Source organism: Kitasatospora sp. NPDC092948 (assembly GCF_044754805.1).
Taxonomy (GTDB): domain Bacteria; phylum Actinomycetota; class Actinomycetes; order Streptomycetales; family Streptomycetaceae; genus Kitasatospora.
Window position 1 is genome coordinate 265,765 of record NZ_JBIVPU010000005.1, and the last position, 226,441, is coordinate 492,205.

General features: G+C 73.1%; 207 protein-coding genes, 2 pseudogenes, 2 CRISPR repeat arrays and 4 riboswitches (2 of these 215 running past the window's edge). Of the genes and pseudogenes, 100 read left to right on the forward strand and 109 right to left on the reverse strand.

Annotated elements, in window-relative coordinates:
• Positions 1-87 carry the 5' portion of a phosphatase PAP2 family protein gene (locus tag ACIQF6_RS18200; protein WP_400895983.1) on the reverse strand. It extends 918 nt beyond the left edge of the window, so only the first 87 of its 1,005 coding nucleotides appear in the window; the start codon lies at positions 85-87; the stop codon falls past the left edge of the window.
• 157 nt (positions 88-244) lie between these two features.
• Here ACIQF6_RS18200 and ACIQF6_RS18205 point away from each other — a divergent pair.
• Together ACIQF6_RS18205 and ACIQF6_RS18210 are read left to right on the forward strand one after the other, a co-directional pair.
• A pseudogene (locus ACIQF6_RS18205) lies at positions 245-892 on the forward strand (TetR/AcrR family transcriptional regulator); the annotation flags it as partial.
• Positions 893-1,077: 185 nt separating this feature from the next.
• On the forward strand, positions 1,078-1,842 hold the full coding sequence (locus tag ACIQF6_RS18210; protein ID WP_400895986.1) for a glucose 1-dehydrogenase: 765 nt from the start codon (positions 1,078-1,080) through the stop codon (positions 1,840-1,842).
• A gap of 72 nt (positions 1,843-1,914) precedes the next feature.
• Here the strand turns inward: ACIQF6_RS18210 and ACIQF6_RS18215 are convergent, their stop codons facing one another.
• The 3 genes from ACIQF6_RS18215 to ACIQF6_RS18225 form a co-directional block, all read right to left on the reverse strand.
• Positions 1,915-2,535, reverse strand: coding sequence for an MBL fold metallo-hydrolase (locus ACIQF6_RS18215; RefSeq protein ID WP_400895988.1), 621 nt, complete (start codon positions 2,533-2,535; stop codon positions 1,915-1,917).
• A 101-nt stretch (positions 2,536-2,636) separates the two neighbouring features.
• Positions 2,637-4,214 (reverse strand): AMP-binding protein, encoded by a 1,578-nt coding sequence (locus ACIQF6_RS18220; RefSeq protein ID WP_400895990.1) that lies wholly within the window; start codon positions 4,212-4,214, stop codon positions 2,637-2,639.
• A 99-nt stretch (positions 4,215-4,313) separates the two neighbouring features.
• On the reverse strand, positions 4,314-4,730 hold the full coding sequence (locus tag ACIQF6_RS18225; protein WP_400895992.1) for a heavy metal-responsive transcriptional regulator: 417 nt from the start codon (positions 4,728-4,730) through the stop codon (positions 4,314-4,316).
• An 82-nt stretch (positions 4,731-4,812) separates the two neighbouring features.
• Between ACIQF6_RS18225 and ACIQF6_RS18230 the strand changes: the two genes are divergently transcribed.
• The 7 genes from ACIQF6_RS18230 (at position 4,813) to ACIQF6_RS18260 (ending at position 11,552) form a co-directional block, all read left to right on the forward strand.
• Positions 4,813-5,307 carry a pentapeptide repeat-containing protein gene (locus tag ACIQF6_RS18230; protein WP_400895994.1) on the forward strand — a complete coding sequence of 165 codons (495 nt, stop codon included), beginning with the start codon at positions 4,813-4,815 and terminating at the stop codon, positions 5,305-5,307.
• Between the two features lie 103 nt (positions 5,308-5,410).
• Positions 5,411-5,617 carry a hypothetical protein gene (locus ACIQF6_RS18235; protein ID WP_400895996.1) on the forward strand — a complete coding sequence of 69 codons (207 nt, stop codon included), beginning with the start codon at positions 5,411-5,413 and terminating at the stop codon, positions 5,615-5,617.
• Positions 5,618-6,085: 468 nt separating this feature from the next.
• Positions 6,086-6,241, forward strand: a complete 156-nt coding sequence (locus tag ACIQF6_RS18240) for a hypothetical protein (protein WP_400895998.1) — start codon at positions 6,086-6,088, stop codon at positions 6,239-6,241.
• Between the two features lie 112 nt (positions 6,242-6,353).
• Positions 6,354-6,500: a hypothetical protein gene (locus ACIQF6_RS18245; protein ID WP_400896000.1), complete on the forward strand. Its 147-nt coding sequence runs from the start codon at positions 6,354-6,356 to the stop codon at positions 6,498-6,500.
• 92 nt (positions 6,501-6,592) lie between these two features.
• A complete protein-coding gene (locus tag ACIQF6_RS18250) occupies positions 6,593-9,079 on the forward strand; it encodes a DUF4135 domain-containing protein (RefSeq protein WP_400896002.1) in 2,487 nt (828 codons plus the stop codon).
• Positions 9,076-10,272 (forward strand): hypothetical protein, encoded by a 1,197-nt coding sequence (locus ACIQF6_RS18255; protein ID WP_400896004.1) that lies wholly within the window; start codon positions 9,076-9,078, stop codon positions 10,270-10,272. The genes ACIQF6_RS18250 and ACIQF6_RS18255 overlap by 4 nt, the downstream gene beginning before the upstream one ends.
• Positions 10,269-11,552 carry a JmjC domain-containing protein gene (locus ACIQF6_RS18260; protein WP_400896007.1) on the forward strand — a complete coding sequence of 428 codons (1,284 nt, stop codon included), beginning with the start codon at positions 10,269-10,271 and terminating at the stop codon, positions 11,550-11,552. Before ACIQF6_RS18255 ends, ACIQF6_RS18260 begins: the two co-directional genes overlap by 4 nt.
• 8 nt (positions 11,553-11,560) lie before the next feature.
• Here the strand turns inward: ACIQF6_RS18260 and ACIQF6_RS18265 are convergent, their stop codons facing one another.
• The 4 genes from ACIQF6_RS18265 to ACIQF6_RS18280 all read right to left on the reverse strand — a co-directional run bounded on the left by ACIQF6_RS18265 (position 11,561) and on the right by ACIQF6_RS18280 (position 15,528).
• Positions 11,561-12,376, reverse strand: a complete 816-nt coding sequence (locus ACIQF6_RS18265) for a hypothetical protein (protein WP_400896009.1) — start codon at positions 12,374-12,376, stop codon at positions 11,561-11,563.
• A gap of 212 nt (positions 12,377-12,588) precedes the next feature.
• Positions 12,589-13,518 (reverse strand): Gfo/Idh/MocA family protein, encoded by a 930-nt coding sequence (locus tag ACIQF6_RS18270; protein WP_400896011.1) that lies wholly within the window; start codon positions 13,516-13,518, stop codon positions 12,589-12,591.
• A 115-nt stretch (positions 13,519-13,633) separates the two neighbouring features.
• Positions 13,634-14,359, reverse strand: a complete 726-nt coding sequence (locus ACIQF6_RS18275) for a chitinase (protein ID WP_400896013.1) — start codon at positions 14,357-14,359, stop codon at positions 13,634-13,636.
• A gap of 188 nt (positions 14,360-14,547) precedes the next feature.
• Positions 14,548-15,528 (reverse strand): LuxR family transcriptional regulator, encoded by a 981-nt coding sequence (locus tag ACIQF6_RS18280; protein WP_400896015.1) that lies wholly within the window; start codon positions 15,526-15,528, stop codon positions 14,548-14,550.
• 466 nt (positions 15,529-15,994) lie between these two features.
• Here ACIQF6_RS18280 and ACIQF6_RS18285 point away from each other — a divergent pair, with 466 nt between their 5' ends.
• The 3 genes from ACIQF6_RS18285 (at position 15,995) to ACIQF6_RS18295 (ending at position 18,461) form a co-directional block, all read left to right on the forward strand.
• Entirely contained in the window at positions 15,995-16,225 is a 231-nt protein-coding gene (locus ACIQF6_RS18285; RefSeq protein ID WP_400896017.1) for a hypothetical protein, read from the forward strand.
• Positions 16,226-16,697: 472 nt separating this feature from the next.
• Positions 16,698-17,582: a peptidoglycan-binding protein gene (locus tag ACIQF6_RS18290; RefSeq protein WP_400896019.1), complete on the forward strand. Its 885-nt coding sequence runs from the start codon at positions 16,698-16,700 to the stop codon at positions 17,580-17,582.
• Between the two features lie 66 nt (positions 17,583-17,648).
• The gene (locus tag ACIQF6_RS18295) at positions 17,649-18,461 is read left to right on the forward strand and encodes a CHAP domain-containing protein (protein WP_400896021.1); all 813 of its coding nucleotides are present in this window, start codon (positions 17,649-17,651) and stop codon (positions 18,459-18,461) included.
• A gap of 135 nt (positions 18,462-18,596) precedes the next feature.
• Here the strand turns inward: ACIQF6_RS18295 and ACIQF6_RS18300 are convergent, their stop codons facing one another.
• The 3 genes from ACIQF6_RS18300 to tdh all read right to left on the reverse strand — a co-directional run bounded on the left by ACIQF6_RS18300 (position 18,597) and on the right by tdh (position 21,988).
• The gene (locus ACIQF6_RS18300) at positions 18,597-19,538 is read right to left on the reverse strand and encodes a LysR family transcriptional regulator (RefSeq protein ID WP_400896023.1); all 942 of its coding nucleotides are present in this window, start codon (positions 19,536-19,538) and stop codon (positions 18,597-18,599) included.
• 180 nt (positions 19,539-19,718) lie between these two features.
• Positions 19,719-20,909 carry a glycine C-acetyltransferase gene (locus ACIQF6_RS18305; protein WP_400896025.1) on the reverse strand — a complete coding sequence of 397 codons (1,191 nt, stop codon included), beginning with the start codon at positions 20,907-20,909 and terminating at the stop codon, positions 19,719-19,721.
• Positions 20,910-20,956: 47 nt separating this feature from the next.
• Entirely contained in the window at positions 20,957-21,988 is a 1,032-nt protein-coding gene (gene tdh, locus ACIQF6_RS18310) for an L-threonine 3-dehydrogenase (RefSeq protein WP_400896027.1), read from the reverse strand.
• A 363-nt stretch (positions 21,989-22,351) separates the two neighbouring features.
• Here tdh and ACIQF6_RS18315 point away from each other — a divergent pair, with 363 nt between their 5' ends.
• Complete coding sequence (locus ACIQF6_RS18315; RefSeq protein ID WP_400896029.1) at positions 22,352-24,031, forward strand: carbohydrate binding domain-containing protein; 1,680 nt, start codon at positions 22,352-22,354, stop codon at positions 24,029-24,031.
• A gap of 147 nt (positions 24,032-24,178) precedes the next feature.
• On the opposite strand, the gene ACIQF6_RS18320 is transcribed toward ACIQF6_RS18315, so the two are convergent.
• The 3 genes from ACIQF6_RS18320 to ACIQF6_RS18330 form a co-directional block, all read right to left on the reverse strand.
• On the reverse strand, positions 24,179-24,466 hold the full coding sequence (locus ACIQF6_RS18320; protein ID WP_400896031.1) for a hypothetical protein: 288 nt from the start codon (positions 24,464-24,466) through the stop codon (positions 24,179-24,181).
• Positions 24,467-24,598: 132 nt separating this feature from the next.
• Entirely contained in the window at positions 24,599-25,114 is a 516-nt protein-coding gene (locus tag ACIQF6_RS18325) for a GNAT family N-acetyltransferase (RefSeq protein ID WP_400896033.1), read from the reverse strand.
• 165 nt (positions 25,115-25,279) lie between these two features.
• Complete coding sequence (locus ACIQF6_RS18330; protein WP_400896035.1) at positions 25,280-26,491, reverse strand: FAD-dependent monooxygenase; 1,212 nt, start codon at positions 26,489-26,491, stop codon at positions 25,280-25,282.
• Between the two features lie 169 nt (positions 26,492-26,660).
• Between ACIQF6_RS18330 and ACIQF6_RS18335 the strand changes: the two genes are divergently transcribed.
• The gene (locus ACIQF6_RS18335; protein WP_400896037.1) at positions 26,661-27,620 is read left to right on the forward strand and encodes a GntR family transcriptional regulator; all 960 of its coding nucleotides are present in this window, start codon (positions 26,661-26,663) and stop codon (positions 27,618-27,620) included.
• On the opposite strand, the gene ACIQF6_RS18340 is transcribed toward ACIQF6_RS18335, so the two are convergent.
• On the reverse strand, positions 27,593-28,657 hold the full coding sequence (locus ACIQF6_RS18340) for an ATP-dependent DNA ligase (RefSeq protein WP_400896040.1): 1,065 nt from the start codon (positions 28,655-28,657) through the stop codon (positions 27,593-27,595). The genes ACIQF6_RS18335 and ACIQF6_RS18340 overlap by 28 nt on opposite strands.
• Positions 28,658-28,815: 158 nt before the next feature.
• Here ACIQF6_RS18340 and ligD point away from each other — a divergent pair, with 158 nt between their 5' ends.
• Positions 28,816-29,811, forward strand: coding sequence for a non-homologous end-joining DNA ligase (gene ligD, locus ACIQF6_RS18345; RefSeq protein WP_400896042.1), 996 nt, complete (start codon positions 28,816-28,818; stop codon positions 29,809-29,811).
• 105 nt (positions 29,812-29,916) lie between these two features.
• A complete protein-coding gene (locus tag ACIQF6_RS18350; RefSeq protein WP_400896044.1) occupies positions 29,917-30,684 on the forward strand; it encodes an alpha/beta fold hydrolase in 768 nt (255 codons plus the stop codon).
• A gap of 78 nt (positions 30,685-30,762) precedes the next feature.
• Here the strand turns inward: ACIQF6_RS18350 and ACIQF6_RS18355 are convergent, their stop codons facing one another.
• The gene (locus tag ACIQF6_RS18355; RefSeq protein WP_400896046.1) at positions 30,763-30,999 is read right to left on the reverse strand and encodes a chaplin; all 237 of its coding nucleotides are present in this window, start codon (positions 30,997-30,999) and stop codon (positions 30,763-30,765) included.
• Between the two features lie 264 nt (positions 31,000-31,263).
• On the opposite strand from ACIQF6_RS18355, the gene ACIQF6_RS18360 reads away from it, so the two are divergent.
• Positions 31,264-31,956 carry an alpha/beta fold hydrolase gene (locus ACIQF6_RS18360; RefSeq protein ID WP_400896048.1) on the forward strand — a complete coding sequence of 231 codons (693 nt, stop codon included), beginning with the start codon at positions 31,264-31,266 and terminating at the stop codon, positions 31,954-31,956.
• Between the two features lie 72 nt (positions 31,957-32,028).
• Here the strand turns inward: ACIQF6_RS18360 and ACIQF6_RS18365 are convergent, their stop codons facing one another.
• Genes ACIQF6_RS18365 through ACIQF6_RS18375 form a run of 3 tightly spaced genes read right to left on the reverse strand, consistent with a single transcriptional unit; the run spans position 32,029 to position 35,461 of the window.
• A complete protein-coding gene (locus tag ACIQF6_RS18365; protein ID WP_400896050.1) occupies positions 32,029-32,757 on the reverse strand; it encodes a succinate dehydrogenase/fumarate reductase iron-sulfur subunit in 729 nt (242 codons plus the stop codon).
• Positions 32,754-34,691, reverse strand: coding sequence for a fumarate reductase/succinate dehydrogenase flavoprotein subunit (locus tag ACIQF6_RS18370; RefSeq protein ID WP_400896407.1), 1,938 nt, complete (start codon positions 34,689-34,691; stop codon positions 32,754-32,756). Before ACIQF6_RS18370 ends, ACIQF6_RS18365 begins: the two co-directional genes overlap by 4 nt.
• 29 nt (positions 34,692-34,720) lie before the next feature.
• Positions 34,721-35,461, reverse strand: a complete 741-nt coding sequence (locus tag ACIQF6_RS18375; RefSeq protein WP_400896052.1) for a succinate dehydrogenase cytochrome b subunit — start codon at positions 35,459-35,461, stop codon at positions 34,721-34,723.
• A gap of 84 nt (positions 35,462-35,545) precedes the next feature.
• Here ACIQF6_RS18375 and ACIQF6_RS18380 point away from each other — a divergent pair, with 84 nt between their 5' ends.
• From ACIQF6_RS18380 to ACIQF6_RS18390, 3 genes are all read left to right on the forward strand, one after another.
• Positions 35,546-36,469 carry a LysR family transcriptional regulator gene (locus tag ACIQF6_RS18380; RefSeq protein ID WP_400896054.1) on the forward strand — a complete coding sequence of 308 codons (924 nt, stop codon included), beginning with the start codon at positions 35,546-35,548 and terminating at the stop codon, positions 36,467-36,469.
• Between the two features lie 460 nt (positions 36,470-36,929).
• A complete protein-coding gene (locus ACIQF6_RS18385) occupies positions 36,930-37,472 on the forward strand; it encodes an MOSC domain-containing protein (RefSeq protein ID WP_400896056.1) in 543 nt (180 codons plus the stop codon).
• A 676-nt stretch (positions 37,473-38,148) separates the two neighbouring features.
• Positions 38,149-40,317: a M4 family metallopeptidase gene (locus ACIQF6_RS18390; RefSeq protein ID WP_400896058.1), complete on the forward strand. Its 2,169-nt coding sequence runs from the start codon at positions 38,149-38,151 to the stop codon at positions 40,315-40,317.
• A gap of 40 nt (positions 40,318-40,357) precedes the next feature.
• Here ACIQF6_RS18390 and ACIQF6_RS18395 read toward each other — a convergent pair whose 3' ends face one another.
• Both ACIQF6_RS18395 and ACIQF6_RS18400 read right to left on the reverse strand, forming a co-directional pair.
• A complete protein-coding gene (locus ACIQF6_RS18395) occupies positions 40,358-41,029 on the reverse strand; it encodes an HD family hydrolase (protein WP_400896060.1) in 672 nt (223 codons plus the stop codon).
• A gap of 91 nt (positions 41,030-41,120) precedes the next feature.
• Positions 41,121-41,390 carry a hypothetical protein gene (locus tag ACIQF6_RS18400; RefSeq protein ID WP_400896062.1) on the reverse strand — a complete coding sequence of 90 codons (270 nt, stop codon included), beginning with the start codon at positions 41,388-41,390 and terminating at the stop codon, positions 41,121-41,123.
• A gap of 234 nt (positions 41,391-41,624) precedes the next feature.
• Between ACIQF6_RS18400 and ACIQF6_RS18405 the strand changes: the two genes are divergently transcribed.
• Both ACIQF6_RS18405 and ACIQF6_RS18410 read left to right on the forward strand, forming a co-directional pair.
• Positions 41,625-42,161 (forward strand): hypothetical protein, encoded by a 537-nt coding sequence (locus ACIQF6_RS18405; protein ID WP_400896064.1) that lies wholly within the window; start codon positions 41,625-41,627, stop codon positions 42,159-42,161.
• 201 nt (positions 42,162-42,362) lie between these two features.
• Entirely contained in the window at positions 42,363-43,967 is a 1,605-nt protein-coding gene (locus ACIQF6_RS18410) for a right-handed parallel beta-helix repeat-containing protein (RefSeq protein WP_400896066.1), read from the forward strand.
• Between the two features lie 173 nt (positions 43,968-44,140).
• On the opposite strand, the gene ACIQF6_RS18415 is transcribed toward ACIQF6_RS18410, so the two are convergent.
• Both ACIQF6_RS18415 and ACIQF6_RS18420 read right to left on the reverse strand, forming a co-directional pair.
• On the reverse strand, positions 44,141-46,906 hold the full coding sequence (locus tag ACIQF6_RS18415; protein WP_400896068.1) for an AAA family ATPase: 2,766 nt from the start codon (positions 46,904-46,906) through the stop codon (positions 44,141-44,143).
• A 112-nt stretch (positions 46,907-47,018) separates the two neighbouring features.
• A complete protein-coding gene (locus tag ACIQF6_RS18420; protein ID WP_400896070.1) occupies positions 47,019-49,172 on the reverse strand; it encodes a M4 family metallopeptidase in 2,154 nt (717 codons plus the stop codon).
• A gap of 720 nt (positions 49,173-49,892) precedes the next feature.
• Here ACIQF6_RS18420 and ACIQF6_RS18425 point away from each other — a divergent pair.
• Positions 49,893-50,789 (forward strand): chitosanase, encoded by an 897-nt coding sequence (locus tag ACIQF6_RS18425; RefSeq protein ID WP_400896072.1) that lies wholly within the window; start codon positions 49,893-49,895, stop codon positions 50,787-50,789.
• 34 nt (positions 50,790-50,823) lie between these two features.
• Here the strand turns inward: ACIQF6_RS18425 and ACIQF6_RS18430 are convergent, their stop codons facing one another.
• Positions 50,824-53,178, reverse strand: a complete 2,355-nt coding sequence (locus tag ACIQF6_RS18430) for a glycoside hydrolase family 9 protein (RefSeq protein ID WP_400896074.1) — start codon at positions 53,176-53,178, stop codon at positions 50,824-50,826.
• 122 nt (positions 53,179-53,300) lie between these two features.
• Positions 53,301-54,068: a GntR family transcriptional regulator gene (locus ACIQF6_RS18435; RefSeq protein ID WP_400896076.1), complete on the reverse strand. Its 768-nt coding sequence runs from the start codon at positions 54,066-54,068 to the stop codon at positions 53,301-53,303.
• 183 nt (positions 54,069-54,251) lie between these two features.
• Here ACIQF6_RS18435 and ACIQF6_RS18440 point away from each other — a divergent pair, with 183 nt between their 5' ends.
• Complete coding sequence (locus ACIQF6_RS18440; protein WP_400896078.1) at positions 54,252-55,814, forward strand: alkaline phosphatase family protein; 1,563 nt, start codon at positions 54,252-54,254, stop codon at positions 55,812-55,814.
• A gap of 31 nt (positions 55,815-55,845) precedes the next feature.
• On the opposite strand, the gene ACIQF6_RS18445 is transcribed toward ACIQF6_RS18440, so the two are convergent.
• The 5 genes from ACIQF6_RS18445 to ACIQF6_RS18465 form a co-directional block, all read right to left on the reverse strand.
• Positions 55,846-57,021 carry an 8-amino-7-oxononanoate synthase gene (locus tag ACIQF6_RS18445; RefSeq protein ID WP_400896080.1) on the reverse strand — a complete coding sequence of 392 codons (1,176 nt, stop codon included), beginning with the start codon at positions 57,019-57,021 and terminating at the stop codon, positions 55,846-55,848.
• Positions 57,022-57,115: 94 nt separating this feature from the next.
• A complete protein-coding gene (gene infA / locus ACIQF6_RS18450) occupies positions 57,116-57,340 on the reverse strand; it encodes a translation initiation factor IF-1 (protein ID WP_400896082.1) in 225 nt (74 codons plus the stop codon).
• A gap of 70 nt (positions 57,341-57,410) precedes the next feature.
• On the reverse strand, positions 57,411-58,184 hold the full coding sequence (locus tag ACIQF6_RS18455) for a GNAT family N-acetyltransferase (protein ID WP_400896084.1): 774 nt from the start codon (positions 58,182-58,184) through the stop codon (positions 57,411-57,413).
• Positions 58,185-58,365: 181 nt separating this feature from the next.
• The gene (locus ACIQF6_RS18460) at positions 58,366-58,719 is read right to left on the reverse strand and encodes a hypothetical protein (RefSeq protein WP_400896086.1); all 354 of its coding nucleotides are present in this window, start codon (positions 58,717-58,719) and stop codon (positions 58,366-58,368) included.
• Positions 58,661-59,083, reverse strand: coding sequence for a PadR family transcriptional regulator (locus ACIQF6_RS18465; protein WP_400896088.1), 423 nt, complete (start codon positions 59,081-59,083; stop codon positions 58,661-58,663). The genes ACIQF6_RS18460 and ACIQF6_RS18465 overlap by 59 nt, the downstream gene beginning before the upstream one ends.
• Before the next feature lie 217 nt (positions 59,084-59,300).
• Between ACIQF6_RS18465 and ACIQF6_RS18470 the strand changes: the two genes are divergently transcribed.
• Positions 59,301-61,091 (forward strand): hypothetical protein, encoded by a 1,791-nt coding sequence (locus tag ACIQF6_RS18470; protein WP_400896090.1) that lies wholly within the window; start codon positions 59,301-59,303, stop codon positions 61,089-61,091.
• Between the two features lie 164 nt (positions 61,092-61,255).
• On the opposite strand, the gene ACIQF6_RS18475 is transcribed toward ACIQF6_RS18470, so the two are convergent.
• From ACIQF6_RS18475 to ACIQF6_RS18505, 7 genes are all read right to left on the reverse strand, one after another.
• Positions 61,256-61,687, reverse strand: coding sequence for a nitroreductase/quinone reductase family protein (locus ACIQF6_RS18475; RefSeq protein WP_400896092.1), 432 nt, complete (start codon positions 61,685-61,687; stop codon positions 61,256-61,258).
• A 115-nt stretch (positions 61,688-61,802) separates the two neighbouring features.
• The gene (locus ACIQF6_RS18480) at positions 61,803-62,282 is read right to left on the reverse strand and encodes a macro domain-containing protein (RefSeq protein ID WP_400896094.1); all 480 of its coding nucleotides are present in this window, start codon (positions 62,280-62,282) and stop codon (positions 61,803-61,805) included.
• Between the two features lie 125 nt (positions 62,283-62,407).
• Complete coding sequence (locus ACIQF6_RS18485) at positions 62,408-63,880, reverse strand: multicopper oxidase family protein (protein ID WP_400896096.1); 1,473 nt, start codon at positions 63,878-63,880, stop codon at positions 62,408-62,410.
• Positions 63,877-64,878, reverse strand: coding sequence for a TIGR03842 family LLM class F420-dependent oxidoreductase (locus ACIQF6_RS18490; RefSeq protein ID WP_400896098.1), 1,002 nt, complete (start codon positions 64,876-64,878; stop codon positions 63,877-63,879). The genes ACIQF6_RS18485 and ACIQF6_RS18490 overlap by 4 nt, the downstream gene beginning before the upstream one ends.
• Before the next feature lie 18 nt (positions 64,879-64,896).
• Complete coding sequence (hydA, locus tag ACIQF6_RS18495; RefSeq protein ID WP_400896100.1) at positions 64,897-66,285, reverse strand: dihydropyrimidinase; 1,389 nt, start codon at positions 66,283-66,285, stop codon at positions 64,897-64,899.
• Positions 66,286-66,290: 5 nt separating this feature from the next.
• Complete coding sequence (locus tag ACIQF6_RS18500; RefSeq protein ID WP_400896102.1) at positions 66,291-67,133, reverse strand: nitrilase-related carbon-nitrogen hydrolase; 843 nt, start codon at positions 67,131-67,133, stop codon at positions 66,291-66,293.
• A gap of 173 nt (positions 67,134-67,306) precedes the next feature.
• A complete protein-coding gene (locus tag ACIQF6_RS18505; RefSeq protein WP_400896104.1) occupies positions 67,307-67,759 on the reverse strand; it encodes a hypothetical protein in 453 nt (150 codons plus the stop codon).
• 117 nt (positions 67,760-67,876) lie between these two features.
• On the opposite strand from ACIQF6_RS18505, the gene ACIQF6_RS18510 reads away from it, so the two are divergent.
• On the forward strand, positions 67,877-68,467 hold the full coding sequence (locus ACIQF6_RS18510; RefSeq protein ID WP_400896106.1) for a TetR/AcrR family transcriptional regulator: 591 nt from the start codon (positions 67,877-67,879) through the stop codon (positions 68,465-68,467).
• Positions 68,464-68,829, forward strand: coding sequence for a VOC family protein (locus ACIQF6_RS18515; protein WP_400896108.1), 366 nt, complete (start codon positions 68,464-68,466; stop codon positions 68,827-68,829). Before ACIQF6_RS18510 ends, ACIQF6_RS18515 begins: the two co-directional genes overlap by 4 nt.
• A gap of 7 nt (positions 68,830-68,836) precedes the next feature.
• Here the strand turns inward: ACIQF6_RS18515 and ACIQF6_RS18520 are convergent, their stop codons facing one another.
• A complete protein-coding gene (locus ACIQF6_RS18520; RefSeq protein ID WP_400896110.1) occupies positions 68,837-69,742 on the reverse strand; it encodes a serine hydrolase in 906 nt (301 codons plus the stop codon).
• A 187-nt stretch (positions 69,743-69,929) separates the two neighbouring features.
• Here ACIQF6_RS18520 and ACIQF6_RS18525 point away from each other — a divergent pair, with 187 nt between their 5' ends.
• Entirely contained in the window at positions 69,930-70,364 is a 435-nt protein-coding gene (locus tag ACIQF6_RS18525; RefSeq protein WP_400896112.1) for an ester cyclase, read from the forward strand.
• Positions 70,365-70,552: 188 nt separating this feature from the next.
• On the opposite strand, the gene ACIQF6_RS18530 is transcribed toward ACIQF6_RS18525, so the two are convergent.
• Both ACIQF6_RS18530 and ACIQF6_RS18535 read right to left on the reverse strand, forming a co-directional pair.
• Positions 70,553-71,164, reverse strand: coding sequence for a TetR/AcrR family transcriptional regulator (locus tag ACIQF6_RS18530; protein WP_400896114.1), 612 nt, complete (start codon positions 71,162-71,164; stop codon positions 70,553-70,555).
• Positions 71,165-71,265: 101 nt separating this feature from the next.
• Positions 71,266-71,961: a hypothetical protein gene (locus ACIQF6_RS18535; protein WP_400896409.1), complete on the reverse strand. Its 696-nt coding sequence runs from the start codon at positions 71,959-71,961 to the stop codon at positions 71,266-71,268.
• Positions 71,962-72,478: 517 nt separating this feature from the next.
• Here ACIQF6_RS18535 and ACIQF6_RS18540 point away from each other — a divergent pair.
• The gene (locus ACIQF6_RS18540) at positions 72,479-73,909 is read left to right on the forward strand and encodes a DUF2252 domain-containing protein (RefSeq protein WP_400896116.1); all 1,431 of its coding nucleotides are present in this window, start codon (positions 72,479-72,481) and stop codon (positions 73,907-73,909) included.
• Between the two features lie 16 nt (positions 73,910-73,925).
• On the opposite strand, the gene ACIQF6_RS18545 is transcribed toward ACIQF6_RS18540, so the two are convergent.
• On the reverse strand, positions 73,926-74,462 hold the full coding sequence (locus ACIQF6_RS18545; RefSeq protein WP_400896118.1) for a hypothetical protein: 537 nt from the start codon (positions 74,460-74,462) through the stop codon (positions 73,926-73,928).
• A 236-nt stretch (positions 74,463-74,698) separates the two neighbouring features.
• Here ACIQF6_RS18545 and ACIQF6_RS18550 point away from each other — a divergent pair, with 236 nt between their 5' ends.
• From ACIQF6_RS18550 to ACIQF6_RS18560, 3 genes are all read left to right on the forward strand, one after another.
• Positions 74,699-75,013, forward strand: a complete 315-nt coding sequence (locus ACIQF6_RS18550) for a DUF6221 family protein (protein WP_400896120.1) — start codon at positions 74,699-74,701, stop codon at positions 75,011-75,013.
• Positions 75,014-75,243: 230 nt separating this feature from the next.
• Complete coding sequence (locus tag ACIQF6_RS18555; protein WP_400896122.1) at positions 75,244-76,194, forward strand: beta-ketoacyl-ACP synthase III; 951 nt, start codon at positions 75,244-75,246, stop codon at positions 76,192-76,194.
• 98 nt (positions 76,195-76,292) lie between these two features.
• A complete protein-coding gene (locus ACIQF6_RS18560; protein WP_400896411.1) occupies positions 76,293-78,785 on the forward strand; it encodes a DEAD/DEAH box helicase in 2,493 nt (830 codons plus the stop codon).
• Between the two features lie 48 nt (positions 78,786-78,833).
• Here ACIQF6_RS18560 and ACIQF6_RS18565 read toward each other — a convergent pair whose 3' ends face one another.
• The 6 genes from ACIQF6_RS18565 to ACIQF6_RS18590 all read right to left on the reverse strand — a co-directional run bounded on the left by ACIQF6_RS18565 (position 78,834) and on the right by ACIQF6_RS18590 (position 83,361).
• Positions 78,834-79,568, reverse strand: coding sequence for a DUF981 family protein (locus tag ACIQF6_RS18565; protein WP_400896124.1), 735 nt, complete (start codon positions 79,566-79,568; stop codon positions 78,834-78,836).
• A gap of 236 nt (positions 79,569-79,804) precedes the next feature.
• Entirely contained in the window at positions 79,805-80,152 is a 348-nt protein-coding gene (locus ACIQF6_RS18570) for a CU044_2847 family protein (RefSeq protein ID WP_400896126.1), read from the reverse strand.
• 89 nt (positions 80,153-80,241) lie between these two features.
• Positions 80,242-80,787 (reverse strand): chloramphenicol phosphotransferase CPT, encoded by a 546-nt coding sequence (gene cpt / locus ACIQF6_RS18575; RefSeq protein WP_400896128.1) that lies wholly within the window; start codon positions 80,785-80,787, stop codon positions 80,242-80,244.
• A gap of 22 nt (positions 80,788-80,809) precedes the next feature.
• Complete coding sequence (locus ACIQF6_RS18580) at positions 80,810-81,682, reverse strand: MBL fold metallo-hydrolase (RefSeq protein ID WP_400896130.1); 873 nt, start codon at positions 81,680-81,682, stop codon at positions 80,810-80,812.
• 179 nt (positions 81,683-81,861) lie between these two features.
• A complete protein-coding gene (locus ACIQF6_RS18585) occupies positions 81,862-82,620 on the reverse strand; it encodes a maleylpyruvate isomerase family mycothiol-dependent enzyme (RefSeq protein ID WP_400896132.1) in 759 nt (252 codons plus the stop codon).
• Between the two features lie 57 nt (positions 82,621-82,677).
• Entirely contained in the window at positions 82,678-83,361 is a 684-nt protein-coding gene (locus tag ACIQF6_RS18590) for a TetR-like C-terminal domain-containing protein (RefSeq protein ID WP_400896134.1), read from the reverse strand.
• 145 nt (positions 83,362-83,506) lie between these two features.
• Here ACIQF6_RS18590 and ACIQF6_RS18595 point away from each other — a divergent pair, with 145 nt between their 5' ends.
• The 5 genes from ACIQF6_RS18595 to ACIQF6_RS18615 all read left to right on the forward strand — a co-directional run bounded on the left by ACIQF6_RS18595 (position 83,507) and on the right by ACIQF6_RS18615 (position 87,357).
• Complete coding sequence (locus ACIQF6_RS18595) at positions 83,507-84,517, forward strand: zinc-binding dehydrogenase (protein ID WP_400896136.1); 1,011 nt, start codon at positions 83,507-83,509, stop codon at positions 84,515-84,517.
• Positions 84,518-84,648: 131 nt separating this feature from the next.
• Positions 84,649-85,098 carry a carboxymuconolactone decarboxylase family protein gene (locus ACIQF6_RS18600; protein ID WP_400896139.1) on the forward strand — a complete coding sequence of 150 codons (450 nt, stop codon included), beginning with the start codon at positions 84,649-84,651 and terminating at the stop codon, positions 85,096-85,098.
• A gap of 163 nt (positions 85,099-85,261) precedes the next feature.
• Positions 85,262-85,555 (forward strand): hypothetical protein, encoded by a 294-nt coding sequence (locus tag ACIQF6_RS18605; RefSeq protein ID WP_400896141.1) that lies wholly within the window; start codon positions 85,262-85,264, stop codon positions 85,553-85,555.
• 71 nt (positions 85,556-85,626) lie between these two features.
• Positions 85,627-86,535: an aminoglycoside phosphotransferase family protein gene (locus ACIQF6_RS18610; RefSeq protein WP_400896143.1), complete on the forward strand. Its 909-nt coding sequence runs from the start codon at positions 85,627-85,629 to the stop codon at positions 86,533-86,535.
• 66 nt (positions 86,536-86,601) lie between these two features.
• A complete protein-coding gene (locus tag ACIQF6_RS18615; protein WP_400896145.1) occupies positions 86,602-87,357 on the forward strand; it encodes a maleylpyruvate isomerase family mycothiol-dependent enzyme in 756 nt (251 codons plus the stop codon).
• Positions 87,358-87,413: 56 nt separating this feature from the next.
• Here ACIQF6_RS18615 and ACIQF6_RS18620 read toward each other — a convergent pair whose 3' ends face one another.
• Positions 87,414-87,959 carry a hypothetical protein gene (locus tag ACIQF6_RS18620; protein ID WP_400896147.1) on the reverse strand — a complete coding sequence of 182 codons (546 nt, stop codon included), beginning with the start codon at positions 87,957-87,959 and terminating at the stop codon, positions 87,414-87,416.
• 127 nt (positions 87,960-88,086) lie between these two features.
• On the opposite strand from ACIQF6_RS18620, the gene ACIQF6_RS18625 reads away from it, so the two are divergent.
• Positions 88,087-88,470, forward strand: coding sequence for a VOC family protein (locus tag ACIQF6_RS18625; protein ID WP_400896149.1), 384 nt, complete (start codon positions 88,087-88,089; stop codon positions 88,468-88,470).
• Between the two features lie 110 nt (positions 88,471-88,580).
• Here the strand turns inward: ACIQF6_RS18625 and ACIQF6_RS18630 are convergent, their stop codons facing one another.
• Complete coding sequence (locus ACIQF6_RS18630; RefSeq protein WP_400896151.1) at positions 88,581-89,489, reverse strand: acyl-CoA thioester hydrolase/BAAT C-terminal domain-containing protein; 909 nt, start codon at positions 89,487-89,489, stop codon at positions 88,581-88,583.
• Positions 89,490-89,652: 163 nt separating this feature from the next.
• Here ACIQF6_RS18630 and ACIQF6_RS18635 point away from each other — a divergent pair, with 163 nt between their 5' ends.
• From ACIQF6_RS18635 to ACIQF6_RS18645, 3 genes are all read left to right on the forward strand, one after another.
• Complete coding sequence (locus tag ACIQF6_RS18635; protein ID WP_400896153.1) at positions 89,653-92,013, forward strand: penicillin acylase family protein; 2,361 nt, start codon at positions 89,653-89,655, stop codon at positions 92,011-92,013.
• 509 nt (positions 92,014-92,522) lie between these two features.
• On the forward strand, positions 92,523-93,011 hold the full coding sequence (locus ACIQF6_RS18640; RefSeq protein ID WP_400896155.1) for an RrF2 family transcriptional regulator: 489 nt from the start codon (positions 92,523-92,525) through the stop codon (positions 93,009-93,011).
• 129 nt (positions 93,012-93,140) lie between these two features.
• Positions 93,141-94,358 (forward strand): MFS transporter, encoded by a 1,218-nt coding sequence (locus tag ACIQF6_RS18645; RefSeq protein WP_400896157.1) that lies wholly within the window; start codon positions 93,141-93,143, stop codon positions 94,356-94,358.
• A 24-nt stretch (positions 94,359-94,382) separates the two neighbouring features.
• Here ACIQF6_RS18645 and ACIQF6_RS18650 read toward each other — a convergent pair whose 3' ends face one another.
• The 4 genes from ACIQF6_RS18650 to ACIQF6_RS18665 all read right to left on the reverse strand — a co-directional run bounded on the left by ACIQF6_RS18650 (position 94,383) and on the right by ACIQF6_RS18665 (position 96,221).
• Positions 94,383-95,120, reverse strand: coding sequence for a hypothetical protein (locus tag ACIQF6_RS18650; RefSeq protein WP_400896159.1), 738 nt, complete (start codon positions 95,118-95,120; stop codon positions 94,383-94,385).
• 156 nt (positions 95,121-95,276) lie between these two features.
• A complete protein-coding gene (locus ACIQF6_RS18655) occupies positions 95,277-95,621 on the reverse strand; it encodes a hypothetical protein (RefSeq protein ID WP_400896161.1) in 345 nt (114 codons plus the stop codon).
• Positions 95,622-95,706: 85 nt separating this feature from the next.
• Complete coding sequence (locus ACIQF6_RS18660) at positions 95,707-95,967, reverse strand: hypothetical protein (RefSeq protein WP_400896163.1); 261 nt, start codon at positions 95,965-95,967, stop codon at positions 95,707-95,709.
• A complete protein-coding gene (locus ACIQF6_RS18665) occupies positions 95,964-96,221 on the reverse strand; it encodes a hypothetical protein (protein ID WP_400896165.1) in 258 nt (85 codons plus the stop codon). Before ACIQF6_RS18665 ends, ACIQF6_RS18660 begins: the two co-directional genes overlap by 4 nt.
• A 218-nt stretch (positions 96,222-96,439) precedes the next feature.
• On the opposite strand from ACIQF6_RS18665, the gene ACIQF6_RS18670 reads away from it, so the two are divergent.
• The 4 genes from ACIQF6_RS18670 to bioD all read left to right on the forward strand — a co-directional run bounded on the left by ACIQF6_RS18670 (position 96,440) and on the right by bioD (position 101,006).
• The gene (locus ACIQF6_RS18670; RefSeq protein WP_400896167.1) at positions 96,440-97,282 is read left to right on the forward strand and encodes an SAM-dependent methyltransferase; all 843 of its coding nucleotides are present in this window, start codon (positions 96,440-96,442) and stop codon (positions 97,280-97,282) included.
• Positions 97,283-97,662: 380 nt separating this feature from the next.
• On the forward strand, positions 97,663-98,904 hold the full coding sequence (bioB, locus tag ACIQF6_RS18675) for a biotin synthase BioB (protein ID WP_400896170.1): 1,242 nt from the start codon (positions 97,663-97,665) through the stop codon (positions 98,902-98,904).
• Between the two features lie 59 nt (positions 98,905-98,963).
• Complete coding sequence (locus ACIQF6_RS18680; RefSeq protein WP_400896413.1) at positions 98,964-100,241, forward strand: adenosylmethionine--8-amino-7-oxononanoate transaminase; 1,278 nt, start codon at positions 98,964-98,966, stop codon at positions 100,239-100,241.
• 30 nt (positions 100,242-100,271) lie between these two features.
• Positions 100,272-101,006: a dethiobiotin synthase gene (gene bioD, locus ACIQF6_RS18685; protein WP_400896172.1), complete on the forward strand. Its 735-nt coding sequence runs from the start codon at positions 100,272-100,274 to the stop codon at positions 101,004-101,006.
• Positions 101,007-101,262: 256 nt separating this feature from the next.
• Here bioD and ACIQF6_RS18690 read toward each other — a convergent pair whose 3' ends face one another.
• Positions 101,263-101,871, reverse strand: coding sequence for a TetR/AcrR family transcriptional regulator (locus ACIQF6_RS18690; protein WP_400896174.1), 609 nt, complete (start codon positions 101,869-101,871; stop codon positions 101,263-101,265).
• Positions 101,872-101,966: 95 nt separating this feature from the next.
• Between ACIQF6_RS18690 and ACIQF6_RS18695 the strand changes: the two genes are divergently transcribed.
• Entirely contained in the window at positions 101,967-102,545 is a 579-nt protein-coding gene (locus ACIQF6_RS18695) for a dihydrofolate reductase family protein (protein ID WP_400896176.1), read from the forward strand.
• Between the two features lie 391 nt (positions 102,546-102,936).
• Here the strand turns inward: ACIQF6_RS18695 and ACIQF6_RS18700 are convergent, their stop codons facing one another.
• Positions 102,937-103,842: an aldo/keto reductase gene (locus ACIQF6_RS18700; protein ID WP_400896178.1), complete on the reverse strand. Its 906-nt coding sequence runs from the start codon at positions 103,840-103,842 to the stop codon at positions 102,937-102,939.
• Between the two features lie 119 nt (positions 103,843-103,961).
• Here ACIQF6_RS18700 and ACIQF6_RS18705 point away from each other — a divergent pair, with 119 nt between their 5' ends.
• Both ACIQF6_RS18705 and ACIQF6_RS18710 read left to right on the forward strand, forming a co-directional pair.
• A complete protein-coding gene (locus ACIQF6_RS18705; protein WP_400896180.1) occupies positions 103,962-104,882 on the forward strand; it encodes a LysR family transcriptional regulator in 921 nt (306 codons plus the stop codon).
• A gap of 85 nt (positions 104,883-104,967) precedes the next feature.
• Positions 104,968-105,168, forward strand: a complete 201-nt coding sequence (locus ACIQF6_RS18710; protein WP_400896182.1) for a hypothetical protein — start codon at positions 104,968-104,970, stop codon at positions 105,166-105,168.
• Between the two features lie 260 nt (positions 105,169-105,428).
• On the opposite strand, the gene ACIQF6_RS18715 is transcribed toward ACIQF6_RS18710, so the two are convergent.
• Complete coding sequence (locus ACIQF6_RS18715; RefSeq protein WP_400896185.1) at positions 105,429-105,851, reverse strand: GNAT family N-acetyltransferase; 423 nt, start codon at positions 105,849-105,851, stop codon at positions 105,429-105,431.
• A gap of 137 nt (positions 105,852-105,988) precedes the next feature.
• Here ACIQF6_RS18715 and ACIQF6_RS18720 point away from each other — a divergent pair, with 137 nt between their 5' ends.
• Positions 105,989-106,624 carry a carbohydrate binding domain-containing protein gene (locus ACIQF6_RS18720; RefSeq protein WP_400896187.1) on the forward strand — a complete coding sequence of 212 codons (636 nt, stop codon included), beginning with the start codon at positions 105,989-105,991 and terminating at the stop codon, positions 106,622-106,624.
• A 7-nt stretch (positions 106,625-106,631) separates the two neighbouring features.
• On the opposite strand, the gene ACIQF6_RS18725 is transcribed toward ACIQF6_RS18720, so the two are convergent.
• The gene (locus tag ACIQF6_RS18725) at positions 106,632-107,327 is read right to left on the reverse strand and encodes a class I SAM-dependent methyltransferase (protein ID WP_400896189.1); all 696 of its coding nucleotides are present in this window, start codon (positions 107,325-107,327) and stop codon (positions 106,632-106,634) included.
• A gap of 307 nt (positions 107,328-107,634) precedes the next feature.
• Here ACIQF6_RS18725 and ACIQF6_RS18730 point away from each other — a divergent pair, with 307 nt between their 5' ends.
• Positions 107,635-108,792: an ROK family protein gene (locus ACIQF6_RS18730; protein ID WP_400896191.1), complete on the forward strand. Its 1,158-nt coding sequence runs from the start codon at positions 107,635-107,637 to the stop codon at positions 108,790-108,792.
• 113 nt (positions 108,793-108,905) lie between these two features.
• On the opposite strand, the gene ACIQF6_RS18735 is transcribed toward ACIQF6_RS18730, so the two are convergent.
• Together ACIQF6_RS18735 and ACIQF6_RS18740 are read right to left on the reverse strand one after the other, a co-directional pair.
• Positions 108,906-109,571 (reverse strand): hypothetical protein, encoded by a 666-nt coding sequence (locus tag ACIQF6_RS18735; RefSeq protein ID WP_400896193.1) that lies wholly within the window; start codon positions 109,569-109,571, stop codon positions 108,906-108,908.
• A 115-nt stretch (positions 109,572-109,686) separates the two neighbouring features.
• Complete coding sequence (locus ACIQF6_RS18740) at positions 109,687-110,457, reverse strand: GntR family transcriptional regulator (RefSeq protein WP_400896195.1); 771 nt, start codon at positions 110,455-110,457, stop codon at positions 109,687-109,689.
• Between the two features lie 208 nt (positions 110,458-110,665).
• Here ACIQF6_RS18740 and ACIQF6_RS18745 point away from each other — a divergent pair, with 208 nt between their 5' ends.
• Both ACIQF6_RS18745 and ACIQF6_RS18750 read left to right on the forward strand, forming a co-directional pair.
• Positions 110,666-111,466, forward strand: coding sequence for an exodeoxyribonuclease III (locus tag ACIQF6_RS18745; protein WP_400896197.1), 801 nt, complete (start codon positions 110,666-110,668; stop codon positions 111,464-111,466).
• 104 nt (positions 111,467-111,570) lie between these two features.
• On the forward strand, positions 111,571-114,987 hold the full coding sequence (locus ACIQF6_RS18750) for a DUF4132 domain-containing protein (protein ID WP_400896199.1): 3,417 nt from the start codon (positions 111,571-111,573) through the stop codon (positions 114,985-114,987).
• Positions 114,988-115,338: 351 nt separating this feature from the next.
• Positions 115,339-115,672: direct repeats of the CRISPR family, unit length 29 nt; unit sequence GGGACCATCCCCGCGAGCGCGGGGCCGAG.
• Positions 115,673-115,690: 18 nt separating this feature from the next.
• On the opposite strand, the gene cas2e is transcribed toward ACIQF6_RS18750, so the two are convergent.
• The 8 genes from cas2e to cas3 all read right to left on the reverse strand — a co-directional run bounded on the left by cas2e (position 115,691) and on the right by cas3 (position 125,235).
• Positions 115,691-115,969, reverse strand: coding sequence for a type I-E CRISPR-associated endoribonuclease Cas2e (gene cas2e / locus ACIQF6_RS18755; protein WP_400896201.1), 279 nt, complete (start codon positions 115,967-115,969; stop codon positions 115,691-115,693).
• Positions 115,966-116,952: a type I-E CRISPR-associated endonuclease Cas1e gene (gene cas1e, locus ACIQF6_RS18760; RefSeq protein WP_400896203.1), complete on the reverse strand. Its 987-nt coding sequence runs from the start codon at positions 116,950-116,952 to the stop codon at positions 115,966-115,968. The genes cas2e and cas1e overlap by 4 nt, the downstream gene beginning before the upstream one ends.
• A 3-nt stretch (positions 116,953-116,955) precedes the next feature.
• Complete coding sequence (gene cas6e, locus ACIQF6_RS18765) at positions 116,956-117,714, reverse strand: type I-E CRISPR-associated protein Cas6/Cse3/CasE (RefSeq protein ID WP_400896205.1); 759 nt, start codon at positions 117,712-117,714, stop codon at positions 116,956-116,958.
• 4 nt (positions 117,715-117,718) lie between these two features.
• Complete coding sequence (cas5e, locus tag ACIQF6_RS18770) at positions 117,719-118,594, reverse strand: type I-E CRISPR-associated protein Cas5/CasD (RefSeq protein WP_400896207.1); 876 nt, start codon at positions 118,592-118,594, stop codon at positions 117,719-117,721.
• Positions 118,594-119,733: a type I-E CRISPR-associated protein Cas7/Cse4/CasC gene (gene cas7e / locus ACIQF6_RS18775; protein ID WP_400896210.1), complete on the reverse strand. Its 1,140-nt coding sequence runs from the start codon at positions 119,731-119,733 to the stop codon at positions 118,594-118,596. Before cas7e ends, cas5e begins: the two co-directional genes overlap by 1 nt.
• Positions 119,734-119,783: 50 nt before the next feature.
• On the reverse strand, positions 119,784-120,389 hold the full coding sequence (gene casB, locus ACIQF6_RS18780; RefSeq protein WP_400896212.1) for a type I-E CRISPR-associated protein Cse2/CasB: 606 nt from the start codon (positions 120,387-120,389) through the stop codon (positions 119,784-119,786).
• On the reverse strand, positions 120,379-122,094 hold the full coding sequence (gene casA / locus ACIQF6_RS18785; protein WP_400896214.1) for a type I-E CRISPR-associated protein Cse1/CasA: 1,716 nt from the start codon (positions 122,092-122,094) through the stop codon (positions 120,379-120,381). Before casA ends, casB begins: the two co-directional genes overlap by 11 nt.
• A 222-nt stretch (positions 122,095-122,316) precedes the next feature.
• Positions 122,317-125,235 (reverse strand): CRISPR-associated helicase Cas3', encoded by a 2,919-nt coding sequence (gene cas3 / locus ACIQF6_RS18790; protein WP_400896217.1) that lies wholly within the window; start codon positions 125,233-125,235, stop codon positions 122,317-122,319.
• Between the two features lie 157 nt (positions 125,236-125,392).
• Positions 125,393-125,909: a CRISPR direct-repeat array (repeat unit 28 nt; unit sequence GTCGTCCCCGCGCTCGCGGGGGTTGCTC).
• Positions 125,910-125,992: 83 nt separating this feature from the next.
• Here cas3 and ACIQF6_RS18795 point away from each other — a divergent pair.
• Positions 125,993-126,493, forward strand: a complete 501-nt coding sequence (locus ACIQF6_RS18795; protein ID WP_400896219.1) for a hypothetical protein — start codon at positions 125,993-125,995, stop codon at positions 126,491-126,493.
• 95 nt (positions 126,494-126,588) lie between these two features.
• Here the strand turns inward: ACIQF6_RS18795 and ACIQF6_RS18800 are convergent, their stop codons facing one another.
• Positions 126,589-127,599, reverse strand: coding sequence for a 2Fe-2S iron-sulfur cluster-binding protein (locus tag ACIQF6_RS18800; RefSeq protein WP_400896221.1), 1,011 nt, complete (start codon positions 127,597-127,599; stop codon positions 126,589-126,591).
• A complete protein-coding gene (gene hcp / locus ACIQF6_RS18805) occupies positions 127,596-129,269 on the reverse strand; it encodes a hydroxylamine reductase (protein WP_400896223.1) in 1,674 nt (557 codons plus the stop codon). Before hcp ends, ACIQF6_RS18800 begins: the two co-directional genes overlap by 4 nt.
• 400 nt (positions 129,270-129,669) lie before the next feature.
• Here hcp and ACIQF6_RS18810 point away from each other — a divergent pair, with 400 nt between their 5' ends.
• The 4 genes from ACIQF6_RS18810 to ACIQF6_RS18825 all read left to right on the forward strand — a co-directional run bounded on the left by ACIQF6_RS18810 (position 129,670) and on the right by ACIQF6_RS18825 (position 133,436).
• Positions 129,670-129,822: a hypothetical protein gene (locus ACIQF6_RS18810; RefSeq protein WP_400896225.1), complete on the forward strand. Its 153-nt coding sequence runs from the start codon at positions 129,670-129,672 to the stop codon at positions 129,820-129,822.
• A 253-nt stretch (positions 129,823-130,075) separates the two neighbouring features.
• The gene (locus ACIQF6_RS18815) at positions 130,076-131,296 is read left to right on the forward strand and encodes an LLM class flavin-dependent oxidoreductase (RefSeq protein WP_400896227.1); all 1,221 of its coding nucleotides are present in this window, start codon (positions 130,076-130,078) and stop codon (positions 131,294-131,296) included.
• A gap of 23 nt (positions 131,297-131,319) precedes the next feature.
• Positions 131,320-132,666 (forward strand): NtaA/DmoA family FMN-dependent monooxygenase, encoded by a 1,347-nt coding sequence (locus tag ACIQF6_RS18820; protein WP_400896229.1) that lies wholly within the window; start codon positions 131,320-131,322, stop codon positions 132,664-132,666.
• A gap of 161 nt (positions 132,667-132,827) precedes the next feature.
• Entirely contained in the window at positions 132,828-133,436 is a 609-nt protein-coding gene (locus ACIQF6_RS18825) for a DUF4232 domain-containing protein (RefSeq protein ID WP_400896231.1), read from the forward strand.
• Between the two features lie 125 nt (positions 133,437-133,561).
• Here the strand turns inward: ACIQF6_RS18825 and ACIQF6_RS18830 are convergent, their stop codons facing one another.
• Positions 133,562-134,719: an NlpC/P60 family protein gene (locus ACIQF6_RS18830; RefSeq protein ID WP_400896233.1), complete on the reverse strand. Its 1,158-nt coding sequence runs from the start codon at positions 134,717-134,719 to the stop codon at positions 133,562-133,564.
• Between the two features lie 311 nt (positions 134,720-135,030).
• Positions 135,031-135,243 carry a hypothetical protein gene (locus ACIQF6_RS18835; protein ID WP_400896236.1) on the reverse strand — a complete coding sequence of 71 codons (213 nt, stop codon included), beginning with the start codon at positions 135,241-135,243 and terminating at the stop codon, positions 135,031-135,033.
• A 176-nt stretch (positions 135,244-135,419) separates the two neighbouring features.
• Between ACIQF6_RS18835 and ACIQF6_RS18840 the strand changes: the two genes are divergently transcribed.
• Positions 135,420-136,595: an MFS transporter gene (locus ACIQF6_RS18840; RefSeq protein WP_400896238.1), complete on the forward strand. Its 1,176-nt coding sequence runs from the start codon at positions 135,420-135,422 to the stop codon at positions 136,593-136,595.
• 78 nt (positions 136,596-136,673) lie between these two features.
• Complete coding sequence (locus tag ACIQF6_RS18845) at positions 136,674-137,906, forward strand: alpha/beta hydrolase family protein (protein WP_400896240.1); 1,233 nt, start codon at positions 136,674-136,676, stop codon at positions 137,904-137,906.
• Positions 137,907-138,025: 119 nt separating this feature from the next.
• Here the strand turns inward: ACIQF6_RS18845 and ACIQF6_RS18850 are convergent, their stop codons facing one another.
• Together ACIQF6_RS18850 and ACIQF6_RS18855 are read right to left on the reverse strand one after the other, a co-directional pair.
• The gene (locus ACIQF6_RS18850) at positions 138,026-139,552 is read right to left on the reverse strand and encodes an FAD-binding oxidoreductase (RefSeq protein ID WP_400896241.1); all 1,527 of its coding nucleotides are present in this window, start codon (positions 139,550-139,552) and stop codon (positions 138,026-138,028) included.
• A gap of 114 nt (positions 139,553-139,666) precedes the next feature.
• Positions 139,667-140,065: a hypothetical protein gene (locus ACIQF6_RS18855; RefSeq protein ID WP_400896243.1), complete on the reverse strand. Its 399-nt coding sequence runs from the start codon at positions 140,063-140,065 to the stop codon at positions 139,667-139,669.
• Between the two features lie 257 nt (positions 140,066-140,322).
• Between ACIQF6_RS18855 and cobF the strand changes: the two genes are divergently transcribed.
• On the forward strand, positions 140,323-141,084 hold the full coding sequence (cobF, locus tag ACIQF6_RS18860) for a precorrin-6A synthase (deacetylating) (protein WP_400896245.1): 762 nt from the start codon (positions 140,323-140,325) through the stop codon (positions 141,082-141,084).
• 91 nt (positions 141,085-141,175) lie between these two features.
• Positions 141,176-141,396: riboswitch (cobalamin riboswitch) on the forward strand.
• 155 nt (positions 141,397-141,551) lie between these two features.
• A complete protein-coding gene (metE, locus tag ACIQF6_RS18865; protein WP_400896247.1) occupies positions 141,552-143,858 on the forward strand; it encodes a 5-methyltetrahydropteroyltriglutamate--homocysteine S-methyltransferase in 2,307 nt (768 codons plus the stop codon).
• 932 nt (positions 143,859-144,790) lie between these two features.
• On the opposite strand, the gene ACIQF6_RS18870 is transcribed toward metE, so the two are convergent.
• On the reverse strand, positions 144,791-145,972 hold the full coding sequence (locus ACIQF6_RS18870) for an MFS transporter (RefSeq protein WP_400896249.1): 1,182 nt from the start codon (positions 145,970-145,972) through the stop codon (positions 144,791-144,793).
• Between the two features lie 234 nt (positions 145,973-146,206).
• Here ACIQF6_RS18870 and ACIQF6_RS18875 point away from each other — a divergent pair, with 234 nt between their 5' ends.
• Positions 146,207-146,530, forward strand: a complete 324-nt coding sequence (locus tag ACIQF6_RS18875) for an ArsR/SmtB family transcription factor (RefSeq protein ID WP_400896251.1) — start codon at positions 146,207-146,209, stop codon at positions 146,528-146,530.
• 153 nt (positions 146,531-146,683) lie between these two features.
• Positions 146,684-147,175, forward strand: coding sequence for a DUF1877 family protein (locus ACIQF6_RS18880; RefSeq protein WP_400896253.1), 492 nt, complete (start codon positions 146,684-146,686; stop codon positions 147,173-147,175).
• Here the strand turns inward: ACIQF6_RS18880 and ACIQF6_RS18885 are convergent.
• The 4 genes from ACIQF6_RS18885 to ACIQF6_RS18900 form a co-directional block, all read right to left on the reverse strand.
• Complete coding sequence (locus ACIQF6_RS18885; RefSeq protein WP_400896255.1) at positions 147,162-147,782, reverse strand: hypothetical protein; 621 nt, start codon at positions 147,780-147,782, stop codon at positions 147,162-147,164. The two genes, ACIQF6_RS18880 and ACIQF6_RS18885, sit on opposite strands and share 14 nt — an antisense overlap.
• A gap of 320 nt (positions 147,783-148,102) precedes the next feature.
• A complete protein-coding gene (locus ACIQF6_RS18890; protein WP_400896257.1) occupies positions 148,103-148,741 on the reverse strand; it encodes a CAP family protein in 639 nt (212 codons plus the stop codon).
• A 455-nt stretch (positions 148,742-149,196) separates the two neighbouring features.
• On the reverse strand, positions 149,197-150,060 hold the full coding sequence (locus ACIQF6_RS18895; RefSeq protein ID WP_400896259.1) for an NAD(P)H-binding protein: 864 nt from the start codon (positions 150,058-150,060) through the stop codon (positions 149,197-149,199).
• A 115-nt stretch (positions 150,061-150,175) separates the two neighbouring features.
• Positions 150,176-150,553 carry a hypothetical protein gene (locus ACIQF6_RS18900; RefSeq protein WP_400896261.1) on the reverse strand — a complete coding sequence of 126 codons (378 nt, stop codon included), beginning with the start codon at positions 150,551-150,553 and terminating at the stop codon, positions 150,176-150,178.
• A 1,192-nt stretch (positions 150,554-151,745) separates the two neighbouring features.
• Between ACIQF6_RS18900 and ACIQF6_RS18905 the strand changes: the two genes are divergently transcribed.
• Complete coding sequence (locus ACIQF6_RS18905; protein ID WP_400896263.1) at positions 151,746-152,822, forward strand: hypothetical protein; 1,077 nt, start codon at positions 151,746-151,748, stop codon at positions 152,820-152,822.
• Between the two features lie 87 nt (positions 152,823-152,909).
• Here the strand turns inward: ACIQF6_RS18905 and ACIQF6_RS18910 are convergent, their stop codons facing one another.
• From ACIQF6_RS18910 to ACIQF6_RS18935, 6 genes are all read right to left on the reverse strand, one after another.
• Positions 152,910-153,311 carry a hypothetical protein gene (locus tag ACIQF6_RS18910; RefSeq protein WP_400896265.1) on the reverse strand — a complete coding sequence of 134 codons (402 nt, stop codon included), beginning with the start codon at positions 153,309-153,311 and terminating at the stop codon, positions 152,910-152,912.
• Positions 153,308-155,398, reverse strand: a complete 2,091-nt coding sequence (locus ACIQF6_RS18915) for a hypothetical protein (protein ID WP_400896267.1) — start codon at positions 155,396-155,398, stop codon at positions 153,308-153,310. The genes ACIQF6_RS18910 and ACIQF6_RS18915 overlap by 4 nt, the downstream gene beginning before the upstream one ends.
• A 134-nt stretch (positions 155,399-155,532) precedes the next feature.
• A complete protein-coding gene (locus tag ACIQF6_RS18920) occupies positions 155,533-156,897 on the reverse strand; it encodes a hypothetical protein (RefSeq protein WP_400896269.1) in 1,365 nt (454 codons plus the stop codon).
• 395 nt (positions 156,898-157,292) lie between these two features.
• The gene (locus tag ACIQF6_RS18925; RefSeq protein WP_400896271.1) at positions 157,293-158,837 is read right to left on the reverse strand and encodes an integrase; all 1,545 of its coding nucleotides are present in this window, start codon (positions 158,835-158,837) and stop codon (positions 157,293-157,295) included.
• Positions 158,776-159,318, reverse strand: coding sequence for a hypothetical protein (locus ACIQF6_RS18930; RefSeq protein ID WP_400896273.1), 543 nt, complete (start codon positions 159,316-159,318; stop codon positions 158,776-158,778). Before ACIQF6_RS18930 ends, ACIQF6_RS18925 begins: the two co-directional genes overlap by 62 nt.
• Complete coding sequence (locus ACIQF6_RS18935) at positions 159,291-159,500, reverse strand: helix-turn-helix transcriptional regulator (protein WP_400896275.1); 210 nt, start codon at positions 159,498-159,500, stop codon at positions 159,291-159,293. The genes ACIQF6_RS18930 and ACIQF6_RS18935 overlap by 28 nt, the downstream gene beginning before the upstream one ends.
• On the opposite strand from ACIQF6_RS18935, the gene ACIQF6_RS18940 reads away from it, so the two are divergent.
• From ACIQF6_RS18940 to ACIQF6_RS18955, 4 genes are all read left to right on the forward strand, one after another.
• Positions 159,480-160,268 (forward strand): Gfo/Idh/MocA family protein, encoded by a 789-nt coding sequence (locus tag ACIQF6_RS18940; RefSeq protein ID WP_400896277.1) that lies wholly within the window; start codon positions 159,480-159,482, stop codon positions 160,266-160,268. The genes ACIQF6_RS18935 and ACIQF6_RS18940 overlap by 21 nt on opposite strands.
• Positions 160,183-160,941, forward strand: a complete 759-nt coding sequence (locus ACIQF6_RS18945; protein ID WP_400896279.1) for a DegT/DnrJ/EryC1/StrS family aminotransferase — start codon at positions 160,183-160,185, stop codon at positions 160,939-160,941. Before ACIQF6_RS18940 ends, ACIQF6_RS18945 begins: the two co-directional genes overlap by 86 nt.
• Before the next feature lie 72 nt (positions 160,942-161,013).
• Positions 161,014-161,448 (forward strand): NUDIX hydrolase, encoded by a 435-nt coding sequence (locus ACIQF6_RS18950; protein ID WP_400896281.1) that lies wholly within the window; start codon positions 161,014-161,016, stop codon positions 161,446-161,448.
• A gap of 88 nt (positions 161,449-161,536) precedes the next feature.
• Positions 161,537-162,055, forward strand: a complete 519-nt coding sequence (locus ACIQF6_RS18955) for a hypothetical protein (RefSeq protein WP_400896283.1) — start codon at positions 161,537-161,539, stop codon at positions 162,053-162,055.
• Positions 162,056-162,114: 59 nt separating this feature from the next.
• On the opposite strand, the gene ACIQF6_RS18960 is transcribed toward ACIQF6_RS18955, so the two are convergent.
• Both ACIQF6_RS18960 and ACIQF6_RS18965 read right to left on the reverse strand, forming a co-directional pair.
• Entirely contained in the window at positions 162,115-162,858 is a 744-nt protein-coding gene (locus ACIQF6_RS18960) for a CbtA family protein (RefSeq protein WP_400896285.1), read from the reverse strand.
• Between the two features lie 27 nt (positions 162,859-162,885).
• The gene (locus ACIQF6_RS18965; RefSeq protein ID WP_400896287.1) at positions 162,886-163,098 is read right to left on the reverse strand and encodes a CbtB-domain containing protein; all 213 of its coding nucleotides are present in this window, start codon (positions 163,096-163,098) and stop codon (positions 162,886-162,888) included.
• Positions 163,099-163,365: 267 nt separating this feature from the next.
• Between ACIQF6_RS18965 and ACIQF6_RS18970 the strand changes: the two genes are divergently transcribed.
• Entirely contained in the window at positions 163,366-163,944 is a 579-nt protein-coding gene (locus ACIQF6_RS18970; RefSeq protein WP_400896289.1) for a histidine phosphatase family protein, read from the forward strand.
• A 113-nt stretch (positions 163,945-164,057) separates the two neighbouring features.
• Here the strand turns inward: ACIQF6_RS18970 and ACIQF6_RS18975 are convergent, their stop codons facing one another.
• Complete coding sequence (locus ACIQF6_RS18975; RefSeq protein WP_400896291.1) at positions 164,058-165,464, reverse strand: prenyltransferase/squalene oxidase repeat-containing protein; 1,407 nt, start codon at positions 165,462-165,464, stop codon at positions 164,058-164,060.
• Positions 165,465-165,581: 117 nt separating this feature from the next.
• Positions 165,582-165,685: riboswitch (cobalamin riboswitch) on the reverse strand.
• 178 nt (positions 165,686-165,863) lie between these two features.
• Positions 165,864-166,229, reverse strand: a complete 366-nt coding sequence (locus tag ACIQF6_RS18980) for a hypothetical protein (protein ID WP_400896293.1) — start codon at positions 166,227-166,229, stop codon at positions 165,864-165,866.
• 147 nt (positions 166,230-166,376) lie between these two features.
• Positions 166,377-166,525, forward strand: a riboswitch (cobalamin riboswitch).
• Positions 166,526-166,622: 97 nt separating this feature from the next.
• On the opposite strand from ACIQF6_RS18980, the gene ACIQF6_RS18985 reads away from it, so the two are divergent.
• The 13 genes from ACIQF6_RS18985 to ACIQF6_RS19045 all read left to right on the forward strand — a co-directional run bounded on the left by ACIQF6_RS18985 (position 166,623) and on the right by ACIQF6_RS19045 (position 182,011).
• Positions 166,623-169,448 carry a prenyltransferase/squalene oxidase repeat-containing protein gene (locus tag ACIQF6_RS18985; protein ID WP_400896295.1) on the forward strand — a complete coding sequence of 942 codons (2,826 nt, stop codon included), beginning with the start codon at positions 166,623-166,625 and terminating at the stop codon, positions 169,446-169,448.
• Positions 169,445-170,491 carry a hypothetical protein gene (locus ACIQF6_RS18990; protein WP_400896297.1) on the forward strand — a complete coding sequence of 349 codons (1,047 nt, stop codon included), beginning with the start codon at positions 169,445-169,447 and terminating at the stop codon, positions 170,489-170,491. Before ACIQF6_RS18985 ends, ACIQF6_RS18990 begins: the two co-directional genes overlap by 4 nt.
• Positions 170,488-171,672, forward strand: a complete 1,185-nt coding sequence (locus ACIQF6_RS18995) for a CbiQ family ECF transporter T component (protein WP_400896299.1) — start codon at positions 170,488-170,490, stop codon at positions 171,670-171,672. The genes ACIQF6_RS18990 and ACIQF6_RS18995 overlap by 4 nt, the downstream gene beginning before the upstream one ends.
• Entirely contained in the window at positions 171,669-173,300 is a 1,632-nt protein-coding gene (locus ACIQF6_RS19000) for an ABC transporter ATP-binding protein (protein ID WP_400896301.1), read from the forward strand. The genes ACIQF6_RS18995 and ACIQF6_RS19000 overlap by 4 nt, the downstream gene beginning before the upstream one ends.
• 133 nt (positions 173,301-173,433) lie before the next feature.
• The gene (locus ACIQF6_RS19005) at positions 173,434-173,586 is read left to right on the forward strand and encodes a hypothetical protein (RefSeq protein WP_400896303.1); all 153 of its coding nucleotides are present in this window, start codon (positions 173,434-173,436) and stop codon (positions 173,584-173,586) included.
• Entirely contained in the window at positions 173,583-173,753 is a 171-nt protein-coding gene (locus tag ACIQF6_RS19010; RefSeq protein ID WP_400896305.1) for a hypothetical protein, read from the forward strand. The genes ACIQF6_RS19005 and ACIQF6_RS19010 overlap by 4 nt, the downstream gene beginning before the upstream one ends.
• Positions 173,750-174,583, forward strand: a complete 834-nt coding sequence (locus ACIQF6_RS19015; protein ID WP_400896307.1) for an ECF transporter S component — start codon at positions 173,750-173,752, stop codon at positions 174,581-174,583. Before ACIQF6_RS19010 ends, ACIQF6_RS19015 begins: the two co-directional genes overlap by 4 nt.
• A gap of 60 nt (positions 174,584-174,643) precedes the next feature.
• A riboswitch (M-box (ykoK) riboswitch) is annotated at positions 174,644-174,823 on the forward strand.
• A 327-nt stretch (positions 174,824-175,150) separates the two neighbouring features.
• Positions 175,151-176,818: an NRAMP family divalent metal transporter gene (locus ACIQF6_RS19020; RefSeq protein WP_400896309.1), complete on the forward strand. Its 1,668-nt coding sequence runs from the start codon at positions 175,151-175,153 to the stop codon at positions 176,816-176,818.
• Positions 176,819-176,904: 86 nt separating this feature from the next.
• Positions 176,905-177,207: a hypothetical protein gene (locus ACIQF6_RS19025; protein ID WP_400896311.1), complete on the forward strand. Its 303-nt coding sequence runs from the start codon at positions 176,905-176,907 to the stop codon at positions 177,205-177,207.
• 33 nt (positions 177,208-177,240) lie between these two features.
• Positions 177,241-177,966, forward strand: coding sequence for an MgtC/SapB family protein (locus ACIQF6_RS19030; protein WP_400896313.1), 726 nt, complete (start codon positions 177,241-177,243; stop codon positions 177,964-177,966).
• Positions 177,967-178,071: 105 nt separating this feature from the next.
• Entirely contained in the window at positions 178,072-178,500 is a 429-nt protein-coding gene (locus tag ACIQF6_RS19035) for a hypothetical protein (protein WP_400896315.1), read from the forward strand.
• A gap of 425 nt (positions 178,501-178,925) precedes the next feature.
• On the forward strand, positions 178,926-180,587 hold the full coding sequence (locus ACIQF6_RS19040) for an ABC transporter permease (protein ID WP_400896415.1): 1,662 nt from the start codon (positions 178,926-178,928) through the stop codon (positions 180,585-180,587).
• A 32-nt stretch (positions 180,588-180,619) separates the two neighbouring features.
• On the forward strand, positions 180,620-182,011 hold the full coding sequence (locus tag ACIQF6_RS19045; protein ID WP_400896317.1) for a nitrate/sulfonate/bicarbonate ABC transporter ATP-binding protein: 1,392 nt from the start codon (positions 180,620-180,622) through the stop codon (positions 182,009-182,011).
• Positions 182,012-182,026: 15 nt separating this feature from the next.
• Here the strand turns inward: ACIQF6_RS19045 and ACIQF6_RS19050 are convergent, their stop codons facing one another.
• A complete protein-coding gene (locus tag ACIQF6_RS19050) occupies positions 182,027-182,434 on the reverse strand; it encodes an ArsR/SmtB family transcription factor (RefSeq protein ID WP_400896319.1) in 408 nt (135 codons plus the stop codon).
• A gap of 1,096 nt (positions 182,435-183,530) precedes the next feature.
• Here ACIQF6_RS19050 and ACIQF6_RS19055 point away from each other — a divergent pair.
• Positions 183,531-183,861 (forward strand): annotated as a pseudogene (locus ACIQF6_RS19055) (two-component system response regulator); the annotation flags it as partial.
• Between the two features lie 95 nt (positions 183,862-183,956).
• Here the strand turns inward: ACIQF6_RS19055 and ACIQF6_RS19060 are convergent.
• Entirely contained in the window at positions 183,957-185,327 is a 1,371-nt protein-coding gene (locus ACIQF6_RS19060) for a carotenoid oxygenase family protein (protein WP_400896320.1), read from the reverse strand.
• Positions 185,324-186,031, reverse strand: a complete 708-nt coding sequence (locus ACIQF6_RS19065; protein ID WP_400896417.1) for a TetR/AcrR family transcriptional regulator — start codon at positions 186,029-186,031, stop codon at positions 185,324-185,326. The genes ACIQF6_RS19060 and ACIQF6_RS19065 overlap by 4 nt, the downstream gene beginning before the upstream one ends.
• Positions 186,032-186,214: 183 nt before the next feature.
• Here ACIQF6_RS19065 and ACIQF6_RS19070 point away from each other — a divergent pair, with 183 nt between their 5' ends.
• Entirely contained in the window at positions 186,215-187,282 is a 1,068-nt protein-coding gene (locus ACIQF6_RS19070; RefSeq protein ID WP_400896321.1) for a hypothetical protein, read from the forward strand.
• A gap of 131 nt (positions 187,283-187,413) precedes the next feature.
• Here ACIQF6_RS19070 and ACIQF6_RS19075 read toward each other — a convergent pair whose 3' ends face one another.
• Positions 187,414-187,848 carry an SRPBCC family protein gene (locus tag ACIQF6_RS19075; RefSeq protein ID WP_400896323.1) on the reverse strand — a complete coding sequence of 145 codons (435 nt, stop codon included), beginning with the start codon at positions 187,846-187,848 and terminating at the stop codon, positions 187,414-187,416.
• A gap of 220 nt (positions 187,849-188,068) precedes the next feature.
• Here ACIQF6_RS19075 and ACIQF6_RS19080 point away from each other — a divergent pair, with 220 nt between their 5' ends.
• The 3 genes from ACIQF6_RS19080 (at position 188,069) to ACIQF6_RS19090 (ending at position 191,572) form a co-directional block, all read left to right on the forward strand.
• The gene (locus ACIQF6_RS19080) at positions 188,069-188,626 is read left to right on the forward strand and encodes a TetR/AcrR family transcriptional regulator (protein ID WP_400896325.1); all 558 of its coding nucleotides are present in this window, start codon (positions 188,069-188,071) and stop codon (positions 188,624-188,626) included.
• 36 nt (positions 188,627-188,662) lie between these two features.
• Positions 188,663-189,139 carry an SRPBCC family protein gene (locus ACIQF6_RS19085; protein WP_400896327.1) on the forward strand — a complete coding sequence of 159 codons (477 nt, stop codon included), beginning with the start codon at positions 188,663-188,665 and terminating at the stop codon, positions 189,137-189,139.
• A gap of 96 nt (positions 189,140-189,235) precedes the next feature.
• Complete coding sequence (locus ACIQF6_RS19090) at positions 189,236-191,572, forward strand: ATP-binding cassette domain-containing protein (RefSeq protein ID WP_400896419.1); 2,337 nt, start codon at positions 189,236-189,238, stop codon at positions 191,570-191,572.
• 236 nt (positions 191,573-191,808) lie between these two features.
• On the opposite strand, the gene ACIQF6_RS19095 is transcribed toward ACIQF6_RS19090, so the two are convergent.
• The 6 genes from ACIQF6_RS19095 to ACIQF6_RS19120 all read right to left on the reverse strand — a co-directional run bounded on the left by ACIQF6_RS19095 (position 191,809) and on the right by ACIQF6_RS19120 (position 202,235).
• Complete coding sequence (locus ACIQF6_RS19095; RefSeq protein WP_400896329.1) at positions 191,809-192,567, reverse strand: hypothetical protein; 759 nt, start codon at positions 192,565-192,567, stop codon at positions 191,809-191,811.
• 271 nt (positions 192,568-192,838) lie between these two features.
• On the reverse strand, positions 192,839-193,345 hold the full coding sequence (locus ACIQF6_RS19100) for a DUF2004 domain-containing protein (RefSeq protein ID WP_400896331.1): 507 nt from the start codon (positions 193,343-193,345) through the stop codon (positions 192,839-192,841).
• 286 nt (positions 193,346-193,631) lie between these two features.
• Complete coding sequence (locus tag ACIQF6_RS19105; RefSeq protein WP_400896333.1) at positions 193,632-197,648, reverse strand: Pls/PosA family non-ribosomal peptide synthetase; 4,017 nt, start codon at positions 197,646-197,648, stop codon at positions 193,632-193,634.
• A gap of 2,300 nt (positions 197,649-199,948) precedes the next feature.
• Positions 199,949-200,356: a DUF6193 family natural product biosynthesis protein gene (locus ACIQF6_RS19110; RefSeq protein WP_400896336.1), complete on the reverse strand. Its 408-nt coding sequence runs from the start codon at positions 200,354-200,356 to the stop codon at positions 199,949-199,951.
• A gap of 95 nt (positions 200,357-200,451) precedes the next feature.
• A complete protein-coding gene (locus tag ACIQF6_RS19115) occupies positions 200,452-201,000 on the reverse strand; it encodes a hypothetical protein (RefSeq protein ID WP_400896338.1) in 549 nt (182 codons plus the stop codon).
• A gap of 647 nt (positions 201,001-201,647) precedes the next feature.
• Positions 201,648-202,235, reverse strand: coding sequence for a TetR/AcrR family transcriptional regulator (locus ACIQF6_RS19120; RefSeq protein ID WP_400896340.1), 588 nt, complete (start codon positions 202,233-202,235; stop codon positions 201,648-201,650).
• Positions 202,236-202,369: 134 nt separating this feature from the next.
• Here ACIQF6_RS19120 and ACIQF6_RS19125 point away from each other — a divergent pair, with 134 nt between their 5' ends.
• Positions 202,370-203,089, forward strand: a complete 720-nt coding sequence (locus ACIQF6_RS19125; RefSeq protein WP_400896342.1) for a histone deacetylase — start codon at positions 202,370-202,372, stop codon at positions 203,087-203,089.
• A 195-nt stretch (positions 203,090-203,284) separates the two neighbouring features.
• Here the strand turns inward: ACIQF6_RS19125 and ACIQF6_RS19130 are convergent, their stop codons facing one another.
• A complete protein-coding gene (locus ACIQF6_RS19130; RefSeq protein WP_400896344.1) occupies positions 203,285-204,604 on the reverse strand; it encodes a UDP-glucose dehydrogenase family protein in 1,320 nt (439 codons plus the stop codon).
• A gap of 565 nt (positions 204,605-205,169) precedes the next feature.
• Between ACIQF6_RS19130 and ACIQF6_RS19135 the strand changes: the two genes are divergently transcribed.
• The 3 genes from ACIQF6_RS19135 (at position 205,170) to ACIQF6_RS19145 (ending at position 209,058) form a co-directional block, all read left to right on the forward strand.
• A complete protein-coding gene (locus tag ACIQF6_RS19135; RefSeq protein ID WP_400896346.1) occupies positions 205,170-206,561 on the forward strand; it encodes a sporulation protein in 1,392 nt (463 codons plus the stop codon).
• Positions 206,562-206,933: 372 nt separating this feature from the next.
• Complete coding sequence (locus tag ACIQF6_RS19140) at positions 206,934-208,157, forward strand: FAD-dependent monooxygenase (RefSeq protein ID WP_400896348.1); 1,224 nt, start codon at positions 206,934-206,936, stop codon at positions 208,155-208,157.
• Between the two features lie 160 nt (positions 208,158-208,317).
• Entirely contained in the window at positions 208,318-209,058 is a 741-nt protein-coding gene (locus ACIQF6_RS19145) for an SDR family NAD(P)-dependent oxidoreductase (RefSeq protein ID WP_400896350.1), read from the forward strand.
• A gap of 18 nt (positions 209,059-209,076) precedes the next feature.
• Here ACIQF6_RS19145 and ACIQF6_RS19150 read toward each other — a convergent pair whose 3' ends face one another.
• On the reverse strand, positions 209,077-210,015 hold the full coding sequence (locus tag ACIQF6_RS19150; RefSeq protein WP_400896352.1) for a carbohydrate kinase: 939 nt from the start codon (positions 210,013-210,015) through the stop codon (positions 209,077-209,079).
• Positions 210,016-210,300: 285 nt separating this feature from the next.
• Between ACIQF6_RS19150 and ACIQF6_RS19155 the strand changes: the two genes are divergently transcribed.
• Positions 210,301-212,199, forward strand: coding sequence for a cellulase family glycosylhydrolase (locus tag ACIQF6_RS19155; RefSeq protein ID WP_400896354.1), 1,899 nt, complete (start codon positions 210,301-210,303; stop codon positions 212,197-212,199).
• A gap of 86 nt (positions 212,200-212,285) precedes the next feature.
• On the opposite strand, the gene ACIQF6_RS19160 is transcribed toward ACIQF6_RS19155, so the two are convergent.
• The gene (locus ACIQF6_RS19160) at positions 212,286-213,200 is read right to left on the reverse strand and encodes an SAM-dependent methyltransferase (RefSeq protein WP_400896356.1); all 915 of its coding nucleotides are present in this window, start codon (positions 213,198-213,200) and stop codon (positions 212,286-212,288) included.
• A 54-nt stretch (positions 213,201-213,254) separates the two neighbouring features.
• On the opposite strand from ACIQF6_RS19160, the gene ACIQF6_RS19165 reads away from it, so the two are divergent.
• Both ACIQF6_RS19165 and ACIQF6_RS19170 read left to right on the forward strand, forming a co-directional pair.
• Positions 213,255-213,710 carry a MarR family winged helix-turn-helix transcriptional regulator gene (locus ACIQF6_RS19165; protein WP_400896358.1) on the forward strand — a complete coding sequence of 152 codons (456 nt, stop codon included), beginning with the start codon at positions 213,255-213,257 and terminating at the stop codon, positions 213,708-213,710.
• A 94-nt stretch (positions 213,711-213,804) separates the two neighbouring features.
• Positions 213,805-214,164, forward strand: coding sequence for a PRC-barrel domain-containing protein (locus ACIQF6_RS19170; protein ID WP_400896359.1), 360 nt, complete (start codon positions 213,805-213,807; stop codon positions 214,162-214,164).
• Between the two features lie 102 nt (positions 214,165-214,266).
• Here the strand turns inward: ACIQF6_RS19170 and ACIQF6_RS19175 are convergent, their stop codons facing one another.
• Positions 214,267-214,728 carry a hypothetical protein gene (locus ACIQF6_RS19175; RefSeq protein WP_400896361.1) on the reverse strand — a complete coding sequence of 154 codons (462 nt, stop codon included), beginning with the start codon at positions 214,726-214,728 and terminating at the stop codon, positions 214,267-214,269.
• Positions 214,729-214,867: 139 nt separating this feature from the next.
• Between ACIQF6_RS19175 and ACIQF6_RS19180 the strand changes: the two genes are divergently transcribed.
• The 3 genes from ACIQF6_RS19180 (at position 214,868) to ACIQF6_RS19190 (ending at position 216,991) form a co-directional block, all read left to right on the forward strand.
• A complete protein-coding gene (locus tag ACIQF6_RS19180) occupies positions 214,868-215,887 on the forward strand; it encodes an RNA polymerase sigma factor SigF (protein WP_400896363.1) in 1,020 nt (339 codons plus the stop codon).
• Between the two features lie 182 nt (positions 215,888-216,069).
• Positions 216,070-216,423 (forward strand): STAS domain-containing protein, encoded by a 354-nt coding sequence (locus ACIQF6_RS19185; RefSeq protein WP_400896365.1) that lies wholly within the window; start codon positions 216,070-216,072, stop codon positions 216,421-216,423.
• A gap of 100 nt (positions 216,424-216,523) precedes the next feature.
• A complete protein-coding gene (locus tag ACIQF6_RS19190; RefSeq protein ID WP_400896367.1) occupies positions 216,524-216,991 on the forward strand; it encodes an ATP-binding protein in 468 nt (155 codons plus the stop codon).
• Positions 216,992-217,417: 426 nt separating this feature from the next.
• Here the strand turns inward: ACIQF6_RS19190 and ACIQF6_RS19195 are convergent, their stop codons facing one another.
• From ACIQF6_RS19195 to ACIQF6_RS19205, 3 genes are all read right to left on the reverse strand, one after another.
• Complete coding sequence (locus ACIQF6_RS19195) at positions 217,418-217,711, reverse strand: WhiB family transcriptional regulator (RefSeq protein ID WP_400896369.1); 294 nt, start codon at positions 217,709-217,711, stop codon at positions 217,418-217,420.
• Between the two features lie 158 nt (positions 217,712-217,869).
• Entirely contained in the window at positions 217,870-218,052 is a 183-nt protein-coding gene (locus tag ACIQF6_RS19200; protein ID WP_400896371.1) for a hypothetical protein, read from the reverse strand.
• Between the two features lie 459 nt (positions 218,053-218,511).
• The gene (locus tag ACIQF6_RS19205) at positions 218,512-219,429 is read right to left on the reverse strand and encodes an oxygenase MpaB family protein (RefSeq protein WP_400896373.1); all 918 of its coding nucleotides are present in this window, start codon (positions 219,427-219,429) and stop codon (positions 218,512-218,514) included.
• A 165-nt stretch (positions 219,430-219,594) separates the two neighbouring features.
• On the opposite strand from ACIQF6_RS19205, the gene ACIQF6_RS19210 reads away from it, so the two are divergent.
• The 3 genes from ACIQF6_RS19210 to ACIQF6_RS19220 are packed head-to-tail and all read left to right on the forward strand — an operon-like array spanning position 219,595 to position 223,504.
• On the forward strand, positions 219,595-220,917 hold the full coding sequence (locus ACIQF6_RS19210) for a hypothetical protein (protein ID WP_400896375.1): 1,323 nt from the start codon (positions 219,595-219,597) through the stop codon (positions 220,915-220,917).
• A gap of 59 nt (positions 220,918-220,976) precedes the next feature.
• Complete coding sequence (locus ACIQF6_RS19215; RefSeq protein ID WP_400896377.1) at positions 220,977-222,194, forward strand: AAA family ATPase; 1,218 nt, start codon at positions 220,977-220,979, stop codon at positions 222,192-222,194.
• Positions 222,191-223,504, forward strand: coding sequence for a VWA-like domain-containing protein (locus ACIQF6_RS19220; RefSeq protein WP_400896379.1), 1,314 nt, complete (start codon positions 222,191-222,193; stop codon positions 223,502-223,504). Before ACIQF6_RS19215 ends, ACIQF6_RS19220 begins: the two co-directional genes overlap by 4 nt.
• Positions 223,505-223,611: 107 nt before the next feature.
• Here the strand turns inward: ACIQF6_RS19220 and ACIQF6_RS19225 are convergent, their stop codons facing one another.
• From ACIQF6_RS19225 to ACIQF6_RS19240, 4 genes are all read right to left on the reverse strand, one after another.
• A complete protein-coding gene (locus tag ACIQF6_RS19225; protein ID WP_400896381.1) occupies positions 223,612-224,481 on the reverse strand; it encodes a biotin-dependent carboxyltransferase family protein in 870 nt (289 codons plus the stop codon).
• A complete protein-coding gene (locus ACIQF6_RS19230; protein ID WP_400896383.1) occupies positions 224,478-225,125 on the reverse strand; it encodes an allophanate hydrolase subunit 1 in 648 nt (215 codons plus the stop codon). The genes ACIQF6_RS19225 and ACIQF6_RS19230 overlap by 4 nt, the downstream gene beginning before the upstream one ends.
• A 297-nt stretch (positions 225,126-225,422) precedes the next feature.
• The gene (locus ACIQF6_RS19235) at positions 225,423-226,037 is read right to left on the reverse strand and encodes a DUF6114 domain-containing protein (RefSeq protein ID WP_400896385.1); all 615 of its coding nucleotides are present in this window, start codon (positions 226,035-226,037) and stop codon (positions 225,423-225,425) included.
• A protein-coding gene (locus ACIQF6_RS19240; protein ID WP_400896387.1) for a DUF6230 family protein crosses the window boundary here: on the reverse strand, positions 226,027-226,441 show its 3' portion. The gene runs 215 nt beyond the window's last position; only the last 415 of its 630 coding nucleotides appear in the window; its start codon lies beyond the right edge, outside the window; it ends in the stop codon at positions 226,027-226,029. The genes ACIQF6_RS19235 and ACIQF6_RS19240 overlap by 11 nt, the downstream gene beginning before the upstream one ends.

Consider the following 226,441-nt stretch of genomic DNA (forward strand, 5'->3'; position numbering starts at 1 on the left):
CCAGGCGAGGTGCCTGGGGCGGAGCCGGGCCAGCAGTTGGACTGCCAACGAACGTGACCGGGCTGCCAGGTGGGACGAGTCGATCATGCGTCACGAAGCTAGCAAGAGCGTCTTTGAGAAACCTCGAGCCGCGCGCCCGGGCTCCCAGTGAATTCACAGACGGCACACGGACGGGGGACGGTGCCCACCGGCCCGACACTTTCAATGCTCGACATTAATAATGGCGAGTATTAACCTGTTGGGCATGGCAACCACATCGGACTCCGACGGCACCTCCGGCACCACCCGGGAGCGACTGATCCGCGCCGCCGAGCAGCAGTTCGCGGCGCAGGGCGTGCACGGCGCGCAGCTGCGCGAGGTGGTCCGGCAGGCCGGGCAGGCGAACCCGTCCGCCGTGCAGTACCACTTCGGCTCCCGCGAGGGCCTGCTGGACGCGGTGATGGCGGAGCGCCAGCGGCGCACCGAGCGGGCGCTCGCCGAGCGGCTGCCGGAGCCCGAGGGGCGGCCGCTGGCCGAGCTGCTCGGGGCGCTGATCGACGCCGAGTCCACCGAGCTGCGCACCGCGCGCGGCCGGGACTGCCTGCGGATCTCCACCCAGGTCAGCCACGACAGCGGCATCCGCGAGCGGCGGCCGCACCCCGGTCTCGCGGGCAGCCTGTACTGGCGGCTGATCAGCGAGCTGGAGGCCCCGCTGGTGGAGCTGCTGCCGGAGCCGGTGCGGCTGGAACGGATCGACCTGGTGCTCACCCTGATCGGTGCGGCACTGGCCGAGCGCGCCCGGCAGCTGGCCGGGGGCGAGCGCACCCTGACGGACGACGACGGCTACCTCGCCGATCTGGTCTCCGTCTGCCACGCCGTGCTGACGGCGCCTCCCGCCGGGGCAACCAAGCCGCCGGCCGGGCCGTCCACACCGCCGTCCACAGCGCCGGACGGGCCAACGGACGGGCCGACGGCACCGCCGGCCGGGCCGGCCACAACGTCGGACGGGGCGCGACCCGCCCCGGTCCGGCCGAACCACCCTGCACCGGGCGCGGGCGACCCGTCCGGTGCGCAGCAGAAGAACGCAAGGAGCAAGTCATGAGCGAGCTGTCCGGCAAGACCGTCATCGTCACCGGCGGGGCCCGCGGCCTGGGCGCCGAGACCGCGAAGCAGGCGGTCGAGGCCGGTGCGAACGTGCTGATCACCGACGTGCTGGACGCGGAGGGCGAGGCGACGGCCGCCGCGCTCGGCGAGCGGGCCCGCTACCGCCACCACGACGTCACCTCGGAGCAGGACTGGGCGGACGTCGTCGCCTTCGCGCAGGCGGAGTTCGGCGCGGTGCACGGGCTGGTGAACAACGCAGGCATCTCCACCGGCATTTTCCTCGCCGACGAGTCGGTGGAGCACTTCCGCAAGGTCCTGGACATCAACCTGACCGGCGTGTTCATCGGCATGAAGACCGTCATCCCGGCGCTGCGCGCGGCCGGCGGCGGCTCGGTGGTCAACATCTCCTCGGCGGCGGGCCTGATGGGCCTCGCGCTGACCGCCGGCTACGGCGCGTCCAAGTGGGGCGTCCGCGGCCTGACCAAGATCGGCGCGGTGGAGCTGGGCGTGGACCGGATCCGCGTCAACTCCGTGCACCCGGGCATGACCTACACCCCGATGACGGCGGCCGTCGGCATCGAACGCGGTGAGGGCAACTACCCCAACACCCCGATGGGCCGGGTCGGCGAGGCCCCCGAGATCGCCGCGGCCACGGTGTTCCTGCTGTCCGACGCGGCCTCCTACATCACCGGCGCCGAGCTCGCGGTGGACGGCGGCTGGACCACCGGCCCGACCGTCCGGTACGTGATGGGCCAGTGAGCCGCCGTCCCTGAATCCGCCACCGAGCTAACACCCCTGACATGGTGTCGAACACGGTGTCGGACGGCCGGATCAGTCGAGCGGGGCGGACTCCCCTTGCGCGAGACGCGTGTAGCGGGTGCCCGCCTCGCCGTCGAGCCAGCCGTCGAAGTTCGCCGTTCCGCGCTCGCTGTGGTACGCGTCGTGGATCGGGACGGTGCGCTCCGGGCGGACGGCGCGCACCAGTTCGAGCGCCCCGCGCATCGTCAGCCACGGGCCCGAGGAGGGCAGCAGCAGGGTGCGCACCGGCTCGTCCGGCTCGTGCAGGGAGTCGCCCGGGTGGTAGACGCCCTCGACCAGGTAGCCGAGGTTCGGGCAGTCCGGGTAGTTGTCGATCACCTGGGCGTGCCGTCCGCCGACGGCGCGCACCGCGAAGCCGCCCGCCTCGAACCGCTCCCCCACCGCCAACGGGCGTATGCCGTCGCCCAGTTCGGCGACGATGCCGTCCGGGGCGAACACCTCCAACGCCGGGTCGGCCTTCCGGGCCGCCGCCAGCAGCTCGTGGTCCACATGGTCGTGGTGCCCGTGGGTGATCAGCACCGCGCGGACTCCGGCGAACGCTTCCGGCTCCGTCCAGCACCCCGGGTCGATCAGCACGGACTTCTCGCCGTCCTCGATCCGGACGCACGCGTGGGCATACTTCGTCAGCAACATCGGGCCAACCTACCCTCGCCGCCCGGACGCCGCTTCCCCTTTTCTGCATGCCCCGTATGCCCCCTGACGCTCCGTCAGCATCAGGGGGCGTACGGCGGGTCTCAGCCCGTGGCGGCTTCGCGCAGGCGCTTCTTGTCCGGCTTGCCGACGGGCGTCAGCGGGATCTCGTCGAGCACGTGCAGCACCTCGGGGGCGTAGATCCGCCCCTTGCGCTCGATGACGAAGGCGCGGAGTTCGTTCAGCTTCGGCCGCCGGCCCGGGGCGGGGACCACGGCGACGTGGACGTGCTCGGTCTCCTGGTCGTCGCGGACGCCGAACACGGCGCAGCGGGCGACCGTCGGGTGGGTGAGCAGGAGGTCCTCCACCTCGGACGGGTAGACGTGCCCGCCGACCACGATGATCAGGTCCTTGACCCGGTCGGAGAGGTGGATGAAGCCGTCCTCGTCGAAGTAGCCGACGTCGCCGGTGTTCAGCCAGCCGTCCTGGAGCACGGCGGCGGTGAGGTCGGGGCGCTTCCAGTACCCGGCCATCAGGCTGTCGGAGTGCACGTGGATCTCGCCCTGCTCACCGGTCGGCAGTGCGGCGCCGTCGAGTCCGCGGATCTCCACCTGGACGCCCGGCAGGGGCCGGCCGACCGGCACCGGTTCGCCGTTGGCGACGCGGTCGTGGTCCGCGGGGCCGAGCACGGTGATCAGTTGGGCCTCCGACATTCCGTAGCCGGCGACCAGGACCGGCCCGAAGACCTTCAGCGCCTCGCGGATCCGGGTCGGCGAGGCGGCGCTGCCGCCGTAGATGATCTGCCGCAGGCTGGACAGGTCGGTGTGGCCGATCGCCGGGTGGTCGAGCAGGCGGTACAGCAGCGCCGGCAGCACCCAGAACTCGGTGATGCGTTCGCGTTCGACGGCCGCCAGGACCGCGCCGGGGTCGAAGGAGCGCAGCAGCACCACCGTGCCGCCGCGGAACAGCGTCACGTCGGCGAGCACCCCGGCCAGGTGGGCCAGCGGGGTGGCGACGAGCAGCCGGGGCGGGTCGTCGGCGGAGTCGGTGCCGATCGGGGCGTCGAAGACGGCGCGGTAGGGACCGTGCAGGGTGAGGATGCCCTTGGGGATGCCGGTGGTGCCGCCGGTGTGACGGATGCTCTGGTCGTCCTCCGGCCCGATCCGCACGTCCGGCGGCTCGGCGGGCCGGTGGGCGGCGGCGGCGATCACGTCCTCGCCGATGGCGCGTTCGCCGACCGGGCCGGGGCCCAGGGTGAGCACGGTGGGCACGTCGGTCAGCGGGATCAACTCGGGTGCGTCGGCGAACCGTTCGGCGTCGACCAGCAGCACGGAGGTGTCCACGCTGGCCGCGATCTCGGCCAGGGTCGGGGCGCTCATGCCGTCGTACAGGTTCACCACCCGGGCACCGGCCAGGCCCGCCGCGAACCGGGCGCTCAGCGCCTCGGGGGTGTTGCCGGTCAGCAGGGTGACGGTGCTGCCGAGGGTGACGCCCCGGGCGATCAGCTCGTGGGCGAGGCGGTAGGTGGCGGCGGCGAACGCGCCGGCGGTGATCTCCCTGCCGTCGGCGGCCACCAGGGCCCGGCGGTCGGGGTCGGCGGCGAGCGACTGGAGGACGGTCGCGGGACCGCTGACGAACTCCGCGTCAGGCGTGGCCACTTCTTCGTTGTGGTTGGCAACCATGGCCTCAGGCTAACCCCGGCACGCCGCCGTACCGGGCAGGTAGCTCCGCCAAATGGCGTGAACACTCCTCCGACGGCGCATTTCTGACGTCGTGTCAGGTCAGTTTTCGGACCCCGCCTCGGCGGGGCCGACGATGCTGCAGATGCCGTCCGGGGAGCAGGTGGCGGGGTCGGTGGCCCCGGCCCGCGCCGCGAGGCCGCGCAGCGCCTCCCGGGTGGCGGCGAGTTCGGCCATCCGCCGTTCGATGTCGGCGAGGTGCACGTGGACGAGGTCGCTGACGTGGCCGCACGGCGCGTGTCCGCCGTCGCGCAGGACGAGGACCGAACGGATCTCGGCGAGGGTCAGCCCGGCACGCTGCGCGTCGCGGACGAAGGCGAGCCTGCTCACGGCGCTGTCCGAATAGTCGCGGTAACCACCCGGGGTGCGCGGCGGCGCGGGCAGCAGGCCGCTGTCCTCGTAGAAGCGGAGGGTCTTGGCCGTCAGCCCGACCCGGGCAGCGAGCTCGCCGATGCGCATGCGTTCCAGGCTACCGCTTGACCTTCCAGCGGGATGGAAGGTTTAGCCTCGGAAGACGGCCCGAAGACTGGAGGAGCGGCACATGCGGATCATGGTCCTGACGGTGGCGGACTGCCCGAACGCGCGCCCGGCGCTGGAGCTGGTGACCACCGCGCTGGCCGCGCGGAGGGCCGAGATGGGCTTGGCCGAGATCCTGGCCGGGGTGGACCCGGCCGAGGCGAACCTGGCCGAGGCGAACCCGGCCGAGGCGAACCCGGCCGAGGCGAACCTCGTCGGGGTGGACCTGGCCGAGGTGGACCTGGCCGAGGTGGACCTGGTGGAGGTGGACCTGGTGGAGGTGGCCGACGAGGCCGAGGCCGCCCGGCTCGGCATGTACGGCTCGCCGACCGTCCTGATCGACGGTGTCGACCCGTTCGCCCCGCCCGGCGCGGAGCCGAGCCTCTCCTGCCGCCTCTACTGGCACCCCGACGGCACGATGTCCGGCCTCCCGGACGCCGACGCCCTCCGCCGGGCCCTCGCCGGGAAGGCCGCACCGGCGGCCCACGGCGGAACGACGGACTGCTGCCCGAACAACTGACGGGCACCCGCAGGGGCTGCGGAAGTCACACGCCCCGGGCACCATCGGCAGTCAGCCCCGCCCAGCCGGAGGGGGCGAGAGCGCCCGGCCCCAGCCACCCGCAGTGGCCAGGCCCGCAGGTGAGGACACGGCACAGCCGACGCGGGCCGAGGGCGGCCGCGAACAGCCCGGCGAGCCGGGCGGCGTCGCACAGATCCTTGACCCGGACCCGGCCCCGGCCGCCGGATTCCACGCGGGCGACAGTTCCCCACCCGCCGTCACCACCCCGCTGCCGTCACCCACACCGCGCACCGCCACCGTCACCGCATGACGCCCCCCCGTCACCGCCGCCCGCGCCACCACCGCCGCCCCGGCCGGCCCGCGCTGCCGTCACCCACACCGCGCACCGCCACCGTCACCGCATGACGCCCCCTCTCGCCACCGCCCCGCCGCCGTCACCTTCACCGCGCACCGCCACCCCTCGCCGCCCCGGCCGGCCCGCGCTGCCGTCACCCACACCGCGCACCGCGCACCGCCACCGCATGACGCCCCCTCTCGCCACCGCCCCGCCGCCGTAACCTTCACCACTCACCACCACCCCTCGCCGCCCGGGGCGGCGGTGGTGCTTCGGTCAATACTGTTACTGCACACGGAAGTTATGTTGACGAACAGGTAACACTGGGCAACACTACTGACGCGACCACGTCACTCCAGGCCGCAGCAGCGTCACCCAACCGCACGGCACCCGGTCACCGGATGGTGCGGTGGCCTGCCGTGCCCTCTTGTCAGGAGGACCGCCATGGCAGCTCCTACCCTGCACGCGCCGATGGGCGAAACTCTCGTCACCGACGAGGAGTTCGACCTCATGATCGGCGAACTGGAGCTGGACGCTCCGGAGAACGCGCCGAGCGCCTCGACCTGTGCCGTCCAGCACATGTACTGCGCTCTGCAGTAGGGCTCTTCCTCAGCACTCTCGCTCGAACAGCTCTCCCGAACAACGCTGCGGTGCCGCCGAGTCCGGCGGTGCCCGGCTCCTGCTGTGCCACTTCTACCGACAGGGGACACCGATGGAGACTTCGACCGTTCTGACCGCCCGCACCGCGGACGAGGAGTTCGACCTGGTGATCGGCGACCTGGAGCAGGGCCTCCCGGAGGCCGACGCCGCGCACTCGACGTCGACCTGCATCCGCATCTACTGCACCCCGTACCTCTAGGCATCGGGCGCAACGCGGAACCGCGACGCCGCGCAGCGCCGGCCCGACCGGCCGCGCGGCGTCGCGCATCGACCACCCGGACCAGGAGCCGAATGGAACTGCGCGACCACGGCGGCGCCACCCGCGCGCCCGAACTCCCCTCCGCAGCACGCCGGTTGCTGACGGCGCTGGCCGAGGGCAGGGCCGGCCGGGCGTTCCCGCCGGTGGCCGTCCCCGGCCCGGACGGAACCCTCGTCGTCGCACGCTCGCTGGGTGGCCCGTCCGACGCGCGGGCCCTGGCCCATGCGCTCGCCGACGCCCGCTTCGCACCGCTGCACGAGGTGCTGCGGCGGATCGGCGCCTGGTCCGCGCAGGCCGACGCCGACGAGCGGCTGATCGATCCTCGGCTCCTGCGGCCGGAGAACGCGGACCTGTTCGGGCCGCTGCTCACCGAGATCCTGGAGGCCTGCGTCGACGGACCGCCCGGACGCGCCGCCGCCTTCGCCGCCCAACGGGCCGGCCAGTGCCTGGAGTTCCTCGCCCTGTTCCTGGAGCGGCTGGCCCGCGACCGGCCCTCCGAACACCCCGTCACCGGCCTGTGGGCGAACGGCGAGGAGACTCACAACGGCGGCCAGCGGGTGCTGCGCGTCGAGTTCGCCGACGGCGCCCGGCTCGCCTACAAGCCGCGCCCGGCGACCGGCGAGATCCTCTTCCTGGCCACCGAGGACTCGGTGTTCGCCCTGCTCAACGCGCTGCCCCCGGCGTCCGGCCCGGTCCGGCTGCCGACGATGCGGACCTGGCCCGGCAGCGGCCCGGACGGGGCGTGCTACTCCTGGCAGGAGTGGATCGGACCGCCGGACGCGTGGGGTGTCCTGCGCGCCGGCGACGAACTCTCCCTGCGCGGCGCCGTCCTCGATCCGGCGGCCGCAGAACGGTACTGGCACCGCGTCGGATCGCTGGCCGCCGCCGCGTTCGCGTTCGGGATCACCGACCTGATCGGCGGCAACGTGCTGATCGGGCAGCGCCCCGAGGACGGCGAGCCGCTGCTGTTCCCGGTCGACCTGGAGGCCTGCTTCGGCGATCTCAAGCGGCTGTTCGAGACCGGGCTGCTGTTCGACCCCGCGGTCTCCGCGCACCACCACACCGGTCTGGAGAACGTCGCACGCTGGTGCGACCTGGACGGCCCCGCGACGTGCTGGCTCCCGCAGCCGGACGGCTCGCTGCGACTGGAACGGCGAACCGTGCCGGTGGCCCGGACCGAGACCCGCACGGTGGTCGGCGACACCGAGGGCCGCACCGGCTACGGCCCCCACCTGACGGCGATGCTGCGCGGCATGTTCGACGCCTGGACGCTGATGTGCCGAAACCGCGCCCGGATCGCCGAGTTCCTCGCGGAGCGGGCCGCCGACCACATGGTGCGGGTGATCGCCCGCCCGACGGCGGAGTACCCGAACGGCGGCGAAGTCCCGTTCACCGAAGGCGAGTCGGAGCAGCTCGCACGCGGCGACGTCCCCTACTTCTTCCGCACCGCCGACGGCGGCCCGCTGCTCGCGATGCGGATGCCGCCCGGCCGCGAGCTGCGCACACACCCGGCCGACGCCCCGACCTGGAACGAGCACCGCCCCTGGCCGCCGGTCGCCGCCGTCCGCGAGGGCGGAAAGCTCGACCTCGCCGGGCTCGGCATCGCCCTGCGCGACGCGATCGAGCACGTGTACGGCGACCTGGAGCCCCGGCCCGACGGCGCCCCGGAGCAGCACCGCCCCGACCCGGAACCCCGACCCGACGGCCAGTCAGGGCAGCAACGCAACCGCCAGGAGCCCCAGCTCGACGGCCAGTCAGGACAGCAACGCAACAGCCCGGAACCCCCGCCCGACGCCGAGTCGAAGCAGCGGCGCAGCGACCTGGACGACCCCGGGCGCGGCGTGCGGATCGGCCTGCGCGGCCCGCGCGAGGGCGAGGTGTCCTTCGACTGGCCGGCGGCGGCGCGCCGTATCACCTACCGGTGGGACGAGACGACGCTGCGGCTGAGCATCGACCCGTTGAACGGGACACCTCCTCGGACGGCCGACGAGATCCGCGAACGGCTGCTGCGCCTGGGCCGGATCGACGCCTCGCTGCGCGACCCCTGGGCCACCGGCGGCTTCACCGACACCGTGCTGGAGGCGAAGCTCGACCGGCTGACCGCCGCCGGGATCGCCTGGCTGCGCGGCGTGGTCGCCGAGCAGGGCTGGCCCGGCCGCACCCTGGTCGGCGACGAAGCCGCGATGGCGGCGAGCGCGCTGCTCCAGCACCACACTGGCGACCTCGCCTTCCCGCGCGAGTGCCTGGCCCTGATCGAGGCCGCGGCCGAGACCGGTGACATGTTCCCGCGCGACGCCGCCTACCTGACCGACTCGCTGCGGCGGGCCGAGGGCCGCCCGCAGCTGTACGGCACGAAGTTCGAACGGGCCGCGGGCGGCGACCTGCGGCCGTATCCGATCGAGGACGAGCAGCGGGTCGACGAGCGCCGCGCAGCGGTCGGCCTCGGTCCGCTCGCCGACTACGCGGCACTGCTGACGGAGAAGTACCCGGCGCCCGAGAACGAAGGGGTACAGGCGTGACCACCACCGACTGGACCGAACTCCTCGCCCGTGTCTGGGGCAAGGAGCCCGCCGTGCTCCCGGCCGTCGCCCCGGCGGACCCGGCGCACCTGCACCGGACGATCGTCGCCGCCTGCGAGCCCTTCCGCGCCGGAACGGTCTTCCAGACCCTGCCGCAGGTCCGCCTGCACACCCCGCTCGGCTGGCTCGGCGCACCGGGCCACCTGCTGCCCGACGCCGCCGACCCGAGCCCCGCCGCCTACCGGGCCCGGCTGCGCGGCGAGCCGCCCGGCAGCGGGCCGGACGCCGGGTTCCTGCTGAATGTCCGTCAACCCCTGCACACCGACTGGTCGTTGTGGTCGGCGGTCCGCGACGCCCTCGCCGAGCTGTGGCGCCAGGTCGGCCTGCCGTGCCTGCCGGTCGAGGCCGAGCTGACCGAGGGCGACGGCTTCACCCGCGCCCGGAACCTCGGCCTCCCCTCCGAGCATGCGGTGCTGGCCTGGGTGCTGGAGGGCGCCCTGGAGGCCGAACTGGCCGAGGCGGACGGCGAGTTCCGCGTCCTTCGGGCCACCGCCGGCGAACTGCTGTACCTGCCGGAGGGCTCCCGCTGGCGTGAGCACCACCTCGACGGCTGTCTGACGCTGCGGATCTCCGTGCCCCGCGCCCAGCGGCTGGCGACCGGAGCGGTCAAGGCGCTGCTGGCCGAGGCCGTCCGGGACCGCGCCGACTACGACGGCACGGTGCCCTGCCTGCCCCACCCGCCGCCCGCCGACGGGCCGCACGCCCCGGCCGAGCCGGTGATCGCCGCCGGCGAGGCGGTCCGCGCGGCGGCCGGCGGCGCGGAGCTGCCCACCGCGCTGCGCACCCGGTGGGCGGCCTGGTGGTCCTCTGCCGGGCTGGACCCGGCGCCCGGCCCCCGCGCCGACGTGCCCGTCACCCCCGGGCAGCGGCTGCGGGTGGTACGCGGGGTCGTCCGGCTGCCGGACGGGCCCGGCCGCTGGATCTGGGCCGTCAACGGGCACGCCTTCCCGATCGGCGGCGCCGCCGGCGAGCGGATCGCCCGACAGCTGTGGGCCGGCCGGGAGTTGACGGTCGGCGAGCTGTGCCGGGCGGTGGGCGCGGACGAGCACAACGGCACCGTGGCCGCGCTGGTGCGCAAGCTCCACCGGCTGCGGGCCATCGACCTGACCGACAGCGGGAGGACGGACGGATGACGACCGCACACGCGAGCGACCTGGCCATCGTCCGAGGCCCCCTCGACTGGGACGAGTTCACCGCGCAGTACTGGGACCGCCGCCCGGTGCTGATCAAGGCCGTCCGCCCGGCGCCCTTCGAGTCGCGCGAGGTCTTCGCCGCCACCGCGGCCGCCACCCGGCCGCCCGGCCCGCATCTGATGCCGCCGACCGCCCAGTTCGCCGTCGGACGCTTCCAGCAGTCCGAGCCCGCGGACTGGTTCCCGCGTGCCGGGGACGGCGCCTTCGACGGCTACCGGCGGCGGCTGGACGCCGAGTTGGCGGCGTTCTCGGCGGAGCGCCGGTACGCGCTGGTGGTGCACGCCTTCCACGCCTTCCACGCCGAGCAGTGGGAGCGCCAGCGGGCGTTCTTCGATCCGCTGTGGGAGCGCACCGGGCTGCCGGTGTCGGGGCCGATCACCACGCTCTTCCACGGCAACTACGAACACACCCCGGTCGGCGTCCACCGGGACCGCTTCGCCACCTTCCTGTTCGCCCTCGAAGGCCACAAGCGGATGCGGTTCTGGCGGGAGTGCCCGTGGACCGAGCCGGTGACCACCAAGCTGGACTACCAGGACCACCTGGCCGCCTCGTTCACCGCCGAACCCGAGCCCGGCGACCTGCTGTACTGGCCCGCGAGCTACTACCACGTCGGCGAGAGCGTGGACGGCAGGGCCGCGACCAGCGTCAACGTCGGCGTGCCGCGCGAGGCGCACCGTGCGGTCTACGACGTGGACGACCTGCTGCTGGGCCGCACGCCGGACGCCATGGTCGATCCGGACGCCGCGCTGGTGCGGCTGCCCACCGCCACCGCCCCGCTGTCGGTCCCCGAACCGCCGCCGGACGGCGCGCTGCCCGAGGCGCTGGAGCAGACCCTGCGGCTGCTCCAGGAGTACCGCGACCCCGCCCGGATGCGGGAGCGGGTCGCCGAGCTCTCGCTCCGCAACCTGAGCGCGTCCGGCCTGTGCCCCGTCCCGCCGCCCGGGGCGCCGCAGCCCCTGGAGGACGGCACGGCCGTCCGGGCCCGCGCCCGGGTGCTGTACCAGCCGGCCGACGGGACGCTGCTGGTCGCCGCCAACGGGCACCTGCTGCGCAGCCCGCTGACGCAGCATCAGGTGCGGCCGCTGCTGCGCCGACTCGCCGAACCGAAGCCGGTTCCGGTCGGCGACCTGCTGGCCGCCCTGCCGCCCGCCGCCCGGGCGGACGCCCGCCACCTGCTGGAGACGCTGGAGAGCTTCCGTGCCCTGACCCGCGACCGGTAGGGCGCCGGTCACCAGATGGTGATGTCGAGCCTGACCAGGCCGAGGTCGTACGGGATGTCGGCGATCCGGACGGCGATCACGGCGCCTTTGCTGCTGGTCAGGCAGAGGGTGGAGCCGACCCGGATGCCCTTGGCGTCGTTGGCGGGCCGTTCGGCCGCCGTCCAGTAGCGGAAGCTCTTGATGGTGCCGGCCCGGGCGGCCTCCCGGCAGCCGGCTTCGGTGAGGTCGGCGCCGGCGGGCAGCACCGCGGCGAGGTTGCCGAGGACGACCGTCGGGGCCGGATGGTCGTGGACGACCAGCTCGTAGGACTCCCGGTCGGCCTCGGACATCGCGTTCCAGTCGTCGTCGGTGACGAGCGTGGAGAGCGGTCTGTCGTTCGGCGCGTCCAGGTCGATCAGCTCGTAGCCGCTGCTGACCACGTCGAGCTGGAACGAGACGGTGCGCGGCCCCCCGGCGCTCGGGCTCGGCTCGGCGGACGGATCGGGAACGGGCGCGGGCGTTGGCGCCGGGGCGGGTTCCGGCGACGGCCGGGCCGGCGGCACGTGCGGGCCGGTGACGGCGCCGCTGGGCTTGACGCCGATCGGGAGCGCCGTGATGATCCCGGCCGCGTTCATCGCGAGGACCGCGATCGTGGCGACCGTCCCGACGATGGCGAGCGACAGCAGGATGGCGCGCCGGTCGGCCGGGGTGTCCGGGGCCTCCCAGGAGACGCCGTCGCGGCCGGCGTGGAACGTCATCCGCTCCGGCACGTGGCCCTCGTCGGGGTGCGGGCCGTCGGGCTGCTCCCCGTCGTGAGGCGGGTGCCCGGAGTCGGGTGCGGTCACGTGGCTCTCCTGCGGTCAGATCTCGTTCGCCACCGTACAGTTGCGCCGCGCGCCGCCGAGGTGGGCGATGACCGCCGTCAAGGCGCGTTCGCGGCTTCTCTGCTGGGCGCATGCCCCGTCGCGGCACCGGCGGAACTGATCCTTCCGGGGTGCGCACCGATCGGGTGAATCGCTCGTTCGAGCGACCCGTGCGACGAGTGGCTGACGAGTCGTCAGGCAGTGGCGGACTCGATCCGCTCCACGATCAGTTCGCAGAGCTCGTGGGTGCGCAGCGCGTCGCCGGCGTCCAGGGTCTTGCCGGCCCGCAGCGCGTCCAGGAAGTGCAGCACCACCTGCTCGATGCCGCGCTGGCGGGCGACCGGCACCCAGTCGCCGCGTCGGCGGACCGTCGGCTGGCCCTTGTGGTCGACGACCTCGGCCAGGTTGTGGACCTCACGCTTGGAGTCGGCGCCGGACACTTCGAGGATCTCCTCGGTGGAGCCGGACACCCGGTTCATCAGGCCGAGCGCGGTGAAGCCCTCGCCGGCCAGCGTGAGCACGACGTGCTCGACCAGCCCGTCCCGGGTGCGGGAGCGGACGTCCACGTGCTCGATCTCTCCGGGCGCCAGGAACCGCAGGGTGTCCACCACGTGGATGAAGTCGTCGTAGACCAGCGTGCGCGCGGCCTCCGGCAGCCCCTCGCGGTGCTTCTGCAGGACGATCAGGTCGCGCGGGCGTTCGGCGGCCAGCAGGTAGCCGGGCGCGTACCGCCGATTGAAGCCGACCATCAGCGAACGGCCGGTGCTGCGCGCCAGGTCGACCAGGCGGCGCGCGCCGTCGAGGTCGTAGGCGAGCGGCTTGTCCACGTACACGTCGACGCCCCGGCCGAGCAGCTTCTCGACGATCGGCACGTGCTGGTCGGTGGCGGCGTGCACGAACGCGGCCCGGATGCCGGAGTCGATCAGCTCGTCCAGGTCGGTGGTCCGGAACGGAATCCGGTAGGCGTCGCCGATCCGGTCCAGCTTGGCCCGGTCCCGGGTCATCAGCCGCAGGTCCAGGCCGGGTTGGGCGGCGAGAACCGGCAGGTACGCCTTCTGCGCGATGTCGCCGAGCCCGACGACGCCGATCGGAAGGACGGTGCGGTCGGTCTCGAAATCGCTCATCTGGGCACTCCTGCTGGGACGGTGACGGCACCGGCAGCATATGTCAGACCCGCGTTGAGCAGTCGAAACGGGGGGCGGCCGGGCCCGGCCGCGAACACCGGGCCCGGCCGGGCGGTCAGCAGGACAGGCTGCCGCCGCCGACGTCGGTGCCGAGCAGCGCGACGAACTGCTTGTAGAGGTTGATCCGGTCGTTGCGCTCGTCCGGATTCTTGCCGTTGCACTCCAGGTCTCCGTTGATGGACCGGATGGTCTCCCCGAAGCCCTTGTTGTTCACCATCGCGTCGTGCGGCGTCATGGTGCCCGCGCCCTTCTGGGTGTCCCAGAACCACAGCGCGGTCTTCCACGAGGTGGCCGGGTTCTTCTCCACCTGCCACGGGTCGTGCAGCAGGTCGATCCCGAGGGCGTCGCCGGCCGCCTTGTAGTTGAAGTTCCAGCTGATCTGGAGCGGCCCGCGCCCGTAGTAGGCGGACCTTCCCGCGGGACAGTCGTACGGCTGCGAATCGTCGCAGTAGTGCGAGTAGTTGGCGGTGTTCTGCTCGACCACGTACCGCAGCCCGCCGGTTTCGTGGCTGACATTCGCCAGGAACGCGGCCGCTTCCCGCTTGCGCACCGCGTCACTGCCGGTGGTGGCGAACCTGGGGTACGCGCCCAGCGCGTCCGTCAGGCCCTTGTACGTGTAGAACGAATTCCGGTTCGGGAACATCTTGTTGAACTGCGCCTCGCTGACCACGAAGGACGCGGCGGAGGCGTGGCCGGCCGGCAGCGCCAGGCCGAGGCCGCTCAGCACAGCGGTCGACGTCAGCACGGAGAGGGCGCGCGACAGGGCACGGGAGAGGGACATGGGCATCCTCCGACAGTCGGAACGGACGGGATGGAGAGATGCGATTCGCCGGCGAAGCGTCAATATCCATACTGTCGAACCGACTTGAAATCACCCAAGCCTCTCGCCCCGGCTTCACCCGATCGAGCGTCCACCTGTCGTCGCGCTGCCGACGTGCTGCCGGCGGGCTGCCGACGCGCGCACCGGTTTCAGGGACGCAGCCAGTCGTTCCGCGCGGCTCGGGCCCCCGCCTGGAAGCGGCTTTCGGCGCCCAGGCGGTTCATCAGCTCTTTCATCATCCGCCGCACGGTGCGCAGGGAAAGGCCCAGTTTCCGGCCGGCGGACTCGTCCGTGTGGCCGTGGCCCAGCAGGTGCAGCAGGGCGCGTTCGGATCCGGTCAGGTCCTGGTCGTCACGGGGCGCGGGTCGGCCGAAGTCGGCTCCGCTGCGCCACAGTTCGTCGAACAGGGCGCACAGCGGCTGGACCAGGGCCGCGCCGTGCAGTTCCAGGGCGCCGCGGCGGCGGCCGTCCGGGTCGCTCGGGACCAGGGCGATGCTGCGGTCGACGATCACCAGTCGGATCGGCAGGAGCGGCACGGTCCGTATCGAACCGCCCAGGTCGGCCAGCCACCGGGCGTGGCGCAGGGTGCCGGGGTCGTTGCGGAAGCTGTCCTGGAAGATGCTGCGGACGGCCACTCCGCGCTCCAGTGCCAGCTGGTCGGGGTGCGTGCCGGCGTGGAGGTGATCGGGGCGGACGGCTCCCCCGGGCATCAGGGACAGGCATTCCTCGCGCGCGGTGGCCGCGAGTTCTTCGAGGCGGTCGCGGACGGCGTCGAGGGAGTCCAGGCGCAGGACCATCTCGTCCTCGGGCCGCCGGTCGGTGTACTCGGCGGAGAAGGCCGCGATCGCGGTCCGGGCGCTCTCCAATTGCTGCTGACGGAAGAGCAGTTGGCTCTGGTTGCGGGCGAGCAGCCTGGTCAGGCCGACTTCCGGGCTGACGGCCCGCGGCGTACGGGAGTCGGCGGCGGGCCGAAGGAGCGTCAGTTCCAGCAGTTCGTCGAGCGCTTCGCGCACCTGGGCCTCCGTCAGGTGCAGGGCGGCGGCGATCCGTTCGACTCCGCCGTCCGGCTCGGCCAGCAGGGCCCGGTAGACGTTCTCCGTCCGTGCGTTCAGTCCGAGTGCCTGCAACACCGCGCCGCCCTCCCCAGGTCGATGATCATCATCGGCTCACGGCGGTCGGGGACGCAATGCTTTCGCGGACGAAATGATCTGGCACCTAGCTGCCGAGCGACTTCCTGCCACTTCCACGGTCGTGACATGACCCTGCCCGGACGGCAAGCTCTTCCTCATCGGCGCGGAAAGCAACCCAAAAATCCGGACGATTTCCGCGAACCACCCACAGGCGCAGCATGGTTGTGAAACAGGAGGGAACAGTCGTGGCCCACTCGATACGCGTCGTGTGCACCGGCCCGGTCCTCGCATTCTCCGCCGGCCCGGGCCCCGGCGCCGCGAGCGGGGCCGCCGCTGACCGCCCGGCCGTCCGGCCCGGCTTCACCGCCACGGGTTCCGACCGGGACGCCGTCCCTCCCGCACAACCGCGCAGAGTCCACCGGATCCCGTGCATCTGGTCGCGGTGACTCTCGCGTGTCCTGACCCGGTGCCGTCGCCGCTGATGGCCGGGGCGGTCACCGATCTGATCTGGGTCCACAGCCGGCGCGAGGACCGGGTGGAACACCTCCGCTCCCGCGTCGACCGCGACCTCTGCCACATCGCTGCCGCGATCGTCGCGGACACTCCGGATGCGGCGACTGCGAACCTCCGCCGCGTCTGCGAGCGCGCGCTGCGGCACGCCCCGGCCCTGCGCGGCTGGCGCCTCGTCCTCGCCTGAGGGCGCCGTGTGCCGGGCCCCGACGCTCCCGGCCGCACGAGTGCGGCGGGCGCTCCGGAAGACGAGTGCGCGGCCGCGCCGGGAGATCGAGAACCACCTGCCCGTCTCCGTCGGAACTCCCTGCTCCGGCGACGTCGCCGGGCCGACCGACGTCCGCCGCGGGCCGGGTGCCGGGTGCCGGGTGCCGGGACGGCTGTCGCCTGCTGTTCGGCGGACTCCGATCGGTGATGCCCGTCGAGAAGGACCGACTCCCGGGCCGTCACCGGAACTCCGGCCGGCCCGACCCTTCTCCGCAGCCCTTCTCCGCGGCGGCTTCGACAGCGGCGGCCGCACCGTCCGGCGGCGGCTCCGCCGAGCGCCGCCCCGGCCGGGGCCCTCCGCCCGAGCACCCACCCGCCCGCCCGCCCGCCCGGCACCGGAACGCCACCGGGACCGGGGCCGAACCCTCCACCACACCGGAAGGAACCACCGCATGGCATCCGCCCTCAAGACCCGCAACGCCCTGACCCGGCTGCTCACGGCCGCCGCCGTCCTGAGCGGCCTGGTCCTGAGCACCGCACAGGCCCAGGCGGCGACCCCGCCGCTCCCCGAGGCACCGGCGGCCACCGTCGCGCTGCCCGTGGTGGACATGGAAGCCACCGTCCTGGCCGCCCAGATCGACCCCCGACGGCCCGACAGCACCCTGACCCCCGGGGCCCACGACTCGGTCCTGGCGGTCGAGCAGGCCCTGCAGGCCCGCGGCCTCCTCGACGCCAAGTGGGTGGACGGCTACTTCGGCACCACCACCATCGCCGCTTATGCCGCCTACCAGCGCTCCCTCGGCTACAGCGGTCTGGACGCCAACGGCCTGCCCGGCTTCTCCTCCCTCACCGCGCTCGGGCAGGGCCGATACACCGTCACCCACCAGATCGGGCCCGGCGCGAAGCTCCAGCGCGACGGATACACCGTCAACACCCGTACCCAGGCCATGCTCACCGAGGCCGAGCGTCTCCTGGGCTTCCACCTCACCCTCGACCAGGGCTCCTACAACCCCGGCGGCGACCCCACCTCCGCCGGCACCCACGACGGCGGTGGCGTCGTGGACATCAACGTCGACGGCATGACCGCCGGCACCCGCACCTCCGTCGCCCTGGCCCTGCGCAAGGTCGGCTTCGCCGCCTGGGTCCGCAACCCCACCCAGGGCAACTGGCCCTGGCACATCCACGCCGCGGCGATCAACGACACCGACCTGGCCACCCAGGCCCAGAACCAGACCGGTGACTACTACCTCGGCCTCAACGGCCTGGCCAACCACGGCGCCGACGACGGCCCCCGCATCGCCATCCAGACCTGGGAGGAGTACCAGCGCACCCACTGACCGCGCGGTACCGCCCGAGCACGACCGAAGCACCCGTCGATGACACGCCACGAAACAGAAAGAGCCATGAAGAACATACGCACCACGCTCACCGTCGCCGGCACCGCACTGGCCATGGCCGTCCCCCTCGTCGCCGCCACCTCCGCCCCGGCCTTCGCCGCGGCCCGCGACGGGGTCTGCGACGCCGGAGAGTTCTGCTACTACTACAACAGCGACAACGCGGGCTCGGTCTCCGACTTCACCGGCTCTCTCAGCAACCTCGGGGACACCCAGCCGACCTGCTACGACTTCAAGGGCGCCGGCAACGGCCAGGGCATCTGCGTCAAGAACAACGCCGCCTCGGTGTGGAACCGCTCCGGGCAGACCGTGCGCGTCTACTTCAACAGCGGCTACGCCGGCGCCTACCAGGACTTCGCCCCCGGCGCCAAGGGCAACCTCAACGCCACTCTGAAGAACAACAACGCCTCGCACCAGTTCCTCGGCGGCAACCAGTCCCCCGTCGACGACTACGACCACAGCGGCCACGGCTTCTACCCCGACCAGTGCACCGCCTTCGCGGCCTTCCGGGTCGCCACCCGCCTCGGCGTCCCGAACTTCGGCAACTCCTACGGCGGCACCTTCTGGGGCAACGCCAACACCTGGGCCGACGCCGCCCGCCGCGCCGGCCTCACCGTCAACACCACCCCCACCGTCGGCGCCATCGCCGTCAACGACGTCCACGGGTCGTTCGGCCACGTCGCCTACGTCAACGCCGTCTACTCCGACGGCTCCTTCGACGTCGAGGAGTACAACTGGAACGTCAAGACCTCCTACGGCACCCGCAGCCACGTCCACGTCAGCAACGCGGACTCCGAATTCCAGTGGATGATCCACTTCTGAGCCACCACCGGCCGAACACCTGACCGCCCCACCGCCCCACCGCCCGGGCCCCGTCCCCCGAACCACGGGGGGTGGGGCCCGGCTTCTGTTGCTCCATCGCGGCGGGCCGTCCAGCGGTCTTTCGGTGACGGGGGGTCAGTGGGCGGGAGCCGGGTCCGGGGTGGGGCGGTCGAGGTGGGCGGCGGCGTTGGCGAGGGCGTGGAGGACGGGGCGGATCAGGGGGTGGGGTTCGGCGCCGGCCCGGGTTGCGGCGAAGACCTTGCGGGTGGCGAGGGCGCTGTCGACGGGGCGGACGGCGACCCGGGCGAGGTCGGTGCCGCGGAGGGCTGAGCGCGGGACGAGGGCGACGCCGGCGCCGGCGGAGGCGAGTGCGGTGACGGCGCTGAAGTCGTCGGAGGAGTGCACCAGGCGGGGCTGGAAGCCGGCGTTCTCGCAGGCCAGCAGGACGACGTCGTGGCAGGGGTTGCCGGGGTAGGGGCCGATCCACGGTTCGGCGGCGAGTTCGGCGACGGCGACGGGGCCGGTGCCGGCGGCCAGCGGGTGGTCGAGCGGGAGGACGGCGTCGAAGGGCTCGGCGTACAGCGGGAGCCGGGTGAGCCGCCGGTCGTCGGGGCGGGGCGCGCCGCGGTACTCGACGGCGACGGCGATGTCGGCGCGCCCGTCGAGCAGCATCGGCAGGCTGGCGTCGCCCTCGGCGTCGAGGGCTTTGACGCGCAGGCCGGGGTGGCTGTCGGCGAGTGCGGCGATCGCGGGGGCGAGGACCATGGCGATGCCGGTGGCGAACGCGGCGACGGTGACTTCGCCGGCGGCGCCGGAGCTGTAGGCGGCCAGGTCGGCCTCGGCGCGTTCCAGCTGGGCCAGGACGGCGTCGGCGTGGCCGAGCAGGATCTCGCCGGCGGCGGTGAGGCGGACGCCCCGGCCGTCGCGGACCAGCAGGCTGTGGCCGGTCTCCTGTTCGAGGGCGGCGAGCTGCTGGGAGACCGCGGAGGGGGTGAGGTAGAGCGCGGCCGCCGCGGCGGTCACGGTCCGGTGGTCGGCCACGGCCCGCAGGGTCCGCAGCCGTCGTGCGTCGATCACGGGTCAATTCTGCCAGCGCCGCGACACTGCTCCGTACGGGTGAGGCGGGCCCCGGAACGGGGGCGGCGCGGGGAGCCGGGGTACGGCTCCCCGCGCCTCGGCGGGCCGTCCGGGGGGACGGTGGACGGGCGGCCCGTCGGGGGACGGCGCGGTCGAGGGTGGCCCGCGCCTGGCTGGGTGCTACTCGCCGAGCGCGGCCCGGGCGTCGATGAACGCGGCGACGGCGCGCTCGACGTCCTCGGTGCTGTGCGCGGCGGACAGCTGGACCCGGATCCGGGCGGCGCCGTGCGGCACCACCGGGTAGGAGAAGCCGATCACGTAGACGCCGCGCTCCAGCAGCAGTTCGGCGAGGCGTCCGGCCTTGGCGGCGTCGCCGACCATGACCGGGGCGATCGGGTGCTCGCCGGGCAGGATCTCGAATCCGGCCTCGGTCATCTTGGTGCGGAACAGCGCGGTGTTGGCGGCCAGCTTGGCCCGCAGGTCGTCGCTGGTCTCCAGCAGGTCGAGCACGGTGAGCGATGCGGCGGCGATCACCGGGGCGAGCGAGTTGGAGAACAGGTACGGGCGGGAGCGCTGGCGCAGCAGGGCGACGATCTCGCGGCGGGCGGCGACGTAGCCGCCGGACGCGCCGCCGAGGGCCTTGCCGAGGGTGCCGGTGATGATGTCGACGCGGTCCATCACGCCGTGCAGTTCGGGGGTGCCGCGGCCGGTGGGGCCGACGAAGCCGACGGCGTGCGAGTCGTCGACCATGACCATGGCGTTGTACCGGTCGGCGAGGTCGCAGATCTCGGCGAGCGGGGCGATGTAGCCGTCCATGGAGAACACGCCGTCGGTGACGATGAGCCGGCGGCGGGCGTCCTGGGTGTCCTTGAGCTGCTGCTCCAGGTCGGCCAGGTCGCGGTTGGCGTAGCGGTGGCGGCGGGCCTTGGAGAGCCGGATGCCGTCGATGATGGAGGCGTGGTTGAGGGCGTCGGAGATGACCGCGTCGCGCTCGTCCAGCAGGGTCTCGAAGACGCCGCCGTTGGCGTCGAAGCAGGAGGAGTAGAGGATCGTGTCCTCCTGGCCGAGGAAGTGGGACAGGCGCTGTTCCAGTTCCTTGTGCACGTCCTGGGTGCCGCAGATGAAGCGGACCGAGGCCATGCCGTAGCCCCAGCGGTCCAGCGCCTCCTTGGCGGCGTCGACGACCTTGGGGTGGTCGGCCAGGCCCAGGTAGTTGTTGGCGCAGAAGTTGAGCACCTGGCCGCCGGTGCCGGAGGTGACGGTGATCTCGGCGGACTGCGGGCTGCCGATGACGCGTTCGGGCTTGAACAGGCCGGCTTCGCGGATCTCGGCGAGGGTGGCGGCGAGGTCGTCGCGGACGGTGTCGAACACGGGGGTGTCGCTCCTTACGAGGGGTCAGCGGGCTTGCCGAGAAGGGCTTACAGCGTGGTCCAGTCGAGGATGACCTTGCCGCAGTTGCCGCCGGCGGCCTCGTCGAAGGCCGCCTCGAATTCCTGGACGGGGTGCCGGCCGGTGATCACGGGGGTGAGGTCGAGTCCGCCTTCGAGCAGCACGGACATCGCGTACCAGGTCTCGAACATCTCGCGGCCGTAGATGCCCTTGATGGTGAGCATCGAGGTGACCACGGCGGACCAGTCGATCGGGAAGTCGTCGGCGGGCAGGCCGAGCATGGCGATCTTCCCGCCGTGCGTCATGTTGGCGATCATCGACTGCATGGCCTCGGGGCGGCCGGACATCTCCAGGCCGACGTCGAAGCCCTCGCGCAGGCCGAGCTGGTGCTGGCCGTCCTCGATGGTGTGCTGCGAGACGTCCAGGGCGAGCGTGACGCCGAGCTTGCGGGCCAGCTCCAGGCGGTACGGGGAGACGTCGGTGATCATCACGTTGCGGGCGCCGGCGTGCTTGGCGACGGCGGCGGCCATGATGCCGATCGGGCCGGCGCCGGTGACCAGGACGTCCTCGCCGACCATCGGGAAGGACAGCGCGGTGTGCACGGCGTTGCCGAACGGGTCGAAGATGGCGGCCACGTCGAGGTCGACGGGGACGCGGTGCACCCAGACGTTGGAGGCGGGCAGCGCGACGTACTCGGCGAACGCGCCGTCCCGGTTGACGCCCAGGCCGATGGTGTTGCGGCACAGGTGGCGGCGGCCGGCCAGGCAGTTGCGGCACTTGCCGCAGACCAGGTGGCCCTCGCCGCTGACCAGGTCGCCGACGGTGATGTCGGAGACGGCGGCGCCGATCCGGGCGACCTCGCCGACGAACTCGTGGCCGATGGTCATCGGGGTCTTGATGGTCTGCTGGGCCCAGCCGTCCCACTTGCGGATGTGCAGGTCGGTGCCGCAGATGCCGGTGCGCAGGACCTTGATCAGGACGTCGCTGGGGCCGATCTCCGGCTCGGGGACATCGGTCATCCACAGGCCGGGGGCGGCGTCCAGCTTGACGAGTGCCTTCACTGCGAGGGCTCCTGACGCGAAGTGCGGGTGGGCCTGCGGGGTCGGCAGGTCCGGGGGCGGCCCGGCGTGCGGCGGTGAACCGGCCGGGCAGGGTGAAATCTGCCTGGTCACGGTGGGTGCGGTCCATCGAGGAATTCTTAACGGGTGCCACAGCAGGGCTGAACGATCGTGCCCGAGCAGGGCGGCGGGCCGGTCGGCGGCATGGCCGGAAGGCACCCGGACGGAGCAGTGCAACGGGTCCTGACGGACGGTCGGCCCGCCGTCCGCTCCTTGACCTGGTCTTGACAGTCGGGATTGGTCCAGTCCATTTTGTTGTCCGCGCTCCCCGCACCTCCAACCCCCACCCCCCACTGGAGGTCCCCCATGCATGCCCTCAATCGCCGTGCCACGGCCGTCGGCGCAGCGGCGCTGCTGCTGGCGGGCGCCGCGGTCGCGTCCGTCCCGGGCTCCGCGAGTGCCGCGAACATCCTGACCAACCCCGGCTTCGAGTCCGGCCTGACCGGCTGGTCCTGCTCGGGCGGCACCGGCTCGGTGGTCTCCACCCCCGTGCACGGCGGCTCGAAGGCGCTGGCCGGCGCGGTCTCCGCGACGGACAACGCCAAGTGCGCGCAGACCGTCGCCGTGCAGCCCAACACCACGTACACGCTGTCGAGTTGGGTGCGCGGCAGCTACGTGTACCTGGGCGTGACGGGCGCCGGTTCGACCTGGACGCCCGCCGCGTCCGACTGGAAGCAGCTGTCGGTGACGTTCACCACCGGCGCCGCCCAGACCAGCGCCGAGGTGTACCTGAACGGCTGGTTCGGCCAGGGCACGTACTACGCGGACGACGTCAGCCTGGACGGCCCCGGCGGCGGCCCCGTCACCGACACCCAGCCGCCCACCGCCCCGACCAACCTGGTCGCCACGGCCACCACCGCCACCCAGGTCACGCTCTCCTGGGGCGCCTCCACCGACAACGTCGGCGTGACCGGCTACGACGTGTACCGGGGCGGCACCCTGGTGACCACCGTCACCGGCACCACCGCGACCGTCACCGGCCTCACCGCCTCCACCGCGTACACCTTCACCGTCAAGGCGCACGACGCCGCGGGCAACGTCTCCGCCGCGTCCAACTCCCTTGCGGTGACGACTCCTTCGTCCGGCGGCGGCACGCCGGGCGGCTTCAAGCAGGCCGCGCCGTACCTGTACAACGGGTGGGGGAACCCGCCGTCGCCGACCACGGTGATGAACGCCAGCGGGATCAAGTGGTTCACCCTGGCGTTCGTGCTGGCGCAGAACGGCTGCAACCCGACCTGGGACAGCCAGCGTCCGCTGCTCAACGGCGTCGACCAGCAGACCATCAACGCGGTGCGGGCGGCCGGCGGCGACGTGGTCCCGTCGTTCGGCGGTTGGTCGGGCAACAAGCTCGGCCCTGCCTGCGCCGACGCGACCGCGCTGGCCGGGGCGTACCAGAAGGTGATCGACGCCTACCAGTTGAAGGCGATCGACATCGACATCGAGAACACCGACGAGTTCGAGAACTACACCGTCCAGGACCGCATCCTGGGCGCGCTGAAGATCGTCAAGCAGAAGAACCCGGGCATCCGCACCATCGTCACCTTCGGCACCGCCACCAGCGGCCCGACCGCGGACGGCAACCGGCTGATCGAGCAGTCGAAGGCGCTCGGCGCGGACATCGACGTCTTCACCATCATGCCGTTCGACTTCGGCAACGCCTCCACCGACATGTACGCCGCCACCGTCAGCGCGGCGAACGGCCTGAAGAACAAGCTGAAGTCGGTGTACGGCTGGGACGACGCCACCGCCTACTCGCACCTGGGCATCTCCGGTATGAACGGTCTCAGCGACAACAAGGAGACCACCACCATCGCCAACTGGACGGCGATCCGGGACTGGGCCAACGCCAACCACATCGCCCGCCTGGCGTTCTGGTCCGTCAACCGCGACCGCGGCTGCGCGGGCGGCGGCCTCCAGGAGACCTGCTCCGGCATCGCCCAGAACGACTGGCAGTTCAGCACCATCACGGCCGGCTTCACCGGCTGACGGTCGCGGCCGACGTCACCGGCCGACGGTCACAGTCGACTTCACCGGCTGACGACCACGGCCGACGTCACCGGCCGACGCACCGCCGTGGGGCGGGCGGCCCCGGTCTCCCCCGCGAAGACCGGAGCCGCCCGTCCCGACGTTCCGTCAGTCCCGCACCACCCACCAACTGCTGTCCCCGGACACGTCCTCGCACGCGTAGCCGTGCTCCGGGTCCTGGTCGCCGTACCGCTCGGCGGCCTCCTGGCAGGCCCCCTCCTCCTGGAAGCCGTGGCCGCCCTCACCCCCGTCCCACAGGCACTGCCCGGCCTCGGCCTGCTCCACCGGCCCGGCCTTGCACTCCGCCGCGTGCGCGACGGTCGGCGCGGCCACCGTCCCGACCGGGCCGAACACCGCCATCGCCAGCACGCCCAGGACCAGGGTGATCCGTCTCATTATCGCCGCCTCTCAGAAGGGGGTAGTACTCCCCTATCGGCAGCCCCCTCTCCCGAGTCGACCCCTGCGCCCCTCAGCGCCCCTCGCCCGCCGCTCGCGCCCGGCAGGTGGTGCGCCCGGCACCCGTACGCGTCACCCCATGGCCAGCTGCCACTTGACCTCTCCGTCGTGCCACTCGCCGGTGGGAGCGAGTCCGGCGGCGCCGGCCACAGCGGCGGATGCCGCGTGGTCGGGGTGGATGTGGGCGATGACCGTGTGCACCGAGTGCTGCCGGAGCCAGGCGACGAGGCCGCGGGCCGCCTCGGTGGCGATGCCGCGGCCCTGCCAGGGTGTGCCCACCACCCAGGCGATCTCGGCGGCGGCTCCGTGGTCGTCCCGGGTGATCGTGGCTTGCACCGTGCCGGTCAGGCGGGCGGTGTCGTCGTGCCGGATCACCCAGTTGCACCAGGACTCGGCGGGATCGGGCGAGCCGGCCGCCCAGCGTTCGTAGCGGGCGCGCAGGGCCTGGACGCTGTCCGGGACACCGCCGGTGAAGGCGTGCAGGCCCGGGTCGGACAGCACGGCCGCCATCTCTTCCGCATGCTCGACCCGCAGGGGCAGCAGGGTCAGCCGCTCCGTGTGGACGGTCCCGGGCTCGAACACGGCCATGCTGCCTCCTCGTCGGAATGTTCGACGAGTATGCCGTGCGCGCGGCCCTGCGGTTGCCGCGGGTCGGGCGTCGGGCGGCGGCTGGGAGGCGGGCTTCGGGCATCGGGCCGCGGCTGGGAGGCGGGCTTCGGGCGTCAGGCCGGGCGGCGGGCCGGACCGCGGGTGTCAGGCCGCTCCGCGGGCAGCGGCGTAGTCCGGCAGTTCGACGTCGCCCGCCTTGGCGACCTGGGCCTCCATCAGGGTGCGCAGCGGTCGGCGGGTCATCCAGCGCATGGACGCGGCGCGCAGCGCGATCATCGTGCGGCCGTTGGGGGCGTAGCCCGCCATGCCGCCCGGGGGGAGGTCCTGGGCCTTGGCCGCGTAGGGCTTCATCCGGTCCTGGAAGCGGGCGAAGGCGGTGGTGAAGTCGCCTTGGGCGGTGGCGAGTTCACCGGCCAGTAGGTAGGCGCCGACCAGCGCGAGGCTGGTGCCGAGGCCGGTGAGGGGGGTGGGGCAGCAGGCGGCGTCGCCGATCAGGGCGATGCGGCCTCGGGTGTAGCGGTCGAGGCGGACCTGGCCGAGGTGTTCGAGGAAGAAGTCGTCGGCCTCGGCCATCGCGGTGAGCAGCCGGTCGACCTCCCAGCCGGCTCCGGCGAACCGGTCGGTGAGCAGGCGTTGCTGGGCGGCGCGGTCGTGGCGGTCGTAGCGGAGGGGGTCGGAGCGGAAGCTGAGTCCGGCCTTGACCTCGCCGGGCGCCCGGCCGGGGCGGGCCATCGCCACCCGGCCGCCGGGGGCGTTGTACATCAGGAACCAGTCGTCGAGTTCGAGGTCGAGGCGGGCGGTGAACCAGGCGGTGTAGCCGCCGATGGGGACGAAGTGCTCGCTCTCGGGGCCGAAGGCGAGGCGGCGGACGGTGGAGTGCAGGCCGTCCGCGCCGACCACCAGGTCGAAGCGGCGGGGCGGGGCGTTCTCGAAGACGACGTGCACGCCGTCGGCGTCCTGCCGGAGGGCGGTGATGGTGTCGTCGAAGAGGTATTCGACGTCGTCGGCGGTGGCCCGGTACAGCACCCCGGCGAGGTCGTCGCGGAGGATTTCGAGGTCGGAGACGATGCCTTCGCCGCCGAAGGCCTCGGTGGGCAGTCGGGCGATGCGCTTGCCGTTCCGGTCGATCAGGGCGAGGCCGCGCTGGTCGACGGCGATCTGCCGGGCCTGGTCGAGCAGGCCCATCCGGTCGATGACGGTGCGTCCGGCGCCGCGCAGGTCGACGGCCTGTCCGCCCGGCCGGGGCGCGGGGGCGCGCTCCACGACGACGGGACGGAAGCCGGCCTTGCGTAGCCAGTACGCCAGCGTGGGTCCGGCTATGCCGCCGCCGGAGACGAGGATGTCCGCGTTCTTCATGACACGGAACGTACGGCGTACGCACGACGCCAAGCAAGCAGATCTGCTGGGGATTTGAGATTGCTGCACTAGTGCACTAGTACGCCCCGGAGCAGCCGGAACCCTGGTACGGTGCCGAGGCGGGCAGCTGGCGCGGGCCGACTGGTGCACTAGTGCGGAGGTGGAGCGGGTGGACCGCTACGAAGAGATCGCGGACGAACTGCGGCAGCGCATCGAGCGCGGCGAGCTGCGGCCCGGCGACCGGGTGCCCTCCACCCGGGAGATCACCCGCCGATGGAACGTGGCGATGGCCACCGCCACCAAGGTGCTGGCGGAGCTGCGCGGCCAGGGCCTGGTCCGGGCGGTCCCCGGCGTCGGAACGGTGGTCGCCGAGGCCGCCGCACCCGCCAGGCCCCCGGCCCGGCCGGCCGCCGGCGAGCGGCAGATCCCTCACCGGTTCGCCGTGGAGGGCGGCCTGACGACGGATCGGATCCTCGCCGCAGCGGTGGCGATCGCCGACGCGGAGGGCCTGGAGGCGCTGTCGATGCGCCGGGTCGCGGCCGAGCTGGACGCCGCCACCATGTCGCTGTATCGGCACGTGCCGGACAAGGACGGCCTGCTGCACCTGATGATGGATCAGGTCTTCGCCGACGTCTCGTTCTCCGCCGCCGACACCGCCCTGCCCTGGCGGGCCCGGCTGGAACTGGCCGCCCACCTGCTCTGGGACCTGTTCCGGGCGCACCCCTGGCTGGCGTCCGCGCTGTCGGTGACCCGCCCCCAACCGCTCGCCAACGCGCTGCCGTTCGGCGAGTGGATGCTGTCCACCCTGGTCGCCGAGGGCCTGGACGTGGCCACGGTGTTCACCGCGTACCTGACGCTGTTCAACTACGTCCGCGGCACCGCGCTCAACCTGGAGATGGAGGCGGCGGCCGAGGCCGCCACCGGGCAGGACGCCGAGGCCTGGATGGACCAGCAGGAGCCGCAGTTCATGGCGCTGGTCACCGAACACCCCACCTTCCTCCGGCTCACCCGGGAGGGCTACGACTTCGACCTCGACCAGCTCTTCGAGTTCGGCCTGCACCGCCTGCTGGACGGCATCGCGATGCTGATCGGCCCGGCGGCTCAGCCCAGCAGTTCGGCCAGGTCGTAGGAGACCGGCTCCTCCAACTGCTCGTACGTGCAGCTCTCCGGCGTGCGGTCCGGCCGCCAGCGCTTGAACCGGGTGGTGTGCCGGAACCGGGTGCCCTCCATGTGGTCGTAGCCGACCTCGGCCACCAGCTCGGGGCGCAGCGGCACCCAGGACAGGTCCTTCTTGCCGGTCCAGCGGCTGACCGCGCCGGGCAGCCGGTCCTTGGCCTGGGCTTGTTCGTCCGCCCAGGCCGCCCACGGATGGCCCGTCAGGTCGTCGCCGTCGAGCCGCAATGGGGCGAGCGCCTCGACGAGTTCGCGGCGGGTCGCCATCGCGAAGGACGCGCTGACGCCGACGTGCTGGAGGCGGCCCTCGGGGTCGTACAGGCCGAGCAGCAGCGAGCCGACCACGGGGCCGCTCTTGTGTTCGCGGTAGCCGGCCACCACGCAGTCGGCGGTGCGGGCGTGCTTGACCTTGAACATGGTGCGCTCGCCGGGCCGGTAGGGGGCGTCGAGCGGTTTGGCGACCACGCCGTCCAGGCCGGCTCCCTCGAAGCGGGAGAACCAGGTGCGGGCGGTGTCGAGGTCGGTGGTGGCGGGGGCGAGGTGCACGGGCGGGGCGGCGTCCGCGAGCAACTGGGCGAGTTCGGCGCGGCGTTCGACCAGCGGGCGGGCGGTCAGGTCGTCGTCGTCCAGGGCGAGCAGGTCGAAGGCGACCAGCGAGGCCGGGGTGCGTTCGGCGAGGGTCCGGACCCGGGACGCGGCGGGGTGGATGCGTTCGAGCAGCTCCTCGAAGTGCAGCCGTCCGTCGTGCGCGACGACGATCTCGCCGTCCACCACGCACCGCTCGGGCAGCTGCGCGCGGACGGCCTCCACCACCTCGGGGAAGTACCTGGTCAGCGGCTTGCCGGTGCGTGAGCCGAGTTCGATCTCGTCGCCGTCGCGGAACACGATCGCCCGGAAGCCGTCCCACTTCGCCTCGTACTGCATGCCGGGCGGGATCGCGTCCACGGCCTTGGCGAGCATCGGCGAGACCGGCGGCATCACGGGTAGCTGCATGCCTCCGATGGTCGCTGGCCCCCGGCCCGACCCACGGCGTGTCGGGCCCGCCCGGCGTGTCGGGCCTGCCCGGGCACGTCGCCGACCTGGCACAACGCCACGCCCGGGGTGGACGCAAACGCGCGGCGGGCGGGCGGCCCGCGCCTAGCGTGGAGCGCATGCCTTCTGCTGTGGAACTGGAGGTCGGCGGCCGGACGGTGCGGCTGACCAACCCGGACAAGGTGTACTACCCGGAGCCCGGGTACACGAAGCGGGACGTCGCCGAGTACTACCTGGCCGTCGCCGCGGGGGCGTTGCGCGGTCTGCGCGACCGGCCGACCACGCTGCAGCGCTTCCCGGACGGCGTGGACGGCGAGTTCTTCTACCAGAAGCGCGCGCCGAAGGGCCTGCCGGAGTGGCTGCCGACCGCGCGGATCGCCTTCCCGTCCGGCCGCAGCGCGGACGAGATCTGCCCGACCGAGGAGGCCGCCGTGCTGTGGGCGGCGAACCTCGGCTGTCTGACCTTCCATCCGTGGCCGGTGCGCCGCGAGGACACCGAGCACCCCGACGAGCTGCGCATCGACCTCGACCCGCAGCCCGGCACCGACTTCACCGACGCGGTCCGCGCCGCGCTCCAACTGCGGCCGCTGCTGGAGGAGTTCGGCCTGACCGGCTGGCCGAAGACGTCCGGCGGCCGGGGCCTGCACGTGTACGTGCCGATCGAGCCGCGCTGGACGTTCACCGAGTGCCGGCACGCCGTCATCGCACTCGGCCGCGAACTGGAGCACCGCACCGGCGGCGAAGTCACCACCAAGTGGTGGAAGGAGGAGCGCGGCGAGCGGATCTTCGTCGACTACAACCAGATGGCCCGCGACCGCACCATCGCCTCCCCGTACTCGCTGCGCCCCCGCCCGCAGGCCACCGCCTCCGCGCCGCTGCGCTGGGACGAGGTCGAGCGGGTCTCCCCCGCCGACTTCACCCTGCGCACCCTGCCCGAGCGGTTCGCCGAACTCGGCGACGTGCACGCCGGGATGGACGATCGACGCCACTCCCTGGAGCAGGTGCTGGAGCTGTACGCGCACCAGGACGCGGGTGACCTGCCCTACCCGCCGGACCACCCGAAGATGCCGGGCGAGCCGCGCCGGGTGCAGCCCAGCCGGGCGAAGAAGGGCTGAGCCGACCGGCGGAGCCGAAATTCGATCGGCCGGACCGTCCGGACGCGCTAGCATCCCACCTCGTACAGACGTTCGAATGGGCGAGGCAGAGGGAGCTGAGGAACAGTGCGGACCGCGACGGTGACGCCCGAGGGCGATCGGATGCGCTGGGTGGAGTTCGAGGGAGCGGAGCCGGCCCGGGTCTACGTGCACGGGCTGGGGTCCAGCGCCCCGGCGTACTTCGCGGCCGCGGCCGTCCACCCGCTGCTGGCCGGACGCCGCTCGCTGCTGGTGGACCTGCTGGGCCACGGCCTCAGCGACCGGCCGACCGGCTTCGACTACAGCCTGGAGTCCCACGCCGACGCCCTGGCCGCCGCGCTGACGGCGGCAAGGGTGTCGGGGGCCGAGGTGATCGCGCACAGCATGGGCGGTTCGGTGGCGGTGGTCCTCGCCGACCGGCATCCGCACCTGGTGTCCCGGCTGGTGGTGGTCGACGCCAACCTCGATCCGACCCCGCCGCGCCCCGGGTGGCCCGGCAGCGTCGGCATCGCCGCGTACACCGAGGAGGAGTTCCTGGCCGGCGGCTGGGCCGAGTTCGCGGAGCTGGTGGGGCCGCACTGGTGGTCCACGATGCGGCTGACCGGCCGGGAGGCGCTGTACCGCAGCGCCGTCCACAGCGCGGGCAACACCTCGCCGACGGTGCGGGAGCGGCTCGGCACACTGTCCGTGCCCCGCACGTTCCTGTTCCCGGAGGCCGACGGCCCGCTGCCGGGCGCGGACGCCCTGACCGCCGCCGGGGTGTCCGTGGTGGCCGTCCCCGACTGCGCGCACAACATCATGCTCGACAACCCGGAGGGCTTCGCCCGGGCCGCCGCCGCGGCGCTCGCGGAGTAGCCCGGACGGTCGCGGCGCCGCCGCCCGGGCCGACCGCGCACCTGGCGGCGGGCCCGAACGGCGGCGCGTCCTGGCCGCCTACCGGTTGATGCAGGTGTTCCCGAACGCGGGGTTGGCGAGGCCGATGATGTCGATCGAGTTGCCGCAGACGTTGAGGTCGAGGTCGATGGGGACCTGGATCTGGTTGCCGGAGAGGACGCCCGGCGAGTTGGCGGCGACGCCTTCCGCGACGGCGTCGGCGGCGGCGGAGCCGGCGCCGACGAGCAGACAGGCCACGGCCAGACCGGAGGCGGCGAGGGACGTGCGAATACGCATGGAAAACTCCTGGAGTGATGATCGGACAATCTGACCCGATCTCACCTGCCGGAGCGGGCCGAACCTCCGCATTGAACGGTTCGTGGGCGTGTCCGCCGCCCCTGCTCCGAACGGGGCCCCGGCGGCCGAACCGGGCTCACCGCCGAACCGGGCACGACAGCCGAGCCGGGCTCACCGCCGAACGGTCGAGCCACGCCCGCGCCGACGCCAACCGGTCCGGCAGTCGGCGGAGTTGGCCGGATCCGCCGAGGGTAGCGTGACGGCATGACGGAGAACCTGCTGATCGACGCCGCCGGCATCCGACTGACCGGCCTGCTCGCCGGCCCCACGGACGGCCCCCCGCTGGTACTGCTGCACGGACTCGGCCTGGGGGCCGCCGACTTCGCCGACGTGCTGCCCCAACTGGCCGCCGACCGACGGGTGTTGGCACTCGACCTGCGCGGCCACGGCGGCAGCGGACGGTCGGACGCGTACACGCTGGAACTGCTGCGCGACGACGTGCTCGCCGCGCTGGACGCGCTCGGGCTGAAGCGGGTGGACCTGCTCGGCCACTCGATGGGTGGCGTCGTCGCCTATCTGCTGGCGGGCCGACACCCGGAGCGCGTACGGCGGTTGGTGCTGGAGGACGTGCCCGCCCCGCACCCGCGCGAGGAGGAGCCGGCGGTCCGACCGGACGGCCCGCTCGCCTTCGACTGGGAGTTGGTGGCGCCGCTGCGCCGCCAGCTGTACGGCCCGCCCGCCGAGTGGGCCGCCGCGCTGGCCGCCGTGACCGCCCCGACCCTGGTGATCGCGGGCGGCCCGACCAGCCACCTGCCGCAGGACCGGGTCGCCGAACTGGCCCGCACCGTCCCCGACGGCCGCCTGCACACCGTCCCGGTCGGCCACCTGGTGCACGAGGCGGCCCCGGCGGAGTTCACCCGCCTGGTGCTCGACTTCCTCTCCGAGCAGCCGAACTGACGGATCGTCAGAATGCCTGCCGGGCGCGGCCGGTGAGAGCGAAGCGGGGCTCACCGGTCCGGCCGGTCCCCGTCAGCTCCGCAGGAACTCCCGGTTGAGCCGGGCGATCCCGGTCAGCGGGATGCCCTTGGGGCAGGCGGTGGCGCACTCGCCGGTGTTGGTGCAGCCGCCGAAGCCCTCGGCGTCCATCGCGCCCACCAGGTTCCGCACCCGGGAGGCGCGTTCGGGCGCGCCCTGCGGGAGGACGTTGAGGTGGACGACCTTGGCGGCGGTGAACAGCATCGCCGAGCCGTTGGGGCAGGCGGCGACGCAGGCCCCGCAGCCGATGCACTCGGCGTGCTCGAAGGCGAGGTCGGCGGCCTCCTTGGGGACGGCGGTGGCGTGCGCCTCGGGGGCGGCGCCGGTGGGTGCGGTGATGTAGCCGCCGGAGCCGATGATCCGGTCGAGGGCGGAGCGGTCGACCACCAGGTCACGCACCACGGGGAAGGCGCCGGCCCGCCAGGGTTCGACGTCGATGGTGTCGCCGTCGTTGAAGTGCCGCATGTGCAGCTGGCAGGTGGTGGTCCGTTCGGGGCCGTGGGCCTGGCCGTTGATGACCATGCCGCAGGCGCCGCAGATGCCTTCGCGGCAGTCGTGGTCGAAGGCGACGGGTCGTTCGCCGCGCAGGATGAGTTCCTCGTTGAGGGTGTCCAGCATCTCGAGGAACGACATGTCCTCGCTGATGCCGGAGACCTGGTAGACCGTCATCTCGCCCGGGGTGTCCGGGCCCTGCTGGCGCCAGATGCGCAGGGTGAGGTTCACGCGTAGCTCCGCTGGGTGGGGTGGACGTGCTCGAAGACGAGCTCTTCCTTGTGCAGGACGGGTGCGTCGCCGGTGAACTCCCAGGCGGCGGCGTAGCTGAACTCCTCGTCCCGGCGGGCGGCTTCGCCGTCGGGGGTGGCGGACTCGGTGCGGAAGTGGCCGCCGCACGATTCGCTGCGGTGCAGCGCGTCCAGGCACATCAGTTCGGCGAGTTCGAAGTAGTCGACCAGCCGATTGGCCTTCTCCAGCGCCTGGTTGAGCTCGGCGCCGGTGCCGGGGACCTTGATCCGCCGCCAGAACTCCTCGCGCAGTTCCGGGATCCGGGCGAGCGCCCGCCGCAGGCCGGCCTCGTCGCGGGCCATTCCGCAGTTGTCCCAGAGCAGTTCGCCGAGTTCGCGGTGGAAGGAGTCGGGGGTGCGGTCGCCGTCCACCGAGAGGATCAGGTTGAGGCGGTCGGTCACCTCGGCCTCCACCTCGGCGAGTTGGGGGTGGTCGTCGGGCACGGGGGCCAGCGGGGTGCGGCCCAGGTAGTCGTTGAGGGTGGGCGGCAGCACGAAGTAGCCGTCGGCGAGGCCCTGCATCAGCGCGCTCGCGCCGAGCCGGTTGGCGCCGTGGTCGGAGAAGTTGGCCTCGCCGATCGCGAACAGGCCGGGGACGGTGGTCTGCAGGTCGTAGTCGACCCACAGCCCGCCCATCGTGTAGTGGATCGCCGGGTAGATCCGCATCGGCACGCGGTACGGGTCCTCGGCGGTGATCCGCTCGTACATCTCGAACAGGTTGCCGTACTTGGCCTCGACGGCGGCCCGGCCGAGCCTGGCGATGGCGTCGGCGAAGTCCAGGTACACGCCCTGCCCGCCGGGGCCGACGCCGCGGCCCTCGTCGCAGACCACCTTGGCGGCCCGGGAGGCGATGTCGCGGGGCACCAGGTTGCCGAACGCCGGGTAGATCCGCTCCAGGTAGTAGTCCCGCTCCTCCTCGGGGATCTGCGCGGGCGGGCGGGTGTCGCCCTTCGCCTTCGGCACCCAGATCCGGCCGTCGTTGCGCAGCGACTCGCTCATCAGGGTCAGCTTGGACTGGTGGTCGCCGGAGCGCGGGATGCAGGTCGGGTGGATCTGCGTGAAGCACGGGTTGGCGAAGTACGCGCCGCGCCGGTGCGCCCGCCAAATGGCCGTCGCGTTGGAGTTCTTGGCGTTCGTCGACAGGTAGAACACGTTCCCGTAGCCGCCGGTGGCGAGCACCACGGCGTCCGCCAGGTGGGTGCGGATCTCGCCGGTGACCAGGTCGCGGGCGACGATGCCGCGGGCCCGGCCGTCGATCACGACCAGGTCGAGCATCTCGGTGCGGGCGTGCAACTCGACGTTCCCGGCGGCGATCTGCCGGGACAGCGCCTGGTAGGCGCCGAGCAGCAGCTGCTGGCCGGTCTGGCCGCGGGCGTAGAAGGTGCGGGACACCTGGACGCCGCCGAACGAGCGGGTGTCCAGCAGGCCGCCGTACTCGCGGGCGAACGGCACGCCCTGCGCCACGCACTGGTCGATGATCTCCACCGAGACCTCCGCCAGGCGGTGCACGTTGGACTCGCGGGCGCGGAAGTCGCCGCCCTTGACGGTGTCGTAGAACAGCCGGCGGATCGAATCGCCGTCGTTGCGGTAGTTCTTCGCGGCGTTGATGCCGCCCTGGGCGGCGATCGAGTGAGCACGCCGCGGGGAGTCCTGGAAGCAGAACTGGACCACGTGGTAGCCCTGTTCGGCCAGGGTGGCGCCGGCCGCGCCGCCGGCCAGGCCGGTGCCGACCACGATCACGGTGTGCTTGCGGCGGTTGGCCGGGTTGACCAGCTTGGCCTCGAACCGCCGCTGGTCCCAGCGCTGTTCGATCGGCCCGGCCGGGGCCCGGGTGTCGGCGACCGGCGCGCCGACGGTGTAGTCGAGGTAGCTCATCGGGGCTTCTCCGGTGGGGAGTCGGCTGGTCATCGGACGAGTCCGGCCATGACGGACACGGGAACGGACAGGAAGCCGGCCGTCAGCAGCAGCGCCAGCGTGTTCGCGGCGAGCTTCAGCGCCCGGTCGCGGCGCGGATTGTTGACGCCGAGGGTCTGCGCGGCGCTCCAGAAGCCGTGCCGGACGTGCAGCCCGAGCGCCAGCATCGCCACGCAGTAGATCCCGCCGCCGTACCAGGTGGAGAACGAGGCCACGATGTTCTGGTACGGGTGCCCCTCCTCCGCGGCCGGGTTCACCGTCAACGTGGTCAGGTCGAGGATGTGCCAGACGATGAACAGGCCGAGGATCACCCCGCCCCAGCGCATCGTCCGGGTCGCGTACGTGCTCTGCCGGCGGCGGTGCGCGTACTGCTGCGGGCGGGCCTTCAGGTCGCGGCGGCTCAGCTGGTACGCGGCGACGCCGTGCGCGACCACGGCCGCCAGCAGGACGGGCCGGGCGATCCAGAGGAACCAGCCGTAGTGCAGCAGCGGCTGGCCGATGGTGCGCAGCCAGTGCGCGTAGCCGTTGATGTCGTCCGGGCCGAAGAACACCTTGAGGTTGCCGAGCATGTGGGCCACCAGGTAGGCGAGCATCACCAGCCCGCTGACGGCCATCACCGCCTTCTTCCCGACGGAGCTGCGCCACAGCGCCACCACCTTGGACGGCGGTCGACCGGCGGTGGGGGGCTCGGGAGACCGGTTCACCCGGTTTGTCCGGGTAGCAGAAGCCATGGGCATGACCGTAGGCCCGGCACGCAACAGCTGTCCAAGACATGAAAGCGCTGCCGACGATAGGAGATGCCTATGATGGCTGGTGTGCAGTTGCAGCAGCTCGCCTACTTCGTCGCGGTCGCCGACGCCCGGCACTTCACCCGGGCCGCCGAGCTGACGCATGTGTCGCAGCCGTCCCTCTCGCAACAAATCCGGTCGCTGGAACGGGACTTGGGCGCGGAGCTGTTCCACCGCTCGCGTTCCGGCACCTCACTGACCGACGCCGGGCAGGCCCTGCTGCCACTGGCCCGGCGCATCCTGGCCGACGCGGAGAGCGCCCGGCGGGCCGTCGCCGAGACGGTCCAGCTGCGCCGGGGCCGGGTCCGGTTCGGGGCGCCGCCGTCGCTCTGCGCCAGCCTGGTGCCCGAGGTGCTGCGCGCCTACCGGGCCCTGCATCCCGGCGTCGACCTGCGGCTGACCGAGGACGGCTCGCGCGACCTGGTCCGAGACCTGGAGGCCGGCGAGCTCGACCTCGCGCTGATCATCGCCGCGCCGTCCGCCGCGCCCGCCGGCCTGTCCGTCACACCGCTGCTGCACGAGGACCTGGTGCTGGTCTCCGCCGAGCCGCTCCCCCACCGCCGGGCCCGGATCACCGACCTGCGCGGCCAGGGCCTGGTGATGTTCCGGGAGGGCTACGACGTCCGCGAGACCACCCTCGCCGCCTGCCGCGCCGCCGGCTTCGACCCCTCCTACGCCGTCGAGGGCGGCGAGATGGACGCCGTCCTGGCCGCCGTCCGGGCCGGCCTCGGCCCCGCCGTCGTCCCCGGCATGGTCGCCGCCCGCTCCGGCCTGCACGCCGCGCCCTTCGCCCCACCCGGCCTGGGCCGCACCATCGCCCTCGCACACGGCCGCGACCTCCCCCTCACCCGCGCCGCCACCGCCTTCCGCGGCACCCTCCTCGCCTACCTCCTCGACGCCGACCGCACCGGCTCCCTCCCCCCGGGCACCCTCCTCCTCCCGCCGGACTGATCCCGCCCACCCTCCTCGGGGCGGCGGCTGCGCCCGGGGCGCTACCCGCACTCGCGCAGGCCGGAGGCCGGGTTGCTCGCCACGTTCAGGTCCACCGCCGCGACGTTGCCCTTGCAGTCCTGGCCCGGGAACTGCGTCCAGTACCAGATGTCCCCGCCGCCCGGCTGGGCCTTGCCGGGCCCCCAGCACAGGAACCGGACGGTCTCACCGGCGGCGAGCCTGCGGGCATGACCGCCGGGACGCCGTCGACACTGTCCGGACGACCGGGCACCACCGGGGCACCGGCTCGGGGCCCGTGTGTGAGCAGCCGATCCCCGGGCCACCCGTCGATCGGTCAAGACCGCTTGCCTGCACGCCACTTGTCGGGCCGGCCGATGAGGAGGCGGAGCAAGGATCAAGATCCACAGCCGGAGTACTAGGGTGGGTGCACGGAACATCGTGACGACGAGAGGTGGTCCGGATGTCCGGCACTGTCATGGCGGTCAGCAGCAACGGCGCGTACTCGTTCAGCAAGCCCAACCGGGACGCCATCCGGCTGTTGGAGGGTCTCGGCGTCGAGGGGGACGTGCACGCGGGTGTCACCGTCAAGCACCGCTCGCGGGTCGCGCAGGATCCGACCGTGCCGAACCTCCGTCAGGTGCACCTGATCCACGCCGAGTTGTTCGACCGGCTGGCCGAGGCCGGATTCGCCGTCGCTCCGGGCGAGTTGGGCGAGAACGTCACCACCTCCGGACTGGACCTGCTCGGCCTGCCGGTCGGCGCCCTGCTGCACCTCGGCGAGGAGGCGGTGGTGGAGGTCACCGGGCTGCGCAACCCGTGCGCGCAGATCGACAACTTCCGGCACGGGCTGCTCAAGCAGGTGGTGAAGCGGGACGAGAACGGCGCGATCGTCCGGCTGGCGGGCATCATGGGCGTCGTCCGCGCGGGCGGCGAGGTCCGGTCGGGAGACTCCATCACTGTCACGCTGCCGGACGGGCCGCACCGGCCGCTGGACCGGGTCTGACGGTCAGGATCGTCCCGGTCACATCAGCCGCCCGGTTGCCCCGGGGCGCGTTGCCGCCACTCGGTCGTGACGCCCGGATTCGGCTCCCCCGAGGGTCGACCGCGCCCCGCCGGAGGCCCGGAACCGGGTCTCCGCCTCGCGGTGGGCGAACATTTCCCCGAGGGTGACCGAACTCGGCGCATCACCGCGCTCGCGCCGCGCCTGCGCGAGGCCTTCGGCGAGCAATCCCGACTCGCCACGCCTCCCGGCCCTGCCCATTTCGCCCGCGAAATCCGCCCGCCCGGCGCGGCCCGCCCCGCCCGTTCCCCGCCCGCTCTCCCGAACGGGCCTCGCCTGCACCGGAATTCGGCCCGACCTCCCGACTCCCCCAGGTCCGGGCATTGCCGAGGCCAAGACTTCTTGCGGTCGGGCAAGCTTCCGGTATACGTTGGCGCATCGGACAACTTCCTTTTCCCGCCGCTTTACTGATGACTCGTCAAATAGGGTCACCCTCGGCCGGGTCCGCATTCTCCCTTGCCATTCCCCCGCCATTCCCTTGCCGTTCGACGCGGACATGTCGCAGGGGCTTGCGGCGGTTCTAGCGTCCTGCCGCCGAGCCGAATCCTGCCGCGACACCACACCCCTTCGGTGCCGCCGGCTGTCCCCCCGTCAACCCGGCTCGGTGGGAGGAAACGCGATGAACCGCAAGACCGCTCTGGCGGCAGCTGTTGCGGCGGCCCTCACCCTGGGCACCGCCGTGATGGCGAGTTCGCAGAACGTCGCACTGGCGAGCAGCACCAGGCAGGTCGGTGCCGGGTTCCAGGCGATGAGCACCACGGGCCGGCTGGCCGCGCTCGACCAGGCCGGCAAGGAGGCCGCGGCGACGGCCAAGGCGCTGGGCCTCGGCCCGGACGAACGCCTGCTCCCGAAGGACGTGCTGGTCGACAACGACGGTGCGCGGCACGTCCGTTACGACCGCACCTACCGCGGGCTGCCGGTGGTCGGCGGCGACCTCGTCGTGCACCGCGCGAAGAACGGAAAGATCACCTCCACCACCTGGGCCCACCAGGGCGCGATCAAGGTCGCCGGGGTGACGCCCGCGCTCTCCACGCAGGACGCGTCGAAGGCCGCCGAGCGCGGCGCCAAGCACGTCAAGCAGGCTCGCACCACCAACCTGGACACCAGCAACCTGGTGGTCTGGGCGGCCGGCAAGGTCCCGGTGCTGGCGTACCGCAGCACCGTCACCGGCGCGGGCGAGGCCGGCTCGCACTCCCAGGAAGCCGTCCTGCTCGACGCCAACACGGGTTCGGTGCTCGACAGTTACCAGCTCGAAGAGGGCATCTCCGGCAGCGGCGACGGCGTCAACGTCGGCCAGGTCACCCTGGAGACCAGCCAGGACGGCAGCGGCAACTACACGCTGACCGACGCGCTGCACGGCTCGACCATCGTCTACGACTCCAACAACAGCCCGCAGTCGAACCCGGCGCAGAACGCCCAGACCTTCAGCAACTCCACCGACAACTGGGGCGACGGCACCACCGCCAGCCGCGAGAGCGCCGCCGTGGACGCCTCGTTCGGCCTGGCGAAGACCTGGGACTTCTACAAGAACACCTTCAACCGCAGCGGCATCCGCAACGACGGCCGCGGCGCCCCGGCGTACGTGCACGTCGACAACCAGCTGCTGAACGCCTTCTACGACGACTCCTGCTTCTGCATGTCGTTCGGCGACGGCTCCTCGCAGAACAACAACACACCGCTGACCTCGCTCGACGTCTCGGGCCACGAGATGACGCACGGCGTCACCGCCGCCACCGCGAACCTCAACTACTCGGGCGAGTCCGGCGGCCTGAACGAGTCGACGTCCGACATCTTCGGCACCATGGTGGAGTTCTACGCCAACGACCCGGCCAACCCCGGGAACTACTACATCGGCGAGAAGCTCAACATGGGCAACGGCTACCTGCGCCGGATGGACGACCCGACGCTGGACGGCAGCTCGCTGGGCTGCTACAGCAGCAACGCGGGCTCGGTGGACGTGCACTACTCGTCCGGCATCGGCAACCACTTCTTCTACCTGACCTCCGAGGGCACCGGTGCCAAGACCATCGGCGGCCTCCCGCACAACGGCACCACGTGCAACGGCGACACCTTCAGCGGCATCGGCAAGGACAAGGCGGCGGCGATCTGGTACCGCGCCCTGACCACCTACATGACGTCCACCACCGACTACAACGCCGCCCGCACCGCGACCCTGCAGGCCGCCGCCGACCTGTACGGCGCCAACTCGCAGGAGCAGTACATCGTCTCCAAGGCGTGGGCCGCCGTCTCCCTCGGCACCGCCCTGCCCAACCCGGGCGGCGGCACCCCGACCCCCAGCTCGTCCCCGACCAGCTCACCCAGCAGCACGCCGACCGGCAATCCCGGCGGCGGCAACGCGCTGGTCAACGGCGGTTTCGAGCAGGGCGCGACCGGCTGGACGCAGAGCGCCAACGACATCACCAACTCCACCCAGCAGGCCCCGCACGGCGGCTCCTGGTACGCCTGGATGATGGGCTACGGGTACGCCGCGAGCGAGACCCTCGCCCAGAACAACATCGCCGTCCCGTCCAGCGGCAGCCCGAAGCTCACCTTCTGGCTGAAGGTCACCACCCAGGAGACCGGCACCACCCCGTACGACACCCTGAAGGTCAACGTCAACGGCACCACCCTGGCCACGTACTCCAACGCCAACGCCAGCGCCGGCTACGTCCAGAAGACCGTCGACCTCAGCGCCTACCGCGGCCAGACCGTCAACCTCCAGTTCGCCGGCCAGGAGGACGCCTCACTGCCGACCGTCTTCCTGCTCGACGACGTCAACGTCGGCTGACGTTCCGTCCCCGCCGCCCGGCCGTGAGAGTGCTCCGCTCTCACGGCCGGGCCGTGTCGTTGCCGCCGCCCGGGCGGGACCAGCCGCGCCGCTCACCCTCGTCGATCAGCTGCCGCCCGGCCTCCCAGAGCGCCGCCGACGCGTCGCCGATCACTGCCTTGCGGGCCCGGACGTCGTCCGCCGTCACCCCGGGCGTGCGCCAAGTCCCGCCGTGTGCCATCCAGTTGAGCAGCAGCGGCTGCAACCGGTCCATCGCCTTCGCGAACCGTGCCTCCGGAGTGCGACGCTCCTCGAACTCGTCCCACAGCTCCCGCATCCGCAGCGCCTGGTCCTGCGGCAGCAGTCCGAACAGCTCGTCCGCGGCCACCGACTCGCGCTCCGCCTGGTCGACGCCCGCCGCGGTGTCGTACAACGGCGTGTCCCCCGCGTAGATCTCCACCAGGTCGTGCAGCAGCACGAGTTGGACGGTGTGCCCGACCTCGATCGGCTCGTCGGCGTGCTCGGCGAGGACGGTGACCATCATCGCCAGGTGCCAGGAGTGCTCGGCGTCGTTCTCCCGTCGGTCGGCGGCCGCCAGGGGCGACTGCCGCAGGATCGTCTTGAGCCGGTCGATCTCGACCAGGAAGGTGAGTTGGGCGCGCAGGCGTTCGTCGATGCCGTCGGCGGGGAAGGGCGTGCGGTCCACCAGCAGGGGGCGGGGTTCGTCGCTCATGCGGCTCATCGTGCCACGGTCGCCACCGCCCGGACGGGCACACGGCGACGCCCGGCGGGTGGGGCTCCCGCCGGGCGCCGGGCTTGCAGGGTCAGCCGTTCTGCCAGGTGGCGCCGGCGCCGGTGAAGGAGCCGGAGACGCCGGTGTCGTCGGACCACACAAAGAAGTCGGCGTGCGAGACCCCGTCGGAGCTGACAGTGGAACTCGCGTCGCCGAGACCGGAGCCGTCCCCGTTCGCAACGAACTGGCCCTTGCCCCAGGACGCGTCCAGCCCCTCCTGAGCCGCGGCCAGCCCCGCGCAGCCGAGCACGAGGGGGGCGGCGAGGGCGCTGACGGCCAGGGCACGCTTGAGAGCACGCATGAAAGATCTCCTCCGAGTGGTTTCGCTTGGCGGCGGGGGCACGATGACGCTCCCGCCGATCATCAGACAGCCACGAAATATGACGGCCCGCAAAGCGGCCGTGCGGCCATCCGGTCCTGACGGATCGTCAGGATTCCCCGTGGCGACCGGGCGGGCGCGGGGCGAAGGTTCACTCCTGACGGGTCGCCCGGGCGGCCCCGAACCGTTGTCGGGGCCCGCTCCTACGATCACCGCATGTCTGATGCCTTCACAGTTCTGTGGACCCATGCCCGGTGCCGCGCGCTGCGCGAGGCGGGCTGCGTGGGCCGGCGGCCGCCCGTCGCCTTCGGCGGGGTCCACACGTCCCTGCCGGCCTGGTCGGGCGCCCGGGCCGGCGACGACGTGTACGCGCTGCACGTGAACCGGTGCGAGGTCTTCGTGGTGAGCCGGATGCGCGTGCTGGACCTGGAACGCGGCGACTGCTGCGGCACCGCCCCCGTGACCTGCCACGACCCGGCCCACCCCGGCCACGACGAGTGGTGGATGCTCGGCACCGACGGCTGCGGCGCAACGCCCATTCACGTGGACGCCACGCCCGTCACCTTCGACACGCCGATCCCGGGCAACCTCCTGGAACGGCTCACCTGGCGCAACCGCCGCAACCGGACCCGAGTCCTGAAGCACGTGGTGGACGGCCGCCTCGAACAGTCCATCAGCCTCCAGGGCTTCTACCGCCTGACCCCGGAGTCGGCCGACGAACTGGCGGACCTGGTCGACTCCGCCGCCGGCTGACGCCGACCGACGACGACCGACGACCGACGACCGACCATGTCTCTGCCGCGATCGTCCGTCCTGGCGGCGTCGTTGACCGACCGTCACCCGGCGTCGTCCCAGGTGGCGCGCCGCGCCGGGTCCCCACCCCCGATTGGTGCGGGCGCAGAGCATCACTATGCTCTGGGCACCATTCATCGGATCTTCACAAGGGGAGTCTCCATGGACCGACGCGGCCTGCTCAAGGCCACCGGCACCGCTCTCGGCGTGCTCGGCGGCGCCCAGTTGATCGGGGCTCAGTCCGCGCAGGCTGCGGCGGCCGGGCCGGTGGTGAGCGTGCGGGACTTCGGGGCGGTCGGCGACGGCAGTGCGGACGACACGTCGGCGTTCCAGCAGGCGTTCGCCGCGGGGGCGGGGGCGACGGTGCTGATTCCGCCGGGCGTGTACCTGCTGACGAAGGGGATGCTGCTGGCGGCGGGCACCACGGTGAGCGCGTACGGGGCGCGGATCGTCCGCAACTCGGCGGCGTGTTCGGCGCTGGTGCACAACGTCAACGGCAACATCCAGGTCCCGGGGTACTCCGGGCCGGGCGGGCTCACCGTGCTGGGCGGGACGTGGGACATGGCGGGGGCCGTGTACACCCGGCAGACCGACGCCATGGCCTTCGCGCACGCCCGGGACATCCTGGTTCGGGACTGCACGATCGTCAACGTGCCGTCGGCGCACGCGATCGAGCTGAACGCGGTGCGTGGTGTGCGGGTGGTCGACTGTGTCTTCGAGGGGCTGAACACGGCGATCGAGAAGGACAAGGAGGCGGTGCAGATCACCAGCGCGACCTCCGCGGCGAACCTGCCCGCGCCGCCGTACGACAACACGTCGTGCGCCGACGTCCTGATCTCCGGCTGCACGCTGCGGGCCACCGGGACGGCCGGCTACGACAACTTCGGCTCGCTGTGCGGCGATCACGGCGGCGCGGTGGGAGCCGTGCACAGCGGTGTCCGGGTGGTCGACAACCGGATCGAGGCGGCCACCGCGGAGGCCATCCGGGTCTCGGACTGGTCGCGGGCCGTCATCACGGGGAACGTCATCGAGTCGGCGCGCAACGCGGGCATCGACGTGCGGTCGAAGAGCCCGGGCAGCCCGAACGCGCTGGCGAGCATCCTGATCCAGGGCAACACCATCGACGGCGTCGGCAACGCCGACTGCCTGAGCGGCGGCATCACCGTCTCCGGAAAGGCGACGGGGCCGATCACCGGCCTGGTGGTCAGCGGCAACGTGGTGACGGGCACCCAGGGCGAGCACGGCGTCTACATCGGCTACGCGCCGCAGGCCGTGGTCAGCGGCAACTCGATACCGGGCACCCTGCGCAACGGCAAGGCCAGCAACTGCCAGGCGATCCAGCTGGACTACTCGCCGAACAGTGTCCTCACCAACAACGCGGCGTCCGGCATCGGCGGTGACGGTCTGTTCGTGAACTTCAGCGACGGCACCCTGGTGAGCGGCAACCGGGTGGCCGGGTGCGCAACGCACGGCCTGATGGCCAGCTCGAACGACCTGGTGGTCCGCAACAACCTGTTCTCCGGGCTGAACACCGACGGTGCGGCGGACAAGTACGGCATCCGGATCGGCAACAACGCCAAGAACGTGTCGATCCAGGGCAACCTGGTCCGGCGCAGCGGCGGGGCGGCCGACGCGTCGGCGGCCGTCGGCGTGATGGCGGGCAGTGGCGGTACCTGGATCACCGGCAACGATCTGCGCGGCTGGGGCACGGCGGCCGTCCTCGACCAGGGCTCGGGCACCGTCGCCGGCACCGGCAACCTGTCCTGACGGACCGTCCGGCCGCCTGTCCCCACGGACTGCCGGGCAACCTGTCCCCACGGACTGCCTGGCAACCCGTCCTGACGGACCGTCCGGCAGTCTGTCCCCACGGACTGCCTGATCGCCCGTCCTGACGGGTCGTCCGGTCGCCGGGAGCCGCGCGCGCCCGGTGGCCGGCCGCGTCAGTCCTGGTATCTCGCCAGTTCGGCCCGTCCGCGGACGCCGTACTGCCGGAACAGTCGGGTCAGGTTGGCCTCCACGGCCTTGACCGACAGGTGCAGCGTCGCCGCGATCTCCCGGTTCGTGGCGCCGCTGCGGATCAGCCCGAGGATCTGCTGCTGGGTCGGCGTCGGGTCGGCCTCCAGGGCGTCCAGCGAGGCGAGCGCGGTCTCGACGTGCCGCAGCCACGGCAGGCAGCCGGCGGCGGCGTAGCGGGTGTGGGCGTCCTGGAGGGCGGTGCGGGCGGCGGCGCGGCGGCGGGCGCGGCGTTCGAGGGTGCCGAGTGCGAGGTGGGCGCGGGCGAGTTCGAGCGGGTAGGGGTGGGCGGCGGGGAGCAGCGCGCGCAGCGTGTCGGCGGCGCCGCGGGGGTCGGTGAGCGCGGCGAGGTGGGCTTCGGCGCGGTGCAGGCCGAGCAGGACGACGTCGCGGCCGAGTCGGCCGGCGCGGTCGCGGGCGTCGGCGAGGGTGGCGGCGGCGTCGGCGGGGCGGCCGGAGAGGACGAGTGCCTCGGCCAGGTCGGCGTCCACCAGGAAGACGCTGGGGTCGTTGAACTGCATGCGGCGGAGCAGGAGTTGGCAGCGGGTGAGGTGGTGGACGGCCATCGGGAGGTGGCCGAGGAGGAGGGAGGCGCGGCCGCGCAGTCCGTGGGCGTAGGCGAGCCATTCGTGGTCGTGGTCGTCCTCCGCGGCGCGGATCGCGGAGTCGAGGAGTTGGGCGGCGCGGTCGGCGGTGCCGCCGTTGAGTTCGGCGGCGCCGCCGAGGACCCGGGCGGGGCCGGGGGTGGGTTCGATGCGTTCGCGCAGGTCGTGGGCGGCGCGGCCGGCGGCGTAGGCCTCGGTGCAGCGGCCGGCGCGTTCGAACACGGAGGCGGCGATGTAGAGGACGGTGGCGAGGTCCTCGGTGCGGCCGGCGGCTTCGGTCTCGGTGCGCAGGGTTTCGACCTCGGCGAGGGCGCGGGGGGTGTCGCCGCTGCGCAGGGCGGCGACGGCGAGGCCTTCGCGGCACAGCACGGCGGCGGCGGTGGGGGGCCGGCCGGCGGCGAGGCGGCAGCCGCGTTCGAGCAGGGCGAGGCCGTGGGCGGGGTCGGTGAGCAGGGTGATGGGGGCGCGCAGGGCGAGGAGTTCGACGAGCAGGTCGGGGTTGTCGGCGTGGTCGGCGTGCTTCTCGGCGGTTTCGAGTTCGACGAATCCTTCGGCCCGGTCGCCGCGGTGCAGGGCGCGCACGGCGCGTTCCTGGTGGACGGCGGCGATGAGGGCGGGGTGGCCGCCGGTGTCGTCGGCGGCGGCGTCGAGCAGGGGTTCGGCGTCGGGGTGGTCGGGGCCGAGCAGCCGGGCGAGCAGCAGGCGGGCGTGGACGCGCAGGTCGGCGGCGGGGGCGGCGAGCAGGGCTCCGGCGCAGGCGCGGGCGAGGTCGGGCAGGCCGGCGGCGGCGGCGTTGCGGGCGGCGGCGAGCAGGCGGCGTCCGGCGGTGTCGGGGTCGGGGGTGTGGTGGGCGGCGTGGCGGAGGAGTTCGGCGGCGGTGCCGGGGGCGCCGCGGGTGAGGGCGGTGTCGGCGGCGCGGGTGAGCCGGGAGGCGAGCTGCGGGTCGGGGTGTTCGGCGGCGAGGGCCTGGTGGCGGACCTGTTCGACCGGGTCGACGGCGAGTGCGGCGAGCAGCCGGTGGGCGTCGCGCAGGGCGTCGGGGGTGGCGTCGGCGAGGACCACTTCGGCGATCAGCGGGTGGCTGAACTGGGTTGTGCCGCTGGGGGTTTGACGGACGATGCCGTGGCGGCGGGCGGCGGCGAGGGGCTCGGTGACGCCGGCGGGCAGGCCGGTGCCGGGGCGGGCGGCGGCGAGCACGGTGAGGGCGGTGCGGGCGGAGTCGGGAAGTTCGGTGAGGCGGGCGGAGACCAGGGCGCGCAGCCGGTGCGGGACGTCGAGCGGGCGGGCGGGGTCGGTGGCGAGTGCGCTCTCGCTGCCGCCGGCGGCCAGGGAGCGGCCCAACTCCAGGGCGTAGTAGGGGTTTCCGCCGCTGACGGCGTGCACGCGGCTGAGTGTGAGGCCGCTGAGGCGCAGGCCGAGGCGTTCGCGCAGCAGGGCGCCGGTGCCGCGTTCGCCGAGCGGTCCGACGGGGAGGTCGCGGGCGGCGGGCGGGCAGAGCGCGGCCATGGTGGGGGCGGCGTCGGCGTGTTCGGTCCGTTCGGTGACGGCGAAGCGGACCCGGCGGTCGGTGAGGCGGCGGGCGGCGAACGCGATGACCTGGCGGCTGGCCGCGTCGAGCCACTGGGTGTCGTCGAGCAGGACGAGCACGGGGCCGCGCTGGGCGAGTCGGCGCAGGGTCTCCAGGACGGCGACCCGGACGGCCAACGGGTCGGTGGCGGCGCCGGGTTGGGGTGCGCGGTGGAGCAGGGCGCATTCGAGGGCCTGGCGCAGGTGGCTGGGGAGTTCCTCGGCGAGCGCGGGAAGGGTCTCGCCGAGGAGGTCGATCAGCGCGAGGTGCGGCAGGTCCGCCTCGGCCGCGGTGGGGCTGCTGCGCAGGACCGACTCCCCTGCCGCGTCGGCGTCCTGGGCGAGTGCGTCGAGCAGTGCGGTCTTGCCGATGCCGGCCGGGCCGTGGAGCAGGACGCCGCCGGCGGCGGCGAGGGTGGCACGGATGTCGGCGAGCAGGTGCGCACGGTCGACGAGTGCGGACTCGGCCGGACCTGCCGTGGTGCTGGCGGGTCCGGCCGGGCCGGGAAGAATGCCGGTCATGGCGGTCAGTGTGCCGCCTTCGACGGGCTTGCGCGAGGGTGTCACATGAACACGACACCCTCACGACTGTTCGTTAAGTCCCCTTTAAGCCTGGCTGATCGGGCGGTGCCGGTCAGCCGATGGAGACGTCGTCGAGCAGGAAGACGGTGGGGAGGTACGCGTCCTCCTGGCCGGCGAACTGGAGGTTGACGGTCTGGCCGCGGTAGGCGCTGAGGTCGACGGTCTTCTGGACGTAGCCGGCGCTGGCGTTGGCGTTGGAGTACGTGGCCAGGGTGGTGCCGTTGACGTTGACCTTCAGGGTGTCGTACGGGGTGGTGCCGGTCTCCTGGGTGGTGACCTTCAGCCAGAAGGTGAGCTTCGGGCTGCCCGTGGCGGGCACCGAGATGTTGTTCTGCGACAGCGTCTCGCTGGCGGTGGAGCCGTAGCCCATCATCCAGGCGTACCAGGAACCGCCGTGCGGGGTCTGCTGGTTGGAGTTGGTGATGTCGTTGGCGCTCTGCGTCCAGCCGGTCGCGCCCTGCTCGAAGTCGCCGTTGACGAGGGCGTTTCCGGGGTTGGGGTTGCCGGTGGGCGAGCCGGTCGGGGACGGGCTCGGGCTGGAGGTGCTGCCGCCCGGGTCCGGCAGGGCGGTGCCGAGCGAGACGGCGGCCCACGCCTTGGAGACGATGTACCGCTCCTGCGAGTTGGCGCCGTACAGGTCGGCGGCGGCCTGCAGGGTCGCGGTGCGCGCCGAGGAGTAGTTGGTGGTGGAGGTCATGTAGGTGGTCAGGGCGCGGTACCAGATCGCCGCGGCCTTGTCCTTGCCGATGCCGTTGAAGGTGTCGCCGTTGCAGGGCGTGCCGTTGTGCGGGAGGCCGCCGATGGTCTTGGCGCCGGTGCCTTCGGCGGTCAGGTAGAAGAAGTGGTTGGCGATGCCGGACGAGTAGTGCACGTCGACCTGGCCGGCCCGGCTGCTGTAGCAGCCCAGCGAGCTGCCGTCGGCGGCCGGGTTGTCCATCCGGCGCAGGTAGCCGTTGCCCATGTGGAGCTTCTCGCCGATGTAGTAGTCACCGGGGTCGGTGGAGTTGTTGGCGTAGAACTCGACCATGGTGCCGAAGATGTCCGAGGTGGCCTCGTTGAGGCCGCCGGACTCGCCGGAGTAGTTCAGGTTGGCGGTGGCGGCGGTGACGCCGTGGCTCATCTCGTGGCCGGAGACGTCGAGCGCGGTGAGCGGCGTGTTGCCGTTCTGCGAGGAGCCGTCGCCGAACGACATGCAGAAGCAGGAGTCGTCGTAGAAGGCGTTCAGCAGCTGGTTGTCGACGTGGACGTAGGCCGGGGCGCCGCGGCCGTCGTTGCGGATGCCGCTGCGGTTGAAGGTGTTCTTGTAGAAGTCCCAGGTCTTGGCGAGGCCGTAGGAGGCGTCCACGGCGGCGCTCTCGCGGCTCGAAGTGGAGCCGGTGCCCCAGGAGTTGGTGGACTTGCTGAAGGTCCGGGCGTTCTGCGCGGGGTTGGACTGCGGGCTGTTGTACGAGTCGTAGACGACCGTGGAGCCGTGCAGCGCGTCGGTCAGCGTGTAGCCGCTGCCGCCCTGGCTGGTCTCCAGGGTGACCTGGCCGACGTTGACGCCGTTGCCGGTGCCGGAGATCTCCGGGTTGACCTCGTAGGTGTCGAGGACGGCGCCGCTGGCCGCGTCGACCAGCACGGCCTCGCGGGTGTTGGCGCCGGCCTCGCCCGCGCCGGTGACGGTGCTGCGGTACGCCAGCACCGGGACCTTGCCGACCGCCCAGACCACCAGGTTGCTGGTGTCCAGGTTGGTGGTGCGGGCCTGCTTGACGTGCTTGGCGCCGCGCTCGGCGGCCTTCGACGCGTCCTGCGTGGAGAGCGCGGGCGTCACCCCGGCGACCTTCAGCGCACCGTCGTGCGCCCAGGTGGTGGAGGTGATCTTTCCGTTCTTCGCGCGGTGCACGACCAGGTCGCCGCCGACCACCGGCAGCCCGCGGTAGGTGCGGTCGTACCGCACGTGCCGTGCACCGTCGTTGTCGACCAGCACGTCCTTCGGGAGCAGGCGTTCGTCCGGGCCGAGGCCCAGCGCCTTGGCCGTCGCCGCGGCCTCCTTGCCGGCCTGGTCGAGCGCGGCCGTCCGGCCCGTGGTGCTCATCGCCTGGAACCCGGCGCCGGCCTGCGTGGTGGCGCTGGCCTGCGCGACGTTCTGCGAAGTGGCCATCGCGGCGGTGCCCAGGGTGAGGGCGGCCGCAACAGCTGCCGCCAAGGCGGTCTTGCGGTTCATCGGGTATTCCTCCCACCGAGCCGGGGTTGATGGGGGACGGCCGGTGACACCGATGGGGTGTGGTGTCCCGGCCGGTTTCGGCTCGGCGGCAGGACGCTAGATCCGCGGACGGCCCTTGCGACATGCCCTCGCCGATGCCACAAGGGCCGTGCAAGGGTGATCCTTGCCCATTCGCAGGGCAACCCCTGACGTTCCGATAGGGCCTCCTTTGCCGTGCCGGGTGGGCGACTTGCCCGTCTCTTCGACCGGCCCGGACCGTTCCGGGAACACCCCTTGACGCCACCGCCCGGCGCGGCGGCGGCCCGCGTCCCCACCGGTCGGGGCTCGCGGCGCGCCGGGCCCGGCGGTTCGGGCAGACACCGCATCGGGACTGAGGTAGCGTCAGGCCCCGGTGCGGACTCTGGCGCTCCGTTTCGGTGGGAGGAACCTCGGCCGCGCGGGGTCGCCGGTCCGGCCGACCGTCGCCCCGTTCCCCCGGGCGGGGCGGTAGCCGACAGGAAACGGAGCCGAAATTCCATGCCGAGCGGAGCAAGCAGAAGCGGTAGACGGCCGCGCCCGGTCCAGGTGGCGCTGGCGGTGGGGGTGGCCGCGGCAGTGACGACCGGCCTCACCGCCGCGAATCCCCAGGGCAACGCCGCCGCCCGGCGGCACGGGCCCCCGGCCCCGCCGTCCATATCCGCCGCTGCGTCCAACTCCCCCGCAGCAGTTGCTGGTTCACCGATGCAGGTCTCCCCCTCGCCGTCCGCTCCCGACACCGCCGCCACGCTCCCGGCCGACCCGGGCGGCGCGGACACCGGCGCCACCGTCGACAGCGGCGCCGCCGCCGGAACCTCTCGCGCCGCGGCCAAGTCCACGCCGACGCCGACCCCGAAGCCCAGTGCGAGCCCGGCCGCTCCCGCCGCGACGACCGCCCCGCGTCCCGACCTCACCGACCCGAAGTGGAAGGAGTACGCGCAGGAGCTGGTCTCCAGCGCCGAGAACTCCACCCTCGACTGGCGCTCCCAGTACCCGTACATCGAGGACATCGGCGACGGCAACGGGTACACCGCCGGCATCATCGGCTTCTGCTCCGGCACCGGCGACCTGGCGGACGTGATCACCCGTTACACCCAGCTGAAGCCGGCCAACGTCCTCGCCAAGTACCTGCCCGCGCTGGCCCGGCTCGACGGCAGCCCCTCGCACCAGGGCCTCGACCCGACCTTCGTCGGCGACTGGCGGCTCGCCGCGGCGGACCCGCTGCTCCAGCAGGCCCAGAACGAGGAGCGCGACCGGCAGTACTTCACCCCGGCGGTGACGCAGGCCAGGACGGACGGGCTGCACGCGCTCGGCCAGTTCGCCTACTACGACGCGCTGGTGGTGCACGGGCCGATCGGCCTGGCCACCATCCGCACCGCCGCCCTGGGCAAGGCCACCGCGCCGGCCAAGGGCGGTGACGAGACCGCCTACCTGAACGCCTTCCTGGACGCCCGCAAGGCCTACATGCTGGCCCGCAACCCGAACAGCAACACGTCCAGGATCGACACCGCGGAGCGGGTCTTCCTCCAGGCCGGCAACCTCGACCTGCAGCCCCCGCTGAACTGGAAGGTGTACGGGGACAGTTACACCATCCCGGCCTGACCTGCCGGCCGACCGGGACGGTCCTCGGACGGCGTCAGCCGGGGGTGCCGGGCACCACCAGCCGATCCAGGTCGGGCGCGGCCCCGGACGGGTTGGCGACGGTGAGGGTGTTGCGGCCGGCCGCCAGCGCGAGCGCCACCGTGACGGTGCCGGGCGTGGTGAAGGCCCCGGTCGGGGCGAAGGCCACGCTCTGCACCGGCCCGCCGTTGACGGACAGTTCGGCGCTCCGGGCCCCGGCCGAGCCGTTGGTGTAGGCGAGCTGCACCCGGTACGTCCCGGCGGTGGCGACGGTGACGCCGGTGAAGGTGAGCGTGCCCGTTCCGGCGGTGACGGCGCCGAGGTAGCCGACCCGGCTGCCGCCGGAACAGGCCGGGCAGGCGATGACGGCGGCCCGGCCGGTCAGCGTGTTGGCGGCGTCCTCGGCCTCGTAGCCGGTGTCACCGGCCGCGGCGGGCGCGTTGACGGCCTGCTGGAGGGCGGCGCCGATGACCGCCGAGCCGGTCATGTCGATCGCGGGCTCGGAGGTCTGCCAGGAGCGCACGTCGTCCACGTACCGGCTGCTGTGGCCGGTGAAGGCGTTGTACGGGTCGGCGCCGCCGGGCGGGCAGGCCTTCATGCCGCTCTGGTAGCTGCCGAGTCCGCCCTTGAAGATGCTGGAGGCGTTGGGCCCGTTGACCACCGCGCCGATCGGGACCGCGCCCGTCCCGTCGGTGGAGCCGTTGAGGTTGGCGACCTGGTGCTGGATGCAGTGCGGGTAGGTGGTGCCTTCGCCGACCATGAAGCTGGTGCCCCACGGGTTCGCGCCGAACAGCCAATTGCGCTGCTGGGTGGCGAAGTTGTCGAACGAGGTGTCGCCGCTGGCCTGCTTGTAGAGCGCCTCGGTGGCGAGCAGCCCGAAGCTGTGCGAGTCGACGTCGAAGTCGGTGTAGGTGCCGCCGGCGTGGAAGAGGTCCGCAGCCGCCCGGTCGGCGCCGGCCTTGGTCTGCCGCTTCAGGTCGGCGACCAGGTCTGCCGTGCCGACGGCCAGTCCGCCGGGGTTGCCGGCCGCGGCGATGGCCCGGATCAGGTCGGCGTGGGCGAGCGCGCTGGTGTCGTACAGGTTGAAGGTGTCGCCCTTGTCGTTCGCCAGGTAGCCCTTGGCCCAGGTGGCGGCGGCGGTCAGCCAGGGGGTGGCGTTCTGCCCCAACTGCTGCGCGGCGAGTGCGAGTTCCGCACCGCCGAACTCCATGTCGTCGCGCCAGGTGGACTCCGGGTAGTAGTCGTTCGGGGCGGCGGTGGTGAGCGGGTTCGACGGGGCCGAGGTGTTGGCCAGCGCGTACAGCGAGGTGGCGGCCTGGTAGTAGGCCTGCGCCTGGGCGGGGTTGGCGGCGGCGTTCACCTGCGCGGCGAGCGCGAACGCGGCGGAGACCCGCCCGGCCAGGTTGGGGCTGACCTGCCCGCCGGGGGTGTTGGCCCGGAACACCGGCCGGTGGGCGGCGGCGTAGCGGTCGGCGGTGCTGGTGTCGGCGTCGTCCTTCTCGGGCAGCCGCCACAGGTCGTGGTCGCCGACGAAACTGCCGCTCGCGTTGCCGGAACCGATGCCCACCTGGAGGTACAGCGTCCTGCTCGACTGGTCCCACATCCGGTTCAGCCACGCCGCGCCGAACTGCGCCTCCGCGCCGAGCGTGGCGGGTGCGGCGCTGCCGAGGGCGCGCTGGGCGGCGAGCAGCACGGCGTCGGCGTACGCGGCGGTGTGGGTGAACTTCAGGTAGTCGCCGGCGTCGAACCAGCCGCCGCCGACGTTGACCGGTCCGCCGATCTTCGACAGGTCGCCGTTGGTGATGACGTCGGAGCCGCCGCTCTGGAACGACGGGACGGCATAGATGTTGGCACTGGCGTCGTTCAGGTGGGCGGGCTTGCGGCCGAGCGGCCCGGCGACGGTGTCGCTGCCGTCGCGCTGGGTCTGGAAGAAGGTGACGCCGTCGGCGACGAACTTGCCGTACAGCGCGGCCGGGTCGGCGACCTTGAAGGTCGGCGAGGTGGCGCTGACGCCGCCGCCGACCACCAGGTGGTAGGTGCCGGGCACGGTCAGGCCGGTGAGGGCGATCGGGTAGACGGCCGGGTAGGCGGTGTTCCACGAACCGAGGCTGGTGGCGCCGACGGTGCCGGTCTTGACGGTGGCGCCGGCGGCGTCGACCACGCTCCAGTTCGCGGAGGAGACCGCGGCGCTGGTCATCAGGTACGCCTGCTTGGTCTCCCCGGGCAGGAACCCGGCCTGGTCGACCCGGATCAGCCCGGTGGTGGCGGCGTGCGCGGGGCCGGCCGCGAGCGTCAGCGGGGTGGCGGTGAGCGCGGCGGCGAGCAGGGCGCCGAGGGCGGTACGTCGGGCCGGTCTCGTGGGCATGGCCATCAGCAGCTCCCAACTGTTAGGAAGTCTTCCTTACCATCCCTGGAAGTTAGAGGGCCGTCCGGACACGGTCAATACACGCCACCGAATTGACGGTCCGTCGGATGTCCGGGAACGACGCCCCGTCAGTCCGAGGTCGGGGCCGCCAGGTCGAGCGTGAAGCTGAACCGGTCGCCGCGGTAGAGCGTGCGGACGACCTCCAGCGGCCGGCCGGCTCCGTCGTGGCTGTGGCGGTGCAGCAGCAGCATCGGGAGGGCGGGCGGGGCGCCGATCAGCAGGGCTTCGCGCGGGGTGGCGAGGACGGTCTCGATCCGCTCCTGTGCGCCGGCCAGTCGGATGCCGTGGGCGCGGAGGTGGGCGTAGAGCGAGCCGGTGGGGTCGAACTCCCGGTCCAGGGCGGGGACTCGGGCGACCGGGAGGTAGGTGGACTCCAGTCCGACGCGTTCCTCGTCGGCGTGCAGGACGCGCTCCAGGTGCCAGAGCGGCTCGCCGGGGGCGACGGCCAGGCGTTCGGCGAGTGCCGAGTCGGCGGGCTGGCGGTCGAGGGCGATCAGGGTGCGGCCGGGGCGCAGGCCCTGGCGGGTGACACCCTCGGTGTAGCTGGCCAGCGACAGCGGCTGTTCGATCTTGGCACCGGCCACCACGGTGCCCCGGCCCCGACGGCGCAGCCGCCCCTCCACCAGCAGGTCGCGCAGCGCCTGCCGGAGGGTGGCCCGGGCGACGCCGTACCGCTCGGCCAGCGCGGCCTCGGTGGGGAGCCGACCGCCGGGGCCCAGGGCGTCCAGCAGTTCTTCGAGTTGGGCCTTGACCAGGTAGTACTTCGGCACCCGGCCGTGCTCGGGGACGCCGGACCTGGCGGGGGCGAGGGGCGCATGGCGGGGGCCGTCGTTCACCCGGCCAAGCCTAGTCCCGCCCGGTCCGCCACCGGCGATAACGAACCGATAACCGGTCTGGACTGAATTTTGACACTTGTTCATACAATCGTGGACTCGGAAGGGGGTCGCGGCTCGCCCCGCCACCCCATCCTCGGTCTGCCGGTGCAACCGCACCCCACCGCTTCCCCGTTGGGAGAACCCGTGCGCAACTCCCGTACCACTCTCGCCCTTTCGATCGCCGTCGCGGCCGCGCTGCTGCCGATCGCCGGCTCCACCGCGTCGGCTGCCGACTCCTCCTACAACGGTCTGCCGAACGGCACCAAGCAGGCCAAGACGCTGGTGATCGGCATCGACGGCACCCGGTACGACAAGCTGCTGACCGCGGACGCGCCGAATCTGAAGGCGCTGATGGCCTCGGGCACCACCTCGACCTCCAACCTGTACGCGAACCCGCTGGCGCCGACCCTCTCCGGGCCGGGCTGGTCGACGATCGCCACCGGCGTCTGGCCGGACAAGCACCGGGTGCTGGACAACGCGTTCACCGGCTCCCGCTTCGACCTCTACCCGGACTTCGCGAGCCGGCTGGAGACCGCCGACCCGGGCAACTCCACGCTGGTGATCGGCTCCTGGAACCCCATCGCCGGGAACGTCTTCAACGGCAGGGCCGACCTGCGGATCCCGGAGAGCGAGAACGACCCGAAGACCGCCGCCGACGCCGCCGACTACCTCGCCCACGGCAACCCGGACGAGGTGTTCCTGCACTTCGACGAGGTCGACGAGGCCGGCCACAGCTACGGCGGCGCCAGCAGCCAGTACCTGGCGGCGATCCACTCCGTGGACGGCCTGGTCGGCCAGGTGATGACCGCGCTCAAGTCCCGCCCCACGTACGGCTCGGAGGACTGGCTGGTGGTCCTCACCACCGACCACGGCCACACCGACGCGGGCGGCCACGGCGGGAACTCCGCCAACGAGCGGCAGACCTGGATGGTCCTCAACGGCCAGGGCTTCCAGCCCGGTGCGCGCCGCTACGACGTCAAGCCGGTGGACATCGCCCCGACCGTGCTCAAGCACGAGGGCGTGGCGATCAACCCTGCCTGGGGCCTGGACGGCCTGCCGGCGGACGAGATCGTCCCGGACGCGTTCGACGCGCTGCGCCCGGTCCTGCAGACCCGGGTGGACGAGATCGTCCCGGACGCGTTCGACGCGCTGCGCCCGGTCCTGCAGACCCGGGTGGACGAGACCGGCATCGGCTCCACCGTCAAGGGCTTCACCCACACCCCGCCGGCCGGCTGGTCGATCGACAACTCCCGGATGCCGTCCGGCGGCGTCACGGAGTGGCGCGGCTGGACGTTCGCCACCGACGAGTTCTGGACGGCCGCCGAGCTGAACCAGAGCCGGGAGACCAACGTCCGGGCCCGCAACGTCTTCGCGGTCGCGGACTCCGACGAGTGGGACGACAAGGCGCATGGCGCCGGCCAGTTCGACTCGACGCTGATCTCCCCCGCCTACCCGGTGGCGGGCCTGAGCCGCGGCACGCTGTCGTTCGCCACCGACTACAAGATCGACGGCCCGCAGACCGGCGACCTGTACGTGGTGTTCGACAACGGCGCCCCGCAGCTGGTCAAGTCCTACCGGGCCGACCTGAACACCGTCGAGCACCTGTCCGTCACGGTGCCCGCGGGCGCGTCCACGGCGCGCTTCCAGTTCCGCTACACCGGCACCAACTCGGCGTTCTGGACGGTCGACCAGGTCGTCTTCGGCTGACCGGCGACCGGGTCTACCGGGTCTACCGGGTCTACCGGGTCTTGACCACCACGCCGACCGCGAAGGCGATCTGATCGTCGGTCAGGTCGGCGCGGGCGGTCAGCCGCAGCCGGGGCACGCCGTCGGGGACGGACGGGGGGCGGAAGCAGCCGACCGCGAGCCCCTCGTCCCGGCAGGCGGCGGCCCAGCGCACCGCGTGCTCCGGGTCGTCGGCCCGCACCGACACCACCGCGCCGTCCGGTGCGGTGGCGTCGAGGCCGAACTCGGCGAGGCGGGTGAAGAGTTCGCGGGCCACCCGGAGCGCGTCGGCGGCCCGGCCGGGCTCGGCGCGCAGCAGGCGCAGCGCGCCGAGCGCGGCGCCGGCGGCGGCCGGGTTGAGTCCGGTGTCGAAGATGAAGGTGCGGGCGGCGGAGACCAGGTGCCGGATCACCCGCTCGGGGCCGAGCACGACGCCGCCCTGTGCGCCGAGCGACTTGGAGAGCGTCGCGGTGGCGACCACGTCGGGCTGCCCCGCGATGCCTGCGGCGGCGCCGGCGCCGGCCCCGCCCGGGCCGAGCACGCCCAGGCCGTGCGCGTCGTCGAGGACCAGCGCGGCCCCGAACTCGCGGGCGGCGGCCAGGTGTTCGGCGAGGGGTGCGGCGTTGCCGTCGACCGAGAACACCGAATCGGTGATCACCAGGGCGCGCGGCCGGGTGCGCTCGGCGAGCGCCTCGCGGACGGACTGCGGGTCGCAGTGGGCGGCCCGCGCGACCTGGCCCTTGGCGAGGCGGCAGCCGTCGATCAGCGAGGCGTGGTTGTGGGCGTCGGAGACGATCAGGGTGTCCGGGCCGGCCAGCGCGGTGACCACGGCGAGGTTGGCGGTGTAGCCGGAGGAGAACACCAGGGCGGCCTGGTAGCCGCAGAACTCGGCGAGCTCCCGCTCCAGTCGGGCGTGCAGCTCGGTGTTGCCGGTGACCAGCCGGGACCCGGTGGAACCGCCGCCCCACCGCTGCGCGGCCTCGGCGGCGGCGCCGGTGACCGCCGGGTGGCGGTTCAGCCCCAGGTAGTCGTTGGACGCCAGGTCGAGCACGTCGTCGTCCGCGGCGCGGCTGCGCATCCGCCTGGTCAGCCCGGCGGCCTCCCGTTCGGCGGCCGCCGCGTCCACCCAGTCGAACACCGTCTCCGGGCGCGTAGCCCGCGCCCCCGCCCTGACCTGCGACTCTTCCATGCCCGGCACTCTGTCACCCCGCCGGGCACGGGGGCAACGGCCCCCGCCGCGATGTGCGTTGTCGCACATCGCGGCGGGCGGCCGCGCCGTCGGCTCAGTTCCGGTAGCGGTACATGATCCGACCCCGGGTCAGGTCGTACGGGCTGAGCTCGACCAGGACCCGGTCGAACGGGAGGATCTTGATGTAGTTCTTGCGGATCTTTCCGCTGATGTGGGCGAGCACCTGGTGGCCGTTCTGGAGTTCCACCTTGAAGGTGGCGTTGCGCAGGCACTCCAGTACGGTGCCCTCGATTTCCAGGCCTTTGGCGATACGCGGCAAGGTTTCTCGTTTCTCGATTCGGTGGAGCAGAGGATGACGGCGGGTGCCGTGGTCAGTACGGGTGCCGTGGTCAGTACGGGCGGCGCACCAGCTCGGCGAGGTCGCCCGTGCGCCGGGCGCCGAAGTCTTCGAACAGGGTGGTGGCGGCGGTGTGGGCCTGGTCGATCTCGGTCCACGCCGCGTCGATGCCGGCCGCGTGCAGCACGCCGAGCGCATGCCCGAGCAGGGCCCGCCCGGCACCGCGCCGCCGGTACTCGGCCCGCACGGCGAGCAGCCCGATCCGGGCCCGGCTGCCCCGCGCCACCACCCGGATCAGCCCCGCGTACTGCCCGTCCAGCACGGCGACGGCGTACAGCGCCGGGTCGATCAGGGTGTCCTCGGCGTCTCCGGCGGGGCGGGGCCGGAGCTCGGCGGGCATGGTGTGCCAGCCGACCTCGGCCTCGACCTGCGCCCGGATCTCGCGGTCGAGCACCCGCAGCAGCCGCTCGTCGGCCGTCCCGGCGGCCAGGACCGTCACGCCCTCGGCCGCCGCGCCGGATGCGCCGGATGCGCCGGTGGGCAGCAGGTACTCCCACTCCCGCCGCTCGACGGCGAACCCGGCCCGCTGCCAACGGGCCGCCAGCTCGGCGTCCTCGCCGCCGACCAGGGTGTGGAGCACGCTGCCCGGCAGCTCGCCGAGCATCGCGGCGGCCAGCGGGTCGAACGCCTCGTCCTGCCAGACGTCGATGCTGACGAAGAGTCGGCCGTCGGGCCGTCGGGAGACGTCGCCGTGGCCGACGATCCGCTCGTCCGCCACCGCCTGCCAACGGGCCTCGTCGACCCGGTCGATCATCACAGTGTTCATGGCTGTCGCCTTTCGAAAGTGCCTGCACAACAAGGCGCTCCCGACAGCGACTCGATCAGCCGCACACCGTGAGGGAAAGGGGGAGCACCCACCTTGGTCGAGCTCTCATGGGTGTTCACCTCCTCGCGTCCTGTCACGGTGATCCGAACGTTAGCAACCGCCCGCCGGCCCGCCAAGCGATTTAATTCCGGCGCGGCCCGGGCGAGTGGCGGCGGTCCGCGGAGCCGGCGCTCAGCACCCCGAGGCGCTGCCAGTCGGCCAGGCCTCTCAGCAGCAGCGCGAGTCCGCCGCCCACCGCTGCCGTCGCCGCGAACGGTGCGGCCGGCGCCGCCAACTGCGCGAGCACCCCGTCGGAGCTGAGCCCGAGCCGCAGCCGTACTCCGTGCCCGGCCAGGTCGACCGTCTCTCGCGCGGTGGTCCAGCGCCCCGCGCCGGCGGTGGAGTCCGTGAACACCGCCGCCAACTCCCCGCCCCGCTCACGCCGGTAGGCGGCCGGGTGGAGCAGCAGCGCCAGCTTCAGCCCGAGCCCGCTCATGAGGCGAACCCGGTGCAAGCTTCGGGGCGCGGGCGGCGGGGAGCCGGCGCTCGGCCCTGGTGGCGGCCGGGCGCAGCCGCCCGGTCCTGGTGGCGACCGTGCGCAGCCGCTCGGTCTCGGCGGCGAGCAGCTCGCGCCCGTGGTCGCTGAGCGCGTAGGTCCGGCGGGCCCGCCCGCCGACCACCTCCTCGCTCTCCACGCGGAGCAGTCCCTGCCGGAGCAGGCGGTTCAGCGCTCCGTAGAGCGTCCCGGTGCGCAGTTTCACCCGGCCGCCGGAGAGCGCGGCAACGTCCTGGAGCAGCGCGTACCCGTGCCGGGGTGCTTCGGCCGGCGCGGTGAGCGCGAGCAGCGTGGGCTCTTGCATCGAACGAACAGTCACAGGACTACATATACCGGTGACTTACATATGTCGTCCAAAGTTTCGCGCGAACCCGCAACGGACGACCGGACGAGGACGCCCGCACGAGGTCCCCGCCCCGTTGGCGTTCTGGGCGCCGGTCCGCTCCTGCCCGGGCTCTGGCGCTGTCGGCGGCGGGTGGGAGGCTTGACGGAACGGGGAACTGTCGGCCGGGAGGGGGTTGGTGAGGGTGCGTCGGATACGTCGGCGGGTGCTGGGACTGGCGGTGTGGTGGCTGTGGATGCCGCTGCTCGCCGGGCTGGTGCGGCTGGTCAAGCACGCGGTGTTCGGCGGGTTCGGTCAGCAGGACCAGAGCTACCGGCTGTGGCTGGAGCGGGAGTTCCTGCCGCACGGCGGGGTGCTGGACGCCGCGCCGCTGTTCTGGTTCTGGGTCGCGGTCGGGTTGTGCGGCACGGCCTGGGCGGTGGTGTGGGCCGTCGACGAGACGGGCGCGGGCTTCGGCGGGTGGCGGGCCCGGCTCACCGTCTCGGTGGCACTGCTCGCGCTGGTCGGCTCACTGGTGCGCGCCGGGACGGGCATGTGGGACGACGACAAGGACGCGGGCCGGTTCTACGCGGCGGCGACCGTCCTGGACGTCCCGGCGGACGGCGCGGCCACGCCTCGCTCCGTGCTGCCGGTGACGCAGCACAGCCGACCCGGCGACGGCGCCCGGTGCGACCTGGTCGGGACGTCGGACGTGTCGGCCTGCGTGAAGACGGCCTCCATGCCGGACTTCGACTTCGAGGCGCGCACCGCCTCGTACGCGGCGGCGACCAAGGCCCTCACCGACAGCGCCGGCCTCTCCTCGGGCGTCCACCTGATGAGCCACAGCCTGCACTACCTGCCGAGCGCCGGGAAGGACGGCGGCACCTGGACGGCGGTGCTGGACGGCTCCGACGAGCAGCCGATGGAGGGCGTCGCGGTCTGGGACGGCACCTCCAACTCGGTGGCCGCCTGCGCGTTCCGCGGCGACCACGCGTTCGACCGGGCGTTCGGCGGGACGGGAGCGGTCAGCCTGCGCAACCTGCTGGCCGAGCGCTTCCCCGAGCTGGTCTACAACGACCAGGACATCTGGGGCTACTGCGACGGCCCCGACCCGCGCACCGCACAGCCCGTGGTGGTGATCTCGGTGGCCCGGCAGACCGCCTGGAAGCAGCGCACCGTACTGGCCCCCGCCGGGGTCCTGGTGCTCCGCGGATCGCCGGACGGCCGCCCGAACCTCACCTACCGGGCCGAGGTCGCGCCGGGCGAGCTGCCGGGCGCGGTGTACCCGGCGTCGGTGGTGCGCTCGCAGATCCACGAGGTGCAGTGGCTGGGCGGTCGCGGCGCGAAGGACGACCAGGGCTTCGGCTTCGCGCACACCTCGGCGGGCACAAACGCCACCAACCCCGGCGAGTTCCTGCTCCGTTCGAAGGCCGACGGGCACCTGTACTACGTGACGCCGCTGGTTCCCCGCCGGAGCTCCTCCCAGCTGGTGGTGGCCTTCGCCGTGCTCCAGGCCGACCGGGCCGGCGGCGGCCTCAACGACCTGCACGTGTACGTCCGCAGCGACGACGCCCCTGGGGTCAACCTGGACGTGCTGGCCAGCCGGATGGTCTCCTACCTGGCCCAGAAGACCTCGATCACCATCAGCGCCGGCCAGGACGGCGCCCTCCAGGAGATCATTCCCTTCGGCCGCGACATGTGGCGCGGCTTCGTGGACTTCAACGGCCAGACCCAGGACTACATCGACCTCTCCGGCGACGCGACGGTCACCCCCAACCTGGTCTCCCTCACCGGCCCGATCACACCCCCGGGCAGCCAGCCCCAACCACAACCCCAACCGACCGGCCAACCCACCGGCCAACTCACCACCCAGCCGTCCGGCCCGCCCGCACCCGGCTGCGGCGGCGACCCGAACCAGCTGACGACCACGCAACTGGCGGCCTGCGTCGCCGAGTTGTCGAAGGCCTTGCAGGACCGGGTGCACGACTAGAACGTCGCCGATCCACGCCACGACCGGAAAGCCACCGCCCTCGGCGGGTGCGGTGGCGGTGGCGGTGGTCAAGGAGAGGGGCGTGCCGCGACAGTGCCCGGACGGCGTCCGCCGCGGTGAGGTCGCCGTCCGGCGCGTGCTCGGCCTCCGCGTGGGCCACTCGCTCAGCGAGGCCGGTGCGGGTCGAGCGGGTGCAGGGCGATGACCGGGATGGTGCGGTCGGTGCGCTCCGCGAAGTCCGCGAAGTCCGGTGCGCGGCGGGCCTGTTCGGCGTACTGGCGTTCGCGCTCGACGGGGTCGAGTTCGACGGGGCGGACCGACAGGGTGGTCACTCCGCCCTCGCCGTCGGAGAGTTCGACGGTGCCGACGCCGGCGGCAGTCAGGTTGCGGTACCACTGGGGGTGTTCGGTGGCGCCTCCGTTGGAGCCGAACACCAGGTAGCGCTCGCCGTCCCGATGGTAGACGAGCGGGGTGGTGCGCGGCTCTCCACTGCGCCGGCCAACGGCGGTGAGCAGCAGGACCGGGGAGATTCCCTCGACCTGTCCGCCGTGTGCCCGGAATTCCTCGATGACTCGCTGGTTGAACTCGTTGGCCATGGCTGCGTCTCTCCCCACGCCCGGATTTCCGGATTGTGCTTGCAAGCAAATTCAAACTAGGAAGACACCATACGCACGGTCAATATTCCCCAGGACCACGACACCTGACGAAACATCAGAAGTCGTAGACCGTCACCGGTATGCCCCGGGCGGTGAGCCGGGCGGTCACCAGCGGCTCGACCCGCTCCCACCGGCCGCCCGCCAGCCCGCAGCCGATCCGCGGCATGTGGACGGAGGCCCCGAGCCGGCGGGCGTGGCCGCCGAGCGTGCCGAGTGCGGTGTCGATGGCCTCGTAGCGCACCGGGACGCCGGTGGAGCGGCCGGTCCTGATGCCGCGTTGGCCGACCATGTTGGCCACCCACAGGTACGGCTCGACCTGCACCAACTGGACGGCGCCGAGCCCGAAGTCGTTGCCGGCCCGCTCCCGGTGCCAACGCCGGTACGCGGCCTCGGGCTCGGGCCAGCGGCGCGACAGCGCGAGCACGAAGCCCTTGCCCCAGCCGCCGAGGTCGTTGCAGACGTGCGCGACGATCCGCACACCCTTGCCCTGCGGCGCGGTGGCGTCCCCCCGCAGGTAGCTGATCGTCTGTTCCATCCGGGCATACTCGCACCCGCCACCGACACCCGGCACCCGGCACCCGGCACCCGGCACCCGGCACCCGAACCCGGCACCGCCACCGCCACCGCCACCGCCACCGCCACCGCCACCGCCACCGCCGGTCAGTGCGCATGCCCGACGCCCGCATAGCTGCGCGGCACGGTGTTCTCCGTCCCGGGCACGACGGTGACGAACTGGCCCATCATGCCGCCGTCCTCGTGGCGCAGCAGGTGGCAGTGGTACATGTACGGCTCGACGGGGTCGCTGAACGGGCCGAACTGGACGGCCAGGCGGACGGTGGTGTGGGCGGGGGTGAAGACGGTGTCCTTGTGGCCGCCGGTGGGGCGGTCGGCCGCGTCGAGGACCTGGAAGGCGACTTCGTGGATGTGGAAGTTGTGGGAGGTGCCGGTGCTGTTCTCGACCTCCCAGATCTCGACGGCGCTGACGGGGACGACCTCGTCGATCCGTTTCATGTCCATCGGCCGGCCGTTGATGCTGTCGCGTCCGCTGAGTGTGAAGTGCCGGACCCGCGCGCCGGCGGGTGGGACGATCGGGGGCGGCGCGGGGAGGGTGGCGGGCAGGGCGGGTGCGGGCGCGAGCTGGTCGCCGGCGACGAAGCGGATCAGGTCGAGGTCGCCCATGGCGATGTCGAGGCCGCGGTCGAGGCTGCGCAGTACGACGTTGTCGCCGGGGGTGAACCCGACCAGGATCTCGGCGCGTTCGCCGGGCGTGAGGTCGAGGGTGTCGGTCTCGACGGGCGCGGGCAGCAGTCCGCCGTCGGTGCCGACCAGATGGAATCGGCGGCGGTCGGTGAACGCCAGGTGGTACATGCGGGCGTTGGAGGCGTTGAGCAGCCGAAGTCGGACGCGGGCGGTGGTGACGGTGAAGCGCGGGTTGTAGGTGCCGTTGATCAGGATGCGGTCGCCGAGGATGCCGAACGGGCCTTTGAGCGGGTCGCCGTCGAGCCTCCCACGGTCGGTGAGTTTCTTGTCCTGAAGGATCAGCGGGATGTCGTCGGTGCCGTAGGCGGCGGGCAGTTCGGTGTCCAGGCCGTCGTCGACGATGAACAGGCCGGCCAGGCCGCGGTAGATGTGCTTGGCGGTGGCCCCGTGCGGGTGGGGGTGGTACCAGGTGGTGGCGGCGGGCTGGTCGACGGTCCAGCTGGGGGTCCATTGGCCGCCGGAGGCGATCAGTTGGTGCGGTCCGCCGTCCATCGCGGCCGGCAGCCGCATGCCGTGCCAGTGGACGGTGCTGGCCTCGGGGAGGGCGTTGCGGACGGTCATCGCCACCTGGTCCCCGCGGCTCGCCCGCAGTGTGGGGCCGAGGTAGGACCCGTTGAAGCCCCAGGTGGCGGTGGGTTTGCCGGGCAGCAGTTCGGACTGCCCGGCGAACATGATCAGTTCGTAGCGGCGGACGCCGTCGGGCTCCCGGGCAGGGTCCAGCAGCGGCGGGATCCGCAGCGGGTTGGACAGGTCGAGCGGCGGGGGCGGCTCGGGGTGGTGCTGCCGGGTGCCCGATCCGCAGCCGGCGGCCAGGCCGGCCGTCCCGGCGGTGCCGGACAGCGCGGCGAGGCTGAGGAAGGTCCGCCGGTTCACGCGGTCAGCGCCGGGACGATGTGCTCGCCGTAGGCGTCGATGACGGCTTCGCGGGCGTCGTGCATGGCGTAGATCGCGAACTGGTCGACGCCCAACTCCCGTAGTGTGTGCAGCTTTTCGAGGTGTGACTGGACGGGGCCGAGCAGGCAGAAGCGGTCCACGACGGCGTCGGGGACGAAGTCGGTGGAGGGGTTTCCGGCGCGGCCGTGGTGGCTGTAGTCGTAGCCGTGGCGGTCCTTGATGTAGGCGGTGAGTTCCGCGGGGACGGCGTCGGAGTGTTCGCCGTACCGGGCGACCAGGTCGGCGACGTGGTTGCCGACCATGCCGCCGAACCAGCGGCACTGGTCGCGGGCGTGGTCGAGGTCGTCGCCGACGTAGGCGGGCGCGGCGACGCAGACGGTGATCGCGGCGGGGTCGCGGCCGGCCTGTTCGGCGGCGCGGCGGACGGCCTTGACCATCCATTCGGTGAGGTAGGGGTCGGCGAGTTGGAGGATGAAGCCGTCGGCCTTCTGTCCGGCCAGGGCGAGCGCCTTGGGGCCGTAGGCGGCCATCCACACGGGCAGGCGGCCGTCCTTGATCCACGGGATGCGGATCGGGCTTCCGTCGACGACGGCTTCGCGGCCTTCGGCGAGGTCGCGGATGGCGTCGATGGCGGCGCCGAGCCGGGCCAGCGTGTTGGGCTTCCGGCCGGCCACCCGCATCGCGGAGTCGCCGCGGCCGATGCCGCAGACGGTGCGGTTGCCGTACATGTCGTTCAGGGTGGCGAAGGTGGAGGCGGTGACCTCCCAGCTGCGGGTGCCCGGGTTGGTGACCATCGGGCCGACGTGCAGCCGCTCGGTGTGTTCGAGGATCCGACTGTGGATCACGAACGGTTCCTGCCACAGGACGGCGGAGTCGAACGTCCAGCCGTAGCGGAAGCCGTTGCGTTCGGCGCGGCGCATCAGGTCGACGACCTTCGCGGCGGGCGGGTCGGTCTGCAGGACGAGTCCGAAGTCCACTGCGGAGATTCCCTACGCTCAGAGGTACTGGCAGGTGGAGCGGGGCAGGAACGCCCCGTGGCCGGGGCGGCCGAGGTAGTGCCCGCGGTCGAGGACGACCTCGCCGCGCGACAGCACGGTCTCCACCCGGCCGGTGACGGTGCGGCCCTCGTACGCCGAGTAGTCGACGTTCATGTGGTGGGTGGCGGCGGACAGGGTGTGGGTGGCGTGCGGGTCGTAGATCACCACGTCGGCGTCGGCGCCGGGGGCGATGGTGCCCTTGCGCGGGTACAGGCCGAACATCCGGGCGGGCGCGGCGCAGGCGATCTCGATCCAGCGACGGCGCGTCAGGTGCCCGTCCACCACGGCCTGGTGCAGCAGGTCCATCCGGTTCTCCACGCCGGGCAGGCCGTTGGGGATCTTCGAGAAGTCGCCGCGGCCGAGTTCCTTCTGCCCCTTGAAGCAGAACGGGCAGTGGTCGGTGGAGACCACCTGCAGGTCGTCGGTGCGCAGGCCGCGCCAGAGCGCCTCCTGGTGGTCCTTGGGGCGCAGCGGTGTCGAGCAGACGTACTTGGCGCCCTCGAAGTCCGGTTCGGCGAGGTTGTCGGTGGAGAGGAACAGGTACTGCGGGCAGGTCTCGCCGAACACCGGCAGGCCGAGGTCGCGGGCGGCGGCGAGTTCGGCGAGCGCCTCGCGGGCGGAGACGTGCACCACGTACAGCGGCGAGCCGGCGACCCGGGCGAGCTGGATCGCCCGGTGGGTGGCCTCGGCCTCCAGCAGGGCCTTTCGCACTTCGCCGTGGTAGCGGGGGTCCCGCTCGCCGCGGGCGAGGGCCTGTTCGACCAGCACGTCGATGGCGGGGCCGTTCTCGGCGTGCATCATGATCAGCGCGCCGGTGTCGGCGGCCTGCTGCATGGCGCGCAGGATCTGGCCGTCGTCGGAGTAGAAGACGCCCGGGTAGGCCATGAACAGCTTGAACGAGGTGACGCCCTCGCCGATCAGCCCGGGCATCTCGCGCAGGGTCGACTCGTTGACGTCCGACATGATCATGTGCAGGCCGTAGTCGATGGCGCAGCGCCCGTCGGCCTTGGCGTGCCAGGCGTCCAGGCCGGCCCGCAGCGAGGTGCCCTTGGGCTGGACGGCGAAGTCGACGATGGTGGTGGTGCCGCCCCAGGCGGCGGCCCGGGTGCCGGTCTCGAAGGTGTCGGAGGCGACGGTGGCGCCGAACGGCAGCTCCATGTGGGTGTGGGCGTCCACCCCGCCCGGGATCACGTACTTGCCGTCGGCGTCGAACACCCGTTCCGCCGACCACTGGTGACGGCCCGGCAGGGCGAGCGCGACGACGGTGCCGTTCTCGATCAGGACGTCGGCGAGCACTTCCTCGGCGGCGGTGACGACCAGTCCGCCGGTGATCAGGGTCCGGGTCATCGCGCTCACGCCCCGGTGAGCGGGCCGTAGGCGTCCGGCCGGCGGTCCCGGTAGAACGCCCACTGCTGCCGGACCTGCTCGATCCGGTCGAGGTCGAGGTCCCGGACGACGAGTTCCTCGTGCTTGTCGGAGGCGACCTCGCCGACGAACTGGCCGCGCGGGTCGACGAAGTAGCTGGTGCCGTAGAAGTCGTTGTCGCCGTACTCCTCGACGCCGACCCGGTTGATCGCCGCCACGAAGTACTCGTTCGCGACGGCCGCGGCGGGCTGCTCCAGCTGCCACAGGTACGCCGACAGGCCGCGGCTGGTCGCCGACGGGTTGTAGACGATCTCCGCGCCCGCGAGGCCGAGCGCCCGCCAGCCCTCCGGGAAGTGCCGGTCGTAGCAGATGTTCACGCCGACCTTTCCGACTGCGGTGTCGAACACCGGCCAGCCGAGATTTCCGGGCTTGAAGTAGTACTTTTCCCAGAATCCGTGCACCTGCGGGATGTGGTGCTTGCGGTACTTCCCGAGAAAGCTGCCGTCGGCGTCGATCACGGCGGCGGTGTTGTAGTAGACCCCGGCCTGCTCGATCTCGTAGACGGGCACCACCATCACCATCCCGAGCTCGCGCGCCAGCGCGCACATCCGCTGCACGGTCGGACCGTCCGGCACCGGCTCGGCCCACCCGTAGTGCTCGGGTTCCTGCACCTGGCAGAAGTACGGGGCGTTGAACACCTCCTGGAACCCGATGATCTTCGCTCCCTGCGCGGCGGCGTCCCGCGCGGCCTGCTCGTGCGCCGCGATCATCGATTCCTTGTCGCCCGTCCACGCGGTCTGGAACAGGGCAGCCCTGACGACACGACTCATGGTCGTACTCCTCGCTCGAAGGCCCGGCGGAAGAGGAACCGTAGATCGTCGAGACTAGGAGGTGCAGCCGAAATGCCGGTGTGCCACGCGGAAGACGAGAGAAAGTCAGCATAGGGACGATTTAGGGATCGTACGTTTTACGGTGCCGGAACCGTCCTGCCGTCCACTCCGCCTCACCCGCTCCGCCCGTCCTCCCCGAGCCGACGGTGCCACCACGGCCGGGTCGGGTCCGCGAACGCGTCCGGGAGCGTACGGCGGCGGTACTCGGCGTCCAACGGGCGCAGCAGCCCGGCCAGCGCGGCCCGGGAGCGGCCGGGCAGGAACCACAGCGCCTCGCCCAGCACGTCCCTCGCGTGCCGGACGTCGTCGATGGCACATCTCGGGGCCGGGCACATGGACTCCCGCGGATACAGCGGCCGCCCGCCGAACGGGTGCAGGAACGCCCGGTAGCGCCGCAGCGCGAGCGCGGTGGAACCGGGGTACAGGACGAAGCTCGGCGCTTCGCGCTCGATCCGGTACACGTCCAGGCATGCGGCGGCGGACAGCCCCCGGACCCGGGCCGGCGGCGACGCCGGAACGCAGGACGCAACAGTGGCGCGCAGGGCGCCCGGCCGATTACGCGGCATCGGCCTTTCGACAGCTGATCATGCCCGCACTCTGCCAGACCGAGTGCCGTGCTGTCACCGGGTTTTCCTCGGCAGCCGGATTGACCGGAGTGAGCGCTCACTCCGATACTGACGCCCATGACCGACACCCCCACCGAACCGCGGCGCCGGGCGCCGTCCATGGACGCCGAGCGGCGCCGCGAAATGATTGTCCGGGCCGCACTGCCGCTGGTCGTCGAGTACGGCGGCGCGGTGACCACCCGTCAGATCGCCCGGGCCGCCGGGATCGGCGAAGGGACGGTGTTCCGGGTCTTCGCCGACAAGGACGCCGTGCTGGACGCCTGCGTCGCCGAGGCGCTGCGCCCCGAGCCCGCGCTCGACGAACTCGCCGCGATCCCGCTGACGCTGCCGCTCCCCGACCGGCTGGTCGAGGCCGCCGCCGCGCTGCGCGCCCACCTGGACCGGCTGGGGGCGCTGCTCGGCGCGCTGTACGCCACCAACGGCCGGGCCCGCACCCGCACCGGCCCCGCGCCCGACCGGGCGGCCGGCACCCTGCCGGTCCGCCGGGCACTGGCCGAACTCGTCGAGCCGGAAAGGGAGTTGCTTCGCCTCTCCCCCGACCGCCTGGCCGCCCTCTTCCTCGGCCTGCTGTTCAGCGCCGACGCCCCGGACCCGGCCGAGCTGGTCGACGTCCTCCTGCACGGCGCGCTCACGGAGGGCCGCCCGTGACCATCGCCCTGAACCACACCGTCGTCCCGGCCGTCGACCACCAGGCCGCCGCGCGCTTCTTCGCCGCCGTGATGGGCCTCGAATACACCGGCCCCGACCGGCACTTCGCGCCCGTTCGGGTCAACTCCGGCCTCACCCTGGACTTCCTGACCGTCCCCGACCCGGCCGGCCACCACCTCGCGTTCGACGTCGACCCGGCCACCTTCGACGGCATCCTCGCCCGCCTGCGCGCCACCGGCACCCCGTACGGCAACGACCCGTCCACGCCCGACAACGGCCGGACCGACCACCCGCTGTGCGCCCGCGGCCTCTACTTCACCGACCCGACCGGAAACCTCTTCGAGGTGATGTCCCCGGCCTGATCCCAACTCAACTGCCGCCCTCCCCGAGGATGTTGACGGCCCGGGCGGTGGCAGCTCCGATGGCGCGGCTGATCGCGGCGTCGTCGGAGCCGAGCGGGGAGCGGGTGAAAACCGCGGCGGCGTACTGGCGGCCGTCTGGGAAGGACACCACGCCGATCTCGTTGCGGACCACGCCCAGCAGACTGCCACTCTTGGCCGCGACGCGCACCGGCGGCCGGAATCCGCTGCCGATCCGGTGCCGGGTCAGCTGGTTCGCCATCACGGCCCGCACCCGCGCGCACGCGGCGGCCGGCGCCGCCCGGTCGGTCCAGATCAGGCGCAGCAGCGCGGCCATGTCGCGCGGGGTGGTCCTGGTCGCCCGCGCCGGGTCCATGGCGCGGACGGTCGGCAACTGCCCGTCGGCCCGCGCGACTTCGTCCGCCGGAGCACCGGCCGCCCAGCTCTGCAGGTCCGCCCAGTCGGCGCGGCCCAGGTCCACGCCGATGGAGTCGAGCATGGCCCGCAGGTCGGACTCGACCGCGCTGCCGGACAGGCCGAGGCGCGCCGCGGTCGCGTTCACCGCGTCGACGCCGACCCGGCCGAGCAGCACGTCGGTCGCCGGGTTGTCGCTGATCGTCAGCATCAGCACGACCAGGTCCCGCAGCGAGAGCACCGCCTCGTCCTCGAACAGCGACAGCCCCACCGGCCCGACCGTCCGCTCGGCCGCCCCCAGCGTCACCCGCTCCCGCCCATCCAACCGGCCGTCCAGGAACGCGGTCTCCGCCTCCAGCGCGATCTGCACCTTGAACACCGACGCCGACACCATCGCCCGGTCCGCATCCACCGCGACCTCGCCGTCCCCGTCCACCTCCCGGACGCACAACGCGCCCTCGCAGCCCGCCTGTTCGAAGATCTCCCGGATTTCGCTCGTCATGCCGCCGATTCTGTCAGCCCCGCGGAACAGCCGTCCTCCCCACGACGGACGACCAGGGGTGGCTGCTTCCGGGTGAACGGCCGTGGCGTCCGTGCGCGCCGGAGGCGTGGCGGGGGGAGCCGGCGGGTGAGGATGCGGGCGTCGTCCGCCGCTCCGGCGGCGCGGTCGAACGTACAGAGAGGTGCCCATGTCCGTCGAGGAGAACAAGAGCCTGGTCCGCCGGTTCTACCGGGAGATCGATGCGGGCAACCTGGAGGCCATGGACGAGCTGGTCTCCCCGGACTACGTGGACCACTCACCACCGCCGTTCCCGGGGCTCGCGCCCGGCCGCGAGGGGCTGAAGCAGGCGTTCCGCCTGTTCTGGGAGGCCACCCCCGGCGTGCACGAGATCGAGGACCAGATCGCGGAGGGCGACAAGGTCGTGACCCGGCTGACCGGACGCGGAACGTGCGTGGGCGACCTGCCGGGCATCCCGGCGACGAACCGGCCCATCACCATGACGGCGACGGTGGTTCACCGCATCGAGAACGGGAAGCTCGCCGAGAAGTGGTCGGACAAGGACATCCTCGGCTTCCTCCAGCAACTCGACGTGATCCCGCCGCTCGGCGGGCCGGCCGAATAGGCTCCGCCGCGAACGGCGCGAACGGCGCGAACGGCGCGGACAGCGCGGACAGCGCGGACAGCGCGGACAGCGCGAACGATGCGAACGATGCGAACGGCGTGCACCGGGTCGATGGACTTCACCGGCTCCCTGGACGAGCAGGTGCCGCGCGTCACGGGTGCGCGCCGCCGGGGCGCACCGGCAGGCCGTCAGGCGAGCGGCGGGAGCAGGCGGTCGAGGGCGCGGCGGGTGCGGGTGGCGGCGAGGGGGTCGCGCAGGAGCTGGAGGGACTGGTTGAGGGCCAGGTAGATGCCCGTCAGCTCGTGGACGATCTGCTCGGGGTCGGTGTCGGCGGGCAGCTGGCCGGCCTCGGTCGCGAGACGGACCTCGCCGGCCAGACGGCGGCGCCAGACCAGGAGCAGGCGGGCCACGTTCTTGCGGACCGGCCCGTCGTGGGCGTCGAACTCGACGGCGGCGGTGGTGAACAGACAGCCGCCGGGGAACACCTCGCGGGCGTGCTCCAGGTACGCGATCCAGCTCTCGCAGACGGCGCGCAGCCGGGGCAGGCCGGGTTCGGCGTGCGCGGCCGGGTCCCAGACGAGGGTGGTGAAGAGCGCGGACGCCCGTTCCAGGGTGGCGAGTTGGAGGGCCTCCTTGGTACCGAAGTGGCCCAGCACGCCGGCCTTGGAGAGGCCGAGGTCGGTGGCCAGCCGCCCGATGGTGAGACCTTCCAGGCCGTCCACGGAAGCCAGCGCCACGCTCCGGTCGATGATCCGGGCCCGGGTGCGGCGGGCCTCGGCCACGGTACTGCGCGGGCTCATCGGTCCTCCTCCGCCACCCTGTCCGGTCGGGCCCGCCGGTCGACGGCCCTGGCCGCGAATCCTACGTGGTGACGGGCCCGACCTGCGGCGGGGACCTGGGCCTACCGTCCTGCGGCGAGCCCGGGCAGCGGCTGGACGGGCAGGTAGTCCTGGGTGTCGAAGTCGATGACGACCGGCTTCGGCTCGGAGGCCACCGCGGCCCGGACCCGGAACATGGTGCCGTCCGGGTCGATCCAGTAGCGCACCGTGTCCGAGGTGCCGGTCCTGCCCTGCGCGTCCGGTCCGGTCATGACGTCCGTCTCGTGGCCGCGCAGCTTCGCGTGCTCGATCCACCTGGCCCCGTTCTGCCCCAGCAGCATCGCGTTCTCCGGCCGGTCGCTGCCCAGGCCCAGCGCCATGGCCAGCGAGGTGTCCAGCGCACTGCCGGACGCCTGCAACGGACGGGCCGACCACCCGGACGCGGGCGGCGTCGCCGGGGCGGCCGCCGGGGCGTCGGACATCGGGCGGACGAGGACGGTGGCGGCCGTCCACTGGATCAGCCCGTCACTGGACGCGTCACGGCCGCTGCCGTGCACCACCCCGTAGCCGGTCTTCGTCCGGTAGTCGACGGAGCCGGTCACCACCAGCCCGCCGGCGGTACCGGGCACCGTGATCGTCACGGCCCGCCCGCCGGCGTCGTAGTTGCGGAACCGCGCGAGCGCCAGCCGACCCGCCTCGTCGGAGGTCAGCTCCCGCGGACCGGCCGGCCCGTCGCCGTTCCCGACCAGGACGAAGGCGGCGGCCGCGGCCGCCAGCACACCGAGCAGGGCGACTGCCGTCCAGCGCGCCCGCACCCGCGACTTCGACGCGCCGCCCCGGCCGGTCGGGCGGGCCGGACGTTCCCGCTCTGTTCTGATGCTCAGCACGCGGCGGGATGCTAACAGAACTCCCCTGCGGCCACCAGAATGTGACGTTCCGCTTACCTGAATTCACATCAACTTCCGTACCGTTGCGTGAGATTGTCGACCGGCCCGCAGGAAGGAACGCCGCCGCACCGGAGCATCACGCCGACGCCCCGCCCGACCCGGATCGAACTGCCGGACTGCGACCGCCCGACGCCGCGACCACCGGCACCACAACCCCGGGCGCGCACCCGCCGACCACCGGGCCGCCCGGCATCGGGTACCCGCACGTCGCCGCCCGCCGCCCCGCCGGGTGCCCCTCCCGGGCCCGACCCGCCACCGACGGGCCGGATGCATCCAGGGCCGAGATGATCGGACGTGGGTGCCCGCCGGGTGCCCGGAAGCGGATGCGGTGGCTGCGAGGAGGCCTCTGATGGCGCAGGTGTCGACCCCGGCGATCCGGGCCGTGCCGAACGCGACGCCCGAGGAGCGGGCGGCGCTCGGGCGGGAGGCCCGGCGGCGGGCGCCGCGGTCGAGCCATGCGGAGTTCCGGGCGGCGGAGAACCGGCCGGACCCGTTGGCGATCCTGGAGGCGCAGTCGGCGGACCGGGTGCCGGAGCTGGTGCCGATCCGGTACGGCCGGATGACGGAGTCGCCGTTCCGGTTCTACCGGGGCGCCGCCGCGATCATGGCGTCGGACCTGGCCGGCTCGCCCGACTCCGGCATCCGGGCGCAGCTGTGCGGCGACGCGCACATGCTGAACTTCCGGCTGTTGGCCTCGCCGGAGCGCAACCTGCTGTTCGACATCAACGACTTCGACGAGACGCTTCCCGGCCCCTGGGAGTGGGACGTCAAGCGGTTGGCGGCCAGCCTGGTGATCGCCGGGCGGGCCAACGACTTCGACGACCGGGTGCGGGCCCGCATCGTGCGGGCCACCGTCCGTTCCTACCGGGAGTCGATGACCCGCTTCGCCGGCCTGCACAACCTCGACGTCTGGTACACCAAGGTGGATGCCGACCGGCTGCGGGGCCTCGCCACCGGGCGGCTCCACAAGCACGGCCGGAAGGTGCTGGAGCGCGAGCTGACGACGGCCCGTACCCGCGACAACCTCCAGGTCTTCGGCAAGCTCACCCGGGTGGTCGACGGCGTGGCGCGGATCGCCCCCGATCCGCCGCTGCTGGTGCCCATCGGCGAACTGCTGCCGGACGTGCAGCGCACCGCGCTGGAGCGGGAGTTCACGGGCCTGGTCGAACGCTACGGCCGCACTCTGCCCTCCGACCGGCGCACTCTGCTGGCCGACTACCGGCTGGTGGACGTGGCCCGCAAGGTGGTCGGCGTCGGCAGTGTCGGCACCCGCTGCTGGATCTTCCTGCTGCTCGGCCGGGACGGCCGGGACCCGCTGTTCCTCCAGGCCAAGGAGGCCGGCCCGTCCGTCCTGGCCGCGCACCTCGGCGCCGGCGAGTACCGCAACCAGGGCGAGCGGGTGGTCTCCGGTCAACGGCTGATGCAGGCGGCCGGCGACATCTTCCTCGGCTGGGAGCGGGCGCTGGGCCTGGACGGCGAGCACCGCGACTTCTACGTCCGCCAACTGCGCGACTGGAAGGGCATCGTGGTCGCCGAGGACCTGCTGCCGTCCGGCATGGAGGCCTTCGGCGAGGTCTGCGGCTTCACCCTGGCCCGCGCGCACGCCCGCTCCGGCGACCGGATCGCCATCGCCGCCTACCTGGGCAAGGGCGACGTGTTCGACCGCGCCCTGGTGTCGTTCGCCGAGGCGTACGCCGACCGCAACGAGCGCGATCACCGCGCCCTGGTCGACGCCGTCCGCGCCGGCCGGCTGCCGGCCGGGGACCCGGCCGCGGGCTGACGCCGCTTCGCGGAGGTCACTCGTAGCTGCGGGCGGCGCCGAGCTGCCGGGCGACCGACGCCCAGGTCACCGGTTCGACGGGCGTGACGCCGGGAAGCGCCTGCGGCCACTCCCGGGAGGGCTCCAGCCAGGCCTCCCAGGCCTCCAGGAACTGAGCCGACGAGCCGCTCGCCCAGCCTTCGCCGTGCTCGGCCCACAGGCCGCGGGCCAGGCGGTCCGCCGTCCGGTCGCGGTCCCGGGCGAAGTCGGCGGCCAGCGCGCGCAGCAGCGCCCGCAGTTCGCCCGAGGTGGCCGCATCCGGCTCGTCGCCCAGCGGTGCGGGCTCGGCGCGCCCGGCCGGCGGCGCGGCGAGCGCGCCGAGCAGTTGGTCGGCCAGGCCGTGCCAGCCGGGCTCGGGGGCCCGGTCCGGGAGGGCGGCGGCCCAGCGGAGCAGTACGTCGTCCAGGTCGGGAGCGGCGGGCCCCAGCTCCGCGCAGTGCCGGGAGAGGCGGGCCAGCAGCGCGCCGAAGTCCGCGGCGGTCTCGACGGTGTTCGCGGGCAGCGGGTTGGTCACCGCGCGAGGCTAGGGCGCGGGAAGACGCGCCGTCGAGCCGTTTTTCCTCCGCGCTCGCCCCGTCCCGTCGAACGTCGACGGCGGCGTCCCGCCGAAGGTCGACCGGCCCGGTCGGCGCCCGGGCCCGGCGGGCAGGGTCGACGGGGTCGGTGGAAGCGGAAGGAGCGGGCGACGTGGGCGGCGCGGGCAGCGCGGGCAGCGCGGGCAGCGCGGGCAGCGTGGGAGATCATGCGCGGATGACCGCTGAACTGATCACCTGGCTGCACGAGCAGATCGACGCCGACGAGGCGGCAGCCGCCGCCCGTCCCGGGGCGTGGCTCCCCGAAGGGCTCACCCCCGACAACCCGCTCGCCGCGCTCTACTCGCCGGCCCGCACCACCGCCATGCGCCGCGACCTGCTCGCCGCCTGGCGCGACCCGGACCAGGCCGGCCCCGAGGACCGCGACAGCCACGGCGTCGACTGGTCGGTGCGGGTCCTCGCGGCGACCGTCTACTCCGATCGCCCGGGATACCGCGAGGAGTGGGCCCCTGCCGACGGCGGGCAGGCGTGACGCCGTCTCCGCCGCCGGGCGGACCGGGGGGACCGGGCGGACCGGGCGCCGACCGAGGCGGTCGGAGGTCGGCGAGACGCCGTCGGAGTCCGCCGGGACGGGTGGGCAGTTCCGTCCGACGGCGGGCGACGCCGACGGCGGACAGTGTTTAGCTTCCGACCGATCGGTTGCTATATTCCAGGCCGTTGCCCCGGCACGCCGCCGGTGGCCGTTGTCGGAAGGGAACTGCCATGCCCGGAGTCCGTATCGCCGGTCTCGGCCACCACCAGCCCAGCCGGGTGCTGACCAACGACGAGTTGGCGACCATGGTGGACACCAATGACGAGTGGATCCGGCGGCGGACGGGCATCGCCACCCGCCGGATCGCCGCGCCGGAGGAGTCGGTGGCGGACCTCGCCGCGGTGGCCGCCGCGAAGGCGCTGGCGGCGTCCGGGCTGGACCCGGCGGAGATCGGGCAGGTCACGGTGGCGACCTGTAGCGCGATGGACCGTTGCCCGTCGATCGCGGCGCAGGTCGCGGGCCGCCTCGGCATCCCGTCCGCCGTCGCGTTCGACGTGAACAACGGCTGCGCGGGCTTCTGCACCTCGCTCTCGCTGGCCGACCACTCGCTGCGCGCGGGCGCGGCCCGGCACGCGCTGGTGATCGGCGCGGAGAAGATGTCGGACGTCACCGACTGGACGGACCGCCGCAGCTGCATCCTGCTGGGCGACGGCGCGGGCGCGGCGGTGCTGTCGGCGACCGACGGCGAGGGCGCCGGCGTCGGCCCGGTGGTGTGGGGGTCGGACCCGTCGCGGGCGAGCGCGGTGCGGCTGCTGGGCGACTGGCACCCGCGGTTCGAGCAGGACGGGCAGGCGGTGTTCCGCTGGGCGACCACGGAGCTGCCGGCGCTGGCCGAGCAGGCGTGCCGGGCGGCGGGTCTGAGCCCGGCGGAACTGGACGGCGTGGTGACGCACCAGGCGAACCTGCGGATCATCGAGTCGCTGGTGCACAAGCTCGGCCTGTCCGAGGACGCGGTGATCGCCCGGGACGTGGTGGATTCCGGCAACACCTCGGCGGCGTCCGTCCCGATGGCGCTGGCGAAGCTCGTGGAACGCGGCGAACTGCGTTCCGGCGCCCGGGTGTTGCTGTTCGCGTTCGGCGGCGGCCTGTCCTGGGCCGGCCAGGTCGTCAGCTGTCCCTGAGGCCCCGTCGCGCCGCTGCCCGGCGGACCGTGCGGGCCCGAGCTTTGCCCATGGTCATGCCGGGCGGGCAAGATAGCGGGGTGACCCTCCTGGACCTGATGCCGAAACCCGCCACGCCCGACTCGCTGTTCGAGACCTTCGCCGAGTGGGCGTCGGAGCGCGGCATCACCCTCTACCCCGCGCAGGAGGAGGCGCTGATCGAGCTGGTCTCCGGGAACAACGTGATCCTGGCGACGCCGACCGGCTCCGGAAAGTCCCTGGTCGCGGCGGGTGCGCACTTCGCCGCGCTGGCCGAGGGCAAGCGGACGTTCTACACCGCGCCGATCAAGGCGCTGGTGTCGGAGAAGTTCTTCGACCTGTGCAAGATCTTCGGCACCGAGCAGGTCGGCATGATGACCGGCGACGCCTCGGTGAACCCGACCGCGCCGATCATCTGCTGCACCGCCGAGGTGCTGGCGCAGATCGCGCTGCACGACGGCCCGCGCGCCGACATCGGCCAGGTCGTGATGGACGAGTTCCACTTCTACGCGGAGCCGGACCGCGGCTGGGCCTGGCAGATCCCGCTGCTCGAACTCCCGCAGGCGCAGTTCCTGCTGATGTCGGCGACCCTCGGCGACGTCCGCCGCTTCGAGGAGGACCTGACCCGCCGCACCGGCCGCCCGACCACCGTGGTCCGTTCGGCGACCCGCCCGGTCCCGCTGTTCTACGAGTACCGGCGCACCAGCCTGCACGACACGCTGGAGGAGCTGCTGAACACCGGTCAGGCGCCGGTGTACGTCGTGCACTTCACGCAGAAGGAGGCGGTGGAGCGGGCGCAGTCGCTGATGAGCATCAACATGTGCTCGAAGCAGGAGAAGGACGCCATCGCCGCCCTGATCGGCAACTTCCGTTTCACCACCAAGTTCGGCCGCAACCTGTCCCGTTACGTGCGGCACGGCATCGGCGTGCACCACGCCGGCATGCTGCCGAAGTACCGCCGCCTGGTGGAGCGCCTGGCGCAGGCCGGCCTGCTGAAGGTGATCTGCGGCACCGACACGCTCGGCGTCGGCGTCAACGTGCCGATCCGCACGGTGCTGTTCACCGCGCTGTCCAAGTACGACGGCCAGCGGGTGCGGATCCTGCGGGCCCGCGAGTTCCACCAGATCGCCGGACGCGCGGGCCGCGCCGGGTTCGACACCGTCGGCCAGGTGGTGGCGCAGGCGCCGGAGCACGTGGTGGAGAACGACCGGGCGCTGGCGAAGGCCGGCGACGACCCGAAGAAGCGCAAGAAGGTCGTCCGCAAGAAGGCCCCCGACGGGTTCGTCTCGTGGACCGAGGAGACCTTCGAGCGGCTGATCGGGGCCGACCCGGAGCCGCTGGTGTCCCGCTTCAAGGTCAGCCACGCCATGCTGCTGTCCGTCATCGGCCGCCCGGGCAACGCGTTCGAGGCGATGCGCAAGCTGCTCACCGACAACCACGAGGACCGCCCGGCGCAGCGCCGCCACATCCGGACCGCGATCGCCATCTACCGCTCGCTGCTGGAGGGCGGCGTGGTGGAGCAGCTGGACGAGCCGGACTCCGAGGGCCGCACGGTGCGCCTGACCCTGGACCTCCAGGAGAACTTCGCGCTGAACCAGCCGCTGTCCACCTTCGCGCTGGCCGCGTTCGACCTGCTGGACCCGGAGTCGCCGTCGTACGCGATGGACGTGGTCTCGGTCGTCGAGGCGACCCTGGACGACCCGCGACAGATCCTCGCCTCGCAGGAGAACAAGGCGCGCGGCGAGGCCGTGGCGGAGATGAAGCGCGACGGCATCGAGTACGAGGAGCGGATGAACCGGCTCCAGGAGATCACGTACCCGAAGCCGCTGGAGGAGCAGCTCGGCCACGCCTACGACGTGTACCGCCGGGCGCACCCGTGGATCGGCGACCACCCGTTGCAGCCGAAGTCGGTGGTCCGCGACCTGTACGAGCGCGCCATGACGTTCACCGACTACGTGGGCTTCTACGAGCTGGCCCGCACCGAGGGCATCGTGCTGCGCTACCTGGCGGGCGCGTTCAAGGCGCTGGAGCAGACCGTCCCGGACGACATCAAGACCGACGACCTGAAGGACGTCATCGCCTGGCTGGGCGAGCTGGTCCGCCAGGTCGACTCCTCGCTGCTGGACGAGTGGGAGGCGCTGGCCAACCCGACCGAGCCGGAGGCGGGCGAGGTCCGCCTCGACGACAAGCCGGCCCCGGTCACCGCGAACTCCCGGGCGTTCCGGGTGCTGGTCCGCAACGAGCTGTTCCGCCGGGTCGAGCTGTGCGCCCTGGAGCACTACGACTCGCTCGCCGAACTCGACGGCGAGGACGGCTGGGACGCGGACCGCTGGGCGGACGCGATGGACGGCTACTGGGACGAGTACGACGACCTGTTCACCGGCCCGAACGCCCGCGGCCCGAAGATGCTGCTGATCGAGGAGGTCGAGGACGAGGGCCTGTGGCGGGTCCGGCAGATCTTCGACGACCCGAACGGCGACCACGACTGGGGCATCTCCGCCGAGGTCGACCTCTACGGCTCCGACGAGGAGGGCCGCGCGGTCGTCAAGATCACGTCGGTGGGCGCGCACTGACCCGGGGACGACCTCCGGTGGGCCGTGAAGAGATCCACGGCCCACGGCTCACATGGTGTTGACGACCAGCCCGATGTGGGTGAAGTAGTTCAGCCCGCCGAAGAGCAGGAAGGCGAGCCCGGCCAGTCCCCAGACGACCCCGATGGCCGGGCTCAGCCAGGTCCTGGGCCGGCGCAGGGCGAACGGGAACAGCAGCGCGCCGATCCCGACCAGGACGTACAGCGCCGACATGAAGCTCGCCTCCAGCCACGGGTAGTTCGCGAACTCCCCGGAGATCGGCTCCTCGGGCGGGGCGGCGAACAGCGTGTACTTCCAGCCGGCGGCGGCGATCCCGAAGCAGGCCAGGCCCATGCCGAACACGTACAGCGAGATCGGCAGCGCGACCCGGCCGGTCCGCTCGACGCCGTCCTCGCTCAGCAGGTCGTCGCCGCGCTTCCACAGGTAGAACGCGGCGGCGAGCAGGAACACGCCGAAGGCCAGCGCGGGTTCGCCGAAGATGATGTTGTCGAACGGGAAGCCCTGGCCGGCCAGCGGCCAGGTCAGCGTCATGTGCAGGCCGGTGAAGAGGAGGGTGAACCCGAGCGCCGCGAAGGCCAGTGCCCAGCCGTCCGGCGGGGTGCTGCGCGAACGGGTCAGCAGTTGGCGACCCAGGGCCACGACCAGCAGCAGGCCGGCGCCGGCGGCGACGGACATGATCGTGTTGTAGGTGGGCATCTTGGCCCAGTCGATCTTCAGGCCGGATGCCAGGCCGGATGCGGCGAGCGGCAGTGCGTACGGTGTCATGGATCAGGCGTGTACGGCCGCTGCCGCCGGGAAACCGTACGCCGCCCAGGTTCACCCGCCGTCGGGGTCCGCTCGCCCTACCGGCCGCACCCGCCCGGCGGAGCCCGCGGCGGTGCCGACGTTCGCTGCACAGCCGCGCCCGGCACGGCTCAGCTCGGCACGGCTCAGCACGGCTCGGCACGGCTCGGCACGGCTCGGCACGGCTCGGCTCGGCTCGGCTCGGCTCGGCGACCGGATCACGTGGGGCCGGTCGGCCGTTCCCAGGTCAGCCGGATCGTGAAGTTGCCCTCGGCGGCGGTCTTGGCGATCACCGCACCGGCCTCGGCGTTGATCTTGACGCCGAGTTCCACCTGAACGGTGCTCGGCGCGGTCGGCAGCGTGCTGAGCCGCTCCAGCAGCACGGCGGCGGCGCCCCGGACCTGGTCGAAGCTCTCGGCCAGGGTCCGTGTCGCGGTCGCGGCGATCTCGCCGGCCCGCCCCGAGCGACCGCCGGGCGCGGGCTCGTCCACCTCCATCACCACGCCCCCGGCGTCGCCGTGTGCCCCGCCCAGCGGCACTCGCATCAACTCTGTTCCGTCAGCCATCGCACTCCTCCGGTGGGTTGCCCACCGGCCACGGTAGGTCGGTGCGGCCGGGGAGAGCACGAGGCCGGCGTCCGCGTGCGGGTGATCCTTCACCCGCCGGGGCGGGCCAGCCGTTCGGCGATCGTCCGGGCGCACTCGGCGGGCGGGGTGCGGGTGGTGTCCACCTCGAGGTCGTAGTGGACGCCGCGGTGGACCCGGATGGCCTGGTCGGCGGCCATGCCCGGGGTGCGGTCGGGGCGGGCGCGTTCGCGGGCGGCTGCCGCGGCCGGGTCGCAGCGGACTCCGACCCAGAGCACGTCGAGCCCCAACAGGGCGTCCTGCCAGCGCTGTTGGGACCGGGGGCCGGAGAGGAACACGTCGTCGACGATGACCGGCGCGCCCGCCCGGGCGGTGGCGGCGACACCGGCCATCCAGGCGGTCTCCAGGCGGCGGAAGGTGTCGCCGACGGTGACGGCGCCGTTCCCGCCGAGGTCGATGCCGGTGTCCTGCGCCAGCAGCGCGGGTGGCATCGCCGCGATCAGACCGTCGATGGCGAAGATCAGCCAGGGCTCCGGCAGCCGGTCCTGGAGCGAGCGCGCCAGGCTGCTCTTCCCGCTGCTGGAACCGCCGTTGAGCACGATCACCCGAATGGTCACCGGGCCACTGTAGCCACCCCGTTCACCACTGGTGGGCGGCGAAGTCGACCGGCCTGGGAACCAGTCGGGCCGCCTGCTCGACCAGCGCGCTCAGCTGCTCGGCCATCTGCTCGGACGTCAGCCGCTTGCGTTCGCCGTGGCCGGGGAGCACCCACTCGAAGTGCAGCAGCGGCGCGACCCGGGCCAGCGAGGCGGCCTGCTGCTCGATGGAGTACCAGGTGACGTGTTCGGCCACGGCCAGCGCATCGGCGGTGCGCGACCAGTACATGCTGTCGCCGCTGAAGCAGTACCGGTCGTCGGCGAGGTAGAGCACGCTGCCCTCGGTGTGACCCGGCACCGGGAGCGCGACGACGCCGTCGCCGACCTCGGCGGGTTCGAGGCCGCGCAGCACCCGGTCGGCCTCCGGCGCGAACGCCAAGTCGCCTTCGTGGATCCACAGTCGGGCGTGCAGGCGGTCCGCCCAGCGGCGGCCGTGCGCGGCGTGGTCCCGGTGCGTCAGCAGGACGTCCGTCACCCGTCCGACCGCCTCGTAGCGGGTGGCCAGCGACTCCGCCCAGCGCGGCGTGTCGATCATCATCACGGTGCCGTCGGGCCGCCGCAGCAGGTAGGAGTTGGCGCCGGCGGTCCGCCCCGAATTGTGCCCGCAGAGCAGGACGTTCTCGTCGATCGCCAGCGGGAACGGGTCGGCCGCCACGTCCAGCGGGCCCGAGTGGCGGCGGATCGAGCGGGTGTGGCAGGCGAACGCGGCGGCGTTCACCTGCGCCAACTCGGCGGCGTCGCGCGGCTGGCGCACCATCTCCGAGCCCCGGCCCGCTTGCACGATCAGGTCGGGCGCGAGCTGTCGCGCCACGTCGCACCCGGTGCATCGGTCGTCCACATACCAGTCTTCGCCCATGACAGCTCTCCCCACTGTTCTGATGATTCGTCAACGAGCCAGAGCGGCCCGGCACTTCAAGAATCACCCGAATGGCGGGCAAAGTGGAAGGGCCTCCTGATCTTGCGGTTCCGCGGCGGAGGCTCTCTCGGCCCGGTTGCGCGGGATGCGGCGGGCCCGCGCCGGGGAGGCGGCGGGAGTCAGTAGAGGAAGGGCACCTCCGGCAGCGCCGCGGCGTCGCGCACCACCAGGTCGTCGCCCGCGGAGCGCCCCATCAGCCAGACCAGCAGCGCACTCTGCACCCCGTGGACGGCCGGCACCGGCCGCGCGCCGCCGCCCAGCCGGTACCTCGCGCCGCCGCCCAGCCGGTACCTCGCGCCGGTGTCGGTGGCGTACAGCGCCATCGCGGGCGTCTCCGCGCGTGCGCCGAGCGACGCCACCACCCGGCCGAGCATCGTGTCGACGAAGTCGGCCGGCAACCGGGCCGGCGTCCACCCCGCGTCCAGATCGACGTGGTGGAGCAGGACTTCGCACAGCCGGGCGTCCGCCGCGCGGGCGGCGGGGCGTTCCTGGCCGCGGGTCCAGCGGACGGTCCGGTGCCACGCCTCGGGCGGCATCCGCCGGTACTCGGCCTCGAACGCGGCGGCGCTGCCCCGCAGGTCGGCGAGCAGCTCCCCGGCGCTGCGGCCGGCACCCGCCTCGATCTGCGCGTCCCGGGCGGCCAGGCTCGGGTACTCGGGCGTCTCCACTCCGGTCCGGGCCCAGGTCAGCAGATGCCGCCCGCCGTCGGCGTTGCGGGCCAGGTGGGTCAGTACGTGCCCGCGCGACCAGCCCGGCAGCAACGACGGCGCCCGGACGTCGGCTTCGGTGAATCGGGCCGCCGTCCGCAGCAGGCTCGCGGTCGCGGCGACGAGCTGCTCCAGGGCCGCCGCGGGGTCGAAATCCGTGGAGTCGGTCATCCCTGCGGTATGCCCGCCGCCCGGCGCCCCGAAGCGATCGGCCGCCCGCGGCGGGCCTCACTGCGGGGCCAGGCCGCCCACCACCAGGTCGACCAGGGAGTCCACGAAGGCCGGGGTGACGGGCTCGCCGAGCAGCAGGTGCCGGGCGAACAGCGGGCTCATCAGCGCCTCGACGGCCGCCCGGGGGTCGGCGTCCGGCCGGGCCTCCCCGCGTTCGGCGGCCCGGCGCACCACGACCTCGGCGCGCTCCAGCCGCTCCGCCCAGTAGGCGTCGCGGCGGCTGCGGGTCTCGGCGGTGGCCGGGGCGATGCTCAGGTGCAGCAGCGCGGGGCCCTCCGGGGTGTCGAGGAACGCGCCCAGGGCAGTGAGGAGTTGACGCAGGTCCTCGCGCAGGCTGCCGGTGTCGGGCAGCGGCAGCGCGTGGTCGGTCCAGTCGGCGAGCGCCTCCCGGAGGAGTCGGTCCCTGGTCCCCCAGTTGCGGTACACGGACGTCTCGTGGACGCCGGCCGCCGCGGCGACGGCGGACACGCTGGCGGCCTCGAGCCCGCCGTCGGCGAGCAGCCGCACCGTCGCGTCGAGCACGGCCCGCCGCATGGCGGCTCCGCGCCGACGCAGCGGGGTGCCGGCCTTCCCGTCGGGCGACGGATCGTTGGCCTTCCCGTCGGGCGACGGGTCGCCGGAGGCCCGCTCCTCGGCATCGGCCGGCTTCTTCGCGGACCCGGTCCGCTTCTCCTTCGACACACCCGAAGCCTAACGCAAGCCTCCTTGCATTGCGCCGGGCCGCGTCGTAGCCTCAGCAATGCAAGTCGCCTTGCGATACCCCCTCGGCAAGGCGCTGCGGCAACGAGGCCGCCGACAGTTCGCCGTCGGCCGGAGAGGATCGACCATGGCCCGGATGCGTGCCGTCCGTCTGCACCTGCCCACCCGCAAGCTGAGCGTCGAGGAGGTGGAGCGCCCCGTCCCCGGCCCCGGCCAGGTGCTGATCAAGGTGGAGGCGGCAGGCGTCTGCCTGTCCGACGTCCACCTGATCGACGGATCGCTCACCCCGCTGTACCTCCCCGGCGAGAGCGTCACCCTCGGGCACGAAGTCGCCGGCACCGTCGCCGAGTTGGGCCCGGAGGCGGGCGCCTGGCAGGTTGGCGACCGGGTCGTCCTGCAGGCCGGCGAGAAGCGCGACGGCATCACCTGGACCCGCGGTGTGGACTACGACGGCGGCTGGGCCGAGTACGCGCTGGCCCGCAAGGACACCCTGATCCGGCTGCCCGAGTCGATCCCGTTCGAGCAGGGCTCGATCATTCCGGACGCGGTCTCCACCCCGTGGGGCGCCATCACCACCACCGGCCGGGTGCGGCCCGCCGAGCCGGTCGGCGTCTGGGGCGTGGGCGGTCTCGGCGCGCACGGCGTCCAGCTGCTGCGGGCGATCGGCGCGAACCCGGTCATCGCCGTCGACCCCTCGTCCGCCGCCCGCGAACGCGCCCTCGCCTTCGGCGCGGATCTGGTCCTGGACTCGGCCGACCCGGAGCTCGCCGCGAAGATCGGCGCCGCGACCGGCGGGGCCGGCCTGGCCGCCGCCTTCGACTTCGCCGGCGTCCCGGCCGTCCGCGAGCAGGCGCTGACCGTCCTCGGCGCGCACGGCCGACTGGTCCTCGTCGGCCTCACCGACCAGCCCCTGACGGTCACCGACAGCGTGCGCTTCTCCTACCTCCAGCAGCAGATCCTCGGCCACTACGGCTCGGAGGAGAACGCCGTCCCCCAGCTCATCGCCCTCGCCGCCGGCGGCCGGCTGGACTTCTCCCGCTCGGTCAGCGACGTCCTCCCGCTCGAACAGGCCGCCGACGCCGTCGAGCGTCTGCACACCAAGCAGGGCAACCCGATCCGTCTGATCCTCAAGCCCTGACCTCTCCCCCACTGCGTCCGGCCCGCCCCGTCTCCACCGGGGCGGGCCGGACCGCTTGCCTTCGAGCGCACTCCAACTCCTACGGTTTCCACCGTTCCCCGCACCGACGGACGACCGACGGAGACCCACCCATGACCACCACCGCCGCCACCGGCGCCACTGCCACCGCACAGCCCGAGGCCACCACCCGCGAGCAGCGCCTGGAGCACGGCCTCGACGTCCTGGGCCGGATCGACGGCGACGCCGGCGAGAACGTGCTCGCCGCCCTGTCCGACGTCTCGCCCGAACTCGCCCACCAGATCGCCGCCTGGGGTTTCGGCGAGATCTACTCCCGCCCCGGACTCGCCCCGCGCGACCGCCAGTTGGTCACCCTCGGCATGCTCACCGCACTCGGCGGCTGCGAGCCCCAGCTCCGGGTCCACCTCGGCGCCGCACTGAACGTCGGCCTGACGCCGCAGGAGATCGTCGAGGCCCTGCTGCACTCCGCCGTCTACTGCGGCTTCCCCCGCGCCCTCAACGCCACCCTCACCGCCAAGCAGGTCTTCGCCGAACGCGGCCTGCTCCCCGTCGCCACGGCCTGAGACCCCGCCGTCTCCCCGGGCCTGCCGACCGGCCTGCCGCGCTCCCGTCCGCACCTCGGCGCGTACGCCCGCTCGGCGCACGGGAATTGCGGCGGCTCCGACGGGCGGCGAGGTTGGGCCCGGGGCACCTCGGCCCCGCAGAGCCCACTCCCAAGGAGAATCCGTGCGACGCCTCGCAACCGTACTCGGCACCCTCGCCGCCGCAAGCACCATGGCCCTCGCCCTGCCCACCGCTGCCCTCGCGGCCAGCGGGACGCTCTACATCGCGCCCAACCAGGCCATCGACAATCCGAGCGGCTGCTACAACGGGCAGATCTTCCCGCTCGTCGTGCGCAACGAGACCAACGAGTACGCCCTCATCTACGACGGCCCGAACTGCACCGGCCAGGTGATCGCGGTCGTTCCTCCCGGCGGCAGCTCGACCCAGGAGTTCGGCGCCAGCGTGTACATCGCCTGAGAACCGGCGCTCCCCGCCCGGCGACGGAATCTCGTTCGCCTCCGGGCGGGTTCGCCATGGATGCTCATGGCATGACACTGCACGAGGACGAATTCCCGACCGACGAGTCCCTGGTCCGCCGCCTGCTCGCGGACCAGCGGCCGGAGTGGGCGCAGTTGCCGGTCCGGGCGGCCGGGTCCGGGACGGACAATCGGATGTTCCGGCTCGGTGACGGGCTGCTGGTGCGGCTGCCGCGGACGGCCGGGACGGCGGATGCGGTGCGCAAGGAGCAGACGTGGCTGCCGCGGCTCGCACCGGAGTTGGCGTGCGGGGTGCCGGAGCCGGTGCACGAGGGGGTGCCGGGGAGCGGGTTCCCGTTCGCATGGTCGGTGTACCGGTGGATCGACGGCGTCGAACCCGGCCCGGATTCGGTGGCCGACTGGGCCGCGTTCGGGACGGAGCTGGCGGCGGCGGTCCGCAGCCTGCACGCCGTCCCGTTGCCGCCCGAGGCCGAGCGAGAAAGTCTCCACTGGTACCGGGGCGGGGAGTTGGCCCCCTGCGACGAATGGGTGGCCGAGCGTTTCGCGCAGGCCCGCGCCCTCCCCGGCCTCGATCTGGACCTCGACCGCCTGCAGGCGATCTGGCACGCGGCGCTCGCCCTGCCCGCCCCCTCCGGGCCCCGGGTGTGGCTGCACGGAGACCTGAAACCGTCCAACCTGCTGGTCCACGACGGCCGGCTGCGCGCGGTGATCGACTTCGGCGGCCTGTCGATCGGCTTCCCGGACGCCGAACACGCCCCGCTGTGGGACTTCCCGCCGGCCGCCCGCCACGCCTTTCGCACCGCCCTGGACGTCAACGAGCTGTCCTGGCAACGGGCTTGCGGCTGGGCCGTGGCCGTGGCGATCAGCGGAGTGCCGTACTACTGGCAGAGCAACCCGGCCTTCGTCGACGAGTGCCTCGCCCGCCTGCGCGCCGTCCTCGACGACCCGGCCGGCCCCTGACCCGCCGGCCGGCCCCGCGGCAAATTTCCCGCGCGGTTCCTCGGGACCGCGTGATAGGCAGAGGAAATGGCTTTCACTCCCTCGTTTTCGACGTTGCTGGACCAGATCGAGGAGCACTCCGCGACGCTCCGCCGCACCGTCGCCACCGCGCCCGATCCGCTGGCCACCGTACCGAGCTGCCCCGACTGGCAACTACCGGACCTGCTCGCCCATCTGACGGTCGTTCACCGATTCTGGACGGCCGCCGTCACCGCCGGTGCGGGCTTTGTCCCGGCCGAGGTGAAGCCGGAGTCCGGCCTGTCGCCCGAGCAGGCGCTGGCCCGCTCCGAGGAGGCAACCGCCGCCATGCTCACGGCACTTCGCAAGGCCGGGCCGCAGCAGCCGTGCTGGACGTGGTGGCCGGGGACCGGCGCGCCGCAGGACGCCGGCGCGGCGGCCCGGCACCAGGTGCAGGAGGCCGCCGTGCACGCCTACGACGCCCAACTGGCCGTCGGCGCGCCGCTGCCCGTCGCCGAGCCGGTCGCGGTCGACGGCATCGACGAGTTCCTCACCCTCTCCTGGGGCACCGCCGGCCCCTGGCCGCATGCACCGGCCCGAGTCCGGCTCCGCACCGACGAGGGGCCGAGCTGGCTCGCCGAGCTCACCTCCGCCGGTGTGCGGCCGATCGCTTCGGACGACAACCCGGTCTCCCTCGAACTGGCCGCCCCGGCCAGTGAGTTGCTCCTCGCCCTGCACCGCCGCCGCCCACCCGCGGCAGTCCGCGCCGGTGGCGACAGCCCGGCACTGCTGGTCGACCTGCTCGCCTGGCCCCGCCTGGGCTGACGGCGCCCCGGTACGGGTCTGCCGCCGGCGTCGCGGCCGGCCCCTCCGGAACAGGTCTACCGCCGGCGCCGCGGCCGGCTCCCCCGGCGGGGGCCGCCCTCGGCGTCGGCTGCGCCGCTCGCCGCGGCGGCGGAGGCCAGGACCAGGAAGCTGCCGAGTACGGCGAACACGGCCGGAACGCCGGTGAAGATCCGCACCTCGGCGCCTCGGCGCCGGTCGTACTCGGCGCGGCTGATCTCGGTGCGCACCAACGTCCGCCCGTGCTCCCCCACTTCACGTTTCATCCAGGAGTAGCCGGAGTCGTCCTTGCGCACCTGGGCGGCATCGCCGCCGGTCGCCAGCCCGACCGCGATCAGGCAGGCCGCGACCGCGTAGCAGAGCCGCACGCTGCGCGGCAGCAGCCACAGGTACCGCAGCAGTTCGGGGCTCCGGCCCCGGCGGAGCAGCGGCACCGACCAGGAACGGGCCAGCGCCGCAATGAAGATCAGCAGGATCGCGCCCAGCGCCGGGGCCCACAGCCACACCGGGGCCGCCCAGCGTAACGGCGGCGCGGTGGCCGCCAGGCAGAGCAGTTCGACGCCGCACAGTATCCACGCGGCCACGAAGTGCGTCCGATGACTGCCTCGCAGAACCTCCATGCCTCACCCCGTTCGCCGTTCCCCCGAATGCCGCGCAGCCTATCCCCGGCGTGTCCCCGCCCGGCACCCTTGCGTGCCTTAACATCCCCATATGGCATGTCGTATAAGCGAGTTGATCCTGGACTGCGCCGACCCCGGGCTGCTCGCGGCGTTCTGGTGCGAGGTCCTCGGCTACGTCGAACTGGGCCGCGAGCCCGACGGCGGGATCGAGATCGGCCCGCCCGGCACCGGCTTCGGCGGCCCGCAGCCCACCTTGATCCTCAGCCCCACCACCGACCCCCGCCCGGCCCGGCTCCCGCTGCACCTCGACGTCAGCCCCACCGACCGCGACCAGGACGCCGAACTGGCCCGCCTGCTCGCCCTCGGCGCAGAGCCCGCCGATGTCGGCCAGACCGGCGAGGAGCCCTGGCACGTCCTGGCCGACCCCGAGGGCAACGTCTTCTGCCTGCTGCGCGCCCGCATCCCGGCCGTCTGACCGCGCCGCCCGGCAGCGCCGCCCGGCCGTGCGCGGCATCGGGCGGCGTCGAACGGCGTCGGGCGCTGCCGGGCGCGGGCTAGCAGGCGAACAGGCGAACAGGCGAACAGCTAGGACACGGCCGGGCGCCCCCGCAGGAGTTGCACGATGTGCGGCCACGCCTCGGCGCCGAGCCGCTCGTCCGCCTCCGGCGTCCCCCCGTAGTCGAAGACCGTGGACGCCGGGGCCGGGCCCTCGCCGGGGAAGCGGATGCGGTGGCCGGCGTCGGCGCGTTCCACCACCTGCACGTCGAGACCGGCCTCGCGGCGGCGTTCGGCGAGTCGCCGGGCGAACGGGACGGAGGGCCACATCGCGTCGTCGCCGCCGGCGACCAGCAGCAGGTCGGCCCGGGTGCGTTCGACCGGGACGGCCGCCGCCGGGACCAGGTCGGCGAAGGTCTTCTCGCTCTGCTCGTACCAGTCGCGGATGGCCACCGGCTCGCCCTCCGGCTCGGACTGCGTCCAGGTGTCGTCCATCCCCACGAACGGAAGCGGCTGTCCCCGCCAGGTCCAGCACGAGCGCTGCGGGCGATCGGCGCCGTCCAGGCCCGGGCCGACGTTGTTCCACACCAGGGAGGTCGGCGACAGGGCCACCACCGCGTCCACCCGGGGGTCGTGAACGGCCGTCAGCATCGCCGCTTCCGCCCCCTTCGAGGTGCCGAGCATCCCGATCCGCCGCACCCCGTTCTGCCGCAGCAGGTCGACCGCCGCCGTGAACGTCTCCAGCGGCACCTCGCAGACGCCGGGCGGCTGGCCGGGGCCGCCGAACCAGCGGATCGCCAACGCCGTCAGCCCGGCCTCGGCGAGCAGCCGCGCCCGTACCCGTTCCACCCGCCCGCTGGATCCGGACAGCACCAGCACCCCGGCGCCGCTCCCGGCCTCCGGCGTGCACAGCACGCCCTCCCAGGGTTCCGTCAACTCGCGCTCCATGCAGGCCTCCAGCCCGAACTTCGACTCCGAACGGTCTCCCTCAGTGTGCACCAGGGGTGCGCGCCCTCCTTCGGAGGTATCCGGGTCGGCCTGAAGGGCGAGGTCCGCCTCGTTCCGTGGGACGACGAACTACGGGCGCCGTGGCGGCAGCGTTGGGTCCATGACAGTGAAGAGGAAACTGACTGATCATCAATCACGAAGCCAAATAGGCCGGTTGGCGTCCGGCGCGGCCGCTCTCGGGCTCGCCGCAGGCCTGCTCGCCGGGCTGGTCCCCGCCTCCGCGCAGGCCGCCGACACCGACCTGACGGCCGGCCACGGCGGCGGCTGGACCGCCAAGATCCGCCGGACCGAGTTCGGCGTCCCGCACGTCGTCGCCCAGGACTTCGGCGGCCTCGGGTACGGCTACGGCTACGCGTTCGCGCAGGACAACCTCTGCGAACTCGCCGACCAGGTGGTCACCGTGCGCGGCGAGCGCTCGCGCTGGTACGGCCCGGACGGCCGGGCCGTGGGCGGTCTGAGCAACCTGGAGAGCGACACCTACCAGCAGGGCCTGCTGCGCTCCGGGACGGTGCAGCGGCTGCTGGCCGAGCCCGCGCCGCTCGGTCCGACCGGCGAGGCCCGGCAGTTGGTCGACGGGTACGTGGCGGGGTTCAACCGGTACCTGCACGACACCGGCGTCAACCGCCTCCCGGACCCGTCCTGCCGGGGGAAGGGCTGGGTCGGGCCGATCGCCGCCGACGACCTCTGGAACATCCTCTACGACGTCAACACCCTTGCGGGCACGGCGAAGCACCAGGCCGCCACCGCCGTCCCGGGGGCCGGGGCGCCCTTCCCCGCCGCGGCCGTCGCCGTCGATGCGCCGGCCCTGCTGCCCCGCGCGGCCGACCGTCCCGACACCGGCAGCAACGCGTGGGCGATCGGACGGGACGCCGACCGCGACGGCAACGGCCTGCTGCTGGCCAACCCGCACCTGCCGTGGGTCGGCTCGGAGCGGTTCTACCAGGCCCAGTTGACCATCCCGGGCGTCCTGGACGTCGCCGGCGCCGGCCTCTACGGCATCCCGTTCGTGCAGATCGGCCACACCGACGGCCTCGCCTGGAGCCACACCACCAGCTACGCCGACCATGCGAGCATCTACCGGCTCACCCTGGTGCCGGGCGACCCGACCGCGTACCTGGTGGACGGCAAGGTCGAGCGGATGACCGCGACCACCGTCCCGGTCACCGTCCGGGCCGCCGACGGCGCCCTCTCCACCGTCCAACGGACCCTGTACCGCTCCCGACAGGGCTACGTGCTGGCCGACGGCTGGACGGACGAGCAGGCGTACACCCTGCTGGACGCCAACGCCGACAATCTCCGCTCGCTCAACGAGTGGCTGGCGATCGGCCGTTCGCACAACCTCGACCAGTTGCGCCAGGCCCAGCGCACCTACCAGGGCGCGCCGTGGGTGTACACCACGGCCGTCGACTCCACCGGGGCCGTGTACTTCACCGACTCCTCCGCCGTCCCGCACCTGCCCGACGCCCAGCGGTCGCACTGTCTGGTGCCCAGCCCGCTGCCCGGCGTGCTGGACGGGTCGACCACCGCCTGCGACCCGGGCAGCGACCCGGACGCCCGGGTGCCCGGCGTGTTCGGCCCGGCCGCCCACCCGCAGCTGAACCGCACCGACTACGTGGCCAACTCCAACAACGGCCCCTACCTGACCAACGCGGACGCGCCGATCACCGGCCTGCCCGCCGTCTACAACGGCGACCCGGAGCTCGCCTCGCGGCCCCAGCTGGGCCTGCGGATGATCGCCGACCGCCGGGCCGGCTCCGACGGCCTCGGCGCACCCGGCTTCACCCTCGGCTCGCTCCAGGCGACCATGTTCGGCAACCGCGTGCAGAGCGCCGAACTGGACCGCGACGACGCCGTCGCGCTGTGCCGCGCCCACCCGGCGATCACGGCGTCCGACGGCGCCCGGGTCGACGTGCGCGCCGCGTGCGACGTGCTCGCGGCCTGGAACACCCGGGGCGACGCCGACAGCCGGGGCACCGTCCTGTGGCAGGCGTACCGCGACGCGCTGGCGGCCACCGGCAGCACCGCCTGGCAGACGACCCCGTACGACCCGGCCCAGCCGCTGACCACCCCGCGCGGCATCGCCGCCGACAACGCCGACGCGCAGCGCGCGCTCGCCGACGCCGTCCGCGGCCTGGCGGCCCGCGGGCTGCCGGTGAACGCCGCGATCGGTGACGTCCAGCGCTGGGCGGGCATCCCGCTGCACGGCTGCGACGGCCGGATCGGCTGCTTCAACGTGCTGACGGCCGGGCCGACTTCGGGCGCGGGCGGCGGCACCTACCCGGCGGCCGGCGCGGCCCTGCCGCACGGCTCCAGCTTCGTGATGGCCACCGAGCTGACCCGGCAGGGCCCGCGCACCCGGACGCTGCTCACCTACGGGGAGTCCGCCGACCCGACCTCGCCGCACTTCACCGACCAGACCCGCCGCTACGCCGCCAAGCAGTGGGTCACCGAGCGCTTCACCGAGGCCGAGATCCGCTCCGCCCCGGGCCTGACCGTCACCACCCTGCACCGCTGACCGACCGCCGGACCCACGGTCTGACGGACCGTCCGACACACCCTCGCCCGTAGCAGACCGGGCCGCCGTCGTTCGCTCCGAACGGCGGCGGCCCCCTGCGGGCCGTCGACCGGCCGCCGGACAGGAAACGCCATCAGCAGCGGCCAAGAGACCGGCCTCGGCCGGGGCGGCATCGCACCTCACCGGCCGACGGGCACTCCGGCAGACCTCGCCCGGCAGATCGACCGGGCCGCGACGGCCGCCTTCGACCACGGCGTTGTCCACACGATGGGCCCGACCCTGGCCCTCCCCATCGCCGTGATCGCGCTCGGCGGAGGAACCTGCCACGCTCGACGCCTCGGCGGCGACGCCCGGAAGTTCCTGAGCGGCCGCCGACCTGCCGAGCTCGACCGCCAGGCGGCGCGGTGCACCGGAATCCTGGCCCTGATCGACGAACTTCCCTCGCAGCACGCCCTGTTGTACCGACGAGCCGCTGGCGGGAGCCATTCCGGACAGCTAGTATCCCGAATATGCGGACGAGCGAAGGCGTCGAGTGGGGCCTGCACTGCTGCCTCACCCTGGTGTGGCTGGGCGAGACCGATCCGGTGCCCTCGGCCCGACTGGCGGCGATGTTCGAGCTCTCGCCGACCTACCTCAACAAGGTCCTCCAACGTCTCACCCGAGCAGGCCTGTTGACCTCCACCCCGGGCCCGCGCGGCGGCGTCCGGCTGGCCCGCGACCCCGAACGAATCACCATGATGGACGTGGTGACGGCCGTCGAGGGCGCCGACCCGCTCTTCGCCTGCGCCGAGATCCGCCGGCAGGGCGCCTCCGCCGACGGCGCCCACCCCCGTGAATTCGCCCGCCCCTGCGGCATCGCCGCCGCCATGCGGCGCGCCGAACTCGCCTGGCGCCGCGAACTCGCCGCCCGCACGATCGCCGACCTCGCCCGGGACGCCGCAGTCACCACCGTCACGCGCGTCCGCAACAACTACGCCCGGCTCGCCTCCACCGCCTGAGAGGCGCACCACCGGGAGCATGGACGGCTGCGCGAAGGAAGACGCGCCTGCTTTCCGCGCCTGTTTTCCGCGCCTGTTTTCGCACGCCCAATTCAGGACATCTAACATCCCGAATAGCCGGAGCCCACCATGGCCAGCACCGTCAAACCCCCGCCCCCGCGCACCGCCACCCCGGACGGAGCCACTCTTCGACCCGCCGCCGTACTCGCGCTGGGCACCTTCGCCGTCGGCACCGACGCTTTCGTCACCGCCGGTTTCCTGCCCGCCATGGCCGCCGCGCTGCACGTCTCGACCGCCGCCGCCGGGCAGTCCGTCGGCCTGTTCGCCGCCGTGTACGCCCTCGCCTCGCCGCTGCTCGCCGTCGCCACCGCCCGCCTGCCCCGCCGAACGCTCCTGTTGGGGGCGCTCCTGCTGCTCGCCGCCGCCAACGCCCTGTCCGCGCTGGCCCCGAGCTACGGCGTCCTGCTCGGCGGCCGCGTCCTCGCGGCACTCGCGGCTGCCGCGTTCACCCCGACCGCCGGCGCGACGGCCGCCGGGCTGGCGCGAGCCGAGTCGCGGGGGCGGGCGCTGGCCGTGGTGATCGGCGGGCTGACGGTGGCCACCGCACTCGGGGTGCCGCTCGGACGGGTGGCCGCCGTCGGGCTGGGGTGGCGGGCGGCGCTGGGCGCGGTCGCGGCGCTGTCCGTACTGGGCGCGCTCGCCGTCGGCCTGACGCTCCCTCAACTCCCGGGCGCGGAGCCGGTTCCGCTGCGGTCGAGGCTGGCCGCCCTGCGCCGCCCGGGCGTACTCGCGGTACTGCCGCTGACGGTGCTCGGGATGGCGGCGTGCTACGTGCCGTACTCGTACAGCGTGCCGGTGCTCGCGGCGGTCGGAGTGTCGGGGCGGGTCGCGGTGCCGGTCGCGCTGGTGCTGTACGGGGCGGGCGCGGTGGCGGGCAACCTGCTGGCGGGGCGTTGGACGGACCGGGTGGGCCCGGTGCGGGTGCTGACGGTGGGCTACGCGGCGATGGCGGTGACGTTCGCGGCGCTGACCGCCCTCGCGGCGGAGCACGAGCGCCTGCGCAGTGCCGTCGCGGTGGGCGTGCTGGCGTTCCTGTGGGGCGCGAGCAGCTGGTGCCAGAGCCCGGCGCAGCAGCACCGGCTGCTTGCCGCCGCGCCGGAGCAGGCTTCGCTGGTGGTGTCGTTGAACTCGTCGGCGATCTACCTGGGCATCGGCGCGGGCACCGTGCTGGGCGGGTTGGCGCTGCCGTCGGGTGCGACGGCGGTGTTCGCGTCCGCGGCGGTGCTGGCGTGCGGCGCGGCGGGGCTCCTCCGAGTGACTGCGGTTCGGCGGGGCTCCTCCGGGTGAGCGCGGTTCGACGCCGTGCCGGAACTACATCCACATGAACGGCTGGCCGCCGATCGCGGCGGCGGACCGGGCGCTGGTGGCCAGCAGCTCGTCCGGGGCGTCACCGGGACGCTGATCGGCGTAGCGGGACACGATGAGGGTGATGTAGTGGCTGACCAGCTCGACCCGGGTCGCGGCCATCGGCCGGACGCCGGCCGCAGGGGCGACCAGCCCGTCGGGGAAGGTGAATTCGAACTCCGCCGCGTGGTCGTGGACCGCCTGAAGGGCCCGGGCGGCGGCGCCCGCGTCGGCGAAACGGAGCACGGTGACGCTGCTGATCACGGGCTGGTCGCTGCGGGTGAGGGCGACGCCCAGCCAGCCCTGGCAGTCGAGCTTGTCCAACAGGTTGTGCGTCTTGTCGTTCTGGACGCCCTGGCAGTCGGTACCGTCCCGGGCGGCGGTCCGGTGGGCCTTGAACTGGTCGGACTCGTAGCTGCGTTGACCGGGGAAGTACCGTTCGGCACCGAAGGACTGAGCCTCCGTCAGTGGTTTGGCGACCTGTCCGGGCGCGGCAGTCACGGTGGCGGGCAGCGTGCTGGTGGGGCCGAGTCCGGGCAGGATGTCGCCGGGGTGCGGCGTGGACACCACCCAGGCACCGCCGGCGGCCAGCACCGCGACGACGCTCCACATGACGGCCAGGCGTCTGCGCTCGCCGACGGCCCGATGCCTGGTCACCGGCAGGTCCTCGGCGGCGCCTGTTGGCGCGTCCCCCTGGATGGTCATGGCGCCGATTCTAAGCAGGTCATCCGTCAATCCCACCTTCGGGTCGGACGTACCGGAAGCACCCTTGCCACCGGCCGCATGCACCGCACATTCGACTTGTCAGCAGATAGGCGGTTATGTCCAACTTGCGGACGGCGGCCGGACACTGGACGGGCGTCAGAAGCTCACCCGCACCGCGTCCGGTTTCGCGAACGGCATCATCTCCCAGCCCACCGGCCAGCCCCGCTCGTCACACCCCGCCACGGCCTCCGCCTCGATCAGCCGAGGGATCCGCCGCATCCACCAGCGGCCGCCGCCGGGCCCGGGCCACGGAATCGTGGCGGCACGGAACCGCTCGTCCAGCCGGCGGAGCTCCGGCTCCCACGCCTCCCTGACCGGAACGGCCAGCTGCGGCCACTCCGCCGCCAGCGCCGTACGGCACCCGAGGTCGTTGCTGAACTCCGGCCAGGACCACGAGCACCCCTCCTCGGCCTCCTCCACCTGCTGCTGCCATCGCGTCATCAACGCGCTGATCGCACCGGGCGACCCGCCGTCCCGCCGACCGGGACCGGCCAGTACCACCTCACCGACTCTCCGGCCCACGGACTCACCGGCCGAGGCCCGGCACCCACACCAGGCGCAGGACGTCGATGGTGCGCTCGTCCGGGTTGACGAACAGTTCGGCGGTGACGGACGGGGCCAGCACCGCGCTGCGCAGGTCGCCCCACTCGTCGACGGCGGAGCCGGCCCGGTCGTCGAGCGTCACCAGCGCGGCGGTGACCAGGGCGAACAGCAGGTCGTCCGCTTTGGAGATCTCGACCATCGCTTGGGCGGGCTGGTCCTGGAGCCAGACCCGCCATCCCTTCACGCGACAGCCCCGACCGACCGGCCGGCGGTGAGCACGGGGCCGACGGCCGCCCGGAACCCGGACCGGTCGCTGCCGTACGCCGCGGACATCGCCCGCAGCCACCACGACGTGATCACGGCCTCCCGGTCCTGCGGATCCTCGACCGGCCCCAACTCGGCGTAGAACCGCGCCCGTTCGTCATACGTGAGCGCGTGCTCGATGCCGTTGATGCTCCGCGGCACCCGCAGCGTGCCGGACTCCGCCATTGCCGTCATGCTTTGCCCTCCCGTCCCGATGCCTCCGACCGTACCTGCGCCCGCGCGATCCGTCTGCCACCTTTCCCCAACAACTCCCCTGCTCCGGCCGCCGACGGGCCCGTCCCGCACACACCTTCCCGATTTCCCGCGACACCACTCGCCGGTGAACGCCCCGGGCCGTCCGGTTCTCCTACGATGGGGGCCGCCAATGGTCCGGGAGACAGGGGCTGGCCGCAATGACGGGCGACACCACCGGAATTGATCCGTCGAAGCCGAGCATCGCTCGCATCTACGACTATCTGCTCGGCGGTTCGGACAACTACCCCGCCGACCGCGAGATCGGCGACTTCTTCCGCCATGACCTGCCCGGCTCGGTGACGGTTCCGATCGAGAACCGCAGGGCCCTGATGCGCGCCGTGCGTGCGATGACCCAGCACGGCATCCGCCAGTTCGTCGACATGGGCAGCGGCCTGCCCACCGCCGACAACGTGCACCAGGTGGCCCAACGGCACCGCACCGACGCCCGCGTGGCCTACGTCGACAACGACCCGACCGTCCTGGCACACGGCCGCGCCCTGCTGGCCGCCGACGAACGCACCACGCTGATCCGGGCGGACGTACGCGAACCGGAGAGCATTTACCGCCACCCCGACGTAACACATCTGATCGACTTCGACCAGCCGGTGGGCATCGTCTTCAGCGCCGTTCTGCACCACCTCACCGACGCCGAACACCCCGCAGACCTGGTCCGCTGGTGGACCGAGCGAGTGCCGTCGGACAGCCTGGTCTACCTCTCGCACTTCCGCTCCGCCGACAACGAACAGACCCGGATCGCCGAACAGAAGCTCCAAGACGCCTTCGGCCGCGGCCGCTGGCGCACCGACCAGGAGATCACCGCCCTGTTCGGCGACCTGGAACTGCTCTCCCCCGGCCTGGTGAACTGCCCACTGTGGCGGCCGGATCCCGCCCCGGCCGCCGACGCCCGGGCCGAACAGGGTGAACGAGGCGAACGGGGTGAACGGGGCGAACTGACGGTCTGGGAGCAGATGATCTCCTGCGCCCTCGCCCGCAAGCCGTAACCGGCTCGCCCGGCGTGTCACGGCCGTCCAGGTCGGGCGCCTCGTCGTCCTCCGGGTCGGAGAGCATCACGGCGGCACGGCAGTGGCGACCCGCCCCGGCCGCCGTCGGCTTTCCCGGCCGGGGCCCCGGGCCTGACGGAAGGCCCGGCGGTGCGGTCCTGCGGCGGCCGTCGCGCCGGGCAACCTCGCCGGCCGTCCGATTCGACGTCCGCCACCGCGTGTGACGCATGTCTCGTCGGGGTTTGCAGGCCGGTTAATACCGTCAGATGGTGCGTAAAGCGGCAGGTCAGGGGGTGTTGTGACTACTCGCACACGCTCCGGGCGATCTTCTGGCGGGTTCCCTCTGGCGGACGGCGGTGCCGCCCGGGCAGGATCGGGCCATGGATCTCCTCGACACGCTGACCGACAAGGGCCTTCGCCGGGAACTGCCCACCCGCGAGGAGGCGCTGGCCGTACTGGCCACCACGGATGACGAGCTGCTGGATGTGGTCGCCGCAGCGGGGCGGGTGCGCCGCCAGTGGTTCGGGCGACGGGTGAAGCTCAACTACCTGGTGAATCTGAAGAGCGGGCTGTGCCCGGAGGACTGCTCGTACTGTTCGCAGCGCCTCGGATCGAAGGCGGAAATCCTCAAGTACACCTGGCTGAAGCCGGAACAGGCTGCCGAGGCCGCGGCCGCGGGTGTCGCCGGCGGGGCCAAGCGCGTGTGCCTGGTGGCCAGCGGGCGCGGGCCGACGGACCGGGACATCGACCGGGTCGCGGACACCATCGCCGCCATCAAGGGCGCGGACGAGCAGGTCGAGGTGTGCGCCTGCCTGGGCCTGCTGTCGGACAATCAGGCCGAGCGGCTGAAGGCGGCCGGCGCCGACGCGTACAACCACAACCTGAACACCTCCGAGGGCACCTACGGCGACATCACCACCACCCACACCTACGCGGACCGGGTGGACACCGTCACGAAGGCGCACGGCGCGGGCCTGTCCGCCTGCTCGGGCCTGATCGCGGGCATGGGCGAGAGTGACGAGGACCTGGTCGACGTGGTCTTCGCGCTGCGCGAGCTGGACCCGGACTCGGTGCCGGTGAACTTCCTGATCCCGTTCGAGGGCACCCCGCTCGCGGAGGAGTGGAACCTGACGCCTCAGCGCTGCCTGCGGATCCTCGCGATGGTCCGGTTCGTCTGCCCGGACATCGAGGTGCGGATCGCCGGTGGCCGCGAGGTGCACCTGCGGTCGATGCAGCCGCTGGGCCTGCACATCGCCAACTCGATCTTCCTCGGCGACTACCTGACCAGCGAGGGCCAGGCCGGACAGGCCGACCTCGACATGATCAAGGACGCCGGCTTCGAGGTGGAGGGCACCGAGCAGACCACCCTGCCCCGCCACCGCGCGGCGGCGGCCGGCGGCTGCGGCGGCGAATCGGCCTGCGGCAGCGGCGCGTCGGCCTGCGGCGACCACAGCGAGGACGCCGGTTGCGGGACGGGCGCCTGCGGCCCGTGCGGCGGCCACCGGGCCGAGGCGGACGAGGCGGGTGCGGACGAGGCGAGCGCGGACGCGGACGAGGCGCGCACCGACCTGGTGCGGGTCCGCCGCCGTGGCGCGGGCACCGAACTGGCGCCGAACGCGTGAGGGACGCACAGCAGTTGCTCGACCTGGACCGGGCGCACGTCTGGCATCCGTACGGTCCGATGCCGGGGACGGTCCAGCCGTTCGTGGTGGAGTCGGCCGCAGGCGTGCGCCTGCGGCTGGCCGAGCCGGTGGGCGGGCACGAGGAGCTGATCGACGGGATGTCGTCCTGGTGGGCGGCGATCCACGGCTACCGGCACCCGGAGCTGGACGCGGCGGTCCGCGACCAGCTGGGCCGGATGAGCCACGTCATGTTCGGCGGCCTGACACACCGTCCGGCGGTCGAACTCGCCGTCAAACTGGTGGAGTTGACGCCCGAGCCGTTGCAGCACGTGTTCCTCGCCGACTCCGGTTCGGTGGCGGTCGAAGTGGCACTGAAGATGTGCCTGCAGTACTGGCAGTCGCTCGGGCGGCCGGAGAAGCGTCGGGTGCTGACCTGGCGCGGCGGCTACCACGGCGACACCTTCCACCCCATGTCGGTGTGCGACCCCGAGGGCGGGATGCACCACCTGTGGGGCGGGGTGCTGCCCCGTCAGCTGTTCGCCGCCGAGCCGCCCGCCGGGTACCACACCGAGGCCGACCCGGAGTACCTGGCGCACCTGGCCGACCAGATCGAACGCCACGCCGGCGAGCTGGCCGCCGTGATCGTCGAGCCGGTGGTGCAGGGCGCGGGCGGAATGCGCTTTCACTCCCCCGCCTATCTGACCGCACTGCGGGAGCTGTGCGACGCGCACGACGTCCTGCTGGTCTTCGACGAGATCGCCACCGGCTTCGGCCGCACCGGCGAACTGTTCGCCGCCGACCACGCGGGCGTCTCCCCGGACGTGATGTGCCTCGGGAAGGCGCTGACCGGCGGCTACATGACGCTGGCCGCGACCCTGTGCACGAGCAGGGTCGCGGAGGGCATCTCGCGCGGCGAGGTCCCGGTGCTGGCGCACGGCCCGACGTTCATGGGCAACCCGCTCGCCACCGCCGCCGCCAACGCCTCGATCGACCTGCTGCTGCGTCAGGACTGGCGCACCGAGGTCAAGCGCATCGAGTCGGCACTGCGCGGCGCGCTCGCCCCGTGCGCCGGGCAGCCCGGGGTGCGGGACGTCCGGGTGCTGGGCGCGATCGGCGTGGTCCAGTTGGACGCGCCGGTCGACATGGCGGCGGCGACCGCGGCCGCCGCCGAACAGGGCGTGTGGCTGCGCCCGTTCCGCGACCTGATCTACACCATGCCGCCGTTCGTCACCGGGGACGCGGACGTGGCCGCGATCGGCCGCGGCATCGCTGCCGCCGCTGCCGCGTCCCACGCCGCCGACGCCGCGCACAGCACGCCTGGTACGCACGGCAGCTGAACCACCGCTCCACCGTTCTGAGGAAGCACCATGTCGCCCGTTCTGTTCGTCACCGGCACCGGCACCGAGGTCGGCAAGACCGTCACCACCGCGGCCCTCGCCGCGCTCCGCACCGATCCGGTGGCGGTGCTCAAACCCGGCCAGACCGGGCTGGCGCCGGGCGAGCCGGGGGACGTGGACGAGGTGGCCCGGCTGGCCGGGTCGCTGGTGCACGGTGTCGAACTGGCCCGCTACCCGGAGCCGTTGGCGCCCGACACGGCCGCCCGCCGCTCCGGTCTGCCGACCCTGGCGCCGGACGACGTGGCGAAGGCCGTGGCCGACCTCGCGGACCGCTTCGGGGCGGTGCTGGTGGAGGGCGCGGGCGGCCTGCTGGTCCGCTACGACGAGCAGGGCCGAACGCTGGCCGACCTCGCCGCCGCCTGCGAACTCGCGGGCGTTCCGGTCGAGTTCCTGCTGGTCGCGGCGGCCGGCCTGGGCACCCTCAACACGACGGCGCTGACCGCGGAGGCGCTGCGCCACCGGGGCCTGGCACTGCGCGGAGTGGTGGTCGGCAGCTGGCCGACCGACCCGGACCTCGCGGCCCGCTGCAACCTCGCCGACCTGCCCTCCGCCGCCGGCGCCCCGCTGCTGGGCGCGCTGCCGACGGGCGCGGCAGCCGCTCAATCCCCGGCCGCCTTCCGCGAGTTGGCCGCATCCTCACTCGCCCCGGCACTGGGCGGCCACTGGGACGCCGAGGCCTTCGCGACGGCGCACCACCCGGGCTGAGCAGACGGCGGGACCCGCGTTCGGGTCCCGCCGTTTTCTGCTGCTACCCGTCAACTCCCCTGCCACTTCCCACCCGCCCGCGCCTGCCCGTCTGCTCCGGCCCGCCTGTTCCTGCCCGTCAGCCTGCGGGAGCCGGGGGCGGGCAGCCGGGTGACCAGCAGTCCGCCCTGCTGCGAGGCGATGGTGTACCTGTCGCTGACGGCGCCGACAGCAGCAGGGGTGACAACCGTTCAGAGTCCAACACCCACCCGAGTGCTTACGCCCTGTCAGCTCCCGTCCGACCCTCTCCCCCGTCGCCGATCACCCGGGCCACCAACTCGTCGACCAGCGCGGCGCGCTGCTCGGGTGTGAACAGCTCGGGCAGGGCGAGGCGTTCCAGGATCAGCCAGTTCAGGCCCAGGTAGAGCAGTTGGACCGCGGTGGCGTCGCCCGGCAGGCCACTGGCCAGGTGGTAGTCGATGTTGAAGCGCAGGTCCGCGCCGATCCGCCGGGTGACCGCCTCGCGCAGCTCGGGGCGGCGCAGCGCGGCCAGTCGCAGCTCCAGCAGGGCGAGGAAGCCGGTCGGGAAGTCGGCGATCCGGTCGACGAGTTGGTGCATCAGCTCGGCGACCCGGGCGGTGTCGCGCGGCCCGGCCAGGCCCTGCGCGAGGGCCTCGGGATTGTCGCCGAGGCGCTCGTAGACCCGCTCGGCGCACTGGGCGAGCAGGGCGTCGCGGTTGGCGAAGTAGTTGGAGGCGGTGCCGGCCGGGACGGCGGCGCGCTGGTCGACGGCGCGGAAGGTGAGGCCGCGGGCGCCTTCCTCGGCGAGGACCTCGATCGCGGCGTCGAGCAGGGCCGCGCGTCGTTCGGGGTTGCTTCTGGCCATGCTCTTGTCACCACTCCACTCGTAGTGCTACGGTCCTACCACTCCAAGCAGAGTACTACAGACAGAGTGGTACTTGCTTCTTCGAGAGGCTCTGGATGCGAAAGCTCGTGTACTACGTCGCCGTCTCCATCGACGGTTTCATTGCCGGCCCGTCCGGCGAGTTCGACTTCTACCCCCAGCCGGACGACATGGTGGAGTACCTCCGGTTCGAGTTCCCCGAGACGATGCCGAGCCATGTCCGGCCCCACATCGGCCTCGACGGGGTGCCCAACAAGCGCTTCGACACCATACTGATGGGCCTCGGCACCTACCGCCCCGGCCTGGACATCGGCGTCACCAGCCCGTACGCCCACCTCAAGCAGTACGTGATCTCCTCCACCCTCCCCGAGCCCACCGACCCGGCGGTCACCGTGGTCCGCGCCGACCCGCTGGGCCTGGTACGGGAGTTGAAGCAACAGCCCGGCGACGGCGACATCTGGCTGTGCGGCGGCGCCCGACTCGCGGGCGAGCTGCTCCCGGAGATCGACGAACTGATCTGGAAGCGCTACCCCGTGGTGGCCGGCGCCGGCCTCCCCGCCTTCGCCGGCGAGTTCCGACCGCGCCCGTTCACCCCGGTCGAGACGCTGACATTCAGCAACGGCGGCACCGTCACCACCTACCTCCCGGCCGAGTAGCCCTGCATAGCGCAGGCCGACACTCGCCACCGGCGTCGCGGGGCCCGGCGGCCCCGGACCCGGACCCGGACGGGATCGAGTTCGTCGTCGGCTGTCCGCGCGAGCCGGCCCACTACATCGACCAGTGCGTCGAGGGTTCGTTCTACGATCACCCGTCGCAGGACGCCCACCGCCGGTACCTCGCCGCCCTGCCCAGGCCCGTCCGGTCCCGTGGCCTGGGCTACCTCGCCTCCCGCAACCTCGCCGTCGAACTCGCCTGCCACGCTGCGCTCCGCACCCTCACCGCCATCGAGGGCCTGCTCGACACGCCGGCCGGTCAGGGCCTGGTCGCGCGCTGCGAGGACTTCGGTGCGGAGTTGGTCGAGACGCTGAAGTGGCTTGCGAAAAACGGTCATTGACGGACAGTCATTTCACCAGGGAGGGTGGCGAGTTCGGCCGGGGTGAGGACGAGGTCCGCTGCGGCGGCGGAGTCGCGGATGGAGGCGGGGCGGCGGGCGCCGGGGATCGGGACGGCGGTCGGGGAATGCGCCAAGTGCCAGGCGAGGCAGATCTGTTGGGCGCTGACTCCGTGTGCTGCGGCCAGCGTGTGGAAGGGCGTGGCGGTCGGTGGGGTGGGGGCGTCCGGGTCGTCGACGGCGCTGCGGGAGATGCCGCCGAGCGGGCTCCAGGGGAGGAAGGCCAGGCCGAGGTCACCGCACAGGTCGAGGGTGTCGCGGGTGTCCTGGTGGGCGGGTGAGAAGCGGTTCTGCACCGAGACCAGCAGGTCGCCGAGGATCTCGCGGGCGGCGAGGATCTGCGCGCAGTCCACGTTGGAGAGGCCGGCCGCCCGGATCGTGCCCGCGTCGGCGAGGTCGCGCAGCGCTCCGACCGAGTCGGCGAACGGCACGTCGGGGTCGGGCTTGTGCAACTGGTAGAGGCCGATCGCCTCGACGCCGAGGCGGGCCGCCGAGGCCTCTGCGGCGCGGCGCAGGTGGCGCGGGTCGCCGTTGACCGTCCACGAGCCGTCGCCGGGCCGGCCCCGGCCGCCCTTGCTCGCCACCAGCACGTGGTCCGTGCCGCCGCCGTACGTCGCCAGGGCGCGGGCGATCAGCCGTTCGTTGTGGCCGACTTCGTCGGCGTGCCAGTGGTAGCTGTCGGCGGTGTCGATCAGCCGCACGCCGGCGTCGAGGGCGGCGTGCAGGGTGGCGATCGCCTGCGTCTCGTCGGGGCGGCCCTCGACGGACAGCGGCATCGCGCCGAGTCCGATCGCGCCGACGGGGACGCCTCCGACGGTGCGGGGGCTGCGCTGCTCGTTCACGTCTGTCCCGGTTCCTCTCCGGTCCGTGGACCGCTGTTGATCGTTCTCGGTGAGCAGCCTGCCGGGCTCCGGACATCAGCGGTAGTGTCGACCTGAATGCTCTGTATCAAGGAGAACTGTTGATCGACGTTCAACGGCTGGCCGTCCTGCGCGAGGTGGCCCGCCGGGGCAGCTTCAACCAGGCCGCCGCGGCACTGCACTGCACGGCCTCGGCGGTCTCCCAGCAGGTCGCCGCGCTGGAGCGCAGCCTGGGCGCGCCCGTGGTCGAACGGTCCACCCGGGGTGTGACGTTGACGGAGACCGGGCGGGTGCTGGTCGAGGCGGCGGACTCGATCGCGGCCGAACTCGCCGACACCGAGCAGCGGATCACCCGGCTGACGGCCGCCCGCACGGCGTTCACCGTGGCGACCTTCGCCAGTGGCGGGCGGCGGCTGCTGCCGGGCGCGTTGGCCGGGTTCGTCACCGATCATCCGGAGGTGGAGCTGACCATCCTGGAGGCCGAGCCGGAGGACAGCCTGCCCGCCGTCCGCGAGGGCCGCGCCGATCTCGCGCTGGCCTACCACCTGGACGGCCCGCCGCCGGCCCGCACCGGCGACCGGTCCGGCCTGGACTGGACGCCACTCGCCGAGGACCCGCTGCGGGTGGTCCTCCCCCGCCGCCACCCGCTCGCGCGGGACGCCCGTCCGGCGGCCCTGCACCTGGCCGAACTCGCCGATCAGCGCTGGATCCTGGGCTGCCGCAAGTCTGCGGGGCAGCTGGCCCGGTTCGCCGCGCTGGCCGGGGTGGACCTGCGGATCTCCTGCACCGCGACGGACTACGAGTTCGCCCAGTCCCTGGTCCGGTCGGGAGTCGGCATCGCCCTGATCCCGCAGATCGGGCTCGCCGACCACCCCGAGCTGGTCTCCGTCCCGCTGGCCGAACCCGCCCCGCGCCGCCACCTCGGCCTCGCCCTCTCCCGCCGCCGCCGCGGCGAGCGGGCCCGCCTCGCCGAGGACCTGGCCGCCCGGCTCACCGCCGAGGCCCGCGCCCTCCCCCGCTGACGCCGAACGGGCGGCACTCCGTCACCACCGGCCCCGCCCGCCCGTTGAACGTCCGTCAGCCCGTCACGCCCCGGAGGACCTCACCATGCGCACCGCCCTCACCACCCTCGCCGCCCTCCTCCTCGCGGCCACCCCGACCGCCGCCGCCACCGACACCCCGGCCCCCGCCCCGACGCCGACCGTCAACCAGGGCTACAGCGTCCCGGTCGGCGCCATCACCGACCTGGGCGCACTGCCGATGCTCGGCGGACTGGGCTACGACTTCGCCCACCTGATCGGCCAGTAGCGCACCTGGCGTGGATGCGCCGGGCCGATCGGGTGCCGTGATCACTTCCGAGCGCGGGGCCACGAGGGACGCGGTGGACCAGGCGCTGTTCGGCCTGAACGCGGTGTCGGCGGTGGCACCACTCGGGCGGCGCCGCCCAGCCGATTGGAGCGGAGCGGCGCGATCGGCCATGCGTCCACCACCCGGCTCGGCAGGCGCCTCGTCGACTACGCCACCCGCCGACCTCAAAACCCGTCAATATCTGCCATATTGACGATTGATCAGGTCAACGGCCGGGTCCAGCGGCGCCAACTGTCCTCGCGCCCGTACCCGGCCGCATGCCAGGCCGACTGCCCGAGTTCGTTGTTCTCCAGCACCATCGCGTCGGCCCGGCGCCCGCCGAGCTCCTCGAAGCGGGCGTGCGCGGCGGCGAGCAGTGCGCCGCCGATGCCCCGGCGGCGCGCCGACGGGTGGACGGCGAGCCGGTACAGGTGGCAGCGCCAGCCGTCCCAGCCGGCTATCACGGTGCCCAGGATCGCGCCGTCCCGCTCGGCGAGGATCAGCGCGTGCGGGTCGCGGTCCAACAGCCGTGCCACGCCCGCCCGGTCGTCGCTGATGCTGGTGCCCTCGGCGGACTGCGCCCAGAACGCCAGCACCGCGTCGATGTCGTCGGGTACCGCGGCCCGGAGTTCGTATTCGTTCATGCGCCCGTTGTCTATCAGCGGGAACGCCCTCGGCACCAACCATTTACGGCCCCGCCCTTGACGGCACGACCCCCGCCCCAGCAGGGTGTGGGCCACTCCCTCGCACCGCTTCCCGTCCCGACTCCCCCGGAGATGGCATGCGTGCACCCAGAACCCCCCACCGTCACCGCCTCGACGGCCTGCCGATCGGCCTCGCGGCCGGCGTGCTCGCCCTCGCTGCGGCGGCTCTCGGCTCTCCTGCGGCGGCGGCGCTGCCGACCGTCGACGTGGTCGACAACGGCCACTTCAACCAGGGCAACCGGATGGTGGCCTGGAACTGCGAGAGCGGCCTGGTCCTGCCGCCGTCGGACGCGTTCGGCGAGTTGGCCGGCTACCCGACCGACGTCAGTTTCGCGGGCTGCACCCAGACCGTCACCGTCGAGCCGAACTCCACCTACCGGCTCAGCGCCCGCGTCAAGGGGCCGTACGTGTTCGCGGGCGTCACCGGCTCCGGGACGGCGGACGTCGCCCTCTGGTCGAACGAGACCGACTGGAACACGCTGAACGGGACGGTCACCACCGGTCCGAACACCCGCACGCTGACGGTGTACTTCCACGGCTGGTACCAGCAAGGGCCGTACCGGATCAGCGCCTTCGAGCTGTGGGGCCCTGGGCAGCCGCAGGCCACCTGCAGCCCGATCCCGCTCGACAACACCCAGCCGCCGTCGGCCGACCCCTGCTACCTGACGCCGACCCCGAGGCCCAGCTGGACCCCCGCCCCGACCGAGACCTGACGGTACGTCAGGCACGCAGCGCCCACACCGTGGTGGTCTTCACCGCCGCGTCCTCCAGGTCGGCGGCAACCGGGACGACGTACTCGGCCAGCGCGGTGAAACGCTCGCGCGGCAGGTAGGCGCGGCCCGGGTCGCCGACCACCACGGTGGCGCCCCGAGCGGCGGCGCGCTCCAGGAACGGCAGGAAGCGTGCCGCCATCGCCCGCTCGTAGAACACGTCGCCGGCCAGCACCACCTGGCAGCCGCCGCCGTCACCGTCCAGCACGTCCGCCAGCTCCGCCGTCACCGACACGCCGTTGACGTCCGCGTTCACCGCGATCGCCGCCACCGCGTACGCGTCGATCTCCGCCGCCCGCACCCGCGACGCGCCGCTCAGCGCCGCCGCGATCCCGACCAGGCCGGAGCCCGCCGCCAGGTCCAGCACGCTGCGCCCCGCCACCAGTTCGGGCCGGTCCAGCACGTGCCGGGCCACCGCGACACCGCCCGCCCACGGGAACGCCCAGAACGGCGGCGGCAGGCCGATCTCGCCGCGCTCCCGCTCGGTGACCTCCCACAGCGCGATCGCGTCCTGCGCCATGTGCAACCGCACCTCGGGCACGAACGGCACCGGCCCGGGCCGGGTGTGGGCGCGCACGAACTCCGCATCGACGGACCCGGTCTGACGGTCCGCAGTACCCGCCCTCACGGCGGTGTCGTTCCCCATGGCGCACAGCCTAGGGCCAGTGATCACCGCCACCGCACCGCCGCCGTACCGCCCGACGGGCACCGGGTGCTCACACCGCACGTACCGTTTCGATACCGAAGCCGGGATGAGCTGCGGAAACGCTCGCTCCGCGAAGGACGCCCGAGTACGATCCGGGCAGACGCCCCGGTTCACGGCACACGGTAGTGCCAGGCCACGGGCGGCGGCTCGCGCGGGGGCGCGCGCCCGGCACCACACGCCGACGCGCCGCAACCCGCATTTCACGGCACGCGCGCAGGGCAGTCGCGCGAAGCGGAAGGGCAGCGACTTGGCGGATCGTCTTACCGGTGGGGACTCCTCACTGCTGCGGCGGATCAACGCGGCGGTCACCCTGCGGTCGTTGCGTGACGGACAGGCCGTCACCCTCACCCAACTCGTGGGCGACACCGGCCTGTCCAGACCCACCGTCGAGGGCGTCATCGAAGGACTGCTGGAGTCCGGGCTGGTCGCCGAAGTGGAACACGTCCAGGAGTCCGGCCGTCAACGCGGCCGCCCGGCCCGGTGGTTCCGGTTCCGCGCCGAGGCCGGACACGTCCTCGGCATCGAAATCGGCGTCCACGACCTGCGGGTGGTCCTCGCCGACCTGGCCGGCGAGGTGGTCACCAGCTACGCCAAGCCCCTCGACGAGACGATGGAGGCCGAGGAGCGGCTCACCCAACTCCGCACCACCGTCGCCGAAGTGCTGCGCAAGGCCGGCGTCTCCCGCGACAGCCTGTGGGAGGTCGTCGTCGGCACCCCCGGCATCGTCGACCGCGAAGGCGTCGTCCGGCTCGGCACCGCGATGCCCGGCTGGACCGGCCTCGACCTCGGCGCCCGGCTGCGCCGCTCCTTCCGCTGCCCGGTGGTGATCGAGAACGACGCCAACCTCGCCGCCATTGCGGAACATTGGAAGGGCGCCGCCGTCGGCAAGGGCGACGTGGTGTTCGTGATGGCCGGCCTCAGCCCCGGTGCCGGCTCGCTGATCGGCGGCCGGCTGCACCGCGGCTTCGGCGGCGCGGCCGGCGAGATCGGCGCCCTCCACCTGCTCGGCCGCCAGGCCACCCCCGAACGCCTGCTCTCCACCACCGGCCAGCCCCTCGACCCACTGGACGAGGCCGCGGTGGCCCGGGTCCTGCGACTCGCCCGGGAGGGCGACCAGGTCGCCCAGGTCGCCATGGACCGCTTCCTCAGTCGCCTCGTCCACGACGTCACCGCGCTCGTCCTCGCCCTCGACCCCGAACTCGTCGTGGTCGGCGGCTGGGCGGCCGGCCTGGACGGCGTCCTGGAACCGCTGCGCGAACAGCTGGCCCGCTACACGCTGCGCGCGCCCGAGGTGGCACTCGCCGCACTCGGCTCCGAGGTCGTCGCGATGGGCGCGCTGCGGATCGCCCTCGACCACGTCGAGGAGCAGCTGTTCGCGGTGGACCCGCCGACGGCCGGGCGGTAGGGGCTTCGTCGCAGCAGACGGGGCCGGGCCCGGTCTGCCGGCCGTTGCGGCAGGCGGGGCCCGGCCTGCCGACCGTTGCGGCAGACGGGGCCCGGTCTGCCTGCTCGGCCTCGTCAGGGCAGGCAGATCAGTTCGTAGGCGCCGGCAAGCCGGTCGCGGGCGTGGGTGCGCATCCGGTGCGCGTAGCGGCGGTCGTTCTTGAGCGCGTCGTAGCCCCCGCCCGCGGCGCGGCCCAGGATCCCGGCCGTATCGGCGAGGTACGCGTCGAAGCCCGGGTACATCAGCATGGCGCACGGCAGGTCGTCGACGTCCAGCGCGAACACCGGGTACTCGCCGAGCTCGTCGCGCTCGCCGTTCGGCCCCAGCGCGAGGATGCGGCGCGAGTCGGAGCCGCCGGGCAGCAGGAAGCAGTCGCCGAAGCGCTCCGAGAACGGTTCGAAGCACGAGCCCCACGGCTCGCCGAACTCGGCCGCGGCGAGCTCGCCGAGCGTGCGCGGCGCGAGTCGGCCGTCCTCGTCGAACCAGCCGTGCCGCGCCAACATGCCGCCGTCGTACGCCAGCCAGGCCCGCAGGCTCGGCGGCAGCGGGTGTCCGCCCGGGAACGCGTCGACGCTGCGCGGCTGCGGCTCGCCCTCCACCCACGGCCCGGCGAACGGGTTGTGGTCGAGCACCGGCCGCGACGGGTCGACGGCCACGGCGGCGATCACCCGCTCGATCAGCGCGCTGCCGTGGTCCCTCCGGTTGCCCCTCGGGTCCTCGCTCCGACGGGTCGAACTCATCGCCGCGCCACCCCTGTTCACCGTTCTGCGGTCAGTGCGCAGCAGCGTACGGGACAGCGCCGACAGCCCGTCAGGAAGTCTCCCGACGGGCTGTTCCCGCCTGTGGCGGCTCGGTTCAGGACGCGGCGGTGGCCGCGACGGGGGTGCCGGTGGCGACCTGGACGGCCGCGCCGGACTCGCCGAAGGTGAGCTTGCAGGTGTCGGCGCGGTAGGTGGCGACGCCGACGGCCGCCAACCGGCCCGCCGCGGCGTACTGGGTGGTGACCACCAGCACCGGGGTGCCCGGGGGGCGCTCCAGCAGGCCGGCCTCGGCGGACTCCGCCACACCCAGCTCGACCGAGCGGGACTCGCCGTCGGCGCCGAGCCGCTCCAGCTGGCGCAGCACGCCGCGGGCGTGGTCGCTCTCGTCCACCACCACGGCCAGGTGCGGCAGGCCGGCGGCCGGGACGTGCAGCGATTCGACGGCGACCGTCACGCCCTGCACGATCCGCAGCCGGCGCACGGTGTGCACCTGCTCGCCCTCGGCGACGCCGAGGGTGTGGGCCAGCGCGGCGGAGGCGGCGACGGTGGTGCAGTCGACGACCTTCCACTCCTGCCCGCGGGCGGCTCCGACCCGACCGGCCTCGCGGTCGCCGACCGGGACGCCGACGCGCGGGGCGGCGACCAGGGTGCCGATGCCGCGGCGGCGGACCAGGCGGCCCTCCAGCTCCAGCTGGTCGAGCGCCTGCCGCAGGGTGGCGCGGGCCACACCGAAGCGCGCCGAGAGCTCACGCTCGTTGGGCAGCACCTGACCGGTGGAGAACTCGGCGTCCATGGTGCGCAGCAGCACTGTGCGCAGGTGCCAGTACTTCGGCTCCGCAACCGCCGTGAGCGTTCCTTGCCCCACCGTGTCCTCCACCCTGAAGGGCGGCGGCCCGCCACGGCTCCCCGGTTTCGGCAGGTGGGGAGGGCGGGCTTTATCCGTCCTTCTTTATTAAAGGTCTTTGCAGTAAGTGACAGTAGGGGGTGCCCGTGGACATGGTCAAGACCAATGGGAAGGGTTCCTGTCGGACTGTCCGAAACGGTGTGTAACCGCGACCCGGTACCCTCACTGGGTGAAGAGTGTTTCCACCGTCAACGTCAACGGCATCCGGGCAGCCGCCAAGAAGGGCTTCCTGGAGTGGATCGACGACACCAAGTCCGACGTCGTCTGCCTACAGGAGGTCCGCGCCGAGGCCGAGCAGTTCGGCGAGGTGCTGGCCCGGCTCGACGGCTGGCACGCGGTCTGGGCACCGGCCGCGGCGAAGGGCCGCGCCGGAGTCGCCGTCCTCTCCCGCCGGGAGCCGGACGCCACTCGCATCGGCTTCGGCTCCGCCGAGTTCGACACCTCCGGCCGCTACGCCGAGCTCGACCTCCCGGGCCTGACCGTCGCCTCCCTGTACCTCCCCTCCGGCGAGGTCGGCACCGAGCGGCAGGACGAGAAGGAACGCTTCATGGCCGAGTTCCTGGTCCACCTCGGCGCCCTCCGCACCCGCGCCGCCGCCGAGGGCCGCGAGGTCCTGGTCTGCGGCGACTGGAACATCGCCCACCGCGAGGCCGACCTCCGCAACTGGAAGGCCAACCAGAAGAAGGCCGGCTTCCTCCCCGAGGAACGCGCCTGGCTCTCCCGCGTCCTCGACGACCACGGCTACGTCGACGTCCTCCGCCGCCACCACCCCGACCAGGACGGCCCCTACTCCTGGTGGTCCTACCGCGGCCGCGCCTTCGACAACGACGCCGGCTGGCGCATCGACTACCAGATGGCCACCCCCGCCCTCGCGGCCCGCTGCACGGACGCCCGCATCGAACGCGCCGCGACCCACGGGGAGCGCTGGTCGGACCACGCGCCGGTGACGGCCGTCTACGACCTGCCCTGAGCAGCCCGGACCTCCGGGGAGCCAGTCGGTCGGTCCGGGGGCTTGTCGGTGGGGCTCGCTAATGTTCGCACCCTGATCATCATTTCGAGGACAGGGGTGGAACTGTGCGGCACCGGGAGTTCGGCGACGGCGGCTCGGACGGGTTCGGGGTGGCCGGGGCCGCCGGCCCCGAGGACGAGGACGTCTTCGTCATGCCGAACGCCTGGCGGCGGGCCCTGATACCGCGCCGGGGCGGCATCCCCCGGAAGCCGTCCGCGCCGGGGACGAACCCGGTGACCTCGTACCGCGAGGGGCTGCGGCAGCGGGGGGACTGGCTGGAGCAGGCGCTCACCTCGGAGCACAGTGACCCGGAGCTGGTCGCGGCCGCCCGCGCCCACCGGTCCGGCAGCCGGGACCCGCTCGGTGCGGCGGTGATCGCCGCCGCGTTCTCGTATCTCGGCGGCGACGGGCTACGGACGGCCGTGGACGCCTGGGTGGCGGAGTTCGGCCTGCCGTTCGCGGCCAGGGCCACCGTCGAGCTGTTCCCGATGGCGGTCGAGACCGACTGGGTCCGCCAGATGTCCGTCCACCCCCGCGTCCGGCGCGCGGCCGGCCCGAGGCACGGCGCGTACCGTCCCGCCGCGGACCGGGTCCGGTCGCTGCTGGCGGACTGCGACGAGGAGACCCATCGCGCGGCGGTCGAGGCCCTTGCGGGCTGCCGGAACGACCTGTCCCGCCTGGTCGTGGCCGCGTACCTGGTGCCGTCCGAGACCGCCTGGGTCGAGGAGTGCCTCGCGTCGGGCTCCCGATTGGCCGCCGCCGAGTGGTCGATGGTGCTGTGCTCGCTCTCCTCGGCGGAACCGCTGGAGAAGCTCCTGCCGCTTCCGAGCCTGGCCTACAACGTATGGTCCACCGAGATCATCGCGACCGTGGCGGAGAGCCTCGGCGGCGACGCAGCACCGGTGATGCTGCACGATCTGGTCACCAACTACCACAACAAGGACAGCAGGAGGAGGATCCTGGAGGCGCTCGCCGAGCTCCCCTCCGACGAGGGCTTCCGCGGGCTGCTGATCCAGCAGGACGGCATCAATTCCACCCGCGCCGCCCTCCTGGCCGGTCTCCGCCGCTTCCCCCGGCGGGCCCTGCGCCTGCTCGCCGAGGCCGCGGTGTCCTCCACCGACCCGGCCGCGCAGCAGCTCGCCCGGCAGCTCCTCACCGGCCATGTCGCCGTCCACCGCGCGGCCGCGCTCGAACTGCTGCCGGAGCTGACGCCGGAGCAGGCGGCCCTGGTCGAGCAGCTCACCGACCTCGGCGAGCGGGTGCCGGAGGTCGGCCTCGACTCGCTGCCGGAGCTGTTCACCAGCCCGCCGTGGACGCGGCCGCGCACCGCCGGCAAGCCCCGCGTGCTGACCGGCCTCGGCGCGCCGCAGGAACCGCAGCTGCGCTGGCTGCCGGGTGAGCGCGAGGCCTGGGCGGAGCACCCAGAGCCCTGGTACGCGGACTGGTCGGACGACCAGTGGCGGCGGGTCGCGGCCACGATCCGGGCCAGGGCCGGGCAGCCCGAGGACACCCGGCAGCGCGGCGAACAGTACGCCGAGGTCGCGCTGTTCATGCACGGCGACGAGGAGTTGGTCCGGCCCCTGCTCGCGCACTGGCGCGCCGGTGAGCGCCTCGGGTACACCTCCGGGGACTCCCTGCGCTGCATCGCCGCCCGCTTCGGGACGGACGCCCTCGAACCGATCCTGGCCGCGGCGACGGCGAACCCGACCACCCGCGCACCCCTGCTGCTTCCGTACCTGGACATCCGGGTCGCCGGGACCATGGCGGACTGGCTGGTGCGCCTCAAGTCGGCCGGGGACACCGCGCGTTCCTGGTTCGTCCGGCACGGCGTGGACGCGGCCCGGTTGCTGGTGCCCGCCGCGCTCGGGAAGGCCGGGCCGGCCCGGCACAGCGCCGAGCAGGCCCTGCGGGTGATCGCCGAGGCGCACGGCGAGGCGGCGGTGCGCGCGGCGGCCGGTGCGTACGGGCCGAAGGCGGAGCAGGCCGTGGGCACGCTGCTGTCGGCCGACCCGCTGGTGACCGCGCTCCCGGCGAAGCTGCCCCCGCCCAGCGACTGGGCGGAGCCGGTGGCGCTGCCGCAGCTGCTGCTGCGCGGCGGCGAGGGCGCCCTGCCCGCCGAGGCGGTGCGGCACGTGCTCACCATGCTCGCGGTGTCCGCGCCGGGGGCCTTCTACCCCGGCCTCGACGAGGTGGACCGGCTGTGCGAGCCGCAGTCGGTGGCGGAGTTCTGCTGGGCGTTGTTCGAGCGGTGGCGGCTGGTCGGCATGCCCGTCCAGGACGGCTGGGCGCTGCACGTGCTCGGCCGGTTCGGTGACGACGAGACGGTCCGCCGGCTGACGCCGGTGCTCCGCGCCTGGCCGGGCGAGCGGGCGCACCACCGGGCGGTGGACGGCCTGGAGGTGCTGGCCGCCATCGGCACCGACCTGGCCCTGCTGCACCTGCACGGCATCGCCCAGCGGGTGAAGTTCAAGGCGCTCAAGACCCGGGCCCAGGAGAAGATCTCCGAGGTGGCGGCCGGTCTCGGCCTGACCGGGGAGCAGCTGTCCGACCGTCTGGTCCCGGACTTCGGGCTGGACGCCGACGGGACCACCGTCGTCGACTACGGCACCCGGACGTTCACGGTCGGCTTCGACGAGCAGCTCAAGCCGTACGTGTTGGACGCGGCCGGCGCCCGCCGCAAGGACCTGCCCGCCCCGGGGGCGCGGGACGACGCCGAGCTCGCGCCCGCCGGGCGCAAGCGCTTCGCCGCGCTCAAGAAGGACGTCCGCGCGGTGGCAGGAGACCAGATCCGCCGGCTGGAGCAGGCGATGGTCGCCCAACGCTCGTGGACGGCGCAGGAGTTCGACCAGCTCTTCGTCGGGCATCCGCTGCTGTGGCACCTGGTGCGCCGCCTGGTGTGGCTGTCCGGGACGGGCGGCACGGTGACGGCGTTCCGCGTCGCCGAGGACCGCACCCTGGCGGACGTCCGGGACGAGGCGTTCGCGCTGCCGGCCACGGCCTCCGTCCGGCTGGCGCACCCGCTCCTGCTCGGCGACGATCTCGCCGACTGGGCGGAGCTGTTCGCCGACTACGAGATCCTGCAGCCGTTCCGTCAGCTCGCCCGTCCGGTGCACGCGCTGACCGACGAGGAGCGTGCCGGCCACCGCCTGACCCGCTTCGAGAACGGTCCGGTGCTGCCCACCGCCCGGCTGGTCGGCCTGGAACGGCGCGGCTGGCGGCGCGGCGAGCCCCAGGACAACGGCATCGAGTGCTGGCTGTCCCGCCAGGTCGGGCCCGACCTCTACGTGGTGATCGCCCCCGAGGAGGGCATCGCCGTCGGCATGTTCGACTCGTACCCCGAGCAGCGGCTGGAAACGGTGTGGCTCGACCGGCGCCCCGGCAACTACTGGACCCACAACCACACCTTCCCCACCTTCGCCGAGCTCGACCCGGTGATCGCCTCCGACGTGATCGCCGACCTCACCGAACTCACCACGCTGTGACACCCCGCCTCCCTCTCGGCCCCCGCCGAGAGGGAGGCTCGACGGCGGCTACCCCGGCCTGGCGGCCTGGCAGGCGGTGTCCGAACACGGAAAGGTGACTGCCGATCAGCGGGTGCTGATCAACGGTGCGGGGGCGGCGTCGTGACACAACTCGCCAAGCACGCCCGGGCCGAGATGATCGCCACGGCCAGTTCTCGCAGGCCGTACGCCGTACGCCGTACGCCGTACGCCGACAAGAGGCGGACCACATGATCGACTACACCGCCGGTCCGGCCGCCATCACGCTCGCCCCCGCGGACACCCTGCGCAACCTCGTCCCACTGGGCCCGCACCATGCCGCCGCGCTGGTACCTGCGGTACGGCCCGAGCGCGGGGCCGAGCGTACCGCTTCCTGCCTCACCGGTGTTTCCTGGGGACCATCCCCGCGAGCGCGGGGCCGAGCCCGACGCACCGTGCAGAACCACCTCGACCCCGGGACCATCCCCGCGAGCGCGGGGCCGAGCGAATCGTGGCGGACGTGCCCAACGGCAACGCGGGACCATCCCCGCGAGCGCGGGGCCGAGTCGGCGGTGAGCGCCGTAACCGTGAGCGGCGTGGGACCATCCCCGCGAGCGCGGGGCCGAGGACCCGGGCCACAGCAAGGCCCGGGTGTAGGAGGGACCATCCCCGCGAGCGCGGGGCCGAGGCTTTGTGAGCTGCGGTGTTATCGGTGGGGGCGGGCCGAGAGGATCAGTCCGTCGAAGTCGGTTGGCTTCCAGCGGTCCTTGCCGGCGGTACGGACGGTCCAGCCCTGTTCGTTGGTAGCGGGTTCGACGAGGACGGCTTGGCCGTCGGCGATGCGGGTGGCGAGGAGGTCCCAGAGGCGGTCGCGGATGCGGCGGCTCGGGGTGCCGACGAAGACGCCGGCGTTGACTTCTACCATCCAGCGGGTGAGGTGGCCGCGGAGGCCCTCGGGGGCGGCGATGAGGATGATGACGGTCATGGGCTGCCCGCGTCCTGGGTGAACTCCGGGCCGATGACGGCCAAGTGGTCGTCGGCCGTGCCGCCCGACCAGTTGACGCCGCCCTGGACGGTGCCGACGCGTTCGTCCCAGAGTTCGTTGGCCTCGGCGTCGGGCATCTCGGTGCCGTCCGGGCTGAGGAGGGTCTTGACGTCGTTGACGATCCGGCCGAGCAGTCGGTCTCCGGCGATGCGGTCCCGCAGGCCGAGACGGGCGTCGCGCTCCTCGGTGTGGCCGTCCTTCACGAGGTCGAAAGCGAGCGGGATGGTGTATTCGGCCTTGTAGAGGTCGGCGATGTCGAGAACGAACGACGTCGCCAGGCCGGTGTGGACGAAGCCGAGCCCGGGGCTGGCGCCCAGCCCGGTGATGACGGCGTGGCAGATGCCGTAGAGCGCCGCGTTGGCCGCCGGCAGGAGCCGGTTGAGGTCGTCGCCCGCGGCGTGTGCGTCGCCGGCCTTGTAGACCCGGCCGTTCCACGTGACTCCGGTTCGACGGGCTTCGGACTGGTAGAGCTTGCGGATGCGAGCGCCCTCACGGCCGCGCAGCTGCTGCATGGTGGCGGTGGAGACGTCCTCGCCGGGGAACCGCATCCGGTACATGTTCCGGGCGACGGCCAGGCGTTCCTTGGTCCGACTCACCAGCCACGCCTGCCGGTTGAGGAGGCCCGCAGCACGGCTGGGGCCGAGGCCGGCGGCGTACATGCGGACGCCCTGCTCGCCGACCCAGCACACGGTGGTGCCGGAGTCGGCGAGGAGGTTGATCGCGCCGTGGGTGATGCGGGTGCCGGGGCCCAGGAGCATGACGGCGACCATCGCGGCGGGGACGCGGACGGTCTCGCGTCCGTTGATCACCACGACGGCATTCTCGTCGCGGTCGATGTGGCTGCGTTCGACGTAGACGCTGGAGACCCGGTCGGCGAGGCGGTGCAGGTCGTGGGGGTGGGCCTTCCACCAGATGTCGGCCATCGGTCAGCGCGCTCCGGCGGGCAGTGGGGCGAGGGTGAGCAGGCCGCAGCCGTAGGCCTTGGACGGGCCGATGCCGCCGAGGAGGGCCGCCTTCAGGAGCCCGGGGTCGGCGATGCGCAGACGGCCTTCGAAGGTGGCGGTGGTGAGGGTGACGGGGGTGCGGGTGCCGGGTTTGGTGAAGGTGGCGCGGCTGCGGTCGGTGATCCGGACGTCCCCGGCCTGCGGCGCTCCGACCGGCGGTTCGAGGCCCGGTGCCGGCTCGTCGGTGTGTGCTGCGGGAATCGTGAAGCCCCATCGGCTCGTGCGGTCCAGGAACCAGCCGAGTTGCTGGCCGGCGGTGCGGTGGGGCATCCGGTAGGAGCGGTGGTGCAGTTCGGCGGCGGTCTTGGTCTGGTGGGCGCCGGGCTTGTCGGGTTTGGAGGTGTTCTGGACGGGGCTCGCCTTGAGCCGGAAGGCGAACTCGCGGCCGACGGCCAGCCGGTCGAGCAGCGGACGGTAGTCGCGGACGGCGTAGTGCTCGCCTTCGGCGTCCGGCCATCCTGCCTGTTCGACGAGGTGGGTCCAGTCCGGCTTGGACGGCGTCAGGACCAGCAGGACCGGGCGGCGCGGGTGGTCGGCGTCCAGCCGCCACAGGATCCGGTCGCCGGGGGCGGTGTCGGGGACTCCGGCCAGGACGGCGCCGTGCAGGGCACGGGGATTCGCGAGCAGGGTGCGGCTGGCGGCGCGCAGCGGGTTGACGCGGACGCGGGACAGGTAGGTCATCAAGTCACCAGCCCAGCAGGGCGAACGGGTCGTGGCCGCCGGCCGCCGGAGGCGACTGCGTGGTCGTGGTGGACGGGTCGAGGCCGGTGGGGACGTCGAGCCAGGCGTGGCGGATCCGGCGGGTGGTGAAGCCGCGCTCGCGGGGCGCGAAGGAGCGCGGAACGTCCTGGAGGGTGTCGTCGCCCGACGGGTCGTCAAAGGTGGCGGCCAGGTCGATGCGGTGCGGGGAGTACGGCCGGGGCCCCCGTGCGGCACGCCGCCGGTAGGCCTCCCTGGCTGCCGGGCCCGCCTGCCAGGGCTCGGCAGCCAGGACGTCCTCCAGGGTGCCGCCGCGCACCGTACCGAGGGTGATCGGCTGGATGGGGACGCAGGACCGGCGGCCGAGCGCAAGCGGAAAGGCGGGGCGGCGGATCGCGTCGGCGAGCGTCGCGACGAGGGCGGCCGGGCCCTGGACGGCGACGACGAACACCGCGTCCTGAAGGTAGTAACGGTGCGTGACATGGGTGTCCTTGGCCGGCGAGGTCGGCTTCTGGACGCCCTTCGCGTTGACCCCGGCCTGCGGCAGCGGCCGCCCCCGGTAGTCGCTGACGGTGTGGTAGTCGCGCAGCAGCGTCCCGGGCTGGTCGACGCGCACGCCGAGGCGGAGACCGACCAGGTCGGCGAGGTCCGCCTCGCGGGGACGCCCCTCGGCGGCGGCGAGCAGGCCGACGACTCCGGACTTGGTCGGCTGGGGCCTGGTGTCACGGCGGTTGAACGCACTGCGATCGCCCCAGGACTGGAGCGGCCCGGCCAGGCGCAGGACGAGCACCGCCTGCTCCTCGTGCGGGCCCGGCACGGGAGTCTCGGGCAGGCCCGGCGCGGGGGTGGGGTCGGCGGGCATCAGTTGTCGTTCATCCGCTCGGCGAGGACGGTCCGCAGGCCGTCGCGCAGTTCGGCGAAGGTGCGGTTGGCGCCGAACGCGTCCGCCAGCTGCTGCCCGGTCCCGTCGGCGTCCGCGCCAACGGTGTGGCAGATGCCGATGTGCACCGGGCAGTCGCCCCACTGCTCGGTGGCGGTGGCGAACTCCACGGCGAGGCGGCGCGCGGACTCCGCGACGATGCCCCGGCTCGCCGGGACGGGGTTCTCGTAGGCGGACACGAGGTTCACCGGCTGGTCGGCGCGGACGACGACGGCCACCAGGCTCGGGCGGGTGCGGTGGGCGAAGGAGTTGCCGTAGCCGGTGGGCATGGAGCGGGCGAAGGAGTCGACGAACAGGTCGACGGCGTCGACGGCGGCCTTGTCGTCGCCGAGGTTCTCCCGCAGCTGGTGCAGTCCGACGGTGGCGTAGCGGTAGAGCGTGGCGGAGTTGAAGCCGATGGTGCCGATCATTCCGGCACCGGTCTCGTCGGCGGTGTTCTCGTCGTCCACGGCCGTGTAGTAGTCGAATTCGAGCTCAGTGGCGTGGGTGGAGATCGCGTGGGCGACCTGCGTCGCGGCGTCGACGTTCAGGCCGGGAATGTCGGCGACCATGCGACCGAAGAGCGCGACATCGGCCGGGTGGCCGCTCTGCAACTGCTCCTTGACCGGCAGGGCCTTGACGGCTTCTTCCAGATCCTTCGCGTCGAGGGCGGCGAGGTCGGCGGCGTTCCCGGCGACCAGGTCGACGATGCCGTTCAGCTGGCGGTGCCCGTAGAAGAGCAGATAGGCGGTGTCGCCCTCCTTCTTCCCGGCCGAGATCCCCATCGACTTGATCAGGGCGCCGGCGATCCGCCGGGCGTCCTCGCCTCCGAGGCCGGTGCGTGTGACGATGCCCTTGGCGAGCTGGACGGCGATCCGCTTGGTGCGGGTGGCGAAGTCCTGCGGGTCGCGGCCCTGGGTGAAGTGGAGGCGGGTGGCGCGCTTCCAGGCCTGGGAGGAGACGCGGGAGCGGCGCTTGCCACCGAAGTGGGCCTCTTTGGGGTTGCCGTTGTCGTCGCGGTTGAGGTTGGCCGGTGGGACGGTCTGCAGGATGTGGACGTCGATGTAGAGGCGGTCGGTCACGCGCTTCTCCTCGCGGATGGCAGGGCTGGCTGTGGCGGGGGCATGGGCTGTCAGCGGCCGTCGGGTTCCTTGTCCTTCCAGGCCTGGTAGCCGACGGCCCACTTGAGACGGATCCGGGGGCGCCGGTCGGCGTGGTGCCAGGCCTGGATGTCCGCCATCAGGTGGTTGTAGTCCAACGGCTGGCCGACGGTTCGGAGTTGGGCGACCAGCCCGCGCAGGTGGACCAGCAGTGCGGAGACGCTGGTGGCGGCCGCGAGTTGGGCGACCCGGGTGTCGAGTGCGTCCTCGCTGAACTTGCCGGTGCGGCGTAGCGCGCGCAGTGCCGCCCCGAGTTTGACGCCCTGCCGGTGCATCGGCGTCGACTGGCCCTGTTGGTGGAGGCCGTAGAGCGCGAGGGCGGCGTGCTCGGCCTGCTGTTCGTCGGAGACCTCGTCGCGCAGCGCGAGGGCGTCGTTGACCTCGCAGGTGTAGAGCCGCCACATCTTGGGGCTGTCCATGGCGGGACATCCGAGTCCGGAGCGCAGCGCGGCGAGGTCCTCCCCGGGCGGTCGGCCGGGTTGCCCGGTGCGGGGGTCGATGCGCCAGGTGTGGTCGGGGGCGGTGAACCTGTCCCAGTACCGGCGTCGTTGGGCCGTGGTGGTCTGCTCAGTCGTCAAAGTCCGCTCCAGTGACGGGGTCGGGGTGGGAACCGGTCTCGGCTGCCCGGGCGGCGGCCGCCTGCCGCGCGGCGTCGGCATGCCTGGGGAGGATCTCGTCGACCTGGCGCAGGAAGTTGGCGCAGGCCGTGCCGAGCTTGTAGGTCCTGGTCTTTCCCGTTCCGCCGCTCTGGCTGAGCGTCCGGCCGCCGACCGTACCGGCGGGTGCGGCCAGCAGGAGCGCGGTTGCCGCGTCCCACGCGTGGCGTTGGGCAACCTGCTCCCATGCGAGGCGGCCCCAGTCCATGACGTACTCGCCGGCACCGGCGCCACGGACACCCGCGAGCAGTCGGCGCACCACGGGATCGAGGGCGTGCAGGAGAAGCTCCCCTGGGCGCTGGCCCCTGTCCCACGGAACGGGGTCGGCGCCTACGGCCCGGCGCAGATCCGCCGACAGGTTGTTCACGGCGTTGGCCAGTCGCTCCGCCTGCTCGGCGACGTCCAGCACCAACTGGTGGGCCTCGCTGTCCTGACGGAGTGCCAGCAGCGGCAGCGGGATGGCGTCGTGGATGACGTCTTCGACGACGGCCGACTGGGTGCCGTAGACCACGCCGAAGGTCTCGATCTGAAGGGGGTAGTCGGGGTCGAGTGTGCCGAGTTCCTGTAGGGCGCTGACCTCGTCGAGCAGCGTGCTGGTCTCGAACGCGCCCTCGACGTCCTGCTGGGTGGGTGCGAGGAGCGCGTCCAGTCCTCTCCAGGCGGCCTTGCCCGGGGTGTGCCGGCGCGGCCTGCGCTCGGGCGTGGTGGCGGCGGACTTCTTCGCGGGCTTGGTGAACGTCCAAGCTGTGTGCGGTTCCTGCCCGGGCAGGGGCGTGAGCCGGTCACCGGCACTGATGACCACCCGGGCGACCTTCGTCCGGCCGGCCCGGTCCTGATGCGGGATCAACCGGATCCGGCGGGCCTGCCAGGTCCACAGGTCGAGCAGTCCCGCGGCCGGGCGCGACGTCCAGGCCGGCCCGTGCGGGCCCCGCGCCCACTGCGGGACGCCGAGGACGGAGGGCGGCGTGACCGGGAGGTTCAGCAGCAGGGTCTCGTACAGCGTCCGCCCGGCGGGGACGATGACGCCGAGTTGGCCGAGCGGGCCGGTCGGATTTCCGGTCGTCTTGCCCGCCTTGACGTTGTCGTCACCGACGACCCCGGTCTTGATCGCCGCAGTGTCCCAGCAGTGGGCATGTACGAGCCAGTGGGCGGCCTGGGCGGGCGTCAGGTCGAGCGGGTCCGCGTCCGTCCGGCTGGCGAACAGCGGGACGTTGTTGCCACTCGCCGCAGTGGCCACCAGCGCGGCGGAGCCCTTCGTCTCGCCCTTGGCGGTGCGCAGACCGGCGACCTGTGCGAACGGGACAGCCGGGTCGAAGAGGTCGAACTCGGCCCGGTGCTCCTCGAAGTAGGCCTGGATCCCGTCCAGTTCACCCTTCGTGAACCCGTCCTTCCGCCCGAGCCGCTCACCCTTCTCGCGGAGCGTCCCGGGCGCGCCGGTGGCGTGAGCGACGACGGGCAGCAGGACCTGGCGCAGGACTGCCGGAAGTTGGGTCGGGAACTCGATCACAAGGCCTTCGAGTTCGTGGGCCCGTGCCAGCACCTCGGCGATCCCCAGCTCTGCGGGCGGCCCGCCGCCGACGGGGCGCGCCGTCAGCCAGGGCTCGTCGACAAGGTTGTAGCCAGGCACGCGCCGTTCTCCCAACTGGCTCTGTTTATCCCGCTGTTGACTCATCGTGGCATCCGACGGATCCCGGTTGCGGGCGAATGCTTGAATTGCCCCGTCGGTCCCGGGACTTCGGTCGGACGGGAATGGCTCCTGGCTGTGTTTTCGGCTCCTCGCCGGGCGCAGGTCGGCCCCGCGTTCGCGGGAGGAGGGGCGCGCGGGTGGGCGATCCGCCTGCACGCCCCCTCACCGGTACTGCTGTCCGCCCGTCACCACGATGCCGAGCAGGTCGTCGTAGCGCAGTCGGACGTCGCCGATGGCAGCGTCACCATGCTCGTCGAACTCCAGGGCTGGGCTGTGACGCAACCACGGGTGGTCGCGCCAGCCCGGCAGCGGGCCGAGCGCCCGCTCGGCCGCCTCCGTCAGCGCGGCAGGCAGGCGTACCGTTCCGGCCAGCACGTCGTCCACCACCTCTGCCGCGACTTCGCCGTTCGGCCCGAGTCGGCGGCCCGTCACCGCCCGATAGCCGCGGCCGCTGTTCCGGCGGACCAGGACCACCTCCACGCTGCGTTTCCCGTCCCGGACGAGCGCCTCGAACTGCCCTTCCGACAGCGTGCCGTGGCCGCCGAAGTGCAGGCCTGCCAGCGTTGCCGCCCCGTGCTCCCCCGCCCTGGTCAGCACGTACTCGGCGGCGTTCGCGCGGCGCTCGGCCTGCCGCGCCTCCCACTTCTGTCCGGCTTCGGCTTCGCTGCCCGCCCACCCTTCCGGGACGACGGGCTCGGTGCCGTAGACGCGGGCCACCAGGTCCGGCACCCGGCTGGGGATGCTCCACCCGTTTCCTGCCGCCCGCTGCACCTCGGCGGCGGTGCGCAGCAGCAGGTAGCGGCCGTAGATGTCTTCGGACGCGGGCAGGAGGCGCGGCGCGCCCCCACCGTCGCGGTCGCGGTCGAAGCTGACGCCGGTGACGACCACGGTGGGCCGGGACAGCGTGCGGGGGCGCCGCACGCCGTCGTGGCGGTGGAGGCGGCCGATGCGCTGGAGAAGCAGGTCTATCGGGGCGAGGTCGGTGATCAGCAGGTCGACGTCGAAGGACTGCTCGGCGAGCTGGGTGGCGACCGCGATCAGCCGGTCCGGGCGTTCGACGCCCTCGCTCGGCGGACCGAGCAGGCGCAGCACCTCCTGCGTCCGGTCCGCCCGGTGGCCCGCGTGCAGGCGTCCGTGCAGGAGACGTACGTCGTCGCCGAACTCCTTCCTGAGCGCCTGGAACGTGGCCTGGGCACGGGCCACGGTGTTCCGGATGACCAGGACGCAGCCGCCGTCGACCAGACGCGCCCTCAGGTAGTCGGCGACGGCGGCGTCCGCCGGGCCCGGTTCGTGCTGCGGGCCTCGGGCGGCGGCCTGTTCCTGCGGTTCGTCCAGGACCTCGACCTGCACCGGGAGGTTCTCGCGCCACGATTCGGTGCTCTCGACCAGCGGCTCCGGGACCGCACCGTCCTCCGACCAGACCGCCGTCACGCTCGGATAGCCCTGCGGCTCGGCGAGCTTCTCGACCTGCTCAGCCACCTCCGCCACCTCGACCGACCGTGCGCCTGCCAGATAGGCGGCGACCAGGCGGCGCCGTTGCTCGGGCGGCAGCGTCGCCGACAGCAGCACCACCGGTACGCCGGCCTGACCGAGCCACCACAGGCCCTCCAGCAGGAACTGCGACATGTAGACGTCGGCGGCATGGACTTCGTCGAGGATCACCACCTTGCCGACCAGCCCCGCCATCCGGAGCATCACGTGCTTGGTACGGGTCGCGGCGTACAGGAGTTGGTCGATCGTGCCGACCGCGAACGGGCTCAGCAGGCCGCGACGGCGGCCCAGGAACCACTCGGCGGGCGCTCGCCGCTCCGCCTCCGGGGTGCTGTCCGGCCATGTTACCGGCAGGCCGTACTCGTCCTCTCCCACCGACGCGAAGCAGTCGTCGGTGTCCTGCCCCCACTCGCCGGCACCTTCGAGAAGGCCGCGCCACTCCTTGTTGAACATCCGCTTGCCGTGCAGCAGGGCCACCTGACCGTCCAGCCCCTCGCCGACCTTGCCCAGCCACGACCGCACCTGAGTGAACATCGGATCGGCCGTCGCCTGGGTCGGCATCCCCTGGAACACGCCGTCCGCACCGCACCGCGCAGCCGTCAACTCGGCTGCCGCCAGCGCCGCCTTGGTCTTCCCCTCCCCCATCGGCGCCTCGACGATCACCAGCCCCGGCCCGCCCATCCGACGCACCACGTCCAGGACCAGTTCCTGCGAGGCCCGGGGCCCGTGCCCGAAACGGTCCCGAAACGCCTCCGGGCCCGGCACCGGCAGCGTTCCCCAACCACCGCGCAGGCCCAGCTTCGCCCATGCCGTGGCGGCGCGTGTCCGTGCCTGAGGCATCGTCACGGCCGTCAGGTCCGAGACCCCTTGGAAGTGCCGCTCGTCACTGGCGATCCAATCGGCCATCACGACGAAGCCGGACAGTTGGAGCTGCGCCGCGCGACACGGCACCGCGACGGGCTGCGCCGCGAGCAGCGGGGCCTCGCCGTTGTAACCGAGCTCCCGCGAGAACACCTCCACCAACGCCGACTGCGCCAGCCTCCAGGACGGGCCCTTCCCCTGAAGGTCCTCCCTCTTCGGCCGCAACTCCCCCAACGTGGGGAACCGCCCATGGTGCCCAGCCACCAACGGCCACACCCACTCGACCTGCTCCTCCGCCCATCCCGCAGCGGTCAACGCCACCCGCAACAGTCGGCCGCCGGCCCGATCATGACGCCAAGTCTCCTTACCCACCGCGTACTTGTCCCACGACAGGCCGGCCTTCCGGACCGCGGCCTCGCCAGCTGCATCAATACGCTGAAACGCCGGAACGGCCTTACCGAAGTCATGCATCCCGCACAACCACGCAAAAAGCCGCCGCCCCTTCCCAGCCCCACCGGCGAGCCCGTCCACCCTCCGCCGCGTAGCCAGCGGCAGGTAGCAGTCCCACATGACCTCAGCCACGGCCGCCGTGTCCAACATGTGCGAAAGCAGCAGATTGGAAGTCCCCCCGCCCCACCCCGCCGACTTCCCCCACAACGCACCCAGCCACGTCCTGACCTCAGGCGGGTACGACTGCCAGCGATCCTCGGGCACTGTTCCGACCTCCACGTGCGGGTACGCTTCGGAAGCCTAGGGTCAGGGACTGACAACCTCACCAATTCGCAAGGAACCTGACGGATACTCATGAAGCGTCCTACACTCCCCCTCCCCACTCGAACTGAATCAATCAGCCCCGCCTGACACACAACACCGCAGGTCACGAAGTGTCGTCCCCGCGCTCGCGGGGGTTGCTCCGGCTGTGACCTCTTGAACAGCTCGGTGTCCGGGTCGTCCCCGCGCTCGCGGGGGTTGCTCCGGAAGTCGACGGGGCGTCCGGTGGTGTTCTGCGTCGTCCCCGCGCTCGCGGGGGTTGCTCCGTGCACTCGTGCCCGGTGGCGAGCGTGACCCGGTCGTCCCCGCGCTCGCGGGGGTTGCTCCGCGCCAGGCTCTCCGGGCACCAGCGACGGGCCGTCGTCCCCGCGCTCGCGGGGGTTGCTCTTCCCGGAGGAGGTATGGGCGCAGTGGCTTTCCGTCGTCCCCGCGCTCGCGGGGGTTGCTCCTACTGCGCCTTCATGGGCGACCGGCGACCGGAGTCGTCCCCGCGCTCGCGGGGGTTGCTCCCACGACGACAGCGCGGTGGAGACCCTGCGGGCGTCGTCCCCGCGCTCGCGGGGGTTGCTCCTTGAACCAGCAGGCTGCCGATCGTGAGCGGCGGTCGTCCCCGCGCTCGCGGGGGTTGCTCAAGGCTGCGACGCGGGCGCTCGGTAATATCCCAGGTCGAACCCGCTGTCATCGGTCCGGCGGGCCGCGACGAGGGAGAGCGCTCATGCCGTTCGGGGACTTCGAGGCGTGGCGGCGAGAACTGCTCTGGACGGGCCGGCTCGTCCAGGATGGTGACACTTCGGTCTCCGAGGAGGAGGCCGGCTACCGTTACGACCGCTACGTCGCTCTCGCGGACATGGTCGACGGCACCGAGGGGCCCGCCGCAGTGCACGCCCTGATCTCGTCGCTCCAGGTGGAGCAGGGCGAGGGAGCCCACGAAGCGATCTACGGCGCCCTGGAGCAATTCCCCGGCCAGGACCTGGTCGACGGCACAGTCCTGGCTGCCGTCGACCTTCTGCGCATCCCCCACCTCCACAGTGGCCAGGTCCTCCAGCTCTTGACCTTGCTGGGCACTGCCGACGACCTGAGGACGTTCGCCACCGATTGCGGCCGCCTGGAACCGGAGTTGCGGGCCGGACTGGCGGAGCTCATCGCCGCCCATGAGGCCGATGAGTGGCTTGCGGACGAGCGTTCCCTCGGACGACTCCGGCTCGCGCGGGACTGACTGCCGGCGCTCAGCACCTTCCGCGTCGGCGCCCGGGAGGTCCCCGCGCTCGCGGGGTTGCCGCCGCAAGGCCGCCGTCGACGACCCCGGGGTGTTCAGGTGGCCAGGAAGCGTTCGTGGAAGAGCCGGCAGGCGGGGGCCGCGCGGCGGATTGCGTCGACCATGGGCGGGGGGCCGCAGGCGTAGATGTCGGGGGCCGGGCCGGTGTGGGTGGCGAGGGCGGATGCCAGGAGGTCGGCGGGGGTGCCGACCGGGCCGGGCCAGGTGGGGTCGGGGGTGCGGACGCAGAACTCGTGGTGGAAGCCGGGGAGTTCGGCGGCGACGGCCGCGAGTTCGGGGGCGCCGAAGAGGTCGGCGGGGGTGTTGGCGCCGAGGAAGAGGCGGACCGGTTGCGGGTCCTGCCATTCGGCCATCTGGCGGGCCATCGCGAGCAGGGGGGCCAGGCCGGTGCCGCCGGCGAGGAGCCAGCGGGGGCGCAGGCCGGTCTCATGGAGGCCGAAGGCGCCTTGCGGGCCGTGGACGGTGAGCGGGTCGCCGGGGCGGACGCGTGAGGCCAGCGCGGCGGAGAACGCGCCGTCGGGGCGGAGTCGGATGTAGAACTCCATCCGCCCTTCCCAGTTGCCGGTGTTGGCGAGCGAGTAGGCACGGCGGACGCCGGTGCCGGGCCATTCGAGTTCGACGAACTGGCCGGCGTCGAACTGGCAGTCGAGGCTGTCGGTCAGGGTGAGGACGAGGTGCACGGTGTCCCGGGCGACCAGGGTGAGGGAGGAGACCTCGGCGGCACGTTGCGGGACGCCGCCGTACAGGATGCGCGACTGCGGGTAGGGCAGTTCGGCGGTGAGCGGCCCGCGCGGAACGGTGCGGCACAACAGTACGCCGCCGCAGTCGAGTTGGTCGGGCGGGAGGGCCAACTGGCTGTGCGGGCCGAGGTCGTACGCGCCGGAGGTGACGGTGGCGTGGCAGGAGCCGCAGGTGCCCTGCTTGCAGGAGGCGGGCAGCGCGACCCCGGCCTCGGCGGCGGCCTCCAGGACGGTGTCGCCGGGCGGGCAGGAGAGTTCCAGCCGGGCACCGTCGGTGGTGGTCAACACCACCTGGTTGCCGGTCACTTCGCGACCGGCGCGAGCGCGGCGAGGTCCGCGGCCGGGTCGCCGATCACCCGCAGGTCGAAGCGCCGGACGAGGGCGTCCACCAGGTCGGGGGTGAGGAAGCCGGGCAGCGTCGGGCCGAGGTGGATGTTGCGGATGCCGAGGGCGAGCAGGGCGAGCAGGACGGCGACGGCCTTCTGTTCGGTCCAGGAGAGGACGAGAGTCAGCGGCAGGTCGTTGACCGGGCAGTCGAAGGCCTCGGCCAGGGCGGAGGCGATCCGGATCGCCGAGTGGGTGTCGTTGCACTGGCCGAGGTCGAGCAGCCGCGGGACACCGTCGATGTCGCCGAACTCGTGCCCGTTGAAACGGTACTTGGCGCAGCCGAGGGTGAGGACGACGGAGTCCGCGGGCGCGCCGAGCGCGAACTCGGTGTAGTAGTCGCGCCCGGGGGTGGGCCCGTCGCAGCCGCCGACCAGGAAGAAGTGCCGGATCGCGCCGCTGCGGACGGCGGCGGTGACGCGGTCGGCGACGGCGAGGACGGCGTCGGCGCCGAAGCCGACGGTGAGCAGCTGTTCGGATTCGGTCTCCGACGCGGCGGCGAAGCCGGGCAGGGCGCGGGCGGCCTGGAGGACGGGGGTGAAGTCGCCCTCGGAGAGGTGGCGGACGCCGGGCCAGCCGACGGGGCCGGTGGTGAAGATCCGTCGGCGGTAGCTGACATGGGGTTCGACGATGCAGTTGGAGGTCATCAGGATCGGGCCGGGGAAGGCTCCGAACTCGCGCTGCTGGTCCTGCCAGGCACCGCCGTAGTTGCCGACCAGGTGGGGGTGGGCCTTCAGCAGCGGGTAGGCGTGCGCGGGCAGCATCTCGCCGTGGGTGTACACGTTGACACCCTGGCCGGCGGTCTGCTCCAGCAGCTGCTCCAGGTCGTGCAGGTCGTGGCCGCTGACCAGGACCGCCTTGCCGGCGACGGGCGTGGTGCGCACCGCGGTGGGCTGCTGGGCGCCGTACGCGCCGGTGTTGGCGGCGTCGAGGAGTTCCATCACGGTCAGGTTGAGGCTGCCCAGGCCGACGGCGCGTTCCAGCAGCTCGGCGGCGTCGGCGGGTTCGCCCGCGAGGTACGCGAGGGCGTTCTCCACTCCGGCGAACACCTCGGCGCTCTCCTTGCCGAGGACGTGCGCGTGGTGGGCGTACGCGCAGATGCCCTTCAGGGCGTACAGGTGCAGCGAGCGCAGGCCGACGACGTCCGGTCCGACGAGCGCCAGGCCGGTGTCCACCCGGACGTCGGCGGCCTGGCGCAGCAGTGCGTCCGGGTCGGCGGCGGGCTGCCAGGCGGCGGGGCCGGTCAGTTCGCGCGGTTCGTGGCCGGCGGCGCGGGCGGCCTGCTCGTAGGCGGCGCGGGCCCGGTCGCGGTGGGTGACGGACTGCTGGATCAGGGCGCCGAACCGGGACGGGTTGAAGTTGACGTTGGTCAGCGTGGTGAACACCGAGTAGAGGAGGAAGCGGGCCGCGTCGTCGTCCGGCGCGCCGAGCGCGCGAGCTTCGGCAGCGTACTGGGCGATGCCCTTGGCCGCGTGGATCAGCAGGTCCTGCAGGTCGGAGGTGGTGGCATCCTTGCCGCAGTTGCCGATCGCTCCCGCGCACCCGGGAACTGTCCCGGTACGGTCGGTCTGCTCGCACTGGTAACAGAACATGCGGTCCTCCTGGACTCCGTACACCTCGCCCCGGGGCCGGTGGGCCCCACGCACGGGCGTGCCTTCACGCTACGGAGCCGCTCCCCCGCCGCCGTAGGTCCCGGACGTCCCCCCGCGCCGGGCCGTCCGGCCCCTCTGCACGGGCCCGGCCGGGCCTCAAGTCCCTTGCCCCGCCCGTCGGTGCCCTGCGGACGCGAAGACGATCGACCGCAAGACGTAGCACGCGAGACATGAGCCGTGAGAGCGAGACGTGAGAGCGAGACGTGAGACGGTCGACGTCCCGCTCGGCGGTGTCGCCGTCGCCGTTCGCTCGACGCCGGTCTGACGATCCGTCACATTACCGCTGGATGAACAGCGTTGTGCCGGGTCTCGGGGCGGGGTTACGGTGCGAAGGAGTCCGGTGGCGGAGGAGGTGGCGGCGGTGCGGTTCGTGGACGGTGGTCGGTGCGCGGGTGCGGTCGCCCACCCGGGGTGGGTCCTCGCCGCGCGGCTGCACATTGACCTGCTGCGGGTGAGCACCGCGCTCTGTCCGACGGCCGCGACCGCCGCCTGATCCGTCGCGTCACCCGCGGCGGCCGACCGACCCGCCACCGACCGACCCGTCACCGGCCGATCCGCCGCCGTCCGATCCGTCGCCCCACGCACGGCAGCCGGACGATCCGTCACCGGCCGACCCGTCGCCCCACGCACGGCAGGCGGCCGAACCGTCGCCGTCCGATCCGTCGCCGCGCCCGGGCGTTCCGGCACCTGCCGCCGCCCGGCGGTCGACGTGCCGTCACCTCTCCTCCGAACAGGAACGGTTCGCCATGCCCGAATCCACTTCCACGCCCCTTCATCTGGCCGTCGCGCTGGACGGCACCGGCTGGCATCCCGCCGCGTGGCGGGAGCCGGACGCCCGGCCTGCGGAGTTGTTCACCGCCGGGTACTGGGCCGCTCTGGCTGCCGAGGCCGAGCGCGGGCTGCTCGACCTGCTGACCTTCGAGGACGGGCTGAGCCTGCAGTCCGACGATCCGTTCGTCGCGGACGACCGGACCGACCAGGTGCGGGGGCGGCTGGACTCGGTGCTGGTCGCGGCCCGGATCGCGCCGCTGACCAGGCACATCGGGCTGGTGCCGACGGCCGTCGTGCCGTTCACCGAGCCGTTCCACCTGTCCAAGGCGGTGGCCACGCTCGACTTCGTCAGCGGCGGCCGGGCCGGCCTGCGGGTGAAGGTCTCCGCCCGTCCGGACGAGGCCGCGCACTTCGGCCGCCGGCCGGCCGCTCTGCTGCGCCTGGACGAACCCGACTCCCCGGAGAAACTCGCCACTCTCGCCGAGGAGTTCGGCGAGGTGGCGGACTATGTCGAGGTGCTGCGGCGGCTGTGGGACAGCTGGGAGGACGGCGCGGAGATCCGCGACGCCGCGACCGGCCGGTTCGTCGACCGCGACAAGTTGCACTACATCGACTTCACCGGGTCCCGGTTCAGTGTCCGCGGCCCGTCGATCACCCCGCGCCCGCCGCAGGGCCAACCGATCGTCGCCTCCCTCGCCCACCGCACCGAGCCGTACCAACTCGCGGGCACAGCATCTGACTTGGCCTTCATCACCCCGCACGATCCACAGCACGCCCGGGCCGCGCTGGCCGAGATCCGCGCCGCGCAGCAGGCCGCCAAGCGCGGCGGCGAGACCGTGCACGTCTTCGCCGACCTGGTGGTGTTCCTGGACGAGCGGCCCGGTGCGGCGGCCGACCGGCTGGCCCGGCTGAATGCGGCGGCGGGTGCCGAGTACCGCAGTGACGCCCGGATCTTCACCGGAACGCCGTCCGAACTCGCCGACCTGATCGAGGAGTTGGCGTCGACCGGGCTGACCGGCTTCCGGCTGCGCCCGGGTGCGCTGCCGTACGACCTGGAGCGGATCACCCGCGCGCTGGTGCCGGAACTCCAGCGGCGCGGCCGGTTCCGTACCGCCTACCGGGCGAACACGCTGCGCGGCCTGCTCGGACTGCCGCGCCCCGCAAACCGCTACGCGCGCACCGCCCCGACCGTCTGATGTCCGGAAGGATCTCAACCACCATGACCAGCAAGCCCGTCAAGCAGATCCATCTGGCCGCACACTTTCCCGGCGTGAACAACACCACGGTGTGGAGCGACCCGGCGGCCGGCAGTCAGGTCGAGTTCGCGTCCTTCGCGCACCTGGCCCGGACCGCCGAACGTGCCAAGTTCGACTTCCTGTTCCTCGCCGAGGGCCTGCGGCTGCGCGAGCAGAACGGGCGGATCTACGACCTGGACGTGGTCGGCCGGCCGGACACCTTCACCGTGCTGGCGGCGCTCGCGGCCGTCACCGACCGGCTCGGCCTGGCCGGCACCATCAACTCGACGTTCAACGAACCGTACGAGGTGGCACGGCAGTTCGCCTCGCTGGACCACCTCTCGGCGGGGCGCTCGGCGTGGAACGTGGTGACCTCCTGGGACGCGTTCACCGGCGAGAACTTCCGCCGCGGCGGCTTCCTGCGGGAGGAGGACCGGTACGCCCGGGCCAGGCAGTTCCTGGAGGCGTCCTGGCAGCTGTTCGACTCCTGGCGCGGTGACGAGCTTCGCGTCGACCCGGCGTCCGGCACGTTCCTGGGCGACCCGGACGCGGGCCGATTCGCCTACCGCTCCTCCGAGTTCGACATCTCCGGGCGGTTCGACGTGCCGCGCAGCCCGCAGGGGCGGCCGGTGATCTTCCAGGCCGGGGACTCCGACCAGGGCCGCGAGTTCGCCGCCGCCTCCGCCGACGCGATCTTCTCCCGGCACGGCACCCTGCCCGCCGGGCAGGCGTTCTACGCGGACGTGAAGGGCCGGCTGGGCCGGTACGGGCGGCAGCGCGACGAGCTGAAGATCCTGCCCGCGGTGACGTTCGCGCTCGGCGACACCGACGCCGAGGCGCACGAGCGGGCCGCGCTGATCCGCCGCCAGCAGGTCGGCGGGCAGACCGCGATCCGGCTGCTTGAGCAGGTGTGGAACCGCGACCTCTCCGACCTCGACCCGGACGGCCCGCTCCCGGCGCAGGACCCGCTGGTCGGCGAGCACACCGTCGCCCGCGGCCGTGCCTCGGTCCGGATGACCCGCGACCCGCTGGCCGTCGCCCGGGAGTGGCGGGTGCTCGCCGAGGCCAAGCGGCTGTCCGTCCGCGAGCTGATCATCGAGGTGACCGGCCGCCAGTCGTTCATCGGAACCCCCGCGCGGATCGCCGAGGAGATGAACCTCTTCGTCCAACAGGACGCGAGCGACGGCTTCATCCTCGCCCCGCACCTCACCCCCACCGGCCTCGACGAGTTCGCCGACAAGGTCGTCCCGCTCCTCCAGGAACGCGGCGTCTTCCGCACCGAGTACCGGGGCACCACCCTCCGCGACCACCTCGGCCTGGCCCCGCGGTGAGCCGCTGCCGGAGCGCGTCTCGTCCGTGTTGATCCGTTGTTGATCGACGGCGTCCACCATGGCTGACGTGCCGGTCCCGGGGGTGGGTTCGAGAGGGGGCGGCCGTCAGTTTCGGCGCGGCTCCCGGTGCGGGGCCGCCGGGATCATGGGTGGAACCGATCATGCGTGTCCGTCAGCTGTCCGCCGCCACCGCCGTGGTGGCGGCCCTGGGCGTCTCTCTCACCGCGTGCGCCGAGGAGCCGCCGGCCGTGCGGACCGGGCCGGTGGCTCCCGTCGCGGCGGAGCTGCCGGTGTCGCCTGTCGTGGAGAGCGAACCCACCGCCCCCGCCGGGCAGGGGACGCACCGGTGCACGGCGGCGGACCTGCGGGCGACGGTGGCGGCGGGGTCGGTGGTGACCGCCTCGGACGGGCCGGTGGTGGAGCGGATCGAGCTGGCCAACCGGAGCGCGGCCACCTGCACCATGCATGGGTTCCCGGGCGTCGACCTGGTGAGCGACGGCACGACCTGGAGCCTGCCGCGCGCCCGGGCGGAGCAGGCCCGGACGGTGACACTGCCGCCCGGCGGGACGGCCTACGTCCTGATCGACTACCTGCCGTACCGGGGGCGCGGGCAGCGCGGGCAGTCCGAGTTCAAGGTGACCTCGATGGTGCTGACCCCGCCGGACGACACCGGGCAGCTCACCGTCCACTGGGAGGGCGCCAACCCGCAGGACCGCCGCCCCGCACCGCAGCCGGGCACCCAGGTCCGTCCGGTCACCGCGACCCGCTGAGCAGCGGGCCGCCGGGCCTGCCTCCGCCGGGCATCCACCGGGAACCGCCGGGCATCCATCGGGCATCCGCCGGGCCGGCCTCCGCCGGACATCCGCCGGGCCGCGGTCGTCCGGCCGACGGCAGGTCAGGGCGTGGACGGGGCCTGCGGGTCGGGCCGGACCGCGCCGAGGATCGGGAGCAGGGGGACGGGCGCGAGCTTGATCACCGTCCCGGTGTGCGGGGCGTGGACGACGGTGCCGCCGCCGAGGTAGAGGGCGACGTGGCCGGCGTCGTTGTCGTAGATGACCAGGTCACCGGGGCGCAGCTCGCGCAGCGGGATCCGCCTCAGGCCGGCCCACTGTTCCTCGCTGGTGCGCGGGATGGTGACGCCCGCGGCCTGCCAGGCCTGCGAGGTGAGGCCGGAGCAGTCGTAGGCGTCGGGGCCGGTGCCGCCCCACAGATAGGGCTTGCCGAGCTGGTCGAGGGCGTAGGCGATGGCCCGGCGGCCGCCCTCGGACGCGCTGCCGCCGGGGCCGAACACGCCGGCGGCGAGCATCTCCTCGCGGGCCCGGTCGGCGCGGTCGCTCTCCAGCTGTTCCAGCAGCTCCAGTTGGTCGGCGGGGGTGGATTCGAGCAGCTGGGCGGTGCGGTCGGAGGCGGTACGGGCCACCTCCAGGGCCTGCTGGGCGTCCTGCGAGGCGACGGCGGCGGCCTGCTCGGCCTGCCGGGCCTGGTCGGCGGCCTGCACCAGCCGGGCCCGTGCCTCGCGCAGCTGGTTCAGGACTTCGGCGGCGGTGCGGGTCTGCTCGGACGCCCGCTGCTGGCGGCCGAGGAACTCCTCCGGGCGGTCGGAGAACAGCAGTCGGGCGAGCGGGCCGAGCGCGCCCAGCGGGCCGTTGCGGTACAGGTCGGCGACCAGTTGCTCGGCCTGCGACTCGGCCTCCGCGACCCTGGCCCGTTCACGCTCGGCCCCGGCTTCGGCGTCCGCCGACTCCCGTTTCTTCCGGTCGAGTTGGAGGTCGGCGGCGGTGGAGCGCTGCTCGGCCGTCTCGGCGGCGTGCCGGGCGTCCGCGAGGTCGCGGCCGAACTCTTCGAGCGCCGCCCCGGCGGTCACGTTCTCGGGCGGTGGTTCCGGTAACGCGCCGGGCGGCACCACCGGGTCGGCGGCGGGCCCGGGCGGAGCGGCCGACCCGGAAGCAGCGGGCCCCGACGGTCCGGCGGCGCCCGGCGGCGGCGCCGGGTCGGCGACTCCGGGCGGGGCCACCGCGAGCAGCAGCGCCACGGCCAGCGGGAGTGCCGCCACGCGCCGGCCCCGTGCGGTGCCACGGTTCATTGCGCCCACCGTCCTCGCTCGTTCGCTTGCCTCGAACGCGCCGTCGAGCCCACCGCCCGCCGCCGCACATCCGTCCGGTCCCTCGGAACCCCCGTCACTCTGGCACCCGCCCCGCCCGCTCCCCCGCAGGCCATAGCCGAACAGCGCAAGCCTCACCTTCCTGGCGCAGTGCGCAATGCGCGGTACGCGGTACGCGGTACGCGAGGTGCGGTGCCCGGTACGCCGCGCGCAGCGCACCGGACCTGCCGCCCGCCCGGTCAGCGTCCGCGTCCGCGTCAGCGTCAGCGCCAGCGCCAGCGCCGCAGGCGACGGAGCGTCAGCAGCATTCCACCGGCCAGCAGCACGGCGACGGCGGCGGCCAGCAGCACCCCGGTTCCCGTGCCGGGGCAGGCGGTGACCATGCTGCCGCCCGCCGCGTGGGCGGTGTGCGCGCCGAGCGCCATCGGCAACAGGGCGGCTGCGAGCAGCAGCACCACGGTGGGCCGGGAACGCATGAGCACCCTCCACGGGGCAGGTCGGGGTCCGCTTCGCCGGATCGTACGAACCGCCGGCCGGGTTTCCCGGCAGGCCGGTCGGGAGGCGGCATGGCGCTGCGCCGACCGTGCGACCGGCCGGATCCGCCCGGGTCCGGCGGTTCCCCTGCCGCGAACCCCGCGCTTACCGTGGGTGGGTGACCGATCGCCAGCAGTTGCGGTACCTGGGGGCCGCGGGCGCGTTCGCCGTCTGCATGGCGGGGACGACGCTGCCGACGCCGCTGTACGGGCTGTACCAGCAGCAGATCGGGTTCTCCGAGCTGATGGTGACGGTGGTGTTCGCCGTCTACGCGCTGGGGGTGATCGGCGTGCTGCTGCTGGTCGGCAACGTGTCGGACGCGGTGGGGCGGCGCCCGGTGCTGCTGTGCGGCCTCGGGTGTGCGGCGGCGGCCGCGGTGGCGTTCCTGGCCGAGCAGGGTCTGCCGCTGCTGTTCGTCGGCCGGCTGCTGTCGGGGTTCTCCGCGGGCCTGTTCACGGGCACCGCCACCGCGTACGTGCTGGAACTCGCCCCGCCCGGCGGCAGGGGCCGCGCCGGGTTCGTCGCCACCGCCGCGAACATGGGCGGCCTCGGTCTCGGGCCGCTGCTGTCCGGGCTGCTCGCCGAGTACACCTCGCACCCGCTGACACTTCCCTACCTGGTCCATCTGGTCCTGCTGGCGGCCTCGTTCGCCGTCGTCTGGCTGCTTCCCGAGACGGTGGCGGGGGCCCGTCCGCTGCGCGCCGCGCGTCCGCGTCGGCCGAGTCTGCCGCCGCAGGTGCGCGGGGTGTTCGTCCCGGCGGGGATCGCCGCGTTCGCCGGGTTCTCGCTGCTCGGCGTGTTCACCTCGGTCAGTCCGGCGTTCCTCGCCGAGGACCTGGGCGTGCACAACCACGCCACCGTCGGGGTGATCGTCTGCCTGGCGTTCTTCGCGTCCACCGCCGGCCAGCTGCTGGTCCCCCGGCTGGGCGCGGCCCGTGCCATCCCGCTCGGCTGTCTGGTGCTGATCGCCGGGCTCGGCCTGCTCGCCCTCTCGCTCGCCACCAGCACCCTCGTCCCGCTGGTGCTGGCGGCCCTGGTCGGCGGCACCGGCCAGGGCATGGGCCTGCGCGGCGCGGTCGGCGAGGTCGCGGACGCCGCCCCGCCCCAGGACCGCGGCGGCGTGCTGTCCGCCCTCTTCGTCGTCGCCTACTTCGGCATCTCCATCCCCGTCATCGGCATCGGCCTGCTCGCCCGCCCCCTCGGCCTCACCCACGCCGGCCTGGTCTTCACCGCCTGCATGGCCGTCCTCGCCGCCGCCTCGGGCCTGTACCTGCTGCGTCGCCGCGCCTCCTGAACCGGTGTCACCGCCGGGTGCGGCGGCCGGGGCGCCGTCCTACGGTGCTGGTGGTCGCAGCGTCGAGGAGGACGGGTGATGGGCGGTCGGGGACGAGTGGTCGCGGCGGTGCTGGTGGTCGCGTCACTGCTGGGGGTGCCGGCGGGTGCCGGGGACTGGGCTCGGGCGCAACTTCCCGCGCCCACCGGACCGTTCGGGGTCGGGACGGTGGCGGTGCCGCTCACCGACGACGCGCGGGAGGATCCCTGGGTGCCCGGGCAGCCGCGGCGGCTGATGGTGAGCGTGTGGTACCCGGCCGGGCCTGGCGGGGAGCGGGCCCGGTACATGGTGCCGGAGGCGGCGGCGCACTTCGGGGGGCCGGCGGGGGCGGGGCTGGTCAACTACGGGGTGACGCCTGGGAGTACGGACTGGGCGGGGATCGGGGTCCGGGCGCGGGAGGGCGCGCCGGTGGCGGCGGGCGGGCGACGACCGGTGGTGCTGTACTCGGCGGGGCTCGGCGATCCGCGGACCTGGGGGACGGCGCTGGTGGCGGATCTCGCCTCGCGCGGCTACCTGGTCGTGACGGTCGATCACACCTACGAGGCGTCCGAGGTGGCGTTTCCCGGCCGTCCGCTGGCGACCTCGGTGCTGCCCGGGCTGCTCGGCCAACCGGGCCTGGACGTCGGGGCGTTGCTGCGCAAGGCGGTGGACGTCCGGGTCGCCGACACCCGCTTCGTGCTGGACCGGCTGGCCCGCCTCGGCGAGGTTCCCGGGCTGCCGGCCGGCCTGGCCGACGCGCTCGACCTGACGCGGATCGGGATGGCCGGCCACTCCGCGGGCGGCTTCACCGCGTTGCAGACGATGCACGACGACCCGCGCATCGCCGCTGGCGTCGACCTCGACGGCCAGTTGCACTTCCCCGGCCCGGACGGGCGCACCGGCGTGTACCTCTCCACCGTCGCCGAGGACGGCCTGGACCGCCCGTTCCTCCTCCTGGGCACCCGGGACGACGGCTCCGGCGACTACCACCACCAGCCCGGCTGGGCCGCGCTCTGGCAGCACAGCCACGGCTGGCACGCGGACTTCACCATGGAGGGCTCCCGGCACGGCTCGTACACCGACGCGGAGCCGCTCCTCCCCCAACTGGCCCCACAGGGCGCCCTCGACGTCGGCCGGCTGGAGGCCGACATCGGCGGCGTTCCCGCCGACCGCGCCGAGGACGCCACCCGCAGTTACGTCGCCGCCTTCTTCGACCGCTGGCTCCGCGGCCGGGACACCCGCCTGCTGGACGGCCCGTCGCCGCGCTTCCCCGAGATGACCTGGACGCCCTGACGACAGGTCGGGGTCGCGCTCCCGGCGACGACCCGAACGCCGCGACGCCCGGACGCCCGCACGCCCCGACGCCCCGACGGCAGGTCGGAGCGTCGGAGCCGTCGGAGCCGTCGGAGCCGTCAGGCGGCCTTCCCGAATCCGCCCGCCGCGGCGGTGACCGACTGCGGGAAGGCGAACACGCCGTCGGGGTCGTACCGGCGGGCGATCGTCCGCAGGCGCGGCAGGTTGTCGCCGTAGTAGGCGCAGCCCCAGTCCGGCAGCGTCGCGTCGATGTAGTTGACGTACGCGCCGGTCGCGCCGAGGCGGGCCAGGCCGTCGCGGATCGCGTCGACCGTGGCCGTCGTGCGGGCCGAGGTCGACGGCGTCGCGGCCGCGTACACCTGGGCGCTGGCGAGGGCGGCCCGATGCGGGAACGCCGTTGCGTCGGGCGCGAGTTGGCCGACCGCGCCGCCGAGCGAGTCGAGCAGGAGGTCGATGCCGCTGTGGCCGGTCATCAGCTCGACGGCCTTCGCGGGGTCGATCGGCCCGGGGCCGAGCATCCGGGAGACCGCGACGAATCCGGCCCGCGGCAGCCGGCCGCCCTCCCAGGTGGGGTGGCACTGGGCGACGGTGTCGCCGGCGCAGCCCGCCATGTACTTCATCGCGGCCAGGTAGTCCTTGGGGGCGACCGTCCGGCTGGTCGGCGTCGTCCCGGCGGCCTTCACCAGCCGGTCGACCTGCTGGTTCGCGCCGTCCGGGTCGCCCACCCAGCAGCCGACGACCCGGCAGCTCGGCGGGCTCCCGGCGGCGATCTGGCAGTTGGCCCACAGCTCCTCGGGCGCGCGGGCCACCCACTCCTGCCAGGCGCCGAGCACCTGCGGCGCCGAGCCGGCCGGGAACGCCAGCGAGATGACGGTCAGTCCGGGCGCGGGCGCGGTGTCGAAGGTGAACCGGGTGACCACGCCGAAGTTTCCGCCACCGCCGCCGCGCAGCGCCCAGTACAGGTCCGCGTTGCGGTCGGGCGAGGCGGTGTGCAGGGCGGAGTCGGCGGTCACCACCTGGGCCGCGCCGAGCCGGTCGCAGGTCAGCCCGTACTTTCGGGCCAGCACCCCGATGCCGCCGCCCAGCGTGAGCCCGCCGACGCCGACCGTCGGACAGCTCCCGGCCGGCAGCAGCCGCCCGGCCGCCGCCAGCGCGGCGTACACGTCGATCAGCCGCGCTCCGGCGCCGACCTCGGCCGTCCCGTCCGAGCGCACCTCGACGTCCGCCATGCCGCGCAGGTCGATCACCAGGCCCCGGGCGGGGATGCTGTAGCCGAGGTAGCTGTGGCCGCCGCTGCGGGCCGCGATCGGAATGCCGTGGCCGCGTGCGACGTCCAGGCAGGCGCGGACGTCGTCCGGCGAGCCGCACTTGGCGACGGCGGCGGGCAGTTGACCGTCGTTCAGCTCGTTGTAGCCGAGCCGGGCCGTCCCGTACCCGGCGTCGTCGGGCAGCACCAGCCGGTCCCCCAGCCGCTTCCGCAGCGCCTGCCAGTCCGGCGGCGCCGACCGCGGGCCCCTCGGCCTGGCAGGGAACGCCGCCACCGCCCGCGCGTTCCCCGTCCCGGTGGCCACGCCTGCCGCCGACACCGCAGCGGCGGTCAGAAACCGCCGACGATCCATACCCATGGCGAACCTCTCCGCCCGCGCCGCGCGCGCGAGCCTCCTGTCCGCCGATCGTCGCCCTCCCCCGCCGCCCCCGGCCCGCCGCGCTGCGCCCATCGGCGCAGCGGGCCCGGCGCGTCACTCCGGCAGGCCGCCGAGCTGCGCCCCGACCCGCTCCCGCAGCAGCAGGTACTCCTCCCACCGGCGGACGGTCGGACCGACCGGGCGTTCGACGGTCCGCGCCCCCGTCACCCGCTGGCCGTCCCGGAACTGTTCGAGCGTCAGGTCGAGCTCCACGCCGCTCGGCAGCCGGTTCCACCAGTGGAACCCCTGCTGCTCCCCGTCCCGGTGCACCTCGCCGACCACCAGCTCGCCGCCGAAGAGGTCGTTCACCAGCAGGGCCGTGATGTCGCAGTGCCCCCACGCCGGATTGTCGGGCCCCCACCCGGCGCCGGCCAGGTCGTCGGGCGAGCAGGTGTCGGCGGCCCAACTGGCGCGCAGGGCCCGGTCGAGGTCGAGCAGGTTCCACGGAGTCATCCCGACAGCATCGCACCCGGCACCGACAACGCTCCCCCGGTGGTGTCCGAACGGCCGGACGCCGCAAGGGCTTTCGAACCTGGTCGAATCAGTCGCAGGCGGGCCGGGCGTTCCGGTTTCCTTGGGTGCGGGACGGGAGGCACGACCGCGCGCCGCTCCGGTACGGGGGTCCGGAGCGGCCTCGGCCGGTGTGCCTCCCGTGCCTCCCGCGCCTCCCACCTGCGGTGCCGCCGGAGCCACCAGGCACAATCGGCGTCATGCGTACCCTTCTCGTCATCGGCATCGGCGCGGGCGATCCCGACCACCTCACTCTGGAGGCGGTCAAGGCGATCGGCCGCACGGATGCGTTCCTGCTGCTGGACAAGCCCGAGGAGCGCCAGGACCTGATCCGGCTGCGGCGACAGATGATCGCCGAGCACGGGCGGCCCGGGCACCGGGTGGTGGAGTTGATCGACCCGGCGCGGGACCGCGCCACGGCGGCGTACAAGGAGGCCGTCGAGGAGTGGCGGGAGCGGCGCGCCGACCTGGTCGAGCAGGCGGTCGTCGACGAGCTGGCGGAGGACCAGACCGGTGCGCTGCTGGTCTGGGGCGACCCGGCGCTGTACGACAGCGTGATCGCCGTCCTGGACCGGATCCTGGCGCGCGGGCGCACCGCGTTCGAGTACACCGTCGTCCCCGGCATCAGCAGCATCTCGGTGCTGGCGGCCCGCCACCGCACCACCTTGACCCGCACCGCGCGCCCCGTGCGGATCACCACCGGCCGGCGCCTCGCCGCCGAGGGTTTCGGCCCGGGCTCGGAGGACGCGGTGGTGATGCTGGACGGGCAGGCCGCGTTCACCAAGATCGACCCCGCGGGTGTGCACATCCACTACGGCGCCTACCTGGGCACCGAGGACGAGATCCTGGCCGCCGGGCCGCTCGCCGAACAGGCCGACCGCATCGCGGAGTTGCGCGAGCGGGCGCGCGAGCGCAAGGGCTGGATCATGGACAGCTACCTGCTGCGCCGCACCGAGGACTGACCGGCCGGCCGCCCCGGCCGCGGGGCCTCTTCCGCGTCTCATGGAGCGGACGGATGGCGGAACGACGTCCCGCCGCCCGTCCGCTTCGTTCTACACTGACCGCGCAACTGGTTCGCCCTGCCAGCCAGGCAGGCGCGTCGTAAGAGGGAACCCGGTGGGAATCCGGGACTGCCCCGCAGCGGTGAGTGGGAACGACCGCCGTCATCAGCACTGGGTCCGCAAGGGCCCGGGAAGCGACGGCCAGTAGGTGTCCGGGCCTCGGCCCTGGCGGGCCCGCGAGTCCGAAGACCTGCCCGTTGCCCGGGTGCGAAGAGCTCGCGCCCGGCCTCCGATGACCTCGAGGGCGGGTCGGCGAACCACCGGGCGGGCAGGCGCAGTCGAGAGCGCGGCACCGCACCGCTGGCGTCTCCTTTCGCGTCCTCCTGTGCCGTCGGACCCAGGTTCGAGGCTCGCGAAGGAGAGTCCCCTTGACCACGAAGTCCGCAGCCGCGGCAACTGTCCACGGCTACCCCCGCCAGGGTGGCAACCGGGAACTGAAGAAGGCCGTCGAGGGCTACTGGAAGGGCGCCGTCACCGCTGACGCGCTGCTCGCCACCGCCGCCGAACTGCGTTGCGCCAACTGGCGTCAACTGGCCGGCGCCGGCATCACCGAAGTCCCCACCGGCGACTTCTCGCTGTACGACCACGTGCTGGACACCACCGTCGCCCTCGGTGCGGTCCCGCCCCGGCACCGGGCCGCGGTGGAGGCCGATCCGCTGGCCGGCTACTTCGCCATGGCGCGCGGCACCCAGGAGCTTTCGCCGCTCGAAATGACCAAGTGGTTCGACACCAACTACCACTATCTGGTGCCCGAGTTGGGCCCGGACACGGTGTTCGCCGCGAACTCCGCCAAGCAGGTCGGCGAGTTCCGCGAGGCGCTCGGCCAGGGCTACCGGGCCCGCCCGGTGCTGCTCGGCCCGATCAGCTACCTGCTGCTCGCCAAGGCCGCGCCCGGCGCGCCGGACGGATTCGAGCCGCTCACCCTGCTGGACCGGCTGCTGCCGGTGTACGCCGAGCTGCTGGCCGACCTGCGGGCCGCCGGCGCCGAGTGGGTGCAGCTCGACGAGCCGGCGCTGGTCCAGGACCGCACCCCGGCCGAGCTGAACGCCGCCGCCCGCGCGTACCGCGACCTCGGCGCGCTGACGGACCGTCCGAAGCTGCTGGTCGCCTCGTACTTCGACCGGCTCGGCGAGGCCCTGATGGTGCTCGCCAAGTCTCCGGTCGAGGGCCTGGCGCTGGACTTCACCGGCCCCGCCGCGGGCAACCTCGCCGACCTGGCCGCGGTCGGCGGCCTGCCCGGCAAGCGGCTGGTCGCGGGCGTCGTGGACGGCCGCAACGTGTGGATCAACGACCTGGAGAAGTCGCTGGCCACCCTCGGCACCCTGCTCGGCCTGGCCGACCGGGTGGACGTCGCCGCGTCCTGCTCGCTGCTGCACGTCCCGCTGGACGTGGCCGCCGAGCGCGACCTGGACCCGCAGATCGGCCGCTGGCTGGCGTTCGCCCGGCAGAAGGCCGCCGAGACGGCGCTGCTGGCCCGCGCCCTGCGCGAGGGCACCTCCGCCGTCACCGCCCAACTCGCCGCCAACCGGGCGGACCTGGCGTCCCGCGCGGTGTCCCCGATCACCCGGGACCCGGCCGTCCGGGCCCGCGCCGCGGCCGTCACCGACGCCGACACCCGCCGCGACGCCCCCTACGCCGTCCGCGCCGAGGCGCAGCGAGCCCGGCTGAAGCTGCCGCCGCTGCCCACCACCACCATCGGGTCCTTCCCGCAGACCGCCGAACTACGGGCCGCCCGGGCCGAGTTGAACGCGGGCCGACTGGAGGAGGCGGACTACCGGGCGCGGATGGCGGACGAGGTCCGCGAGGTGATCGCCTTCCAGGAGAAGACCGGCCTGGACGTGCTGGTGCACGGCGAACCCGAACGCAACGACATGGTGCAGTACTTCGCCGAGCAGCTCACCGGTTACCTGACCACCCGGCACGGCTGGGTGCAGTCGTACGGCACCCGCTACGTGCGGCCGCCGGTGCTGGCCGGCGACCTCTCCCGCCCGCACCCGATGACCGTCGACTGGTACCGGTACGCGCAGAGCCTGACGGACCGTCCGGTCAAGGGCATGCTGACCGGCCCGGTCACCATGCTGGCCTGGTCGTTCGTCCGCGACGACCAGCCGCTCGCCGACACCGCCCGGCAGGTCGCCCTCGCCCTGCGCGACGAGGTCGCCGACCTGGAGGCCGCGGGCGCCGCCGTCATCCAGGTCGACGAACCCGCGCTGCGCGAGACGCTGCCGCTGCGCCGGGCCGGGTGGCCCACGTACCTGGACTGGGCGACCGAGGCCTTCCGGCTGGCCACTTCCCCGGTGCGGTCCGACACCCAGATCCACACCCACATGTGCTACGCCGAGTTCGGTGACATCCTGCGCGCCATCGAGGAGTTGGACGCGGACGTGATCTCCCTCGAGGCGGCCCGCTCGCACATGCAGGTCGCCCACGAGCTGGCCGCCGTCGGCTACTCGGCCGAGGTCGGCCCGGGCGTGTGGGACATCCACTCACCGCGCGTCCCGTCCGCCGCCGAGACCGTCCTGCTGCTGCGACTCGCCCTGACCGCCGTACCCGCCGAGCGCCTGTGGATCAACCCGGACTGCGGCCTGAAGACCCGCGGCTGGCCGGAGACCCGCGACTCGCTCGACAGCCTGGTCTCCGCAGCCCGCACCCTCCGCGCGGAACTCGCGGGCTGACGCCCCGCCCGTTCTCCACCCCCCTCCGCGCGGAGCCGGCGGGCCGACAACCCGCCCGCTCCGCGAGGTCCGCGAGGTCCGCGAGGTCCGGCCGATCGGAGGCCGGCCGATCGGAGGCCGGCCAGCCGGAAGCCGGTCAACCGGAGGCCGGTCAGCCGAAGGTCAGCCAACCGAAGGCCGGTCAACCCAAGGTCAGCCAACCGAAGGCCGGCCAACCCAAGGTCAGCCAACCGAAGGCCGGCCAACCGAAGGCCGGCCAGCCGGAGGCCGGTCAGCCCGAGGTCAGCCAGCCAAAGGCCGGCCAATCGGAGGTCAGCCAGCCAGAGGTCAGCCAGCCGGAAGCCGGTCAAACCGCTCCGACACCTCCCGCAGCCTCCGGCCGGCCCCGGTGCCCTCCGCCGAGGCCGGGCCGGGGCCGGGGCCGGCCGCACCATGGTCAGCCCCCGGCGCAGCTCGCCCGCGCCGCGCGGTCCGATGAACTGCCCGCTGCGGGCCTCGGGGGCGGTGGAACCCGGGCACCGCCACCCCGGCCGACCTCACGCCGCTGCGCACCGCCGCGAACCTTCGCCGCCCGCACCTCCCCCGCGCCGACACCGTGGACCTCGCCGCCCGGGCCGGGCTCCTCGGCCTGGACTGTCCGGCCGGCGCTGTACGGGTCTGACCGCACGGCGGTGGTCCCCACTCCGTTGGACGATGGCGAGTCACCGCCCAGCCGCGCGTCCGGCAGGCACCGATCTCGGCTTCGACGGCACCCCGGCCCGGTCGGCCCGGTCGGCCCGTCTCGGCCGCGCCGGCGCGTTCCGCCTCTCCGGTGCCTGCGGGCCCTGCGGCGGTCGAGTCCCGCACGCAATCACCTTTGCAGGACGGGCACTTCACGCGGGTGCCGGTCGGCGAGGTCCCACGGGCCCTCGCTCCCGGGCCGGGGTCCCTGCTCAGGCGTGCACGGGCTCCGGTGCCTCGGCACGGGTCCGGGCCGTCCGTTCGTCGCGGGTGGTCGCTGCGGCCACCGCGCATGCCACCAGTGCGAGCGCCGCTGCCGCGAGCGGGAACCAGCGGCCGCCCAGCAGCCCGATCGCCGCCGAGCCGGCCACGCCGCCGACCGCCGTGCCGAGGTACAGCGCGCTGCTGTTCAGCGAGATCAGTAGCGGTGCGCTGTCCGGGTCGATCGACGCCAGGCGGTGCGGCAGCGCCACCGACACCGTCCACCCCGCGAGCGGCACCACCAGGGCGTACCCGAGCGCGCCCGGCATCGAGAGCCCCAGCCACGGCAGTGCCGCGAACGCGCCCGCGGCCACCGTCGAGCCGACCAGCAGTACCCGGCGCACCCCCACCCGGTCCACCAGGCGTCCGCCCAGCCAGCTGCCGGCCACCGACATCACGCCGCTGGTCAGCAGGATGGCGCTCAGCCGGCCGCCGTCGCCGCCGGTGGCGCCCGAGACGGCGGTGGCCAGATAGATGTAGACGCTCTGGAAGGCGAGGAAGAACACCAGCGTGGTGGCCGCCGCGCCGAGCACCCGGGGCCGGCCGAGCGGAGCGAGGCGCGCCCGCAGGGTGGGGGCGGCGGCAGGAGAGGGCAGGTCGCGCAGCAGCAGAGCCAGGCCCGCGAGCGCGGCCAGGCCAAGGGCGGTGACCAGCCACATCGTCAGCCGCCAGTCGGTGCGTCCGACCCAGGTGCCGAGCGGCACGCCCAGCGCGGTGGCCACCGTCATCCCGCCGAGCACAGTGGCCAGCGCCCGTCCGCGCCGCTCGGGGGCGACCAGAGTGGTGGCCACCGCGTTGGCGGTCGGCGTGTAGAGGGCGGCGCCGGCCGCCGCCAGTATCCGGGTGGCCAGCAGCAGTTCGTACGTGGGGGCGAGCGCGCTGAGCGCGTTGGCGGCACTGAACACCACGAGCGCGGTCAGCAGCAGGCGCCGGCGCGGCCAGCGGGCGGTGAGCGTGGCCAGCACCGGTGCCAGCAGTGCGTAGCCGAGCGCGAAGACGGTGACCAGCTGGCCGGCGGCCGGCACCGACACCCCCAGGTCGGCGGAGACCGGGCCGAGGATGCCGGCCACCACCATCGAATCGGTACCCATGGCGAAGGTGCCGAGGGCGAGCAGAAGCAGACGTACCGGCATGGGAAAGCCCCCCGGGGCGCAGGAATTGGTTCGTCGTACAGGCGAGCAGCAGGCAGCGGGCAGCGGGCAGGACACTGCTGCACGCTCTGTTGGATACACATGCAACAGTTTGACGCTCGCCAAACATTCGACGATGGGTGGATGATTGTCAAACCGTCCTGGCCCCGACCCGACCCGACCGCGCCCCTACCCTGGCCTCGTCCCCGACCCCTGCCCCGAGGAGCACGCGCCACCATGAGCGACACCGAGCGGCTTCCCCAGCCCGACCTCGCCGACATCGACCTCGTCACCGTCCTACAGGCCCTCGGCGACCCCGTGCGCATGAACCTGCTGCTCAGCTACGCCGACAACGCCGAACACTCCTGCGACCCGCACGGTCTCGGCCTGGACCACCTCCACAAGTCGACCGTCTCCCACCACATGCGCGTCCTGCGCGAAGCCGGCGTCACCACCACCCGCGTCGCCGGCCGCAACCGCTTCGTCAGCCTCCGCCGCACCGATCTCGACACCCGCTTCCCCGGCCTCCTCGACGCGCTCCTCGCAGCCGCGACCTCCTGACCGCGCACCTCTCACCGCAGTGTCGGTGTCGGTGTCGACGGCCAGGTTTCGCCCACCGACCGGACAACCACGGCAGCGAGCGCGGTCCCCCGCAGTGAGCTACCACATGCACCCTCGTGCCGTTCCGCCCGACGAGATCGAATCCGACGGCGGGTGGCTGACCACGTTCATGCTGAACTCCTGGCGCGACCAGGGGAGTTCACCGCAGGAATCGCCACCGCGGTCGAGAAGGACTTCCACGGGGTGAACCACCTCTACACGGGTTCCGCGGACGGCGCCGAAGACTCCGACGTCCCGGCCGCGCCGCCCGCCTTCGGGGGCACTCCCGTCGGCTCCGAGGACGGCCCACCGTTTCTGATCCTGACTCCGCTCCAGGTGAGCCAGGCCACGGCCTTCCTGGAAGCCGCCTCGTTCGACGAGCTCTGGGCCGCCTCCAAGGACGGGATCTTCACCCCTCTCCGCGGTCACCTGTACGAGGTCGAAGCCAGAGATTTCTTCCTTCAGCACCACACCGACCTGCACGCCTTCCACCGTCAGGCAGCCGGCGCGGGTCACTCGGTGGTCAAGGCCTTCCGGTACTGGGCACCCGCGCTACCAGGCACCCGCGCGCGGCGTCGACACCGGACGCACCTCAGACGGGTGTGACCGGCTCCGCCCGGGTGAGTTCCACCCACCGGCCCAGCTCGTCGGCGTGGCTGCCCGAAGCCGTGGCCGCCGCGACGGCCGAGACAGCCTCCGGTGCGGGCTCGCCGTTGCGGAAGAGCAGGGCGAGCGGCCAGGACGGAGCGCTCGGCCCCTCGCCGTCGAACGGGGTCCAGTGCCAGGGAGCGTCGAACCTCCATGCGCGCCCGTCGCGGTCGACGACCTCGTCGCCCGTCTCCAGGAACGCGAAAGGCCGGAAGAGCAGTTCGAGCCGGAACGGCACCCCGCCGTCCGGGTCGATCCGATGGCCCTGCTCCTCAAGCCCGGCGTCGTAGGACTCGCCCTGGCGCAGGACGTCGAGGTAGGTCCCGGGCCGTGGAAGCCAGCCGGTCTCCAGGGGCGGATCGAAGTGGTGGACCGCCAGGACGTGCACGACGGCCGCGGGGATCCCCACCGAACACCGGTCTCCGGCCTTCAGCGTCTCCTCGGCCGGCCTCGTGCGGAAGTAGCCGCCGCTCCAGCCGTCGTCCGCCGGCGTCGGAAGAGCCACCTCACCGTTCCACTCGATCCCGTCCGCCGAGGTGTCGACCTCCCACCACGGCCAGCGCACGGAGACATGCGACCGGGAGACCCCGGTGACCGTGGCCTCGGTGAACGGGCACTCCATCCGCAACACGTCACCCGGCCGGAACCGACGGCTCGCGCCGCCAACCCCCTGCACGCCGGCTCCGGCCGGTCTCGTCCGGGTGTCCACGATGCCTCCTCAAGTGCGGGAAACGATCATCGCAGACCGCCGACGGGCACCGTTCGGAACCGAGCCCGCCGAACGCCCGCAGTGTGCCACGGCGCGATGCCCCGACGATCCCGGCCCCGCAGTCCCGCGGTACCGCCGTCCCTCCGTCCCGCCATCCCTCCGTCCCGCGACGTCCTCTACAGCCTGGGCGGCAGGACGTTCTCCCGGTACGCCTTCGTCGGGTTCTGCGGGTCCAGGGTGACGTTCCCCCGCGGCATGAAGTCGCACACGATGTAGGTGTCGGACCAGGAGAAGCCGTCGGCGTCCGGCCCGCCGTCGCGGAGGCCGCCCACCCTCGCGCAGCCGAACTTCGTGCTGGACTTCCACACGAGTTGGGTGAAGTTGCCGGTCTCGCGGGAGAACCCGGGCCTGTTGTAGTCGTAGCGCGCGCTCCCCTCGTACCAGGAGTCCACCGCGTCCTTGCAGGTGTCCGGGGTGTAGCCGCCCTCGGTCGCGGTCGAGCCCCAGCTCAGGGTCTCGCCGTACCCGCGTGCCAGGCCGTCGTGGTTGAAGCCGCCCGGCCGGGAGACCTGCTGCGCCCGGGACTTGGCGTAGTCCACGATCGCCGGGTCGACGGTGAGCGGGGGTGCCTGGTGCTTGGCGCGGTACGCGTTGACGGCGGCCAGGCAGTCGTTCTGGAACTCGCTGTCCGTCCGGTCCGTGAACGCCCGCCGGGACGCCGGCCCGGCTGCCGTCGCGGGCGGCATCGCCGCCGTCATGGCCAGGGCCGTCGCGGCAACGGCCACGGCCGTCCGGCGAATCCGAAGTGCAGTCAAGGTGGTTGTGCTCCTTCTCGCGCTGATCCTGCTGCCCTGATCAACGCGGCCGACCGCGTCAGGGCACGGGATCCGTCCACCACCCGCCGCCGGCAACACCCACGATCCCGCGCCCACCCGGCCTGCGCCGCAGAACTCCCCGCCACCGGACACCCGCCGGTACGGCGCGAACACCGCACCCAGGCCGACGACTTGGCCGACCCAGCGGGACGCCCCGGCCCTGGGGAGCAGCGTTGCCGAGCCACCCGCTCCGAGCACGACCAGCGGAACAGCGGAACCGCGGAACGGCGGAACGGCGGAACGCCGGTTTCGGCGGGCGGTCGGCAGGCCAGGGCCTTGACCTGGGCGGCCTTCAGCGCGGCGAAGAGCGCCGTCGACGGCCCGGACGCCGGCAATCGGCCAGGCCCGCCAGTCCCGGCTCGGCGAATCGGAAGTTGGCGCAGCCGTCGGCCCGTTCAGATTGCGGTCGGCTGCCGGAAGGCGTCGGCGTTGCGCGCGCACCAGTCTGCGAACGTCCGTGGCCGGCGTCCGAGCAGCCGCTCCACCGTGTCGGTTCGGAACCCGACGGTGTCGGCACGCATGAGCGTGAACCCCTCGGTGATGGCGTCGGCAAGCGCCTGGGGTGCTCCGTCGGGGAAGCGGGACTGGACGGCTTGAGCCGGTGTGGCCGTCTCACGGACCTCGATGTCGCGGCCCACCGCCTCGGCGATGATCTGAACCTGATCCGCCACGGTGAGCGCCTCGTTGCCGGTGAGGGCGTACTCCTCACCCTGGTGGCCGCTCTCGGTGAGGACGAGGGCGGCGACGGCCGCGATGTCGGCGGGGTCGATCGGCGCGAAGCGGCCCGGGCCGACGGGGTCGAGGACATACCCTTCCGCGTGGATGGTGGGCGCCCACTCGAGGGCGTTGGTCGCGAAGCCGCCGGGCCGCAGGATCGTGGCGGGTATGCCGGAGGCGCGGACGATCCCTTCGCGCCGGTGGTGCCAGCGGCCCATCGCGGGCATCGGGTCGCCGACGACGTTGATGGAGGACAGGTGCACGATGTGGCTCACCCGGGCCGCCTTCGCGGCCGAGACGGCGTGGGCGGTGTGGGCGGTTCCGATGCCCGGCGTGAGCAGGAACAGCCTGTCGACGCCGGCGAAGGCGGGTGCCAGTGTCGCAGGCTCGCCCAGGTCGCCGATGATGCGCTCGGCGCGCTCGGGCAGTCCGGCGGCGCGGGCGGGGTCGCGGACGAGGATGCGGAACCTGGCGCCCTTCTCGTCGAGCTCGCGGACGAGCTCGCGGCCGATGTTTCCGGTGGCTCCGGTGACCAGTGCCATCAGACCCCCTGGAGACGTTAGCCGTCTAACGATTACCCCGAAGACGCCAGCCAGGAAATGATTGGCCGTCCGTCGTCCCACTCGCCCCATGATCGAGTCGGTGCAGCCCGTTGCGTCAGGCCCCAGCCGGCGCGTTCGACGCAGCCGCGAGGCCCACCCGCCACTCGTCCAACAGCCGGAAGAACGCCTCCAGTGGTGGCTCGTCCCCGCGGTTCTGCTCGATGGCCATCGCCCAGCCGCAGACCATAGGCCACCCGCGCGTCCAGCTCAACCACTGGGCAAACGGACCTGCCGGATCGAGATCGAACTGCTCGTCCACGCCATGAATCCGCAGCGCCAGGCCATACCCCGAAAGCAAGAGGCCCAACTCGTCCAGCGAGCCGTTGCGCACGAACATGCCGGGCCGCTGCCGCACGTGTTCGAGCACGTCATAGACATTCTGCAACTCATCGAACGGCTCGGGCTTCGGCCGGTCTCCCAGGTCAGCTGACACCCACCAACCCTACGTTGACGGGCCCGACTGAGTGACTACTTGTCACATCGGGTAGGGAGATCAGATGTCCGCCCACGCGGATCTCGGCGCGTCCGTTGACAGCTGCGAAGTCACGTACGCTCCTGCGGCCGGCCTGCCGCAGTGCCCGTGCCTCCACCCCGTTCCACTCGCCCACCGCCGCCATGACCACCTCCTGCCTCGGCGACCGTCGAAGCACCCTACGACCTGTCGGGGTGTCAGAACTGCCACGGCAGGGCATTCCCGCCTCTCCGCACCAACGGCACGCTGGGACAACAGCCGGGCCGCCCGGCCGGCAGAAAGGGGGCGCAGTGTGGAACTCACCGTGCAGCGACCCGTCCTCGCCCGCCTGGGCGCGGCCCCGGAACGTGCCTCGCGCCACCGACAGCTCGCCGGCGCAGGCCTGCATCTGCTGGTCGTTCGCGGCCCGCACGCCCACGCGCCGATCGCATCGGCCATCGACCGCCGGAGGTAGACGTGCAACAGCCGGCACCGTCCCAGCCCGAAACCTGCTCGCCGGTCCTCGGGCCACGGGCCCGCTGCCCGCGGCGGATCGCCGACCGGCCCCGGCAGGTCGTCCTCCGGCCGACAACCTTCTGCAGCAGGCTCATGCCTTCGTCGATCCGCGCGTGGGCCTCGCCGGTGCGGCCGAGGTCGAGCATGCACTGGCCGGAGTCAACGGCGAGGTCCGCGGTGCTCATCCACCGGCACCAGGTCGGCGCCGGGTCGGGACTGTCGGTCAGCAGGGCGGTCTCGGCGGCGGCCAGATCCCGATGGCAGTCGGCGGCGGCGCCAAGGGCGGCATGTGCACGGGCTCGGCGAAGGAAGAGCGAGGACTGAGCGGTGGGGTGCCGGGTGTGGATGAAGGCCTGGCTGAGCGGTTCCACGGCGGCGTCGGGCTGAGTGAGCCAGATCGACTGGTAGGCGAAGTTGTAGCCGCTCTTCAGAACTGACCGTTGACCGGTCAGTCGGCCCGTTCCCCCGACCACGGGCATCCGGTATCACAGAGTGCTCACGAGTGCGGCTGATCAGGGCCCCAGGGGACGTGGTGGTAACCGCTTCCCGCGCGACGGGTGATCGCTTCCGGAAGTCCGAGTCGCTGTCGGGGTGGAGTTGGTCAGTGGGTTGGGCCCGCGCTGCAGGGCCCAGCTGAGCCATGGTTACACTCGCCGACATGCCTTTGACCCGCCTGGACTTGATCGATGAAGGCATGGCGGTGGCTCTTGCCGGTCCGGATGCGGAGATGTTCGGAATCGGTAGCACCGTCATCGCGTTCGGGCCTGCCGGGCCTGTGATCATCGCCGATGCCGTGGATGAACTGACGACCAGCGGTGTCTGGAACAGTAGAGAGTTCCGGCTGCGCGGTCCCGGCCCGGCCACGATTGCAGCGCGGATCTGGGAGGCCGACCCGTTCCAGCGGGCTCATGTGTTCACCCGGTTGAAGGACCGCTGCATTTACTTGGGCACGGCCCAGCGCGTGAGGGGTGAACAGACCCGCGAGCAGTTCGTGCTCTGTGTTTGGCGGCTCGATTCAGAACTGAGCCGGGAGGTCCTCGACACCGTGCGGCCACCAAGCACACCGGTTGCCCTGCCCGACCTGGAGTGGCTCGACTACGTGAGGACCGATCCGGCCACTGCGCTGGAACGCTTCGTCACGGGTTGGTACCCCGCGTCGGAGGCGCCGTCGAGGCCGAAGCTCAGCAACTGCACGCCGGGGCCGCTGGCGAGCTTCTATCGGCTTGCTCAAGAGCGGCCTGCGATACTCGGCGCTCAGAACAGGATCCTTCCAGAGGCAAAGCTCTATACCGACGACAGCGCGGACCATCTCGTCTTCGGAGAGGAGAACCAGGGCGGCTTCGTCTGGTCGTTTCGATGGTCCCTCGACTTCGCTGAGAGTGACCCGACTGTGTGGTTCACGGAGGAAGAGCCGAGCCCCGAGCGCGAGCCGATGAGCGGCTTCCTTCTGCAGTTCTCGCTGTTCGAAGCCGTGGTCAGCGCGCCTTACTGGGCCAGCGTGGACTGCCTGCCGGAAAGGCTCACCCGCGAGATCACGCGTACGCTCCACCAGGTGCCTCTACGGCCGTGGCAGTGGCCCTCCGATCCCACGCACTTCTACGTTGCTCCCGGCCTCGCCGCCTACGTCAGCGACCACGGCAACGGGGGGTTCGACGTCTGGGTCGGTGCCAAACACCGCAACGCGCTGCGCCCGCTCGGCGAGCGGGGCTTCTCTTGGCGCCGTTTCGATGGCTGAGACAAAGGTCTCGCCCGGCCCTTGGGGACCGAGTGGGATCTCGTGACCAGCGATGAGCAGTCGATCACATCTCCCAGCGGAGTCGGCTCAGTAATTCCCCTTCCTGGCTCGGATGTTCGTGACCTTGGAGGCGTCCTCGAGCGCTTTGCGGAGCTGATCGTTGGCCAGCGCGAGCTGCTGGAGTTGAGCGACGGCGAGCGCGAGGTCTGAGGTCAGCTCCTGGTTCCGACGACGGAGCTTCGCGTTCCTGGCGATGAGCCTATCGTGGGCGGTCGGCTCGTCTGCGGGATCGACAGGAGCGGACCGGAAACGACTGAGTTCTCTGGCAATGTCGGGAAAGCGGCGGCGGAACGTGGTGTTGCTCAGGCCAAGCTGACGGGCCAGCTTCAGGACGCTGGGCTTGGTGTTGGTCTGAATGCATGCCTCGACCATCTCCGTCATCCGCTTGCGGACCAGGGCCTCGGGCAGATCGCAGACGTTGGTGGTCATGCGATGGACTCCGTGCGGGTGTTGGTGGACAAGAACTCGGTGATCTCGGCGTGACGTTGCTGAAGACGGTGCTGCAGGAGGGGAGGCATGGCCGGTCGGGCGGCCATCCTCTTCTCCAGGCGGGCCAGCTCTCGGGTCCAGGCAGCCACGTTCTCAGGAGTGAGGGCAACATTTCTGCAGGCGAGGGGCTTGCATCCGCCGTGGTCGGGCAGCCCGTCGCCTCCGCCGCGCTTCGCCCTGTCGCAGAGTGCCTTGGCCGGATCGTGGACGCAGGTGATGTACTCACCGGGATAGATCGCTGGATCATGCCGCTTCATGATCCGTTTCAGGCGGTGCTTGTCCAGGGCGACTTGTCCCTGGAACTGGGCTCGTTCGCCGAATTCTCCTAGCCTCCGGGCAGCCTCTTCGGCTGACGGGCCGCTCAGGTCAGTGTGCTCGTGCGCGTCGATCATCGCGGTGTATGCCTCGCCCCGGGCGAGGGCCTGTTCGCTCTCCACTTCTGCCCGGAACCCGGAAGCGCTGGTGCCTGCGTAGCCTTCGAACATTTGGATGCTGTGGTGTCGGTAGTGCATGGCGCCGGCGATGGCCCCGCCGGGCCGTCGTGCGATGAACCACGCGAGTGTGCGCCGGAAGACGCTGGTCTTGAACCCGGTGCGGGTGTCGCCGACTGGTGGGACGTGGTCGGAGCGATGGGCGGTGTCGCAGAGCTGGCCGACGTAGGTGACGAAGTTTCTGATCTGCCGAGAGGTCGCCTTGGTCGTGAGGGCTTCGGCGGAGCCCGTCTTGGCGTCGGATCCGTAGCGAAGGCGGGCGAAAAGGAAGTCCGCTTCGGCGGGCTGGAGGCGTTCGAGGACGTCGATGGCTCGGGCGACGGGCTCGCCGACGACCCAGGTAGCCTCAACGCCGACGTCGTCGTCCTCGCCCTTGAAGGCCAGGCTGGTGACGGTCCAGCGGTAGGGGGTCTTGTCCTCGTCCCTCTTGATGCGCAGGCATCCGCGTCGAAGGTGCTTGACCTCCGAGTCACGCATCCCGCTGAGGAACGCGATCACGATGTAGCAGGCGGCCTGCAGGTGGCGTTCGAGCCGGGCCAGGCTGTGGGTTGCTGTGTGATGGGTGGCGATTCCCTCGACCCATGGGGCGCCGTCAAGTCGGCCGGTAATCGGGATACTGAAGTAGCTGTCTGTGCCGATGCCAACGATCTCGGCCGTCGCGGTCACGACGTCGGCGTGACGTTCGACGCAGGAGCGGTCGCATTGCAGTGAGCGGGCGAGGTAGACGATGTTCGGACGGCCGCGGTAGCCGGGCAGCGGTCTCCGCGAGGCGATGTACTCGTCCATCAGGGTGCGGATGCGAAGCCCGATGTCCGTGGCGTCGTCTGGCCGGCGGAAGGTGCCGGTTCGGGTGGCCCGCCAGTGCGCGTCTGCGGCCAGGATGTCAGTGGAGAACTCATCGACGAACCGAAGTGCCCAGCCCAGTAGCGGTCCCAGGGTCTCTTCGGGCAGCCGATCGGTGGCGTTCTCGCTGCGGCGGGGAGCCTTGGACTCGCCCCACTCCGGAAGGTGGCGCGGGTCGAAGGACAGTGCATGCTCGTCGAGATGGGATCGCCAGCGCCAGAGGAGTCGGATGACGCCTCGCGCGAGCGTCCGGTGGTCCGAGGACCGGGGGTGGAGCACGTTGAGATACTTGCGGTAAGCGGTCAGGTCGTCCGGAGTCAGGGTTGACAGGTCGGTGCGGTGCTCTTCCCAGCGCTTGTCCAGCCAGGTCAGGATCGCCTTCATGTGGGTGAAGGTGACCCTGACGGTGGCGATGCTCGGCGGGTCTTCGCCGTCCGGCGGGTCGGCGGACAGCAGGTGGTAGAAGAGCTTCTTGGCCGCTGGACGAAACCGCGACGGCAGGGCCAGGAAGTTCAGGATGAGTGCAACGTCGTGTTCCTTGCGCTGCGCGGGGAAGAGCCGCCAGATGTCCTCGCCGTAGCGGGAGGTGTTCTCCAGCCGAAACCCGGATCGGAGCTGGCGACCGTGCAGAACGTGAGTGTTCTGTAGAGCGGCGTCGCTGGGCGGAGGAACGGCGAAGGTGGCAAGACTCATGGCTGTTCCCAGGGGGCGTCGACAAGGTCGAGGAGGGCGTCGGGCAGGGGGTTCTTTCGTTCTTGAGCGACCTCGGCCGGCGAGAACTTGGTGAGGATGTCACGCCGGATCGCAACCCAGGCCGGCCCGTAGCGTTACCACCAGTCGATCTCGTTCATCCGCTGTCGCAGGGCACCGAGGCTGTCAAGGAGTCCGAGCAGCCCGGGCAGGTGGGCGCGAGTGACCAGGCAGTTCCCGCAGTGGAAGCAGTCCAGGAACGAGTCGCCGCAAGGGGCCTGGGTCTCCGGGTTGTGATCATGGTCTTCGCAGGCGGTCCAGGCCGTGTCCAGTTCGCCGTCCGCCAGTTTGCGCGCGACGTCCGGCGCCATACCGGCTTCCTCCAGGTCCCGCGCAGTGCCGACCTTGGGCAGGACCTTCGGGCCGCCACCCCTGCGTTCGGCAGCACGCTTGTGGGCTTCGACAGCGGCGTGTTCGGCGTCCACGAGCGCTTCCGCGACCACCTCCGCGGCCCACTCCCGGGTCGGCTCATCCGCCTTGAGGTAGTTGGCATACAGGACTTGAGCAGTGTTGCTCTTCGCGGAGGACGGCAGGTGACCGCCCATCTGCCGGGTGCGGCGCGCGTCCACGCTGGTCTTGATCCGGTTGAATGTGACCGACAGCGGCGGCGCCGGGGGCTGCTGGCCGTTCTTCTTCGGCGGCAAGTCCGCCAGTACCGGCTTGGGACGCTCCGCAGCCCAGGCAGACATGTGGATCGCCCCTCCATGGCCGAGGCTCGCCTCGAACGGCGCCCAGTGCTCCGTGATGCCCTTGGCGCCGGTGCGGTGGTTGTTGCGCCAGATCGCGAACGCGGTGGAGGCGCCGCAGAAGGACCGGCCGCGAGCAGTCAGCTCCAGCAGCAGGAGATAGAGACCCCCGGGCGTGTGGAGTTCACGGTCCTTCGGTCCAATCTCCCAGGTCACTGTCTCGAACCAGCGCTTGGTGCCGCGCCGGCGCTTGACCACGGACAGCTCGACGACGCGGCCTTCCAGCACTCGGTGCTTGACCGGCAACTCCTTGATCGACTCCCCGTTCCGCTCCGTGACAACCATCAGGAGGACCACCAAGGGCGCCAGATCCTTCCAAGTCAGGAACAGGTCGGAGGCAATGGCAACCCGTTGACTCTGCCATTCCTGAAACCGCCGAACGGGCTCGGGAACTGCACCACTGTCAGCCATCGAGGCCAGTACCTCGCCCCGCCGGAGATCATCCGTGCCGAGTTGACCGCGGTCCTCGCGGTAGCGTCGCAGCAGGTCCTCGCTCGCGCGTAGGCGGCGGGCGATGCGAGCGGTGTCGGCCCGCGCTGCAGCTGTCAGTCGCTCCAGCTCTCCGCTTGAGTAGCCCCCCACTGGCTTCGCTGCGGGCGGCTTCAACAGTCGTCGCTCGAAGGCGTCCAGGGCCTCGGCCGGGAGATCGTCCTTCAGCTGCGGGTCAGTGAACTGCGTGCGCAGTTCCAGCAGCACCGGGTACTTCGTTCGCGGGGAGATATCCGCGCGGTCCTGGAACGCGTCAACGTGCGCACGGGTCAGCTGCTGTGGAGTCTCGGGCGACGGAAAGAGAGTTGGGAGGAACTTGGCCCAGTGCCGGACCGCGCTCCAGGCGCCCCTCGCACTCTCCAGGGTCCTGGCACCGCCGCTGTAGCCGGTCCGCAGGGCGAAGGACCGGGCCAGGAACGGATGCCAGCCCGGCATCGGCAGTGAGCTGAAGTCGTAGGTGCGGGTGCGGCCGTCCTCGCCGTAGAAGTCGACGAGCAGGGAACCTGGCGCTTCCGTTCTGACCAGTGGCGGAGCTTCGTAGCTTCCAGCCGGTGTCGCGGCCGGGCGGCCAGGTCCAGTGCTGCCGCGGCCTCCTCGCCGACTCACTGCGTCACCTCCGCCTCAGGCAAGTCGAAGGGCGGCGCCTCGTCCCCGAGTTCGGCAACCGGGGTGTCCCGCGGGTCCTCCCAGGTGTCCGGGACCAGGGCCATGCGCGTCTCCATCTCCAGTTCCTGCAGGGCGTGCAGATAGATCAAAGTGGACAGCTGAGAGGTATGACCGAGTCGGCGGCGGATCCAGTCCACCGGGTCCCCGAAGATCCTCTGGTAGTGCTGGCGCTGGCCCGGATTCATCTCGCCGAGCGCCGCGATATGGCCGCGCTGAAGCTGTTCAAGCGTGATCACGGCGAAGGTGTGCCGACAGAGGTGGGCATGGGCTCGTTCCTCCAGCCCAGCCTCTTCGCAGCGGCTGTTGGCCGTGGTGAACATGTCCTTCCAGGTCGACAGGGACAGCGGCATCCCGTCCTCGCCGAGCCAGAACATCGCCGGCTCCAAGCCCCGCTCGGTGTCCACAAACAGCCGGCGGCGCTCCAGCGGGCCGAGTAGCCGCACGTCCACGCGCTTCCCGACCATCGCGCCCGAGGTGTACTGGGCCATCCGCGGAGACGCCGGGTCCGTGATGACCATGGGACGGCGGATGCGGTGGTAGCGGCCCGCGGCCTGGGCCTCCGCCACCACCAGGGCCCGGTCTTCGAGGTCGTAGGCGGTCAGATCCCGCCGCGTGGATGCCGGCAGGTAGACCCACCGGGCAGACTGCCGCTTCGCGATCGACCTCGGCAGCCAGAACTTGCTGTAGCCCGGTGGCCCCTTTCCCAACGGGATCTCGGTCCTGAGAAGGGTGCCCTGCTCTTCAAGCCGCATCCCGGTGCGGACCAGCTTGTCCGTGAACGTTGAGTTGCGTGAGGCCCACCGACCTCGGAAGTTGTCCCTCGGTAGTCCGCAGCGGTCGTAGCCCCGGACCCCAACGTCCCGCCAGCGTCGGTAGGAAGCGGCCGGCAGCCACTCGATCCGCTGGCCGCCTTCGTCGTGCGCGTAGGACGCCGGGACCTTCCTACTCTTCCGGCCCCTCTTGTCGACGACCGGCGGGCCCCCGGGCGAGGTCGCGCTTTCCCGGGCCTCCCGCAGCGGGATCGGGATCTCGGAGACCCAGCCCTCGCGCTTCGCGTGCTCGTAGAACTGGAACACGTGCGAGGTGTCCTGGCTCCATGTCGAGCCGTCGATCCGGGGTCCCTTCGCGTCCTGGCGCCGCCAGTGCCGGTAGGCCCGGTGGTCGTCCATCGTGGCGTCGCGCCAGCCCTTTCCCCCGCGCGCCACATGCAGGAAGGTGAAGTAACCCGCCATCGCCCTCGCCCGGTTCCGCTGGCTGTTCAGCGGACCTTCGAGGTAGTCCACCCGATGGAGGTACGCATTCGGGTTGACGTCGTAGACGTACCGGGGCGACAAAAGATACGGAGTCCCGTCAGGAATGCCCTGGTCATCGAGCCAGCACTCCCACTCCTCAGGACGAATCCGCAGGTACCAGAGCCCTTCACGCAACCGCGGCAGATCCCGCGAGGTGAAGTGGACGGACCAGGCATTTCGACTCAACACGACCGGACCGTACAGGGGTGAGGTCAATGACCGGTCGCGCACAAGCGAGGTCGGAGAGGATGCCGGCGCCGAGGTCGCGGTCACGGGCGGCGTGCGCGTTGCTGAGGGCCGCGTTCCACAGCTTTCCCGCCACATGGTGCTGGCCCTGGTCGAAGCGGTGCCAGCCGCAGGTACTGGCCAGGGAGGCGGCCAGCAGGTGCAGGCGCTGACCGATGGGCTCGGTGCAGCGGCCTTGCTCCAGCAGGTCGGTGACCGTGTCCAGCTGGGCATCCATCAACTTGGCCGTGTGCTGGCGCTGTTCGGTGGGCAGGGCGGTCAGCTTGGCACTGGTGTCCTCCAGCCAGTCGACCAGTTCGCCGTCGACGTGCTTGCCGTCCAGTGCGGTGATGAGCCGGTCGGGTTCGAGGGCGGCCCACTGGGCCGAGAGGCCGGCCAGCGCGAGCGCGCTGAAGGTCATGAAGGTGCGGCGGCGGTGGTCCATGGCAGCTCTCTGGGCGTCTTGCGCCAGTTCTCCCACTTGCTGACGGCGGCCTTGTCGGTGCCGGAGCGAAGACCCTCGGGCCGGTGCCGGGCGACGTGGTGGATGCGGGCCGCGAGGTCGGCCTGGGACCAGCCGCGAAGCGCGCGGGCGTACGCGAGGGGGTGCCGGATCTGGTCGTCCACGGGGCCAATCCCATCATCGACGGTGACCTTGAGCCTACTGCGCGTAGGGGCGGGACCACCCTGGGACTACGGACAATCCCTGGATGGTGGCCGCGAGTTGGGCTCTACTCGTCGTGCACCGACGAATTTCGTCACCACGCGGAAGGAGTCCGACGCGCTGCGGTCATCGGCCTCGGCCATCAGGCACTCGAAGACCACCTTCCCGGCCTGCTCGCATCCAGCAGGGCCGAGCTGGTCGCCGTCTGCGACAGCGACCCCGACACCCTGCGGCAGCGGCAGGACGCCCTCCAGGTCCCCGGATTCACCCGTGCCGGTGACCTGCTGGATACCGTGAAACCGGACTTCGTGGTCGTCGCCGTCCCGCACCACGCCGGCCGCGAGGTCGTCCAGGAGTGCGCCGCCCGGGGCGTCCACGTCCTCAAGGAGAAGCCGTTCGCCACCTCGATGGACGAGGCCCGGGAGCTCGCCGAGATCTGCCAAGCCGGGCAGGTCGAGCTGATGGTCACCCTCCAACGACGGTCCAACCCGATCCACGCCAGCGCCGCCGGGCTGCTGGACCAGATCGGCACCCCGTTCCTGATCGACGGCCAGTACACCTTCCACACCGACGACCCCGGCGGCGGCTGGCGCGGAGACGCCCGCCAGGCCGGGGGCGGCTGCATCATCGACATGGGCCGCGGTCATGGTCACCCACCTGTGGGGCAAGCCCGCCGGCATGGCCGGCATCGTCGCCGTGGCGAACGCCCACGACCTGGCAGTGCTGGATGACGGCTCCCACGCCCACGGCGCGAGCGTCACCGGGCGGAAGGTCGGCGCCTTCGGCCTTGCCTCGGCGTTCTCCCTCAACGGTCCCAAGCCGCTCTCCGGCGGCGAGGGCGGCTTCGTCCTCACGGACGACGACGACACGTACCACCGGGTCATCACGCTCGCGCACTACAACAAACGCGCCAAGTCCGAGATCCCGGAAGGCCACCCGCTCGCGCGGTACGCGGTCACCGGGGCCGGACTCAAGCTCCGCATCCACCCGCTCGCCGCCGCCATCGCCCACGACCAGCTCGCCCGCCTCGACGGCTACCTCGCTGGACAGGCGGAGATCGCCCGCCACCTCACCGGCCGGCTGGCCGGGACACCCGGTCTGGAAGTCGCCGCCTTGCCCGACGGATTGATCCCGTCCTGGTACGGGTTGACGCTCACCTACCGGCCCGACGAGCTCGGCGGCCTGCCGATCGAGAGGTTCCACCAGGCGCTGATCGCCGAGGGCACCACCGAGTTCGACCGCCCCGGCTCCACCTGCCCGCTCAACCAGCTGCCGCTGTACCAGCAAGCCCGGCATGCTGTTCCCCGGCCACCCGCACTCCCACCGCCGGTACCAGGCAGGGGACTTCCCCGTCGCCGAGCGCGCCCACGCCCACACGATCAAGCTCCCGGTCTGGCATCGTGAGCAGGATCTCGAACCGGCCGAGCAGTACGTCCGCGCGGCCATCAAGATCAGCGACCACCACAAGGAGCTGCAGTGACTGTCACCTCCCCCGAATTCGTGGCCGGCCTGGCGGCCGACGCCGAAGCCGCCGGCATCACCGGCCTCGTCGCCGCCGCCGTGATCAACCACGAGGGCCGGGTCCTGCTCGTGCGGCGCAACCCCGACGACTACCTGGGCGGCATGTGGGAGATCCCCTCCGGCACGGTCGAGCCCGGGGAGAGCATCCTGGAGGCCATGTTCAGGGAGACCGCCGAGGAGACCGGCCTGACCGTCGACCAGATCACCGGCTACATCGGACACTTCGACTACCAGAACAGCCGGGGCGGCACGACCCGCCAGTTCAACTTCGCCGTCACCGTCGAGAAGACCGAACCGGTCGTCCTCACCGAACACGACGCCCATCAGTGGGCCCTCCCGGGTGAGCTACCGGAGGTGAGCGACGCGGTTCGAGAGCTGATCGCACACTGAGGTGCGATGAGTGGGACGGGGCCCCTGAGCTTGTCGTTCAATCTCGCACGTCACTCGACCTGCTGAGATCTTCCGGATCCGGCAACACGTGATACGGCCGTTCTCCGCGCTTCGAGATGTCGAGTACGAGCGTCTGTACGCCCGTGCTGACGCACTGTTCGAGCTCACCGACGCGGCGCTGTCGCGGACAGGCCGGCGAGGACCTCGGCCGAGCCGTCGCTGGCGGCCGAGCACCGGCGCGGGCACGGAGCGATGTACACGGCCCTGGACCGGGGCGGGTGCGAGCCCGCGCGCGCATTCCGGCCTGGACACGCTGACCGACCGTGGCGAGGCCGGGACGCTCCACGTCGAGAACCGCGACCCGGCCTACGAGCGCGGTGCCGTGCTGCCCGCCGACCGATGGGCACCCCTCACTCCGGCCGCCGCCCGCCTGTTGACCGCCGAACCCGACACACCCGCGGACCTCCTCGCCCAACTGGGCCGCCTGCCCGGCTCGTTCACCATGGAGAAGGCACTCATCGCCCCCGCCGGCCGCACCCTGCTCCCCGCGATCGCCGACGGGCCGCGCTTCGTGCCGAGCCACGAGGGGTTCAAGTTGAGTCTCTGAGCATGCCGAAGGGCCGGTCGACGCGACGGAGCGAAGCGTCAACCGGCCCGGGGGGCAGGTTAGTTGGTCACCGGCACCGTGGCCGCGCGAGCGGGCTTGGGGAGCAGGTGGCGTTCGGCGAGGTGGCCGAAGAGGAGGCCGAAGGACAGCCAGAGGGTGAGTTGGATGGCCAGCGCCGCGACCCGGAACTGCCAGAGCAGGGTGGCGGAGAAGTCTTCGGGGACTTCGTTGACGGCGGGCAGCAGGACGTAGCCGAGGCCGATGACGACCAGGTAGCCGAGGCCTGCGGCCAGGGTCGCGTTCCAGTTGCCCAGCCGCGGAGCGAGTTGCTTGCCGGCCACCACGGCGGCGACGGCGAGCAGCACGCTCAGCAGCATCATCAGGAAGTAGAGCAGGGTACGTCGTCCGATGGTCTCGGGGTCGCCCACGGACGGCGGGTTGGCGGGGTACTTGAGGAACGGCACGAGGTAGACGGCCGCCAGCGCGCCGCCGGAGAGCAGCAGTGCGGTGGCCCGCGGGCCGAACCGGCCGGTGCGGCCGAGGGCGAAGCAGTAGACGAGGGCGGCGATGCCGCCGAGGGCTATGCCGTAGATCAGGACGCCGGTGGCCAGGCCCGCGGTGGACTGAAGGGTGCGGCTGACCAGTTCTTCGCCGTGCTCGTGGCTGTGGCCCTCCTCGAAGGCGATCGCCGCGTCCACGCGGGGTTCGCCGAGCAGGTAGGCGACGATCAGTGCGAGGACGCCTGCGCCGAGGCCCGCGAGCATGCCGCGGACCAGCAGGTTTCTGACGGTGTGGGAGTTCATTTCAGTTGTTCGCCGTTGTTCCCCGGGTCAGTGGCAGGGGAAGCCGAGCAGGTGCCGGCCGTCGTGCACCCACTCGTGCACGGCCTCGCCGGAGATCAGGGAGGTGGCGCCCTGCTCGGCGCCGACGAAGTAGAGCAGGGTGAGCAGCAGGATGCCGAAGAAGACCGCCCACGGGGCGATGGCCTTGACGGAGATGGGGGTGATGGCCGGCGTGGCGGCGGGCGCGATGGGGTGAGCCATGGCCGTTGACCTCCTTGCGGGAACTCGCGTCCCGGTCGTGTGGAGCAGGGGAACGACGGAGGCGGGTCTGACTTGCCGTCGGCGGCCGGGTGGGCTGCCTCGGGTTCACAGTGGCGCGACCGTGCCGGGTTTGCACCGGACTTCCACGCACCGTCGTTGATGTGGGGTTGTTCGCCGAGAAGGTACCGTTCCCGGCGGGCCCCGCCAAGGGGCCCAGCCGTGCATACTACCAATCCGCAGACGAACGACCCGCAGGGGGGACGGAATATGACGGTCCGGGTGATGTTGGTCGCACCGGCGGTCGGCGGCGAGCTGCGCGAGGCCCGGTTCGGCGACGACCGACCGCTCGACGAGGCGGAGCTGACGCCCGTCCGCGCCCGCACCGCCCCGGCGGGCGGGGCGACGGCCGTGCTGACCGCCCCGTCCCGGCGCTGTCGGCAGACGGCGCAGGCGCTCGGCCTGACGGCCGCGGTCGAGCCGGCCCTCGCCGATCTGGACGCGGGCGCCTGGCGCGGCCGGGCGCTGGCCGAGCTGGCCGCCGACGAGCCGGAAGCCGTCCGGTCCTGGCTCGGGGACCCGGGCTTCGCCCCGCCCGGCGGCGAGTCCGTCACCGCGCTCTGCGCCCGCGTCGGCCGCCGGCTGGACCGCCTCGCCGAGCAGGACGGCGCCCGGGTGCTCGCCGTCGCCGAACCGGCCGCGATCCGCGCCGCCGTGCTGCACGCCCTCGCGCTGCCGCCCGCCGCGTTCTGGCGGCTGGACGTCGCCCCGCTCACCGTCACCCGGCTGAGCGGGCGCGCCGGGCGGTGGAACCTCCGCACCGGCGCGCCGCTGGGTCAAGAATTCTGAGCGGTTGGACGTCGCCCCGCTCACCGTCACCCGGCTGAGCGGGCGCGCCGGGCGGTGGAACCTCCGCACCGGCGCGCCGCTGGGTCAGGAGTCCTGACGCGACATCAACGGCATCAACTGCCGTAGCGCAGCGACACGGTGTCGCCGACGTTGACGACGGTGGCCCGGCTCGCGGCGGCGGCCGCGCCGTTGTCGAGCGAGACCTTCCAGCTGTTCGCGCCCGCGTTCGCGGTGCCGCCCAGCGCGGTGATCGTGCCGGTGCCGCTGGACGGGGTGACGGCGGTGACGCAGCCGCTCGGCGTGGCGGCGGCGCCGGTGGCGGCGTCCAGGACGGCGCCGAGCGTGGTGGTGGTGCCGGTGGGGGTGACGGTGACGGCGCAGACCTTGAGGTTGCCGGTGCCGTCGTCCACGGTGAGCGCGACCCGGGAGGCGGTGCCGGCGGTGAACGCGGAGGTGGCGACCCAGGTGGGGGCCCCGGCGGTGACGGGGGCGGGCGGGGCGGCGGTGAAGCCGCCGCCGACCACCGCGCGCAGGCCGTCGACCGAGGCGTACGCGGACGGGGCGGTGTCGGTGGGCAGGTACTTGAAGCCGCCGCCGGGCTTGAACTGCTGGGCGATCAGGAAGTCGACGGGCGTCTTGCCGGTGGAGGAGGTGAAGTCGGCGCCCTGCGGGTCGATGCCGCAGGCGTTCAGGCCGGAGACCGCCCAGCCGTTGGAGTCGGTGTTCGCGCCGTACATCGAGGCGAACGAGCCGTTGGCGTTGAGGTTGCCCTTGAGGAAGGTGACGGCGTTGGTGATCGCGGTGTCGGTCTTCGGCACGCCGGCGGCGCACAGCGAGGCCATCGCGGCGCCGGTCATGTCGATGTCGCTGGTCTGGGCGAGCGCGGTCGGGTTGCCGGCGGCCTTGCTGAAGTTCCAGCCGCCGTCGTTGTGCTGGTTGGCGCGGACGGCGGCGGCGGTGACGTCCAGCACCGCCTGCGGGACGCGCTGCCCGCCGGCCTGGGTGCGGGCGTTGCCGAGCGCGAGCAGGCCGAAGACGGTGCCGTTGAAGTTCCCGGACGGGCCCCAGTAGCCGGGCTCGGCGGTCTGCCAGTAGGCGGCGAGGTCGGCGATCAGGTTCCGTCCGGCGTCGACGCGGGCCGGATCGATGCCTGCCGCATAGGAGTTGAGGATGGCCCGCTCGTAGTCGGTGACCACCGGGGAGGCGCTCGGCCAGCTGCTCGCGGCGAGTTGGCCGCGGTACACGGTGCGGGCGTTCTTGCTCGGGTCGGTGCCGGGGAGGAGGTCCACGGCGGCGGTGCCGGCGGCGGCGAACGCGCTGAACGCCCATTCGTTGGACAGGCCGCCGGAGGCGTAGCTGCCGTCGGCGGCCTGCAGGGTCTTCAGGTAGGCGACGCCGTTGGCCTTGGAGGTGGCGATCTGGGCCGGGCTCGCGGTCGCGTGGGCCGGGACGGCGGCGGCCAGCAGGGTGCCGGCCGCGAGGGCGACGGCGGCGGCACGGGAAGCATGGCGGAGGGACACGGCGGGACTCCTTGGGTCGGGACGGCCGACCGGGCCCCTGCCTGTCCGCGGGCGCGGCGGCGGGGCGGCCGCCGCCCGGGTCGCGTGGGTGGCTGTCGCTCGTGGTGCACGGCCGGCGGGCATTCGGACTCGGGCCCCGACCGGGCTCCCGGCACGATCGACCGGAAGGGTTCTGGGCCCACACCGCTGCGCGTCAGTCCCGGATTTCCACCGGATTCCCCCGCACGGCCACCGGGACGCTACCGCACCCGCCGCGCCGCCCGACAGGGTGACGAAGGCAACATGACGCCCCGTCGGCGGCGGGTCACCCCCGCGGATCACCCGCTGCCCCGGCAGTCGGGCCGCCCCTCGGACCGGCTCGGCCGCTGACCCGGCAGCCGGGCCACCCCGCGGACCGGGTCAGCCGTTGACCCGGTAACTCAGGCCCGCGTAGGGGAGGTTGGCCCAGTGCAGGCTGCCCAGTCCGTAGGCGAGGTCGCCGGCCCGGCCGGGCGCGCCGGTGCGGCAGTCGGCGTTGAAGTACACCGTGACGTCGGCGGCGGTGAAGTTCACGGCGGAGTTCGCGGCGGCGGGCAGGTTGTGGCAGCCTGCGGCGGTGTCGACGGCGAACTGGGCGCCCGTCAGGTCGCTGCCGGTGGTGAAGTACGCGACGGAGGCATGCGGCAGGTCGACGGCGGCGGCGGGCTGAGCGAGGGCGCCGCCGAGCAGCAGGGCGGCGCCGGTGGCGACGGCGGCGGTGAGGCTCTTCGGACCGGATGCGGGCATGGCTGTCTCCTTGTCGGACGGACGCGAAGGCGCGCGACTCACGTGGTTACATGTTCAACTACCCTTGCCCGCCTGCCAAGAGGCCCACGTCCGACGCCTGCTGGGGGCCCGTGCCCCGCCAATCCGCCGCCGGTCCGGAAGCGTTGACGGTCCCTCATGCCGCGTGGTCTGATGAACGGGTTTTTCATCCTCGGCAGCAGGGGAAGCCGGTCCGAATCCGGCGCTGACCCGCAACCGTAGTCCCGTCCCACCGCGACGGGAGAGCCGGAATGCCTGCCCCGAGGGTTCGTTCAGCGCACATGCGTCGTCGCGGAATACGACGCAGCCGGTACGGGGGCCCGCCACCGTCCGCTGCCCGCTCACCCCGCCACGACCCGATCAGGGAGTATGCCGGTGAGGGTCAGTCACACCACCACGGACACGCACGTCGGACGCGGTCGCCGCCCGGCCGCCGTCCTGCTCGCCACGGCCGTCGCGGCCACCGCCACCGGCGCGCTGCTGCTCGGCCACCCGGGCACGGCCGCCGCCGACCCGATCGAGCAGTGCACCGCCACCACCGGCGCGATCGTCGCGGTCGACTTCTCGCCCTGGGGCGGCGGCGTGGTGCGCGGCTGCGACGCCCACCCGACCACCGGCATGAACCTGCTGCACAACGCCGGGTTCACCACCACCGGCACGGTGCACGACGGCCCGGGCTTCATCTGCCGGATCGGCACCGACACGTTCTCCACCGGCACCCAGTACCCGACCCCGGCCACCGAACCCTGCACCACCACCCCGCAGGCCACCGCCTACTGGTCGTACTGGATCGCCGCGCCGGGCGCGACCGGCTGGACGTACAGCGCGTACGGCGCGATGACGCAGCAGCCGAAGCCCGGCGAGGTCGAGGCCTGGGTGTACGGCGCGACCGATCTCGGCGGCGCGGGCGGCGGCCCGAGGTTCACCCCGGACGAGGTCCGGGCGAAGAACTCCGCCACCCCCTCCCCCTCCCCTTCCGGCAGCAACAGCCCGTCCAGCAGCCCGAGTTCGAGCCCGAGCCCGAGCCCGAGCGGCAGCGCCACCTCGAACCCGCCCGCCCGCACCGGCGACCCGGCGGCCGCCGCGGCCTGGCTGGCGGCGCAGCTGGTGGACGGCGACCACATGGAGAACTGGTGGTCCGAGGGGCCGGACTACCCGCGCACCGCGCTGACCGCGCTGTCGCTGGCCGGCTCGGGCACCCAGGACGCGGCGCTGCGCCGGGTGGCGGCGTTCCTGGCCGCGCACACCGACGCGTTCGTGTACCCGAAGGGCGCCGCCGCTGCGCCGGAGGCCCAGGCCGCCGCGATGCTGGCGCTGGTCGCCGAGGCGACCGGGGACGACCCGCGGGCGTTCGGCGGGCGCGACCTGATCGCCGCGCTCACCGACCACGTCTGCGACAGCGCCGGGCAGGGCGGCCGGTGCACGGCGGCCGGCGACTTCCAGGGCGCGTCCAACCCGTGGAACCAGGCGCTCGGCGTGCTGGCCCTGGCCCGCGCCGGGGTGGTCCCGGCCCCCGCGGTACTGGACCGGTTCGCCCGGATCCAGTGCACCGACGGCGGCTTCGCCGGCACGATGATCACTCCGGGGCAGTACTGCGAGTCCGACCCGCTGACCACCGCCATGGCCGTGATCGCCCTCCAACGCGCGGGCGGCCAGCAGGAGTTGGTCACGAAGGGCGTGGACTGGCTGGTCCGGGCGCAGCAGGCCGACGGCTCGTTCCTGCCGTACGCCGGAGGCACCGCCGACGTCTTCTCCACCGGCGCGGCGGCCCAGGGCCTGCGCGCGGCCGGCCGCACCGCCGAGGCCGACCGGGCGACCGCCTGGGTGGCGGCCCGGCAGAACGCCGACGGCGGCGTCGGCCCCGACGAGTGGACGCCGGACTCCGAAGCGCCCGCCACCGAGCAGGCGATCCTGGCGTTCACGGGCACCGACCCGGCCACCGTGCTGCGGCGGCTGAACACCCCGCAGCCGACCCGCACCCCCGACCTGGCGAAGGCGGGCGCCTTCCTGACCGACCGGTCCCGGCTGCTGGACGGCCACTACTACGAGGCCTTCCCGGACTCCGGGTGGGCCGACTTCGGCCTGACCATCGACACCGCGTACGCGCTCGCCGCCACCGGCACCGACGACGCGGCGCTGCGCCGGATCACCGACTTCGTCGAGCGGGGCGCGGACGGCACCGGCCGCGGCGTCAACGACTGGACGATGATCGGCACCGAGTGGGCCGGCGGCGGCTCGGTCGGCAAGGAGGCGCTGCTCGCCGAGATCACCGGCCGCGACCCGCGCGACTTCGGCGGGCACGACCTGATCGCCGCGCTCGACCGGCTGATCTGCGACCACACCGATGTGGCGGCGGGCTGCGCGGCGCCGGGCAACTACCTGTCGGCGCAGTCGGTGTTCTCCCAGTCCCTCGGCGTGATCGCCCAGGTGCGGGCCGGGGACGCGGAGCGGGCCGCGCCCGCGATCGCCTTCCTGCGCAGCCTCCAGCGGCCGGACGGCTCCTGGCCGAGCCTGATCCCGGCCTCCGCCGATCCGGACGTCGACTCCACCGCGATGGCGGCGATGGCCCTCGACCTGCTCCCGGGGGCCGACAACGCGCCGGCGGTGGACCGGGCGGTGGCCTGGCTGGCCGCCCAGCAGAAGGCCGACGGCGGGTTCCCCGGCACGGCGGGCGACTCGGTCAACTCCGCCGGTCTCGCCATCCAGGGCCTGAGCCTGCGCGAGGGCACGTACGCCCGCCAGATCGCCCGGGCCACCGAGTTCCTGGCCGGGCAGCAGAACCCGGACGGCGGTTTCGCGGTGGCGGCGGACCTGGACGACCGCAGGTCGGACGTGCGGGCCTCCGCGCAGGCCCTCAGCGGCGTCACCGGCCTGTCCTTCGCCACGCTCAGCCGCAAGCTCGACGGCGGCACCGCCCCGGAGCCGAGCGGCTCGCCGTCGCCGTCGCCGTCCGCTTCCCACGAGGCCTCGCCCTCCGCGGCCCCGTCCTCCGGACTCCCCTCCCCCGCGCCGACGACGACGCTGCCGTCCGGCACCACCGTGGTGGACACCGCGACCGGCGGATCCGGGCCCGGCCGACTGGCGTTCACCGGCACCGACGCGCTCGAACTCGTCGTCCCCGCCGTGCTGTTGACGGCGGCCGGCGGTGCGGTGCTGGTCGCGGTGCGCCGCCGGACCAAGACCGGCGGGGGCGCGCGGTGAGGGCGCGGCTCGCCCGTCCGACCCGGCTGGGCGCGGCAGCGGGGACGGTCCTCGCGGTCGCGCTCGGCGGGCTCGCCCCGGCGCCGGCCCGGGCGGCGGCGCTGCCGATCGAGCAGTGCACGACCAGTCAGAACGTGGTGCTGGCCGTGGACTTCAGCCGCTGGGGCGGTCCGCTGCTGCGTTCCTGCGGCACGGTGCCCACCACCGGCTACCAACTGCTCAACCAGGGCGGCTGGAAGACCACCGGCACCCAGCACGACGGCCCGGCGTTCATCTGCCGGATCGGGTACAGCGGCTACCAGGGCGGGAAGCAGTACCCGCCGCCCGAGCAGGAGAAGTGCGTGCTGACCCCGCCGGCCACCGCGTACTGGTCGTACTGGCACGCCGATCCGGGCCAGAACACCTGGTCCTACAGCCAGTTGGGGGCGATGAGCTACAAGCCGGTGCCGGGCAGCGTCGACCTGTGGATCTTCGGCGAGACCGACATCGGCGGCACCCGGGGCGGCCCGTCCTTCGCCCCGGACACCGTCCGGGCCCTCAACTCCACGCCGGGCGGCTCGGGTTCGGGCACGGGCCCCGGCCCCGGCTCCGGCTCCGGCGGGACAGGCGGCGGCTCGGGAGGCGGTGCCGGCGGCGGGACGGGCGGCAGCACGAGCGGCGGGACGGGCGGCAGCACGAGCGGCGGCACCGGCGGAAGCGGCGGCGGAAGCGGCGGCGCACCGAGCACCCCGAAGGCCCCCAACGCCCCTGCCAGCACCGACAGTTCGTCCGCTCCTCCGGCCGATCGGCCCACCGAGAGCCCGGCCCCCTCCGACTCTCCGCCGCCGAGCCCGTCCGCCTCCGACTCCGCCGACCCGGCCGGTGCCCCGTCCGCCGGCGGCAGCACGCCGCCCACCGCGGTGGAGGCCGCGCCGGTCGCGGACGCCCCGCACCACTCGTCCGGTTCGATCGCTCCGGTCGTGACGGGCGTGGCGCTGGTGGCCGCGCTCGGCACCGCCACGGCGGTGGTCGCGGTGCGACGCCGCCGGGCCTCCGCCGAGTGAGCGCCCGTCGGGCCGGGGGCGCGGACGCGGACGACGGGCGGCGGGTGCCGCGCGATCTGCATCCGCTGGCCTGGTGGGCCTGGGCGCTGGCGCTGGGCACGGCGGCGTCCCGGACCACCAACCCGCTGCTGCTCCTGCTGGTGCTGGGCGTGCTCGGGTTCGTGGTGACGTCGCGGCGCACCGAGGCCCCCTGGGCGCGCGGCTTCAAGTACTACCTGTGGCTGGCGCTGACGGTGGTGGCGATCCGGGTGCTGTTCCGGTGCGTCTTCGCCACCGGCGTCACCCCCCAGGACCACGTCCTGCTCACCCTCCCGCACCTTCCGACTCCCGCCTGGTACGCGGGAATCGAGATCGGCGGGCCGGTGTCGCTGGAGGCCGTGCTGTCCTCGGCGGTGGACGGGCTGCGGCTGGCCTGCCTGATGTGCTGCATCGGCGCGGCCAACACGCTCGCCAACCCGAAGCGCGCGCTGCGGGTGCTGCCGGGGGCGCTGTACGAGCTGGGCGTGGCGGTGACGGTGTCGCTGAGCGTCGCCCCGCAACTGGTGGCGAGCGCCCAACGGGTGCGCCGCGCACGGCGGTTGAGAGCCGGATCGGGCAAGGGCGTGCGGGCGCTGCGCGGCATCGTGGTGCCGGTGCTGAGCGACGCGCTGGACCGTTCGCTGCACCTGGCGGCGGCGATGGACTCGCGCGGCTACGGCCGCTCCGGGACGGCGACCAAGGCGTCCCGGCGGGCGACGGGCGCACTGCTGCTGGGCGGCATGGCCGGCCTGTGCGCGGGCCTGTACGGGCTGCTGGACGGCACGGCGCCCGCGCTGCTGGGCCTGCCGGCGCTGGCGGCCGGGTCGGCGCTGTGCGTGGCGGGCCTGGCGCTGGGCGGGCGTCGGGTGCGGCGCACCACGTACCGGCCCGATCCGTGGCGGCTCCCCGAGTGGGGGGTGGCGGGCTGCGGGCTGACGGCCGCGGTGCTGCTGTGCGTGTCGGTGGGCTACGACGCGACCGCGCTCAACCCGTCGCTGTACCCGCTGTCCTGGCCCGCGCTGCCGATCGTCCCGGCGGTGGCGCTGCTGCTGGCCGGCGCGGCCGGTGTGCTGGCCCCGCCACCGGGACGTCCGCCGGCGGCGGGCCCGCCGCCGTCCCCGCGCCGCGCCGACGACCGTGAACTCTCCGAGGTGTCCGAGTGATCCGTTTCGACCAGGTCAGTGTGGTGTACCACGGCGCGCGCGAGCCCGTGCTGCGCGAGGTGGACCTGCACATCCCCGAGGGCGAACTCTGCCTGGTGGTCGGCCGGACCGGTTCCGGCAAGTCCACCCTGCTGGGCGCGGTGAACGGCCTGGTGCCGCACTTCACCGGCGGCACCCTGCACGGCCGGGTCACGGTCGACGGCCGGGACACCGCGCACCACCCGCCGCGGGAACTCGCGGACGTGGTCGGCGTGGTCGGCCAGGACCCGGTGGCCGGGTTCACCACCGACACGGTGGAGGAGGAACTCGCCTACGCAATGGAGCAGTTGGCCGTCCCGCCGGACGTGATGCGCAAGCGCGTCGAGGAGACCCTCGACCTGCTCGGCCTGGCCGAGCTGCGGCACCGCGCGCTGTACGAGCTCTCCGGCGGCCAGCAGCAGCGGGTGGCGATCGGCTCGGTGCTCACCGCGCATCCGCGCGTCCTGGTGCTGGACGAGCCGACCTCCGCACTCGACCCGACGGCCGCCGAGGAGGTGCTCGCCGCGATCACCCGCCTGGTCCACGACCTCGGCGTGACGGTGCTGCTCGCCGAACACCGCCTGGAGCGGGTCGTCCAGTACGCCGACCGGGTGGTGTACCTGCCCGGCGACGGCACCGTCCAGTACGGGGCGCCCGCCGAACTGTTCGCCACCACGGCCATCGCCCCGCCGGTGGTCCGGCTCGGCCGGCTGGCCGGGTGGCAGCCGCTGCCGCTCTCCGTCCGCGACGCCCGCCGGGCCGCGGCCCCGCTGCGCGAACGCCTGACCGGGCTGCCGGTGCCGCCGGTCCGCCGGGCAGCCCCTTCGGGCGGTCAACTGCTGGACGCGCAGCGGGTGGTGGTCAAGCACGGCCGGACGGTGGCGGTACGCGAGGTGTCGCTCGCGCTGACGGCCGGTCAGGTCACTGCCCTGATGGGACGCAACGGCTCCGGCAAGTCCTCCCTCCTGTGGGCACTCCAGGGCTCCGGCGCCCGGCAGGGCGGCACGGTGCGGGTCGACGGCCACGACCCGAAGAGGGTCTCCGCCGCCGAGGCCCGCCGCCTGGTCGGCCTCGTCCCGCAGACCCCGACCGACCTGCTCTACCTGGAGACCGTGGACGCCGAACTCGCCCAGGCCGACCGGGAGTCCACCCCCGCCGCCGGCCGCAGCGCCCGCGAGATCCTCGACACCCTCGCCCCCGGCATCCCCGGCGACCTGCACCCCCGCGACCTCTCCGAGGGCCAGCAACTCGCCCTCGTCCTGGCCGTCCAACTCACCGCCGCCCCACCGGTCGTCCTGCTCGACGAGCCCACCCGCGGCCTCGACTACCCGGCGAAGGACGCCCTCGTCGCCATCGTCGACCGCCTCGCCGCCGAGGGCCGCACCGTCGTGGTCGCCACCCACGACGTCGAATTCGCCGCCGCAGCCGCCGACCGGGTCCTCGTCATGGCCGAGGGCGAAATCGTCTCCGACGGCCCCACCCCCGCCGTCATCACCGCCTCCCCCACCTTCGCCCCCCAAACCGCAAAGATCCTCGCCCCCCACCCCTACCTGACAGTCCCCCAACTCGCCGCCACCCTCACCCCCGCCCGGCCGGAGGCCACCCCATGACCCCCGCCGTCCGAATCCCCCTCCGCGCCCCGGCCACCCTCACAACCACAGCCCTAGCCGGGCCGGCAGCGCACCCGACGCCGCTCGCCGTGGCAACCCAACTCCCCACCCCCGCCCGGCCGGAGGCCACCCCATGACCCCCGACCACACCCGCGCCGTCCGGATCCCCCTCCGCGCCCGGGCCGTCCTCGCGGCAGCAGCTCTCGCCGGGCCGGCAGCGCACCCGAGGCCGCTCGCCGTGGCGACCCAACTCCCCACCCCCGCCCGGCCGGAGGCCACCCCATGACCCCCGCCACCCCGACCACCCCCGACCACACCCGCGCCGTCCGAATCCCCCTCCGCGCCCGGGCCGTCATCGCGGCAGCAGCTCTCGCCGGCCTGGTCGCGTTCCTGTGGCCGTTCGTCGTGGCGACCCAACTCCCCACCCCTGCCCGGCCGGAGGCCACCCCATGACCCCCGCCACCCCGACCACCCCCGACCACACCCGCGCCGTCCGGATCCCCCTCCGCGCCCGGGCCGTCATCGCGGCAGCGGCTCTCGCCGGGCTGGTCGCGTTCCTGTGGCCGTTCGTCGTGGCGCCCGGGAAGTTCGGGTCCAACTATGCGCCGCCGCTGATCTTCGGGGCGCTGCTGGTGCTGATTCTCGCCGTTGTCGTCTCGGAGATCGCGTCCGGCGGCATCGACGCCAAGGCCCTCGCGATGCTCGGGGTGCTGTCCGCCGTCAATGCCGCCTTGCGGCCTCTCGGTGCGGGGACCGCCGGCGTCGAGACGGTGTTCTTCCTGCTGGTGCTCGCGGGGCGGGTGTTCGGGCCGGGCTTCGGGTTCACTCTCGGTTGCACGTCGCTGTTCGCGTCCGCGCTGCTCACCGGCGGTGTCGGCCCGTGGATGCCGTACCAGATGTTCGGCTGCGCGTTCGTCGGTCTGATCGCGGGGCTGCTGCCCCGCCTGCGGGGTCGGTGGGAGGCGGTGATGCTCGCGGGGTACGGGGCGTTCTCCGGCTACCTGTTCGGGTTTCTGCTGAACCTCTCGTTCTGGCCGTTCGCCACCGACCCGCACAGTTCGATCGCCTATCTGCCGGGTCTGCCGTTCACCGAGCAGTGGCACCGCTATCTGCTGTTCGACGTGGCCACGTCTCTCGGCTGGGACACCGGACGGGCCGTCACCACCGGTCTGTGCGTGCTGGTTGTCGGTCCGGCGGTGCTCGCGGTGTTCCGGCGCGCAGCCCGTCGCGCCGCGTTCGAGGCCCCGGCGCGCTTCTCCCCCGGTCCGGTCGAACAAAGGTAAAGGTTCTACCAAGAACGCAAGTATGGCGCTCGGCACGCCCTATGCTGATGAGCGTTGAAGGAGGCACCTCGTTCGGTGAGGCGTCTTCACGGACACAGGCCACTGACCCGACGACGTCGAGAGACGCCCAGGGTCAGGACAGATCTTCCCGACCTAAGGGTTGATCCCAAGTGGCTTCCGACCCGACGAGGGCCGGATCACGCCGTGGAGTGCCAAAGCTCTGACGAGTGGGGGCGAACCGGCGGCGCACGCATGCCGCCGGGCCCTTCGCCGAGTCGATGACGCGCACCGCACGGGTGCGCCCCGGCCGGGAGGAGGCGAGAGACATGGATTGCAGTAGTCCGGGCCACAGTTGCCCGACCTTCCGCCTGCCCTCGTACACCTCCGGCTCGCGGTAACGACCTTCCCTGCGCGCACTTCTGACGCTCCGTCATGCCCGCTCGCGGCTCCACCCCGCCCAACCGGCCGAGGTGCGTCGCGGCGTGCCCCGGCGCGCCCTGCCGCAGGGGGGACGACCGCCGCGCGCCCCCGACCCGCCCCGCTGCCACGGGGCTCGGGAGGAACGCCATGACCATCGCATTCGACTCGAAGAACACCCCCGGGACGGACACTCCCGAAACCCCGGTACGGACGGCCGCCGTCCTGGACGAAGCCCACCTGGGAGACATCAAGGGCGCCCTCGGCACCATCCGGGTGGACGACCACGCCCCGCGCCAGGGGCTGTCCGCCAAGCTCAAGACCCTGCTGGCGATCGTCGGCCCCGGCCTGATCGTGATGGTCGGCGACAACGACGCCGGCGCGTTCGCCACCTACGGCCAGGCCGGCCAGAACTACGGCACCCACCTGCTGTGGACGCTGTTCCTGCTGATTCCCGTGCTGTACGTCAACCAGGAGATGGTGCTGCGCCTGGGCGCGGTCACCGGCGTCGGGCACGCCCGGCTGATCCTGGAGCGGTTCGGGAAGTTCTGGGGCGCGTTCTCGGTCATCGACCTGTTCCTGCTCAACGCGCTCACCCTGGTCACCGAGTTCATCGGAATCACCTTGGCCGCAGGCTACTTGGGCCTGCCGAAGGTGGCCTCGGTGGTGCTCGCCGCAGTGGTGATCGTCGCCTCGGCGTTCACCGGGTCGTTCCGCCGGTTCGAGCGGATGGCCATCGCGCTGTGCGTCGGCTCGCTGCTGCTGATCCCGGTGTACTTCATGATCCACCCCAGCACCTCGCAGATGGCCCGCGACTTCGTCACCCCGGGCCTGCCCGGCGGCGACAGCGGGCTGGCCGACGTGATGCTGCTGATCATCGCCATCGTCGGCACCACCGTCGCGCCCTGGCAGCTGTTCTTCCAGCAGTCGTACGTCATCGACAAGCGGATCACCCCGCGCTTCATGAAGTACGAGAAGGCCGACCTGTGGATCGGCATCGCCGTGGTCGTGGTCGGCGGCGCCGCGATGATGGGCATGACCGCGATGGCCTTCGCGGGCACCGGCGGCTTCGGACAGTTCACCGACTCGGCGGGCTCCGCGCAGGGCATCGCCGACCAGGCCGGACACCTGGCCGGCGTGCTGTTCGCGATCGCCCTGCTGGACGCCTCGATCCTCGGCGCGTTCGCCGTCTCGCTGTCCACCGCGTATGCCATCGGCGACGTGTTCGGCCTCAAGCACTCGCTGCACCGGGGCGTCGGCGACGCCAAGGGCTTCTACGCGGTGTACGCCGGACTGGTCGCCGTGGCCGCCGCGGTCGTGCTGATCCCGGGCTCGCCGCTCGGGCTGCTCACCGAGGGCGTGCAGACCCTCGCCGGGGTGCTGCTGCCCTCCGCCAGCGTGTTCCTGCTGCTGCTGTGCAACGACAAGGCGGTGCTCGGGCCGTGGGTCAACGGGCCGAAGACCAACGCGTTCACCACCGTGGTGGTCGGCGTGCTGGTCAGCCTCTCGGTGATCCTCACCGCCGCGGTGCTCTTCCCCGACCTGAACGCCACCGCGATCGAGTGGATCCTCGCCGCCTGCGGCGTCGCCGGGGTGCTCTCCGCCGGGTACGCCTTCACCCGCCGCCGCACCGCCACCAAGGAGGACCCGATCGACCGCACCGGCCGCGACGAGTGGCGGATGCCCCCGCTGGAGACCCTTTCCAAGCCGGTCGTCTCCACCGGCTACAAGATCGGCATGGGCGCCCTGCGCGGCTACCTGCTGGTGGCGATGGTGCTGGTGATCATCAAGATCGTCCAGACCGCGATGGCCGGCTGACGCTCCGTCCGCAGCCGCCGGGGCGGCGCCACCGCCGCCCCGGCCCCGCCGTCAGCCACGCCCACTCAGCCCCGGAGGTGCGACAGATGTACGTCCCCGCCGCGTTCCACCGTCTCCCCCCGCTGTACGCCCGACCGCTCGCCTTCCCGGCGGCCGCCCGCCCCGACCGAGCGGCCGAGACCACCACCGCCGCCGCAGCCCCGGCCGAAACCGCCGACACCACCACCACCGCCGCCATCCCGGCCGAGACCACCGACATCACGGCCGACACCACCACCGACACCCCGACCGCGGCCACCCGCAGCACCCCGCTCCGGGCCCGCTGGCAGACCGTCAGCGCACCGGACGGCCGGCCCGTCCTCGTCGCGAGCTGGCACGCCGACCGCTGACGACCCGTCACCACGAACCGGAGGAGGTGCCCCGTGCACACCCTGAACACCCTCGACTTCGTCCTGCGGCTGGCCGTCGGCGTGGCCTGCGGAGCACTGATCGGCGTCGAACGCCAGTGGCGGGCCCGGATGGCGGGCCTGCGCACCAACGCGCTGGTCGCCGCCGGGGCGACGCTGTTCGTGCTGTACAGCGAGGCGGTCGGCGACAGCGGCAGCCCGACCCGGGTCGCCTCGTACGTGGTGTCCGGCATCGGCTTCCTCGGCGGCGGGGTGATCCTCCGCGACGGGGCCGGGGTGCGGGGGCTCAACACGGCCGCCACGCTGTGGTGTTCGGCCGCGGTCGGGGTGCTGGCCGCGTCCGGCCGGCTGGACCTGGCGGCCATCGGCACGCTCGCCGTGCTCGCCGTCCACCTGCTGCTGCGCCCGGCCGGCCGGCTGCTGGACCGCTCCCCGCACTCCGGCACCGACCCGGACTCCACCACCCGCGCCACCGTCCACGTCGAGTGCGACCGGGCCGCCGAGCCGCACGTCCGCGCCCTGCTCCTGCAGTCCCTCGCCGCGTCCGGCCTCACGCCCACCGGCCTGCACGCCCGGCGCGGCCCCGACAGCACGGCCACCCTGCGCACCACCGTCGCCGTCGCCGGCCGGGTCGCCGACGGCCTCGAACAGCTGGTCAGCCGGCTCTCCCTGGAGCCGGGCATCCGTGACCTGCACTGGCACCTCGACGACGAACCCGCCCCGCAACCCGCCCTCGCCTGAGCCCGGCTCGCCCACCACCGACCGCCGGCCCGCCCACCACCTCCCACCCGCCCACCATCTCCTGCCTGCCCACCATCTCCGCAGCTGTCCGAGGAGGCACCACCCATGACGAGAATGCACCTGTACCCGTGGAGCCGCCGGGGCGCGGCCCTGACCGGGGTGCTGATGCTGCTGGTACTGGAGGGCGTCGCGCTGGCGACCGCGCCGGCCGACCTGAACGGGTTCCTCTGCGGGGTGCTGCTCGGGTCCTCGACCGCCGCGCTGGTGCTGGTCGCCGTACTGGAGCGCACCCGCCGCCGCAACGAGCCCCGGCTGACCGTCCCCGGCGCCCGCCCGCTGCCGGACGGCTTCCCGATGGACCGGGTACGCCCGGTGCTGCTCGGCCCGGGCGCGCCCCGGCTGAACCTGCTGTACACCGGCTGGCTGTTCGCCACCGACGGCCGAGACGCGAGCTGGATCTCCCGGCACCTGGGCCTGCCCGCCGACACCGCCCGCTTGCTGACCGACGCCGCCCGCGAACGCGCCGCACACTGACCGTCGGGCCGTCACGCCGCCGGCCGACGCACGGCCGCACCACCGGTCGACGCACCACCGCACCACCGGTCGACGCACCACCGCACCACCGGTCGACGCACCACCGCACCACCGGTCGACGCACCACCGCACCACCGGCCGACGCACCACCGCACCGCCGGTCGACGCACCGGCCGAAGCACCACCGCGCCTCGGCCGGCGCGCCGGCCGTGGACGCCACGCCAGCAGGTCCGACCCGGCCGCTTCTTTGCGCAGCGACGCAAGAAGCGGCACACTCCCCCTCGTCCCGCTCGCCCCGCGCGGGCCCGGAGGTTCCCGTGTCCCCGCTGAAGTCCGCCCTCGCCGCCCCGGCCGCCCGCCGGGCCCGCACCGCCCCGGCCGCACCGGCCGCCCGGCGCGGGCCCACCGCGCGCGCCGACCTGCTGGTGGCCGCCGCCGTGCTGGTGCTGCTGTACATCGCGCTGCGGGTCGGACACGGCGTCACCGTCCGCTTCTCGCCCGGGCAGAGCAGCGGCGTGTCGACCGATCCGGCCCGGCTGCCGTACGACGCGGTGCGCTCGCTGCTGCGGATGTTCGCCGCGCTGGTGCTCTCGGTGACGTTCACCTTCGTCTACGCGTACGCGGCGGCGAAGAGCCGCCGCCTGGAGCGGATCCTGATCCCGGCGCTGGACATCCTCCAGTCGGTGCCCGTGCTGGCGTTCCTGACCGTCGCGGTCAGCGGGTTCGTGGCGCTGTTCCCCGGCTCGATGCTCGGCCTGGAGTGCGCGGCGGTGTTCGCCATCTTCACCTCGCAGGCCTGGAACATGACCTTCGGCTTCTACGCCTCGCTGACCTCCCTTCCCCGTGAACTCGACGAGCTGTCACGGTCGTTCAGGTTCACCCGGTGGATGCGGTTCTGGAAGGTCGAGCTGCCGTCCGGCATGATCAGCCTGGTCTGGAACGGCATGATGAGCTTCGGCGGCGGCTGGTTCTTCCTGGTCGCCTCGGAGGCGATCAGCGTCAACAACCAGCGGTACGCCCTGCCCGGCGTCGGCAGCTACGCGGGCGCGGCGATCGCCGCGGGCGACCTCGGCAAGGTCGGCTGGGCGATCGGCACCATGGCGGTGCTGGTGATCGGCGTGAACTTCCTGTTCTGGCGGCCGCTCACCGCGTGGGCGGAGCGCTTCAAGAACGAGCAGTCCGAGGCCGCCGAGGTGCAGCGCTCGCTGGTGCTGGACCTGCTGCGCCGCACCCACTGGCCCGCGCTGCTGGGCCGGCTGCTGCGCCCGGTCGGTCGGGCGCTGTCCCGGGCCGGGCGCCTGCTGGGCGTCGACGACCGTCCGCGCGCCGTCGGCCCGGTGCGGCGCCGGACCGGTGACGTGCTGTTCGCGCTGGTGGCGGGCGGGCTGATCCTGTGGGGGCTGGCCGACCTGATCGGTTACCTGTCCGGCAGCGCCGGCCTCGGCGTGTTCGGCGAGCCGCTGCTGCTGGGCCTGGTGACGCTGGCCCGGGTGGTGGTGCTGGTCGCCGTCGCCACCGTGGTGTGGGTGCCGATCGGCGTGCGGATCGGGCTGTCCCCGCGGCTGACCCGGATCGCCCAGCCCGCCGTCCAGGTGCTGGCCAGCTTCCCCGCGAACTTCCTGTTCCCGCTGGTGGTCTGGCTGCTGCTCAGGACGGGGGTGTCGATCAACATCGGCGGCATCCTGCTGATGGCGCTCGGCGCGCAGTGGTACATCCTGTTCAACACCATCGCCGGGGCCATGGCTATCCCCTCCGACCTGCGCGAGGCGATGGACAACCTCGGCGTGCGCGGCTGGCAGCGCTGGCGGCGGCTGATCCTGCCGGGGATCTTCCCGGCGTACGTGACCGGCGGCATCACCGCGTCCGGCGGCGCCTGGAACGCCTCGATCGTCTCCGAGGTGGTCACCTTCGGCGCGACCACGCTGACCGCCACCGGCCTGGGCGCGTACATCGCCCGGGCCACCGCGAGCGGCGACTTCCCGCACCTGCTGGCCGGGGTCGCGGTGATGAGCCTGTACGTGGTCGCGCTGAACCGTCTGCTGTGGCGCCGCCTGTACCGGCTCGCCGAACGCCGCTACTCGCTCTGACGACCCGTCGACTCCGCCCGAGGACAACCCTGATGAAGTTCTGGCGCACCGCCCGCACCGACCGCCGCAGCCGCACGGCGCTCCCGTCGCCGCCGTCCGGCCCGCCCGTCGAGGGCGAGGTGCTGCTGGAGACGGTCGGCCTGACCAAGGCCTACGCGGGCGCGGACGGCGAGCTGCCGGTGCTGTCCGGCATCGACCTGCGGGTGCGCTCCGGGGAGATCGTCGCGCTGCTCGGCCGGTCCGGCTCGGGCAAGTCCACCCTGCTGCGCTGCCTGGCGGGGCTGATCCCGCCGAGTTCCGGCACCGTCGCCTACCGGGGCGTGCCGCTGACGGGCGCCAACCCGGGGACCGCGATGGTGTTCCAGACCTTCGCGCTGCTGCCCTGGCTGACCGTCCAGCAGAACGTCGAACTCGGCCTGGAGGCCCGCGGCATGGACCCGGACCGGCGGGCCGAGGCGGCGGTGCAGGCGATCGACCTGATCGGTCTGGACGGCTTCGAGTCCGCGTACCCGAAGGAGCTGTCCGGCGGCATGCGCCAGCGGGTCGGCTTCGCCCGGGCGCTGGTGGTCGAGCCGGACGTGCTGATGATGGACGAGCCGTTCTCGGCGCTGGACGTGCTGACCGCGGAGAACCTGCGCGGCGAGCTGCTGGAGCTGTGGGAGTCCGGGCAGTTCCCGACCCGGGCGATGGTGCTGGTCACCCACAACATCGAGGAGGCCGTGCTGATGGCCGACCGGATCGTGGTGCTCGGCGCCCGCCCGTACGGGACGCTGCGGGAGACCGTGGACATCGACCTGGCCCGGCCCCGGGACCGCGACGCGCCGGCCTTCGACGAGCTGGTGGACCGGATGTACCGGATCATGACCGGCCGCCCCAAGGACACCCGGCAGCCCGGACGCCCCGGCAGCGGACACCCGGACCGGCGCACGGTCGCCACCACCCCGCTCCCGCCGGCCAGCGTCGACGGCCTGTCCGGCCTGGCGGAGATGATCGCGCGCCGCGGCGGCCGCTTCGACCTCGCCGACCTGGCCGACGAGCTCGGCCTCGACGTCGACGACCTGCTGCCCCAGGTCGACGCCCTCGACCTGCTGGGCTTCGCCGAGGTCCGCGGCGACGACCTGATGCTCACCGGCACCGGCGAGGCCTTCGCCGACGCGGACGTGCAGCTCTCGAAGGAGATCTTCGCGCCCGCCGCCCTGGAGGTGCCGCTGATCCGGCTGATCACCCACAGCCTGCGCGGACAGCCCGAGGAAGGCCTGCGCGACGGCTTCTTCCGCGACCTGCTGGCCCACCACTTCACCAGCGAACAGGTCGACCAGCAGTTGGAGACCGCCACCGACTGGGGCCGCTACGCCGAGCTGTACAGCTACGACGCGGGCCGCCGCGAGTACCGCCTCGACGAGGGCGCCGCGTTCCTGGACTGAGCCTCTTCCGCCTCGCTACCCGGCGGCCGGGCGGCGGCGCAGCAGGGCGGCGCGGGCGGGCTGCTCGGCGGTGGCGCGGCCGTCGCGCGGGCCGGGGGTGTCGTCGTCGCGGTCGGGCCCGGGCAGCCGGTGCACGGTGCGGGTGGCTTCCTCCAGCAGGCCGCGCACCTCGGCGGCGCGGTAGAAGATCCGGGTGCCCTCGCGGCGGGCCTCGACCAGTCCGGCGGCGCGCAGCCGGGCCAGGTGCTGGGAGGTGGCGGCGACGTGTGCGCCCAGGAGTTCGGCCAGTGCCGTCACGGGCAGCTCCCGGCCGCCGCTCAGTGCCCACAGCAGCCGGTAGCGGGACGGGTCGGCGACGGCCTTCAGCACGGCTACCACCCGCTCGGCCGCATCCGTGTCCCAGGCCTCTCCTTGCACATCCATGCAAGTATCCTACCGGCCTGCCGCCCGGCTCGTCCGGCCGTTCCCGTCCGGCGCCGATTTCACTCAACTGAGGGAACGTCAGATCAGGTGAACGCCAAAGCCGTTGCGGTTGAGCGGCCGTCCGGCGCGTCTGCGCGTTGCGGGGCGCGCAACACCCTCGCGATCCGGCATGCTGCTGTCCACCCCGGCGCAGCGGCGGCCGGGGTTGGCGCGACCGGACGACGGTGTCCGGCGGGTACGGGTGGAGGATTCGGGTGCGGCACACATGGCGACCCGGCGGACCGATGGACGGCCGACGGGGGTGCGGAGCGTGACGGCAGGGCCGGCCCGGGACGGCGGGCTCCAACCGCTGGACCGTGAACTGAACAGGGAGTGCCGGGAGTTCGCCGAGACCTTGCGGGAGTTGTTCCTGGAACTGGGCATTTCGGTGCGGCGGTACGCGACCCGCTGCTACCTCGATCCGGGCACCCTGTCCCGGTACTTGGCCGGGTCGCGGATCGCGCCGTGGCAGTTCGTCGAGGAGTTGCTGCACCACCTCGACGAGGACTGCGCGACCAGGCTCGATCCGCCGGCCCTGGACCGGCTGCGCCGCCGGCACCAGGCGGCGGCGCGGACGGCGGCGTCGATCGGCCGGGCGGTCCAGCAGTTGGAGGACCAGCTGCAGGCGGCCGACCGGGAGGCCCGCCGGGCGGGCGCCCGCGAGGAGCAGCTCGATCAGGCGTTGGACGACACCCGGCGGTCGGTGGCCGAGCTGGACGCCCGGCTGGTCCGACTGGAGTCCCGTCCGCTGCTGCCCGCGCCGCCCGGCCCGCGGGACGACGCCGTCCCCGCGGACGCCGTCGCGCCCGCGGACCGGGCCTGGCTGCTCGCGGAGCGCGACGCGCTGGCCCGCGAGGTGGACCGGCTCACGGAGGAGCTGGCCCGGGCCCGGGAGCGGGCGGCGTGCGCGGAGACCCGCTGCGACCTGTTCGAGCGTCAACTCGCCCTGGTGGAGCAGCAGCAGGGGTTGACGGATGTTCCGGTGCCGCCCGCGCGCCCGTGGGAGGAGGGCCTGTCGCCGAAGGTGCTGCTGGTGGACGACCGGCCGGACAACCTGATGGTGCTGGAGGCTGTCCTCGGGCCGCACGGGCATCGGCTGGTGCGGGCCGAGTCCGGTCCGGACGCGCTGCGGGCGCTGTTGGAGCCGGACGATTTCGCGGTGATCCTGCTGGATGTGCAGATGCCGGGGATGGACGGGTACGAGACCGCCGCGCACATCAAGCGCCGGGCCCGGACCCGTGACATTCCGATCATCTTCGTCACGGCGATCGGCACCGACCCGGACCACTCGATGCGCGGCTACGCGGCGGGCGCGGTCGACTTCATCCCGAAGCCGGTCGACCCGTGGGCGCTGCGCGCCAAGGTCGCCGTCCATGTCGAGCTGCACCGCGAGCGCCGCCGGCCCGCGACGCTCCCGGCGCCGACCCGGCACGCCGTCGCGGGCCCGGGCCCGGCCGCGAATGTGGCGACCGGTACGGCGACGTCAGCGCTCTGACGGCCCGTCGGGCACCCAGTTGCCGTGCAGGCCGAGCGGGACGCGGACGGGCAGGTGGATGCGGGCGACGGGTTCGCCGGCGAAGTCCTGCGCGGCGAGGATCACCAGGTCGGCCGCGCCGCGTTCGGGGTTGTGCGCGTAGGCCATGACGTAGCCGTCGTCCTCGGCGGTGGGCGACTCGGCGGGGACGAACACGCCTTCGCCGACCGCCCCGAACCGGCCGAACTCGTGGGCCTCGACGGTGCCGCGCCGCAGGTCGTGCTTGAGCAGGGCGCTGCTGAAGCCTGCGTCGGGGCGCGGGTCGTCGGGGCCGGTGGGTGCGGCGTACAGCTCGGCCGCGACGGCGTACCCGTAGCGGTGCGGGCGGCCGACCCGGCGGGGGTCGACGCGCGGGAACTCCTGGGTGCGGTCGTCGAGCCGTTCCTCGCGGATCGTCCCCGCGGCCAGGTCGATCCGCCAGCGGTCCAGGGTGGGGCGGCTGCCGCCGAAGTCCCGGATGGCGAAGCCCTCGGGGTGGCGGACCACGTCGATCACCAGCTCGGCGCCGTCCTCGTACGCGTTGAGGGTGTGACCGACCAGGCAGGGCGCGACCTCGAACCAGCGCACCGGCCCGCCGCTGCGCGGCATCACGCCCACCCGCGCCCGGTGGGTATCGTCCCAGGTGAACGGCACGCCGGTGGGCAGGTGCGCGGGGCTGAACACGACGGGCGCGTCGAACAGGACGACGTGGTGCTCGGTCAGCGCGAAGTCGTGCATGTACGGGTTTCCGGGGGTGTGGACGAGCGTGGTGTGCCGGACGGTGCCGTGCCGGTCCATCACGATGTGCTGGACGTGTTCGGAGCCGTACCGGAACGCGAGCGAGTGCAGTTCCCGGGTGTGCGGGTCGAAGACGGAGTGCGCGTTGGCGCTGTAGCCCTCGGGGGTGGCGCCGAGGTCGCAGGGCCCCAAGGTGTCGAGTTCGTAGCCGAGTTCGTAGGGGCGGATGCCGCCCTCGATCAGTGCGAAGGTGCGGCCGGCCAGCGCGGCGACCTGGACGTTCGGGGCGAAGTCCAGGCGGGGGTCGACGGGGGCGCCGCGGCGCGGCTCGCCGAGGTGGTCGGCGACGGCCGCCGAGCGCACCCAGCGGTTGCGGTACCACTCGGCGCGGCCGTCCCGGATCCGGACGCCGTGCACCATGCCCGGGCCGAGGGTCCAGATGTGCGCGGCAGGGTCCTCGATGCCCAGCGCGTTGGGGCCGTTGCGCAGGTAACGGCCGTTCAGGTGGGCCGGGATGCGGCCGGTGACCGGCAGGTCGTGGGCGGTGACCTCCTCGGTCACCGGGGCGAAGCTGCCCGTCAGGTAGCGGTTGGTGGTCGTCATGCCCGATCTCCTTGCCTGTCGGTCGAGTTGGCGGGGGAAGCCGGGGCGGTGGCATGCGCCGCGTCGGCGAGGAACGCCTGTCCGACCGCCGTCATCAGCGCGTCGAACCGGCCGGCGGCGCTCTCCGCCGGGAAGTGGCCGGCGAGTTCCAGGCTCACCGCGCCGTGGGCGGCGGCCCAGAGGAGCTTGGAAATCTCGTGCGCGTCGCCGGGCGCGAACACGCCTGCGTCGATACAGGCCCGGACGGCCGCCACCGAGGCGTCGAAGGCGTGGTCGGCGGCGGCCAGCGCCTCCGGCCCGGGCCGGTAGCCGGGGACGGCCTGCTCGAACATCACCCGGTAGTAGGCGGGTTCGGCGAGGGCGTGCGCCCGGTACGCGGCACCGAGGTCGTTCAGCGCGGTCAACGGGTCTGCGGCCTGCGGCACTTGCTGCTGGGCCCGGCGAAGCCGGGCGAAGCCCTCCCGGTAGAGCGCGTCGGCCAGGCCCTCCTTCCCGCCGAACATGGTGTACAGGACCTTGGTCGAGGCGCCGATGCCGGTGGCGATGCGCCGCATCGTCAGCGCGGCGGGACCCTCACTGACCAGCAGGTCGATGGCGTGGTCGAGGATCGCGGTCCGGACGGCGCTCTGGCCGACGCGTTGCGCGTCCTGGTAGGGCGTGGTGGCTGTGGCGGGCATGTCGGGCATGTCCGACGTGGTGGGCATGGTCACGGGTAACACCGTAGCCCATCGGTAACAGCGTTACCCACACTTTCCGACAATCCGTTGCCGCGTCAGCATTCCTTTCCCGTACGGAAGTTCGGGGTGGCGACCTGCTCGTGACTTACTGGTAGGAAACTTTCCTTTCAACTAATCTCCGTTGAGCCATCCTGCTCGAAGGGAACCCTCATGACGACCGAGACCACCCCCGGGGACGTATCCGAGGAAGCCCTGGAGAGCGCCCTGGCACCGGACTTGACCGAGCGTCCGGCGGTCGCGGCCCGACTGGTGGTCCTGGTGGTGGTCGTGGTCACGATGCTCGGCGCGACGCTCGGGTTCGCCCTGCACACCTGTCACCGCGACGGGCCGCACCGGGTGGTCCCCGCCGACGCCACCTTCACCCTGGACGAGCCGGGCCTGTACTACCGGGACGCCACCTCCGGCCGGATCGCCCGCGCCCCGCACGCCGACGGCGGGTCCGCGACGGTCGGCGGCCCGTCCTGCGAGCGTTTCTACGCGGCGGGCGACCGGGCGCTGTGCCTGCGCACCAGGCCCGGCCGCCCCGCCTGCACCGAGGCGGTGGTCTACGACCGGCACTTCCACCGGCTCCAGACCCTCGTCCTCCCCGGCATCCCCAGCCGGGCCCGGATCTCCCCGTCCGGGCACGTGCTGTCCTGGACGACGTTCGCGACCGGCAACTCCTATGCCGCCACCGGCTTCGCCACCCACACCTGGATCCTCGACCTGCGGGCCGGCCACACCGCCAAACCGATCGAGACCGTCGCGCTGACCGTCGACGGCACCCGCCACCACGCCGCCGACGTCAACTTCTGGAGCGTCACCTTCGCCGCCGACGACAACCGCTTCTACGCGACCGTCTCCGCGGCCGGCCACACCCACCTGGTCGAGGGCGACCTGCGGGCCTGGTCGGCGCGCACCCTGCTGGAGGACGTCGAATGCCCGTCGCTCTCCCCCGACGGCACCCGGATCGCCTTCAAGAAGCGCGTCTCCACCGGCCCGACCGACCCATGGCGGCTCTACGTCCTCGACCTCGCCGACCTGCGCGAACACCCCGTCGCCGAGACCCGCGGCGTGGACGACCAGCCCGCCTGGCTGGACGCCGGGACGCTCGGCTACGCCCTCCCCGGGCCGGACGGCCGCGGCAGCGACCTGTGGTCCGTCCCCGCCGACGGCACCGGCCGGCCCCACCTGCTGACCCCCGGCGCCTCCTCCCCCGTCGCCCTGTCCGAGACCTGACGGTCCGTCAACTGTCCGGCGGGCCCCGGCCGGACGTGCCCCGGATCCGGCGCGCCGTCGTCACGGACGCGCCCGGGGCGCCTCGGCCGGGGCCCGAGCGGGTCAGCCCACCGGCCGACCGGTGAGGCCGGCTACCGCTGCTCCGACTCCATCAGGTCCTTGAACTGCTCCAGGCTGCCCCGGACGGTGTTCTCGATCCGATGCACCTGCGCCATGCCCTTCGGGCCGCCGAAGGTGTCCTGAATGGCCTCCGGCTCGTACTCCACCTGCACCCGCACCTCGCACTGGCCCCGGTCCAGGGACCGCACCGAGAACTCGCCCCGCAGCTCGGGGCTGCCCTGTGTCTCCCAGGCGAGGACCTGGCTCCTGCCGTCGTCGGTGAGGACGGCGTCGAACTCGCGCTGCATCTCGGCGGCCCGCACGTCCAGGTGGGCGCGATCGGTGCTGGGCGCATAAGCGCGTTGGACGTTGTCCATGAATCTCGGATAGGCCTCGATGTCGTGCATCCGGCCCCAGACCTCCTGCGCAGGGGCGTCGACGGTGATCTGTTCCACAAGCCTGCTCATCGCGAACCTCGCTTCCCGGCCCGGCGGACCGGACCTGTTCGGCTCTTCCAGCCTGCGCCGCCCGCACATGTCCGGCAAACAGGGCCCGAGACCACCGCCGCGACCGCCCGCCACCCCGGCTTCCGCCCTCATTCCGCTACACGCGTTGCGAAATGGCAGCCTCCCACGCTAGCCTCGTCCTCGTTACGAGACACGCGTAGCGGAATCCGGAGGTGGGGACATGGCCAGGCCGCGGGACACCGGCGTCGACGCCAAGGTGCTGGAGGCGGCCCGGGCGCTGCTGCGCGAGCGCGGCTACGCCGGGTTCGCACTGGACGAGACCGCCGCCCGGGCCGAGGTCGCCCGCACCACCGTGTACCGGCGGTGGCCCACCAAGGACCACCTGGTGGTCGCCGCCTTCGCCACCATGTTCGAGACCGCGCCGATCCGGGAGACCGGTGACGTCCGGGCCGATCTGACCAGCACCCTCGGCGCGATCGGAGCCGGCCTGCGCCGACCCGAAACCCGCGCCCTGGTGGCCGAGTTGATCGCGGCCGGCACCCGACACCCGGAACTCGGCGAGGCCCTCCGGGCGCTGTGGGCGCAGCGCCGCACCGCCGCCGCCGAACTGCTCGACCGGGCCGCCCGCCGCGGCGACCTCGCGGCGGGCGCCGACCCGGCGCTGATCCTCGATCAACTGGTCGGGCCGCTCTACTACCGGGTGCTGATCAGCGGCGACCCGGTGGACGACCAGTACGCCCGCGCCTTGGTGGACGCCGCCCTGGCGTGCCACCGCTGACACACACATCGACCGATTCACCAGGGGGAGAGCGTCATGAGCCTGTTCAGCTGCGAGGTCAGCGCCGAGGCCGAGTTCCGGGGCACGCCGGAGGCCGTCTGGACGCTGCTGACCGACCACGCCCGCTACCCGCAGTGGCACCCGGTGGTGGTCCGGGTCGAGGGCGAACTCGCCGTCGGCGCCCGCCAGACCGAGGTGGTGCGCACCGCCTCCGGCCGGGAGCTGACCTTCCACCCGGTGCTGACCGTGGTCGACGCCGGCCGCGAACTCTCCCGCGCCGGCCGCCTGTTGGTGCCGGGGCTGCTCGACAACGCGCACTCCTACCTGATCACCGACCTCGGCGACGGCCGGGTCCGGGTCGTCCAGCGGGAGCGCTTCACCGGCCTGCTCGCGCTGTTCTTCCACGGCCGCACCGCCCGCGACACCGAGGCCCGTTTCGCCGCGGCGCTCACCAACCTGGCCGGCCTCGCCGCGCACGCGGGGCAGCCCGCCGCGGGGTGCGTCGCGGGGTAGCGTGGCCCGGTGAACGGCACCGAGATCCACAGCGGCAACCACAACGACAGCGGCACGGGCACCGGCACGGGCACCGGCGGCAGCACCGACGACGGCATGGTGCGGGTGCGCGGGGCCCGGGTGCACAACCTGCGGGACGTGGCGGTGGCCGTGCCGCGCGGGGCGGTGGTCGCGTTCACGGGCGTGTCCGGGTCGGGGAAGTCCTCGCTGGCGTTCGGCACGCTGTTCGCGGAGGCGCAGCACCGCTACCTCGAATCCGTCTCGCCGTACGCCCGCCGGCTGCTGCGGCAGGTGGAGGCGCCGCAGGTGGAGTCGGTGACGGGCATGCCGCCGGCGGTCGCCCTGGAGCAGCGCCGTTCGGTGCCGTCCTCGCGTTCCTCGGTGGGCACCATCTCCACCATGTCGAACCTGCTGCGGATGCTGCTGTCGCGGTGCGGCGACTACCCGGCGGGCGCGTCGCGGCTGGATTCGGACGCGTTCTCGCCGAACACCCCGGCCGGCGCCTGCCCGGAGTGCCACGGCCAGGGCGTGCTGCACCGGGTGACGGAGGCCTCCCTCGTCCCGGACCCGTCCCGCTCCATTCGCGAAGGCGCGGTCGCCTCCTGGCCGGGCGCGTGGCAGGGCAAGAACCTGCGCGACATCCTGGGCGCCCTCGGCCACGACCTGGACCGGCCCTGGCGGGAACTGCCCGCGCAGGAACGGGAGTGGATCCTGTTCACCGACGAGCAGCCGGTGGTGACGGTCCATCCGGAGCGCGAGCCGGGCCGGATCCAGCGGCCGTACCAGGGCAAGTACAGCAGTGCCCGCCGGCTGGTGCTGAAAGCGTTTTCCGAGTCCCGCAGCGAGGCGACCCGCGCCAAGGCCGCCGCGTTCCTGGAGCAGTCCCCGTGCCCGGTGTGCCACGGCCACCGGCTGCGTCCCGAAGCCCTGGCGGTGACGTTCGCGGGCCTGCCGATCACCGACCTGGCCGCTCTCCCGGCCGACCGGCTCGCCGCCCTGCTGCACCCGTTCACCGCCCACGAGGGCCCGACCGGCCTGCTCACCGCCGACCTGACGGACCGCCTCGCCGCGCTGCGCCGCCTCGGCCTCGGCTACCTGTCGCTCGACCGCGCCGCCCCCACCCTGTCCACCGGCGAGCTGCAACGCCTGCGCCTGGCCACCCAGTTGCGCTCGGGCCTGTTCGGCGTGGTGTACGTGCTGGACGAGCCGTCGGCGGGCCTGCACCCGGCGGACACCGAGGCGCTGCGCGAGGTCCTCGCCGAGCTGCGGGCCGCCGGCAACTCGGTGTTCCTGGTCGAGCACGACATGGCGGTGGTCCGCGGCGCGGACTGGCTGGTCGACGTCGGCCCGGGCGCGGGCACCGGCGGCGGCCGGGTGCTGTACAGCGGGCCGGTGGACGGCCTGCGCGACGTCCCCGACTCCGCCACCCGCCGCTTCCTGTTCGCTCCCCCGCCCCCGCCCGCCTCCCGGGGCCGCACCCCGTCCGGTGTGCTGCGGCTGCGCGGCGTGACTCGTCACAACCTCCGCGACGTCGACGTGGACGTGCCGCTGGGCGTGCTGACGGCGGTCACGGGCGTCTCGGGCGCGGGCAAGTCGACCCTGCTGGGCGCGGCGGCCGAAGCGGCGGCGGAAGACCCGTCCGTCGGGCGGGTGGTGACGGTCGACCAGACGCCGCTGGGCCGCACCCCGCGCTCCAACCTGGCAACGTACACGGGCCTGCTGGACGCCGTCCGCAAGCTGTTCGCGGCCACCGACGAGGCCCGCCGCCGCGGCTACGACGCGGGCCGGTTCTCGTTCAACGTCGCCTCCGGCCGCTGTCCGACCTGCGAGGGCGCGGGCGCGATCGAGGTCGAGCTGCTGTTCCTGCCCACCGTCTGGAACCCGTGCCCGGACTGCCACGGCAGCCGCTACAACCCGCAGACCCTGGAGATCGCCTACCGGGGCGCCACCATCGCCGACGTGCTCGCCCTGACCGTCGACGCCGCCGCCGCGTTCCTCGCCGACGTCCCCGCCGCCGCCCGCGTCCTGACGGTCCTCCAGCAGGTCGGCCTCGGCTACCTGCGGCTCGGCCAGCCCGCGCCCGAACTCTCCGGCGGCGAGGCCCAACGCGTCAAGCTCGCCGCGGAGTTGCAGCACGCCCGCCGCCACCGCACCCTCTACCTGCTCGACGAACCCACCACCGGCCTGCACCCCGCCGACAGCGAAGTCCTCACCGCCCAGCTCCACCGTCTGGTCGACGCCGGCGCCACCGTCCTGCTCGCCGAACACCACCTGCCCCTCGTCGCCGGCGCCGACCACGTCATCGACCTCGGCCCGGCCGGCGGCACCGCCGGCGGCCGCGTCCTCGCCACCGGCACCCCCGCCTCGCTCGCCACCACCCCGGGCAGCCCGACCGCCCCGTACCTGGCCGCGCACCTCACCGCCGCGACCTGACCCGACCGCGCCCGACGCCCCGCACCCGACACCCCTCCGCGCTCGGCCCCGGGGGCCAACCCACGTGCGGGTGCCGCTCGTTGAGGACGTGACCGGCCCGGTGCAGGATGTCGCTCTCCAGGACGGCGCGAGGGCCGGCGCCCGGGACGACCGGGTGCGCCGCGCGACGCCCCCGACCGAACGCCGTCCGGCCGCCGGCGCGGAGCGCGTGGCGGCCGGACGGCGGGGCAGGCGGGTCAGCGGCCGGGCGACCCGGCGTCGCGCTGAACAGGCTCGCCGTGGACGAGCCGCCCTGGCGGCGGCAGCGCCGGGTACACCTTGTCGACGGGCCGAAGCGCCGGGTGCGAGTCGGCCTCGTCCCCACTGGGAACGCCACCCGTGGCGGGGGTGCCCCCGGGCGTGGCGGCACCGGCGGGCAGCGGGATGCCACCGGGCGTGGCGACCTCGTCCGACAGCGGCACGCCACCCGGGGTCGCGACGTCCTCCGGCAGCGCGACGCCGCCCGGGGCGGCGACGTCACCGAGCCCGAAGGTGTAGGCGGGCGCGCCGGTGGTGGCGTTGGCCGGCACGGTGGTGCTCGGCTTGTTCGAGCCCGTGGTCTTGGCCGGCTCGGACGTCCCCGCAGTGGAGTTCGGCTTGGACGTGCCGGTGGACGAGTTCGGGTTCGTCGAGCCCGTCGACGAGTTCGGCTTGGACGTCCCCGCGGTGCTGTTCGGCTTGGACGTCCCTGCGGTGCTGTTCGGCTGGTTCGAGCCCGCGGTCTTGGCCGGCTTGTCCAGGGTCGTGGTGGTGGCCGGCTTGTCCAGGGTCGTGGTCGTGGCCGGCTTGCTCGTGGTGCCGTTCGGTGCGGCGGCCGTGGTGTCGGCAGGGGGGTACTTGACGGGTGCGGAGTCGGTGAGCCCGACCGGGGCGCCCAGGGCGGCGGCGGACGGGGCGGCGAGCAGGGTGATGGCGGCGGCCGCGAGCAGCGCGGCGCCTCGGAAATGCGGTGCCATGGGGGGTTCCTCGTGATCCCGGCCGGACGGCGTGCGCTGTGGCGGCGGCCCGGCTGCGGTCGGAAGCGGGTAATGGGTTGCCGGAGGATTCCTAACCGCTCGCCCGGCCGATGGTGCGGCTGCGGTCCGCTTTCCATACCGACGGTCCATCGCCCGATCCCTCGTCCGCCGTGCGGTGCGGCCGCCGTCCGCCGCCGGCGGCCGCACCGCGCACGAAGAGGCCGGGGACCGCTGTTCGCGATCCCCGGCCGGGAGCCGCGCCCGAAGGCGGTCAGCTCTCCCAGTCGACCGAGGCCACCGCGCCGTCCGCCGCCACCCTGACCACGAGTATCTGATCGCTCAGCTCGGGTTCGAACACGTAGTCCAACATCACCGGAGACTCGTCGGACGGTCCGCTCAGCCACAGCTCGATGCCGTTCAGGCGCATGGCCGCCACAAAGGCGCCCGCCCCGACCTCTTCGCCCGCCGCCTCCCGGACGAGACGCCCGACCGTCTCGCTGTCCTCCAGCTCGTCGACGTGGAAGTCGATGAAGGAGCGGTCCTCGTCCAGGTACGCCCGCAGAGCCGTTCGTGCTGCCGCGTCGAGGGCCGGCGGCTCGGTGAGGCGGGCGGCGAGGGCGTCCAGCTCTGCCGCACCCGGCTCGCTGGACGGTCCGGCCCACAGCCGGACCTCGACCTCGCCGGCTCCCAGCTGCACGGTGCTCTGCCAGACGACATCCGTTTCGCGGAGCGCTCCGATGTCCAACCGCCCGAAATGGGCGTGCTCAATGGCCTTCATGCCAAACACTCCGTTCGCCTCTCCGTGTCCGCACAGGCCGGCACCGCAGTCTTCACACCCAGGTGCCTCGTCCTCGACCCGTTGCGTCAACGCCGCTCCGGACGTTACCGACCGCCTCCGACACTCGGCCGCACGGAGCAGCCACCTGCTGACGGTGTGCCGGTTCGTCTCGGGCGCCGGCCCGGCGCGAGGGCGGAACGGACGGGGCTCCCCGGCGGTCGGGCGAGGCGTCTCACGTCTCGACCGACCGGCCGGCCGGGGAGCCCCGTGGCTCTCCGCTCCACTTTCAGGAGTTACCGGCTCGGCGCGCACCCGAGGCCGGTCCGGCCCCGGCCTTGTGGCGCGGGTTCTGCCGGCGGACCGGTTGCTGCTCCTCGGGGCTCCGCGGCGGCAGGCCGACCGGGTGCGCGGTCGGCCAGGCGGCCACCGGGTTGCCGATCCAGCGGGTGCTCGCCGGGATCGACTCCCCGCGCATCGCCAGCGAGGCCCCGCCGATCGACGCGCCGGTCCCGATCGTGGTGCCGGGCAGCAGGATCGAGTTGGGCCCGAGGGTGGCGCCCTCGTCCAGCTCCACCGTGCCCAGCCGCATCACCCGGTCGTGGAACAGGTGGGTCTGCAGCACGGTGCCCCGGTTGACGCTGGCGCCGGGGCCGACGGTGACCAGGTCGGCCTCCGGCAGCCAGTGCGTCTCGCACCAGGCGCCGCGGCCGATCTTGGCGCCGAGGCTGCGCAGCCACAGGTTGAGGTAGGGCGTGCCGATCAGGGCCTGACCGCCCCAGGGCATGGCCAGCTCCTCGACGAAGGTGTCGTAGAGCTCGTTGCGCCAGACGAAGCTGGACCAAAGCGGGTGCTCGCCGCTGCGGAACCGGCCGACCAGCAGCCACTTGGCGAGCGTGGTGACCAGGCAGGCGGCCAGCGTCGCGCCGGCCAGCACGATCCCGCCGACGGCCAGCGCCGCAGCCAGGCCGTCCCGGTCGATCACCTCCTGGAGCGCGCCGAAGACCAGGTCGCCCAGTATCACCGTGAGCACCACCGGCAGCAGCCGGCACAGCTCCACGCCGGCCCGGGCCAGCATCAGCCGACGGGGCGGGTCGTAGGTGCGTCCCTCGTCGGCCTCGTCGGCCACCCGGGGCAGCTCGATGCCGGGCCGGCCGAGCCAGGAGGAGCCGGGCGCGGCCTCGGCGGGCGCGTCGGAGAGCACCCCGACCAGGGCCCGCTCGGGCAGCTCGCGGTCGGCGCCGACGATGCCGGAGTTGCCGACGAAGGCCCGCCGGCCGACCCGGGACGGGCCGACCCGCAGCCAGCCGCCGCGTACCTCGAACGGGGCGATCAGGGTGTCGTCGGCGAGGAAGGCGCCGTCGTCCACGGACATCTGGCCGGGCAGCGCCAGCACCGTGGAGGCCTCCACCCGGCTGCCGATCCTGGCCCCGAGCAGCCGCAGCCAGACCGGGGTGATGAGGCTGGCGTAGAACGGGAAGAGGGTGCGGCGGGCGGTGTCCATCAGCCGGTTGACGGCCCAGACGCACCAGGCGACCTTGCCGTGCGCCGGGTGGTGGCCGGGCTTGATCGGCACACTGAGGATCCGGATCAGCAGCACCAGCAGCAGCGCGTAGACCGCCAGCGTCATTACCGTCAATTCCACACTGAAAGACACAAGTTGGAACAGTGCGCTGCCGAGCGTGCGGTCGGTGTCGAGCATCGGGTAGAGCACCAGCAGCCCGGGCACGGCGGCGATCAGCGGCAGCAGGGTGAAACCGAACAGGCCGAGGCCGTAGGCGAGGTTCCAGAAGCCCCCGTGGCGGCGGGCCCGGCTCGCGGCGGGCCAGGGCTCGCCCGGTTCGCTGCTGGGACGGGCGGGCGCCCCGTGATAGCGCAGGCCGGCCGGGACGGTGTCGACCACGCAGCTGCCGGGGGCGACCTCGGCGGCGGCGCCGATCCGGGCGCCGGGCATCAGGGTGGCCCGGGTGCCGACCCGGGCACCGGCGCCGATCTCGATCGAGCCGAGGTGCAGCAGGTCGCCGTCCAGCCACCAGCCGGCCAGGTCCACGCCCGGCTCCACCGAGCAGTCGGCGCCGAAGACGGCCAGGCCGGTGATCGGCGGCAGGGCGTGCAGGTGGGCGCCCCGGCCGACCTTGCAGCCGAGCAGCCGGGCGTAGTGCCGGGCCCACGGGGTGCCGATCAGGTCGCCGGCGCCGAACGCCACGGCGGCCCGCTCGGCGGCCCAGAGCCGCAGGTGGGCCAGGCCGCCGCGGGGGTAGCTGCCGGGACGCAGCCCGGCGGTGAGCAGCCGGGCGCTGAGGGTGGTCAGCAGCAGTCGGCCGATGGAGCTGGAGAACAGCAGCAGGCCGGTGATGATCAGCCACCAGGGGGTGTGCGGGGCCCAGTTGAGCCGGCCGCCCATCAGGTTGTCCACCCCGGCGACGGCGAGCACCCAGCGCACGCTGGTGACGGTGTAGAGGACGGCGAGCACCAGGGTCTGGCCGATCGCGGCGCGGCGCGGGGTGCGGCGGACCTCGCGCTGCCGTTCGGGTCCGCTGTCCTGGCCGTCCAGGACGGCGGCGAGGTCGGCGAGCACCGGGTTGGCGTACAGGTCGGCGACCGAGAGGCTGGGGAACCTGGCGCGCAGCACCGAGATCAGCCGGGCGGCGACCAGGCTGGAGCCGCCGAGCGCGAAGAAGTCGCTGTCGGCCTGGACCGGCAGGCCGAGGGTGGCCTCCCACTGCTCGGCGAGCCAGCCGGCGGTGCCGGTGAGCCGGGCGCGGTCGCCGCCGTCGCCCTGGCCGAGGCCGGGCAGCGGCCAGGGCAGGGCGTTGCGGTCGACCTTGCCGGAGGTCTTGGTGGGCAGCTGGTCGACGACGGCGAGCAGCGGGACCAGGGCCGCCGGCAGACGTTCCTGGAGGAGTTTGCGGGCCAGGGCGAGGTCGGGCTCCACCTCGGGGTGCGGCACCAGGTAGCCGACCAACAGTTGGGTGCCGGCCGGGTTGGTGCGCACGGCCGCGGCGGCGGCCCGGATCCCGGGCAGTGCCTGCAGGGCGGCGTCCACCTCGCCGAGCTCGATCCGCCGGCCGCCGAGCTTGACCTGCTCGTCGGCGCGGCCGACGAAGATCAGGCCGCGCGGGTCGGCCACCACCAGGTCGCCGCTGCGGTAGACCCGCCCGCCGGGCAGCGCGGGGTGGGCGGTGAACTTCTCCGCGTCCTTGGCCGGGTCCAGGTAGCGGGCGGTGCCGATGCCGCTGATCAGCAGTTCGCCGGTCTCGCCCCAGCCGACCGGGTGCCCGGCCTCGTTGACCACGGCGAGCTGCCAGCCGTCCAGCGGGATGCCGATCCGCACCGGTTCGCCGGGCAGCATCTGGGCTGCGGTGGCGACCACGGTGGTCTCGGTGGGGCCGTAGGTGTTCCAGAACTCGCGGTGCGGGGCGGCGATCCGGTGCACCAGGTCGGACGGGCAGGCCTCGCCGCCGACGATGATCAGCCGGACCTGGTCCAGGCACTCCTGGGGCCAGAGCGCGAGCAGGGTGGGCACGGTGGAGATCGCCGTGACGGCGCGCTCGACCAGCCAGGGGCCGAGGTCCGTGCCGGCCTTGACCAGCGAGCGCGGGGCCGGGACCAGGCAGGCGCCGTGCCGCCAGGCCAGCCACATCTCCTCGCAGGAGGCGTCGAAGGCGACCGAGAGGCCGGCCAGCACCCGGTCGCCCGGACCGAGCGGCTGCTGCTGGAGGAAGATCCGCGCCTCGGCGTCCACGAAGGCGGCGGCGGAGCGGTGGGTGACCGCCACGCCCTTGGGGCGGCCGGTGGTGCCGGAGGTGAAGATGATCCAGGCGTCGTCGTCCAGCGACGGGCCGTCGGCCCGGCCGACGGGCGGGACGGTCCGCTTCAGGGCGACCTGCCGGCCGGCGCCGATCACGGCGCAGACCCGGGCGTCCTGCCAGATCATTTCGGCCCGCTCGTCGGGGTCGTCGGCGTCCACCGGCACGTAGGCGGCGCCGGCGGCGAGCACCGCGAGGATCGAGACGTACAGGTCGGCGGAGCCGGAGGGGACCCGGACGCCGACCCGGTCGCCGGCGCCGATCCCCCGTTGGTGGAGCCAGTTCGCCAGGGTGCCCACCTCTTGGAGCAGTGCCTGGTAGTCGAGCACCGCGCCGTCGGCGTCCAGGGCCGGGGCCTGGGGAAACGCCTGCGCGGTGGCGATCAGGATGTCGAGCAGGGTACGCGCCTGGGGCACCGGGGTCACGGGCCAGACGGCGACCTCACGAGCGGACCGGTGCGGATGGGTGATGGGCACCGGGTCGTGGCTCGCAGCCATGGGTATCTCCTCGAGTCGCTGAACGGTCGAATACGGAGCTGACGGGGCCGAGCAAGCACTGCACAGGAATGACGGCCGACGATCTTCCCGGGTGGACAGTGCGCTCATTCACCCTGCCCGAAGCTGATGGTTTCCCGAGCGAAGAAGCGCGAAAACAAAGCAATTTCTCATCCAAGCAGGAAAGCCCTCCGGTCCCGATCGAATCGGATGCCGGAATCGATGCCGGGGCGGTACGACGCCTGGTCAGTGCACCCACCAAGGCCGCCGACCCGACTCCCCGCGCGACATGGACTTCCGGTGAACCTCAGCCCAACGACGAGGGCCGCAGCCGTCACCTGAGCCAGACCTTAATCGAAGATAATCCCTTAATTAAATGCGGTTGTATACCTTAAGGAAGCCTGAAGTGGCCTGCGCCACAAGGGCCATTCGCATACTGATCCCTGCGCGGCGATCATGGATCGGGTACCCACGTCCGTACGATCACCGACCTCGCGAGGCCCAGCCCCACGCCTCGAGATCGCCGCCGCCCCACCCCGCCGTCGAGCCGGCTCGGCGACGCCGCCCGCGCCGCAGCAGACACACCATCAGCAGGTCTCCGGCCCGGCCGTCAGCCGGGTCGATCACTGCGGCGACCAAAAGATTCCCCCACGAACAGCCAAATCCGGACCAAATTCCACAGATCGACGATCAAGGCGTGCAGGGCAACCTGGGGCACATTTCGGATTTCGACGGCGCGAAGACCTGTCCATGCGCACGACAGGAGTGCACAAAGGTGGAATTATCGGCACGCTTAGCCGAAATGCCGAGGGCGAGGCGGCCCGCCGGATTTCACGCGACCTGGAATCACCATTACCGGAGACCCGGGCGCGAAGAGCCGGACAAGCTGGTGACCGGAACAGCCGCCGGCGCGGTCGCGGCGCCCGCCGACTCGTCTTCCCGGCTGCGCATAAGCGCCAACTACGGCGGCCGCGGTTGTGCGCCGGCCCCTGGAGGGTGAAATCAGCCCCGGCAAGGTGGTCTGCACCGGAAACTACGCGCGCGGCCGTGCAGTGCGACGGAAAGCTGATGCTGCACAACACGAGCGGATCGACAATCCGGGCGAGCGGAACGAATGGGCACAATACCGCGGCCGCGACCACGCGGGCCGACGGAAACCTCGCGGCGCATTCGAAGTCCGGCGAAATCCCGGATACACCGCCCCGGCGCTCGGGCAGGTGGGGCAATTCCGGCTCCCACTTCCCCTTCCTTCTTCTTCCAGCCCGACGGAAACCTCGCGATGTACCGCTCCCGGGGTGGCCCGAACTCTTGTCGGAGCCATCCGGGGAAGCGACGCCTACGGAAAGCAGTCGCCGCCCAGGAGCCCGGCAGGAGAGCCTCCGACCTGGCCCTACGCCGCCTCGGACGAGCCCGCCACCCGCCTCGACTGGGCCGCCGGCATCCGAGCCGTCGCCGGCACCACCGCCGGGGTGCCGACCAAGGGGCCCACCTCGGCTCGGATGTGATCCGACGGGGGCGCCCACTTCCACTTGCACCTTGCGCCGCGTTGCGGTGAACCGAAGTCCGCCACGACCGTGGAAGCCCGCTCACGTTCAGGGAATGGCTTCCTGAACCTTCCCGCCGTTGATCGCCTCGGGCCGCGGCGTAGTTCCACAGCGGAATATCGTACGGGGGCCACTGCCCAATGCCGCCGGAATCCCGTGACCAATTTTTGATCCCCCTGAACAGCGCCGGAAAGTCCACCCATCAAGGTGCTGCACACTGCTGCCATTGAGCTGAAGAATCGTCCGGGCGGGTCGGTGCCGCCGAAGGCTCCCAGGGTCGCCCGGGCATGCCCAGGAATGCGGAAAAGCCGCACCCGAGTGGCAGAGGGAACCGACGAACAGCGACCGGAAGTGCATTCAACGGTCGAGTCGGACGAGCGAGTAAGGACGTCTGGAGACCGTATCGCCCGCCGCCCGTCACCCGTAGCTCCCAAGCGGTCTCAGGGAGCGACCTCTCGTGCCGGCCCGCCCGGCGGATCTGGACAGCGCGGAAGGCTCCGGCTCACTTCGGAGCAGTCGAAACTCACTCGAATTCGACGTTTTTGCACTTCACGGTGGTTAGGGTCGTTTTCGTAGCCTTCGCGATACGACGAGACACCCGACCCGGAGCCCGACATCGACCGCTGCGGGCACACGGGCACACGGGCAAGGAGCAGCTCGACGCCGTGGCCCGACCGTCTCCGGACGACCCGTCTCACCGAAGCTTGAGCGGTCTCGGCAAAGCTCGACGGGCACCCCGGCTGCAACTCTGCGGCCGGTTCAGTCGGTGGAGCTCCCCGGCGGGGGCCACGGCCCCTCGAAGGCGGGCCCGCAGTCGTCGGGCAGATGGGCCACCACCAGCGCAGCTGCCTCCTGCGGCGTGAGCGACTCACCCTGGACACGCTCCGGCGCGCCCAGCGGCGCGTTCACCATGCACCCTCGTGCGTCGCCCGCGATGAACGGCAGGTCGTTGCTCCACGGGAACTGCGTGTTCCGGTGAAAGCTGAGCGCCCCGTGGCTCGGGACCGGGAACAGGGCCCGCAACCGAGGTGCGGCGTAGGCGGCCTCGATGACTGCGGGCTCGCCCCTTCGTGCCCCGGGAAGCCGCTCCAGTACTCCCCGCCAGGTCTTCTCGACCACCGGCTCTTCCGCCGTCCCGCGATCATGGCGTCCGGTCTCGACCGTCACCACCCGCCCCATCCGGATGGTCGGACGTCGCCGAGCACCGCTAGACATCGGTGTGACGGGTCACCGGCCCCCGGTTCCCGTCGCGCTGTCGGCCGCTACGCCCTCCGCGGCTTGCGCCGTCTGCCCCAACTGCCGTCCGGCCGAATCCGGTTCTGTTCCAGCATCATCGCGTCGAACCGGGCTTTGCTGGTCACGTCTCGCGGTTCCGGTTGGAGCGTGGTCGCCGTCGATCGCCACGGGACGGCCGAGGCCCAACCGACCAGGGGCATGGTCTCGTCGTAGTGCGGAGCGAACCGCGCGACGGTGATGACGGGCATCCGGTGGTGCAGGCTGCGGACGTGTTCGAGGAATGCCTCGGGCAGCGCGACGTGGTGTGTCTCCAGGTAGTGCGGGAAGTCCTGACGCCACAACCAGGCGCCGTCGGTCATCAGCGAGGAACATCCCGACGAGTGCCGATGGGCCTCGCCGGTGAGGACGTCGTGCCCACCTTCCATGACATCGATCAGGGTGTGGCCGGCGTCCAAGTAGGCCACCAGCTCGGCCTCGTCCGGCTCGCCGACGGGCCGGACGGCATCGCGGACGGATCCGTTCGGCCGACCGGAGCGGTTCTCGAACTCGTCGTAGAAGCCCAGCAATCCCAGCACCACGTCTCCTCCGACGAACCGTTCCGCCCTGCCGATGCCGACAGATGCGGCCGCCGTTCGATGATCGGTGCGGGAGCCGGACGGTCATGCGCGGCCGCAGGCCACAGCGTAGACACTGCCCGCCGACGGGTAGCGCCTGCGGCCCCAGGAATCTTCCCGGCTTGCCGGCGGCGAACGGCGTCCCTGCCCCGCCGGCAGCGGGGCCCGCGCCGTGACCATGGACCCGGGCCGGTCCTCCACGAGCACCACCCCTTCATCGGGCGACTGCGGGGAGACCGTTGCCGGCCGGAGGGCGTCCGTCACCTGACTCGTCGGCAGCTCCGAGAGCTCTGGTCGCGCACTGGGCTGCGGGCAACGAGTGGTTCGACGTGGAGAACTGACCCCATCCGCCCGAACTCCCGTTCCATGCAAGGCAGTTCGCCAGGTTCCTACAGCACGGCTCCACACGCTTCGCGACGCACGGCGCGAAGCCCGCCCCGAGCGCCCGCGCACGCACGGGCACACCACCCGCACTCGTCGTCCACTCCGGCCGCGCCCACGGTGCGTAGCGCCCGCCCGGGCCCGACTCGCCACACCTGTGGGCGGTGGACGGCGCCCTGGGTCCCGGCCCCGCCGGAAACCCCCGGGCGGTTCGATCGCCAGGGTTCTCAGTGGTCGAGCAGGGCGGCCAGGTACCGGTCGGCGTCCGCCGCCAGCTCGGCGCGGCCGGGCGGGTTCGCGTGCCCGCTGCCCGCCGTTCCGTTGAACAGGACGCCGTCGCACCAGCGGACCAGCCGCCGTGCGTCCGCGGCCGGGTCCGCCGAGCCGCAGGCGCGGAGCAGTTGCCCCGCCACCTCCATGAAGCCGGCCCCCAACCGGTCGTAGACGGTGCGGAGTTCGGGGCGCCGGGCGGCCTCCAGCGCCAGTTCCATCCGGGCCACCGTCAGTGCCCGGCCCGCCGTCAGCGCGTGCTCCAGCCCGTCCGCGACCACGCCCACCAGTACGTGCCGCGCTGCCGCGCCCGCCCCGATCGGCCGGGCCGGCACGTCCCCGACCATCCCGGCGGCCTCCACCTCGGCGATCCGGGTCAGTGCCACTTCGAGCAGCGCCGACCGGGTCCGCGCCAGGTTCGACGTCGATCCCACCGGGAGCCCGGCCGCCTCGTCCACCGCCCGGTGCGTCAGCCCGCGCAGGCCACGCTCCGCGATCACGGCGATCGCCGCATCGGCGATCCGGGTCGGTCGTGCCACAGTCATGCCGCGATCATCCCGCGCCCCGACCGCGACACCCAAATCCCCCGCCGCACCGCCACCCGGCCATTCCCCGGACCCGCCGTCGGTCCGCGCCGCCGAGCATTGCAGTGCGTCAGGCGGCAGCTACCGTCGGCCGCATGAACGAGTCCCGACCGCCACGCGCCCAGCCCCTGCCGTCGGCCCGCCGGCCGTCGCCACTGCCCGGCCTGCCCGCTGCCCCCACCTCGGTGTGGTACGCGGCGTACGGCTCGAACATGCACGCGGGCCGCCTCGCGCACTACATCGCCGGGGGCCGTCCCGCCGGTGCCGCCCAGACCTGTCCGGGCTGCCGCGACCGGACACTGCCGGAACGGACGCTGCCGGTGATGCTGCCCGGAACGCTGTACTTCGCCCTCGAATCCCCCACCTGGACGGGTGGTTCGGCGTTCTACGACCCCACCGGGACCGGCGACGTGCCGGCCCGGGCCTACCTGCTCACCGTCGAGCAGTTCGCCGACATCCTCGCCCAGGAGATGCGCCGCAAGCCCGGCACCGGCGCCGACCTCGACCTGACGCATGTCCTGGCCACCGGCCGCGAGCGGTTCGGCCCGGGTCGCTACGAGACCGTGCTCTGCCCGGGCGGCCTCGACGACATCCCCGTCCTCACCTTCACCGCGCCCTGGACGCTCGCCGAGGCCGCGCTCAACCCGCCCTCCGCCACCTACCTCGCCAACCTCGCCGCCGGCCTCGGCGAGGCGCACGGCTGGACTCCCGGCCAGGCCGCGGCATACCTCGCCACCCGCCCCGGCGCCACCGCCCGCTGGACCCCCGACTCCGTCCTCCGCGCCATCCGCCCGGCCTCCCGACCCTCCATCTGACGCACTGTCGGTTGAACCCGTGAGCCCGCGAGACGCCGAGCCGGCGGGGAGTTCCAGCCGAGCGGTTCACGAGTTCGAAGGCCGGTGTGCTCACCCGGGTCTTCCTCTTGAGCTCACCCGCCTGCTCGATGGCGCCGAGGCCCGTCCGCCCGTCGGCCGCCCGAACGGCCTTCGGCCCGACGGCGGCGGTCCCTCTCAAGGGCGCCCGAGGGCGCGGTAGGTCCAGCCGGCGGCCCGCCAGCGGGCGGGGTCGAGGGTGCCGCGGCCGTCGATCATCCGGGCGGCGGCGACGCGGGCGGCGACGGTCCTGGGGTCGATGCGGGTGAACTCGGGCCACTCGGTCAGGTGAAGCACCAGGTCGGCATTGTCGGCCGCCTCGATCGGGTGGTCGGCGTATTCGAGCTCCGGGTGTGCCTTGCGGGCGTTGTCGAGGGCCTTGGGGTCGAAGACGGTGACGGTGGCGCCGAGCCGGTGCAGCTTCTGGGCGACGGCGAGGGCCGGGGAGTCGCGGATGTCGTCGGTGCCGGGCTTGAAGGCGGCGCCCCAGACGGTGATGTTCCTGTCCTTGATGGTGCCGTCGCACTGCTCGCGGGCGAGGTCGACCATGCGCTCGCGGCGGCGGTCGTTGATCGCGTCGACCTCACGCAGGAAGGTCAGGGCCTGGTCGGCGCCGAGCTCGCCGGCGCGGGCCATGAAGCCGCGGAGGTCCTTGGGCAGGCAGCCGCCGCCGAACCCGAGGCCGGGCCGCATGCCGCGTCGGCCGATCCTGGCGTCGTGGCCCAGCGCCTCGACCAGCAGCTGGACGTCGGCTCCGGAGGCCTCGCAGACCTCGGCCATGGCGTTGATGAAGGAGATCTTGGTGGCGAGGAAGGCGTTCGCGGCGGACTTCACCAGCTCCGCGGTGGCCAGGTCGGTGACGATGACCGGGGTGCCGGACTCGATGATCCTGCCGTAGGCCTGACGGATCACCGACTCCGCGCGGGTGCCTTCGCCGGTGAAGCCGAGGACGATCCGGTCAGGGTGGAGGGTGTCCTCGACCGCGTAGGACTCGCGCAGGAACTCCGGGTTCCAGCAGACCTCGACCTGGTCGCCGGCGGGGGCGAACTCCCGCAGGATGTCGATCACCTGGCGGGCGGTGCCGACCGGAACGGTGGACTTGCCGACGATGACGGCCGGGCCGGTCAGGCAGGGGGCGAGCTGGCGGACGGCCGAGAAGATCTGGCTCAGGTCGTAGGCCGTCTCGCCGGGCTTCTGCGGGGTGCCGACGCCGATGAAGTGCAGGTCGGCGAAGGCGGCGGCCTCCGCGTGGGAGGTGGTGAACCGCAGCTGCCCGCTGGCGGTGTGTTTGGCCAGGAGCTCGTCCAGGCCGCGCTCGAAGAACGGTGCGCGGCCGGCGTTGAGGGAGGCGACCTTGTCGGGGTCGGTGTCCATGCCGAGGACTTGGTGGCCGAGTTCGGCCATCGCGGCGGCGTGGGTCGCGCCGAGGTAGCTGCAGCCGATGACGGTGAGCTTCACGAACGGTGTCCTTTCGAGCGGGGTGGGACCGCCCAACCGGTGCCCGGCCCGGTCGGGGACAGGGGCGTCGGGCTCCGGGCCGGGCGGCGGGGTGGCGGTGGATGCCGTGGCGGACGAACGGCGGGACGGTCAGGACGAGCAGGAGGGCGAAGGGCTGGACCTCGACGCCCTCCGCGAGCGGCAGGATCCGTTCATCGCCGCCCCGGGGGGCCGAGTGCCGTCCGGTCCGCGGCGGTGCTGGGCCAGGCCCGTCGCCGCGACCGTGATCTCGTGGCGGGCGGCGTCCGCGCCGGCCGGTCCTGCGAGTGCGCGCATCTGGTTCTTGCCCCCGAGCATGAATCGGCGTGAAGGTCCCCGCCGGAAGGCCTGTGTTCCGCTCCGGCGGAGGCCCGGGGCATCAGACAACCGCTTCCAGCCCGGGCCGGGGCAGGGCTCGCAAGGGGGCTCACAACTCGCGAAAGCGGTCGGCGCGAGCGGCGAAGGCATACCCTCGGTGATCCCGGCGTCGGTGCCGGACGTACGACTCCCCGTGCCCACCCGCGCGGGACCGATTGAGGGGGACGCTGTGGCGCCGACCACCCGCCGGGCCAAGCCGCCGAACGACTTGCTGACCCGGATGATCGAAAAGTGTGACGGGGCCAGCCACAAATCGCTGGCCCTGCGCGTGAACCGGCTCGCCCACGAGGCCGGGCTGGCCACGACGTACACGCACACCTCGGTCGCGAACTGGTGCCGCAGGGGCATGGTCCCGGACTGGCCGGTGCCCAAGCTGCTGGCCCAGGCGATCGGCGAACGGCTCGGCAGGCCGGTGCAGTTGGCAGAGATCGGGATGGCGGACGCGCGGACACCGGACGCCGCGGTGGGGTTGGATTTCCCGCGAGACCCCGCCGACGCCGTGCGCGTCGCCACTTCGTTCTGGAGCAGTGTGAACCGCCGCGACTTCCTCACCGGAACGGGCTTCGCCGTCGCCGCGTTCACCACCCCGGTCACCCGCTGGCTGGTCACCCCCGCCGACGACGATGCCGCCCACCGGGGCCGCGGCCGGGTCGGCGCAGCCGACCTCGCCGAGTTGCGGGACGCCGCCGACGACGCCCGCCGGTGGGACTCGAAGTACGGCGGCGGGAACTGGAAGGCCAACTCGGTCACCGCCTGCCTGCGGGAGCGGGCGGTGCCGCTGCTGAACGGCTCGTTCGGCGACGGCGTGGGGCGCCAGCTGTTCTCGGTGACCGCCGAGCTGTCCCGGCTGGCCGGCTGGACCGCTTTCGACGCCGGCCAGCACGACGCCGCCCAGCGGCACTTCATCCAGGCCCTCCGCCTCGCCCGGGCCGGTGGCGACGTCGAGCTCGGCTGCTACGTGCTGACCACGATGGCCATGCAGACCATGCTGCGAGGCTTCGCCGGCGAGGCCATCGACATGGCCCAGGGCGCCTTCCAACGTGCCAAGGGCGAGGCGGCTCCCAGAGTGCTGGCGTTCACCAAGCTCATCGAGGCCCGGGCCCATGCCCGCGACGACAACGCCAAGGCCGCCTCGGCCGCGCTGGCTGCCTCCGAGAGCCTGCTCGACCAGGCCCGCGACGACGCCGGGGACCCCCCTTGGATCGACTTCTGTCACCATGCCCGGCTCTCCGCGGATGCCGCCGAGGTCTGTCGCGACCTGAAGAACCCCAAGGCCGCGCTGGCGTGGAACGCTCAGGCCGCCGCCATGCAGACCGGGGTGTTCACCCGCTCGGTGGGCATGCGACTGGCAGTCGTGGGGACGGCCCATCTCCAGGGCAAGGACCTGGAACAGGGGCTGGAGCTCGGCAATCGGGCCGTCGACATCCTCGCCCGCGTCCAATCGGCCCGGGCTCTGGACTACGTCCGTGAGTTCAGCACCGCCCTGGCCCCCTGGCGGCGGGAATCGGCTGTGCGCGACTTCCTGCACCGCACCCGCGCCGAGCTCGGCATGGCGGCCTGACGCCTGAACGCGGCCGGCCGGCCCCTCCCCGCCTCCGAGCGCCCGGTCGGCCGACGGCCCCTCACGACGTGCCCGTGCGGGGCGCATTCGGCCTGGGCCGGGCGGAAAGGGCCCGCACCTCGTAGCCCGGAAGCGCGAGCTGCCGACACAGTCGCCGGTTCTCCAACTGCCCGCCGAACAGCGGGCTTCGACGTCAGCCCGCAGGGCCACAAGATCCTTGGCGCCCTCGGCAGGCTCGCAGTTCCTTCAGCCTGCCGACCTGCTTGCGCAGCCGCCGCCCGCACCCGCACCACTCCAACTACAGCTGTAGTACGCTCGGCTTCAGCAAGCGACACTACAGTTGTAGTCACGTCGGCCGATCGGAGCCCTGCCATGCCGTCCGCACCTCACCCCGCCACCGACGAGCGCCCTGCGATCGTGCTCGGCGGCGGCATCGGCGGCCTCGCCGCCGCCCTCGCCCTGCACCGCCGCGGCCTTCCCGTCACCGTTCACGAGCGCGCCGCGAGCCTCGAACCGGTGGGCGCGGGGCTGGCGTTGGCGCCCAATGCGCTGCGGGCGTTGGACGTGCTGGGTGTCGGCGCGCGCCTGCGCGCCCTCGCGGTGCGGCATCCGGCCGTGGGCCTGCGACGCCCGTCCGGCCGGTGGCTGGCCCGGACCGACACCGATGCCGTACAGCGGCACTTCGGCGACCCGGTGCTGGCGGTCGCCCGGGCCGAACTGATCGCCGCCCTGCTGGACGCCCTGCCGCCCGGGACCGTCCGCACCGATTCGCCGGCCACCCTGGTCGACGCCGGCGACGCGCAGACCCCGGCCCTGGTCGACACCCGGGACGGCCGGCGCGAGGCGTCCCTCGTCGTCGCGGCGGACGGCATCCGCTCCGCCACCCGGGCGCACCTCTTCCCGCACCACCCGGGGCCCCGCTACTCGGGGTTCACCACCTGGCGGACCGTCATCGACACTCCCGAGCGCCCGCCGGCAGCCGTCGGCGAGGTGTGGGGACGCGGCGCGCTCACAGGCATCGTGCCGCTCGCCGCCGGACGGGTGTACGTGTACGCGGCCGCGCTCGCCCCGGCCGGGGAGCGTGCCGCTGACGGCGACGAGCACGCCGAACTGCTTCGCCGGTACGGCAGTTGGTGCGCCCCGCTGCCGGAGTTGCTGCGGCGCACCGATGCCACGCGGGTGCTGCGCAACGACGTGTGGGCGCTCACCGACCCGCTGCCGGCGTTCCACCGCGGCCGGGTCGCCCTGCTCGGCGACGCCGCGCACGCCATGTCACCGTTCCAGGGGCAGGGCGCCTGCCAGGCCGTCGAGGACGCGGTGGTCCTGGCCTCCGAACTCCCTTCCCCACAGGCGGAGTCGGACCCGATCGCCGCCCTCCGCGCCTACTCCGCCGCCCGGCTGCCCCGCACCTCCCGGATCGTGGCGGGCTCGCACACCATGGGCCGCCTGGTCGCCGTCCGCTCCCGCCCGGGCGTCCTGCTCCGCGACGGCGCACTCGCCCTCGCCGGACGCCTCCCCGACCGCTTCCTGCTCGACCGCTCGGCCCCCACGTTCACCTGGCAGCCGCCCAGCCCGGCAGTCGAGACCAGGAGTTGACGCTCAGTCATATGTTCTCGGACCAGAACACCGATCACACCGAACCCGAGCCGTTCGACACCCTGAAGTGTCAACTCGCCTTCCTGACCCGGCGGGTAGGTGATTGCTGCCCGGCGGGTCGGTGATTGCCGCTCGCCGGTCCGGGCCGCACCATGGTGGCATGAACGAGAATACGAACGGGCGGACCGTGGCGCTGGTGACCGGCGCGAACAAGGGCATCGGGTACGAAATCGCAGCGGGCCTCGGCGCGTTGGGCTGGCAGGTCGGCGTGGGGGCCCGGGACGGGCAGCGGCGCGACGACGCGGTGCGGACGCTGCGCGCTCGCGGTGTGGACGCCTTCGGGGTGCCGCTCGACGTCACCGACGACGAATCCGCGAAGGCCGCCGCGGAGCTGCTCGCGGAGCGCTTCGGGCGGCTCGACGTGCTGGTCAACAACGCGGCGGTGGCGGGTGGTTGGGAGCAGCAGCCGAGCACGGTCGACCTGGCGACGGTGCGGCTGGTGCTGGAGACCAACGTGCTGGGGGTGATCCGGGTGACCAATGCGGTCCTGCCGCTGCTGCGCCGCTCCGCCGCTCCGCGGATCGTCAACATGTCCAGCGGCGTGGGCTCGTTCGCGCTCCAGTCGGACACCGGCGACTACGCCGGGCTGCCGGCGTCGGCCGCCTATGTGCCGTCCAAGACCTTCCTGAACTCGGTGACGGTGCAGTACGCCAAGGAGTTGAGCGACACGGGCATCCTGGTCAACGCGGCCTGTCCGGGCCACTGCGGCACCGACCTCAACAACCACAGCGGCCCCCGAACTCCCGCCCAGGGCGCGGTGGTCGCGGTTCAGCTGGCCACACTGCCCGCCGACGGGCCGACCGGGCAGTTCTTCAACGAGGACGGCCCGCTCCCCTGGTGACGGGACACCCGACAGGCATCAAAGTTCTGCGGCCCAGGGCGGGTTGGCGCCGGCCACCGCCACCGTCCGGGCCGCGACCCGCGCCGCGAACTCGCAGGCGCGTTCCAGGCCGTCGACCGTCAGCGGGTCCAACCGCCCGCCGAGGACGCCCTGTTCGGCCAGCCAGTGGAGCAGGCCGGCGGTGAACGAGTCGCCCGCGCCGACGGTGTCCGCCACGGCGGTCGGCGGGGCGGGCACCCGGACCCGTCGGCCGTCCAGCGAGGCGAGGGCGCCGTGTTCGGCCAGGGTGATCACCACCAGCCGGGCGCCGGCCCGGTGCCAGTGGTCGCAGGCCTGCTCGGGCGTGGTGTCGGGCAGCAGCAGCGCCAGGTCGTCGGCGCTCAGCCGTAGGATGTCGGCGAGGTCGCACCAGCGGTCCAGCCGCCGCCGGTAGACCGCCGGGTCGACCAGCAGCGGGCGGACGTTCGGGTCGATCGACACGGTGGCCGAGGCCCGCACCTCGGCCAGCAGCTCCTCGATCCGCGGGCCGCCGGGCTCGCGCACCAGCGCCAGCGAACCGGTGTGCACACACACCGCCCCGTCGGACTTCGCCGACGTCAACTCCCGCTCGGTCCACTGCCAGTCGGCGGTGCCCTCGGCGTGGAAGGAGTAGTCGGCGTGGCCGTCGCCGTCGAGCGCGGCCAGCGCCAGGGTGCTCGGTTCGGCGGCCCGCACGGTGCCGGACAGGTCCACCCCGGAGCCGGCCAGGTGGGCGCGGAACAGCTCGCCGAACGGGTCGGTGGAGATCCGCCCGAGGAACCGCGTCGGCGTCCCCAGGCGGGCCAGCGCCACCGCGGTGTTCGCCGGGCCCCCGCCCGGCAGCACCCGCAGCGCCAACTCGCCCGGCCGCGCCGCGCCGCGCTCCACGAACGCGTCGGCGACGCACTCCCCGACCACGGTGATCGACCGACCCGCCATCGAAACCAGCCTCCCATCAGGGCGAACGCACATCGGACCGGTCTGGACTCCATCACCGCGACCCGCCCCGAGTCAATGCGGGCCGAACCCCGGGGTGTCGCCGCCGGACGATGTACCTTTCAGCGCGCCGCCCGCCCCGCCGCACCTCACATGGGAGCGCTCCCAACGCTATTGACACCGCCCGAGCGCATCTGGCGTCATGTCCCGCATCCCCAAGGGCCCTTGTCGGAGCGCTCCCCCACCCCTGTCGGACGCCCCCGTCCGCGTCCAGAGAGGAACGAGCCCATGCGACTCCCGTTCCCCCGGCACCTGTCGCACCTGTCGCGCCTGCCGCACCTGTCACGCCTCTCGCGCCGGTTGGCGGCCCCGGCCGCCGCGCTGGCCGCACTGCTCGCGGCCACCGTCGCCACCGCCCCGGCTGCGCCCGCGGCACCCGCGACGCCGGTGGCGTCCGTCGTGCCCGCCGCCCCGGCCGGGTCCGCCGCTGCTGCGGCGGGTGCCGGCTACTGGCACACCAGCGGCCGGAAGATCCTGGACGAGGCCGGGAACCCGGTCCGGATCGCCGGCATCAACTGGTTCGGCTTCGAGACCGCCAACTACGTGGCCCACGGCCTGTGGAGCCGCGACTACAAGTCGATGATCGACCAGATGAAGTCGCTGGGCTACAACACGATCCGGCTGCCGTACAGCGACGACATCTTCAAGGGCACCACCCCGACCAGCCTGAACACCTCGGGCGGGATGAACGCCGACCTGGTCGGCCTGAACTCGCTCGGTGTGATGGACAAGCTGGTCAACTACGCGGGCAGCGTGGGCATGAAGGTGATCCTCGACCGGCACCGGCCGGACTCCGGCGGGCAGTCGGCGCTCTGGTACACCTCCTCGGTGCCGGAGTCCACCTGGCTGGCGAACCTGCGGACGATCTCCGCCCGGTACGCCGGCAACTCGGCGGTGGTCGGCATCGACCTGCACAACGAGCCGCACGACCCGGCCTGTTGGGGCTGCGGCGACCAGGCCACCGACTGGCGGCTGGCGGCGCAGCGCGGCGGCGAGGCGGTGCTGGCGGCCAATCCGAAGCTGCTGATCTTCGTGGAGGGCGTGCAGTCCTTCAACGGTTCCTCGTACTGGTGGGGCGGCAACCTGCAGGGCGCGGGCCAGTATCCGGTCCAACTGAGCGTCGCCAACCGGGTGGTGTACTCGGCGCACGACTACGCGACCAGTGTGGCGCAGCAGTCCTGGTTCTCCGACCCGAGCTTCCCGTCGAACATGCCGGGCATCTGGGACAAGAACTGGGGCTACCTGTTCAACCAGAACGTCGCGCCGGTGTGGGTCGGCGAGTTCGGCACCACGCTGCAGTCCGCCACCGACCAGACCTGGTTGCGGGCGCTGGTGCAGTACTTGCGGCCGACGGCGACGGCGGGCGCGGATTCGTTCCAGTGGACGTTCTGGTCGTGGAACCCGAACTCGGGCGACACCGGCGGCATCCTGAACGACGACTGGACGACCGTGAACACGGTGAAGGACGGCTACCTCGCGTCGATCAAGTCGCCCGGCTTCGGCGGCGGTCCGGGTGGCGGCGGCCCGGGTGATACCCAACCGCCTTCCGTTCCGGGCGGGTTGACGGTGACGGGCACCACGGCGAGCAGCGTGTCGCTGTCCTGGACGGCGTCGACCGACGACACCGGTGTGACGGGGTACGACGTGTACCGGGGCGGGTCGAAGGTCGCATCGGTCACCGGAACCTCGTACACCGACAGCGGGTTGAGCGCGGCGACGGCGTACAGCTACACGGTCCGGGCGAGGGACGCGGCGGGCAATGTGTCGGCGGCTTCGGCGGCGGTCACGGCGACCACGTCGGCGGGCGGCGGGAGCAGCGCCGGGTGTTCGGCGGCGATCAGCCTGAACGACTGGGGCAGCGGCCTGACCGCGACGGTGACGGTGACCAACACCGGCACGGCCCCGACCACGGGCTGGCAGGTGGTCTGGACCTGGCCCACCGGGCTTCAGATCAGCGGGAGTTGGAGCGCGGACGTGGCGCGCAGCGGGCAGACGGTGACGGCGACCAGCATGTCGTACAACGGGGCGCTGGCCCCGGCGGCGTCCACCACGTTCGGCGTTCAGGCGACTCGTACGGACTCCTCGGCGGTGGCGTCGGCGACGCCGGTCTGCACGGCGACCTCCTGACCGGGGCGACCGCGCTGCGGCATCCGCCCGTTCGCCCGTTCACCCGAGCAGTGGCGAACGGGCGGATGCCGTTTGCAGGTTGGCGGTCAGGCCCGGGCGGCCTCCAGGAAGCCGTTGGTGGCGGTGCCGGTGGCGGGCGGCAGAGTGCGGCCGTGGCGGGCGGCGAGGTCGTCGAGGGAGGTGAAGCGGATGGTCCAGCCGTGGGCCTCCAGCCAGTCGGCGGTGCGGGGTCCGAGACCGCCGCGCCACAGCGAGGTCATCTCGGTGAGGCCCTCCTCGACGGGGGTGCGGCTGACGTCGCGGCCCTGTTCGACCAGCAGGCGGCTGCCGGGAGCGGACAATTCGCCGACCGTGGTGAGCAGTTGGGCGGCCTGGTCGGCTTCGAGGTAGACCAGCAGCCCTTCGGCGAGCCAGGCGGTGGGCTGCCCGGGGTCGAAGCCCTCGGCGCAGAGCCGGTCGGGCCAGTCGGGGTCGGTGAGGTCGGCGGGCAGCGCGGTGCGCTCGCACTGCGGGCGGGCGCCGTGCGCGGTGAGGACCTGCTCCTTGAAGGCGAGGACGGGCGGCAGATCGATCTCGTACAGGCGGGTGCCGTCCGGCCAGGGCAGTCGGTGGGCGCGGGTGTCGAGTCCGGCGGCGAGGATGACGACCTGGCGGGTGTCTGCGGCGAGCAGCCCGTCGTCGTAGTGGCGGGTGCGCAGGATGCCGTGCATCAGCAGGCGGCGGGCGAGCGGCCCGAGCGGCTTGTCGCCGGGGCGCGGCGGGGCGCCGGCGGCGGTGACGAAGGCGAGCGCGTAGGGGTCGATGAACAGCGGCTCGGGCTGGGCGCTCTCGTAGGCGCGCCCCCGCGCCACGGCGAGCGCGGTGCGGGACACGGGGCTCAGCTGCTCGGCGGCGGGCACCTGCCCGGCGGTGGGCCGTGACTCGCCGGCAGGCGGCTGCTCGGCGGTGGGCGGCTGCTCGGCAACGGGAAGGCCGGGGCCGGCCGGCTCTTGGGTCGTCATGCCCTCGAAACTACATCGGTAGCGATACATCTGTGAAGATGTATTCTTCCGGGCATGGACGGCGTACGGCTTCTGCGGCTCGGCAAGCGACTGACCGAGCTCGGCCGGGAAATGGTCACCGACCACGCCTCGGCGACCCTCTCCCCCGGCGAGATCGCGGTGATCTCCGACGTGTACCGGCACCCGAACACCTCGGTGCAGGACATCCGCGCCCGCACCGGCTTCGCCCAGAGCCACGTCTCCACCTCGGTCGCCCGTCTGCGCGAACGCGGGCTGCTGGACGCCGTCCCCGACCCGGCGGACGGGCGCCGCACCCTGCTGAGCGCCTCCGAACCCGCCCGCCGCTACATCAGGGCCCGGGTCTCCCGCCCCGCCGAGCCCGTCATCGCCAACGCCGTCCCCGACCCGGAGCAGGCCCGCCGGGTCGCCGAGCTGCTCGACGAGCTGGCCGGCCTGCTGCTCCCACCGGACCAGGCGGTGCGGACGGGCGGGCCCGACCACCGTCGGTGACCATGGACGGGGCGGGGAATCCCCTCGTCCAGCCATCGGCCGCACCCCGTCGGGCCGTGCGGTCGGTGGACCGTCCAGCCATCGGAGGCCGTCAATGATCTCGATCGCCGACATCCGTGAGTGGCGTGGCCACGACGTGGTCGACCAGGACAGCAAGAAGATCGGCACCCTGGAGAACGTCTACGTCGACACCGCCACCGACCTGCCGTCCTTCGCCACCGTCACGGTCGGCCCGATGTTCAGCAAACGCCGCCTGGTGTTCGTCCCGGTCGCGGACGCGGTGGTCGGGCCCGACTACGTCCGGGTCCCGTTCGACCGCAACCTCGTGAAGGGCGCGCCGTCCATCGACCCCGACGGGGTGCTGACCGCCGAGCAGGAACCCGAGGTGTTCTCGCACTACAACCTCGCCTACGCCACCGGCGCTGGCGGCGAACGGCGACTCGCCCGCCGCTGACCCCGCCCCGGCAACGGGAACGGGAACGGGAACGAGAACGGGAACGAAGGCCGGGGGCGAGAACGGAGGCCTGGGGCCACGGAGGCCGGACGCGGAACCGGCTCAGGCGGCCAGGCCCGGGCCGGGCCGCTCGACGTCCGCCTTGAAGGCCGCGAGTTCGTCGATGACGTGCCGGTCGGTGAAGCCGAGACCCTCCACCAGGTGGTCCCACAGGCCGTGCGGCTCGGTGTCCAACTGCAGCATCACCCGGGTGCCGTCCTCCGCCGCGTCCCCGGCGCGGTGGAACGTCACCACTCCGGAGTGCCCGGGCTGCTCCTCGCCGCCGCTCCAGGCGATCCGGTCCAGCGGCACCACCTCGGTGGCGGCGGCCCCGCGGTCCGCGCCGCCGCGCATGCGGGCAGGCAGCGACGCGCGGTCGGTCCATGCGCGGTAGACCTGCTCGATCGGAGCGTCGATCTCCACGGATTCCTCGATCCGGCCCATGGCGTGTTCCTCCTCACCGGGTGCGGCCGCCCGACTGCGGTCCGCGTCCACGCTGCGCCTGCCCCGTCCCCCGACAGGCATGCACCAGCACCTCCGAGCCGTCGCCCGGGCCCGCGCCGCCACCGCCGCGCGCACCAAAACTTCACACGTATGCCAGGCATGGGCTGCGGACGACCGGGTACCCGGGGACGGACCGGCCGGAGACGAGGAAAGGAAAGGCATGCCTGTGCCCACTGATGAACTTCTCCTGTCCGCACCCGCCGGGGCGACCTCCGAGCCGATCGGAGTGCCCTCGGTCACCGGGTCCGACACCCCCGAGGTCCTCGGCCTCGGCCCGGGCGCCCCGTCCGCACCGAGCGCCGGAGCAGCCCTGGGCGCCGAAGCGGCGCTGGACGCCGAAGCAGCCCTGAGCGCCGGAGCGACCCTGGACGCCGGGGCCGCCCTGGACGCACTCGCGGACCCCACCCGCGCCACCCCCGCCGACGCCCGCGAGCTGACCCGTGTCCTGCTGCGCCGCCTGGCGGGCCTGGAGGAGGGCAGCCGGGAGTTCAGCTACGTCCGCAGCACGCTGATCGAACTGAACCTGACCCTGGTCCGGTTCGCCATCCGCCGCTTCGGCCACAGCAAGGAGCCGTACGAGGACCTGCTCCAGGTCGGCTCGGTCGGCCTGATCAAGGCCATCGACCGGTTCGACCCCGACCTCGGGGTGGAGTTCACCACGTACGCGGTGCCCACCATCGTCGGCGAGATACGCCGCCACTTCCGGGACACCACCTGGTCCGTTCATGTGCCGCGCCGGCTCCAGGAGTTGCGCCTCGACCTGGCCAAGGCGCAGGACGCACTGGCCCAGACGCTGGACCGCGAGCCGACCGTCGCCGACCTCGCCGAGCACCTGTCGCTGCCCGAGGAGGACGTGGTCGAGGGCCTGGCCGCCGCCAACGCGCACACCGCCGGCTCGCTCGACCTGACCGCCCCTGGCGAGGGCGACGGGCAGCCGCCCGGCGACCGCCTCGGCCGGGTCGACGGCGGCTACGGGCTGGTGGAGAACCTGGTCGCACTGAAGCCGCTGATCGCCCAACTCCCCGAGCGCGACCGGCTGATCCTCTCGATGCGGTTCACCGAGGACCTCACCCAGTCCCAGATCGGCGCCCGCCTCGGCCTGTCCCAGATGCACGTGTCCCGGCTGCTGTCCCGCACCCTGGCCAAACTCCGCACCGGCCTCACCATCGACCGGACTTGACGGCACGTCAGGTCGCGGGCCGTCGAACGCCCTTGGCCCGACGCACCGTTGCTCACGGGGGTGCTCGGTGCGACCCGAGGACAGGTCGCACCGGGCACCCCCGTCTCGACCGCCACGCCCGGCGTGCGTAGGGTCGAGCCAGACCAGGTCGAGGGAACAGGACGAGGATGCCAGCCGAGAACATGCCCGTGGCCCCCCTGGCGGTGGAGGTGCGGCACACGCCGTCGAACGCGGCGGTGTGCACGCTGTCGGGCGATCTGGACATCGAGACCCTGCAACCCGCCAGGGACGCACTGGACCGCCTCCTGGCCGAACGCCCCCTCGCGCTGGTGGTCGACCTCGGACGGGTCGACTTCTGCGACTCGTCCGGGCTGAACCTGCTGCTGCAGACCCGGATGGCGGCGGCCGACATCGAGCTGCCGTTCCGGCTGGCCGCGCTCTCCGGGCCGGTCCGGCACCTGCTCGAACTGACCGGCGCGAAAGCCGTGTTCACCATCCACGACACCGTGGACGCGGCCCTCGACGCCGGTCGGTGAGACCCTCCGTCCGCGTACTGTCCGCCCCACCGGGCATAATCCCGCCACGGGCGGGAAACCGACCCGTGAGCCAGCCGTCGAGACCGAAGGGAACCCGCCCGTGACGCCCAGTCGGGGAACCCTGGACGGCGACCGCCCGGACGCCGACACGGTCATGCCGCCCGGCGGCCAGCGCCGCCGACTGCGGCTCGCGGGCGTCGCCCGGCCGGTGGCCCGGGCCCGCGCGTTCACCGCCGAAGCGCTCGGCGACTGGTCGTGGTCCACCCCGCCCGACGCCGACCTCGGCGAGGACGTCGTCCTGCTGGTCGCCGAACTCGTCGGCAACGCGATGCTGCACGCCGGCGGCCCGCTCGAACTCGTCCTGGACGCCACCCCGGCCCGCCTGCGGATCGAGGTCTCCGACACGTCCTCCGTGCTGCCCGCGCTGCGCACCCCGCACCGCCCCGGCCTCCCCGGCGGTCACGGCCTGTACATCGTGCAGCACACCTCCGACCGCTGGGGCGCCGACCTGCACGCCCAGGGCAAGTCCATCTGGGCGGAGATCGACGCTTCCCGCCTGCTCGCATAGCGGCCGACCACCCGCACACCCGCTGCCTGCTCGGCACAGCGACCGCCTGCCCACACCCCGCCACCCCGCTCACACAGCGGCGACCCGCCCGCACGCCCGCTGCCCGCACGCACAGAGACCGCCCGCCCACACCCGCCACCCCACCCGCACAGCGGCTACCCGCCCACACTCGCTGCCTGCCCGCACAACCGATGCCCGCCCGCCCACACCCGCCACCCCACCCGCACAGCGGCTACCCGCCCACACTCGCTGCCTGCCCGCACAACCGATGCCCGCCCGCAGGGCGACCAGCCAGCCCGCACACCCGCTGCCCGCACGCACAGCCGCCGTCGCCGGCGAACGCCCGTCCGGTAAGCCGCGCGGCAGCCCCCGCAACGGACGGAGGCGGCCCCCGACGTTCCGGGGGCCGCCTTCGCGCTGGACGCCTCACCTGCGGTGGTTGCGTCGCCGTCGGCGCAGCATGTGCTGCCGTTCCTCCTCGGTACGGCCGCCCCACACTCCGTAGCGTTCCCGGGTGGCGAGCGCGTGGCGCAGGCAGCGCTCCCGGACGGGGCAGTGGGCGCAGACGGCCTTGGCGGCCCGGTCGCGGTCGTCGTGCGCCTGTCCGCGTTCGCCGGACGGGTGGAAGAACAGTCGGGAGTCGGCGGCGCGGCAGGCGCCCCGCAGCTGCCAGTCCCACTCCTCCTCGCGGGCGCCGGGCAGACGGGAGATCACGGTCATCGGCTGCTCCTTGTGGTCGGACGGGTGTGCCCGTCCGTGTAACCGCGATCCGATGGCCGAACCACGCCCTCCGGGGCCGGTTTGCCGAGGTGCCTTCGAGCTACTGCCTGCGACCTGCTGGCTGCGGACCGCCGGCAGCAGGCTGCCGGCGGTCGAGGTCAGTCCTCCTCGGGCTCCGGCGGCGAGGAGACCGGGACGGCGAACTCCGGGCCGTCCTCCGGGGTCTTCTCACTCTCGTCCGGCGGCGGCGACCCCTCGGCGGTCATCCGGGCCTCCGGGGTCTCGGTGGGCGGCCACTCGTCGGCCGGTGCGTCGTGGGTTCCGTGCGTGTGGTGCGACATCTCGCCTCCCGCGGAAGTGGTGTCCCCCTCGTCTCCATGGTGCGTCCCGGCCCGCCCCAACACCCGGTCGTCACACGGCGTGTCGGCCCTGCTACCGGGCGTCCCGGGCTCCGGCTGGCAGCATCACGGCGGCGGGCGCAGGGTGGACGGGGGGCTGTTGTCCACTGTCGTGAGAGGAGAGTGTGGCCATGTCGTCGAAACGACGCCGCAAGAAGAAGGCCCGCGCCAGGCACAAGGCGAACCACGGCCGTCGGCCCCAGTACTGAGGGCCGCCGGCGTTCCTCGCAGCACCGAACGCCGCCTGACGCCGAACGCCGAAGCACAACCACCGATCACCGATCACCGATCAGATCACCGATCACCGACGATGTCGAAGCGGCCGCCGAGCCCGGACCCCAGCCCCGGGTGGCGGCCGTTTCCGTGTGCGCCCCGGTCGGCCTCCACCCCTGGCTCGCTCCGTCAACCTGCCGTCCGGACCGGGGCGTTGGCGCGGGCATGGGCGGCAGCCCTGATCGGGGACAGGCCGCACGCCCACACCATCACCGCGCCGAGCAGTTGGGCCAGTGGCCGGTCCCAGAGCCGGCGCACCGCCCAGGGCCGCCGGATGCCGAGCTGGGACCGCGCCCAGCCGGGCAGCAGTCCGACCGCCGCGTTGGTGAGCACCCGCACCGCGAGCCGCTCGCGTCGGCTGCGCCCGAAGCCCCTCAGCAGCGCGACCGCCTCCAACGCCTCGGGCCCGGCCCGCAGTTCGCTCCGGACCCGGCCCAGGTAGCCGGCGAGCGCGGCGCGTGAGCCGGGTACCCCGTCCGCGCCGAGCAGTTCGCCGATCAGTGCCACCTCGGCCAGGTAGGAATCGCACTCCGCGCCGCTCAACCGCCGTTCCCCGGCGAAGACTTGGTGCCCCAGCAGGAAGCAGGACACCTCCGCGGTGTGCACCCAGCAGAGCAGTTCGGGGTCGTCGGCCCGGTACGGCCGGCCGGTCGCGTCGAAGCCGCGGACATACCGGTGGATCTGCCGGACGCCGGCGATCGCGGCCTCGGCGGCGGCCGAGGAGCCGAGCGTGGTGGTGGACACGAAGCGCGCGGTGCGGTTCAACCGCCCGGTGGGGTCGGTGCGGTAGTCGGAGTGGTCGGCGACGGCCCGCATCGCCACCGGGTGCAGCGACTGGAGCATCAGCGCGGCGAACCCGCCGACCAGCATCCCGGCGGGGTGTTCGTGAACCCGCCACACCACGCTGGACGCGCCGAACAGGCCGGGGTCGCCGAGTGGCCGGTCGTACCGTTCCAGGTGGAGTTCGGCACCGTGCACCGTGGCATTGATCTCCCTCAGCAGCCTGCGCCGCAGCACCTCGACCGGCCGCCGCCACCCACCTGTCACCGCCGTGCACCTCCCGCCCCGGATTCCCCGGCTCGTCCCGGTCGCCACCCTACGCCGTACGGCCCCGCCGCCGAACGGGGCTGACAGCACCCCGCGGGGCCCACTATCATCAGCGGCGATGACTACTAACGGATTGGAGGTCCCGTCCTTCCGAAGTGAGTGCTGATGCACCACACTTCGCCGACGGACGAGGACACTCGTACCTGTTTCTGGCCGCGCGTACGGCAGTTCGCCGTCCCCCCGGCCATGATCGAGACCGCCACCGCCTGCCGCGAGTCCGGCGACTGGGGCGGCGCCTGCGCTGCTGCCCGGTTCGACGTGGAGCTGGACGTCCGGGCTGTCGCCCGCGCGTACGGCTCCGAGCTTGCCGGCCAACTCCGCTCCGACCTTCGCCATTTGGCTCCGGACCTGCTGCGCTGGCACCTGCCGCGAACGGCCCCTGACGGGCTGTTGCGGCCGGGGCTGACCGCCACCCTGGCCCGCTATCCGCGGGACGGGCCGACGTCCTTCCACCTGGTGGCGCGCACCGCGCCGCACCGGGCGGCGGCCGGCCAGCGGGTCGCCCTCGGGCTGTGGAGTTCCACCGCCCGAGGGTGCGACCCCCGGCCGCAGCCGCGCTTCCGCCTCGACCTGCACCGACACCTGTGGGACGCCCGTCGCGCACCCGAACTCGCCGATCGGATCGGCGATCTGACGGATCGTCGGACGACATGGGCGCTCGAGGCGGCTCTGCTGCGGTCCGCGGACGGGCTGCCGGACGGGACGCCGGTCGCGGTGCGGTTGGCCGCGCGCAGGTTCCTGCTGCTCGATCCCGTCACCGGGGCGACCGGCGCGGAACTGCGCGACGCGGGCGGTCTGCCCGTGCTCCCGGATGCCGCCACCTGGGCGCCGCCCGACCCGGGGCTGCTGCGCTCAGGGGCGCTGCGCGCGGACCAGTTGCACCCGCTGGTGGCGGCGGCGCTCGCGCCGGGCCACCGACCGAGGCCGACGGCACCGACGTCCGCGGCGGATCCGCTGGTGGTGGACTGCCGGGGCGCCCGGCACCGGTTGGCACTGGTGGCCGGCCGACTCACCGCGCTCGACCACTCGCCCGATCAACTACGGCGGGAGGAACTGCTGTCGGCGTTCGGCGGCCCACCGCTGCCCTGCCTGCAGACCATCGACCGTGCGCACCGGCGGCCCGACGACCTGGACGCCATCGGGCAGCGACTGCTGCACGGCGACCGGCCCGGCGCGCTCACCGCCGTCCGCCGGCTGATCGGCGACCAGGCGCCGCTGCCGGACGGCCCGCTCGCCGCCCGGCTGGCCGAGGACGACGAGCAACGGGGCCTCTCCACGCTCCGCCGGGCCGGGCTCGTGCCCAAGGCGCTGCGCGGCCACCGCGCCGACACACCAGCGGCGCCGCTGCCGGACGGCCACCCGCACCGTCGCCGCCCGCCGCGCGGGCGCCGGTGCAGCTGCTGTTCCTTCAAGTACCACCGGGCCTGACCTTCGCCCGGCACGTGCCGCGCCGGGATCCGACCCTTCCCTCCCCCAGGTGATCACTCATGTCTTCTGCCACCCGACTCGCCGTCGCCGAACGCCTGTTGGCGATGCTCGCCGAGTCCACCACCGAGCCCCGCCAGGACCTCCAGATCGAGGCCCTGACCCTCGCCGTCGCCGCCGACCTCCCGGTTCTGCTGTGGGGTGAGCCAGGCATCGGCAAAACCGCAGCGCTGAACCAGCTGGCCGCCGAACTCGACCTGCCGCTCACCACGGTGATCGCCAGCGTGCACGAGCCGTCCGACTTCTCCGGCCTGCCGGTGATCGGCGCGGACCCGGCCGCCGACGGCGTGCCGCTCGCGCCGCCCGACTGGGCGGTACGTCTGGTCCGGCAGGGGCGCGGGCTGCTGTTCCTCGACGAACTGTCCACCGCCCCGCCCGCCGTGCAGGCGGCGCTGCTCCGCCTGGTGCTGGAGCGCCGCATCGGCGCTCTGCAACTCCCGCCCGGTGTAAGGATCGTGGCGGCAGCCAACCCGCGCGCCTCGGCCGTCGACGGCTGGGAGCTGAGCGCCCCGCTGGCCAACCGGTTCGTCCACCTGGACTGGGTGCACGACCCGCAGGTGGTGGTGCGCGGCCTCGGCGGGGTGTGGCCGCGCGCCGAGCTGCCCCGGCTGGACGCCGAACGGCTGCCCGCCGCCGTCGAGTTCGCCCGCCGGGCGGTCTGCGACCTGCTGACGGTGCGCCCCGAGCTGACCCACCGACTGCCCGCCGCCGAAGCCCGGCGCGGCCGGGCCTGGCCCTCACCGCGCAGTTGGGAGATGACGGTACGCCTGCTGGCGTTCGGCTCGGCCGCCGGCTCGTCGCGTGAGGTGCTGTCGATGCTGGTGCGCGGCACGGTCGGTGACGGGCCCGGGCTCGAACTGCTGGCCACCGTCGACCGGTTGGACCTGCCCGCCCCCGAGGATCTGCTCGCCGACCCGGACGGCGCGGTGCTGCCCGAACGCGGCGACCTGCGACAGGCCGTGCTGGACGCGGTGGTCTCCGCGGTGCGCTCCCGGCCGACCGTGCAACGCTGGGACGCGGCCTGGGCGTTGATGGCGCGGGCGCTGCAAACCGGCAGCCCGGACGTGCTGCTGGTGCCCGTGACGACGCTCGCCTCCCTGCGCCGACCCGACTGGGAGGTACCTGCGTTGATCGACCGGTTCGCGGGTGCGCTGGAGCTGTCCCGGCGTGCCGAGCGGGCCGCCGCCCGGGTGCCCGCCGCCGGCGCGGGCCGCCGATGAGCGCGCCCCGTCCGGTGCCCGGACCGCCGAAGCCGCGCCCGTCCCGGCCGACGGCTCGCCCCGGGGCCGGGGTTCGGACCCGGGCGGCCGGGCCGCCGCTGGACCTGGACAAGCTGTACACGGCCCGCCTGTTGGCGGTGCGCGCCCGGCCGTTCCTGGCCACCGCGCTGTTCGCGATGCAGGTGGTCGAGTCGGCGCGGGTGTCGACCATGGCGGTGGACCGCTACTGGCGCTGCTACGTCTCGCCGGCGTTCGTGGCCGCCCGGTCGGAGGAGGAACTCGCCTCGATCTGGGTGCACGAGGTCTCCCACCTGCTGCGCGACCACGCCCTCCGCGGCGACCGGGCGATGCGCAAGTTCGGGCTGGACGGGCCGGGCGACCGGCTGCGGATCAACGTGGCGGCGGACTGCGAGATCAACGACGACGTGTTCGGCGACGGCCTGGTCCGCCCCGAGGACGCCGTCTACCCGGAGACCCTCGGCCTGCCGCCGGACCAGCTGATGGAGGACTACCTGCCGATGTTCACGCTCGGCCCGCACACCGACGCGGCCGGCTGGCTGGAGTGCGGCAGCGGCGCGGACGGCCTGGACCGGGAGTGGGAGCTCGGCCCGGCCAGCGGGCGGGCGCTCCGGGAACACGAACGCGACCTGGTGCGGTTCCGGGTCGCCGAGGGCATCATCGGGCGGCCCGGCGACGCCCCGGCAGGCTGGCGGCGCTGGGCCCGGGAGGCGTTCCATCCGCCGCAGCCGTGGCGGGAGTTGCTCGCCGGGGCCGTCCGCTCCGCAGTGGCCGGCGCGGGCGCGGGCTCCGACTACACATACGGCCGCCCGGCACGCCGCGCCACCGCGCTGCCGGGCGTCGTGCTGCCCGCGCTGCGCCGTCAACTGCCGCGCGTGGCCGTCGTGGTGGACACCTCCGCCTCGATCAGCGACCAGGAGCTGGGCACCGCCCTGCTGGAGATCGCCGCGATCGCCCGCGCCCTGAGCGGGCGGCGGGAGTTGCTGTCGGTGATCTGCTGCGACGCCGCCGCCGAGCTTGCCGAACGGATAGGCAACCACGGCGAGTTGGCTCTGGTCGGCGGTGGCGGAACCGACCTGCGGGAGGGCTTCGCGGCGGCCCTGCGACTGCGCCCGGCCCCCGACGTGGTGGTGGCGCTGACGGACGGCCAGACGGCGTGGCCGTCCCACCGGCCGTCCTGCCGGACGGTGATCGGCCTGTTCCGCCGCCCTTCCTCCGCCGTCGACGAGGATGATCCGGACTACCGGCCGGACCAGCCGCCGGAGTGGGCGCGGGTGGTGCAACTCGGCTGACTGCGGCGGGGGTTCGGGCGGCTCAGCCGCTTCGGTCGAGACTCGGGCGGCTCGGGCGGCTCGGGCGGATCAGCCGCTTCGGTCGAGACTCAGACGTCTCGGGTGCCTCAGCCGCTTCGGTCGAGCCGGAAGTGCAGGGTGTCGCCGGGTCGGGCCTGGGCGGCGGCACCGAGGTCGGCGCGGCGGACCACCGCGATGACGGGGTAGCCGCCGGTGACGGGGTGGTCGGCAAGGAACAGGATCGGCCGCCCGGACGGCGGCACTTGCAGCGCCCCGCCGACCATGCCCTCGGAGGGGAGTTCGCCGTCCTGGGCGCGCGCCAGGACGGGCCCGTCCAGGCGCATGCCGATCCGGTCGCTGTCGGGGGTGACGGTGTACGGCTCGGTGAGCAGGGTGCGCAGCGCGTCTGCGGTGAACCAGTCGTCGCGGGGGCCGGGCAGCACGTGCAGCACGGTGCGGTCGGCGGGGGCGGGCCGCGGGGCGTGGTCGGCGGCGGGCCAGCCGGTGGCGGCGTCGCCGAGGGGCAGCAGTTGACCGGCCGTCAGCCGTTCGGGGCCGATCCCGGCGAGGGTGTCGGTGGCGCGGGAGCCGAGCACCGGGGAGACGCCCAGGCCGCCGCGGACGGCGAGATAGACGCGCAGGCCGCGCGTGGGGGTGCCGAGGCGCAGCCGGGCGCCGGCGGGGACGCGCAGCGGGGTGCGGCCGGCGGCGGGGCGGCCGTCGATCCAGGCCGGGCAGTCGGCGCCGGTGAGGGCGCAGGTGGTGGTGTGCGGGAAGGCCAGTTCGAGGCCGCCCATGGGGGCTTCGAGGCCGGCGGCGTCCTCGGGGTTGCCGACCAGTCGGTTGGCGAGGCGCAGCGCGTCGCGGTCGGCGGCTCCGGACCGGCCGACGCCGAGCGCGGCCAGCCCGGGGCGGCCGAGGTCCTGCACGGTGGCTCCGAATCCGGCGCGGACGACCAGCAGTTCACCGCGCGTCATGCTTCGCTCCCGGGGTGTTCCTGGGCTTCGACGAAGCGGACGGCGGTGCCGGGGCGCAGCCGGGTGGGCGGGTCGGCGGTCGGGTCCCAGAGGGTGAGGGTGGTGGTGCCGAGCAGGTGCCAGCCGCCGGGCGAGGGGCTGGGGTAGATGCCGGTGTACTCGTCGGCGACCGCGACGGTCCCGGCCGGTACCCGGGTGCGGGGTTCGGCGCGGCGGGGCAGGCGCAGCTGCGGGTCGAGGCCGGTGAGGTAGGCGAAGCCGGGGGCGAAGCCGCAGAACGCGACGCGGTAGTGGGCGGCGGTGTGGCGTTCGACGACCTGGCGTTCGGTCAGCCCGGTGCGGGCGGCGACGTCGGCGAGGTCGGGCCCGTCGTAGCGCACGGGGATACGGACGGGTCCGGTCGCCTCGGCGGCCGTGGTGGTGGCGGTGCGGGGCTGCGCGGCGAGGGCGGTGAGCGCGGCGCGCAGGCGGTGCGGGTCGGTGGTCCGAGGGTCGTAGCGGACCAGCACGGTGCGGGCGGCGGGGACGAGTTCGGTGACGCCGGCGGGTGGTGCGCCGTGCAGTGCACTGTGCAGGTGCTGCACCTGTTCGGCGGTGTCGACCTCGATCAGGACGGCGTCGCTCCCGCATGGCAGTACTCGCACCGGACCGTCCTGTTCCGCTCTCCCGGCCGCCGCCGGGCCGTCCTCGGCACAAGCTACCAAGCGGGCGGCGGGTCCGGTGCGTACGCCGTACATCGGAGCGCCGCGCATTGGAGTTCCGCGTATCGGAGCGCCGTACATCGGAGCGCCGTACATCGGAGTTCCGTGCGTCGGAGCGCCGTACATCGGAGTTCCGTTCCGCGACCGGACACCGTCCGCGACCCCCGACCGCTCGGTGTGCGGGGGGCGCGGACGGTGTGCACGGCGCGGGCCACGCTCCCGCACCGTGGGCCGCCCCGGTCAGGCCGGGGTCGTCTGGCGTTCGGCGAGGCGGCGCGCCTTGCGCTTGCTGAGGGGCTGGTCGGGGAGCCAGCCGAAGGCGAGGGTGCTGCCGACCAGGCCGAGGATCAGCCCGATGAAGAACCCGCCGATGTTGGAGGTGATCCAGCTGCCGAGGGTGGCGAGGACCGCAACCAGGGAGTAGAAGACCCGCTGTGCGGGGTGGAAAATCAGTAGCAGTCCACAGAGCACCATGAAGACCGGAACGATGTAACCGCCCAGGCCGAGCAGCCCGATGTGGATGACGGTGTGCATCGGAGCTTTTTCGGTGAACAGGATCCAGGCACCGGCGAGGGTGACCAGCAGGCCGCCCCAGAACGGCCGCCGGTCGTACCACCCGGCGAAACCGGTACGAGGGGGGACGCCGACCTGCGGGGCGTCCGGAACGGGGTAGTAGTACTCGGGGCCCTCGGGGCCGGTGGCCCGGGCGTCCGCGGTGTACGCGGGGCCGGTGGGCGGGGCGGCCGCGGTGTACTCGGGGTTCTCGGGGTTCTCGGGGCTCTCGGGGCCGGTGGGCCGGGCGGCCGCGGTGTTCTCGGCCGCCCGGTCCGGTGCCGAGTCGAACTCAGCAGCCATTGGTGCTGAAGCTGAGGTGCATGTTGGGCAGCCGGAAGAGTCCGGCGGTGGTGGCGTAGTTCTGCTGGCGGAAGTGGTTGACCGTCACCTCGTCGCCCTGCTGGCCGAACATTCCGGGCGGGCCCTGGACGGGGCCCTTGTCGAAGGTGCTGGCGTCCCGGCCGACTTCGAGGGCCTTGAACTCGGCGTCGCCGCTCATCAGGTCGGAGTCGGTGGTGAGGTTCTCGGCGTGGACAGGGCTGCCCTTGTCACCGGCCGTGATCAGCAGGTTGATGCCGCCGAGGTTGACGCTCTGGCAGAGCTTGGTCAGATCTGCCGTCTTGACGGCGGTCTGGATCAGGAACATCTGGCCGCCGGTGTCACCGGCGTTCGGGCTGTTTTCGATCATGTTGTCCAGGACGCCG

Coding starts and splice junctions, on each gene's coding strand:
- ACIQF6_RS18270 (WP_400896011.1), bottom strand. CDS start 13,518: ATGAGCGATTTCGAGACCGACCGCACCGTCCTTCCGATCGGCGTCGTC.
- ACIQF6_RS19165 (WP_400896358.1), top strand. CDS start 213,255: ATGGACGGCGTACGGCTTCTGCGGCTCGGCAAGCGACTGACCGAGCTC.
- ACIQF6_RS18625 (WP_400896149.1), top strand. CDS start 88,087: ATGGCATGTCGTATAAGCGAGTTGATCCTGGACTGCGCCGACCCCGGG.
- ACIQF6_RS18595 (WP_400896136.1), top strand. CDS start 83,507: ATGGCCCGGATGCGTGCCGTCCGTCTGCACCTGCCCACCCGCAAGCTG.
- ACIQF6_RS18400 (WP_400896062.1), bottom strand. CDS start 41,390: ATGCGTGCTCTCAAGCGTGCCCTGGCCGTCAGCGCCCTCGCCGCCCCC.
- ACIQF6_RS18250 (WP_400896002.1), top strand. CDS start 6,593: ATGGAACTGCGCGACCACGGCGGCGCCACCCGCGCGCCCGAACTCCCC.
- ACIQF6_RS18505 (WP_400896104.1), bottom strand. CDS start 67,759: ATGCCGCGTAATCGGCCGGGCGCCCTGCGCGCCACTGTTGCGTCCTGC.
- ligD (WP_400896042.1), top strand. CDS start 28,816: ATGCCTTCTGCTGTGGAACTGGAGGTCGGCGGCCGGACGGTGCGGCTG.
- ACIQF6_RS18420 (WP_400896070.1), bottom strand. CDS start 49,172: ATGAACCGCAAGACCGCCTTGGCGGCAGCTGTTGCGGCCGCCCTCACC.
- ACIQF6_RS18570 (WP_400896126.1), bottom strand. CDS start 80,152: ATGGCTGACGGAACAGAGTTGATGCGAGTGCCGCTGGGCGGGGCACAC.
- ACIQF6_RS18290 (WP_400896019.1), top strand. CDS start 16,698: ATGGCATCCGCCCTCAAGACCCGCAACGCCCTGACCCGGCTGCTCACG.
- ACIQF6_RS18720 (WP_400896187.1), top strand. CDS start 105,989: ATGCGTGCACCCAGAACCCCCCACCGTCACCGCCTCGACGGCCTGCCG.
- ACIQF6_RS18980 (WP_400896293.1), bottom strand. CDS start 166,229: ATGCCCGCATCCGGTCCGAAGAGCCTCACCGCCGCCGTCGCCACCGGC.
- ACIQF6_RS19170 (WP_400896359.1), top strand. CDS start 213,805: ATGATCTCGATCGCCGACATCCGTGAGTGGCGTGGCCACGACGTGGTC.
- ACIQF6_RS18815 (WP_400896227.1), top strand. CDS start 130,076: ATGCCCGAATCCACTTCCACGCCCCTTCATCTGGCCGTCGCGCTGGAC.
- ACIQF6_RS18665 (WP_400896165.1), bottom strand. CDS start 96,221: ATGACGGCAATGGCGGAGTCCGGCACGCTGCGGGTGCCGCGGAGCATC.
- ACIQF6_RS18905 (WP_400896263.1), top strand. CDS start 151,746: ATGCCTTTGACCCGCCTGGACTTGATCGATGAAGGCATGGCGGTGGCT.
- ACIQF6_RS19120 (WP_400896340.1), bottom strand. CDS start 202,235: ATGACTGTGGCACGACCGACCCGGATCGCCGATGCGGCGATCGCCGTG.
- ACIQF6_RS18215 (WP_400895988.1), bottom strand. CDS start 2,535: ATGTTGCTGACGAAGTATGCCCACGCGTGCGTCCGGATCGAGGACGGC.
- ACIQF6_RS19100 (WP_400896331.1), bottom strand. CDS start 193,345: ATGAAGGCCATTGAGCACGCCCATTTCGGGCGGTTGGACATCGGAGCG.
- ACIQF6_RS18695 (WP_400896176.1), top strand. CDS start 101,967: ATGCGAAAGCTCGTGTACTACGTCGCCGTCTCCATCGACGGTTTCATT.
- ACIQF6_RS18425 (WP_400896072.1), top strand. CDS start 49,893: ATGCAGGTCTCCCCCTCGCCGTCCGCTCCCGACACCGCCGCCACGCTC.
- ACIQF6_RS19155 (WP_400896354.1), top strand. CDS start 210,301: ATGCGACTCCCGTTCCCCCGGCACCTGTCGCACCTGTCGCGCCTGCCG.
- ACIQF6_RS18430 (WP_400896074.1), bottom strand. CDS start 53,178: ATGGCCATGCCCACGAGACCGGCCCGACGTACCGCCCTCGGCGCCCTG.
- ACIQF6_RS18315 (WP_400896029.1), top strand. CDS start 22,352: ATGCATGCCCTCAATCGCCGTGCCACGGCCGTCGGCGCAGCGGCGCTG.
- ACIQF6_RS19065 (WP_400896417.1), bottom strand. CDS start 186,031: ATGCCCACCACGTCGGACATGCCCGACATGCCCGCCACAGCCACCACG.
- ACIQF6_RS19125 (WP_400896342.1), top strand. CDS start 202,370: ATGAACGAGTCCCGACCGCCACGCGCCCAGCCCCTGCCGTCGGCCCGC.
- ACIQF6_RS18480 (WP_400896094.1), bottom strand. CDS start 62,282: ATGGAACAGACGATCAGCTACCTGCGGGGGGACGCCACCGCGCCGCAG.
- ACIQF6_RS18650 (WP_400896159.1), bottom strand. CDS start 95,120: ATGACCATCCAGGGGGACGCGCCAACAGGCGCCGCCGAGGACCTGCCG.
- ACIQF6_RS19235 (WP_400896385.1), bottom strand. CDS start 226,037: ATGGCTGCTGAGTTCGACTCGGCACCGGACCGGGCGGCCGAGAACACC.
- ACIQF6_RS18530 (WP_400896114.1), bottom strand. CDS start 71,164: ATGAGCCCGCGCAGTACCGTGGCCGAGGCCCGCCGCACCCGGGCCCGG.
- ACIQF6_RS18735 (WP_400896193.1), bottom strand. CDS start 109,571: ATGAGTTCGACCCGTCGGAGCGAGGACCCGAGGGGCAACCGGAGGGAC.
- ACIQF6_RS19180 (WP_400896363.1), top strand. CDS start 214,868: ATGCCTGTGCCCACTGATGAACTTCTCCTGTCCGCACCCGCCGGGGCG.
- hydA (WP_400896100.1), bottom strand. CDS start 66,285: ATGACCCGGACCCTGATCACCGGCGGACTGGTCGTCACCGCCGCCGAG.
- ACIQF6_RS18640 (WP_400896155.1), top strand. CDS start 92,523: ATGCGGACGAGCGAAGGCGTCGAGTGGGGCCTGCACTGCTGCCTCACC.
- ACIQF6_RS19200 (WP_400896371.1), bottom strand. CDS start 218,052: ATGTCGCACCACACGCACGGAACCCACGACGCACCGGCCGACGAGTGG.
- ACIQF6_RS18240 (WP_400895998.1), top strand. CDS start 6,086: ATGGCAGCTCCTACCCTGCACGCGCCGATGGGCGAAACTCTCGTCACC.
- cas1e (WP_400896203.1), bottom strand. CDS start 116,952: ATGGCCGACATCTGGTGGAAGGCCCACCCCCACGACCTGCACCGCCTC.
- ACIQF6_RS19225 (WP_400896381.1), bottom strand. CDS start 224,481: ATGACGCGCGGTGAACTGCTGGTCGTCCGCGCCGGATTCGGAGCCACC.
- ACIQF6_RS18410 (WP_400896066.1), top strand. CDS start 42,363: ATGGACCGACGCGGCCTGCTCAAGGCCACCGGCACCGCTCTCGGCGTG.
- ACIQF6_RS18910 (WP_400896265.1), bottom strand. CDS start 153,311: ATGACCACCAACGTCTGCGATCTGCCCGAGGCCCTGGTCCGCAAGCGG.
- cas2e (WP_400896201.1), bottom strand. CDS start 115,969: ATGACCGTCATCATCCTCATCGCCGCCCCCGAGGGCCTCCGCGGCCAC.
- ACIQF6_RS18615 (WP_400896145.1), top strand. CDS start 86,602: ATGGCTTTCACTCCCTCGTTTTCGACGTTGCTGGACCAGATCGAGGAG.
- ACIQF6_RS18820 (WP_400896229.1), top strand. CDS start 131,320: ATGACCAGCAAGCCCGTCAAGCAGATCCATCTGGCCGCACACTTTCCC.
- ACIQF6_RS18550 (WP_400896120.1), top strand. CDS start 74,699: ATGACCGCTGAACTGATCACCTGGCTGCACGAGCAGATCGACGCCGAC.
- ACIQF6_RS18375 (WP_400896052.1), bottom strand. CDS start 35,461: ATGGCTTCTGCTACCCGGACAAACCGGGTGAACCGGTCTCCCGAGCCC.
- ACIQF6_RS18445 (WP_400896080.1), bottom strand. CDS start 57,021: ATGGAAGAGTCGCAGGTCAGGGCGGGGGCGCGGGCTACGCGCCCGGAG.
- ACIQF6_RS18870 (WP_400896249.1), bottom strand. CDS start 145,972: ATGCCGGTACGTCTGCTTCTGCTCGCCCTCGGCACCTTCGCCATGGGT.
- ACIQF6_RS18725 (WP_400896189.1), bottom strand. CDS start 107,327: ATGGGGAACGACACCGCCGTGAGGGCGGGTACTGCGGACCGTCAGACC.
- ACIQF6_RS18600 (WP_400896139.1), top strand. CDS start 84,649: ATGACCACCACCGCCGCCACCGGCGCCACTGCCACCGCACAGCCCGAG.
- ACIQF6_RS19090 (WP_400896419.1), top strand. CDS start 189,236: ATGGTGCGGGTGCGCGGGGCCCGGGTGCACAACCTGCGGGACGTGGCG.
- ACIQF6_RS18500 (WP_400896102.1), bottom strand. CDS start 67,133: ATGAGTCGTGTCGTCAGGGCTGCCCTGTTCCAGACCGCGTGGACGGGC.
- ACIQF6_RS19215 (WP_400896377.1), top strand. CDS start 220,977: ATGTCTTCTGCCACCCGACTCGCCGTCGCCGAACGCCTGTTGGCGATG.
- ACIQF6_RS18585 (WP_400896132.1), bottom strand. CDS start 82,620: ATGACCGACTCCACGGATTTCGACCCCGCGGCGGCCCTGGAGCAGCTC.
- ACIQF6_RS18415 (WP_400896068.1), bottom strand. CDS start 46,906: ATGACCGGCATTCTTCCCGGCCCGGCCGGACCCGCCAGCACCACGGCA.
- ACIQF6_RS18460 (WP_400896086.1), bottom strand. CDS start 58,719: ATGAGCGGGCTCGGGCTGAAGCTGGCGCTGCTGCTCCACCCGGCCGCC.
- ACIQF6_RS18690 (WP_400896174.1), bottom strand. CDS start 101,871: ATGGCCAGAAGCAACCCCGAACGACGCGCGGCCCTGCTCGACGCCGCG.
- ACIQF6_RS18915 (WP_400896267.1), bottom strand. CDS start 155,398: ATGAGTCTTGCCACCTTCGCCGTTCCTCCGCCCAGCGACGCCGCTCTA.
- ACIQF6_RS18540 (WP_400896116.1), top strand. CDS start 72,479: ATGGCGCAGGTGTCGACCCCGGCGATCCGGGCCGTGCCGAACGCGACG.
- ACIQF6_RS18835 (WP_400896236.1), bottom strand. CDS start 135,243: ATGCGTTCCCGGCCCACCGTGGTGCTGCTGCTCGCAGCCGCCCTGTTG.
- ACIQF6_RS18680 (WP_400896413.1), top strand. CDS start 98,964: ATGCCGGGGACGGTCCAGCCGTTCGTGGTGGAGTCGGCCGCAGGCGTG.
- cas5e (WP_400896207.1), bottom strand. CDS start 118,594: ATGCCCGCCGACCCCACCCCCGCGCCGGGCCTGCCCGAGACTCCCGTG.
- ACIQF6_RS19160 (WP_400896356.1), bottom strand. CDS start 213,200: ATGACGACCCAAGAGCCGGCCGGCCCCGGCCTTCCCGTTGCCGAGCAG.
- ACIQF6_RS19095 (WP_400896329.1), bottom strand. CDS start 192,567: ATGGCACCGCATTTCCGAGGCGCCGCGCTGCTCGCGGCCGCCGCCATC.
- ACIQF6_RS19015 (WP_400896307.1), top strand. CDS start 173,750: ATGACCCCCGCCACCCCGACCACCCCCGACCACACCCGCGCCGTCCGG.
- ACIQF6_RS18320 (WP_400896031.1), bottom strand. CDS start 24,466: ATGAGACGGATCACCCTGGTCCTGGGCGTGCTGGCGATGGCGGTGTTC.
- ACIQF6_RS19150 (WP_400896352.1), bottom strand. CDS start 210,015: ATGGCGGGTCGGTCGATCACCGTGGTCGGGGAGTGCGTCGCCGACGCG.
- ACIQF6_RS18260 (WP_400896007.1), top strand. CDS start 10,269: ATGACGACCGCACACGCGAGCGACCTGGCCATCGTCCGAGGCCCCCTC.
- ACIQF6_RS19145 (WP_400896350.1), top strand. CDS start 208,318: ATGAACGAGAATACGAACGGGCGGACCGTGGCGCTGGTGACCGGCGCG.
- ACIQF6_RS19045 (WP_400896317.1), top strand. CDS start 180,620: ATGAAGTTCTGGCGCACCGCCCGCACCGACCGCCGCAGCCGCACGGCG.
- cas6e (WP_400896205.1), bottom strand. CDS start 117,714: ATGACCTACCTGTCCCGCGTCCGCGTCAACCCGCTGCGCGCCGCCAGC.
- ACIQF6_RS18510 (WP_400896106.1), top strand. CDS start 67,877: ATGACCGACACCCCCACCGAACCGCGGCGCCGGGCGCCGTCCATGGAC.
- ACIQF6_RS18340 (WP_400896040.1), bottom strand. CDS start 28,657: ATGCAGCTACCCGTGATGCCGCCGGTCTCGCCGATGCTCGCCAAGGCC.
- ACIQF6_RS19075 (WP_400896323.1), bottom strand. CDS start 187,848: ATGAGCAGGCTTGTGGAACAGATCACCGTCGACGCCCCTGCGCAGGAG.
- ACIQF6_RS18385 (WP_400896056.1), top strand. CDS start 36,930: ATGTCCGGCACTGTCATGGCGGTCAGCAGCAACGGCGCGTACTCGTTC.
- ACIQF6_RS18355 (WP_400896046.1), bottom strand. CDS start 30,999: ATGCGTATTCGCACGTCCCTCGCCGCCTCCGGTCTGGCCGTGGCCTGT.
- ACIQF6_RS18825 (WP_400896231.1), top strand. CDS start 132,828: ATGCGTGTCCGTCAGCTGTCCGCCGCCACCGCCGTGGTGGCGGCCCTG.
- ACIQF6_RS19050 (WP_400896319.1), bottom strand. CDS start 182,434: ATGGATGTGCAAGGAGAGGCCTGGGACACGGATGCGGCCGAGCGGGTG.
- ACIQF6_RS18465 (WP_400896088.1), bottom strand. CDS start 59,083: ATGCAAGAGCCCACGCTGCTCGCGCTCACCGCGCCGGCCGAAGCACCC.
- ACIQF6_RS18945 (WP_400896279.1), top strand. CDS start 160,183: ATGGTCACCCACCTGTGGGGCAAGCCCGCCGGCATGGCCGGCATCGTC.
- ACIQF6_RS18525 (WP_400896112.1), top strand. CDS start 69,930: ATGTCCGTCGAGGAGAACAAGAGCCTGGTCCGCCGGTTCTACCGGGAG.
- bioB (WP_400896170.1), top strand. CDS start 97,663: ATGGATCTCCTCGACACGCTGACCGACAAGGGCCTTCGCCGGGAACTG.
- ACIQF6_RS18245 (WP_400896000.1), top strand. CDS start 6,354: ATGGAGACTTCGACCGTTCTGACCGCCCGCACCGCGGACGAGGAGTTC.
- ACIQF6_RS18855 (WP_400896243.1), bottom strand. CDS start 140,065: ATGACTCCGTGGAACCTGCTCGACCTCGACCGGGCCCTGCGCGCCAGT.
- ACIQF6_RS18390 (WP_400896058.1), top strand. CDS start 38,149: ATGAACCGCAAGACCGCTCTGGCGGCAGCTGTTGCGGCGGCCCTCACC.
- ACIQF6_RS18275 (WP_400896013.1), bottom strand. CDS start 14,359: ATGTCCCTCTCCCGTGCCCTGTCGCGCGCCCTCTCCGTGCTGACGTCG.
- ACIQF6_RS18845 (WP_400896240.1), top strand. CDS start 136,674: ATGGGCGGTCGGGGACGAGTGGTCGCGGCGGTGCTGGTGGTCGCGTCA.
- ACIQF6_RS18875 (WP_400896251.1), top strand. CDS start 146,207: ATGAGCGACACCGAGCGGCTTCCCCAGCCCGACCTCGCCGACATCGAC.
- ACIQF6_RS19105 (WP_400896333.1), bottom strand. CDS start 197,648: ATGGCTGCGAGCCACGACCCGGTGCCCATCACCCATCCGCACCGGTCC.
- ACIQF6_RS19025 (WP_400896311.1), top strand. CDS start 176,905: ATGTACGTCCCCGCCGCGTTCCACCGTCTCCCCCCGCTGTACGCCCGA.
- ACIQF6_RS19060 (WP_400896320.1), bottom strand. CDS start 185,327: ATGACGACCACCAACCGCTACCTGACGGGCAGCTTCGCCCCGGTGACC.
- ACIQF6_RS18295 (WP_400896021.1), top strand. CDS start 17,649: ATGAAGAACATACGCACCACGCTCACCGTCGCCGGCACCGCACTGGCC.
- ACIQF6_RS18520 (WP_400896110.1), bottom strand. CDS start 69,742: ATGACGAGCGAAATCCGGGAGATCTTCGAACAGGCGGGCTGCGAGGGC.
- ACIQF6_RS18670 (WP_400896167.1), top strand. CDS start 96,440: ATGACGGGCGACACCACCGGAATTGATCCGTCGAAGCCGAGCATCGCT.
- ACIQF6_RS19140 (WP_400896348.1), top strand. CDS start 206,934: ATGCCGTCCGCACCTCACCCCGCCACCGACGAGCGCCCTGCGATCGTG.
- ACIQF6_RS19035 (WP_400896315.1), top strand. CDS start 178,072: ATGACGAGAATGCACCTGTACCCGTGGAGCCGCCGGGGCGCGGCCCTG.
- ACIQF6_RS18230 (WP_400895994.1), top strand. CDS start 4,813: ATGCGGATCATGGTCCTGACGGTGGCGGACTGCCCGAACGCGCGCCCG.
- ACIQF6_RS19005 (WP_400896303.1), top strand. CDS start 173,434: ATGACCCCCGACCACACCCGCGCCGTCCGGATCCCCCTCCGCGCCCGG.
- ACIQF6_RS19210 (WP_400896375.1), top strand. CDS start 219,595: ATGCACCACACTTCGCCGACGGACGAGGACACTCGTACCTGTTTCTGG.
- bioD (WP_400896172.1), top strand. CDS start 100,272: ATGTCGCCCGTTCTGTTCGTCACCGGCACCGGCACCGAGGTCGGCAAG.
- ACIQF6_RS18395 (WP_400896060.1), bottom strand. CDS start 41,029: ATGAGCGACGAACCCCGCCCCCTGCTGGTGGACCGCACGCCCTTCCCC.
- ACIQF6_RS18565 (WP_400896124.1), bottom strand. CDS start 79,568: ATGACACCGTACGCACTGCCGCTCGCCGCATCCGGCCTGGCATCCGGC.
- ACIQF6_RS18580 (WP_400896130.1), bottom strand. CDS start 81,682: ATGGGCGAAGACTGGTATGTGGACGACCGATGCACCGGGTGCGACGTG.
- ACIQF6_RS18555 (WP_400896122.1), top strand. CDS start 75,244: ATGCCCGGAGTCCGTATCGCCGGTCTCGGCCACCACCAGCCCAGCCGG.
- ACIQF6_RS19010 (WP_400896305.1), top strand. CDS start 173,583: ATGACCCCCGCCACCCCGACCACCCCCGACCACACCCGCGCCGTCCGA.
- ACIQF6_RS18475 (WP_400896092.1), bottom strand. CDS start 61,687: ATGGCCAACGAGTTCAACCAGCGAGTCATCGAGGAATTCCGGGCACAC.
- ACIQF6_RS18325 (WP_400896033.1), bottom strand. CDS start 25,114: ATGGCCGTGTTCGAGCCCGGGACCGTCCACACGGAGCGGCTGACCCTG.
- ACIQF6_RS18560 (WP_400896411.1), top strand. CDS start 76,293: ATGCCGAAACCCGCCACGCCCGACTCGCTGTTCGAGACCTTCGCCGAG.
- ACIQF6_RS18360 (WP_400896048.1), top strand. CDS start 31,264: ATGACGGAGAACCTGCTGATCGACGCCGCCGGCATCCGACTGACCGGC.
- ACIQF6_RS19220 (WP_400896379.1), top strand. CDS start 222,191: ATGAGCGCGCCCCGTCCGGTGCCCGGACCGCCGAAGCCGCGCCCGTCC.
- ACIQF6_RS19070 (WP_400896321.1), top strand. CDS start 186,215: ATGACGACCGAGACCACCCCCGGGGACGTATCCGAGGAAGCCCTGGAG.
- ACIQF6_RS18850 (WP_400896241.1), bottom strand. CDS start 139,552: ATGGGTATGGATCGTCGGCGGTTTCTGACCGCCGCTGCGGTGTCGGCG.
- ACIQF6_RS18610 (WP_400896143.1), top strand. CDS start 85,627: ATGACACTGCACGAGGACGAATTCCCGACCGACGAGTCCCTGGTCCGC.
- ACIQF6_RS18370 (WP_400896407.1), bottom strand. CDS start 34,691: ATGAGCTACCTCGACTACACCGTCGGCGCGCCGGTCGCCGACACCCGG.
- ACIQF6_RS19185 (WP_400896365.1), top strand. CDS start 216,070: ATGCCCGTGGCCCCCCTGGCGGTGGAGGTGCGGCACACGCCGTCGAAC.
- ACIQF6_RS19020 (WP_400896309.1), top strand. CDS start 175,151: ATGACCATCGCATTCGACTCGAAGAACACCCCCGGGACGGACACTCCC.
- cobF (WP_400896245.1), top strand. CDS start 140,323: ATGCGTACCCTTCTCGTCATCGGCATCGGCGCGGGCGATCCCGACCAC.
- ACIQF6_RS18970 (WP_400896289.1), top strand. CDS start 163,366: ATGACGGTCCGGGTGATGTTGGTCGCACCGGCGGTCGGCGGCGAGCTG.
- ACIQF6_RS18330 (WP_400896035.1), bottom strand. CDS start 26,491: ATGAAGAACGCGGACATCCTCGTCTCCGGCGGCGGCATAGCCGGACCC.
- ACIQF6_RS18710 (WP_400896182.1), top strand. CDS start 104,968: ATGCGCACCGCCCTCACCACCCTCGCCGCCCTCCTCCTCGCGGCCACC.
- ACIQF6_RS19080 (WP_400896325.1), top strand. CDS start 188,069: ATGGCCAGGCCGCGGGACACCGGCGTCGACGCCAAGGTGCTGGAGGCG.
- ACIQF6_RS18895 (WP_400896259.1), bottom strand. CDS start 150,060: ATGGCACTGGTCACCGGAGCCACCGGAAACATCGGCCGCGAGCTCGTC.
- ACIQF6_RS19085 (WP_400896327.1), top strand. CDS start 188,663: ATGAGCCTGTTCAGCTGCGAGGTCAGCGCCGAGGCCGAGTTCCGGGGC.
- ACIQF6_RS18210 (WP_400895986.1), top strand. CDS start 1,078: ATGAGCGAGCTGTCCGGCAAGACCGTCATCGTCACCGGCGGGGCCCGC.
- ACIQF6_RS18930 (WP_400896273.1), bottom strand. CDS start 159,318: ATGGACCACCGCCGCCGCACCTTCATGACCTTCAGCGCGCTCGCGCTG.
- ACIQF6_RS18645 (WP_400896157.1), top strand. CDS start 93,141: ATGGCCAGCACCGTCAAACCCCCGCCCCCGCGCACCGCCACCCCGGAC.
- ACIQF6_RS18225 (WP_400895992.1), bottom strand. CDS start 4,730: ATGCGCATCGGCGAGCTCGCTGCCCGGGTCGGGCTGACGGCCAAGACC.
- ACIQF6_RS18220 (WP_400895990.1), bottom strand. CDS start 4,214: ATGGTTGCCAACCACAACGAAGAAGTGGCCACGCCTGACGCGGAGTTC.
- hcp (WP_400896223.1), bottom strand. CDS start 129,269: ATGTTCTGTTACCAGTGCGAGCAGACCGACCGTACCGGGACAGTTCCC.
- ACIQF6_RS19195 (WP_400896369.1), bottom strand. CDS start 217,711: ATGACCGTGATCTCCCGTCTGCCCGGCGCCCGCGAGGAGGAGTGGGAC.
- ACIQF6_RS18960 (WP_400896285.1), bottom strand. CDS start 162,858: ATGAACTCCCACACCGTCAGAAACCTGCTGGTCCGCGGCATGCTCGCG.
- ACIQF6_RS18455 (WP_400896084.1), bottom strand. CDS start 58,184: ATGAACACTGTGATGATCGACCGGGTCGACGAGGCCCGTTGGCAGGCG.
- ACIQF6_RS18405 (WP_400896064.1), top strand. CDS start 41,625: ATGTCTGATGCCTTCACAGTTCTGTGGACCCATGCCCGGTGCCGCGCG.
- ACIQF6_RS18715 (WP_400896185.1), bottom strand. CDS start 105,851: ATGAACGAATACGAACTCCGGGCCGCGGTACCCGACGACATCGACGCG.
- ACIQF6_RS19175 (WP_400896361.1), bottom strand. CDS start 214,728: ATGCCTGTCGGGGGACGGGGCAGGCGCAGCGTGGACGCGGACCGCAGT.
- ACIQF6_RS18965 (WP_400896287.1), bottom strand. CDS start 163,098: ATGGCTCACCCCATCGCGCCCGCCGCCACGCCGGCCATCACCCCCATC.
- ACIQF6_RS18655 (WP_400896161.1), bottom strand. CDS start 95,621: ATGACGCGATGGCAGCAGCAGGTGGAGGAGGCCGAGGAGGGGTGCTCG.
- ACIQF6_RS18795 (WP_400896219.1), top strand. CDS start 125,993: ATGCCGTTCGGGGACTTCGAGGCGTGGCGGCGAGAACTGCTCTGGACG.